Genomic DNA, 227,571 nt, shown 5'->3' with positions numbered 1-227,571 from the left:
CGGGCGAGACCCGCGCCAGCCAGGACGTGATTCGCCAGTACGAGGAAGCCCAGGAAGATATCCCGGACGAACTGCAACCGGAGAACCAGGGAGAGGAAGCCCAGGAAGACCTGGAGAGCGAAGCGGAAGGCAACAGCGACGACCGTTCCTGGTTCAGCTACATGACGTTCGGCCTGTTCGACTGAGCCGTCGGCGCGACACGAGAAGGGAGGCCTGGCCTCCCTTTTTCATGCCTGCGCCCCGCGTAACGGTGCACGATAGGAGCGTTTTCCTGCTGCGCCACCAGCGGCTCCTTGGCTAAACTGCCAGCCTGCCAACGAGAGAGCACACCATGTTCCGTCTGCTGTTCTGGGTCGCCGTGATCGCCGCCGCCGTCTGGCTGTGGCGCCGCTTCAATCGCTCCGCCGCCCCATCGGCAAAGCCAGATGAAGATCAGCCGGCGCCGATGGTGCGCTGCGCCCAGTGCGGCGTGCATGTGCCACGCGACAAGGCGCTACCCCAAGAGCAGCTCTGGTATTGCAGCCAGGCCCACCTGGAGCGGGGGCAGCCCCAGCAGTGAGCGCAGAGCACCTGACTCTCGACGGCATCCCCGGCCGCCGGATACTGCGACTGTACAACCTGTACCGGGTCGCCCTCGGCCTGGCGCTGGTCCTGCTGATTTCCAGCAATCTGGACAGCGAGCTGCTGGAGCTGGCGCATGTGCAGCTGTTCCGCTACGGCAGCTGGACGTACCTGATAGTCAACGTCCTGATAACGGTGCTGATGCAGCGCCCCAAGCACCTGATTCAGGTGTTTGGTCTGGCACTGCTAGACGTACTTCTGCTCTGCGCGCTCTTCTACTCGGCAGGAGGCACTCCCAGCGGCATCGGCAACTTGCTGATCGTCGCGGTGGCGATTGCCAATATCCTGCTACGCGGGCGAGTCGGCCTGCTGATCGCTGCCGTGGCCGCTATCGGCATGCTCGCCCTGACCTTCTATCTGAGCCTGCATCGCCCCGCAGCCGGCAGCCAGTTCGTCCAGGCTGGCGCGCTCGGTGCGCTCTGTTTTGCTGCAGCGATTTTTCTCCAAGGCCTCAGTCAGCGCCTGCAACAGAGCGAAAACCTGGCCGAACAACGGGCGGTCGATGTCGCCAGCCTTGAAGCACTCAACTCGCTGATTCTGCAACGCATGCGCACCGGTATCCTGGTGCTGGACAAGCAGCACAAGGTGTTGCTGGCCAATCAGGGCGCCCTCGGCATGCTTGGCCGCAGCAGGCTGGAAAACAAGGTACTGGACCCGCATTGCCCGGATCTGGTCCAGCGCCTGCAACAGTGGCAGCACAATCCGACCCTTCGCCCACAGAGCCTGCAGGCGATAGCCGATGGACCTCTGCTGCAGCCCAGCTTTATCCCCCTACACAGGGGCGATGAGCTGCACACATTGATCTTCCTCGACGATATCTCGCAGGTTACTCAGCAAGCCCAGCAACTGAAGCTAGCCTCGCTCGGCCGACTGACTGCCGGCATCGCCCATGAGATCCGCAACCCGCTGGGCGCCATCAGCCACGCCGCGCAGCTGCTGCAGGAGTCTGAAGACCTGGAGGAGCCTGACCGGCGCCTGGCCCAGATCATCCAGGATCATTCGCGACGGATGAACATGGTGATCGAGAACGTATTGCAGCTCTCGCGCCGCCGCCAGGCGGAGCCGCAACTGCTCGACCTGAAATACTGGCTACATCGCTTCGCCAGTGAGTTCCGCAACTCCGCGCGCCTGGATCAGACCCTGCATCTGGAAACCAGCAGTGGCAGCCTGCAGACCCGAATGGACCCCCACCAGCTGACCCAGGTGCTGACCAACCTGGTGCAGAACGGCCTGCGCTATAGCGCCCAAAGCCATCAATTGGGCCAGGTGTGGCTTAAGCTCTATCGCGACGCCGAGAGCGATCTGCCTACGCTGGAGGTGCTGGACGACGGGCCTGGCGTGCCAGCCGAGCAGTTGCAGCACATCTTCGAGCCCTTCTATACCACCGATAACAAGGGCACCGGCCTGGGCCTGTATATTTCCCGCGAGCTATGCGAAAGCAACCAGGCACGCCTCGACTACAAACCTCGCGACGGTGGTGGCAGCTGTTTCCGCATCACCTTCGCCCATCCACGCAAGCTGAGCTGAACATGAGCACCCGGCAGAGAGCCCTGATCGTCGACGACGAGCCCGATATCCGCGAACTCCTGGAAATCACCCTGGGCCGTATGAAGCTCGACACGCGCAGCGCACGCAACGTCAAAGAGGCGAAGGAGTGGCTAGCTCGCGAGCCATTCGATCTGTGCCTGACCGATATGCGCCTGCCCGACGGCACCGGACTGGAGCTGGTGCAGCATATCCAGCAGCGCCACGCGCAAGTTCCGGTGGCGATGATCACCGCCTATGGCAGCCTGGATACTGCAATCAACGCGCTCAAGGCCGGCGCCTTCGACTTCCTGACCAAACCCGTCGATCTCGGCCGCCTGCGTGAACTGGTGGCCACCGCGCTGCGCCTGCGTAGCGGTGAACACGAAGAGGGCCCGGTCGACACCCGTCTGCTCGGCGACTCGCCGCCGATGAAGGCCTTGCGTAACCAGATCCAGAAACTCGCGCGCAGTCAGGCTCCTGTCTATATCAGCGGCGAATCCGGCAGCGGCAAGGAGCTGGTGGCCCGCCTGATCCATGAGCAAGGGCCGCGCAGCGAAAAGCCCTTCGTACCAGTCAACTGCGGAGCCATCCCCTCGGAGCTGATGGAGAGTGAGTTCTTCGGTCACAAGAAGGGCAGCTTTACCGGAGCCATCGAGGATAAACAGGGACTCTTCCAGGCCGCCGACGGCGGCACGCTGTTCCTCGACGAAGTCGCTGACCTGCCACTGGCCATGCAGGTCAAGCTGCTGCGCGCAATCCAGGAAAAGGCCGTGCGCGCCGTCGGCGGACAGCAGGAAGTAGTGGTAGATGTACGCATCCTCTGCGCCACTCACAAGGATCTGACGGCAGAGGTCGCTGCCGGACGCTTCCGCCAGGACTTGTTCTACCGACTTAACGTTATCGAGCTGCGCGTGCCCCCACTGCGCGAGCGCCGCGAAGATATTCCGCTGCTGGCTGAAACCATGCTGCACCGGCTATCCGAAGGCAGCGGCCTAGCAGCCGCGACCATCACCGGGGACGCTCTGGACAAGCTCAAGTGCTACCGCTTCCCCGGCAACGTGCGCGAACTGGAAAACATGCTGGAGCGTGCCTACACCCTGTGCGAGAACGATCAAATACAGGCAGCCGACCTGCGCCTGGCCGACGCCGCTCCAGCCGCGGAGAGCGGCGAAGCCTCGCTATCGCAGATAGACAATCTTGAGGACTACTTGGAAGAGATCGAGCGCAAGCTGATCATGCAAGCCCTCGAAGAAACTCGTTGGAACCGCACCGCCGCTGCCCAGCGCCTGGGCCTGACCTTCCGCTCCATGCGCTATCGCCTGAAGAAGCTGGGGATCGACTGATACGACTCGCGACCTGGCGTTGCGCCCCCACATCAGCCTTACCCCAGGCGCCCCGCTGGTGAGTAGGGCGCAGGATCGACGATCGGTGTCTCGCCCAGCATCAGGTTCTTCAGCAGCTCGCAGGACGCCGGCGCCAGCACCAGCCCGTTGCGGTAATGTCCGCAATTGAGCCAGAGCCCGGGGTACTGCGGCACCTCGCCGATAAAGGGCACCCCATCCGGCGAACCCGGCCGCAGCCCCGCCCAGTGTCCAATCACCTCAGCCTCCTGCAGCGCTGGCAACAGCTCCTCGGCAGAAGCCTTGAGACTGGCCAGCGCCTCCCCGGTCGGCGTCTTGTCGAAGCCGACATGCTCCAGGGTACTGCCGACCAGAACATGCCCATCCTTGCGTGGAATGGCATAGCGCCCCTTGGCCAGCACCATGGCCGGCAGGAAATCCTCGGCACACCTGTACAGGATCATCTGTCCCTTGACCGGCTCGACGGGCAACCGCAGCCCCAGCGTCTCCAGTAGCTGCCCACTCCAGGCACCGGCAGACAGCACCACCCGCGCAGCGCGAATCTCACCGGACTCAAGCCGGACTCCAGCAACGCGCTCGCCTTCGTACAGGAAGCCCTGTACTTCGCTGTGCTCGAGCAGGGTCACGTTGCTCATGGCCTGCAGAGCAGCCCGAAGGGCCTTGAGCAGGCGCGGGTTGCGCACATTGGCGACCCCGGGCATGTAGATGGCCGAACTGAATCCACTTCCCAGTGGCGGTACTGCCTCGCGAACCGCCTCCAGAGCGACGCTGCGCAGCCCGTAAGACTCCCGCCGGGCCCAGTCCAGAGCCTGCGACTCATCCTGCAAATCCAGCCAGTAGAGACCGGTGACATGTACCTCCGAATCTACCTCCGTGGCGGCGAGCAACCGGGCGGCAAGCTGCGGATAATAGTGCTGCGACCAACGTGCCAGTGCCCCCACAGCCGAGTCATAGCGCCAGGGATAAAGAGGGGAAACTATCCCGCCCCCCGCCCAGGATGATTCCCTTCCCGCTTCCGCCCGCTCCAGCACGACCACCGGCTCGCCCGCGCCAGCCAGCTCCAAGGCACCGAGCAACCCAATAACTCCGCCACCAACCACCAGGGTGGAGTTCGATTTCACTGCGCCATCCTCCCAATACCAATAAAAAAGGGGAGCCAAGCTCCCCTCGATTTCAATCAGGATCTAGCGTCGCCAGCAGATGGCATTGTCCCCCTCGCCAGAATCCTGTTCACCAAGCTCATTGATACTGAGCGCCTCGCACTCATCACCATCCATGACGCCACCATCAACGGCAGTTGCGTTGATGATAAAAGCAGTTGCGGAGGTGTTGGCATCGTCAACAGCAATATCATACACCGCCGTACCGTCGGCCGGACTCTGGGCAACGATATTCGCTCCCACATAGGTCCCGTTCTGCGAATAGAAGCGCTCCATAAGCTGGGCGTTCTCCAGCATGATCGCCACAGCTTCAGCCCTGCGGGTCTTCTTCACGTACTCGTTGTAGCTGGGGTAAGCAATAGCGGCAAGAATGCCGACAATCGCAACCACGATCATCAATTCGATCAGCGTGAATCCATTGCGTTTCATCTAGTAAGCCCTTACTGCAATTGACGCCACATGATACGCCGTGACTGAGCCACGCCACCGCATTGCCCATTATTCACTTCGCCGCACTCGTCCACGACCTGCACCTCGCCTGTCGACTTGAGGATGTACTTGCCCTGAGTATCCTTCTCATCACCGGCATCGATAATTACCGGCACGCCCGGAAGGCCGTCCTCGATGCCCAGCCCGGATACACGGGTATCGCCATCATCGACTTTGCCATCGCCATTGGTATCGAGCACAGGGTAAGTCAGCATGGACCCCGATATGGCATCCAGCTCGACCAACTTGCCGCTACCCGTACTCTCGCAGGGGTCGACCGCATCCACCTTGGCAGTCACGAAGATGACCCGTCCCAGGGTAGTCTGCGCCGGATAGATGACCCTTTCGCCCTCGAGATCGCCATCCAACACCAGAGGTAGATACCAGCCCCGCTTGGTATCCCAGTCGACCGTGTTCTCCGTGGTCGTGTAATAGGTCTGGGTTACGCCATCGGCCGTGATATCCACATCATCGACGAAGGCCTGGGCCTGCAGGGAACTACTGCTCACAGTACCGGTGGAGCTCGGTTTGTCCCAGATGGCGTAGAAGGTTTGTAGCTCAGTGCTGAGCTTGTCTGCGGCCTCCATCAGCTTGCCGGTGCCGAACAGAACCATGTGCCCGCCCTTATCCTCATGCTCTATCACCAGAGGCTTGGCGGTGATGGGATGATCGGAGCCCGCAGCGAATAGCGGAGTTCCGCCGTTAGCCACGGACGCGGAGCCGCTCGACATGTCTATTTCCCAGAGATTGCCGCGCAGATCACCGGCATAGACTTTCTGCACCTGATACTGGGCATTAACAACCATCTGCGGCGAGGAGAGGCCGTTTGGCGTAGTACCGGTAGCATTGGCATCCACGACAAGCTCCTGGATCAGCTGTCCGGTCGAAAGGTTGACCACATAGAGGGACGCCTTGCCCAGATGACTGCCATAACCGTTGCCAAATATGGCTACCCACTGGTTGCTGGCGTTTCTAACCACCAAGGGCTTGGAATAGGTATATCCAAGGTTATTCCAGACATTGGCCGGGGTTGAAGTTGCCGGGGCAGTAACCTCCCACAGCGCACGGATTGTATTGTCGCCCGCAGAGAACAGCTTGACCGCGAACATGCTCTTGCCACCGCCGCCCATGCCGGCAACGGCCACGGTAGACCAGGTGGAGTTCACCTCTGCGTCCGCCACCGTAATGCCGCCGTCCACCATGAACTTGTGCCCACCGCTGGTGGCATAGTCGGTAGCTGCCACAGTCTTCAACTGAGGGAAGACGCTGGAAGGCATATAGCCATACCGGTGGCCGCCGGTGTCGGCATTGATCACATGGAAGAAGCCATCGTTGCTATTGACCAGCAGGCTGTTAGTCATGCCCGCCTTTGCCGCGATGAAGCTGTCGTAAGAGGTCGAGCCGGTGATATCGCTAGCCAAGCGCTCGGTCGACGAAACCCGCTCCAGCGTAGAGTTGATCACATCGCCCAACAACACTGTACGGGTACGCAGGCCGGTCACTGCAGCTCCCTTGGCCCAGTCGACCAGTTGACTGCCCGTCACCCCAGAGGGCAGACCGGCACTGAGAGTTGCCTGCTGAGTGGCGGACACATTGGCGTAGGCCAGCGAAACGACACTATTGGTCCCGGTGTTATAGGTCTGATAGCTAGCACCGTTATTGGACGGCGTGATGGTGTTATCGGTACTCCAGACTCTCGCCAGCAGGCGCCCCGTAGTCGGGCTCAACGAATAGGCCTCGACCGTACCGCGCCAATCCGCGGGATCGTACAGAGTCTTGTAGTAACGGGTCTCGGTAGTCAGGCTTGTGGAACTGGAGGCACCGGCACCACCGGAACCCGCCTGGGCGCTGATTTCATTCAGCGCCTGAGTGAGAGCCGCAGTCAGTCCAGCACTGTCAGTAGCGGTGTAGTACTTGCCTCGACCATAGAAGGCCGCGTCCTTCAACATCTGGTTGTCTTGGGCAAAACCGACCGTATAGGTTTTCACATTCTGCTGATTGAATGCGGTGGCTTCGAAACTCTTCCCTGCATTATCCAGAACAGCCGTCGGGCGAATATCGATGTCGTAAGCAAATTTGGCGATATCGTCCAGATAGTAAGTCGAACCCTCGCTGCTTAGCGAAAGGGAGGAGTCGCCATCGGAGTATGCGGTAGGGGGACTGGGGTTGAGGCCATCCCAGTTGGGTAGGTTATCGGTTCCGGCAACGGCAGGGTTGTCGCGATCAGGATCGCTTGCGGCATTAAAGAACTTGGAGTCGTAGGTCGGTGCACCATCGGTTACCACGATCCCGAAGTTTTTCTGGCAGCGGTACTGCACCTGATCGGAAATATTGGCTGGCGCTGCGTTGTAGGAACTGGCCAGCCCCCTGTAATAGCGGATCACGTCATAATAGGCTTCCGCCAGCGGTGTATAAGTAGCTCCGTACAAAGCATTGACGTTCGCGTCCAGAGTTGCCTTGGTCGCCCCCAGACCGGACTGAATGATCCCTCCCTGCTGCTGGTACACTTCACCGGTGCTACCAGAAGCAGTATTGCCCGGTCGGAAGGTGGCCAAACCAAAACGGACACCAGAGAAATTGTCGGCAACGATCTGCTTGGCAACACTCTTGGCCACGCCCATCCGATGGGTCGTTGGAATATCTGCAGCAATTACCGTCCCCGCCAACACACCTTGAACAAGATACTCCAGGTAGTTCTTTGGCAAGTCCGCCTCATCCGCTGTAGAGCCCGACGAGTTGGTCTGCACTACTCCAGGAAAGGGAATACAGACGGTCTGTGCAGAGGTACCAGGGTAATAACGATCCTGTCCGCTAACCCTATATCTGTTCTTAGCGCCCAGCCGATAGTAGCCACTGGCACATCCACCCTGGGCCACGTTGCTATGTCCGGAGAGAGTCGCAGTGTCAGCCCAGTGATCCCTGTTGGTCACATTACAGGAGGTCCCGGCCTTGCAATACATTGCAGTGGGATAGTCCGTCCTGGAGTTAAATCCCGAGTGATAAATCACCGTATTCATACTGCCTGAGTTATCCAGCAGCAGCATCACGTTCGGCGTAACGGCGGCCGTACTCAGCAAGGGGGCCTGAAAGGGCGTGAACGCATAGACCGGCGTAGCAGCATAAGCAGCGACAAGCGCACCAGCCAAAAGGGAAAGCAGCTTGGACTTTCTGCCTTTATCGATTGACAACGACATTATTGGACCCTCACAGATATTCAGTTGCTGTGCGCATAAATACTTTCGAGCGCAGTCTTGGCGTTACCCTTTGTGGCGACAGCGGTTACCCGGTAGAGCATGACACTGGAGCCGTTCTGTACATTCACCGCATCGCTGGAGGTACCAAGCTTCTGTAGTCGATAGAAGGCACCACCAGATGCACTCGTCCACACATCGCAGGTCCCCGATCCAGCACTCAGGTCACCTGAGAAGTCCGGAACACGGCAGCCGTCGCCAGTGCAGGTAGAACAAGCTGCCAAGCTCCCCTCATTAGCCGGGGCAGCGATAAAATTCTCACCTTCGCGCAAGGCGCGCTCTGCGAGCTGGAAGGTTTCATTCTTGATCTTGATATTGCCGGCCATCTTTTCCTGCAGACCGGCATTCTGCATCGAGGCCACGCCAATAATGGTCAGCAGCAGAAGAAAGATCAGACTGACGAATAGCGCCATACCATTTTGCTTTTTCATGATTGCGCCCTTACAGGAGTCGGTTACGCAGTGCGGCGACAACCGAATAGTTCTGGTCTGCCGCCTTACCATCCGGATCAGTCAGCGTCAGACTTATGCGTACACTGCGAATCAGTGCTGGATCGGCCGCACTGGTCGCATAGTTACCCGAGGCATATGTGCTTTCAGTATCGGCCGCCATACCAAAGCTGACGTCAAAGCTGGTAACCCCGGTAATCAGCGGCTGAAATCCACTCCCGCCGTTGCTCACGGAAAGCGTCTGCTCATCGGCATCGTACCGATACTCCACCTGGCGAATCGGAAAGGCCATTTCACCCGCAGCAGGAGAAGCCGCACCGACATGAACGACGCCAGCCGAACGGCAATCGGTCGTCAGCGTCCAGTCGGCGGCGTCAGGTGCAGACGAGCCGGTCGTAGCATCGGCAGTAATAATGCTGAGCGTATTGCTGCCCCAAGCGATGGGCTCATCAAACTCGGTCGGCACACCGCTGACCGAGCCCGAGCCCAGTGACAGGCAACCGAACATGCCGGCCATACGCAGCTCCTGAGTGATGCGCGAAAGCACATAGCGAGCATCCTCCTGCAATCGTGCCGAAGCATCCTGTGTTTCATAGGTCTGCTTGGAGCTGATGAATATCTGGGTGATACCCAGCACCACCAGCAGGCCGAGGACCATGGCAACCATGACCTCGACCAGACCGAATCCGGATTGATTAGGCTTCATGATCGGCATCACTCATTGGCAACATCGGTGGTAATCGAAAAAGTCCCTGTCGCATCTGCCTCTCCCGTGGCCTTGCTTTCCGACCAGCTGATATTCACCGTAACCGTGCTGCCAGTTACATCGATGCTGCCGACTCCACCAGGCAGGCTCTGCACATTGGTGGAGAAGTCGGTCAGATCGGTCGCTTGCAGGCTCGATCCCGAAGGCGGAGAGTCGGTACTGTCCAGCTCGTAGTCATCCACGCTATCCGGATCGGCGCTGGCCCGAATGCGATCCAGGATATCGTATGCAATGAAGCTGGCCTGCGACGTGTAGACGGCGCTGTTGGTGTACTTGAGCGCGTTCAACTGTAGCGCCGCGGCCCCCAGCACCCCGATGGCACTGATAAAAACTGCGATCATTACCTCGAGCAGGGTGACCCCTGTTTGCGATTGGCGCATTGGATCTCTCATCACTCACACTCCGTCCCAACCTGGATACGCCCAGTAAGGCAAACCGCAACAATCTTGCTCTGGTCTCCCCGCGTATATGTGAATGCCACAGCCTGAGCGGGGCTGATCAGCCCGCCGAAACTGTTGAACTCGATGGAGTCTGCATCATTCTCTTCCTCCACCCCGGCGCCCGAGGCCATGGGGGGAAGGGTGCGCAAAACCTCGCCATCGGAGCTTTTCTGGATGGTGATACCACTGCCCCAGCCCTCGTCCGGATCGGTGGGCACAACCTCCACCGGCTGACTGCGATTGATCGCCTCAAGCCGGCCATAGCTCAGCGCCTTGGCTAGGTCATTCACCTCGGTACTCGCGCGCGAGCGCTCGAAGGCGCCATCGAATGCCGGTAGCGCCAGGCCAGCCAGAATCGCCACTACCACCAGAGTGATCATCAGCTCGACCATGGTGAAGCCGTTTGCATATCGCCGCATTGCTGCTCTCCCTTTACTGAGTCGGACTATATCCACCCGCTTGTAAGCGAACAGGGCAGACAGGACATACGGTCGGATTTACCCCCCCAATGAATAACAGCGATGTGCCATAGACCGCAGTTTTGCGACCTCGCCTTGCTCGCATCGGCGCACGACCTATAGTCAGACGGCCCCACTAATCCAAGGACGGATTAAGCATGCGGAACACCGGATTCACCCTTATCGAGCTGCTGACGACACTCGCAGTCGCCGCCATATTGACCTTCGTCGCCATCCCGCTGGTCGATGAACTGCTGGCCAAGCAACGAGCGAGCATGGCGCTGCGGAGTTTTACCGATAGCCTGAGATACGCCAGGACACACGCCGTCCTGAACCAGACAGGTGTGACGATGCGCGCACAACAGGGCGACTGGGCCGCAGGCTGGATGATCTTTGAAGACCCCAACCAGAATGCGACGCCTGATAGCCGAGAGAAGACCCTGCTGCAGAGAACCCCGAGCGAAACCCTGGTGATCAGGGGCAACCAGCCCGTGGCCAGCTACATACACTTCAATATGCAGGGTGAGCCACAACTGACCGGGGGAGGATTCCAGGCAGGAACAGTGACCATCTGCTCGCCCGCCACGCCTGACAAGCGCACTCGACTGATAATGGCCAGAAGCGGAAGGCTGCGCGTCAGCAGCGAAGAAGCCTCCTCCTGCCCATGATCACAGGTTGCGGACGCGAAGCTCCTTCGGCATCGAGAAAGTCACATTCTCCGGCCGCCCATCCAGCTCCTCCGCGCCAATGGCGCCCCACTCGCGAAGCCGTTCGACCACCCCAAGCACCAGCACCTCAGGCGCCGAAGCACCAGCGGTAATGCCAATGCACTGCACACCGGCGAACCATTCCTGCTTGAGGTCTTCGGCACCGTCGATCAAGTAGGCCGGGGTGTCCAGGCGCTCGGCAAGCTCGCGTAGGCGGTTGGAGTTGGAACTGTTCGGGCTACCTACTACCAGCACCACATCGCACTCGCTGGCAAGCTGCTTGACTGCATCCTGGCGGTTCTGGGTGGCGTAGCAGATGTCATCCTTGCGCGGGCCCCCAATGCCAGGGAACTTGGCGCGCAGGGCGTCGATGACCTTGCTGGTGTCGTCCATGGATAAGGTGGTCTGAGTAACGAAGGCCAGCGTCTGCGGGTCGCGCACTTCGAGCGCGGCTACATCCTCTTCGTCTTCCACCAGATAGATGGCGCCGCCGTTGCGGTCGTCGTACTGGCCCATGGTGCCTTCGACTTCCGGATGGCCTTCGTGGCCGATGAGAATGCATTCGCGGCCGTCGCGGCTGTAGCGCGCCACTTCCATATGCACCTTGGTCACCAGCGGGCAGGTGGCGTCGAAGACCTTGAGGCCACGGCGCTCGGCCTCCTGGCGTACGGCCTGGGAGACACCATGGGCACTGAAGATAACGATGGTGTTGTCCGGCACCTTGTCCAGCTCTTCGACGAACACGGCGCCGCGGGCGCGCAGGTCCTCGACCACGAACTTGTTGTGCACCACTTCGTGACGCACGTAGATCGGTGCGCCGAACACTTCCAGGGCGCGGTTGACGATCTCGATGGCACGATCGACGCCGGCGCAGAAGCCGCGGGGGTTGGCGAGTTTGATTTGCATGCTGGGTATCTCGGCGCGCGCTGAAAGCGATGGGGAGAGTGTACGCCTCTCCCGGAGAGGGGTCAGGCCTGACGGACTTCGATGATTTCCACGTCGAAGCTCAGGGTCTTGCCGGCCAGAGGATGGTTGAAGTCGACGGTTACCTGCGCTTCGTCGAACGCCTTGACCACGCCCGGCAGCTCGGCATTGGCGGCATCGTTGAAGATCACCAGCAGGCCCTCGGACAGTTCCATGTCGGCGAACTGGCTGCGCGGCATGACCTGCACGTTCTGCGGGTTGGGCTGGCCGAAGGCATTCTCCGGTTCGATCTGCAGGCTGCGCTTGTCACCGGCCTTGAAGCCGTAGAGCGCGACTTCGAAGCCTGGCAGCAGGTTGCCATCACCGACCTTGAAGGTAGCCGGCTGTTTGTCGAAGGTGCTGTCGACCACATCGCCGTTGGCCAGCTTGAGGGCGAAATGCAGGGTGACTTCCTTGTCCGGGCCAATGCGTTGCTCAGTCATGGGCGGGCTCTCCGGACTTCTTGCTCTTGAACATATCCAGCGCCAGCATCACGGCGCCGACGGTGATGCCGCTGTCGGCCAGGTTGAAGGCCGGAAAATGGTGGCGGTCCTGCCAGTGCACCAGGATGAAATCGACCACATGACCGAGAACAATACGGTCGTACAGGTTGCCCAGCGCACCACCCAGCACCATAGCCAGGGCGATGGCCAGCCAGGTCTCGTCGCTCTTGAGGCGCTTCATCCACACCACCAGCACGGCGCTGACGCCGGCGGCGATAGCTGCGAACAGCCAGCGTTGCCAGCCGGACTCAGCGGCCAGGAAGCTGAAAGCCGCGCCACGGTTATACAGATGGGTCCAATCGAAGTAGCCATCGATCACCGTGACCCGCTGCCCGTACTCCAGCACCTGCAGCACGATCTGCTTGCTGCCCTGATCGAGGACGAACACCAGCACGGCTAGCCACAGCCAGGCCAGACGGCCGAAACGCGAGGCATCAGACATGCTTGCGTACCTCGCCAGCGCCTTCGATGTTGCTCACGCAACGCTCGCACAGCTCGGGGTGCGAGGCATTGCTGCCGACATCGGCGCGGAAGTGCCAGCAGCGACCGCACTTGGCGTGGGCCGACTTGACGATCTTCAGCTTCAGGCCAGGCACCTCGGTGGCCACCGCATCGGCTGGCGCATCGGCCAGCGGCGCGACGGCGGCGGCGGAGGTGATCAGGGCAAAGCGCAGCTCGTCGTCGAGCTTGGCCAGGGACTGCTGCAACGCCTCGTCGCCATAGAGGGTGACCTCGGCCTGCAGGTTGCCGCCGATGGCCTTGCTGTTGCGCAGGTTCTCCAGCTCCTTGTTCACCGCGGCGCGCACGGCGGTGAGCTGCTCCCAGTAGGCACGATCCAGCTCGAAGCCTTCCGGCAGGCGGTTGAGACCTGTGTACCAGGTGTTGAGCATGACCGACTCGTTGCGCTCGCCCGGCAGGAACGACCAGATCTCGTCAGCGGTGAAGGCCAGGATCGGCGCGATCCAGCGCACCAGGGCCTCGGCGATATGGTACTGCGCACTCTGGCAGGAGCGGCGCGCCGCGCTATCGGCAGCAGTGGTGTACTGACGGTCCTTGATCACGTCCAGATAGAAGCCGCCCAGCTCCTGCACGCAGAAGTTGTGCACCTTGGAGTAGACGTTCCAGAAACGGTATTCGCCGTAGGCCTCGATGACTTCGGCCTGCAGGCGCGCGGTGGCGTCCACCGCCCAGCGATCCAGATCGAGCAGCTGCTCGGCCGGCAACAGGTGTTTGGCCGGGTCGAAGTCGCCCAGGTTGGCCAGCAGGAAGCGCATGGTATTGCGGATACGCCGGTAGGCATCGGCGCTGCGCTGCAGGATGACCTTGGACACGGCCATCTCGCCCGAGTAGTCGGTGGAGGCGACCCACAGGCGCATGATGTCGGCGCCCAGGCTGTCGTTGACCTCCTGCGGAGCGACGACGTTGCCGAGGGACTTGGACATCTTGCGGCCGTTCTCATCGACCACGAAACCATGGGTCAGCAGGGCCTTGTATGGCGCGTGGCCGTCGATGGCGCTACCGGTCAGCAACGAGGAATGGAACCAGCCGCGGTGCTGGTCGGAGCCTTCCAGGTACAGGTCGGCGCGCGGCCCCTGCTCGTGGCCCATTGGGTGCGAGCCACGCATCACATGCCAGTGGGTGGTGCCGGAATCGAACCAGACATCCAGGGTGTCGCTGATCTTGTCGTACTGCGCAGCCTCGTCGCCGAGCAGTTCGGCGGCGTCGAGCTTGAACCAGGCCTCGATGCCTTGCTGTTCGACGCGCTTGGCCACTTCCTCCATCAGCTCGACGGTGCGCGGGTGCAGCTCACCGCTGGCCTTTTCGAGGAAGAACGGGATCGGCACGCCCCAGTTACGCTGACGCGAGATACACCAGTCCGGGCGCCCGGCGATCATGCTGTGCAGGCGCGCCTGGCCCCAGGCCGGTACGAACTCGGTCTGCTCGATAGCGGACAGTGCACGCTCGCGCAGGGTGGCGCCTTGCGCAGGCGCCTTGTCCATGCCGACGAACCATTGCGCGGTGGCGCGGTAGATCAGCGGCGTCTTGTGCCGCCAGCAGTGCATGTAGCTGTGCTGAATGGCTTCGTGCTTGAGCAGCGCACCGACTTCGCCGAGCTTGGCGACGATGGCCGGGTTGGCCTTCCAGATGAACTGGCCGCCAAAGAACGGCAGGTCGGCCACGTACACGCCGTTGCTCTGCACCGGGCTGAGTATGTCGTCGTTGTGCATGCCGTACTGCTTGCACGAACGGAAGTCGTCCTCGCCATAGGCCGGGGCGGAGTGGACGATACCGGTACCGGCACCCAGCTCGACGTACTCGGCCAGGTAGACCGGGGCGAAACGCTCGTAGAACGGATGACGGAAGCGGATGTTTTCCAGCGCGGCACCGACAGCGGTGGCAACCACTTCGCCCTGCAGGCCGTAGCGCGCCATGCAGCTCTCGACCAGCTCCTCGGCCAGCAACAGCAACTTGTCGCCGACGTCGACCAGGGCGTAGGTGAACTCCGGGTGCACGTTGAGCGCCTGGTTGGCCGGGATGGTCCAGGGCGTGGTGGTCCAGATGACGATGCTGGCCGGCTTGGCCAGCTCGCTCAGGCCGAAGGCGGCGGCCAGCTTGGCGGCGTCCTCGACGGCGAAGGCCACATCGATGGCATCGGACTTCTTGTCCTGGTATTCGACCTCGGCCTCGGCCAGGGCCGAGCCGCAGTCGAAGCACCAGTTGACCGGCTTCAGGCCCTTGAACACGAAGCCTTGCTTGACCATCTCGGCCAGGGCGCGGATCTCGCCTGCCTCGTTGGCGAAGTCCATGGTCTTGTACGGGTTGTTCCACTCACCCAGCACACCGAGGCGGATGAAGTCGGCCTTCTGCCCTTCGATCTGCTCGCCGGCATAGGTGCGGCAGCGCTCGCGAGTCAGGTCGGACGGCTGGTTCTTGCCGAAGGTGGTTTCGACCTTGTGCTCGATCGGCAGGCCGTGGCAGTCCCAGCCCGGCACATAGGGGGCGTCGAAGCCGGCCAGGGTCTTGGAACGGGTGATCATGTCCTTGAGGATCTTGTTGACCGCGTGACCGATGTGGATGCTGCCGTTGGCATAGGGCGGGCCGTCGTGCAGGACGAACTTCGGCCGGGTCTCGCCAAGCTTCCGCAGCTTCTGGTACAGACCAATGCTGTCCCAGCGCGCCAGGGTCTCCGGCTCGCGCTGCGGCAGGCCGGCTTTCATCGGGAAGGCAGTATCCGGAAGGTTCAGCGTGGCTTTGTAGTCGGTCATCTCAGGCTCTTCGATCAATCAAGCGGTTGGCCAAGCCAGTAGGCCCGGGCGGCGGAGACATCCGCGTCTATCGCCGTCTTCAGCGCCTCCAGGGAGGCAAAACGCTGCTCATCACGCAGCTTGTGGTGGAACTCCACCGTCAGACGCTGGCCATAGAGATCGCCAGCGTATTCCAGCAAATGCACTTCCAGATGCGGGCTGCCGTCGCCAGCCACAGTCGGGCGCTGACCGATGTTGGCCACGCCGTGGAAGCGGTGCCCCTCGTGCAATGCGGTCACCAGAAATACCCCGCGCAGCGGCGGCTTGCGCCGCTTCAGCTGCACATTGGCGGTCGGCGTGCCGAGCTGGCGGGCCAGCTTCTGGCCATGCAACACGCGGCCGGCCAGGGCATACGGACGCCCCAGCAGGCGCTCGGCCAGCTCCAGCTCGCCGGCCTGCAGGGCCTCACGCACACGGGTGCTGCTGACGCGCTCGCCGTCCAGCTCGACGGTCAGCGCCGCCTCGACGCTGAAGCCATGCCGCTCACCGGCCTCGACCAGGAAGGCGAAATCGCCAGTGCGGCCGGCGCCGAAGCGGAAATCGTCGCCGACCTCCAGATGCTTCACGTGCAGCCCGTCCACCAGCACCTGACGCACGAACTCGTCGGCCGACAGTTCGCGCAGGCGACGGTTGAAGGCCAGGCACAGCACCCGGTCGACACCCTGGGCCGCCAGCAGCTCGAGCTTCTCGCGCAGACGGGTGAGACGGGCCGGCGCAGTGTCCGGGGCGAAGAATTCCCGCGGCTGCGGCTCGAAGATCACCACGCAGCTCGGCACGCCCAACTCGATGGCGCGCTCACGTAGGCGCGCCAGGATGGCCTGGTGACCACGGTGCACGCCATCGAAATTGCCGATGGTGGCAACGCATCCCTGGGTTAGGGGTAGCAGATTGTGGAGGCCTCGGACCAGCTGCATAGCGCACTTCTTGCTTACAAAGTGGTCGATTATACGCACAGGCGACTGGCGGCGACAGGCAGTGTGTCGGCCGCCTGGCGCGTCAGTGAATGGCGCGGCGGGCGAAGTCGCGCGGGCGGAAGCCGAGCAACAGCAACATGCCGAAATAGGTCACCGTACCTGCCGCCACCAGCGCGCCCAGACGCAGCAGCCGCATAAGCATGCCCCCCTCTCCCCAGGCCGGCATATGGTGCATCACCAGCAACAGCACGGCCGTCATCGCCAGCACCGCCAGCACCAGCTTGGCGAGGAACTTCGGCCAACCCGGCTGCGGCTGATACATGCGCTTGCTGCGCAGCTGCCAGTAGAGCAGCCCCGCGTTGAGGCAGGCGGCCAGACTGATGGCCAGCGCCAGCCCAGCGTGGCGCAGATCCAGACCGAAGACGAACAGCGCATTCATCGCCTGGGTCGCCAGCAGGCTGACGATGGCGATACGCACCGGGGTCTTGATGTTCTGCTGGGCGTAGAAGCCCGGCGCGAGAATCTTCACCAGGATCAGCGCGAGCAGGCCGACCGAGTAGGCGACCAGCGCCTGCTGGGTCATGGCCGAATCATGCGCAGTGAACTTGCCGTACTGGAAAAGAGAAACGATCAGTGGCTCGGCGATGATGGCCAGCGCCAGGGTGCACGGCAGTACTAGCAGGAAGCACAAGCGCAGGCCCCAGTCGAGCAGCTTCGAATACTCCTCGCGATCGGCGCTGGCATAGGTCTTGGCCAGCGCCGGCAGCAGGATGGTGCCCAGCGCCACGCCGAGCACGCCGGACGGCAGCTCCATCAGACGATCCGCGTAGTACATCCAGGAAACAGAGCCCGCCACCAGGAAGGAGGCGAAGATGGTGTTGATGATCAGCGAGATCTGACTCACCGACACGCCGAAGATCGCCGGCCCCATCTGCTTCAGCACCCGCCATACGCCGGTATCGCGCAGGCTCAGGCGCGGCAGCACCAGCATGCCGGTCTTCTTCAGCGCCGGCAGCTGCCAGAGGAACTGCGCCAGGCCACCGACCAGGACCGCCCACCCCAGGGCCATGATCGGCGGATCGAAGTACGGCGCGAGCCAGACGGTGAAGACGATCATGCTGACGTTCAGCAGGGTCGGCACGAAGGCCGGCACAGAGAAGCGGTTCCAGGTGTTGAGCACCGCACCGACCAGCGACGACAGCGAGATCAGCAAAATATAGGGGAAGGTCACCCGCAGCAGGTCGACGGTCAGGGCGAAACGCTCCGGCTCGTCGGCGAAGCCTGGCGCGCTTATCCAGACGATCCAGGGCGCGGCAAGAATGCCGAGCAAGGTCACCAGCGCCAGCACCAGGCTCAGCAGGCCGGCGATATAGGCCAGGAACGTGCGGGTCGCCTCCTCGCCCTGCTGGGTCTTGTACTCCGCCAGGATCGGCACGAAGGCCTGGGAGAACGCGCCTTCGGCAAAGATGCGGCGCAGCAGGTTGGGCAGCTTGAAGGCGACGACGAAGGCGTCCGATGCCACGCCGGCACCGAAGATGCGCGCGATGAGCGTGTCGCGGACGAAACCCAGCACGCGGGAAACCATGGTCAGGGAGCTGACGGCGGCCAGGGACTTGAGCAGATTCATGAAGTCTCGACGATCCGAAAGGCCGGCACAGGCAGCCGGCACATGAAGGCGAGGAGTGTAACCAGCCACCGCTGGTCAGACCAGCCAATCAAGGCACTTCCGCACTTGACAGGCGCGCGACGCATCGGCATGATTCGCGGCCTTATTTGTTGCTATCCCCCTAGTTTTCGAGGAGCTTGACGGTGGCCAATACACCTTCTGCCAAAAAACGCGCCAAACAGGCTGAGAAGCGTCGTAGCCATAACGCCAGCCTGCGCTCCATGGTCCGTACCTACATCAAGAACGTGGTCAAGGCTATCGACGCCAAAGACCTGGAAAAGGCTCAGACCGCCTACACCCTGGCTGTTCCGGTCATCGACCGCATGGCCGACAAGGGCATCATCCACAAGAACAAGGCCGCTCGTCACAAGAGCCGCCTGAACGGTCACATCAAGGCCCTGGCTACCGCCGCCTGATTGATCTGTTCTTGAAAAGACCGGCCTCAGGGCCGGTTTTTTATTGCCCGCGATTCTTTGACAGGGCATGAAAAAGCCGGAGCAAGCTCCGGCTTTTTGGCTTACTGCGCTACCCAGGGCAGGATCGGAATGGCCGTCACCGCATTCTGCGGACTGCCCTCGATCACCCGATCGCTGTACACCAGATAGACCAGCGTATTGCGTTTCTCATCGAAGAAGCGCACCACCTGCATGGTCTTAAATACCAGCGAGGTGCGCTCCTTGAACACCTCCTCGCCATCCTTAAGCTTGCCGGTGAAGTGAATCGGCCCGACCTGGCGACAGGCGATGGACGCCTCGGCCCGATCCTCGGCCAGACCCAGGCCACCCTTGACGCCGCCAGTCTTGGCACGCGACAGGTAGCAGGTCACCCCCTCCACTTTCGGATCGTCGAAGGCCTCGACCACGATCTTGTCGTTCGGACCGACCCACTTGAATACCGTGGAGACCTCACCGACCTCCTCCGCCTGCGCCACCAGCGGCAGCACCAGGCACGCAGCCAGCAATTCCTTCGCAATGCGCATCGCGCTATCTCCTCAGACCAGAATCAGATTATCCCGATGCACCAGCTCCGGCTCGTCGACATAGCCCAGCAGCTTCTCGATGGCATCGGAAGGCTGGCCGACGATCTTCTGTGCCTCGAGAGCACTGTAGTTGGCCAGTCCGCGCGCGATCTCACGCCCATCCGGACCGACACAGACCACCATCTCGCCACGCCGGAAGCTGCCCTGCACTTCGCGCACACCGACCGGCAGCAGACTCTTGTGATCGACCGCCAGCGCCTTCACCGCCCCCGCATCCAGCACCAGCGTGCCGCGAGTCTGCAGATGCCCGGCCAACCACTGCTTGCGCGCCGCCAACATGCCGCGCTCGGGCGCCAGCAGCGTCCCCAGACGCTCACCCGCCTTGAGTCGATCCAGAACGCGCTCGATACGCCCACCGACGATAACCGTATGCGCACCGGAACGCGCCGCCAGACGCGCCGCACGCAGCTTGGTCTGCATGCCGCCACGCCCCAAGGCACCGCCGGTACCGCCCGCCACCGCATCCAGGGAAGGATCGTCGGCACGCGCCTCGAAGATCAGCTGCGCATCGGGATTGTGCCGCGGGTCGGCATCGAACATGCCGTCGCGGTCGGTGAGGATCACCAGCAGGTCGGCCTCCACCAGGTTGGCCACCAGCGCCGCCAGGGTGTCGTTGTCGCCGAAGCGGATCTCGTCGGTGACCACCGTGTCGTTCTCGTTGATCACCGGCACGGTGCCGAGATCGACCAAGGTGCGCAGGGTGCTGCGCGCATTCAGGTAGCGCTTGCGGTCGGACAGATCGTCATGGGTCAGCAGCACCTGAGCCGTGTGCCTGCCATGCTCGGCAAAGCTCGACTCCCAGGCCTGCACCAGCCCCATCTGCCCCACTGCTGCGGCGGCCTGCAGCTCATGAATGGCACTCGGTCGAGCTGACCAGCCCAGCCGACTCATGCCCGCCGCCACGGCGCCGGACGATACCAGCACCAGCTCCACGCCCGCCTCGCGCAGAGCGACCATCTGCTCGACCCACACCGCCATCGCGGAACGATCCAGGCCACGCCCATCGGCGGTCAGCAGCGCACTACCGATCTTCACCACCCAGCGCTGCGCGCCGGTCACCTTGTCCCGCATGATGCCCTCTACCCAAGCCAGTCAGCACAACGCCGCTATAAAGCGGCGCTGCACGATACCCATTGTCAGTCCCGAACGTAAATGATCTCGGGACCGTCTTCGTCATCCTCGAAGTCATCCCAGTCATCGTCGTCGCCAACATCATCGACGCTCTTCAGACCGGCCTTGCGCAGAGCACGCTTGTCGTCCAGCGCCTGCAGACGGGCACGCGCCTCGTCTTCGATGCGGCGATCCAGCTCCGCCAGCTCTGCAGCGAACGCCGGCTCTTCGGCAATACGGATGGCGCGCTCATCCATGTAGCGCATGATCGCCTGACTCAGCGCCTCGGTACCCTCGCTCTCCAGCGCGGAGATGACGAATACCGGACCCTTCCAGTCGAGGCGCTCGACTACCGCACGCATGCGCTCCTCGCGCTCGTCGTCGAGCAACTGATCGCACTTGTTCAGCACCAGCCAGCGCTCGCGCTCGGCCAGCGCCGGGCTGAATTTCTCCAGCTCGCTGATGATGACCTCGGCAGCGTCGGCCGGATCGCTCTGATCCAGCGGCGCCATATCCACCAGGTGCAGCAACAGGCGAGTGCGCGCCAGGTGCTTGAGGAAGCGAATACCCAGGCCAGCACCCTCGGAGGCCCCCTCGATCAGCCCCGGAATGTCGGCGATGACGAAGCTCTTGTAGCGACCGACACTGACCACACCCAGGTTCGGCACCAGGGTGGTGAAGGGATAGTCGGCAACCTTCGGCTTGGCCGCGGAGACCGAGCGAATGAAGGTGCTCTTGCCGGCGTTCGGCAGACCCAACAGGCCGACATCCGCCAGCACTTTCAGCTCAAGCTTGAGGTCGCGCTGCTCACCCGGCTTACCCGGCGTAGTCTGGCGCGGCGCCCGGTTGGTGCTGGACTTGAAGCGGGTGTTGCCCAGGCCATGCCAGCCACCTTGAGCCACCATCAGGCGCTGGCCCGGCTTGGTCAGGTCGCCAATGACCTCCTGGGTCGTCGCATCGATGACGGTGGTGCCGACCGGCACCGGCAGGATCAGGTCCTCACCCTTGGCGCCCGTGCACTCGGTGCTGCCGCCCTTCTCACCGTTCTGCGCATGGAAGCGACGGGTGTAGCGGTAGTCGACCAGGGTATTGAGGTTCTCGTCGGCCTCGAGGAACACCGAGCCGCCGTCACCGCCGTCGCCGCCGTTGGGGCCACCCTTCTCGATGAACTTCTCGCGACGGAAGCTCATCATGCCGTTACCGCCGTCGCCGGCTTTTACAAATATCGAAACTTCGTCGACGAATTTCATTCGGGTTGCCTCCCACCGCAGCGGCGGGCCAGTGAACTCAGGAATACAGGATACACAGAAACAAAAAAGCCCCGTCGCGAGACAGGGCTTTTTCAGCAAACGCGACCTTAGGCGGTCACGATGCTCACGTAACGGCGGTTGAACTCGCCCTTCACGTCGAACTTGATCACGCCATCGACTTTCGCGAACAGGGTGTGATCCTTGCCCATGCCAACGCCGTAGCCAGCGTGGAATTGGGTGCCGCGCTGACGCACGATGATGTTGCCGGCCTTGATGACCTGGCCACCGTACATTTTCACGCCAAGGCGTTTACTTTCTGAGTCGCGGCCGTTACGAGTACTACCGCCAGCTTTTTTGTGTGCCATGAGTCATAGCCTCCTAAAAGGGGATCAGGCCTGGATGCCGGTGATCTTGATTTCGGTGAACCACTGACGGTGGCCCTGACGCTTCATGTGGTGCTTACGGCGGCGGAACTTGATGATGGTCACTTTGTCGTGACGGCCTTGGGAGACCACTTCAGCAACAACCTTGGCACCATCGACCACCGGAGCGCCGATTTTCACGTCGTCACCGTTGCCAACCAGCAGAACGCGGTCGAAAGTCACGGATTCGCCGGTGGCGACTTCCAGCTTCTCGACCTTGAGGAATTCACCTTCGGCGACTTTGTACTGCTTGCCACCGGTAACAATTACTGCGTACATGGATTTTTCTCCGTTAAACCTGCTCACCCGACTCTTTATAGGAAGAGTTATTGGCCGGCATGGCTGCATGGGGCCGGAACTGACGCCCGTGCAATTGCGTAAGGCAGGGAGTGCCCATAGAAGTTTGGGGCCGCGATTGTACGGAAAGCCGAGAACAGAGGCAAGCCCCGCCAGGCCTTGCCTTGACAGCCCATAACCCGACCCATAGCATGCCGCGCAGCCCGGTCGGCCCAGCCCGGCCCGCCATTTTGCCGCCCTCCGCCCTGCGAGGCAGCCGGCCCCGTTCCAGGAGCTCCCCTCACCGATGCAAGCCCAGGCCTTCCACAGCGTGGTCGCGGACGATTTCACCGCCGTCGACGGCATCATCCGCCAGCAGCTGAAGTCCCACGTGCCTCTGGTGGAGAAGATCGGCGACTACATCATCTCGGCCGGCGGCAAGCGTCTGCGCCCGCTGCTGGTCTTGCTCAGCGGCAAGGCCCTGGGCTACCAGGCCGACGATCTGCGCCTGCTGGCCGCGACCATCGAGTTCCTGCACACCGCCACCCTGCTGCACGACGACGTGGTCGACATGTCCGGCATGCGCCGCGGTCGCGCCACCGCCAACGCCCAGTGGGGCAACGCGCCGAGCGTGCTGGTCGGCGACTTCCTCTATTCGCGCTCGTTCGAGATGATGGTCGAGCTCGGCTCCATGCCAGTGATGCGCATCCTCTCGCGCGCCACCCGGGTGATCGCCGAGGGCGAAGTGCTGCAGCTGTCCAAGGTACGCGACGCCAGCACCACGGAAGAGACCTATATGGAGGTCATCCGCGGCAAGACCGCCATGCTGTTCGAGGCCTCCACCCACGCTGCCGCCGCCCTGGCCGGCAGCTCCGAAGCTCAAAGCGAAGCCCTGCGCCACTTCGGCGACCACCTGGGCATCGCCTTCCAGCTGGTGGACGACCTGCTCGACTACCAGGGCGATGCGGCCACCCTCGGCAAGAACGTCGGTGACGACCTGGCCGAAGGCAAGCCGACCCTGCCGCTGATCTACACCATGCGCGAAGGCAGTGCCGAACAGGCCGCCCTGGTGCGCACCGCGATCCAGAAGGGCGGCATCGAGGACCTGGAAAGCATCCGCGCCGCCGTACAGGCCTCCGGCTCGCTGGACTACACCGCCAACCTGGCTCGCGAGCACGCCGACAAGGCCATCGCCTGCCTCGAAGCGCTGCCGGACAACGCCTATCGCGACGCCCTGATCGAGCTGAGCCGCTTCGCCGTCGCCCGCACTCACTGAGCCGGCACAGCGCCCAGAAGAGCCCGTCCCTGTGACGGGCTTTTTATTGCCCGACAAAAGGGTGCGATTGAGGCTTGCTATTTCGATAATAGGAATTATTCTCATATCCATCAAATGGATGACAAGGAGATGAGCCATGACCTATCTGATCGACGCCTGGCTGGATCGCCCGCATCCCTATCTGCGCATTCTCAATCGCGAGACGGGTGAGGTATGCGCCGTGCTGGAAGAGGAAGCCATCGGCGAGCTGCGAGATCAGGGCGATCTCGACCTGGCCAGCCTCAACTCGTGCGAGCCCGGGGCCCTGAAGGAGCTGGTCCGCGGCCTGTTCCTGTTCTGCTATGCCCGAGCACTGCGACCACAGGGCGAGCTGCACTGAGCGACGCTCGACGAGGGCGACCAACGCGGGTCGGCCTCGCCGGCAAGCCCGGCACCAGGGAAGGTGCCGGGAGACACGCGGGGCAATGATGCTCTCGCAGGTGCCCGGGGCAGGTCAGGATGACCAGCCGGGCATCGCCTCTTACAGAATGTCGAGCAGCTCGACGTCGAACACCAGCACGCTGTGCGGCGGGATGCTGCCGGCAGCCTGGCCACCATAGGCCAGCTCGCTCGGTACATGCAGGCGCCATTTGCTGCCGGTGTTCATCAGTTGCAGGGCCTCGACCCAGCCGGCGATCACGCCGCCCACGGGGAATTCGGCCGGCTGGCCGCGCTCGTAGGAGCTGTCGAACACGGTGCCATCGATCAGGGTGCCGTGGTAGTGGGTACGCACATGGTCCTCGCGGGACGGCTTGGCGCCCTCGCCCGCCACCAGCACTTCGTACTGCAGGCCGGACGGCAGCACGGTCACGCCTTCGCGCTTGGCATTCTCGACCAGGTACTCGCGGCCGGCACCGGCAGCGGCCTCGGCCTTGGCGGCGGCCTCGGCCTGCATCACTTCGCGGATCACCCGGAAGCTGGCGTTCAGCGCTTCGGGGGAAACCTGGCTGGGCTGACCGTTGAAGGCGTCGCGCAGGCCGGCCACGATGGCCTCCAGGCTGGCGCCGGGCGGCGGGTTGTCGCGCAGCTGGTCGCCCAGTTGGCGGCCGATGCCATAGCTCACACGGGTTTCGTCGGTAGACAGGTTGAGTTCGGACATCGCCGGGGCTCCAGATGGGGGTCGAAAAAGGCCGGCCAGACTAGCACAGCCATCCACAAACGAAACCGCCCGGGCGTCTCGCAACGACCGGGCGGCGGGTACGGCTCGGCTGACTCAGTGATCGTGCTTGGTCAGCTTGTCCAGATAGCCCATGGCGAAGGCTGAGACCACAAAGGCCATATGGATGATCACGTACCACTTCAGGTATTCGGTTTCGATGTTCTTGGCATCCATGAATACGCGCAGCAGATGGATGGACGAAATAGCCACGATGGACGCGGCCACCTTCATCTTCAGCGAGCCGGAATCCATCTTGCCCAGCCAGTTGAGCTTCTCCTTGCCCTCATCGATATCCAGCTGGGAGACGAAGTTCTCGTAGCCGGAGATCATCACCATCACCAGCAGGCCGCCGACCAGGGCCATGTCGATCAGCGACAGCAGCACCAGAATCAGGTCCGACTCTGCCAATGAGAAGATATTGGGCAGGATATGGAAGATCTCCTGGAAGAACTTCAGCGCCAGCGCCAGCAAGCCCAGCGACAGGCCGAAATAGATTGGCGCCAGCAACCAGCGCGAAGCGTACATCGCGTTTTCGATAAAGCGTTCCATGGAAATCCATCCTCAAAAAAACTGGTCGCGAGTATACCCAGCCAGCCCTCGCGGGCAAGGCGACAAACGTTGCGGATTTTTATCCCCGCTTACTGTGGATAACCTTGTGGGCAGGTGCGGGAAGGATGGCTGCATACCACTCGTCGCGGGAGGTCGTCACGGGTTGGGCAAAAAGCGCTCAGTCGGGCGCTCAACTCTCCGGGCGGAACTGATAGTCGCCCAGATGGCGGCAGCCCTCACCATTGAGCTTGCGCAGCTCGGCGCGCAGATGCAGGCACCAGATCATCGGCTCCGTGCAGGGCTCATAGCCCTGCACCGCCAGGCACTGGGCGATCGAATCGAGCACCGCCTCGGCCACCAGAGGCCCGTGGAATGGGCCTTGCGCCTTGATCGCCGAAGGCTGCGCGGCGGACATACCGGCCGCGCACAACAGCGTCCACAGACCACGTCCGCCGGCCAGCGGACGAATCTCGCATTCGATGCGGGTAGTCAGGCCGAGGCACTGACGGGTGAGACAGAGGCTGCGCGGCATGACGGCGGTCCTCGCAAGGTCTGGCTTTCAGCCTACACCCCGGCGCGCCGATTCGGGAAGGTAAAGTTATCCCCGCGCCTTGTGGATAACTCTGTGGATGGAGCGGGGGAAAACCGGCTGCGACGACGCCCGCTGCGGGCGTCGTCGGAATGCGCAGTGACTGACCAGTTGTCGCGCGACTGGCAGCGTCACTCCTTGGACGTTTTGGCCGCCGGCTTGGCCCGGGTCTTCACTTCCTTGATCTTCGGCTCCTTGTCCTTCTCGTCCTCCTCCAGGCCCATCTCGGCGATGCTGCGCAGACGCTCCACCACCCGCGCGTTGACGCTGCCCTTGGGGAACTGGCCCTTGGCATCCGGCGCGCCAGCCGGCTCGCCCAGCAGCAGGCCGAGCGCCTCGTCGACATGGCGCACGGCATAGACATGGAACTGGCCATTGCGCACCGCCTGCAGCACCCGCTCGTCGAGCATCAGGTTGCTGACATTGGAGTGCGGGATGATCACCCCCTGCTCGCCAGTCAGGCCGCGGGCCTCGCAGAGGCGGAAGAAGCCTTCGATCTTCTCGTTGACCCCACCGACCGCCTGCACCTCGCCGAACTGGTTGATCGAGCCGGTGATGGCGAAGCACTGCCTGAGCGGCGTGCGCGAGAGGGCGGAGATCAGTGTGCAGACCTCGCCCAGCGAGGCACTGTCGCCATCCACATAACCGTAGGACTGCTCCAGAGCGATGCTCGCGGAAATCTCCAGGGGGAATTCCTGGGCATAGCGACTGCCGAGGAAGCCGGTGACGATCATCACCCCCTTGGAGTGGATCGACTGGCCCAGGCTGACCTCGCGCTCGATATCAACGATGCCCGAGCCGCCCGGATAGACGGTAGCGGAGATGCGCGCCGGCACGCCGAAGGCCGAGTCGCCGACCTGCAGCACGGTGAGGCCGTTGCACTTGCCAATGGCCGAGCCGGCCGTATCGATCAGGATGATGCCGGCCAGCATATCGTCGATGATCCGCGCCGAGACCCGCCCGGTGCGGTCGGACTTGGCCTTCAGCGCCCGTTCGATATGGCCGACGTCGGTGGTCGCATCATTGGCCAGCTGGCGCACGAAGTCGGCCTCGCTGACCAGCTGGAACAGGTCGCCGATGCGCGCCGACAGACGCCCCTGATGCTCGGCCAGGCGCGCACTGTAGGTGGCCAGACGCGCCACGGCGGCCGCCGTCAGCGGCGCCATGCCCTCCTCCGAGGTGCGGGTCTTGAGCAGTTGGGCGAACTGTTCGAGGCTATCGTCGGCGACCGGGATCTCCTCGTCGAAGTCCACCAGCACGCGGAACATCTCCTGGAAGTCCGAATCCAGGTCCTGCAGCGTGTAATACAGCTGGCGCGAGCCGATGATGATGACCTTGAGCTGCAGCGGGATCAGCTGCGGGGTCAGGGTCACGGTGGCGATGCGGCCGAGATCGCCGAGCGGCGACTCCATCTTCAGCTGGCGCGAATGCAGGGCGCGCTTGAGCGCGTCCCAGACGAAGGGTTCGCTGAGCAGCTTCTCCGCCTCGACGATCAGATAGCCGCCGTTGGCCCGGTGCAGCGCACCCGGGCGCAGCTGGCGGTAGCTGGTGTAGAGCGCGCCCTGGTCGGTGTTGTACTCGATGCGGCCGAACAGGTTGTCGTAGGTCGGGTGCGACTCGAACACCACCGGCGCGCCGCCGTCGGCGTGATGGCCGACCACCAGGCTGGGACTGTACTGCTCCTCGAGCATCTCGCGGCGCTGGGCGTCCGGCTTGTCGTCCAGCAACTGGTCGACCACCGTCTTCAGCAGGTTGACCTGCACCGCCTGCAGATAGGCGCAGACGCCGGCATTCTCCGCATATTGCTCACACAGCGGCGCCAGCAATGGCTGCAGGGCCAGGGTGATGGTTTCTTCATTGAGCTGGCGCAGCTGGTTGCTGGTCTCGCGCTTCCATTGCGGCAGGCTGGCCAGGCCCTCGTTGAGGCGCTCCTCCAGCTCGGAGATGTCCTCGTGGAAGCGTTCGCGCTCGGCCTCCGGCAGCTGGGCGAAGTCCGCCTCGTCCAGGGCCTTGCCATCCTTCATCGGGGTGAAGGCGATGTTGCTGCTGTCGCGATACAGGGCGACGTCCTTCTCCAGCGCAAGCTTCTCGATCAGGTCCAGGGCCTTGTCGTAGCGCTGGTTGAAGATGCGGTCGATGGCGCTCTTCTTCTGCTGGTAGGTGGGCGTCTCGAACACTGCCGGGAAGGTCGCCAGCAGGTTGTCGATCAGGTGGCCGATATCGGCGATGAAGGCCGCCGCGGTGCCGGCCGGCAATTCCAGCGCGCGGGGTTCGCGCGGCTCATCGAAATGGTTGACGTAAACGCGGTCCACCGGCGTGGCCTGGCGCTTGGCCTCGGCCTTGAGATAGCGCTGCACGAACGAGAAGCGACCGGTGCCCGGCTCGCCCATGACATACACGTTGTAGCCTGGGCGCGGCATCGCCACGCCGAACTGCAACGCCTCCACCGCGCGCTCCTGGCCGAGCACGCCGCGGAAAGGTTCCAGATCGTCGGTGGTGGTGAAGTTGAACTGGTCGGGGGCGCAGGGGCGGGTCAGGGCATCGGGCGCCAGGCGCAGGCTGGCAGCGAAGGATTCGGGCATCGGAAGTCCTTGTCGAAGCGGGCTAGCCGCGAGATGGAGCCATTCTGGCGCCGCCTCGGCGCCGCTGGCAAGGCGCGCGTCAGACGCCGGCGCGGTCGGCGCAGGCCAGGCAGAACTCCGCCGCCGGCAGGGCCTGCAACCGCGCCTGCTCAATCTGCTCGCCACAGCGCTGGCACTGCCCATAACTGCCATCGGCCAGATGCAGGCGGGCCAGCCCGACCAGGCGCAAGCCCGCCTGCGCCTCGGCCAGCAGGGCGTGCAGCACCTCGTCGTTCTGCCGCTCACCCGCCTGCTCGGCGAAGTCCGCGCTGCGCTGCAGGCCGAGATCATGATGAATGGCATTGGCGCGCCGGCTGTACTCGTCGTACAGCCGGTCCAGCGCGGCGTGGGGATCGAAGCTGGTCATGGCAGCCTCCTCGCGGGTGATGTTTTCAGTGTGGCCCGTTCTGCCAACCCTGCATTGACTGGGAGCAAGGCGCACAATGGGCCATCGAACCTGCGGGAAAGCATCATGCAAGATTCCTCTCCCCAGCTGCTGGAAGTCGCCGGCGGCAAGCCGATCAAGCTCTGGACCCGTGGCGTGCCGGTGGAGGACGCCGCGCGCCAGCAGCTGATCAACACGGCGAAACTGCCGTTCATCTTCAAGCATCTGGCGGTGATGCCGGACGTGCACCTGGGCAAGGGCTCGACCATCGGCAGCGTGATTCCCACGCTCGGCGCCATCGTCCCCGCCGCCGTGGGCGTGGACATCGGCTGCGGCATGATCGCCGCGCGCACCTCGCTGAGCGCCGCCGACCTGCCCGACAACCTGTACGGCCTGCGCAGCGCCATCGAAAAGGCGGTGCCCCACGGCAAGACGTTCGGCAAGCACGACCAGGGTGCCTGGAACGATGTGCCGGCCCAGGCGGACCAGGCGTGGAAGGCCCTGGCCGGGCGCTTCAGGCGCATTACCGAGAAGTACCCGCGCCTGGAGAAGACCAATAACCGCCAGCACCTCGGCACCCTGGGCACAGGCAATCACTTCATCGAGGTCTGCCTGGACGAGGCGCAGCGCGTCTGGTTCATGCTGCACAGCGGCTCGCGCGGCGTGGGCAACGCCATCGGCACGCATTTCATCGAGCTGGCCCAGGCCGACATGCGCCAGCACATCGCCAACCTGCCGGACAGGGACCTGGCGTACTTCGAGGAAGGCAGCCGCCACTTCGCCGACTATGTGGAGGCGGTGGAGTGGGCCCAGGACTACGCCAGGCAGAACCGCGCCCTGATGATGCTCGCCGTGATCGCGGCGGCCCGCCAGGTGATCCGCAAGCCCTTCGAGGCGCAACTGGAAGCGGTCGACTGCCACCACAACTACGTGCAGCGCGAGCAGCACTTCGGCCGCGAGGTGCTGGTCACCCGCAAGGGCGCGGTGTCGGCGCAGCGCGGCCAGCTCGGCATCATCCCCGGCTCGATGGGCGCCAAGAGCTTTATCGTGCGCGGTCTGGGCAACGCCGAGGCGTTCTGTTCCTGCAGCCATGGCGCCGGCCGGGTGATGAGCCGCACGGCGGCGAAGAAACGCTTCTCAGCGCAGGACCAGCAGCGCGCCACCGCCCACGTGGAATGTCGCAAGGACAAGGACGTGATCGACGAAATCCCCATGGCCTACAAGGACATCGACGCGGTGATGGCCGCCCAGCGCGACCTGGTGGAGGTGGTGCATACGCTGCGCCAGGTGGTATGCGTCAAGGGCTGAGGGCAATCATGACGCTGATCGTCATGGGCCCCGCCGGCAGCGGCAAGAGCACCATCGGCCAGGCGTTGGCGGCGCGCCTGCAATGGGACTTCATCGACGCGGACGACCTCCACGACGCCTCGGCCAAGGCCAAGATGAGCACAGGCAAGGCGCTCACCGATGCCGACCGGCGCCCCTGGCTGCAGGCGATTCACGAGGCGATAGTGGCCCATCGGCACAGTGGCCGGCCGCTGGTCTGCGCCTGCTCGGCCCTGACGCGCGAGTATCGGCAACTCCTCGCCCAGGGCGACCCAGACGTTCACTTCCTCTATCTCGACGGCCCGGCGGAACTGCTGGCCGCACGGCTGCGCCAGCGACAGGGGCATTTCTTCGCGCCACAGTTGCTGGAGAGCCAGCTGGAGCTGCTGCAACCGCCACAGGCGGGCGAGGCCATGGTTCTCGATAGCCGCCGCCCGCCCGAGGCAATAGTCGAGCAGATAGTCGAACACCTGGGCATGAAAAAGGGGCCCTGAGGCCCCTTTTCCTTGGCTGATGCCGGTCGCTTACTGCGCCAGCTTCTTGTAACGCACGCGGTGCGGCTGCGCGGCGGCGTCGCCCAGGCGTTTCTTGCGATCGGCCTCGTACTCGGTGTAGTTGCCCTCGAAGAACTCGATGTGCGAGTCGTCCTCGTACGCCAGGATGTGGGTGGCCACGCGGTCCAGGAACCAGCGATCGTGAGAGATCACGATGGCGGCGCCGGGGAAGTCGAGCAGCGCCTCTTCCAGGGAACGCAGGGTTTCCACGTCGAGGTCGTTGGACGGTTCGTCGAGCAGCAGCACGTTGGCGCCCTGCTTCAGGGTCAGGGCCAGGTGCAGACGGCCGCGCTCACCACCGGAGAGGTCCTTGACGAACTTCTGCTGGTCACCGCCCTTGAAGTTGAAGCGGCCAACGTAGCCGCGCGACGGGACTTCATAGTTGCCGATCTTGATCATGTCGAAACCGTCGGACACGGCTTCCCACACGGTCTTGCTGCCGTCCAGGTCGTCGCGGCTCTGGTCCACGCAGGCCAGCTGCACGGTATCGCCCAGCTCGATGCTGCCGGAATCCGGGGTTTCCTTGCCCATCAGCATGCGGAACAGGGTCGACTTACCGGCACCGTTACCGCCGATCACGCCGACGATGGCGCCTTTCGGGATGCTGAACGACAGGTTGTCGATCAGGACGCGGTCGCCGTAGCCCTTGGTGACGTTCTTGAAGTCGATGACCTTGTCGCCCAGGCGCGGACCGGCCGGGATGTAGATCTCGTTGGTCTCGGCGCGCTTCTGGAATTCCTGCGACTGCATCTCCTCGAAGCGCTGCAGACGGGCCTTGGACTTGGACTGGCGGGCCTTGGCACCTTTGCGCACCCACTCCAGTTCGTCCTTCATGGCCTTCTCGTGGGCCGATTGCTGCTTGGATTCCTGGGCCAGACGCTCGGACTTGGCTTCCAGCCAGCCGGAGTAGTTGCCTTCGTACGGAATACCGGCGCCGCGGTCGAGCTCGAGGATCCAGCCGGCAACGTTATCGAGGAAGTAGCGGTCGTGGGTGATCGCCACCACGGTGCCCGGGAAGTCGTGGAGGAAGTGCTCCAGCCAGGCCACCGAGTCGGCGTCCAGGTGGTTGGTCGGTTCGTCCAGCAGCAGCATGTCGGGGGCCGACAGCAGCAGGCGGCAAAGCGCCACGCGGCGCTTCTCGCCACCGGACAGGTGTTCGATGCGCGCGTCCCAGGCCGGCAGGCGCAGGGCGTCCGCAGCGACTTCCAGCTGGCGCTCTAGGTTGTGACCGTCACTGGCCTGCAGGATGGCTTCCAGCTTGGCCTGCTCGGCGGCCAGGGCGTCGAAGTCGGCATCCGGCTCGGCATAGGCGGCATACACCTCGTCCAGGCGGGCCTGGGCCTGCTTGATCTGGCCTACGGCCTCCTCGACGATCTCGCGCACGCTCTTGCTCGGGTCGAGCTGCGGCTCCTGCGGCAGGTAGCCGACGTTGATGCCGGGCATGGCGCGGGCTTCGCCGTCGAACTCGGTGTCGACGCCGGCCATGATGCGCAGCAGGGTCGACTTACCGGCGCCGTTGAGGCCGAGTACGCCGATCTTGGCGCCCGGGAAGAACGACAGGGAGATGTTCTTGAGGATTTCCCGCTTCGGCGGCACGACCTTGCCGAGCCGATGCATGGTGTAGACGTATTGAGCCATGGATGACCTTGGTTCTGCGTAACTGAGGGATTGAGAGGTAAATGCGCCAGCGACCGACCGGCCGCTGAGCAATACTCTGGGGCAGGGAGCATCATAGCTCCGCGCGCCCACGCGCGTGCGGCAAAGCTACCGGAATGCTCCCGGAGGGGCAAACCGGACCCGATGGACAGTGATAGCACTTGGCCGCTTTTCCGGGCATGCTACGCGGTTCCGATTGCCAGGCAAGGCCCCGATCCGGCAGCTGTATCAGCAGGGTTATACGCGTGTCACGATCCCGCCCTCCTTCTTCCCGTTCTTCTGGCGATCCGCTCGCCCGGCCCCACCGTGGTTCGCTGAAAGGCGCCCTGGGGCTGCTGGTCGCGCTGATGCTCGGCCTGCTGCTGTGGCAGCTGCAGCAGGAGGCCAGCAACCAGGAGCAGAGCGAGCGACGCCATCACCTGGACCACGCCGAGCAGCAGCGCAACCACCTTGGCCTGACCATGCGTCTCAAGGCCGAGGCCGGCCTGGCCTTCCTCGCCACCGCGGCGGACCGGCCGCTGGCGGCGGACGAGCAGAGCGTACTGCTGCAGCGGCTGCGCGGCGTCTTCCCGGCCCTGCACAGCCTGGTGTGGTTCGATGCCGGCGGAAAACCGCTGGTGGACAGCCAGCCGACCCTCGGCAACCCGGTGCCCTTCGTCAGCGACCAGCCCTATCACTTCGCCCAGGACCGCGGCCTGCTGCTGCTCGACCTGCCACGCCCCGATCACCAGGGCGGCTGGCGCGTGCGCCTGCGGGACCAGGCCCTGCGCAACTGGTTGCCGCCACAGACCGCCGAGACGCCCTGGCTGCTGCTGGACAGCGTCAGCGGCCAGGTGATGTTGCGCCAGCCCGTGAACGAGGGGGCCGCCCAGCCCAGCGCCAGCGAGAGGGAGCAGATCATCGCCGAGCTGCCGGTAGCGGGCAGTGACTGGAAGCTGGTCCCCCTGTTCGACGCCAATACCCTGCGTGCCGAGCTGCTGCCGCGCCAGGCCAGCAAGCTGCTGCTGTTCATCCTCTGTGGCGCCCTGGCCCTGCTCGCCCTGTTCGGCCTGCTGCGCGAGCAGAGCCGCCTGCGCGCCTACCACGCGCTGTCGCGCCGCTCCATGGAAGACGCCATCGGCGCCCTCGGTGCCATCGACGAGCGGGTACTGGTGACCCAGCCCGACGGCCATATCAGCTACCTCAACCCGCGGGCCGAGCGGATGTTCGGCCTGGATCTGGCCACCGCCAGCGAGATGCACGTGCTGCAGCTGCTGCCGGCGCTGGCACCCTGGCTGGAGAGCGCCTTCCACGAGCAGGCCGAGCCCATCGAGGTGCTGCTCGACGGCGAACGGCGCCTGTTCGACGTGACCTGCCACGCCCTCTACACCGACAACCCCGAGCCGGGCCGCGCCTGGGTACTGCGCGACGTGACCGAGGAACGCCAGGCCCTGCATGTGCTGGAGGACACCCGCCGGCGCTACCAGGACATCTTCGAAGGCAGCGGCGTGGCCCTCTGCGTGCTCGACCTGCTCGACCTGCGCCTCTTCCTCGAGGCCCAGGGCCTGCAGCACAGCAGCCAGCTGCAGACCTGGCTGAACCTGGACCCGCAGCACCATGTCGAGCTGCTGCAGCGCATCCGCATCAGCGAAGTGAACAAGGTGGCCCTGCAACTGCTCGGCGTGGACAGCCCCGACCAGGTCTGGGACCACCTGATCGGCTACGCCCCGCTGCGCCAGGGCGGCGCCCGCCATGCGCTGATCACCACCCTGCTCGACGGCGAGCGCGACATGATGGTCGAGAGCCGCATGCACACGCCCCAGGGCCACGAGCGCTACGTGTGGCTCAACCTGCAGCTTCCCGAGAGCCGCGACGAACTGCGCGCGGTAACCCTCAGCGTGCACGACATCACCAGCCGCAAGCGTGTGGAGCTGTCGCTGGTGGAGCGCGAGCGCTTCTGGTCCGACGTGCTGCGCTCGGTGCCAGACACCCTCTACGTGCACGACATGAGCACCATGCGGGTGATGTTCAGCAACAACCGCCTGGGCCCGGACCTGGGCTACAGCAAGGAAGAGATGCGCCGCTTCGGCGACAAGCTGTGGGAGAAGATCCTGCACCCCGACGACGTCGAGCTGTACCAGCGCCTGCGCAACCTGCAGAAGGTGGTCGGCCAGGGCCAGCAGCTGCATTTCCAGCTGCGCTGGCGCCATCGCGACGGCAGCTGGCACTGGTTCGACATCCGCGAGCATGCCCTCAGCCGCGACCGCCACGGCCGGGTCAGCCGCCTGATCGGCGTGGCCAAGGACATCACCGGCGAGATCGCCGCCCAGGCCAGCCTGAGCGACAGCGAGCGGCGCTATCGCCTACTGGCGGAGAGCATCAGCGACGTGATCCTGTCCACCGACAACACGCTGCAGCTCAACTACGTCAGCCCGTCGGCCAAGACCTTCTTCGGCTACAGCCCGGAATGGCTGCTGGACAACGGCCTGCTCGGCACCGTGACCAACCCACGCCAGCTGGCCAGCCTGCTGCAACTGATCGAGCAGGTGCGCGGCGCCCTCAACGAGGCGGACAAGCTGGCCCGCCTGCAGACCAGCCTGGCCGGACGTACCTTCATCTTCGACTGTCTGCGCGCCGACGACCGCAAGATCACCGTGGAGATGCGCCTGTCGCTGATGTGGGACGAACAGGACCGTTTCGAGGGCGTGCTCGGCATCGGCCGCGACATCACCCAGCAGCGCCGCGCCGAGCGCGACCTGCGCATGGCGGCCACGGTATTCGAACACTCCACGGCGGCGATCCTGGTCACCGATCCGGCCGGCTACATCGTGCGCATCAACGAGACCTTCCAGCGCCTCACCGGCTATGCCGGCGCCGAGGTGCTCGACCAGCTGCCGGGCATGCTCACCGCCGACCGCCAGCAGGCTGCCCAGTTCGCCTACATCCTCACCCAGCTCAACCAGCACGGCAGCTGGGAGGGCGAGCTATGGCTCAAGCGCAAGAACGGCGAGCAGTTCCCGGCCTGGGTCGGCATCACTGCGGTGCACGACGAAGACGGCGACCTGGCCAGCTACGTGTGCTTCTTCAACGACATCAGCGAGCGCAAGGCCAGCGAACAGCGCATCCACCGCCTGGCCTACTACGACGCCCTGACCCTGCTGCCCAACCGCACCCTGTTCCAGGACCGCCTGCACACCGCCCTGCAGCATGCCGAACGGCACGACGAGTGGGTGGTGCTGATGTTCCTTGATCTCGACCGCTTCAAGCCGATCAACGACTCCCTGGGCCACGCCGCCGGCGACCGCATGCTCAAGGACGTGGCCGTGCGCTTGGCCGCCTGCGTCGCCGAGGACGACACGGTGGCGCGCATGGGCGGCGACGAGTTCACCCTGCTGCTGCAGGCGCGCAACACCCGTGCCGGTGCGCTGAACCGCGCCATCCATGTGGCCGAGCAGATCCTGGCCAGCCTGGCCCAGCCCTTCGTCCTGCAGGGTCGCGAGTTCTTCGTCACCGCCAGCATCGGCATCGCCCTGGCGCCGCAGGACGGCGACGAGCTGAGCCAGCTGATGAAGAACGCCGACACGGCGATGTACCACGCCAAGGAACGCGGCAAGAACAACTTCCAGTTCTACCAGGCGGAGATGAACGCCACCGCGCTGCAGCGCCTGGAGCTGGAGAGCGACCTGCGCCACGCCCTGGAGCAGAACCAGTTCCTCCTCTATTACCAGCCGCAGCTTTCCAGCGACGGCAAGCGCCTGACCGGCGTCGAGGCCCTGCTGCGCTGGCAGCACCCGCGCCGCGGCCTGGTGGCGCCGAACGAGTTCATTCCGGTACTGGAAGAACTGGGCCTGATCGCCCAGGTCGGCGACTGGGTGCTCGCCCAGGCCTGCCGCCAGCTAAAGGCCTGGCACGAGGCGAAGGTGCGAGTGCCCAAGGTCTCGGTCAACCTCTCCGCCCGCCAGTTCGCCGACGGCCAGCTGGGCATGCGCATCTCGCGCATCCTCGGTGCCAGCGGCCTGCCGCCGGCCTGCCTGGAGCTGGAGCTGACCGAGAGCATCCTGATGAACGACGTCGGCGAGACCATGCAGGTGCTGGCCAGCCTGAAGAAGCTCGGCCTGTGCATCGCGGTGGACGACTTTGGCACCGGCTACTCGTCGCTCAACTACCTCAAGCAGTTCCCCATCGACGTGCTGAAGATCGACCGCAGCTTCGTTGACGGCCTGCCCGAGGGCGAGCAGGACGGCCAGATCGCCCGCGCCATCATCGCCATGGCCCACAGCCTGGGCCTGGCGGTGATCGCCGAGGGCGTGGAGACCCAGGAGCAGCTGGACTTCCTGCGCGACCACGACTGCGACGAGGTGCAGGGCTACCTGTTCGGCAAGCCGATGGCGGCCGCCCAGTTCGAGACCCAGTTCGGCGGCAATGCCCTGTTCATGCTGACCTGAGTGGCGGCAGCGGGCCGCGTGAGGCCCGCTTGTCCGGCACTTGACCGCCATTCATGTGCCAGTGCGCGGCACATCGGGTAGAATGCGCGCCTTCCTTAGAACCTGTTCACGATCGCTGGGCGTCGGCCATGCGTCATTGGACAGACTCTTACTACCGCCCGCTGATTGATCAGGTGACCACCATGTTCAGCCGTGATTTGACCATTGCCCGCTACGATGCAGAACTCTTTGCCGCCATGGAGCAGGAAGCCCAGCGCCAGGAGCATCACATCGAACTGATTGCCTCCGAGAACTACACCAGCCCGGCGGTGATGGAAGCCCAGGGCAGCGTGCTGACCAACAAGTACGCCGAAGGCTATCCGGGCAAGCGCTACTACGGTGGTTGCGAGTACGTCGACGTGGTCGAGCAGCTGGCCATCGACCGCGCCAAGGAGCTGTTCGGCGCCGACTACGCCAACGTCCAGCCGCACGCCGGCTCCCAGGCCAACGCCGCCGTCTACCTGGCCCTGCTGTCGGCCGGTGACACCATCCTCGGCATGAGCCTGGCCCACGGCGGCCACCTGACCCACGGCGCCTCCGTCTCCTCCTCCGGCAAGCTGTACAACGCCGTGCAGTACGGCATCACCGACGCCGGCCTGATCGACTACGACGAAGTCGAGCGCCTGGCCGTCGAGCACAAGCCGAAGATGATCGTTGCCGGCTTCTCCGCCTACTCCCAGGTGCTGGACTTCGCCCGCTTCCGCGCCATCGCCGACAAGGTCGGTGCCTACCTGTTCGTCGACATGGCCCACGTGGCCGGTCTGGTCGCCGCCGGCGTGTACCCGAACCCGGTTCCCTTCGCCGACGTGGTCACCACCACCACCCACAAGACCCTGCGCGGCCCGCGCGGCGGCCTGATCCTCGCGCGCAAGAACGAAGAGATCGAGAAGAAGCTCAACTCCGCCGTCTTCCCGGGCGCCCAGGGTGGCCCGCTGGAGCACGTGATCGCCGCCAAGGCCATCTGCTTCAAGGAAGCCCTGCAGCCCGAGTTCAAGGCTTACCAGCAGCAGGTCGTGAAGAACGCCCAGGCCATGGCCAACGTGTTCATCGAGCGCGGTTTCGACGTGGTCTCCGGCGGCACCCAGAACCACCTGTTCCTGCTCTCGCTGATCAAGCAGGACATCACCGGTAAGGACGCCGACGCCGCCCTGGGTCGCGCCTTCATCACCGTGAACAAGAACAGCGTGCCGAACGACCCGCGTTCGCCCTTCGTCACCTCCGGCCTGCGCATCGGCACCCCGGCCGTCACCACTCGCGGCTTCAAGGAAGCCGAGTGCAAGGAACTGGCCGGCTGGATCTGCGACATCCTGCAGAACATGGGCGACGAGTCCGTGGTCGACGCGGTACGCGAGAAGGTCAAGGCCGTCTGCGCCAAGCTGCCGGTTTACGGATAACCGGCGCCAAAGTCGTGACAAGAAGCCCGGCAATCGCCGGGCTTTTTTGTGCCCGTGCCGTTTTCCTGACATAGCGATTAGGAAGAATAAATAAGCATATCTATCAAAGAGTTGGATCGGTAAATCGGCAAAACATGACTTTCCGGCCAATTCTCTGACGGAAGGTCGTCGCCACCCCGCCGGAAAGGCCTTAAACCATCTCCCTTTCAATCCGAACCGCTATTACCAAGCGGGGGATTAGCCGGGGGGACTGAACCATGGTTTTCGACGCGAAGGCTTACGGGGCACTGGGCGATGGAGTCGCCGATGACACTGCGGCCATTCAGGCGGCCATCGATGCCGCCTTCACCGCGGGAGGCGGTGTGGTCTACCTGCCGGAGGGGGTCTACCGGATCAGCGGCGATGGCACGGGGGCCGGCAACTGCCTGACCATGCACAGCCAGGTCGACATGATTGGTGCCGGCATGGGCAGCACCGTGCTCAAACTGGTGGACGGCTCCGCCCTGCCCCTCCTGGGCATGATCGGCTCGCCCACCGGGGAAGTGCTGCAGGGCGTCGGCATCAGCGACCTGAGCCTCGACGGCAATCGCGGCAACAGCAGCGGCGAAGTCAACGGCTGGCACCTCGCCGCCAGCACAGCCGGCATCAGCGGCAATCTGAGCATCGAGCGGGTTGAGGTTCGCGACGTATCGGGGAGCGGCTTTCGTGTCGATGGCCAGACCTCGCACCTGCTGATCAAGGAGAGCGTGGCCCATGGCAATGGCCAGGACGGCTTCGTCAGCCGGGACTCAAATAGTGGTTACTATGCCGACAACCAGGCCTACGGCAACGACGGCAACGGCTTTGCCCTCGACACGCACCATTCGGCCCTGACCTTCACCAACAACGATGCCTTCGCCAACGGTGCCAATGGCCTGCTCGTCACCGGCGACGCCGACACGCAGCCGGACTCGCCCCTGCTGATTCTCGGCGGCGAGCTGCAGGACAACGGGCAGGCCGGCATCGCGCTGCAGCAAGCCAGCGAGGTGCGTGTGGAAGGCGCGCTGATCGGCGGCAACGGCGGCCCGGGCATCTTGCTCTCCGGCGCCAGCCACAACCAGATCATCGCCAACCAGCTGCAGGGCAACGCCCAGTCGGGCCCGGGGCCGGAGATCCTGGTCGAGGCCGATGCCAGCGGCGGTATTACGGTCGTATCCAGCCACAACCTCATCGAGCAGAACCTGATCAGCGGCGGCCCCGGCTCCACTTACGGTGTGCTGGAGGTCGCCGATGGCAGCCACGCCACCGGCGTCTACGCCAACCAGATCGAGGCGATGCTCAGCGGCCAGGCCCTGCTGCATGCAGCGGACAGCCGGCTGTCCAGCGACCCCAGCCACGAACTGCTGGTTCAGGTCGTCGGCAGCGAGGACAGGGACAGGCTGGCCGGCGGCGAGGCCGACGAACGCCTGCTCGGCCTGGACGGCAACGACTCTCTGGCCGGCGGCGCAGGCAACGATGTACTGGTCGGCGGCGCCGGACGCGACACGCTCACCGGCGGCAGCGGCGCAGATATCTTCCGTTACGCGGCGTCGGCGGACAGCTATCGCACCGGCAGCGGCGCGTTCAGCGACCATATCGTTGACTTCGATGCCGCCCTGGACCGCATCGACCTCTCCGAACTGGGCTTCAGCGCGCTCGGCAACGGCCTTGATGGCACCCTGCGCCTGAGCTACAGCAGCGCCAGCGACCGTACCTACCTGAGCTCGCTGGCAAGCGACGCCGAGGGCCGCTACTTCGAGCTGGCCATCCAGGGCAACCATCTGAGCACCTTGAGTTCCGCCAATATCCTGTTCAATGGCAACGTAGCCCCCAACGCGGCGCCGGTTCTCCACGAGGCCTTGCCGAACCAGACCATAACGGAAAATCAGGTATTCACCTTCGGCTTCTCGGCTAGCAACTTTTCCGACCCCGACGGCGACACGCTGAGCTACAAGGCCACCCTCGGCAATAGCACGGCCCTGCCCTCCTGGCTGAGATTCGATGCCGCCACGCTGTCGTTCAACGGCCTACCCGGACTTGGCAATGCCGGCATCTATGAGATCAAGGTCAGCGCCGGCGACGGGCGCGGCGGCAGCCTCGCCAACAGCTTCCTGCTGGTGGTAGACGAAGCGCCCGCCGGCACACCAACCCTGCACGGCAGCGCAGGCAATGACCTGCTGCTTGGCACCTCCGCCAATGAGACCCTGCTGGGCCTGGGTGGCGCCGACACTCTCATGGGCGGAGCGGGCCACGACATGCTGGTCGGCGGGCTGGGCCGCGACACCCTCACCGGCGGCGACGGCGTGGACACCTTCCGCTTCGACACGCTGCACGACAGCTATCGCAACGGCAGCCCGAGCTGTGACCTGATCACCGACTTCGACCCCACGACCGACCGCATCGACCTCAGCGCCCTCGGCTTCAGCGGCCTGGGCAACGGGCTCAACGGCACCCTGGCGCTCAGCTACAGCGCCGCCAGCGACCGCACCTACCTGCGTTCACTGGAAACCGACGCCAACGGCGACCGCTTCGAGCTGGCCCTGCAGGGCAACCATCTCGACACGCTCAACGGCAGCAACCTGTTCCTCGTCACCCCGCCACCGCCACCGCCCGGCACCATCACCCCGCCCCCGCCGACACCGGTCGGCACGCCCGGCGACGACGTGCTGAACGGTACCGATGCCAGCGAGCTGCTGCTCGGCCATGCCGGTGCGGACAAGATCAATGGCGGAGGTGGCAACGACATCATCGATGGGGGCGCCGGCAAGGATGTACTCACCGGCGACGATGGCGCCGACGTCTTCCGCTTCACCGAGCTGCTCGACAGCTTTCGCAACTACGGCCCAGCCAACATCAGCGCGGCCGACACCATTACCGATTTCACGGTGGGCGTGGACAAGATCGACCTGTCGGCCCTGGGCATCACCGGTCTGGACGACGGCTACAACCACAGCGTCTACCTGACGCTCAACGAAACCGGCACCAAGACCTCGATCAAGTCCCGCGAGCCGGATGCCGACGGCAACACCTTCGAGCTGGCGCTCAACGGCAATCACATCGGCACGCTGAGCGAAGCCGATTTCATCTTTGCCGATCCCACCCCGCAGACCACCCTGTTCATCCCCACCCTGGGTCAGTCCAACTCCCGCGCGCTGCGCATGCAGGGCGAGGATGACGACTCCGGCATCACCGAGATGATCAAGCAGCTGAAGCTCTATACCGACTTCGATCGGGTGGAGAGCCTGTTCTCCGACGCGGCGGGAGAGCCGATCGACATCGCGGTCGGCGGCAGTACGGTCACCGGTAGCTCGACGGCCAGCGAGGCGGAACGGGCCAAGTCCTGGTGGTACAGCGACACCGACCAGCCCGGACAGGCGCTGCTGAATGCCGTAGCCAATCTCGGCAGCCAGCTGGCAGCGCTCCAAGCCCAGGGCCCGGTCACCTTCGCCATGGTCTGGGGACAGGGCGAAGACGACGCCATGACCTACGCCGCCGCCTCGGATAAGACCGCGGCAATCGAGCTGTACAAGGCCAACACGCTGAAGGTGTTCGACTACCTCAAGGCCCAGCTGGGAACCCCGGACGCGGTCTTCTACGTGATGCTCACCGGCGACTACCAGCAGCAGGGCGCCGACCTGCGCGGCTTCACCAGCGAGGAAATCGCCGAGGTAGTGGACGGCACCCAGGCCATCCGCCAGGCGCAGATGGAAATGGCCGCCGGCCGCAGCGACATCAAGATCGCCGTCGACTACACCGACCTGCCGATGCGCTACGAAGTGGACCCGCTGACCTATTATTACGATGTCTGGCACATGCATGACGATGCCAGCGAAATCATCGGGCAGCGCCTGGCCGACTTCATCGCCAATGACCTGGGCTACACCAGCAACCCCGGCGACAACAACGACCCCGACGCGATCTCCATGTACCCGGCCAACAAGGTCGTCGGCGGCCATGGCATCGACCAGCTCACGGGCACTCCCCTTGCCGACACCCTCGAGGGTGACGAGGGCGCCAACTATATGGCGGGCTATGAAGGCAGCGATGTGTACGTGGTCAACAATCCCGGCGACATCCTGTTCGAGAACGGCACGGGTGCCGAAGATCACGACACCGTCGTGTCGTCCATCAATTGGGTGCTGGGCGACAACCTGGAAAACCTGCTGCTGACCGGCCAGGCGCGCAACGGCACCGGCAACAGCCTCGCCAACATCATCGGCGGCAATGACGGGGACAACGTGCTCGACGGCGGCACGGGCGTGGACGTGCTGCTCGGCGGCAAGGGTTCGGACACCTACTTCGTCGACGACGCCGCCGATCGGGCGATGGAAGGCAGCAACGCCGGTTTCGACCGGGTGTTCAGCACCGCCTCCACCTACACCCTGTCATACAACCTCGAGGAGCTCTATCTCGTCGCACCCGGCAACTCCAATGGCACCGGCAATGCCCAGGACAACACCATCTACGCCAGCAGCGGCAATAACGTGATCAACGGTGGCGACGGCGTCGACACGCTGTCCTACGCCTTTGCCGAAGCCGGCGTGACGGTCAGGCTGACCACCTCCGCGGCGCAGAACACCGGCGGCTCGGGTTTCGACTCGCTGCGCCATCTGGAGAACCTGATCGGCAGCAACCATGCCGACAACCTGACCGGCGACGCCAACGACAACATCCTGCGCGGCGGTGCCGGCAACGACGTGCTCAACGGAGGGGGCGGCGACGACGTGCTCGACGGCGGCAGCGGGGCCGATCAGCTGAATGGCGGTGCCGGCGCGGATCGCTATGTCTTTACCTCGCTGAGCGATCTCGGCCTGGGCGACCTGGCCGACCTGATCAGCGGCTTCAATGGCGGTGAGGGCGACTGCATCGACTTCTCGGCGCTGGACGCCAACCCGCTGACCGCCGCCCGCGAGGCCTTCGAGTTCATCGGCAACCAGGACTTCAGCGCCACCAATGCCACCGGCCAGCTGCGTTTCGCCGACGGCGCCCTGTACGGCAGCATCAACGCCGACAGCGCGGCGGAGTTCACCATCCGCCTGCTCGGGGTCACGGAGTTCTCGCAGAACGACCTGCTCGGCTGAGCTGGCGCGACGACCGGATCGGCGCCGAGCTCAGGCCTGCAGCTCGGCGAAGCCGGCGCGGATCTGCTCCTCCGGCAGGTTGTCGCCGATAAATACCAGCACGCTCTCGCGTGGCTGATCCGCGGCCCAGGGCTCGTCCCAGTCGAAGCCGTACAGGCCGAGCACGCCCTGGAACACCAGGCGGCGCTCGTCGCCGGCCACGCTGAGCACGCCCTTGTAGCGCAGCAGCGCGTTACCGTGCTGCTCCAGCAGGCCCTCCATAAAGGCGCTGAGCCTGTCGAGATCCAGCGCCCGCTCGCTCTTCAGCACCAAGGTGGCGATGCGATCCGGCGTGGTCCCTGCGGGCGTCAGCGGGCGCGGATTGAGCGGACGCAGCGTCAGCGCCGGGCCGATATCGGCGTTGAGGTTGAAGCCACGGATATCCAGCAGCTCGGCCAGGTCGATGCGCCCATGCTCGACCACGCGGACCGGCGCACGCCGATTGATGCGCTGCAGGCGCTGGCTCAGGGCCTCGACCTGTTCGGCGCTGGCCAGGTCGGTCTTGCTCAGCAGGATGCGGTCGGCGAAACCGACCTGGGCCTGGGCGATGGTCTCCTGCAGATGGCGCTCGGCGTTCACCGCATCGACCAGGGTGACGATGCCGTCGAGCACGTAGCGCTGGGCCAGCTCCTCGTCGGCGAAGAAGGTCTGCGCCACCGGCGCGGGGTCGGCCAGGCCGGTGCACTCGATCACCAGGCGGTCGAAGGCCAGCTCGCCGGCGTCCAGCTTATCCAGCAGCAGGTACAGGGCCTTCTCCAGCTCGACATGGATCGAGCAGCAGACGCAGCCGTTGGCCAGGGTCAACAGCTCCACCGGCTTGTCGCCGAGCAGTTGGCCATCGATCGGCGTGTCGCTGAATTCGTTCTCGATCACCGCCAGCTTGAGGCCGTGCTCGGCCTGCAGCATATGGCGCAGCAGGGTGGTCTTGCCGGCACCGAGGAAGCCGGTGAGCACGGTGACGGGAATGGGTTCGGGATACATCGCGATCTCCAGAAAGACACGCGCCACGACTAGGCGTGGCGCGTGGGTAACAACCTGCCTCGATAAGCGCGGTAGCTTACCGGGTTCAGCAGCAGCGAATGGGCCGTCCTTTCCCTCCGCCGTAACGAGCTTCCTGGCGCTCACGGAAGAACGCCTCGTAGCTCATCACCGGCTTGTCCGGATGCTTCTTGGCCATGTGCTCCACATAGTTGTCGTAGTCGGGCATGCCCACCAGCATGCGGGCGGCCTGCCCGAGGTATTTACCCATGCGACTCAGGTCATTGAACATATCAGGCGTCCGGAATCGGCTGGAACGGGGTTTCCTTGTCCGTGCGTTCCGGCTTGATCCAGGCGGCGCGGCCGACCTTGATCGCGTAGAACAGCACGCTGAGCACCACGAACAGGAACAGCACGGTCAGCACCGAGTTGGTGTAGGCGTTGAAGATCACGTGCTGCATCTGGCCGATGTCCTTGGCCGGAGCCAGGACCTGACCGGCGTCCAGAGCATCGCTGTACTTCTTGGCCAGGGCCAGGAAGCCGACGGCCGGGTTCGGGTCGAGCAGCTTGATCAGGCCGGCGGTGGTGGTGCAGATCAGCAGCCAGCAGGCCGGCACCAGGGTGACCCAGACGTAGCGCTGACGCTTCATCTTGATCAGCACCACGCTGCCGAGCATCAGGGCGATACCGGCGAGCATCTGGTTGGAGATGCCGAACAGCGGCCACAGGGTGTTGATGCCGCCCAGCGGATCGACCACGCCCTGGTACAGCAGCCAGCCCCACATCGCCACGCAGCCGGCGGTGGCGATCACGTTGGCGCCCCAGGATTCGGTCTTCTTCAGGGCCGGCACGAAGTTGCCGAGCAGGTCCTGCAGCATAAAGCGACCCGCCCGCGTCCCCGCATCCACCGCGGTCAGGATGAACAGCGCTTCGAACAGAATGGCGAAGTGGTACCAGAACGCCATGGTGTTCTCGCCCGGCAGCACGCTGTGGAGGATCTGCGCGATACCCACGGCGAGAGTCGGCGCACCGCCGGCACGGGCCAGGATGGTGTGCTCGCCGATGTCCTTGGCCACGGCTTCCAGCGCGTCAGGCGTGATGGCGAAGCCCCAGCTGCTGACGGTGGCGGCCACGGCGGCGGCGTCGGAGCCGACCACGGCGGCCGGGCTGTTCATGGCGAAGTACACGCCCGGCTCGATCACCGAGGCGGCGACCATGGCCATGATGGCGACGAACGACTCCATCAGCATGCCGCCATAGCCGATGTAGCGCGCGTGCGACTCGTTGGCCAGCAGCTTCGGCGTGGTGCCCGAGCTGATCAGCGCGTGGAAGCCCGAGACGGCGCCACAAGCGATGGTGATAAACAGGAACGGGAACAGGGTGCCCTTCCACACCGGGCCGGTGCCGTCGGTGAACTGGGTCAGCGCCGGCATTTTCAGCTCGGGCATGACCACCAGGATGCCGATGGCCAGGGCGATGATGGTGCCGATCTTGAGGAAGGTCGACAGGTAGTCACGCGGGGCGAGGATCAGCCACACCGGCAGCACCGCTGCGACGAAGCCATAGCCGATCAGCATCCACGTGATCTGCACGCCGGTGAAGGTGAAGGCTGGGCCCCAGGTCGGGTCGGCCGCCACCTGGCCGCCGGCCCAGATCGAGGCCAGCAGCAGGACCACGCCGATCACCGAAATCTCGCCGATGCGCCCTGGGCGGATGTAGCGCATGTACACGCCCATGAACACCGCGATGGGGATGGTCGCCATCACCGTGAACATGCCCCATGGGCTTTCGGCCAGGGCCTTGACCACGATCAGCGAGAGCACCGCGAGGATGATGATCATGATCAGGAAGGCGCCGAACAGGGCGATGGTGCCCGGAATCTGGCCCATCTCCTCGCGCACCAGCTCGCCCAGCGAGCGGCCGTTACGGCGGGTAGAGATGAACAGGACCATGAAGTCCTGCACCGCACCGGCCAGCACCACGCCGGCGATCAGCCACAGCGTGCCTGGCAGGTAGCCCATCTGCGCGGCGAGCACCGGGCCGACCAGCGGGCCGGCGCCAGCGATGGCAGCGAAATGGTGGCCGAAGAGGATGTGCTTGTTGGTCGGCACATAGTCCAGACCATCGTTATTGAGCAGCGCCGGGGTGGCGCGAGTCGGGTCCAGCTGCATCACCTTGGTGGCGATGAACAGGCTGTAGTAGCGGTAGGCAACGAGATAGAGGGAGACGGCCGCCACCACTATCCACAAGGCGTTGATGGCTTCGCCGCGGCGCAGCGCCACGACTCCCAAGGCACAGGCGCCCACCACTGCCAGCACTGCCCAGGGCAGGTGGCGCAGGAGGCTATTGTTATTGTTCATGATTACTCCTAACCAATGGACAGACAGGCTGCCGCTGAAGCTTAGACGCTGGATGGCACCTGCATTATTCGACCTTGGTCTAGTACGCATCTCCGCACCGCCAACGGGGGTAAACTAGCGCCCTTTTCGGCGACCGCCAGGATGCTACGCCGCATGCTTCATCACCTTCACCGCCCCGTTATCGTCCTGCTCCTGGCCAGCCTTCTCGGCTGCGCCGAGGAGCGTGCCGCGCCGCTGGATCAGCAGCTGTATATCTGGCAACGCCAATGGCGCCCCGCCCACGCCGAGGCCCTGGCGCAGAGCCACGCCGACTTCTCCAGCCTGCGCGTTCTGTCCCTGCAGGCCCACCCGCAGGCCGGCTGGAGCCGCGCTCGCGTCGACCTACAGCTGCTCCGGCGCGACGACCGTCCGCTGATCGCCGTGGTGCGCCTGGACGGCCAGCTGGCGCAGCTTGATTCCGCCGAGATCGGCCGGCAGATCGCCAGTCTATTGCACGACTGGCGCAGCGCCGGCCTGCGCATGCAGGGCCTGGAGCTCGACCACGACTGCGCCACCGCGCGCCTGCCGGCCTACGCCGCCCTGCTGCGCGAGCTGCGCCAGCAACTGCCGCCCGAACTCGGACTGAGCATCACCGCCCTGCCCGCCTGGCTGGACAGCCCGGCACTGGACGAGGTGCTGGCCGCCGTCGACAGCTCGGTACTGCAGGTGCATGCGGTGCGCGATCCGCAGGACGGCCTATTCGACCCCGAGCAGGCACAGGACTGGGCCGAGCGCTACGGCGAGCGCAGCGAAAAACCCTTCCACCTGGCCCTGCCCGCCTATGGCGTGGGCCTCACCGCAGATGGCCAGGTAGAGAGCGAGACGCCGCTGCGCCAGGGTGGCCCGCGCCGCGAGTTGCGCGCTGATCCGCAGGAGGTCAGCGAGCTGCTGGCCGATCTGCGTCACGAACCGCCGGCACATCTGGCCGGCATCATCTGGTTCCGCCTGCCGCTGGCCGGCGACCGCCGCGCCTGGCCGCTGCCCACCCTGCTCGCGGTGGTGCGCGGCCAGCCCCTGGTGCCGGCCCTGGCCCTGCAGCGCCAGCAGCACGACGGCTTCAGCCAGTTGCAACTGTTCAACAACGGCACCCTGGCCAGCCCGCTGCCCAATCGCATCGAGCTGCCCGCCCGGGCCTGCGCGGCGGCCGACGCCGTGGGCGATTACCGCCTGGAGCGCAGCGCCGAGCGCCTGGCCTTCGTGCGCCAGCGCGACGGCCGGCTGGATGCCGGCGAGCACCGGGCCCTGGGTTGGGCACGCTGCGCACAGATCGATCAAGGAGGCATGCATGTGCAGTTCTAGAACCCTGCTGGCCCTGGCCATAAGCGCGCTGCTGCCGCTCGGCACCGCCCAGGCCTGCGGCCCGGAATTCCCCTACCGCCTGCTCTCCGACCGGGCCGGCGCCCTGGGCGAACTGCCGGAAGGCAACTTCGCCGTCGAAATCGGCCGTCTCGGGCAGGGCGTCCCGGGCCTGGGCCAAGCCGGCAAAGCCACCCTGGAGCCCTACTGGGACGAGGACAACCAGCGCTACATCGACAGCCGCGAGGTGATCGAACAGAAACAGCTCGGCGCCGAGCAGTTCGCCCTGGTCAGCCGCCTGCGCGACCTGAGCGACGCCCGCCAGGCCGAGGCCGAAGGCGCCGAGCTGGCGCCCGAGCTGCGCCTGTATACCGCCGGCGCCGTGGCCTTCGCCCACTACGATATGGCCCTGGCCGCCGACTACTTCCAGCGCGTGCTGGCCCTGCCCGCCGCCGAACGCCCGCTGCGCAGCACCTGGGCCGCCTACTCCCTCGGTCGCGCCCTCGCCGTGCTGGCGGTCAGCGCTCCGGACGCCGTGCTGGACGAAGCTGCCGCCCTGCAGCGCCGGCGCGAGTTGCGCCAGCAAGCCGCCCAGGCCTTCCAACAGACCCGTGCGCTGAGCATCGCCGGCCTCGACGACGCTTTGGAGCTGGGTGTCGCCAGCCTCGGCGAGGAGGCCCGCCTGGCCCTGAGCGAAGGCGACTGGGGCACGGCCATTCGCCTCTACGCCAGCCAGTCCCACCAGGGCTCCAACACCGGCTACACCTCCTTGCGCCAATTGAGCTGGAAGCTCAAGCGGATGAGCGACCAGGAGCTGCAGCCGCTGCTGGCCAGCCTGGAGGTCCAGCAGTTGCTGGTGGCCCAGCTATTCAGCCGGGTGGGCGAATACGAGAGCCCGAACCTGGACAGCCGACGTCTGCTGCGACTGCTGCAGGAGCAAAGCCTGCAGCCGCAGCTCGCCGACCGCCTGGCCGCCCTCAGCTACCAGCAGGGCGACTACGCCAGTGCCCGGCGCTTCGTCGAGCAGGCCGGCGACGGCGGCCTGGCCTGGTGGCTGCGCGCCAAGCTGGCCCTGCAGAGCGGCGACAAGCAGGCCGCCGTACAGGCTTACGCCCGGGCGGCCAAGGCCTTCCCCGTCGAGGAGGACTGGGGCTGGCGGCGCACCGAGAGCTGGGACCACGAGGCGCTCAAGCCGCGCTGCCGCATCGAGGGCGAGATGGCCATCCTGGCACTGGAGCGCGGCGACTACCTGGAGGCCTTCGACCAGCTCTACCGCAGCGGCGACATCTACTGGCAGGACGCCGCCGAAGTGGCCGAGCGGGTGCTCGCCACCGACGAGCTGAAGGCCTATGTGGACGCACGGGTGGCGGCCGCCCCGCCGCTGACCGAGGGCGAGCGGCAGTACTACTGGGACCGCCCGCCGGCCACCGCCCTGCGCGAACTGCTCGGCCGCCGCCTGCTGCGTGAGGGGCGCCATGCCGAGGCCACCCACTACTTTGCCAGCGCCGAGCTGCAGCAGGCCGCCCGCGACTACGCCGCGGCACACGCACAGGCCGAGGACGCCTGGACCGCCATAGGCCGTGCCGAGGGCTACTACGCCGCCGCCAAGCTGGCCCGCGAGCAGGGCCTGGAACTGCTCGGCTACGAGCTGTCGCCCGACATGGCCTGGAGCGGCGGCAATTACGGTCCGGAAAAACCGCAGCCAGTGCAGGCCGGCGGCCTGCTGAGCGCCGCCGAGGCGCGACTGCAGAATACCCATGCCGCGCAGCCCAACCAGCGCTTCCACTATCGCTGGGTCGCCGCCGACCTGGCCAATCAGGCCGCCGACCTGTTGCCACCCAGCAGCCAGGCGTTCGCCGCCGTGCTGTGCAAGGCCAGCGGCTGGATCAACTACCGCGACCTCGCCGGCGCCCAGGGTTACTACCAGCGCTATGTAAAGCAGGGCCCCTACGTGGAGTGGGCGGCGAACTTCGGCTTCGACTGCCAGGAGCCGGATTTCGCCGGCGCCCGCCAGCGGCTCTGGGAGGAGCGTGAACGGAACGTGCGCCAGGCCCTGCGGCCGTTCAAGTTCTGGCTGCCGCTGGGCTTGCTGGCACTGCTCGCCTCAGGTATCTACTGGCAGCGCCGGCGACGTGCCTTGGCTATAGTGGATAAAACCGCAGAGGAAACCCGTCATGAGTGATACAACCACCGAGCGTCGGCGCTTCCAGCGCATCGCCTTCGACGCCGCCACCGAGCTCACCCAGGGCGAGCGGCGCTGGACGGTTGCGCTGCACGATGTGTCGCTCAAGGGCCTGCTGGTCAAGCGCCCGCGCGACTGGAACGGTGACCCCGACCAGCCTTTCATCGCCAGCATCAGCCTGGATGCCGACACCCGCCTGCAGATGGAAGTGGTACTGACCCGCACCCGCGACGAGCTGCTCGGCTTCGTCTGCCGGCATATCGACCTGGACTCCATCAGCCACCTGCGCCGCCTGGTCGAACTCAACCTGGGCGACGAAAGCCTGCTGGAGCGCGAACTGGCCGCCCTGGGCGAGGAAGACTGACGCCGGCGTGGCATGAAAAGAGGGCGCCCATGGGCGCCCTTCGTTTATCAGCCTCGGCGCAACGTGCCGAGCTTCTGGCGCCGCGCCTGCACCCGCCGCACACCGATGCTCGCCTCACGGCGCTCCTCGATGCTATCCCTGGGCCTTCCCGGCTCGTAGTTGAGGGTTCTGGCAAACAGATCGAAGAACAGGAACATGGGCAATCTCCGTTATGAACATGGCCCCATGTTCCTCCTCCTGTGTGACGCAAAGATTGATCTGCGCCAAGCGCGCCCTGCCGGCACCAGCGACAGGGCGCCGCAGGGGCATCACTCGAACAGCGCGTCCAGCGCCTGCTCCAGGCGCGTCACCGCGATCACCTGCAGGCCGGCCGGCGCCTCCTTGGGCGCATTGCCCTTGGGCACGATGGCGCGCTTGAAGCCGTGCTTGGCCGCCTCTTTCAGGCGCTCCTGGCCACTGGGCACCGGGCGGATCTCGCCGGACAGGCCGATCTCGCCAAACACCAGCAGGTCGTGCGGCAGCGGCTTGTTGCGCAGGCTGGAGATCACCGCGGCCATCAGGGCCAGGTCGGACGCCGTTTCCAGCACCTTCACCCCGCCGACCACGTTGAGGAACACGTCCTGGTCATAGGTAGGGATGCCGCCGTGGCGGTGCAGCACGGCCAGGAGCATGGCCAGGCGGTTCTGATCCAGGCCCAGGGTCACCCGCTTGGGGTTGGCCATATGGCTGGTATCGACCAGCGCCTGCACCTCTACCAGCATCGGTCGGGTGCCCTCCCAGGTGGCCATCACCACACTGCCGGGCACCGCCTCCTGGGCGCGGGTGAGAAAGATCGCCGAGGGGTTGGTGACTTCCTTGAGGCCCTTGTCGGTCATGCCGAACACGCCCAGCTCGTTGACCGCGCCGAAGCGGTTCTTCACCGCGCGCAGCAGGCGCAGGCGGCCGTCGGACTCGCCCTCGAAATACAGCACCGTGTCGACCATATGCTCCAGCACGCGCGGGCCGGCCAGGGCGCCTTCCTTGGTCACGTGGCCGACCAGGAAGATCGCCGTGCCGCTCTGCTTGGCGTAGCGCACCAAGAGCGCAGCGCTCTCGCGCACCTGGGCCACGCCGCCGGGGGCGGATTGCAGCTGCTCGGTGAAGATGGTCTGGATCGAGTCGATCACCATCACCTTGGGCTGCTCGCGCCGCGCCACGTCGATGATCGACTCGATGCAGGTCTCGGTCATCACCTTGAGCTTGTCCTGCGGCAGCTCCAGCCGGCGCGCGCGCATGGCCACCTGCTGCTGGGACTCCTCACCGGTGACGTACAGGGCCGGCAGGCGCTGGGCGATATTGCACAGGGTCTGCAGCAGGATGGTGGACTTGCCGATGCCGGGGTCGCCGCCGATCAGCACCACGGAGCCATCCACCAGGCCGCCGCCGAGCACCCGGTCCAGCTCGCCGGAGACGGTGGAGAAGCGCGGCACCTCCTCGACGCTGACCTCGGCCAGGGTCTTGATCTGCGCCTGCTGCCCGGCCCAGCCGCCACGCCCGGACGGTGCAGCGGCGCCGCCGCTCTCGATCATGGTCTCGTTCAGGGTATTCCAGGCCCCGCACTCGCCGCACTGCCCGGCCCACTTGGGAAAGGTCGCGCCGCACTCGGTGCAGCCGTACATGCGCTTGGCCTTGGCCATGGAAATCTCCACCCGCTGAAAAACGGCGATAATAACGTCCTTGCCACCACGAATCGCCCACCATGCATGAGGAAATCATCGAACACCCCAGCGCCGCCCAGAGCGCCGAGCTGCAGCAGCGCTTCCAGGAGTTCGTCCAGCAGCGTCTGCAGCTACCAGACGAGTCGGCCGACCGGCCCCTGCTGATAAACCTGCGCGACGATGCCGGCGAGCTGATTGCCGGTATTCTCGCCAATGCCTACTGGGATGGCCTGGAGATCGATACCCTGTGGGTGGCCGAACAGCATCGCGGCCGCGGCTTGGGCGCCGATCTGCTGCAACGTGCCGAGGCCTATGGCCGCAGCCAGGGCGCCCTGGTTGCCTACCTGAAGACGGTGGAGGCCCGAGCCTTCTATGAGAAGCAGGGCTATCAACTGTTCGGCACTCTAGAAGACCGCCCCCGTGGCACCCTGCTCCACCACCTGAAGAAGCGTCTGGACTGACATGCATATCGAACTCGTGCCCGCCACTGCCGACCAGCTGCCGCTGATCGCCAATCTCTACCAGTACTACGCCTACGAGTCGTCGGACTGGGAGGAGGAAGAGGTGGAGGCCGACGGGCGCTTCTATATCCACGAGCCGCACCTGCAACGCTACTGGCAGGAAGCGGACTGGAGCGCCAGCCTGATCCTGGCGGACGGCTTCATCGCCGGCTTCCTGCTGATCGAGCGCAGCGAGCTGGCGGGCATCGACGCCCTGGAACTGGCCGACCTGTTCATCCTCAAGAAGTACCGCCGCCAGGGCATCGGCCGCGCCCTGGCGCAGCAGGTGCTGAGCCGGGGCGGTACCTGGCTGGTGCGCTTCTATGGCCAGGACGAACTGGCCGCGGCCTTCTGGCGCAAGATACTCGCCGAGCTGCCACTGGGTTCACGGCAGGTCTGGCCGGAGGACGACCCCGAGCTGATCAGCTACCTGGTCAATCCGCCGCTGCACTGAGCCAATCTAGCCGCCGCAGGCGTTGCCGCAACCGCAGCACTGCCCGGCGGCGCGCTTGAGCTGGCGCGCCAGATCGTCCTTGAGCGCCACGCGCGCCTGCTTGAGGCGAGCGAGGGAGGCGTCGTCGAGCAGCTCGATGCCCTCCTCGACTCGGCAGATGCGCTTGTCCAGCACCTCGTATTCCTCGGCCTGCTGGGCGAAGCGCTGATCGTCGCGGCGCAGGCGCTGCAGCTCGGCGCGCAGCTCGGAAAAGTCCTGGGTCAACGGATGGTGTTCGACATGCATGGGCTCGGCTCCTGAAACAGATGACCCAGCCTAGCCGGGCAGCCTCGCCCGGCCATTGACCCGGATCAAGCCGCGGCGACCGTCCGCCGCCTGAGCTACGCCGGCAGCGGCCCTGAGCTAGTCTGAACAGACACGTCACCACTGGGAGTGCCCCCTATGCCGCTCGAACACCACCCACTGGCCCGCGAATTCCCCGAATACCGCCAGCAACTGCAGGCCCTGCACGCCACGGATGCGCACTTCGCCCAGCTGGCGCAGCACTACGAGACCCTCGACAAGCGCATCTACGAAGTGGAAGACGGCCGCCAGGCCATGGACGACCTGGCCCTGCATGCCCTGAAGAACGAACGGGTACAACTCAAGGACCAGATCGCCGAGCGCTTGCGCAAGGCCAACGGCGCCTGACACCTTTCGCAAAAGCGAGCCGGCCAGCGCAGCCGGCTTCAGCCACCTCGGCCGACCAGGAGTACGCTCGACCATGACCTCGAATCCAGGTTGCTCCGCTTGCCGCGAAGGCAAGGGGCTGGACTTCCCTATCAGCATGGCCTTTCAACCCATAGTCGATCTGCGCCAGGGCCTGGTCTTCGCCCACGAGGCGCTGGTTCGGGGCAGCGCCGGCGAATCGGCCGGCAGCCTGCTGGCACGAGTCGACGCCGACAACCGCTACGCCTTCGACCAGAGCTGCCGCATCCAGGCCGTGGAGTGGGCCGCCCGCCTGCAACTGCCGGCCAGGCTGTCGATCAACTTCATGCCCAACGCGGTCTACCGCGCGGAGACCTGCATCCGCGCCACGCTGGAGGCGGCGAGACGCTGCCGGTTCCCGCTGGAGCGGATCATCTTCGAGGTCACCGAGCAGGAGCAGGTGCTGGACATTCCGCACCTGACCGAGATCCTGCGCGCCTACCGGGCCCAGGGCTTCATGACCGCCATCGATGACTTCGGCGCCGGCTATGCCGGGCTCAACCTGCTGGCCGATTTCCAGCCCGACCTGATCAAGCTCGACATGGACCTGATCCGCGGCATCGACGGGGACCGGGTGCGCCAGGTCCTGGTCGAAAGCGTGCTCGACATGTGCCGCCGGCTCGGCATCGAGGTGATCGCCGAGGGTATCGAGACCCGGGGCGAGCTCGAGTGCCTGCGGCAGATGGGCGTGGGCCTGTTCCAGGGCTATCTGCTGGCCAAGCCGGGCTTCGAGTCGCTGCCCGAGGTGCACTACCCGGCCTAGGGTACACTTGCCGTCATAACCAGAAACCCAGGGAGTGAAACATGAGTATCCTCAGTGAATTCAAGGCCTTCGCGGTCAAGGGCAATGTGGTCGACATGGCCGTCGGTATCATCATCGGCGCCGCCTTCGGCAAGATCGTCAGCTCCTTCGTCGGCGACGTGGTCATGCCACCGATCGGCCTGCTGATCGGCGGGGTCGACTTCTCCGACCTGGCCATCACCCTCAAGGCCGCCGAGGGTGATATCCCGGCCGTGGTGCTGAGCTACGGCAAGTTCATCCAGACCGTGCTCGACTTCGTCATCGTCGCCTTCGCCATCTTCATGGGGGTCAAGGTGATCAACAAGCTCAAGCGCGAGGAAGCCGCAGCGCCGACCGTGCCGCCGGCACCGACGCCGGAGGAAGTGCTGCTGACGGAGATTCGCGATCTGCTGAAGAACCAGCAGAAGCAGTAGGCACCCGGACAAAGAAAAACGGCGCCCGCGGGCGCCGTTTTCATTTTCACTGCGGCTCGGGAGTGAGCAACAGGCGGCTGACCCGCCGCTCGTGCACCTCGTCAACACGCATGCACCAGCCGGCGTAGCGCACCTCGTCGCCCACCACCGGCAGGCGGTCGAGCAGGCTCATCACCAGGCCGGCGAGGGTCTGGTAGTCCTCGGTAGCCTGGGCCTGCAGGCCGATGCGCGAACGCAGCAGGGCCAGGTTGAGCGCGCCGCTGACGCGGAAGCCGGCGCCGGCCGGTTCGATGTCCGGGCCGTCCACCTCGCTGGCATCCGGCAGTTCGCCGGCGATGGCCTCGAGGATGTCGGTCAGGGTCAGCAGGCCGACGAAGCCGCCGAACTCGTTGACCACGAAGGCCACGTGGGCCTGGGCCTCACGCATCTGCTCCAGGGCGCCGAGCACCGCGCAGCTGTCCGGCAGGTTGAGCGGCCGGCGCAGCAGGCTCTCGATGTCCGGCTGCTGGTCCTGCAGCAGTTCCTTGAGCAGCTCCTTCTTGTGCACGAAGCCCAGCGGCTCGTCCACCTGGCCGCCGCGAATCACCAGCAGGCGCGAGTGCGGCGATTCCAGCAGAGCCTGGCGGATCTGCTCCGGGGCATGGGCCAGGTCGATATGGTCGACCTGCATGCGGTCGGTCATCACCGTCTTGATCGACTGCTCGGCCAGGCCCAGCACGCCACGGATCATCACCCGCTCGCGGCGGTCGAACAGCGCCGCCTCACCGGCGCCGCCCTCCAGCATATCGGCGATCTCCTCGCCCACCTCGTCGGCCTCGACCTTGCCGCCGAGCAGGCGCAACACCGCATGGGCGGTCCGTTCGCGCAGGCCGCGGCCGTCCTGCAGCTGGCGCTTGCGCTTGTGCCGCACCAACTGGTTGGCCGCCTCGATGAGGATGGAGAAGCCGATGGCCGCGTACAGGTAGCCCTTGGGAATATGGAAGCCCAGGCCTTCGGCGGTCAGGCTGAAGCCGATCATCATCAGGAAGCCCAGGCACAGCATGATCACCGTCGGGTGGGCGTTGACGAAGGCGGTCAGCGGCTTGCTGGCGACGATCATCAGGCCGATGGAGACGATCACGGCGATCATCATCACTTCCAGGTGCTCGACCATGCCCACGGCGGTGATCACCGCGTCCAGGGAGAACACCGCATCGAGCACCACGATCTGCGCCACCACCGGCCAGAACAGCGCATAGGTGCGGCTGCCGCCCGGCTGATGGGTACGACCCTCGAGGCGCTCGTGCAGCTCCATGGTGGCCTTGAACAGCAGGAACACACCACCGAACAGCATGATCAGGTCACGCCCCGAGAAGCTCTTGCCGAACACCTCGATCAGCGGCTCGGTCAGGGTCACCAGCCAGGAAATACTGGCCAGCAGGCCCAGGCGCATGATCAGCGCCAGGCTCAGGCCGATCAGTCGCGCACGGTCGCGCAGGTGTGGCGGCAGCTTGTCGGCGAGGATCGCGATGAACACCAGGTTGTCGATGCCGAGGACGATCTCCAGGACGATCAGCGTCAGCAGGCCGAGCCACGCGGTGGGGTCGGCCATCCATTCGAAGATCATGCTTTCCTCCGGGCAGGCGTCGACGCAGCGCAGGCACGGTAGACGTGGCGCAGGGCGTATCGTTCAGGTGAATTCAGCAGCAGACGCGCGCAGGCGTCGAGGGAGGGGTGGCCACTCGGGGGTGGCTGGCAACAGTCGCTGTCCATGGGTTCCGCAGGTGAAAAAAGGGACGGCCATCCTAACGGCACGACCGCCCATTCCTAAGCGGGAAAAAGTTACCAATTCTTAACGGTGCGGCGCGAACCGCTCTACCAGTAGTTCTCCACCGCCACCTGCCCGGGGCGACGGGTCAGCGCCAGGTTGAGGTTGCGCGCCTTGAGCACCGCGCGGGTGTCCTCGATCATCTGCGGATTGCCGCAGAGCATGATGCGCGAATGCTCGGGCGCAAGCTCCAGACCGGCGGCGCGCTCCAGCTCGCCGTTCTCGATCAGCGTGGTGACCCGCGCATCGAGCGCACCGGGCACCCGCTCGCGGGTCACCACCGGCACGTAGGTCAGCTTGTGTCCGGCCCCCTCCAGCCACTCGCGCTGCGGCAGCTCGGCGATCAGTTCCTGATAGGCCAGCTCGCCACGGTCACGGGCGCTGTACACCAGCACGATACGCTCGAAGCGCTGCCAGGCCTCCAAGTCCTGCAGGATCGACAGGAAGGGCGCCAGCCCCGTCCCGGTGCCGATCAGCCACAGGTCGCGGCCATCCGGGAAGCGGTCGAGGGTGAGGTAACCGGTGGCCTGTTTCTCCACCAGCAACTCGTCGCCGGCCTTGAGGCGACTCAGCTCGGAAGTGAACTCGCCGCCGGGCACCACGATGGAGAAGAACTCCAGGTACTCGTCATGCGGCGCCGAGACCACCGAATAGGCGCGCCACACCACCGAGCCGTCGGCCTTGCGCACGCCCAGGCGCACGAACTGCCCGGCGCGAAAGCGAAAACCGGCGTCGCGGGTGCAGGTCAAGCTGAACAGACTGGGCGACCAGACCCGCACGTCGGTGAGGGTCTGGCGGGTGAACTTCTCTTCGCTGGCGGTCATGGCGTTCCCTTCTTCACGTACGCGCAGTCTCGCGCAAAGAGCGCCGGACAAACACCATCAGTTAGCAGGGATTAGCGGCGATTGACGGTCTGCGCGGCGCGCAGCATGTCGGCGCCGATCTCTGCCTCGTACTGTTTCCACAGCGGCTGCATGGCGGTCCGCCAGGCGGCGCGCTCGTCCTTGCTGAGGGCGATGACACGGGCGCGACCGGCGCCGACCAGCTGCTCGCGGCCCTGGCGATTGAGCTGCTCGGCGTCCTTGTTCACCTGGGTGGTGACCTCCTCGACTATCGCCTCCAGCTCGCTGCGGGTGGCGTAGGGAATGCTCTGCCAGAACGACGAACTGCTGATCAGCATGTAGTTGAGCGAGCCGTGGTTGGTCTCGGTGATGAACGGCTGGGCACTGTCGAAGCCCGTGGCGGCCATGTTCGACCAGGCGTTCTCGGTGCCCTGCACGGTGCCGGCCTGCAGCGCCTTGAGCGACTCACCGAAGGGAATGCGCTTGGCCTGGGCGCCGAGGGCGGCGAACTGGGCCTCCAGCACGCTGGACGCCTGGATGCGGAAGGCCAGGCCCTTGGCATCGACCGGCGCGCGCAGCTCGCGGGTGGCGGAGAGCTGCTTCATGCCGTTGTTCCAGAAGGCCAGGCCGTAGATGTTCTGCCCGGCCATGGAGCGCAGCAGCTCGCGGCTCTTCTCGCGGCGCTGGAAGCGCTTGACCGCCTCCAGGTCATCGAACAGGAACGGCAGGTCGAACACCTGCAGCTGCTTGGTGTAGGCCTCGAACTTGGACACCGAGGGCGCCAGCATCTGCACCTCGCCACGCTGCAGGGCGGCCATTTCGTCGGCATCGCCGAACAGCGTGGAGTCGGGGTAGACCTCGACCTTCACCGCACCGCCCAGGCGTTCCGCCACCAGGCGCTGGAACAGCAGGGCGCCGCGGCCCTTGGGCGTGTCGTTGGCGACCACGTGGGAGAACTTGATCAGGATCGGCTGGGCCTCGGCGCGCAGCGGCGCGGAGAACAACAGGGAAAGCGACAGACAGGCAGCGAACAGGTACTTCATGAACTTCCTTGCGGCAATGCAATAGCGGCACCCCGCAAGACTTGCGGGGCGAATGATGGTTTTGGTTTGTGCGGCCACTGGGGCCGGAGGTTCGGACGGTGCCTGCGCTCAGGTCGCGCGGCCATCCGATTTGTTGTTGGACATGCCACCCATTGCGGAACTTCGGCGGCGGCAAGTGACTGCATATTCTCCGGATTGCACCTTGGAGTCACAAGCCGCCTGTTTCTCACTTCGAGACATTTCCCTATGCATCTAGGACAATGCCGCCTGCCCCGCCTATCGATCCCGCCGCCATGCCGACTCTCGCCACGCCCTTCGCCCAGCTCGACCTGATCCGCCAGCCGGAGATGGCCAACGAGCCGCTGCAAGCCTTCGACGCCGCCGACGAGTACCTGCTCGCCCATGTCCACGAACTGGGCCTGGCGGCGGACAGCCGCGTGCTACTGCTCAACGACGGCTTCGGCGCCCTGGCCTGCTCGCTGGCCGCGCACTGCCGGGTGACCAGCAGTGGTGATTCGCACTTGGGCTACCTGGCCCTGCAGAAGAACCTGGCGCGCAATGGCCTGCCCGCCGACAGCGTGCGCTTCGTGCCGGCCAGCGAGACCGTGCAGGGCCCGTTTGACCTGGTGCTGCTGCACGTACCCAAGACCCTAGCCTTGTTGGAAGAGCAGCTGATCCGCCTGCACGGCCAGCTGGCGCCCGGAGCCAAAGTGATCGCCGGCGCCATGATCAAGCACCTGCCGCGCACTGCGGGGGATCTGATGGAGCAGTACATCGGCCCGCTGCAAGCCTCGCTGGCGGTGAAGAAGGCGCGCCTGCTGACGGCCACGGCCGAAGCCAGACCGGCGCCGACCTCGCCCTACCCGACCCGCTACCGGCTCGACAAGCCGGCGTTGGAATTGATCAACCATGCCAATGTGTTCTGCCGCGAGGGCCTGGATATCGGCACCCGCGCCTTCCTGCCGCATCTGCCGAAGCGCCTGGTGGCGCAGCGCGTGGCCGACCTGGGCTGCGGCAACGGCGTGCTGGCCATCGCCTACGCCCTGGCCAACCCCGCGGCCGAACTGACCCTGGTGGACGAGTCCTACATGGCCGTGCAGTCCGCCGCGGAAAACTGGCGTGCGGCGCTCGGCGAGCGTGCGGCGACCTTCCGTGCCGCCGACGGCCTGGCCGACCAGCCGGCCGACTCGCTCAACCTGGTGCTGTGCAACCCGCCCTTTCACCAGCAGCAGGTGGTCGGCGACTTCCTCGCCTGGCGCATGTTCCAGCAGGCCCGCGCGGCGCTGGTCACCGGTGGCGAGCTGTGGATAGTCGGCAACCGCCACCTCAGCTACCACGCCAAGCTCAAGCGCCTGTTCCGCGGCGTTGAGCAGGTCGCGGCGAATCCCAAGTTCGTGGTGCTCAAGGCCACCAAGTAGCCCGGATGCAATCCGGGATAGCACACGGGCTCCATTTCGCCCTATGGGCATATGCACGAACGCCCCCCTCTCCCCCCCGGGAGAGGGCTGGGGTGAGGGGCAGCGGGCAACGCAGGCTCACCCCGCTCGCCGTAGCGCTGCCCTCCTGCGGATACGCGCCGCCGAGTCACTGCGACAAATTGCCCAGTGCGACAATCCGCCGGCTACGACCGCAGCGGCAGAGCGCGGATGATTGACCCAGATCAATCTCCGGAGTGGCCATTCATGTTCGGCCTCGATGCACTGGAACTGGCACGCATCCAGTTCGCCTTCACCGTCTCCTTCCACATCATCTTCCCCGCCATCTCCATCGGCCTGGCCAGTTACCTGGCCGTGCTCGAAGGCCTGTGGCTGAAGACCAACAAGGAGGTCTACTACGACCTCTACCGCTTCTGGCTGCAGATCTTCGCCGTGACCTTCGGCATGGGCGTGGTCTCCGGGGTGGTGATGAGCTACCAGTTCGGCACCAACTGGAGCCAGCTGTCCACGGCGGCCGGCAGCATCATGGGCCCGCTGCTGACCTACGAGGTGCTCACCGCGTTCTTCCTCGAAGCGGGCTTCCTGGGGATCATGCTGTTCGGCCTGAACAAGGTCGGCCGCGGCCTGCACTTCTTCGCCACCCTGATGGTGGCCATCGGCACGCTGATCTCGACCTTCTGGATCCTCTCCTCGAACAGCTGGATGCACACGCCGCAGGGCTTCACCCTGGTCGACGGCGTGTTCACCCCGGATTCCTGGTGGGACATTGTGTTCAACCCGTCCTTCCCCTATCGCCTGGCGCACATGGCGGTGGCTGCCTTCCTCAGTACCGCCTTCGTGGTCGGCGGCACCGCGGCCTGGCACCTGCTCAAGGGCAAGCGCGATCCGGCCACCCGCATGATGTTCTCCATGGCCCTGTGGATGGCGCTGATCGTCGCGCCGATCCAGGCCGTGATCGGCGACTTCCACGGCCTCAACACCCTCAAGTACCAGCCGGCCAAGGTGGCGGCGATGGAGGGTCACTGGGAGACCGAGAAGGGCGTGCCGCTGCTGCTGTTCGGCATCCCCGACATGCAGGAAGAGACCACCAAATACGCCATCGGCGTGCCACGCCTGGCCAGCCTGATCCTCACCCACGAGCTGGACGGCGAGATCAAGGGCCTCAAGGAATGGGCGCCGGAAGACCGGCCGAATGCGCTGATCGTGTTCTGGAGCTTCCGCGTGATGGTCGGTCTGGGCCTGCTGATGATCCTCTGCGGCGTGCTCGGCCTGTGGCTGCGCCGTGGCGACAAGGTCTACGAGACCAAGGGCTTCCAGCGCCTGATGCTGCTGATGGGCCCGAGCGGGATCATCGCCCTGCTGGCCGGCTGGGTGACCACCGAAGTGGGCCGCCAGCCCTGGGTGATCTACGGCCTGCTGCGCACCTCAGATGCCGCCTCCAACCACAGCGCCACGCAGATGGGCGTGTCGCTGGTGCTGTTCGTGGTGGTGTATTTCGCCGTGTTCGGCGTCGGCATCACCTACCTCCTGCGCATGATGCGCAAGGGTCCGGTGCTGGGCCTGATCAGCGCACAGATCGCCGAGCACGGCGGCCCCGGCCATAGCCGTACGCCGGCACGCCCGCTGTCCGCTTCCGCGGAAAGCGTGGATGACGAAGGCGTCGACAACCTGAGCAACGAGGAGAAACGCCCATGAGCATCGACCTGCCGCTGATCTGGGCCGGGGTGATCGCCTTCGGCATCTTCATGTACGTGGTGATGGACGGCTTCGACCTGGGGATCGGCATCCTCTACCCGTTCTTCCGCGACAAGGACGAGCGCGACGCCATGATGAACACCGTGGCGCCGATCTGGGACGGCAACGAGACCTGGCTGGTGCTGGGCGGCGCGGGGCTGTTCGCCGCCTTCCCGCTGGCCTACTCGGTGGTGCTCACGGCGCTGTACCTGCCGCTGGTGATCATGCTGATCGCGCTGATCTTCCGCGGCGTGGCCTTCGAGTTCCGCTTCAAGGCCAAGCGCACCCGTCATGTGTGGGACGCCGCCTTCATCTGGGGCTCCATCGTCGCCACCTTCGCCCAGGGCGTGGTGCTGGGTGCCTTTATCGAGGGCATCAAGGTGGAGAACCGCGCCTTCGCCGGCGGCCCGTTCGACTGGCTGGCGCCCTTCCCGCTGTTCTGCGGCGCCGGCCTGGTGGTCGGCTACGCCATGCTCGGCTGCGCCTGGCTGCTGATGAAGACCGAGGGCAAGCTGCGCCACAAGATGTACAAGCTGATGCTGCCGCTGACCTGCCTGCAGCTGCTGTTCATCGCCGCCGTGAGCATCTGGACGCCGCTGGCCCACGAGAGTATCGCCCAGCGCTGGTTCACCCTGCCCAACCTGTTCTACTTCATGCCGGTGCCGACCCTGGTGGCGGTGACCGTTCTCGGCATCGTCCGCGCCGTGCACCTGAAGATCGACTGGCAGCCGTTCGTGCTCACCCTGGCGCTGATCGCCCTGGCCTACGCCGGCCTGGCCATCAGCCTGTGGCCGAACATCATCCCGCCATCGGTGAGCATCTGGGAGGCCTCGGCGCCCGCCAGCAGCCAGGCCTTCGCCCTGGTCGGCGTGGTCATGATGGTGCCGATCATCCTGATCTACACCGCCTACAGCTACTGGGTGTTCCGCGGCAAGGTGGTCGTCGGCGAGGGGTACCACTAGATGAACCAGAGCAAACCACCCCTGGCCCAGCGCCTGGCCTGGTTCGCCGCCCTCTGGCTGGGCGGCGTGCTGGCCGTGGGCATCCTCGCCTACGCCATCAAGTGGGGCATGGGTCTGGCCTAGTGGGCCAGGCGGGGATCTCTGCTCAGGCGTTCATAGAGGAAGTCGGAGAGCGCGCGGATACGCCCCACCCGGCGCAGGTCGGGGTGGGTGAGAATCCAGATCGGCGTATCCAGCTCAGGCCGCGGCTCCGCCAGCCGCACCAGCTCTGCGCAGCCCTCGGCCAGCGGACAGAGCAGCAGCCCCAGCCCCATGCCCTGGCGCACGCACTGCAGCATGCCGACCAGGCTGTCGCTGCGCGCCACCACCTGCTCGGTGGACACATGCTCGGACAGCCAGCCGGCCTGCCTGAGATGCCCCAGCGACTCATCGAGGCCAACCCACAGGTGCTCGGCCAGGGGCCGCTCACCCGTCCTCGCCAGGTAGTCGCGCGAACCGTAGAGCGCGGTCTGGATGCGTCCGGCGCAGCGTCCCAGCAGGTGCTCGGGCGGCTCGTGGGTGCCGCGCACCGCCATGTCCGCTTCCCGCGGCGCCAGGCGTAGGAACTCATTGCGGCTGACCAGCTGCAGGCTGACGGCGCTGTGCTGGCGCTGGAAATCGGCCAGTAGCGGGGTGAGCAGGCTGGTAAACAGGGTGTCGGTGGACGTCAGGCGGATGTGGCCGCGGATCTGCTGCTCCAGCCCGCGCACCTGGCGCTCGGCGCCACTGATCTGCTCGTCCAAGCCGCCCAGGCGCGCCATCAGCTCGTCCCCGGCCGGAGTCAGCACATAGCCTCCGGACTGGCGCTGCAGCACGGCGACCCCCAATCCCTGTTCGAAGTGCTGCAGCCGGCGCAGCACAGTGCTGTGGTTGACCCCGAGCTGGCGAGCGGCGCCACTGAGCGAGCCATGCCGGGCAACCGCCAGGAAAAATTGCAGATCACTCCAATCCATCTGTGCATTTCCGCATAACAGAAGTGCAGATACTGCAAATTTTCAGGCATCCATGCAAAGCGCAGACTGGCCATCCATCACCAACTCGGGAGTCGCCATGTCCACACTCACCCTCTCCGCTCGCCCCGACCTCGGCCTGCTGCTCCTGCGCGCAACCCTAGCCGGCATGTGGCTCAGCCACGGCCTGCTGCTCAAGCTGCTGACCTATGGCGCCGCCGGGCTGAGCGCCTGGCTGATCGAAACCGGTCTGCCCGGGGCCCTAGCCTGGCCACTGATCCTGGCCGAGAGCCTCGGCGGCCTGCTGATCCTGCTGGGCCTGCAGGGCCGCTGGGTCTCCCTCGCCCTGTTGCCGATCCTGTTCGGGGCCATCTGGGTACACGCGGCCAACGGCTGGGTGTTCAGCAATGCCGGTGGCGGCTGGGAATACCCGCTGTTCCTGGCCGGCGCTTCGCTGGCGCATGTGCTGCTGGGCGACGGCCGCCTGGCCCTCAAGCGGTGAGCGCCATGCTCCCCCTGCAACTGGTCAGCCACCCGCTCTGCCCCTATGTGCAGCGGGCCGCCATCGTCATGGCGGAAAAGGGCATCGCCTTCAGCCGTACCGACATCGACCTTGCCCACAAGCCGGACTGGTTCCTGCGCCTGTCGCCGCTGGGCAAGGTGCCCCTGCTGCGGGTCGACGGGCACACGCTGTTCGAGTCCGGGCCCATCGTCGAGTACCTGGAGGAGATCGCAGAGCCGAAGCTGCACCCGCAACAGCCGCTGCAGCGGGCCCGCCACCGCGCCTGGATGGAGTTCGCCTCGGCCCTGCTGAACGACATTGCCACGCTCTACCGGGCCACCCCGGAGCGCTTCGACGAGGCGCTGCAGCGGGTGCGCCAACGCCTCGCGGAGCTGGAGCGGGCGCTCGGCGACGGGCCCTTCTTTGGCGGCAAGGCCTTCTGCCTGGTCGATGCACTGTTCGCCCCGGTGCTGCGCTACTGGGAGGTCTTCGACCTGCTGGCGGAGTCGCGTCTGCCACCGCAACTGGCCCGTCTGAACGCCTGGCGCCAGGTCCTACGGCGGCGCCCCAGCGTGGTCGCCGCGGTGACGCCCGACTACCCGCAGCGCCTGCGCGACTTCATCGAGGCGCTGCCGGGCAGCCACTTGGGCGCGCGGCTGCGCGCGCTGCACCCGCCGCTCAGTCCAGCAGGCGGCGCAGCTCCTCGCTGAGCGGCATCGGCTGGAACGCGCTGACTCGTGCCCGCCCGCTGTTGCCCAGCGGCACCCACAGGCGCGAGAAGAGCAGCGCGGCGAAGATGCGCGGCAGCTGCCCGACCACCTCGCGCCAATCGCGCAGCTGCCAGCCGGCACGCAGCATCAGCCAGTGCGCACGGGCATGCGCCAGTGACAGACGCTGGCCGAGGATATGCGCCCGCTCCAGCCAAGTCAGGGCGACGTTCGGCTCGCCCCGCCCCAACGCCATCTCGGCCTCATCAAAGGCCTCGCGCAGCGCTAACCCCAGTTCAGTGCGCATGACCGTGGCCATCCTTCAGCTCACCATCGGCCTGGCGCAGCACCTGCACGGCGGCAGTTATCGCCAAAGTAGCCATGATGCTGGCGACGATCAGGTCTGGCCAGGCGCTACCGGTACCGAACACCCCCAGCGCCGCCGCCAGCACAGCGAGGTTGCCTAGAGCATCGTTGCGGGTGCACAACCAGACACTGCGCATATTGCTGTCGCCGTCGCGGTAGGCATACAGCAGCACCGCCACGCCGACATTGGCCAGCAACGCCAGGCCGCCCACCACGCCCATGGTCGGTGCACTCGGCACCGCACCCTGCGACCAGTGCCACAACGCCGCGCCCAGCACGCCGAGGCCGAACAGCAGCATGCTCGCCGCCTTGAACTGCGCCGCGCGGGCCCGCCAGCTCAGGGCCATGCCCAGCACCCAGAGGCTGATGGTGTAGTTGGCGGAGTCACCGAGAAAGTCCAGCGAGTCGGCCAGCAACGATACCGAGCCGGCCTTGAGGCCCGCGCCTATCTCCACGGCGAACATCAGCAGGTTGACCGCCAGGGCGATCCACAGGATGCGCCGGTAGCGCCTGGAGCGCAGCGCGGCTTCAGGCGATTCGTGATTGCAACAGTGAGCACCCATTTGGCATCTCCTCTATCCAGGTGCAGACTAGGCTAAACCCTGTAGTAACTACGGAGTCAACATGGGCAAACCCATCACCATCGGCGTGCTCGCCCGCGACAGCGGCGTCAATCTGGAAACCATCCGTTTCTACGAGCGCAGCGGCCTGCTGCCGGCGCCGCAACGCAGTGCCTCGGGCTACCGCCATTACCAGGATATGGATGTGCGCAGGCTGCGCTTCATCCGCCGCGGCCGCGAACTGGGCTTCAGTCTGGAAGAAATCCGCAGCCTGCTGGACCTCGCCGCCCACCCGGAGAGCCCCTGCGCCAGCGCCGATCAGATGGTCAGCGAACACCTCGACACCATCGCCGCGCGCATACGCGACCTACAGAACATGCAGGCCGAGCTGAACAAGCTGTCCGGCTGCCAGAGCGGGCATGCCGAGCATTGTCGGCTGCTGGAGGCGCTGGACGATCGCGACTGCTGCCTCCCGGCCGAGCAGCATTGACCGAAGGCCCCAGCGGAAGAATGCTGCCGGAGCCCTCTCGACTTCCCGCGCCGGGCCGAGGTCAGGGCCGGGTACGCTCGTAGGCCCCCAGATCGCAGACGGCGGTACCGTCGCCATCACCGTCGTGCGGGCGGCTAACCGCACGCTGATCGGCAGACGTACAGTTTCCAACCCCGACATCAATGGCCGGACTGCCGCGCTTCAGTGCGTGGGTCCAGGTCGTGCCGCTGTAGTCGGCCAGCGGGTAGAGCACCGTGCTCCAGGTCAGCGCATCATCCGTGGGCAGGTCGCTGGCGCAGTTGCCCTGATCGGTACCCAGCAGCAGCCCGTGCGCCAGGTAACTGCCGCTGTTGGCACAGTTGGCCGGCATGCCCTCGAGACGATTGCCGGCAACCAGGCTGTTGCGCAGCACCAGGTGGCCGACGTTGCTCAGGGCCAGGCCTTCGTTGCCGGCGATGGTGACGTTGACCAGCTTGGCCTGGGCCTGGGCATCCTCGGCATAGCCACTGATGCCGTTGGCCAGCACGCCGTTGGTGTCGGTGCCCGTGTTGCCGCTGAGGGTGCTGTTGGCCAGGGTCAATACGCCGCCCTTGCGATTGGCGATGGCCGCGCCACCGCCATTATCAATCGAAAGGCCCGCGGCGTTGCCCACGAAGGTGCTCCGTGCGACGTCCGCGTGGCCCTGGTTGTACAGCGCACCGCCCTGGGCGAGATCGGTGTCATCGTAGTCGGCAGCGATATTGTCGCGGAAGGTGGTATCGCGGACCTGGACGGTCCCCAGGTTGAAAATCGCCCCACCCAGGCCGTAGAAGCCCTGCTTGCCGATGGACAGGTTGCCTTCGAACAGCGCCTGGCTGACGGTCAGGGTGCCGTAGTTGGCAATCGCCCCGCCCTCGCCTTCGATGCCGGCACTGGAGCGGTTGCCGATAAAGCTGACCTGCTGCACCAGCGCCCGGCCACGGTTGCGCAAGGCACCGCCCTGGGTATCGGAAAGACCGTCGCGCAGCGTGAGCCGGCGCAGGCTCAACGAGGCACCCTCGACCACCTCGATCAGTCTGTCGCCGGTGAGCGGCTCGCCGGTACTGCGGATGATGGTTTCAGCCTGGCCGGCGCCGACGATCGTCAGCTCACCGCGGATATCCAGATCACCACGAACACACTCGTTCTCATCGGGATCGGGATCGGTTTCCTGGTTCCAGATCGGATCGCTCAGGGTCAGGGTGTAGGTCCCGCTACGCAGCAGGATGCGCGTGGGCCCGGGCGTTTGATTGGCGCGGTGGATGGCCTCGCGCAGCGAGCAGTCACTGACACAGGCGGGATCGAAGCGGTCATCCGTTCGGCTCACGGTAATGACGTTCTCTGCCATGACCAATGGCGAACACAGACCAAGGAAAAGCGCGGCACCAGCGGATTTTGACGCGAACATACGAGACTGCCTCTGAGACATGAAGCCTTGTTGGAGACAACTGGGTACCGGTAAAGACAGGACAAAATGCAGGCCCCGGGCTTGCCGCGCACGCAGGTTGGATCACCCGCAAGCCACCGCAGACGGCAGGCTGACCAGTGGGAAGCGAGGGGCAGCACTTGATCGAAAGCGGCGGGACGCTGCTGGCACCCACCCGAAAGCCCCTGCGCGCCGCCACCCGGTTCGCCGGGGTGTACGCCAACAGCGGTACTTCAACAGCAAACCGGCAAGGATGCTGCCTGAACCTTAATAGGCCAAACAGAACAGAGACTCGTATGTGAGCAGGATGTTCAACCGGAAATACTGCCGCCGATCCGTTTTTTGCGTCGAATCAATGACGCCAGTTGCGCACCAGCTCCTCGGCCTCCTGCAACGAGTCGAAGCCGGTCAGGGCTACACGACCATCAAGCACCGGCTCCTCGACGATCGGCGCCAGGCGCAGTTCGCCGTCGACCACGAAGGCCAGGGGCTGGCCGAGGTGCTGGCGGGTAACGTCGGCCAGGGTAGCGCGGCCTTTTTCATTCAGGGTCAGCACCACGGCCGGCTCGCCGGCAGGCGTGAAGGCCATCTCTGCCTGCTGCACATCCGCCTCGGTCAGCACCGGCTGCGGCGCCACCCACAGGCGCACGCCGCTGTGGCGATCGGTCATCGCCTGCAGGCCATCGGCGCTGGCGGTACGGGCAGGGTGAATTCCGAGCTGGTGCTCCGCGGAAGGCAGGCGTGCCTCGCTGGCGCAGCCGGCCAGCAGGGTCAGCGCCAGTGCCGCGAGCAGCGCCCTCACGCCGGCACCAGCATTGCTTCGGCCACCGCCTTGCGCTTGGCCTTGCCCACCAGTTGCTCGACCAGGGTCAGGGCGAATTCCAGCGCCGTGGCCGGGCCCTGGCTGGTGATGCAGTTGCCGTCGACCACCACCGGCGCGTCGACGAAAGTGCAGCCGGACAGGCGGTCGCTGAATGCCGGGTAGCAGGTCATCCGTCGTTGCTTGAGCACGCCGTAGCCCTGCAGGGCCAGGGCCGGGGCGGCGCAGATGGCGGCGAACAGCTTGCCGGCCCCAGCCTGCTCGCGGACCTTGTCGGCCAGCGGCTGGTGGTCGGCCAGGTGCTGGGCACCGGGCATGCCGCCGGGCAGCACGATCAGATCGAAGTCCTGGGCCAGCACATCCACCAGCATGGCGTCGGCCGTCACCCGGGTGCCGCGGGCGCAGGTGAACATGCGGCGGTTCTCGATGCTTGCGACTACTACCTCCACTTCGGCGCGGCGCAACACGTCGATCAAGGTGATGGTCTCGAGGTCTTCCACGCCGTCGGCGACGGCGATCAGGGCGCGACTGGTCATCTGCTGGCTCCTCGGACGGAAACCGATGCTGTCCGTCCGGTCATAAATTCACCGCTCGGGGGTGAGCTGGTATAGTGCGCGGCTTTTCCGGACCAGGCCGAATCTGCGCTCGTTCTTCGTCGAGCTGGCAGCCTTTGTGCTTTGCTTTCGCACAGTCCACAACCCTTGCCGCACCAGCCCTACGGGAGCCCACCATGCTGGAAAAGCTGTTCCAACTCAAGGCGCACAACACCACGGTGCGCACCGAAATCCTGGCCGGTGTCACCACCTTCCTGACCATGGCCTACATCCTCTTCGTCAACCCGGCGATCCTCGGAGAGACCGGCATGGACAAAGGTGCGATCTTCGTCGCCACCTGCCTGGCCGCGGCCATCGGCTCGGCGCTGATGGGACTGATCGCCAACTACCCGATCGCCCTGGCGCCCGGCATGGGCCTCAACGCCTTCTTCACCTACACCGTGGTGCTGCACATGGGCCACAGTTGGCAGGTGGCCCTGGGCGCGGTGTTCATCTCCGCCACCCTGTTCTTCCTGCTGTCGATCTTCCGCATCCGCGAATGGATCGTGAACAGTATTCCGCTGCCGCTGCGCTCGGCCATCGCCGCCGGCATCGGCCTGTTCCTGGCGCTGATCGCGCTGAAGGAAGCCGGCCTGGTGGTGGACAATCCGGCCACCCTGGTCGGCCTCGGTGACCTGCACGCCCCCGGCCCGCTGCTGGCGATCCTCGGCTTCTTCCTGATCGTCGCCCTCGAGGCTCGTCGCGTCACCGGCGCGGTTATGATTGGCATTCTGGTCGTCACCGCCATCGCTATCGGCCTGGGCGTAACCCCGTTCGGTGGCATCGTGTCCATGCCGCCGTCGCTGGCACCGACCTTCCTGCAGCTGGATATCATGGGCGCGCTGGACGTGGGCATGATCAGCGTGATCTTCGCCTTCCTGTTCGTCGACCTGTTCGACAACACCGGCACCCTGATCGGCGTGGCCAAGCGCGCCGGCCTGATGAGCAAGGACGGCCACCTGCCGAAGATGGGCCGCGCCCTGATCGCCGACAGCGCCGCCGCCATGGGCGGTTCGCTGCTCGGCACCAGCACCACCACCAGCTATATCGAATCCGCCTCGGGCGTGGCCGCCGGCGGCCGTACCGGCCTCACCGCCATCGTGGTAGCAGTTCTGTTCCTCCTGGCGCTGTTCTTCGCCCCGCTGGCCGGCACCGTGCCCGCCTTCGCCACCGCACCGGCGCTGCTGTTCGTCGCCGTGCTGATGACCTCGGGCCTGGCCGAAATCGACTGGGACGACATCACCGTCGCCGCGCCGGTGGTGATCACCGCCCTGGCCATGCCGCTGACCTTCTCCATCGCCAACGGCATCGCTTTCGGCTTCATCGCCTGGGTGGTGATCAAGGCCCTGGCCGGTCGCTTCAAGGAGATCAACCCGGCGCTGGTGGTACTGGCCGCGATCTTCGTCGCCAAGTTCGCCTTCGGCGTCAACGCATGAGTCAGGTGCGTGACGCGGCGGCCTACGCCGCCCAGCTGGAAGAGAAGGTCGCCCGCCTGCGCGAGCTGCTTGCGCCCTTCGCCGCTCCGGAACCTGCGGTATTCGACTCGCCGGGCGAGCACTACCGCCTGCGTGCCGAGTTCCGCCTGTGGCGCGAGCAGGAAGAGCGGCACTATGCAATGTTCGCCGCCGGCGACAAGCACACGCCGATCCTGATCGACGAGTTCCCCATCGCCAGCCTGCGCATCAACGAGCTGATGCCGCAGCTGAAAGCGGCCTGGCAGGCCAGCCGGGTGCTGTCGTTCAAGCTGTTCCAGGTAGAGTTCCTCACCACCCTGGCCGGTGATGCGCTGATCACCCTGTGCTATCACCGCCCGCTGGACGCCGAATGGCAGGCCGAGGCCGAGCAGTTGGCGACCAAGCTGGGCGTCAGCCTGGTCGGCCGCTCGCGTGGCCAGCGCCTGGTGATCGGCCGCGACTACGTGCAGGAAGAAATGCAGGTGGCCGGGCGCACCTTCCGCTACCGCCAGCCCGAAGGCGCGTTCACCCAGCCAAACGGCCTGGTCTGCCAGAAGATGCTCGATTGGGCCCATGAAGCCCTAGGCCAGCGTGACGACGACCTGCTGGAGCTGTACTGCGGCAACGGCAACTTCACCCTGCCGCTGTCGACCCGCGTCAGAAAGGTGCTGGCCACCGAGATCAGCAAGAGTTCGGTGAACGCCGCGCTGGCCAACCTGGCCGACAACGGCATCGACAACATCGAGCTGGTGCGCCTGAGTGCCGAGGAGCTGACCCAGGCCCTCAACGAAGTGCGGCCGTTCCGCCGCCTGGCCGACATCGACCTGAAGTCCTACGACTTCGGCGCCGTGTTCGTCGACCCGCCGCGCGCCGGCATGGACCCGGACACCTGCGAGCTGACCCGACGCTTCGACAATATCCTGTACATCTCCTGCAACCCGGAGACCCTGGCTGCCAATATCGCCCAACTCAACGATACCCACCGTATCGAGCGCTGCGCGCTGTTCGACCAGTTCCCCTGGACGCACCATATGGAGTCCGGCGTGCTGCTGGTACGCCGCTGAGACGTAGGGCGGATGTAACCCGCGAGGCAGTCTTCGCGGGTTTCATCCGCTCTACAAAAAAGCCCCGGCATGCCGGGGCTTTTTCATTTCAGGTCGACCTTCAGTCGGCCGGCGCGGCCGCCAGCTGGGTCTGCCCATGCCAGCCGCCGCCGAGGGCCTTGTACAGGTTGACCTCGCTGGTCAGCTGGTTGAGGCGGTCGCCGATCAGTTGCTGCTGGGCGCTGAACAGCTGGCGCTGGGCGTCGAGCAGGGTCAGGTAGCTGTCCACCCCGGTGCGGAAGCGGCGCTCGGCGAGGCGGTAGTACTCCTCGCTGGTGCCGACCAGGGCGCGCTGGGCGCTGAGCTGCTGTTCGTAGGTGGTGCGTGCGGCCAGACCGTCGGCGACTTCCTGGAAGGCGGTCTGGATCGCCTTCTCGTAGCTCGCCACCTGGATGTTCTTCTGCACCTCGGCGTAGTCGAGGTTGGCCGCAAGGCGCCCCGCCGTGAAGATCGGCAGGTTGATCTGCGGCTGGAACAGCCAACTGCCGGAACCACCGTCGAACAGGCCGGACAGCTCGCTGCTGGCGCTGCCGGCGTTGGCGGTCAGGCTGATGCTGGGGAAGAACGCCGCACGCGACGCGCCGATGCTGGCGTTGGCGGCCTTGAGCTGATGCTCGGCCTGGAGCAGGTCCGGGCGACGCTGCAGCAGCTCGGACGGCAGCCCGGCCGGCACTTCGGCCAGCAGGTCGGCGTTCAGCACTTCACCTTGGGGCAGGTCGGCCGGCACCCCGGCGCCGAGCAGCAGGGCCAGGGCGTTGCGGTCCTGGGCGACCAGGCGGCTGTACTGCGCCAGGCTGGCCTCGGCGCTCTGCACCGCGGTGCGCGCCTGGCTCAGCGACAGCGCGTCGGCCACGCCGACATTGAAGCTGCGCTCGGTCAGGGCGTAGCTCTTGCGGTAGGTGTCCAGGGTGTCGCGGGTCAGCTGCAGCAGCTGCTGGTCGGCCTGCAGGGTCAGGTAGGCATTGGCCACGCTGGCCACCAGGCTGATCTGCGTACTGCGCTGCGCCTCTTCGCTGGCGAAGTACAGCTCCAGGGCCTGCTCGTCGAGGCTGCGCAGGCGGCCAAAGAAGTCGATTTCCCAGGCGCTGGTGCCGACCGTGGCGCTGTACTGGCTGCTGGTGGTGGCCTCGCCGGAAGATGACAGGTCGCCCGGCAGGCGCTGGCGGGTACCGCTGCCGGCGGCGGAAATGCTGGGGAACAGCTCCGAGCGCTGGATGCGGTGCTGGGCGCGGTAGGCGTCGACATTCAGCGCGGCGATGCGCAGGTCGCGGTTGTTGGCCAGCGCGGCCTCCACCAGTTGCTGCAGCGCCGGATCGCGGAAGAACTCGCGCCAGCCCAGGGCGGCGGCCGCCACATCGGTCTGCGCGGCACCGTTGCCGGTGTAGGCCGCACCTTGGGGCCAGGCACCGTCGACCGGTGCCTCCGGGCGCTGGTAATCGGGAATCAGGCTGCAGCCGCCGAGCAACACGCTGGCGACGGCAAGGGACAACAGGGACTGCCTCACTGGACGGCCTCCTCTGTGATGGCATCTTTGCTGCGCTTGTCCTTGAACAGCGAGCAGACCAGAACGTAGAACAGCGGCACCCAGAAGATCGCCAGCACGGTCGCGGTGAGCATGCCGCCGATCACGCCGGTACCGATGGCGTGCTGGCTGCCGGAACCGGCACCGCTGGAGATCGCCATCGGCACCACGCCGAGGATGAACGCCAGCGAGGTCATGATGATCGGGCGCAGGCGCATGCGGCAGGCCTCCACCGCCGCGTCGAACAGGCTCTTGCCCTGCTCGTGCAGCTCCTTGGCGAACTCGACGATGAGGATGGCGTTCTTCGCCGACAGGCCGATGGTGGTGAGCAGGCCGACCTGGAAGAACACGTCGTTGGAGAGGCCACGCAGGCTGGTGAACAGCAGCGCACCGATGATGCCCAGCGGCACCACCAGCATCACCGAGAACGGGATCGACCAGCTCTCGTACAGCGCCGCCAGGCAGAGGAACACCACCAGCAGCGACAGGGCATACAGCGCCGGGGCCTGGGCGCCGGACAGGCGCTCCTCGTAGGACAGCCCGGTCCAGGAATAGCCGATACCCGCCGGCAGCTGGGCGATGATCTGCTCGACCGCCGCCATGGCCTCGCCCGAGCTGTGCCCCGGCGCCGGCTCACCGAGGATCTCGATGGCCGGTACGCCGTTGTAGCGGGACAGCTTGGGCGCGCCGTAGATCCACTCGCCGGAGGCGAAGGCGCTGAACGGCACCATCGCGCCCTGGTCGTTACGCACGTACCACTTGCCGAGGTCGTCCGGGTTCATCCGCGCCTCGGGCACGCCCTGCAGGTAGACCTTCTTCACCCGGCCACGGTCGATGAAGTCGTTGACGTAGCTGGCACCCCAGGCGATGGACACGGTGTTGTTGATGTCCGCCAGCGACACGCCGTGGGCACGGGCCTTCTCGTCGTCGATCTGCAGCTGGTACTGCGGCTCGTCGTACAGGCCGTTGGCGCGCACGCGGGCCAGCACCGGGTTGTTCTTCGCCAGTTCGAGGAATTTGTCCCGCGCGGCGTTGAGCTGCTCGTGGCCGACGCCGGCACGGTCCTGGAGGAAGAAGTTGAAGCCGGTGGCGTTGCCCAGCTCCAGCACCGCCGGCGGCGCGAAGGCGAACACCATGGCGTCGCGGAAGCTGAAGAAGCGCTGCTGGGCGCGCTGGGCCAGGCTGAACACGCTGTGCTCGGCGCCCGGCCGCTCTTCCCAGGGCTTGAGCATGATGAAGGCCATGCCCGAGCTCTGCCCGCGACCGGCGAAGTTGAAGCCGGTGACGGTGAACACCGACTTCACCGTGTCCTTCTCCGCGTCCAGCAGGTACTCGCGCATCTGGTCGACCACCGCCTGGGTGCGCTCGGCACTGGCGCCGGCCGGGGTCTGCACCTGGGCGAACAGCACGCCCTGGTCTTCCTCGGGCAGGAAGGCGGTGGGGATGCGGGTGAACATCCAGGCCATGATCGCGACGATCACCAGGTACAGCAGGATGTACGGCGCCTTGCGCTTGAGGATGGCGCGCACGCCGCGCTCGTAGCCGTTGACGCTACGGTCGAAGGTGCGGTTGAACCAGCCAAAGAAGCCGCGCTTGGGCGCGTGGTGGCCCTTGGCGATGGGCTTGAGCATGGTGGCGCAGAGCGCCGGGGTGAACACCAGGGCGACCAGCACCGACAGCGCCATGGCCGAGACGATGGTGATCGAGAACTGCTTGTAGATCACCCCGGTGGAGCCACCGAAGAAGGCCATCGGCAGGAACACCGCCGACAGCACCAGGGCGATGCCGACCAGCGCGCCCTGGATCTGGCCCATAGACTTGCGCGTGGCCTCCAGCGGCGACAGGCCTTCCTCGGCCATCACCCGCTCGACGTTCTCCACCACCACGATGGCGTCGTCCACCAGCAGGCCGATGGCCAGGACCATGGCGAACATGGTCAGGGTGTTGATGGTGAAGCCGAACATCGCCAGCACGCCGAAGGTGCCGAGCAGCACCACCGGCACCGCCAGGGTGGGGATGATGGTGGCGCGCAGGTTCTGCAGGAACAGGAACATCACCAGGAACACCAGCACGATGGCTTCGCCCAGGGTGTGCAGCACGCCCTCGATGGAGGCCGAGACCACCGGCGTGGTGTCGTAGGGGAACACCACTTCCATGCCGGCGGGGAAGAACGGCTTGAGCTGGTCGATGGTGGCGCGGATCGCCCTGGCGGTGTCCAGCGCGTTGGCGCCGGTGGCCAGCTTGATCGCCATGCCCGAGGCCGGCTTGCCGTTGAACTGGGCGCTGATGGCGTAGTTCTCGCCGCCCAGCTCGACCCGGGCGACATCGCGCAGGCGCACCTGGGAGCCGTCGCGGTTGACCTTGAGCAGAATGGCGCCGAACTGCTCGGGCGTCTGCAGTCGGGTCTTGCCGATGATGGTGGCGTTCAGCTGGGTACCCGGCGAGGCCGGCAGGCCACCGAGCTGGCCGGAGGAGACCTGGACGTTCTGCGCCTGGATCGCGCTCTTCACGTCCACCGGGGTCAGCTGGTAGTTGTTCAGCCTGGCCGGATGGAGCCAGATGCGCATGGCGTACTGCGAGCCGAACACCTGGAAGTCGCCCACGCCCTTGGTGCGCGAGAGCGGGTCCTGCATGTTGGAGACGATGTAGTTGGACAGGTCGTTCTTGTCCATGGAGCCGTCGGCCGAGACCACGCCGATCACCAGCAGGAAGTTCTTCACTGCCTTGGTCACGCGGATGCCCTGCTGCTGCACCTCCTGCGGCAGCAACGGGGTGGCCAGCTGCAGCTTGTTCTGCACCTGCACCTGGGCGATGTCCGGGTTGGTGCCCTGCTCGAAGGTGGCGGTAATGGTCATGCTGCCGTCGGAGTTGCTCTCCGAGCTGATATAGCGCAGACCGTCGATGCCGTTGAGCTGCTGCTCGATCACCTGCACCACGGTGTCCTGCACCGTCTGCGCCGAGGCGCCAGGGTAGCTGACCTGGATGCCGACGGCGGGCGCGGCGATGCTCGGGTATTGGTTGATCGGCAGTTTGAGGATGGCCAGGCCACCCGCCAGCATGATCACCAGGGCGATCACCCAGGCGAAGATCGGCCGGTCGATGAAGAACTTCGACATGCGCGGCGCTCCTTAGTGACGCTGGGCCAGGTCGGGATCGACCGACTTGGTTTCGGCGACATTGGTCGCGGGCGCGGTCTGTACTTCGGCGCCGGGGCGCACGAACTGCAGGCCTTCGGTGATCAGCTTGTCACCCGGGTTGAGGCCCTTGGTCACCAGCCAGCGGTCGCCCACGGTGCGGTCGGCCTCCAGCTGACGCAGCTCGACCTTGTTCTCGGCGTTCACCACCAGCGCGGTGGCCTGGCCCTTGAGGTCGCGGGTGATGCCCTGCTGCGGCGCGAGGATGGCCTGCTGGCGCACGCCGGAGCTGAGCTGGGCATGCACGAACATGCCCGGCAGCAGGTCGTGCTCGGGGTTGGGGAACACGGCGCGCAGGGTCACCGAGCCGGTGCCTTCGTCCACCGACACCTCGGAGAATTCCAGGGTGCCCTCGTGGGCGTACTCGCTGCCGTCTTCCAGCTTCAGCCTGACCTTGGCGGCATTGGCGCCGGCCTTCGCCAGCTGCCCGCTGGCCATTTCGCGGCGCAGGCGCAGCAGGTCCTTGGTCGGCTGGGTGACGTCGACGTAGATCGGGTCGAGCTGCTGGATGGTGGCCAGCGCGGCGGCCTGGCCGTTGTTGACCAGCGCGCCCTCGGTGACGGCAGAACGGCCGACGCGACCGGAGATCGGCGCCAGCACCTTGGTGTAGCGCAGGTCGATGCGCGCCCGCTCCAGCGCCGCCTCGGCGGAGAGCTGGGCGGCCTTGGCCTCGTCATAGGCCTGCTTGCTCACCGCCTGGTCGCTGACCAGATCCGCGTAGCGCTCGGCCAGCGACTGGGTCGAGGCCAGGGTGGCCTGGGCGCTCTTGTAGCTGGCCTGGTACACGGCCGGATCGATCTGATACAGCTGCTGCCCGACCTTGACCTCGGAGCCTTCCTTGAACAGGCGCTTCTGCAGAATGCCGTCGACCTGCGGGCGCACTTCGGCGATGCGATAGGCGCTGGTGCGCCCCGGCAGCTCGGCGGTCAGGGTGAATGGCTGCGCCTGCAGGGTGACGATTCCCACCTGGGGCGTCTGCGCGGCGGGCGGCGCGGCGCCCTCCTTGCAACCGGCGAGCACCAACGTAGCCAGAGCGACGGCGGAAACCATGGCTGTGTAGGCTGGTTTCTTCTGCATCTGAAGCGACCTCATGTCAGAGACGGCCCGGCCAGAGGAGAACGGGCGTTGGGAAGGGAAACTGTTTAGCTGGCTAAGAAATATACTTACATACTAGAATGTTTGTAAACGCGAAATCTAACCGCTGAAACAACTTTTCCCAACCTTTACACACTGCCCAGCATGGTCCGACGCACCAAAGAAGAAGCCGAAGAAACCCGCCAGAGCATCCTCGACGCCGCCGAGCACCTGTTCCACGAGCGTGGGGTTTCGCGCACCTCGCTGGCCGATATCGCCAGCGCCGCGGGGGTGACGCGTGGCGCCATCTACTGGCACTTCGAGAACAAGGTCGACCTGTTCCAGGCCATGCTCGAACGCCTGCACCTGCCGCTGGAGGAGTTGGCCCAGGCCAGCGAACGCGAGGACGAACCGAACCCGCTGGGCCACACCCGCGAGCTGCTGGTGCGCCTGTTGCGCAACATCGAGCTGGACCCGCAGACCCGGCGCATCCAGGAGATCCTCGCGCACAAGTGCGAGTACACCGACGACCTCGGCGACCTGCGGCAGAAGATGCAGGCCCTGCATGTGGAGTGCGACGAGCGGATCGAGAAATCGTTACGCAATGCGGTCAGCAAGGGCCAACTGCCAGCCGACCTCGACTGCCGCCGCGCCACCCTGTGCCTGCACGGCTATATCCATGGCCTGCAGGCCAACTGGCTACTGGCGCCGGGTGGCGATTCCCTGGCGGCGCAGGCCGATCAGTTCGTCGACGCCCTACTCGACATGCTGCGCTGCAGCCACGCGCTACGCAGGCGTTGAGGCGCGTCGCAGCAGCCAGAAGGCGAGGCCGGCGGAGACGCCCTCGAACAACATGGCGTAGAGGTTGAAGGTCTGCTGCGCGCCGCCGTCCAGCCACAGGCCGCCGAGGCGCGCGACGAACAGGCTGGCGTAGAGCAGCACCAGCAGCATCAGTGCCGGACGCAGCAGGTCGGAACGCAGCAGCGCCAGCCCCAGCCACACCGCCAGCCCCAGCTGCAGGCCGCCGTAGTAGGCACGCACGTCGGTGACCGAGGCCGGCGCCATCAGCAACATGCCGCTGAGATTGGCCATCTCCTGGGGACGGATGAAGTAGGCCAGGCCGAAGCCGGCGAGTAGCAGGGCCTGGACGGCCAACAGGATGCGAGCAGGCAGCATCGGCGATCTCTCCTGGTAGGGACAGCGAGCATAGGCCGCGGCGTCGCAGACGGAAACAGTCCGCCACTGGGACGCCCCGGGCCGTGGCGCTATCCTGCGACGAATCCATCCTGCCGAGGAACCCGCCATGCGCCTCCTGCCTCTCGCCGCCCTGCTGTTCGCCAGCGCCACCCAGGCCGCCGAGCCCGTCACCATGGACGTCCATCGCGACGCCAACTGCGGCTGCTGCAAGGCCTGGATCAGCCATCTGGAAGAGAACGGCATCAAGGTCAACGACCATGTCGAGACCGACATGAGCGCGCTCAAGCAGCGCCTCGGCGTGCCGCCGCGCCTGGCCTCGTGCCACACCGGGGTGATCGACGGCAAGTTCGTCGAGGGCCACGTGCCGGCCCGCGACATCCTCGCCCTGCAGCGCCGCCCCGATCTGCTCGGCGCCGCCGTGCCGGGCATGCCGCACGGCTCGCCAGGCATGGAAACCGGGCGCGTGGACGCCTACCAGGTGATCGGTCTGGAAAAGGGCGGCAAGGAGAGCGTGCTGGCCGACTATCCGGCCAAGTGACCACGGGCTGGCGCGCACCGGTCGAGGCGACGACACTAACAGCCTCGACGGACTGAAGGAGCGCGGCCATGCGCTGGGAACGAGGTAGACGCAGCGACAACGTGGTGGACGCCCGCGGCGGCGGCATGCGCTTCGGCGGCGGCAAGGGCCTGAGCCTGGGCGGCATCGCCATCGTCGTGGTGGTCGGCCTGCTGATGGGCCAGGACCCGCTGACCATCCTCGGCAACGTGGTCAACCAGGGCATGCAGCAGGGTGCCGCGGTGCAGGAACAGCGCGCACCGGCGGCCAACGCCCCGCAGAGCGAATTCGTCCGCGCCGTGCTCGGCGACACCGAGGACACCTGGCGCGCCATCTTTCAGGCCTCCGGCAAGCAGTACCAGGACCCCAAACTAATCCTCTTCAGCGGCGGCGTGCGCTCGGCCTGCGGCTTCGCCGATGCCGCCGTCGGCCCCTTCTACTGCCCCGGCGATCGCCAGGTCTATCTCGACCTGTCGTTCTTCCGCGAGATGGAGACCCGCTTCGCCGCCGCTGGCGACTTCGCCCAGGCCTACGTGATCGCCCACGAGGTCGGCCACCACGTGCAGACCCTGCTCGGCGTCTCGGCCAAGGTCAACGCGGCGCGCCAGCGTGGCGAGCGGGTGGAGGGCGACAACGGCCTGCTGGTGCGTCAGGAGCTGCAGGCCGACTGCCTGGCCGGCGTCTGGGCGCACCACGCCCAGCAGCGCCTGAACTGGTTGGAGCCGGGCGATCTGGAGGAGGCACTGAACGCCGCCAACGCCATCGGCGACGACCGCCTGCAGAAGCAGAGCCGCGGCACCGTGGTACCGGACTCCTTCACCCACGGCACCTCGGCCCAGCGCGTGCGCTGGTTCCGCACCGGCTTCGACAATGGCGAACCGGGGCGCTGCGATACCTTCAAGGCGACCCGCCTCTAGGCCTGGGCTTTTTCCTGGTAGGCCTTGGGCGACACGCCGAACCAGCCCTTGAACGCCTTGTAGAAGGCGCTCGGTTCGGCGAAGCCCAACTCGCGGCTGAGCTGCTCGATGCGGCAGTCCGCCTGGCGCAGGCGACGCAACGCATGCTCGCGGCGCACCTCGGCGAGCAGCTCGGAAAAGCTGCAGCCCTCCTCGCGCAGATGGCGATGCAGGGTCTGCCGGCTGGTGCGCAACCGCCGCGCCACCGCCTGCACCGAGAAGGCACCATCCACCAGTCCCAGTTCGATCAGGTGCAGCACCTGCTGGCGCAGGCTGTGGTGGCTCGGCAGCTGCGCCTGCATGTCGCTGACCCGTTGCAGCAGCAGGCCCTTGAGGTAGTCGTTGCCGCTGTGCAGCGGCAACTGCATGTCCGCCGCCGCCATCTCGATATAGTCCAGCGGCTCGCCGAAACGCACCGGGCAACCGAGGATCTGCCGGTAGCTGGCGGAGCCGGCCAGCGGCATATGGCGGAAGCCCACCAGCAACGGCAGCAGGCGCACGCCACTCATCTGCCGGCCCCAGCACAGGGCGGAGCTCAGGCTGTATTCGCAGGCGGGTGGATGGTTGACCAACGGCGCGGTGAACAGGAAGCAGATGCGCACCCGCTCGCCGAGCAGCTCCACGCGCAGGTTCTCGCATTCGCTCATCACCGGGCTGTGCTGGCTGAACAGCTGCAGCGCCTCGCCGATGGTCGCGCTCATCGCCGCCAGGCTGGCCACCGGCCCGCGGGTGCGCAGGCCTCGCTGCTGGCCGAGAAGCAGGCCGATATCGGGCGGCGCTCCGCGCTGCGCCGCCAGCTGCCACAGGCGCAGCAACCAGGCCACCGGGATGCGCGCCTCCAGGTCCAGGCGCGGCTCCGGCGCCAGGCCCAGCTCGGCGAGGTCGTCCGGCCCCACCAGCTGCAACTGGCGCAGGCTCTGGTAGAGGTCCAGCAGCAGCGACGCGGTGGCGCTCGGGGCGGAGTCCAGCATGGTCGGCAAATCCTTTCACCTGTGGCGGGGTCGCTCGATTGTGCGCCGCCCATGAGACGAATTGCCAGTCCCTTGCGACCGCAGGCTATCAACAGCCCGACGCGGCCTTGCGTAGATTGCGGGGAATAACAACAACACCCCAGGATCCGCCATGAGCCATCCCGCCGTCATCACCCTGCCGCGCCTGCTGTCGCGCGTGCCCTACCTGCTCGCCGGCCTGCCCGGCATCATCCGCGGCCTGCGCCTCGCCAGCCGCGCCCGGGGCAGCGCCGTCGGCGGCCTGGCCGACTGCGTGGAGCGCGCCACCCGCGGCAACCCCGACGGCATCGCCCTGATCCAGGGTGACGAACAGCTGACCTACGCCGAGTTCGACCAGTGGACCAACCGCCTGGCCCATCGCCTGCGCGCCGGCGGTCTGGAACAGGGCGACTGCGTCGTGCTGCTGATGGACAACCGCCTGGAGCTGCTGGCCTGCGTCACCGCCTGCGCCAAGCTCGGCGTGGTGGTGGCGCTGCTCAACAACAGCCAGCGCGGCCAGGTGCTGGCGCACAGCATCAACCTGGTGAAGCCGCGCGTCGCCCTGGTCGGCGAAGAGCTGCTGACAGCCTTCGAGGAGGTGCAGGAGCAGCTGCAGCTGCCGGCCGACGGTCGCTACTACTTCGCCGACCGCCCGACCTGGCGCGAGCCCGGCCAGGCCCCGAGCGGCTGGCAGCACCCGGCCGCCGACCTGGCCGCGCAAGCAGACAGCAAGCCGCTGCTGGCGCGCCCGGTGCAGGCCGAAGACCCTTGCTTCTACATCTACACCTCCGGCACCACCGGCCTGCCCAAGGCCGTGGTGTTCAACCACGGGCGCTTCCTCAAGGGCTACGGCATCTTCGGTTTCGGCGCCGTGCGCCTGGGCCGCTACGACCGTCTGTACTGCAGCCTGCCCTTCTACCACGCCACCGCCATGGTGGTGTGCTGGGGCTCGGTGCTGTCCGCCGGGGCGGCGCTGATCATGGTGCGGCGCTTCAGCGCCAGCCGCTTCCTCGACGAAGTGCGCCGCCACGGCGCCACCGCCTTCGGCTATGTCGGCGAGCTGTGCCGCTACCTGCTGGACCGCCCGGCCAGCCCGGACGACGCCGACAACCCGCTGCGCATCATGGTCGGTAACGGCATGCGCCCGGCCATCTGGGGCACCTTCAAGCAGCGCTTCGGCATCCAGCGAGTGGTCGAGTTCTACGCCTCCAGCGAGGGCAACATCGGCTTCACCAACCTGCTCAATCTGGACAACACGGTGGGCTTCACCCCCTATCCCTACGCCATCGTGCGCTACGACCGCGACAGCGAGGCGCCGCTGCGCGACGAACACGGCCGCCTGCAGCGGGTGAAGCCCGGCGAGCCCGGCCTGCTGATCGGCGAGATCACCGCGAAGACGCCCTTCCATGGCTACACCGACCCGGCCAAGACCGAGAGCTGCATCCTGCGTGACGTGTTCAAGCCCGGCGACGCCTGGTTCAACACCGGCGACCTGATGCTGCATCAGGGCTGGCGCCACGCCCAGTTCGTCGATCGCCTCGGCGACACCTTCCGCTGGAAGGGCGAGAACGTCTCCACCACCGAGGTGGAGACGGTGCTCGATGGCATCGAAGGCGTCGGCGAGGCGGTGGTCTACGGGGTGGAGATCGCCGGCACCAACGGCCGCGCCGGCATGGCCTGCATCCGCCTGGACCGTGCCCCGGCCGACTTCGACTTCCAGGGTCTGCTCGCCGAGCTGCGCCGCGAATTGCCGCACTATGCGGTGCCGCTGTTCCTGCGCCTGAGCGAGAAGATGGAGACCACCGGCACCTTCAAGCACAAGAAGGCGCCACTCAAGGACCAGGGTTTCGACCCGGCGCGCTGCACCGACCCGCTGTACGCCTGGCTACCCGGCACGGAGAGCTATGTGGCGGTCAACGCCGAGCTGCATACGGCGATTCAGGGCGGCGAGTATCGCTACTGAGGCCTCCCTCAGAAGCCGCCTGCGGGCGATTCACCCTCTCCCTCCGGGAGAGGGGCTAGGGGTGAGGGTATGGTGACCTCAAGGTATATCCGCTCCAGCACTGCTGGTAGCTCTAGCAACACGTCACGATTGCTGAAGCGCAGCACGCGAATGCCTTTGCCCTGCAAATACGCAGAACGCTGCCGATCATGCTTCTCCCCTTCATCCGCATAGTGCTGCCCGCCATCCAGATCGATGCCGAGATGCAGCTCTTCACAATAAAAATCCAACACATAAGGTGACAGCGGATGCTGGCGGCGGAACTTGCAGCCGGCCAACTGGCGGCTACGCAGGTGGCGCCAGAGCAGCGTCTCGGCATCGGTGGCTTCGCGCCTGAGCTGACAAGCGAATTCGAGTTGGTCGGGTTCTAGCGGGGACTTGTGGCGGGGCATGGCAGGAGTCCTTTCCTGATAGTCCGTGCAGCCTAGCAGTCCCTCACCCCTGCCCCTCTCCCAGAGGGAGAGGGGTTAGCCTCGCCAGCAGCTCGGAGCAGTCTGCAGCATGCATGTCAGTCAGCTCCGGCCAGGGATTGTCCGGCAGGTTGACCAGCACGCCCCGGGCCCCGGCGGCGCGGGCGCAGTCGAGGTCGAAGCGGTAGTCGCCGACCATCACCAGCTCGGCCGGCGCCACGCCCCAGCGTTCGGCCAGTTGCAGCAGGCCTTCCGGGTCCGGCTTGGGGATCGCCTCGCCGCGACCGATCACATCGGCCGTGTCGAAGCAGTCGCCGAGGCCGATGGCGGCCAGGGTCAGCAGCGCCAGTTCATGGGCGTTGCGGGTGAGGATGCCGAGGCGGCAGCCACGCTGGTGCAGCGCGCGCACTAGGTCCACGGCGCCAACAGCGGCCACCGAGCCAATGGCCAGTTCGCGCTCGTGCTCCAGCAGCCAGGCGTGCTTGGCCGCCGCCTCGTCGGCCGGCAGCGCGGCGAGGTGATGGAGGATGTCCTCGTCCTGGGGAATGCCTAGCGCCCGCTTGATCGCCGGGAAGTCATGCACGGCCACCGTCAGGGTGCCGTCCATATCGAAGACCCAGTGGCGGCAGTCCTGCAGGCGCATTTCCGTTTGTAGGGCGGGTGCAACCCGCGCGCGGACTTCTCCCGCCCCGTCGCTCACTTCCAGTCCTCGCGCAGGCGGGTCAGCCCCTCCTGGCAGGACGAGGCGACCAGCTGGCCGGCGCGATTGAAGATGCTGGCGCGGGCAAAGCCGCGGGCATTGCCGGCCCAGGGGCTGTCCATGGCGTACAGAAGCCAGTCGTCCATGCGCAGGTCGCCGTGGAACCACAGGGCGTGGTCGAGGCTGGCCACCTGCATGAACTTCTGGAACACCGACACGCCGTGGGGCTGCATCGAGGTGGTCAGCAGGTTGAAGTCGCTGGCATAGGCCAGCAACAGCTTGTGCAGCTGCGGCTCGGCCGGAAGCGGACCGGCGGCGCGGAACCACACGTACTTCACCGGATCGCAGGGCTGCGGGGCGAAGGGGTTGATGCGGGTCACCGGGCGGATCTCGATCGGCTTGTCGCTGGTCATCCGCTCGCGCATGCGCTCGGGGATCAGGTGCGCCACCTGGCGCGCCAGGTCGGTCTCCGACGGCAGGCCCTCGGGGCCGGGCACGGCGGGCATCTGCAGCTGGTGGTGGAAACCTTCCTCGTCGGCCTGGAACGAGGCGCTGCAGGTGAAGATCGGCTGGCCCTTCTGGATCGCCGTGACCCGGCGGGTGCTGAAGCTGCCGCCGTCACGCACGCGGTCGACGCTGTAGACCACGGGCAACGCGGCATCGCCGGGACGCAGGAAGTAGCCGTGCAGCGAGTGCACGTGGCGCGCCTCCTCCACCGTCTGGTTGGCCGCCGACACGCACTGGCCGAGCACCTGGCCGCCGAACAGCTGACGGAAGCCCAGGTCCTGGCTGCGCCCACGGAACAGGTTTTCCTCGATCTGCTCCATGCTCAGCAGGGACACCAGATCATCCAGCACTTGGCTCATACATCGCTCCTCGGCGGCACACGTAATTCAGGATAGGCCGGCGCGCTGGAGAGTCTCGCGTCCCACACGGCGCGGCCAATGGTGAAATGGTAAAGGCTTTGCCAGCGGCTGTCGGCCAGTTCCAGCAATTCGTGTACCTGATCGTCGAAGAAGCAGCCGATGCCGGTGCCGGACAGCCCCGCTGCCTCGGCCTCCAGGTACAGCAGTTGGCCGATCTGCCCGCACTCCCAGAACAGCCGCGGATAGCGCCACGGCCCCTCGGCCAGCGCCGCGTCGAAGCGCGCCAACATGGCCAGGGCCACACAGCCATCGCTGGCGATGTCCTGGCCGCAGGAGAGGAAGCAGGCCAGGCCGCGGGCATCCCCCTCCAGCAGGCGGTACAGCGGCAGCTCCTGATGCACCCGTTGCCAGACGAAGTCCGCGCGCAGCCCCTCCGGCTGCGACTGGCCATCGCAACGGGCCAGCCAGTACAGCCCGGGCTGCAGGCCCTGCACGCGGTGGACGAACAGCAGCAGATCGACCCGCGCCGGCTCGCAGCTCAGCGCGAAAGGCACCGGCGAGTGCTGCGGCAGCAGGCGGCGCAGCCAGGCGAACAGCAGCTCGGCCTGGATACCGCTGCGCCCGTCGAAGGCCTGGGCACTGCGCCGTCGGTGCAGGATCGGCCGCAGTGGCAGGCCGGGATTTTCGTTGCCGTTGTGACCACTCGGCGCCAGCCAGCTCAAGCCCGGCAGGGCCGGCGCCCGACAGAGCCCATGCACCCGCGCCAGTTCCGGCCACTCGCGGTACTGGCGCGACAGGCGATTGGGCGTACCGCTCAGCTCTAACGCCGCGAGGCTGCATAGCAATGTTTCGGGCAGGGCGAACTCCTGTGCCTGCGCCGGGCCGATCCACAGCAGGCAGTCGCTATGCTCGGCCTCGTGGAAACCGTCGCGATCCAGCCCCAGCAGGCCATCCAGGCGCGCCTCGGCGACGCCGCGGAGCAAGCTCACCTGCCAACCCTGAATCGCGGCGGCGATGCTCAGGCAGGCCAGCGCATGCCCCAGGTCATGCTGGCAGTAGCGGTAGGCGCGCTCGCCGTACTTCCAGGACTCGCGCCAGGGAATGCTGGCCAGCCCCAGCAGGAAGCCACCGGCCGGCAGCGCGACCTGCAGCTGCTCGCCCAGCGGCGCCGGCAGCTCGGCGCGCACTTCCAGGCCGTGCGCATCCGGCGCGTAGTGCACCAGCAGCCCGGCCGCCTCGACGCTGCCCGGCGGCAGCAGCAGATAGGCCTCGGTCGGGTGCAGATTGCCGGACGAGGGATTGACCCGCAGCGCCCAGCGATTGCCGCCAGACTCCTTCCAGGCGGACAGCGCCAGGCTGTCGTACAGCAGCTGCGAGAGGCTGGTGCGGCTCAGCGGCGCCGGCGCGCCAGTCGGCCCGGCGAACGGCGCGTCGTAACCCGGCGTCTCCTCCAGCGGGCGCTGCCACAGCTCGATCAGACGAGCACCGGCGTAGCGACGGAAAGGTGCCGGCTGGGTCGCCCAGTCGAGCTGACCGGGGCCCGGCGCATAGGCGTTCGGCGCGTGCTTGCTCAGCGCGTGATAGGCGCGCACCCGCTGCTCAGCGTCCATGCCAGCCCTCCCGCTGGATGCGATAGAGCCAATGAGGGCGCAGCGGATGGCCGGCCGGCAAGCAGGGGTGTTCGAAGTCATCGGCCGGATCGCGGCGCATGCCCAGGCGCTCCATCACACTCCAAGAGCGCAGGTTGGCCGGCACGGTAAAGGCCACTACCTCAGGCAACGCCAAATCCTCGAAGGCGAACCGCAGCGCACGCCGCGCCGCCTCCAGCGCATAGCCCTGGCCCCAGTAGGGCCGAGCCAGACGCCAGCCGGTCTCCACCGCCGGCACGAACGGCGCGGCGAAACCGACCCGCGCCAGCCCGGCAAAGCCGATCACTCCGCCAGTGTCACGACGCTCTAGCGCCCAGAAGGTGAAGCCATGCTCAGTCTGGTGTGCCATCAGCTTGTCGAGCAGCTCGGCGCTGCCTGCGCGGTCCAGCACGCCGGGGAAATGCGCCATCACCTCGGGGTCGGCGCATAGCTGCGCCAGGGCGTCGAGATCATCATCGCGCCAGGGCCGCAGCATCAGGCGCTCGCTGGTCAGGGTCGTGGTCATATACTGGGCTCGCCTAGTTTTTCAAATGGCTGCGAGAGTTCCCCATTATGCTGCCGCTGGTCTACCACGACGACTACAGCCCGCCCTTCCCGGCCAACCACCGCTTCCCCATGGAGAAGTTTCGCCTGCTGCGCGACCACCTGGTGGACAGCGGCCTGGTGCGCGACGAAGAGCTGCATCGTCCGCAGATCTGCCCGCCGGAGATTCTCGCCCTGGCCCACTGCCCGGACTATATCGAGCGCTTCGCCAGCGGCGAGCTGACCTATCAGGAGCAACGCCGCCTGGGCCTGCCTTGGAGCGAGCCGCTGGCCCGGCGCACCGTGCGCGCGGTGGGCGGCTCGCTGCTGGCGGCCGATCTGGCCCTCGAACACGGCATGGCCTGCCACCTGGCCGGCGGCACCCACCATGCGCACTTCGCCGAGGCCTCCGGCTTCTGCATCTTCAACGACCTGGCGGTGATGGCCCGCTACCTGCTGGAGAGCGGCCGTGTCGGCCGGGTGCTGATCTACGACTGCGACGTGCACCAGGGCGACGGCACCGCGCGGCTACTGGAAAACGTGCCGGACGCCATCACCGTATCGCTGCACTGCGAGAAGAACTTCCCGGCGCGCAAGGCCAGAAGCGACTGGGATATCGGCCTGCCCATAGGCATGGGCGACACCGAATACCTCAAGGTGGTGCACGACAGCCTGGGCTACCTGCTGGCCCTGTACCAGCCGGATATCGTGCTCTACGACGGCGGCGTGGACGTGCACCAGGACGACCGCCTCGGCTATCTGCAGCTGACCGACGCCGGCATCGCCGCCCGTGACGAGGCGGTGTTCCGCCACTGCCTGGAGCGCGATATCCCGGTGGTCGGGGTGATCGGCGGCGGCTACGACCAGGACCGCGCCCTGCTCGCCCGCCGCCACGGCATCCTGCATCACAGCGCCGCGCGGGTGTGGCGCGCGGCGGGGCTGCGCTGACTACCCGACACGCCCTCACCCCGACCCTCTCCCGGAGGGAGAGGGTGTTACTAGCATGCAGGGGTTGTGCGGGTCCCCTCTCCCCTTGGGTTTACCCCGCCAGCACCTTATCCAGTGCCTGTTCCAGCGTGGCCACTGTGCGCTCGACATTACCCAGCTTGTCCAGGCCGAACAGGCCGAGACGGAAGGTCTGGAAGTCCGCCGGCTCGTCGCACTGCAGCGGCACGCCGGCGGCGATCTGCAGGCCCTGGGCGGCGAACTTGCTGCCGTTCTTGATCTGCGCATCATCGGTGTAGCAGACCACCACGCCAGGCGCCTCGAAGCCTTCCGCCGCCACACTCTTGAAGCCCTTGCCGGCCAGCAGCGCACGCACACGCCGGCCCAGCTCGCGCTGCTGCTCGCAGACCTTGGCGAAGCCCTTGGCCTCGGCCTCCTTCATCGCATCGCGGAAGCGCGCCAGGGCGTCGCTGGGCATGGTCGCGTGGTAGGCGTGACCACCCTGTTCGTAGGCCTGCATGATCTGCAGCCACTTCTTCAGGTCGCAGGCAAAGCTGCTGCTCTGGGTCGCCTCGACGCGGGCCTGGGCGGCCGCGCTGAGCATCACCAGGGCGCAGCAGGGCGAGGCGCTCCAGCCTTTCTGCGGCGCACTGATCAGCACGTCGACACCGCAGGCCTGCATGTCCACCCAGAGGGTGCCGGAGGCGATGCAGTCGAGCACGAACAGACCGCCCACCGCATGCACGGCATCGGCCACGGCGCGCAGGTAGTCGTCGGGCAGGATCATCCCCGAGGAAGTCTCCACATGGGGCGCGAACACCACCTGCGGTTTCTCCTGGGCGATGGTCGCCAGCACCTCGGCCAGCGGCGCCGGCGCATAGGCGGCCTGGCTGCCCTCGCTGACCGGGCGCGCCTTAAGCACGGTGGAAGCGGCAGGGATCTGGCCCATCTCGAAGATCTGCGTCCAGCGATAGCTGAACCAGCCATTGCGGATCACCAGGGTCTTCTGCCCAGTGGCCAGCTGGCGCGCCACCGCCTCCATGCCGAAGGTGCCGCTGCCGGGCACCACGGCCACGGCATGGGCGTTGTAGACGCGCTTCAGGGTGCTCGAAATATCCCGCATCACGCCCTGGAAGGATTGCGACATATGGTTGAGGGAGCGGTCGGTGTAGACCACCGAATATTCGAGCAGACCCTCGGGATCGACACTGGGGTAGAGGCCGGACATGACACTCACTCTCGCTGGGATTGATGCCCAGACCCTGCCCGAAGCCCGCGCAGATGACAAGGCTGGCGACCGATGGCTCGGGTAGAATGCCGCCTCTCGCCGCACATTCCCGACTCAAACCATGACCGACTCTGCCACTCGCTCCGCACCCTGCGTCGCCGTTATCGGCGGCGGCCCCGCCGGCCTGATGGCCGCCGAGGTACTGGCCGCGGGTGGCACGCGGGTCGAGCTGTTCGACGCCATGCCCTCGGTCGGACGCAAGTTCCTCCTGGCCGGGGTCGGCGGCATGAACATCACCCACTCGGAAGCCAAGGCGCCGTTCCTCGCCCGCTACCGCGAGCGTGAACGGGAGATCGCCACGCTGCTGGCGGACTTCGACGCCGAGGCCCTGCGCGAGTGGATTCATGGCCTGGGCATCGACACCTTCGTCGGCACCTCGGGAAGGGTGTTCCCCACCGATATGAAGGCCGCACCGCTGCTGCGCGCCTGGCTAAAGCGCCTGCGCGAGGCCAGCGTGGCGATCCATACCCGTAGCCGCTGGCTGGGCTGGGACGAGAGCGGCGCGCTGCGTATCGCCACAGCGGATGGTGAGCGCCTGGTTGCAGCCGATGCCTGCGTGCTGGCCCTGGGTGGCGGCAGCTGGGCGCGGCTGGGCTCGGACGGTGCCTGGGTGCCGCTGCTGGAGCAACGCGGGGTCGAGGTCTCTCCGCTGCGCCCGGCCAATAGCGGCTTCGAGGTGGCCGGCTGGAGCGAGCACCTGCGCGGCAAGTTCGCCGGCGCGCCGCTGAAGAACGTGACCCTGGCGCTGGACGGCAAGGAGCCGCGGCGCGGCGAATTCGTCCTCACCGAACACGGTATCGAAGGCAGCCTGGTCTATGCGCTGTCCGCCGCCATCCGCCAGCGCATCGAGCAGCATGGCCGCGCACGGGTCCACCTGGATCTGCAGCCGGACCGCAGCATCGACAAGGTCGAGGCGCTGCTGAGCAAACCACGCGGTTCGGCGTCGATGGCCAAGCACCTGCACCGCCAGCTCGGCCTGGATGGCGCCAAGGCCGCACTGCTGCGCGAGCTGACCAGCGCCGAAGACTTCGCCGACATGCGCCGCCTGGCAAAGGCAATAAAGGCGCTGCCGATCGAACTGCTGCGCACTCGCCCACTGGACGAGGCCATCTCCAGCGCCGGCGGGGTGACCTTCGCGGCGCTCGACCAGAACCTAATGCTGCGCGCCCTACCCGGCACCTTCTGCGCCGGCGAGATGCTCGACTGGGAGGCACCCACCGGCGGCTACCTGCTTACCGCATGCTTTGCCAGCGGCCGCGCCGCCGGGTTGGGCGCACTGGAGTGGTTGCGACGGCGGTAGCCCAGATGTCACCCGGGATACGGACGACATTCCCTCTCCCATTTATGGGAGAGGGTTAGGGAGAGGGCGCTTATGGTTATCACCCTCTCCCCCGCCCCCTCTCCCGCAAGCGGGAGAGGGGAGCACAGGCATCTCGCGCGCCTCACCCCACCGCCGGCAGCGGCTCTTCCAGCGGCGTCACCGTCACCCGCACCTCCGGATCGTGGCTGCCGCCGCCGAGGATCACTCCGCGCAGCGGCGACACGTCGGCGAAGTCGCGACCCCAGCCGAGGGTGATGTGCTCCAGAGCCGGCAGCAGGTTGTTGGTCGGGTCGAAGTCCACCCAGCCCTGGCGCGGGCAGTACACCGAGACCCAGGCGTGCGAGGCGTCGGCGCCGATCAGCCGGGGCTGGCCGGGCGGCGGCTGGGTCAGCAGGTAGCCGCTGACATAGCGCGCCGCCAGGCCCCGGGAACGCAGGCAGGCGAGCATCAGGTGGGCGAAGTCCTGGCACACGCCGCGGCGCTCCTCCAGCACCTGCAGCAGCGGGGTCGCCACCTGGGTGGCGGCGGCATCGAAGGTGAATTCCTTGAAGATCTTCTGCATCAGTGCGCGCACCGCCAGCAACAGCGGCCGGCCAGGAGCGAAGCAGTCGGCGCCGAACGCGGCGAAGGCCTGCTTGAGGTGCACGTAGGGCGACTGGAAGCGGTAGCGCGCCGCCTCCAGCAGCTCGGCGGACAATGGCTGGCCGGAGTAGCGCAGCGCGGCGGCCACCTCCTCCCAGGCCGGCGAATCCTCCAGCGCCAGCCCCTCGCGGGCCAGCACCTCGACGCGCAGGCAGGCGATCACCCGCAGCTCGTCGTGGGGCCGTTCGAAGGCCAGGCGGGTCAGCGGATTACCGAACAGGTCGAGGCCGTCCTGGCGCCGGGTCGGTTGTGGAGTAATGGTCAGGTGTCGTTCATGGCACAGCTGCCGGGTGCAATCGCGCGGCCACAGGTGGGCCAGCTGCTGGGCCAGGGAGACCGGCGCCGAGTAGCGGTAGTGGGTGTCGTGCAGAACCTGGTAGTGGGCGCGCTTCATGACGACAGTGTCCCGCGGCTGGCGTCCACGTGCACGAAGAAGCGCAGGGCCAGCTGGTCGGAGACCTCGCCGGAGGCCTCGCCGATCTGCAGCAGCAGGTCGGCCAGGCCGCCGAGCACCGCGCGCACGCCGGAGGTACCGAACAACGGGCTCTCCAGGCTGCTCAGGCGGAAGCTGGCGAGCTTGCTGGCCAGCTCGCCCAGGCGATTGCCGGCGACGAAGCCGAAGCCTTCCTCGAGACGCTCCAGCGAGCGCAGCAGCTGCCGCAGCTGGAACAGCACGGCGTGGGGGTTCTGCTCGTCGAGCAGGAGCAGGTCGAGCACCGGGATCAGCTGGGCGCTGGCCAGGTAGCGGGTGCGATAGGTGATGCTGCTGTTGCCCAGTTCCAGCAGCCACTCCAGCGCCGACTGGTCGTGCACCGCGTGGCTGCGCAGGAAGCCGGCGACGCTCTCGCAGAGGAACTGCAGGCGCTCCACGCAACGGCCGAGCATGAGGAAGCGCCAGCCGTCGTCGCGGGTCATGTCGTCGAGGGCGAAGCCGGCCAGGGCCGCCAGCGACATCAGCAGGCGGTTGAGGAAATCCAGCAGGTCGCCGAAGTCGGCGCCCTCGCGCTCCAGGCCCTGGGCCTCGCGCTGCAGTTCGACCAGCGCCTGCCAGTTGGCCTGGGACAGCTTGCCGCGCACGCTGCCGGCGGCCCACTGCAGGCGCTGCAGGTTGGCGCGCAGGCTGGTCGGCCAGTCGGCGCCGAGCAGGGCCTCGAACAGGCGCTGCTCCAGGCTGCCGCTGCCGGCATCCGGCAGCAGACCGAGGCTCTCGCCCAGGGACAGCGCGGCCTGCAGGGCCTGCGGGTCGTCGTCATCGTCGACGTAGCGGGCCAGCATGATGCGCAGCAGGCGCGCGCTGTCTTCGCAACGCTCGCCGTAGCGGCCGAACCAGAACAGGTTCTCCACCACCCGCGACGGCAGGTAGGGATCGCTGCGTACCAGGTCGGCCACGCCGAGCGGACGCAGCCATTGCCAGGGTTCGCCGCCGGGATGGCGCTCGCCGAGCACCCAGGTGTCCTTGCTCGCGCCGCCGCGCTGCATCGATACCACCTCGGCGTCGGCATCGGCGGCGACGCGGGTCAGACCACCGGGCAGCACGCGGTAGCCGTCGGCGCTGGCCACCGCGTACACGCGCATGCCGATGGCGCGCGGCACCACGCCGCCCTCCTCGGCCAGCCACACCGGCGCCTGCGACAGCTGGGCCCGCGCCTGCGCCACGTAGGCATAGGGGCGCGCCTGGATGCGCTCGGCCAGGGCGGCGCGCTGGGCCTCGTCGAGGTCGCGACCGAACTGGGCGACGAAGCTCTGCGAGGGAAAGCTCGGCCGTACCAGCAGCTCGTCGAGCTTGCCCAGCGCCTCTTCCAGTACCGGATCCTCGCCGCACCACCAGCTGGCGATGGAGGGCAGCAGCAGCTCCTCGCCCAGCCACTTCTCCGCGATGGCCGGCAGGAAACCAGGCAGCCCGGGCGACTCCAGCACGCCGCTGCCGAGGGCGTTGGCCACCAGCACGTTGCCTTGGCGCACCGCCTCCAGCAGGCCGGGCACGCCGAGGGCGGAGTCGGTGCGCAGCTCCAGCGGGTCGCAATAGTCGTCGTCCAGGCGGCGCAGCACGGCATGCACCCGGCGCAGGCCGGCCAGGGTCTTGAGGTAGAGCTTGGCATCGCGCACGGTCAGGTCGCTGCCTTCCACCAGCGGGTAGCCAAGCTGGCGCGCCAGGTACAGGTGCTCGAAATAGCTCTCGTTGAAGCGCCCCGGCGTGAGCAGCACCACCAGCGGCGTCTCGCCGGCTGCCGGGGCCTGGCGTGCCAGGGTGTCCTGCAGGGTGCGGAAGAAGCCGGCCAGGTACTGCACGCGCAGATCGCGGTACAGCTCGGGGAAGGCGCGCGAGAGGATCTGCCGGTTCTCCAGCGCATAGCCGGCACCGGAGGGCGCCTGGGTGCGGTCGGCGGTGACCCACCAGCGGCCGTCCGGCGCTCGCGCCAGGTCCACCGCATACAGGTGCAGGAAGGTGCCGCCCGGCGGCCGGATGCCCTGGCAGGGCCAGAGGAAGTTGTCGTGGCCGAACACCAGCTCGGTCGGCAGCAGGCCTTCGGCGAGCAACTGCTGTGGGCCGTACAGGTCAGCCAAGACGGCGTTGAGCAGGCCGGCGCGCTGGGCCACACCGGCGGCGATCTGCTGCCACTCCTCAGCGGGAATCAGGTTGGGCAGCAGGTCCAGCTCCCAGGGGCGGTCGGCGCCGTCCGGATCGGCGTAGACGTTGTAGGTCACGCCGTTTTCCTGGATCTGCCGCGCCAGCAAGGCCTGGCGCTGCTGCAGCTGGGCCGGGGTGCTGCGCTGCAGCTGGTCGAACAGACGGCGCCAGTGCGGGCGCACCTGGCCCTGGGCGTCGAGCAGCTCGTGGTAGGCCGCGTCGGCGCGCGGGTAGTCGGCAAGCAGATCAGGCATGCAAGTCTCGCAAGGCGCCCTGGCGCCGGGCATCAGCTCCGGCGCAGGTCCAGGGTCATGGGCAGTTCATTATTGTTGATGGCAGCGACCACTGTCAGTTCGCCCGGACTGTGGCCGTGGCGGAAGAAGCGCGCCAGGCGCCGGCTCTCGGCGGCGTAGGCATTGACCGGCAGGGCCTCAAAGTTGCGCCCGCCAGGGTGGGCCACGTGGTATTGGCAGCCACCCAGGGAACGCTGCATCCAGGTATCCACCAGGTCGAACACCAGCGGCGCGTGCACGCCGATGGTCGGTTGCAGGCAACTGGCCGGCTGCCAGGCGCGGTAGCGCACTCCGCCGACGAACTCGCCGACCTTGCCGGTCGGTCGCAGCGGCACCGGCACGCCGTTGCAGGTGAGCAGGTAACGGTCCGGCGCCATGCCGTTCAGTTTCACCTGCACCCGCTCCAGCGAGGAATCCACGTAGCGCACGGTGCCACCGACTGCCCCCTCCTCGCCCAGCACGTGCCAGGGCTCCAGGGCCTGGCGCAGCTCCAGGTCGATGCCCTTCACCGCATAGTCGCCGATGCGCGGGAAGCGGAACTCCAGGTGTGGGGCGAACCATTCGGCGCGCAGCGGATAGCCGGCGGCGTTGAGCTCGAAGATCACGTCGGCGAAGTCCTGCTCGATGAAGTGTGGCAGCAGGAAGCGATCGTGCAGTTCGGTGCCCCAGCGCGCCAGCCGGGCCGGGCGATAGGGCTCGCTCCAGAAGCGCGCGACCAGGGCGCGCAGCAGCACCTGCTGGGCCAGGCTCATGCGCGCGTGCGGCGGCATCTCGAAGGCGCGCAGCTCGAGCAGGCCGAGGCGGCCGCTGCTGGAGTCCGGCGAGTACAGCTTGTCGATACAGAACTCGGCGCGGTGGGTGTTGCCGGTGACATCCACCAGCAGGTTGCGCAGCAGGCGGTCGACCAGCCAGGGCGGGCAATCCTGGCCCGGTTCGGGCATCTGCGCGAAGGCGATCTCCAGCTCGTACAGCGCGTCGTTGCGCGCCTCGTCAACCCGTGGCGCCTGCGAGGTGGGGCCGATAAACAGGCCGCTGAACAGGTAGGACAGCGAGGGGTGGTTGTGCCAGTAGCCGATCAGGCTGCGCAGCAGGTCCGGCCGACGCAGGAAGGGCGAGTCGCCGGGCGTGGCGCCGCCGAGGACGAAGTGATTGCCACCACCGGTGCCGGTGTGGCGGCCGTCGAGCATGAACTTCTCGCTGGAGAGCCGGCACTGGCGTGCGGCCTCGTAGAGAAACTCGGTGCGTTCGACCAGTTCGTCCCAGGTCGCGGCCGGGTGGATGTTCACCTCGATCACGCCCGGGTCCGGGGTGACGCGGAAGTGGGTCAGGCGCGGGTCGGCCGGCGGCTCGTAGCCCTCCAGCAGCACCGGGCAGCGCAGGTCGCGGGCAGTGGCCTCGATGGCGGCGACCAGCTCCAGGTAATCCTCCAACCGGCTCAAGGGAGGCATGAACAGGTACAGGCGGCCATCGCGCGGCTCAGCGCACAGAGCGGTGCGCACCACGCCGGAAGCCGACTCGAAGGGCGCCGGCGCCGCGGCAGTCTCGCCCTCGCCACGCCGCTGCGGGTGCAGCGGCGTGCGCAACTGCTGCTGGATGCTCTGCCGGCTGGGCAGCGGCTGGAACTGCTGGTGCGGGTCCTGCGGCGAGACGTAGGGGTAATCCAGTTCGCCGACCCAGGACTGCGAGTCCAGCGGCAGGCGATAGCCCAGCGGCGAGTCGCCGGGGATCAGCCGGCAGTGTTCGTCGCGCAGGAACCAGGGGCCGGTCAGCCAGGCGTCGTCACCGGCGCTGCGCATCAGCGGCAGCACATGGCCAACCACATCACCCAAGCCGCGGCAGAACACCTTGCGCAGGCGCTCGCGCTCCAGCGGATCACTCAGGCGCGCGTCGTCCGGGCTGACGTTGGCCGGCAGGCGACGTTCGCGCCACAGGTAATAGAGCCAGTCCTCGTAGGCCGGGAATACATGCTCGGCGTCCAGGCCCAGATGCCCGGCTAGCGTGGCGAGGAAGCGCGCCGCCAGGCGTGCATCGGCGCCGTAGTAGCGGCTCTCGTCGGCGTACAGCGCCGGGTCCTGCCAGATCGGCTGGCCGTCCTTGCGCCAGAAGCAGTTGAGCGACCAGCGCGGCAACTGCTCACCCGGGTACCACTTGCCCTGGCCGAAGTGCACCAGGGCCTGCGGCGCATAGTGCTCACGCAGGCGGTGGAACAGCTCGGCGGCCAGGCGGCGCTTGTTCGGCCCCATGGCCGCGGTGTTCCACTCGGCATCGTCCGGGTAGTCGAGGGCGATGAAGGTCGGCTCGCCGCCCATGGTCAGGCGCACGTCGCCATAGTCCAGTTCGGCATCGACCTGGCGGCCGAGGGCGAGGATCTCCTGCCACTGCTCCTCGCTATAGGGCTTGGTGACCCGCGGCGCCTCCCAGATGCGTTCGACGCGCATGTCGTGGTCGAACTCGCACTCGCATTCGTCGAGCACCCCGGAAATCGGCGCCGCCGCCGACGGCTCGGGACTGCAGGCCAGCGGCACGTGGCCCTCGCCGGCAAACAGGCCGGAGGTGGGATCGAGACCGATCCAGCCGGCACCGGGCAGGTACACCTCGCACCAGGCGTGCAGGTCGGTGAAGTCCTGCTCGGCGCCGCTGGGACCGTCGAGGGATTTGACGTCGGCGGTGAGCTGGATCAGGTAGCCGGAGACAAAGCGCGCCGCCAGGCCCAGATGGCGCAGCAGTTGCACCAGCAGCCAGGCCGAGTCGCGGCACGAGCCGGAGGCCAGCTCCAGGGTTTCCTCGGGCGTCTGCACGCCCGGCTCCAGGCGGATCAGGTAGCGGATGTCATCCGCCAGGCGCTGGTTCAGCGCCACCAGGAAGTCGACGCTGGGGGTGGGCGTACGGTCGACGCCGGCCAGGTACTTGGCGAACAGCGGACCGCCGCGATTGGCCACCAGGTAAGACGCCAGCTCGCGCTGCTCGGCGCCGCTGTAGGCGAAGGGAATTCGCTCGGCATGCGGCTCGAGGAAGAAGTCGAAGGGGTTGAACACCGCCATCTCGGCGACCAGGTCGACGGTGACCTTGAGCTGCTCTGTCTTCTCCGGGAACACCAGGCGCGCCAGGTAGTTGCCCTGGGGGTCCTGCTGCCAGTTGACGAAGTGCTCGCCCGGCTCGACCTGTAGCGCATAGGAGAGGATGCGCGTGCGGCTGTGCGGCGCAGGGCGCAGGCGCACGACCTGCGGGCCGAGGTTGATCGGGCGGTCGTAGCGGTAATGCGTGACATGCTGCAGTGCGACATGGATCGACACGGCGTGCCTCCTGCGAGCCAGGGCGATACCTGGGCCGCGCAAGAGTTATGCCAGTGGCTTTTCCGCGGTTTCGGGGGCTGTGCGGGGCAGACCGGCACCACAAGGGGGCAGGCGCGCCGGACGGAAGGAGACGGCGCACAGAAAAGGCGCCAGGCTCCCCTGGGAGAGGGCCGGGGCGGCCCGCGTAGGGTGAGGGGCTTACAGGCCACGCTGAGCCGCCTAGGGCGGCCCTCACCCCAACCCTCTCCCAAAGGGAGAGGGGGCGAAGCGCCGTTAGCGCGGGGCCACCGGGCGCTTGCCCGGCTTCTTGCTGGCAGGCTTGCCGGCGCCGGATTTCTCCGCCTTACGGCGGGCCTCGGCGGCGGCCTTGGCCTGTTCGCGCTTGTCCCAGGCCTTGCTGCCGTCGCTGCCGCGCGGTGGCAGGCCGGTGTGCTGGGTGAGGATGCGGCCGACCGTCTTGCCCTTGTCGCCGCCGTTGCCGGCGACCTTCTTGCTGCCGGCCGGGGTCGAGTTCTTGCGCCGGGCGCTCTGGTACTCGTCGGTCTGCGGCTGGTAGGTCGGGATCAGGTGGTGCTTGCCGTTGCCGATCAGGTCGCTGCGGCCCATGCGTTCCAGCGCCTCGCGCAGCATCGGCCAGCCCTTGGGGTCGTGGTAGCGCAGGAAGGCCTTGTGCAGGCGGCGCTGCTGCTCGCTCTTGACGATGGTCACGCCGTCGCTCTTGTAGGTGACCTTGCGCAGCGGGTTCTTGCCCGAGTGGTACATGGCCGTGGCCGACGCCATCGGCGACGGGTAGAAGGCCTGCACCTGGTCGGCGCGGAAGTCGTTGCGCTTGAGCCACAGGGCGAGGTTCATCATGTCCTCGTCGGTGGTGCCCGGGTGCGCCGCGATAAAGTACGGGATCAGATACTGCTCCTTGCCCGCTTCCTTCGAGTACTTCTCGAACATGCGCTTGAACTTGTCGTAGCTGCCGATGCCCGGCTTCATCATCTGATTCAGCGGGCCTTCCTCGGTATGCTCCGGGGCGATTTTCAGGTAGCCACCGACGTGGTGGGTGACCAGCTCCTTGACGTACTCCGGCGACTCCACGGCGAGGTCATAGCGCAGGCCGGAGGCGATCAGGATCTTCTTCACGCCCGGCAGGGCGCGGGCCTTGCGGTACAGCTCGATCAGCGAGCTGTGGTCGGTATTCAGGTTCGGGCAGATGCCGGGGAACACGCAGGACGGCTTGCGGCAGGCGGATTCGATTTCCGGGCTCTTGCAGGCGATGCGATACATGTTGGCGGTCGGCCCGCCGAGGTCGGAGACCACGCCGGTGAAGCCCGGCACCTTGTCACGCATCTCCTCGATCTCGCGGATGATCGACTCGTGCGAGCGGTTCTGGATGATGCGGCCCTCGTGCTCGGTGATCGAGCAGAAGGTGCAGCCGCCGAAGCAGCCACGCATGATGTTGACCGAGAAGCGGATCATCTCGTAGGCCGGGATCTTCGCCTTGCCATAGGCCGGGTGCGGCACGCGCGCATAGGGCATGCCGAACACGTAGTCCATTTCCTCGGTGGTCATCGGGATGGGTGGCGGGTTGAACCACACATCCACCTCGCCGTGCTTCTGCACCAGGGCGCGGGCGTTGCCGGGGTTGGTCTCCAGGTGCAGCACGCGGTTGGCGTGGGCGTAGAGCACCGGGTCGTTGCGCACCTTCTCGAAGGACGGCAGGCGGATCACCGTCTTGGCACGGGTCATCTTCGGGCTGGGCAGCAGCTCGACGACCTTGGCCTCGTTGGGATCTTCCTGAGGGCCCTTCTCCTGCTCGATGGCGCAGGCGGCGGTGTCCTGGGTGTTGACGTAGGGGTTGATGATCTTGTCGATCTTGCCCGGGCGGTCGATGCGGGTGGAGTCCACCTCGTACCAGCCCTCCGGGGTGTCGCGGCGGATGAAGGCGGTGCCGCGCACGTCAGTGATGTTCTCGACCGCCTCGCCGAAGGCCAGGCGCTGGGCGATCTCGACCACTGCGCGCTCGGCGTTGCCATACAGCAGGATGTCGGCGGTGGCGTCCATCAGGATGGAGCGGCGCACCTTGTCCTGCCAGTAGTCGTAGTGGGCGATGCGGCGCAGCGAGGCCTCGATGCCGCCGAGGATCACCGGGGTCTGGCTGTAGGCCTCCTTGCAGCGCTGGCTGTACACCAGGCTGGCGCGATCCGGGCGGGCGCCGGCCAGGCCGCCGGGGGTGTAGGCGTCATCCGAGCGGATCTTCTTGTCCGCGGTGTAGCGGTTGATCATCGAGTCCATGTTGCCCGCCGCCACGCCGAAGAACAGGTTCGGCTGGCCGAGCTTCATGAAGTCGTCCTTCGAGCGCCAGTTCGGCTGGGCGATGATGCCCACGCGGAAGCCCTGGGACTCGAGCAGGCGGCCGATGATGGCCATGCCGAAGGACGGGTGATCGACGTAGGCATCACCGGTGACGATGATGATGTCGCAGCTGTCCCAGCCGAGCTGATCCATCTCTTCCCGGCTCATCGGCAGGAAGGGTGCGGGACCAAAGCACTCGGCCCAGTACTTGGGATAGTCGAACAGCGGCTTGGCGAGTTGCATGTTTTTTGATCAACCGGGCTTTCACGGGGGCGCGGAATATAGCACAAAAAACATACAGAATCCGACCAGAACGCTCAGTTGCTCACGCGCAGCCATGCTGTCAATTTGTGATCACGGTCACTTCCATGGCTATACTCGGGCCTGGTTGCAAAACGCCAGCCCGACCCCCGGAACAAGGAGTCCCCCGGTGCGACGCTCGATCCCGCATGCGCTGCTATTGATGTTGTGCCTGAGCCTGCTCGGCGGGCGCCTGCACGCCGCCGTACAGCTGCAGGCGAATAGCAGCGGGCAGCAGCTGAACGGGCAGATCATGCTGCTGGAGGATGTCGGCGGCCAACTGGACATCGCCGACATGGCCGACCCCGCCGTGCAGCAGCGCTTCGTGCCGGCCAAGGGCCGCGCCAGCGTCGGGCAGAACCCCAATCCCTGGTGGATCAAGCTGGAGCTGCAGCGCGGCGCCGACGCCCCGGCGCGCTGGTGGCTGGAGATCGGCGCGGTGACCCAGCTCGACCTGCAGCTGTATACGCCCGATGGCAAGGGTGGCTGGAACCAGCGCCAGGTTGGCGAGCGGGTCAGCTTCGCCGAGGGCCGCGACCATGATTACCGGCGCCCGCTGCTGCAGCTGCCGGAGCTGGGCGAGACGCCGCAGACCTTCTACCTGCGCAGCTTCGACCCGGCCGGTAACTCCTTCCCGCTGCGGGTCTGGCAGCTGGACGACCTGAATCACCTGGCCAGCCAGGAAAACCTCGGCCTGGGCCTGATCTATGGGATCATCGCCGCCCTGCTGCTGTACAACCTGTTCATCTTCTTCACCCTGCGCGACACCGCCTACTTCTGGTACGTGCTGACCACCGCCGGCGCCCTGCTGCTGATCGTCAGCATGAGCGGCCACGGCTTCCAATACCTGTGGCCGGACGCGCCGGTGCCGTTCTGGCTGGACCGCATCACCCTGCCCTCGCTGTGGGGCTTCTGCGCCTGCCGCTTCACCCAGACCCTGCTGCAGACACGCATCCATGTGCGCTGGGCCCACCACCTGCTGAGCCTGGCCTGCGCCTGCTACGTGATCGCCATCGCCATGGAGGCCTTCGGCCTGCGCGGCGCCTCGGCCTGGCTGATCGCCCTGCTGTCGCTGACCAGCATTCCCGCGGCGCTCGGCTCGGCGATGATCCGTTGGCGCCAGGGCTACCTCCCCGCCCTGCTCTATCTGTTCGGCTACGGCCTGATCCTCGGCAGCATCAGCCTGGCGCTGATGCGCTCCACCGGCCTGGTGCAGCCGGCTACCTGGAACGCCTATGTGTTCCCGCTGGCGGTAGCGGCTGAATCGATCCTGTTCTCCTTCGCCCTGGCCTACCGCATCCAGACGCTCAAGCAGGAGAAGGCCGAGGCCCTGCTGCAGGCCGACCGCGAGAAAACCGCACGCCTGGCGCAGATGCAGGCCAGCGCCGACGAACTGCAGGAAGCGGTGCGCCTGCGCACCGTGGAGCTGGCCCAGGCCAACCAGCAGCTGTGCGAGCGCGAGCAGCGCCTGCAGCATGCCGCCTTCCACGACCCGCTGACCGAGCTGCCGAACCGCCGCTACCTGATCGAGCGCGCCGAAGTGGCGCTGGCCGATGCTCAGCGGCGCGGCGAATCGGTGGCGCTGATGCTGGTCGACCTGGATCACTTCAAGCCGATCAACGACCGCTATGGCCACGACGCCGGCGACCTGATGCTACGCACCATCGGCCATCGCCTGCGCGAACACGTGCGGGCCAACGACATGGTGGCGCGCCTGGGTGGCGACGAGTTCGCCGTGCTAGTGTGCGGCCCGGATGCCCAACAGCACGCCCAGGAGATCGCGACGCGCCTGCTCGCCGAGCTGTCGCGGCCGGTACTCTACGGCGCCAACCGCCTGGTGGTGACCATCAGCATCGGCGCCGCGCTCTATCCGCAGCACGCGCTGCAGTTCACCGGCCTGTACAAGTCGGCCGACGAGGCCATGTACCGGGCCAAGCAGCGCGGCCGCTCGGGCTTCGTGCTGCAGGGCTGCGACGGCGAGCTGAGCCCGCAGACCTGCCTGATGCTGGACGTGCTCAAGGTGCCCAGCGGGCTGAGCTGAGTTCGATCAGGCCTTGTAGCGCCGCGGCACGCGCGCGGTGACCTTGGTCAGCAGCTCGTAGCCGATGGTGCCGGCGGCCTGGGCCACCTCGTCCACCGCCAGACCGGCGCCCCACAGCTCCACCGCTTCGCCTACCACCGCCTCGGGCAGGTCGGTCAGGTCGACCATGAGCATATCCATCGACACCCGCCCGGCCAGCGGCACGCGGTGCCCGCGGATCAGCACCGGGGTGCCGCTCGGTGCATGACGCGGGTAGCCATCGGCATAGCCGCAACTCACCGTGCCGATACGCGACGCACGCCCGGCGACCCAGCCGGCGCCATAGCCGACGCTCTCACCCACGGCCACCTCGCGCACGGCGATCAGCTGGGCGTTCAGGCTCATGACCGGCTGCAGGCCCAGCTCAGTGGCGGACAGGTCGGCGAACGGCGTGGCGCCGTAGAGCATGATGCCGGGGCGGATCCAGTCCATGTGCGATGCCGGGATCATCAGCAGCGCGGCCGAATTGGCCAGGCTGCGCTGGTCGAAATCCAGATCGAGCAGGTCGAGGAAGCATTCGAGCTGCACCTCGGTCAGCGAGTGGCCGCGCTCGTCGGCACAGGCGAAGTGGCTGAGCAGGTTCAGCTCGGCCACCTGCGCTGCCGCGCGCAGGCGTGGGAACTGCTGGCGCACGACATCGGCGCAGAGGCCCAGGCGATGCATGCCGGAATCGAGCTTGAGCCAGATGTTCAGGGGCCGCGACAGGCTGGCGGCGAGCAGCGCCTCGATTTGCTCGACGCCCTGCAGCACCAGGTCCAGCCCTAGATGGGCGGCCATCGGCAGCTCGTCGACGCCGAAGCAGCCCTCCAGCAGCAGGATGCGCGCGGTGCCGTGCATGGCGCGGACCTCGGCGGCCTCCTCCAGGCTGGCCACGGCGAAACCGTCGGCCTCGTCATGCAGGGCGCTGACCACCTCGCGCACGCCATGCCCGTAGGCATTCGCCTTGACCACCGCAAACGCCTGGCGACCCGGCGCGCAGCGCTTGGCCAGGGCGTAGTTGTGGCGAATGGCGGCCAGATCGATGGTGGCGACGAGGGGGCGCATGAACGACTTCCGGAAATAAAACGGGCGCCCATCTTAACCGCTGGGCGCCCGTTTTCATTGAGCAGGATCAGCTCCGAGGAGGGTCAATCTTCCTCGAAGTTGTACAGCCCCGGCGCCAGGTTGTCGAAGCGCGTGTACTTGCCGATGAACGCCAGGCGGCAGGTACCGATGGGGCCGTTACGCTGCTTGCCGATGATGATCTCGGCCACGCCCTTGTACTCGGTCTCCGGGTGATACACCTCGTCGCGGTAGACGAACATGATGATGTCGGCGTCCTGCTCGATCGCTCCCGATTCACGCAGGTCGGAGTTGACCGGGCGCTTGTTGGGGCGCTGCTCCAGGGAGCGGTTGAGCTGCGACAGGGCGATCACCGGGCAGTTGAATTCCTTGGCCAGGGCCTTGAGCGAGCGCGAGATCTCGGAGATCTCGTTGGTACGGTTGTCGCCGCTTGATCCCGGGATGCGCATCAGTTGCAGGTAGTCGACCATAATCATGGCGATCTCGCCGTGCTCGCGGGCCAGGCGGCGTGCGCGGGCGCGCATCTCGGTCGGTGAAATCCCCGCCGTATCGTCGATAAACAGCTTGCGCTCATTGAGCAGGTTGACCGCCGAGGTCAGGCGCGGCCAATCGTCGTCGTCCAGCTTGCCGGAACGCACCTTGGTCTGGTCGATGCGGCCGAGGGACGAGAGCATACGCATCACGATCGAGTCGCTGGGCATCTCCAGGGAGAACACCAGCACCACCTTGTCGGTACGCAGCACGGCATTCTCCACCAGGTTCATGGCGAAGGTGGTCTTACCCATGGACGGACGACCGGCGACGATCACCAAGTCGGCAGGCTGCAGGCCGCTGGTCATGCCGTCCAGGTCGGTGAAGCCGGTGGAGATGCCGGTCAGGCCTTCGTTGGTGTTGAACAGCTCGTCGATGCGGTCGATGGTCTTGACCAGGATCTCGTTGATCCCCACCGGGCCGCCGGCCTTGGGCCGCGCCTCGGCGATCTGGAAGATCTGCCGCTCGGCCTCGTCCAGCACCTCCACGGCGCTCTTGCCCTGGGGCGCGTAGGCCATATCGGCGATGTCGTTGCTGATGCCGATCAGCTGGCGCAGGGTGGCGCGCTCGCGGATGATCTGCGCATAGGCCTTGATGTTGGCCACCGATGGCGTGTTCTTGGCCAGCTCGCCCAGGTAGGCCAGGCCGCCGACCTGGCTCAGGTGGCCTTCCTTGTCCAGCTGCTCGGACAGGGTCACCACGTCGAACGGCGAGTTGCGCTCGGCCAGGGTGACCACGGCGCGGAAGATCAGGCGGTGGTCATGCCGGTAGAAGTCGCCATCCGACACCGCGTCGGAGACCCGCTCCCAGGCATTGTTGTCGAGCATCAGGCCGCCCAGCACGGCCTGTTCGGCCTCGATGGAGTGCGGCGGCACCTTGAGGGCCGCGGTTTCCAGGTCGTACTGCTGGGGGACGCTGATGTCGTTCATGGCACCTGTGATTCCATACGCTCAGAGGCCTTGGCGAAACCGTGCGGCTTGGCCAAGGGCTCTAGAAAAAACAACGGGCACGCACCGCAAAGCGATGAGTGCCCGATTGTCTGCAGGCCCGCACCTTCGTGCAAGCCCGCTGGGTCGCTTGCCTTAGGCAGCTACCACGATCACCTTGACGGTGGCTTCCACGTCGGTGTGCAGGTGCACAGCTACGTCGAACTCGCCGACCTGGCGGATGGTGCCGTTCGGCAGACGAACTTCGGCCTTGGACACTGCAACGCCAGAGGCGGTCAGGGCTTCGGCGATGTCGTGGGTACCGATGGAACCGAACAGCTTGCCTTCGTCACCGGCCACGGCAGTGATGGTGACTTCCAGCTCGGCCAACTGAGCAGCGCGAGCTTCGGCGGAAGCCTTCTTCTCGGCAGCGGCTTTTTCCAGCTCGGCGCGACGAGCTTCGAACGCAGCAACGTTCTCGGCGGTAGCGGCGGTAGCCTTGCCCTGCGGCAGCAGGTAGTTACGGCCGTAACCGGCCTTGACGTTGACCTTGTCGCCCAGGTTGCCCAGGTTGGCGATTTTTTCCAGCAGGATAACTTCCATTTGGGTCTTACCTCTTAACTTTTAACCTTCACCGTTCGCGGGGCCGGCGCCGTTGTTGCGCGTTTGGCGACCGCGAAAATCCATCAGACTGTCGACGATGGCCAAGGCCACCAGTAACGGATAAACCAGCTGCATAAACAGCAGCAGCGATACATACAGCCCCACCAGCCAGAACCTGGCCAGGCGCCCTGCGGCAGCCAGGCCATGCAGCAGGGCCACCCCGGCAAACGCCAGTGGCACGCTGCACATCGGCGTCAGCATGGCCAGCTCCAGACCCAGATTGGGCGCCAGGAGCATGACCGCCAACAGGCCGAAGGCCAGTGGTGGCGGCAGGCGCAGGGCACGAAACTCGAGCCCGAAGCCGCCGGGGTTGTACAAGATCGACTGCCAGTACCGCCCGAGCATCAGGCAGAGCAGGCTGACGATCTGCAGTAACGCAGCCATCAGACCGGTGAGCACCGGGGTGATCAGCGCCTCCAGGCGGGTCCGCTCTTCTACCGACATCTGCTGGTAGACCCCATCGAGCATCTGCGGCATGAGCTTGTACAGCTCACCCGCCATTGCCGCGATGGGTTCGCGGAACACCGCCCCCAGAATCACGCCATACACCAGACCGAGGGCGATGCTTGCCAGCACCACTCGAGCCCAGGCGTGACCGGCGCGTAACAACAGCGCCAGCCCCAGCGAACCGAGCAGCACCAGCAGGGTGCGCGGCTCACCGAAATGCCACCAGCCCAGGGCCGGCAGCAATGCCCAGGCGAGGATGCCAATGGCATCTCTCGGCCCCCGCCGCAGCAGCACCAGGCAGCTGGCGGCGGCACTCAACCAGAACAACAGCGGCACTGCCGCCGATCCGACCACCACCAGGGTGGCCTGCATGCGGCCGCGCATGATGAACTCAGCCAAGGCGCGCATGCGGTTTATCCCTTACAACTTTGTCGACGATCTGCTCTCAACGGCCGTGGCTGTCGGTGTAGGGCAGCAGGGCCAGGTAGCGGGCGCGCTTGATAGCGACGGCCAGCTGACGCTGGTACTTGGCCTTGGTACCGGTGATACGGCTAGGAACGATCTTGCCGGTTTCGGAAACGTAGGCTTTCAGGGTGTTGAGATCTTTGAAGTCGATCTCTTTCACGCCTTCAGCGGTGAAACGGCAGAATTTACGACGACGGAAGAAACGTGCCATGAATGTGGCTCCTCAATAGATCCGTGGATTACTCGTCAGCGTTGTCGCCGTTGTCACCGTCTTCGCCTTCGGCGGATTCGGTTTCAACGCGCTCACGGCGCTCGCGGCGCTCGCTGCGGTTTTCTTCGGCCTTGAGCATCTCGGACTGGCCGGTGACGGCTTCGTCGCGACGGATGATCAGGTTACGGATCACAGCGTCGTTGTAGCGGAAGTTGTCTTCCAGCTCGGCCAGGGCCTTGCCGCTGCACTCAACGTTCAGCATCACGTAGTGAGCCTTGTGAACGTTGTTGATGGCGTAGGCCAGTTGACGACGGCCCCAATCTTCCAGACGGTGGATTTTGCCGCCGTCTTCTTCGATCAGCTTGGTGTAACGCTCGACCATGCCGCCGACTTGCTCGCTCTGGTCCGGGTGAACCAGGAAGATGATTTCGTAATGACGCATGAATGCTCCTTACGGGTTGTAGCCTGCCAACAGAAGGTGGTCAGGCAAGGAGTGAATGACTCGTTTGAACTTGCCGAAGCGAAGGCGCATGCACGCCTGCCGTCACGGCAAGGGGCGACATTCTAGAGAAGCCCCCTGCCGCACGCAAGGCGAATTGGCGATTATTTGAACAGCTCAGACCTTGGGTTTGGCGGCCTGGCGCTGGCGTACCGCCTCGAACAGGCAGACGCCGGTGGCGACCGAGACATTCAGGCTGCTGACACTACCACCCATGGGCAGCTTCACCAGGTAGTCGCAGTGTTCGCGGGTCAGGCGGCGCATGCCCTTGCCCTCGGCACCCATGACCAGCACGGTAGGCCCGGTCATATCCAGCTGATACAGCTCCTGATCCACCTCGCCGGCGGTACCGACGATCCACAGGCCCTTCTTCTGCAGCTTTTCCAGGGTACGCGCCAGGTTGGTCACCGCCACCAGCGGGATCACCTCGGCGGCACCGCAGGCCACCTTGCGCACGGTGGCATTGAGGGTGGCCGACTTGTCCTTGGGCACGATCACCGCCTGGGCGCCGGCGGCGTCGGCGGTGCGCAGGCAGGCGCCGAGGTTGTGCGGATCGGTCACGCCGTCCAGCACCAGCAGCAGGGCCGGACCTTCACTGCGCTCGAGCAGCTCGTCGAGCATGTTCTCGCCCCACACCTGGCTGGGGCTGACCTCGGCGACCACGCCCTGGTGCACGCCTTCGGCCCACTCGTCCAGCTCCTGGCGATCCTTGTTGCCGACCGCCACGCGATGCTGGCCGGCCAGCTCCAGCAGGCTGCGCATCCGCGGGTCCTGGCGGCTCTCGGCCAGCCACAGCTGCTTGACCCGCTTGGGGTGGTGGCGCAGCAACGCCTCGACGGCATGCACGCCGTAGACTTTTTCCAGCTGGCTCATCGCTTCGCCTTACGCCGACTCGCACCCGGCTTGCCGCCCGCCGGAGCATCCGCCTTGGGCGCACCCTTGCGATGACCGCCGGCCTTGCCAGCCGGCTTGCCCGCAGGCGCCTTGCCACCGCTCTTCTTGGCGCCGTCGAGCAGCGCCTTCTTCACGTCGCGGCTCTTCTGCACGTCGGTATTGCCGAAGCCGGCGGACTTGGGCGCAGGCTTCTTGCGCCCGTCGCTACCGGCACGGCCGCGACCGGACGGCGCCTTGTCGGCCTTGCCTTCGCTCAGCTCGAACTCGATCTTGCGCTCGTCCAGATCGACGCGCATGACCTTTACTTCCACGCTATCGCCGAGGCGGAAGCTGCGGCCGCTGCGCTCACCGGACAGGCGGTGGTGGACCGGATCGAAGTGGTAGTAGTCGCCCGGCAGCGCGGTGACATGCACCAGGCCTTCGACGTAGATGTCTTTCAGCTCGACGAAGATGCCGAAGCCGGTCGCCGCGGTGATTACGCCCTCGAAGGTCTCGCCGACGCGATCCTGCATGAACTCGCACTTGAGCCAGTTGACCACGTCGCGCGTCGCCTCGTCGGCGCGGCGTTCGGTCATCGAGCACTGCTCGCCGAGTTTCTCCAGCGCCGCCTCGTCGTACGGGTAGATGCGGGCCTTGGGCATGCTCGCCGCACCGGCGCGCTGCACATGCTTGGTCTCGCGCTTGGAGCGGATCACGCTGCGAATCGCACGGTGCACCAGCAGGTCCGGGTAACGGCGGATCGGCGAGGTGAAGTGGGTGTAGGCCTCGTAGTTCAGGCCGAAGTGGCCATTGTTGTCGGCGCTGTACACCGCCTGGCTCAGGGAGCGCAGCATCACGGTTTGGATCAGGTGGAAGTCCGGGCGCCCTTGGATGCTGGCCAGCAGCTTCTGGTAGTCCTTCGGCACCGGCCCCTGCTTGCCCTTGTGCAGAGCCAGACCCAGCTCACCGAGGAAGGCCTTGAGCTTCTCCACGCGCTCGGCCGGCGGGCCGTCGTGCACGCGGTACAGCGAGGGAATTTCGTGATCGAGCATGAAGCGCGCGGTGGCCACGTTGGCCGCCAGCATGCATTCCTCGATCAGCTTGTGTGCGTCGTTGCGCTGGGTCGGGCGGATCTCGGCGATCTTGCGTCCGCTACCGAAGACGATGCGCGTTTCCTGGGTCTCGAAGTCGATGGCGCCGCGCTCGTGGCGAGCGGCCAGCAGCACCTTGTACAGGGAGTAGAGCTCCTTGAGGTGCGGCAGGACTTCCTTGTATTCGTCGCGCAGGGCCTTGCCTTCGCTGCTCTTTGGCTGCTCCAGCATGTAGCTGACCTTGTTGTAGGTCAGGCGCGCATGGGAGTGGATCACCGCCTCGTAGAACTGGTAGTCGACCAGTTCGCCGGACTTGGACATGCTCATCTCGCAGACCATGGCCAGGCGATCGACATGCGGGTTCAGCGAGCACAGGCCGTTGGACAGCTCTTCCGGCAGCATCGGCACCACGCGCTCGGGGAAATACACCGAGTTGCCGCGCTTCTGCGCCTCTTCATCCAGGGCCGCACCAACCTTGACGTAGTGCGACACGTCGGCGATGGCCACATAGAGCTTCCAGCCGCCGGAGAACAGCTTCCAGCGACCGCTGTTCTTCTCGCAGTAGACCGCGTCGTCGAAGTCACGGGCGTCCTCGCCGTCGATGGTGACGAACGGCAGGTGGCGCAGGTCGACGCGATTCTCCTTGTCCTTCTCCTCCACCTGAGGCTTGAGCTTGCGCGCCTCTTTAGTGACGGCATCCGGCCAGACATGCGGAATGTCGTAGCTGCGCAGCGCCACGTCGATCTCCATGCCCGGCGCCATGTAGTTGCCGATCACTTCGACGATGTCGCCCTGGGGCTGGAAGCGCGACGTGGGCCAGTGGGTGATCTTGATCTCGACGAACTGGCCGATCTTGGCGCCGCCGGTGCGGCCCGGGGTGACCAGCACTTCCTGCTGGATCTTCGGATTGTCGGCCTCGACGAAGCCGATGCCGGCCTCTTCGAAATAGCGACCGACGATGCTCTCGTGGGCACGGGCGATCACCTCGACGATGGCGCCTTCGCGGCGGCCACGCCGATCGAGGCCGGAAACCCGCGCCAGTGCGCGGTCGCCATCGAACACCAGGCGCATCTGCGCCGGGCTGAGGAACAGGTCGTCGCTGCCGTCGTCCGGGACCAGGAAGCCGAAGCCGTCGCGGTGACCGCTGATGCGGCCGCAGATCAGATCGAGCTTGTCCACCGGTGCATAGGTGCCGCGACGGGTATAGATGAGTTGACCGTCGCGCTCCATGGCGCGCAGACGACGACGCAGGGCTTCTTCCTGCTCTTCGGTGGTCAGACCCAGCTCGGCCAGCAGCTCTTCACGGGCGGCGGGCGAACCGCGCTCGGCTAGGTGCTGCAGAATCAGCTCGCGGCTGGGGATGGGGTTTTCGTATTTTTCCGCCTCGCGGGCGGCCTCAGGATCGAGGGATTGCCAATCGGCCATTAAGTGAAATCACCTTTACGCATATATAGATGTGTGTGCCATATGCCTATTGAAGCGCGAAACGGCATCGGGGGTCAGCACAATAATTTTTTCGCTGTCAGGGGTTTACAAGCAAAAACCTGCTCCGTATAGTTCGCGCCCACAACGTTGCTGAGACGTTGTAACACGGAAGCGATTGAGTAATCATAGTTTCCCGTGCCCAGGTGGCGGAATTGGTAGACGCACTAGGTTCAGGTCCTAGCGGTGGCAACACCGTGGAAGTTCGAGTCTTCTCCTGGGCACCACTCTTCAGAAACCGAGCCGATGGCTCGGTTTCGCTTTTAACGGAGCAGCTTCCGTGCCGCGAAAACGGTGAATGCTGCAAAAAGTCGGCGAGCAATCGTCGCAATGTGCCCAGGTGGCGGAATTGGTAGACGCACTAGGTTCAGGTCCTAGCGGTGGCAACACCGTGGAAGTTCGAGTCTTCTCCTGGGCACCACTCTTCAAAACAGAACCGAGCCAATGGCTCGGTTTTGTCTTTTCTGGCTCCTGCAAATCTCCGCAGCAGAAGCGGCCCGGACCAGGCCACCCCCAGGTTCAGCCCGTTACACCTTGAACTGCGCGAAGCTCGCCCGCAGCTGAGCCACCAGGCCGTCCACCACGCGCCCACTGGCCGCCGTCTCGCTGACCGCCTGGGCCGCGCGCTGGGCCTCGCTGTGGATCACCTCGACCCGACCACGCACCGCCGACGCGCCATCGGCCTGATGGGCGGCGGATCGGGTAGCGGTATCGATGGCGCCGTGCACTTCATCCACCGAGGCCTGCACCGACTGCTGCAAGCGTGCGCTGTCGCGCAGCGCCTTGAGACCTTCGGCCGCCTGGCCGCCGGCCTGACCGATCACCGCCACTGCCTCGCGGGCGCCCTGCTGCAGGGCGGTGATATGCGCCTGGATATCACCGGTGGACTGCTGGGTCTTGCTGGCCAGGGCGCGCACTTCGTCGGCCACCACAGCAAAGCCACGACCGCTCTCCCCCGCCCGCGCCGCCTCGATGGCCGCGTTCAGGGCCAGCAGATTGGTCTGCTCGGCAATGGACTGGATCACCGTCAGCACCACCTCGATCTGCTCGCTCTGCTTGGCCAGCTTCTCGATCACCGCCGAGCCATTGTCCACCCGCGCCACCAGCGCCTCGATCAAGGCACCGACCTTGGCCGCGATGGCCGCATTCTCATGGGCCGCCTGACGGATGGCCGCCACGCGCTGCTGGGCGTCGTGCATGGCCTGGCTCTCGGCCTGGGCCGCCGCTGCCATCTCCTCCAGAGCCTGCAGGCTGCCGGCCACCTCGTCGCGCTGGCGCCCGGCCGCTGCTTCCGCCGCCGCACTGCGCTGGGCCAGGCTGCGGATCTCCTCGCCAGTGCGCTGCGCCACCTCGCCGGCTTCGCGCACGATGGGCTGCAGCTTGGCGATGAAACGATTGACCGCATCGGCCATCTCGCCGACCTCGTCATTGCTGTCCAGCTGCACCCGGCGGGTCAGGTCGCCTTCACCGGCAGCCAGATCCTTGAGCGCCGCGATCAGCAGCTGCAGGCGACTGAGCACACGCCAGCCAAGCACCAGCGCGACCACCGCCAGAGTCAGCAGGCCGACCACCAGCAGACCGCTGGCGATGCGCCAACGCAGGCTCTCGGCGGCCTGTTGCACGGTCTCGCTGCCATTGCGGGCCATGTCGGCGGTGGCCTGCTCGGCCAGCTGCAGGCGCTGCTGCAGGGCCTGGGTACTCTCCTGGGCGGCGCCGGACAGGCTCTTGTCGACCAGCTCGCCGGCGCTGCCGACCAGGGTGGCGAAGCGCGCGTCCAGGGCAGTCAGCTCCTGCTCCACGCCATCCAGCGACATGCCCAGCTGGACCTTGCCGATGGAGGCGCCCATCGGATTGATGTCCACCTCGACCAGGTGCACCTTGGGGTCGCGGGACGCCGCGTCGACCAGCTTGGCCAGGGCGCCGTCGCCCTGCCCGGCCGCCACCAGCTCACGCACCCGCGGGCTGCTGCGGTTGAAGTTGCGGGTCAGGCGCTGACCCTGGGCGTCGTAGAACACCGCGAAGAGCACCGCGGGGTCGCGCTGGACGATGCGGGTCAGGGCGGTCAGTGCCGGGGCGTCATTGTCCCAGATGGCCTTGGGCGCCACGCCGGCGAGCATCTGGGCGATGGAGTTGCCGGACTGCTTGAGGTTCTCCTCCAGGACCTTGCGCAGCTGCGCCTGTTCGTCCTTGAGCTGGCTGGAGAGACCGCCGGAGAGGCGTTCGCGGGTATTGGTGGAGAGCGCGGCAAGGCCGGCGCGCATCTCTTCCTCGGCGCTGCCCAGCTCGCCGGCCAGGCGCTGGCTCTCGCCACCCAGGCGTTGGGTCAGGTCATTGACCAGCTCGTCCACGGTGGCGCGGGTCAGCCAGACGGCCAGCCCTACCTGGGCCAGCATGGCCAGACCGAGAGCGATGAATACGGGGCGCAGCAGGCGGCTGCGCAACAGCGAGAACAGAACGGACACAACGAAACTCCTTCCGGTCAGGCGACCTATGCCTGTGCATCGGCCGCGTTCAGCAAAGCTGTAGCCAAAGCAAGGTATAGGCCAAATGCCAGCATAAAAAAAACCCCGCTCGGCGCGGGGTTTCGATCTTGCGACTGACTCAGTACTCCGGATCGCCCTTGAGCTGGGCTTCCGCGGCCTTGGCCAGATCCGGCGGCAGGAAGTCCTGGTCCGGGTTGTAGTCCGGCTTGAGGAAGCCCGACAGGGCATCCAGGTCGGTCGGCGCCAGGGTGCCGGCGGCCTGCTTCAGGCGCAGGTTGTTGAGGATGTAGTCGTAGCGCGCGTTGTTGTAGTTGCGCACCGAAGCGTACAGCTGGCGCTGGGCATCGAGCACGTCGACGATGTTGCGGGTACCGACCTGATAGCCGATCTCGGTGGCTTCCAGGGCACTCTGGTTGGAGATGATCGACTGCTTGCGCGCCTGCACGGTTTCCACGTCGGTGTTCACCGCGCGGTGCAGGTTACGGGTGTTCTCCACCACCTGGCGACGCAGGCTCTCGCGCTCCTGCTCGGTCTGGCTCAGGCGATGATAGGCCTCACGCACCTGGGAGCTGGTCAGGCCGCCGCTGTAGATCGGGATGTTCAGCTGCAGGCCGATGCTGGTCTGCTCGGCATCGCCGTCATAGGGCGAGGCCAGGTCGTTGTTGGTGAAGCCGAGGGAGTCGTTGTCGCCCTTCTGGTACTGGGCCACGGCGTCCAGGGTCGGCGCATGGCCGGCCTTGTTCTGGCGCAGGGTCTCTTCGGCGGCATCCACCGCATAGTTGCTGGCCTGCAGGTTGAGGTTCTGCTGGGCGGCGGTATCGACCCAGGCCTTGGCGTCGTTCGGCGTCGGCTCCAGCACCGGCAGGGTGTGCAGGATGCCCTCGATGGAGGCGTACTCGCGGTTGGTCAGGGTGACCAGTGCCTGGAACGCATCATCCACCGAGCGCTCGGCGAGAATGCGGTTGGCGCGTGCGGTGTCGTAACCGGCCTGGGCTTCCAGCACGTCGGTCTTGTCCGACAGGCCCACGTCGAAGCGCTCGTTGGCCTGGTCCAGCTGACGCTTGAACGCCGCTTCCTCGGCCTTGGTCGAAGCCAGGGTGTCCTGGGCGCGCAGCACGGCGAAGTAGGTCTCGGCGCTCTGCAGGATCAGGTTCTGCTCGGTGGCGGAGAGCTGCAGGGCGTATTGCTGGTCGGTGGCCTTGGCGGCCTGGAACTGGAACCAGCGATCGGCACGGAACAGCGGCTGACTGAGGCTGGCGCGGTAGGACAGGCCGCTGCGCGAGCTGTCGACATTGCCGGAGCGGGTGTCGACGTCGGTATCGGTGTTCATCGCATCGGCGCCGGCGGACAGGTTCGGCAGCAGGCCGGCGCGGGCCTGCGGCACCACTTCGCTGATCGCCGCGTAGTTGGCGCGGGCGGCGGCCAGGTCGGCGTTGTTCTTCACCGCCTCGTTGTAGACGGTGACCAGATCGGTCTTGGTCGCCAGGGGAGCGTCTTCGGCCCAGGCCATTCCAGAGGTGGCAGCTGCTACCGCGAGCGCCAGAGAGAGTCTGCGTAGCATGATCAGTCCTAGATGCGGGGGAATCGGGCAAGGCTAAGGCTGCCGCAGGCGGCGGTCAAGGCGAGCGCAGCGCAACGGCGGGCCGGTTTGCGACAAGCTTTGTTTCTTCGTCGCAACAATGCCAACGCTATACAGCCCAGGTTGCGGATTCCCGACGAAATACCGCGGGCACAATCACCATGGGCTGTTGTCCGGCGGCGAGCTTGATTAGACTGCCGGCAGTTCTTGTCGGGGTGCCCAGAGTCGTGGGCTGAGATCGGAAAGTTCCGGATCCCGTTGAACCTGATCAGGTTAAGGCCTGCGTAGGGAACAAGATGTCCTCGCCGTTCGGCGAGTCTTCTCGCACCAGCCATGGTGCGCCTTCCGTCATCAGGTTCGCTCCGACATCCAGCAAGGAGCCGAGCCGATGAGCAGCAAACCACAAGTACACCTGAGCGAGAGCGCCCGCGTCGACCAACAGTCAGTGCAGCCCTTCCCGCGCTCGCAGAAGGTCTATGCGCAGGGCTCGCGCCCGGATATCCGCGTGCCGATGCGCGAGATCAGCCTGGATGTCACACCCACCGCCTTCGGTGGCGAGATCAACGCCCCGGTCACCGTCTACGACACCTCCGGCCCCTATACCGACCCGAGCGTGACCATCGACGTGCGCCAGGGCCTGGCCGACGTGCGCAGCGCCTGGATCGAGGACCGCGGCGACACCGAGAAACTGCCGGGCCTGTCCTCCGAGTTCGGCCAGCGCCGCCTGAACGATGCCGAGCTGACCGCCATGCGCTTCGCCCATGTGCGCAACCCGCGCCGGGCCAAGGCGGGCAAGAACGTCAGCCAGATGCATTACGCCCGCCAGGGCATCATCACCCCGGAGATGGAATACGTCGCCATCCGCGAGAACATGAAGCTGGCCGAGGCCCGCGAAGCCGGCCTGCTCAAGGAGCAGCACGCCGGGCACAGCTTCGGTGCGTCCATCCCGAAAGAGATCACCCCTGAATTCGTGCGCAGCGAGATCGCCCGCGGCCGCGCCATCATCCCAGCCAACATCAACCACGTGGAGCTGGAGCCGATGATTATCGGCCGCAACTTCCTGGTGAAGATCAACGGCAATATCGGCAACTCGGCCCTGGGCTCCTCCATCGAGGAAGAAGTGGCCAAGCTGACCTGGGGCATCCGCTGGGGCTCGGACACGGTGATGGACCTGTCCACCGGCAAGCATATCCACGAGACCCGCGAGTGGATCATCCGCAACTCGCCGGTGCCGATTGGCACCGTGCCGATCTACCAGGCCCTGGAGAAGGTCAACGGCATCGCCGAAGACCTGACCTGGGAGCTGTTCCGCGACACCCTGATCGAGCAGGCCGAACAGGGCGTGGACTACTTCACCATCCACGCCGGCGTGCTGCTGCGCTATGTGCCGCTGACCGCCAAGCGGGTCACCGGCATCGTCTCGCGTGGCGGCTCGATCATGGCCAAGTGGTGCCTGGCGCACCATAAAGAGAATTTCCTCTACACCCACTTCGAGGAAATCTGCGAAATCATGAAGGCCTACGACGTCAGCTTCTCGCTGGGCGACGGCCTGCGTCCGGGCTCCATCGCCGACGCCAACGACGCCGCGCAGTTCGGCGAGCTGGAGACCCTCGGCGAGCTGACCAAGATCGCCTGGAAGCACGACGTGCAGTGCATGATCGAAGGCCCCGGCCACGTGCCGATGCAGCTGATCAAGGAGAACATGGACAAGCAGCTGGAGTGCTGCGACGAGGCGCCCTTCTACACCCTCGGCCCGCTGACCACCGATATCGCGCCGGGCTACGACCACATTACGTCGGGTATTGGCGCGGCGATGATCGGCTGGTTCGGCTGCGCCATGCTCTGCTACGTCACGCCCAAGGAGCATCTGGGCCTGCCGAACAAGGATGACGTGAAGACCGGCATCATCACCTACAAGATCGCCGCGCACGCAGCGGACCTCGCCAAGGGCCACCCGGGCGCACAGATCCGCGACAACGCCCTGTCCAAGGCGCGCTTCGAGTTCCGCTGGGAAGACCAGTTCAACCTCGGCCTGGACCCGGACACCGCGCGCGCCTTCCACGACGAGACGCTGCCCAAGGAGTCGGCCAAGGTCGCGCACTTCTGCTCCATGTGCGGGCCGAAGTTCTGCTCGATGAAAATCACCCAGGAAGTGCGCGACTACGCCAAGGAAAACGGCCTGACCGACGAGCAGAAGGCCATCGAGGCCGGCTTCGCCGAGCAGGCCGAACGCTTCAAGGACGAAGGCGCGGTGATCTACAAGCAGGTCTGAGTCCTGCCCTCGCCAGGCCCCGCGCAGTTCGCGGGGCCTGTTCATTCCCCTGCAGAGAACAATAACGAAGTGAACACGCCCAACTATTCCCCCAACCTCGCCGTGCCGCTGACCGAGCGCGCCTTCGGTGCCCGCGACCTGCTCGTGCTGTGGTTCTCCCTCGGCATGGGCCTGATGGTGCTGCAGGCCGGCGCCCTGCTCGCCCCCGGCCTGGGTCTGGCCGGATCGCTGCTGGCGCTGGTGCTTGGCGTCGGCCTCGGCGCCCTGCTGCTCGGCGCGGTCGGGGTGATCGGCAGCGACACCGGCATGGCCTCGATGGCCGCCCTGCGCCTGAGCCTCGGCCGTCACGGCGCGACCCTGCCGGCGCTGCTCAACCTGCTGCAGCTGATCGGCTGGGGCGCGTTCGAGATCATCGTCATGCGCGATGCCGCCAGCCTGCTGGCCGGCAAGTTCCTCGGCGCGGACAGCGCCTGGACCAACGCCACCCTGTGGACCCTGTTCTTCGGCGCCCTGGCCACCCTGCTAGCGGTCGCCGGGCCGCTGGCCTTCGTCCGCCGCGTGCTGCGCCAGTGGGGCATCTGGCTGCTGCTCGGCGCCTGCGCCTGGCTGACCTGGAACCTGTTCGCCAAGGCCGACCTGGCCGCGCTGTGGGCACGCCCGGGCGACGGCTCGATGAGTTTCGCCCTGGGCTTCGACCTGGCCATCGCCATGCCGCTGTCCTGGCTGCCGCTGATCGCCGACTACTCGCGCTTTGGCAAGCGCGCCGGTGGCGTGTTCGCCGGTGCGGCGCTGGGCTTCTTCATCGGCTGCCTGTGGCTGATGAGCCTGGGCGTGGCCTACACCCTGGCGTTCGCCGCACCGGAAGAGGCCAACAGCCTGCTGCTGGCCCTGGCCGGCGCCGGCATGGGTATCCCGCTGCTGCTGATCCTGCTCGACGAGTCGGAGAAGGCCTTCGCCGACATCCACTCGGCCGCCGTGTCCAGCGGCACCCTGCTGCCGTTCAGGGTCGAGCACCTGGCCCTGGCCATCGGCGTGCTGTGCACCCTGATCGCCTGGTTCGCCCCGCTGGCGCAGTACGAGCACTTCCTGCTGCTGATCGGCTCGGTGTTCGCGCCGCTGTTCGGCGTGGTGCTGATGGACCACTTCGTCCTGCGTCGCCGCCAACTACCGAGCAGCGTGCCGCTGCTGCGCTGGGACAGCCTGCTGGCCTGGGTCTGTGGCGTGGCCACCTTCCATGTACTGGTGAACTTCGACCCCGCCGTCGGCGCCACCCTGCCGGCGCTGGGCCTGGCCGCCGCCCTGCAGCTGCTAATGGGCAAGCTGGCCGGGCGTGGCTGATCAGCCGCGACCGGGGAAGTAGAAGGGTTTGACAATGCCGTTGAGGCGCGAATAGGGAATGCGCAGTTCGGGATGGCCGCTGGCGTATGGCGCGATGCGGCCGATCTCGTACTTGAGCATCACTGAGCCGCGCAGCAGGGCGACGTTGGCGGTGCGGGCGAAGGGCCACTCGGCCTGGTACTCCAGGTCATCGCCCAGGCCGTTGGCCTTGAGCCAGGCCTGGTGGGCCAGTTCGGCCTGCTGCCAGAAGGCGGTCTCGCCGTCCGGCAGCAGCAGGTCGTCCAGGCTCAGCAGGCGCCCTTTCTCGCGGTCGTAGTTGAGGTAGGCACGCCCGGGGATGCCGTGGGCGCCGCCGGTGAAGCGGTAGCTGGACAGTTCGATCACCACCAGACGGTCATGCTGTTCCAGCACCTTGGCCTGCAGGTAGCTCATCCAGCCCGGCTTGGCCGTGGCCAGGAACTCGCGCTCGTAGGTTTGCAGCGAGGCTGGCGGCGGATCGCCCGGCAGCTCGATGGTCAGCTTGAGCAGCTCCTGCTCGATGCGCGCATTCAGCTCGGGCAGCTCGTCGAAGCGCTGCACGTCGATATTGATCAGCGGGCATTCCTTGCCTGCACAGCCCGGCGCGCGATGCTCCCAGGCGTCACGTGTGACGGGCAGCGCCGACGACTTGGGCTTGGCAGCGAGCAGTATTGCCTGGCACCCGCTCAGCAACAGCGAGAGAGACAGCAGGCCGGCAATGGCGATGGGACGCATGGGTTTTCCTCGGGACGGCGACGGGCGTTTCGACTGTGCACCACGCCGGGCGTTCCCGGCGCGCGCGGCCATTGTCGCCGGCCGCGCGCCGTCATCCAAGTGCTAGGAATCACAGGCTGAAGTCGCGGCGCACCTGCAGGTAGAGACGATCCCGGTTGTCGAACTGGCCGTACTGGGTGGTCTGCCCGCCGCTGAAGGCGATGTAGCCCGTCTCCAGGTACCACTGGTTCCACGGCCGGTAGCCGAGGTTGGCCTTGACCATGTGGCTGCTCTGCACCTCGCGGTTGTACAGCCAGAGGATGCCGGCGTTGAGGCGCTGCTTGGACCAGTCCTTGAGCACCGCCGCCGAAGCCTCCCAGCCGGTCTCGCGCTGCAGGCTGTCCGGCGCGCCATGGCGATGGCTGACCGTGGCCTGCAGGTTGACCGTCCATTCGTTGCGCGTCAGGTCGAGGCCGAGCAGCGCCGCCGACTTGGGCACGTTCTCCGCACCTTCCGGGGTCTGCAGCGGTTCGTTGAACAGGTGCACCAGGTCGCCACGCACCACCCAGTCGCCGGTCGGGCGGGCAAACGAGGCGCCGACCAGGCTGCGCCGGCGCTGCTGCTCGACAAGCTGGCTGTCCTCCACCACATACAGCGGATCGGGGCTGAGGCCGTCGAACAAGTACAAGTCCAGGTCGGTGCCGTCGACCAGCATCTTGCCGCGCCAGCCGATATCCGGGCGTTCGTGCTCGTCGTCCTCGGGCAGCCCCTCCGGCCGTCCGGCGATGGCGAAGTCGGCGCCGGCCGGGGCGTAGCGGGTGTCCTGGGCCTTGGGTGCGACGACGAATTGCTGCTCCAGGCTGTCGCCATAGATCTCCACCACCGCCATCGGCCGGGTCTGCCGGCCGAGTGAGTAGTCGTCGATGTACGGCAGCAGGAACTCGCGCAGGTCCAGCGGGTTGAGCACGTCGACCAGGCGGAAATAGTCTCCGCGGCCCCAGGCGATCTGCTGCTGGCCGAGGCGCCACTGCCAGTTGTCGCCGGCCCAGGTCAGGTACAGCTCGCGCAGGTCCTGGTCGGACTCCATGCGGTCCTCCAGCTTGCCGCCGGCATCGTCGTACTGGCTGCGGTAGCGGCCGAGCAGCACGCTGTCGAGAGTCCAGTTGCCCTCGCTGATGCGGCTCTCCAGCAGTGCTTCGACGCGATGGCCGGAGCTGCTGGCACCGGTGGTGTCATGGTGATAACCATCCTCCACATGGCCGCGACTGCTGAGAGTCGCCGCGGCCAGCGGCAGGCTGGTCAGGCCCAGAAGGCCGATGAGCACTGCACGCATCAGCGAATCCCGTTGCGCAGGGCGCGCTCGCTGAAGTTCTGGTCGCCCAGGTCCAGGTTGTAGTCGGCGGCGGTGCGCAGCAGGCGGGTCTGGCCGCCCTCGACCAGGTTGCTCATCAGCGACTCGTTGACCGTCCAGAAGCCTTCCACCTCGGCTACATCCACCACCTCGAAGGTCTTGATCTGACGACCACCGCGAAAGAACTCGTCGCGCAGGATCAGCTTGCGCTCGCGGTCGACGTAGACCAGGCGCTGGCTGTAGCCGGTGCGCGGGTTCTCCAGGCCATCGGCGGTGCGCGCCTCGATCACGTAGACAGGACGGCCCTTGTACTCCTCCTCGCGCAGCAGCTTGTACTGGTAGTCGTCGACGCGCATGCGCTCGATATCGGCGAAGGAGAAGTCGGTGCCGAGGAACGGGCCCTCCTTGGAGTTGGTGGCGATGCGCCGGGTCTTGCGCAGGGCCGGCAGATACAGCCACTGGTCGTCCTCGCGGGCGGCGGCCTCGGCGTAGCTGTGCATCAGGATGCCGGTGCCGGCGGTATCGCTGGGCGCAGTGAAGTACAGGGTGGCCTTGCGCTCTTCGCCGTACTCCTTCTCCAGCATCAGCAGCTTGCGCTCGCGGACGAAGCCATCGGCCATGGTCTGCACCAGGGTCACTTCCGAGCGGCGGTCCTGGCCCTCGTCACGGTCGCGCACGGTGCGCATGATGGCGGCGGGGTCGAGGGCCTCGGCCAGGGCCGGCAGGCTCAGCAGCAGGCCGAGGGCAATCAGGGAAATACGCATGGGAAAACTCCTTAACGACAGTCGACTGTCAGGTAGCTGTTCGGGGTGGATGACCACTGGGCCTTGGCCTGCAGCTGGTAACCCGGCAGGGAGGGAGTGGCGGCGCGCTCGCGGCCCAGGGCGACCAGCTTGAGGCGCTGGAAGTCGGGCCGCGCCAGGTCCTGCAGATCGCGACTGCGCAGGCTCTCGGCGATCAGGTAGAGCTGGGCCACCTCGTCGTCGCTGGCCGGTAGGCTGGCGTCGCCGTTGAGCACCCGCTTGAGATAGATCAGGATGTCGGCGGCCGAATAGGCCTGTTCGCTGCGCTGGCGCAACGTGCCCACTTGCTGCTGCAGGGCCTGCAGGGTGGCGGTGCGCGGCGGCATCTTGGCCTCGGCCTGCAGCGTCCACTCGGCGAGCTGGAAGCCCTGCAGCGCGCCCTGGGCGCCGCCGGCCACCCGGCAGTTGGTCGAGAAGTCGGCGGCCAGGCGCTTGGCATAGCTCAGCAGCAGTTCGGCCTTCTCGGCCTCGGCATAGGGATGGGCCAGGCGCAGCCAGAAGTGCGTGCCGTCGTGCTGCGCCGTGACCAGGCGCGGGCCGAGCAGCGGGTGCTGCTCGACCAGGCCTGCCAGGGTCTTGAGGCCCGCGGGCGTCAGCTCGCGGGTCTCGATCAGCCGACGGAAGCGCACGTCATCACCCTGGGCGGCGATGGCGTTGGTGCTGGCCAGGCTGTCCAGGGACTGGATCGGCGTCCGTCCCTGGCCATCCTTCACTTGCCACAGGTTCTGCGTGGCGCCGACCAGGCGCTGCAGGTGCTCGGCCTGGTACAGCTCGCCGCCTGGGTAGAGCGTCAGCGCCAGCCAGTCCTGGGCGCCGGCCGGCAGGGCCACGCACAGCAGCCAGAGCAGATGCTTACGCATTGGCCGGCTCCGACTGCAGCTGCGCCGAGGCCTGCGGCTCCTGGCGGGTACGCACGAACACTGGCAGCACCAGCAGGGCGAACAGCGCGGCGAACAGCATGGTCAGCGAGATGAAGAAGCCCAGGTTGACCAGCGACTGGTAGCCCGACAGGCACAGCACCAGGAAGCCCAGACCCAGCGCCAGGGTGTTGATCAGGATCGGCTTGCCGGTATGCCGCAGGGCGTACTGGGTGGCCTCCTGCGGCGTACCGTGGCTGTGGCGCATGGCGGCGATCACGTGGATCGCGTAGTCGATGCCGATGCCGAAGGAGATCGCCGCGATGATCGAGGTGCCGATGTCCAGATCGGTGCCGCTCAGCGCCATCAGCCCGCTGATGCCCACCAGGGTGAACAGCAGCGGCAGCAGGGCGACGAAGCCCAGGCGAATCGAGTGGAACATGGCCATGACCATCAGCACGATCAGCGCCGGCGAGGACAGGATGCTGTTGATCTGCCCCCACACCACCGCGTCGGTGGTGGCCACCAGCACTTCGCCGTAGCCGGACACGCGCACGGTCATGCCGGCAGGCAGCACCTCGCGGGCGTAGTCCAGGGCGTCGCGCATCAGCGCGCCGACTTCCGAGGAGCGGTCGGTGTGCAGGATGGCCAGCACCCGGCCGTTCTGGAAGCGGCGGTCAACCACGTCGAACAGGTCGCGGCCGTTGGCGTTCTCGTACAGCAGGTAGTACTGCGCCAGCAGGCTGCCGCTGATGTCGCTCGGCAGGCGGTAGTGCTCGGCGGCGAACTCATCCTGGGTCACCTGGTGCAGGCGCTTGACGAAGTCGGCCGGCGAATAGGTGAAGCCAACCAGCTGCTGCTGGCGCAGGTGCTCCTGCAGCTTGGCCACGGCCTCGATCACGGCCGGGTCCTTGAAGGCGTCGACCTTGCTGCTCTCGATCATGATGCTGATCGGCGTGGTGCCGCCGAACTTGGCGTTGATCGCCGCGTCGTCCTGGCGGATGCGGCTGTCTTCCTCGAAGTAGCCGATCACCTGGTTGTCCACGGTGAGGTTCTCCACCACGTACCAGCTGCACAGCACGATGGCCACCAGCATGCCCAAGGCCAGCTTCTTGCCGTAGCGGGCGAAGTGGCCGAGGGCGGCGATCATGCGGTCCAGACGGTCGCTGACCAGCAGGCCGTGGCGCGGCGGTTCGGCCTTCCACAGGATGACGATGGCCGGCAGGAAGACGATGGTGATCAGCCAGGCGAAGAAGATGCCGAAGCCGGTGAAAATGCCGAACTCGCGGATGAAGGTGACATCGGTCCAGATCAGCGAGAAGAAGCCGACCAGGGTGGTCATGCAGGTCACGAACATCGGCCAGAACAGCTGCTGCATCACCTTGAAGGCGGTGTCGATGCGCGCCTGGCGATCAGGATTTGCCGGCAGGTTGCGGTAGTAGTCGGCGAGGAAGTGGATGGCGTCGCACACCGCGATGGAGATGATGAACACCGGCATGATCGAGGTGATGATGTTCTGCTTCACCCCGCAGGCGGCCATCAGGCCCAGGGTCCAGATCAGGCTGAAGATGGCGATCAGCAGCGGCGCGACCACGCCCTGCAGGCGGCCGAAGCTGATGAACAGGATCGCCAGGATCACCAGCAGCACCGCCGGCAGCAGGGTCTGGTTGTCCTTCTCCATGTTCGACGCGGTCTGCGCGGCGATCATCGGCGGGCCACTGAGGTAGATGCGGTCGTCGCCCTGCACCTGGTCGGTGATGTCGACGATGGCCTGGTACACCTGCAGCATGGCCGGCGAATCATCCTGGGCGATGTTGAACTCGACCTGGATGGTGGTGGCGCTGCCGTCACGCGAGACCAGGCTGTCGAGGAACAGCGGGTTGCCCATGGCCTCGGCGCGCAGCGCGTCGAGCGCGGCCTTGTCCTGCGGCACGCGCGGCATCAGCGCATGCACGTCGAGCGCCTCGTCGACGGTCAGCAGGTTCTCCACGGTCACCAGGCTGCGCACCTTGCGGATCGGCACCAGGCGGGTGTGCAGGCTGTCCAGCCAGGCTTCTTGGGTATGGCTGAGCTCGCCGGCCTCGGCCAGGCGCTGCTTGAGCGCAAGCAGGCGCGGCTGGTCGGCCGGGGTCAGGCCACCTTCGAGGATGGCGTCGACATCCGCCTCCAGGCGGGCATCGCCGCGCAGGGCGCGCAGCTTGTCGCTGTCGCCCGGCTGCACCATCTCGATGGCCTGGAAGGCGCGAGTCAGCTCGGCCACCAGGGCCAGGCTCTTGGTGTTGAAGATATTGCCCTGGGGATTCTCCAGGGCGACGAAGGCCTGCTCGCCGGTGTTGGAGAACAGGCGCTTGTTGTCGGCATCGGCCACCCGGCTGGGATGGCTCTTGTCGATCATGTAGGGGGTGCTGTTGATCTCCAGCCGACCCACCGCGACCACCGCCGCGGCGCTGATCAGCAGCAGGATGGCCAGCATCAGCCAGGGCCGATGCAGCATCCAGGAGAGCAACTCGACGGCGCGAGTCTTCATGCCGCGGCTCCTTCGCCGGTGTAGGCGTCCAGGCGCAGGTCGTCCTTGGCCTTGCTGCGGTTCTGCGCCTCGGCCACCAGGTTGGCCCAGATCACGGTCTTGTGGATCTCGCTGGTGCCGCCGGCGAAGAACAGGCCGATGGAGTCACGCAGCAGGCGCTCGAAGTGGAAGTCGCGGCGGTAGCCGTAGTTGCCGTGGATGCGCATGGCGTTGAGGCAGGCCTCGTGCATCGCCTCGCTGGCCAGCATCTTGATGATCGAGGCCAGAGTCGAGCAGTCGCGGCCGTGCTCCAGCTCGGTCAGGCCGCGGCCGACCACGCTGCGCAGCAGCTCCAGCTGGGTGTAGGCCTGGACGATGTGGCCCTGCACGTACTGGTTGTCGCTGATCGGCCGGCCGAACGCCTCGCGCTTGAGGCTGTACTGCATGCACTCGTCGATCACCGGCTGCATGCAGCCGACGATGGAGACGCCGGTGAAGATGCGCTCGACCAGGAAGCCGAAGTACAGCACGCGCAGGCCCTGGCCCTCGGTGCCGACCAGGCTGTCGGCGTCCAGCGCCACCTCGTCGAAGCTCAGGCTGCCGATCGGCGTGCCGCGGTTGCCCATCAGCTCGAACGGCGCGGACTGCACCAGGCCGGGCTTGGCGGTCTCGGTGATGAAGCAGGAGATGGCATTGGCGCCGGCCTCGTCCAGACGGGCGAAGGTCATGCAGATATCCGCCACCGGGGCGTTGGTGATGTTCCACTTCATGCCGTTGAGGCGGTAGCCGCTGCCGTCGCGACGCGCGGCCAGCTTCAGCGAGCGCACATCGGAGCCGCAGCCCTGCTCGGTGATGGCGAAGCAGCCGATCTTCTCGCCGCTGATCAGCGGCGGCAGCCAGCGCTGCAGCTGCTCCTCGCTGCCGTAGCTGATCAGCGCGGCCTGCACCAGGGCCACCTGGGCGACGAAGGAGACCAGCACGCCCATGTCCTGGCAGCCTTCGGAGAAGCCTTCCAGCGCGGCGGAGAATTCCCAGATGCCGAGGCCCTGGCCACCGTACTGCTTGGGCATGTGCACGCCGAACAGGCCGCTGCTGCCCAGGGCGCGCCACAGCTCGCGATCGAAGCCCAGCTCCTGGTCACGCTGGGCCGAGGTGGGGCGTACCAGCTGGCGGCCGACGGCCAGGTAGTGGGCGCGGATGTCTTGCTGCTGTTGGTTCCAGATACCGTTCATGTTCATGCTCCTATGTGCAGGTTGTTCTGCTGCTTGGCTTCGCGCAGCTGGGAAAGGAATTCGTCGCCTTCGAGTTCGATCAGGCCTTCGATCTGGGCCACCCGCTCGCGGTCGATGGCATCCAGGCGCAGCCAGAACGGATGCACCTCGCGGCCCTGGTAGCGGTTGGCATAGAGGTGCTCGGCCGGGATGCTGGCGGCGCGCGCCGGCATGACCTGCGGGCGGAAGCCGAAGAAGCCGAGGTTGCGCAGGGTGACCTGGCGCTCGCCGTCGCCGACCATCGCCGCCACGCCGCTGTCGGTCTTGCACAGCAGCCGGCCGTAGGCGCTGAGCAGCAGCATGCCGGCCTTGGCCTCCAGCACCGGGTCGCCGATCTGCGCCTTGGTCACCCGACCGATCTCGCGCACCTGCTCCACCGGCAGGTCCTGCAGCTCGGCGATCTGCGCGTAGAGGTCGCGACCGAAGGCGGTCTCCACGCCGAAGGCCGGGCGCTGCTCGTCGTCGAAGCGCTTGCCGCGGGCGATCGGTGCCTTAAGGGTGGAATAGGCCAGCAGCTGCTGGTCGCTGTCGCGCACCAGGACGATATGCACGTCCTCCTGGGCCAGGTTTTCCAGCGGCTCGGCGTGCAGCTGGCGCAGCGCCGCCACCTGCGGGTTGATGAAGCCGACCTTGGCGTAGTGGACGAAGGCGAAGCGCAGCAGCTGGCGGGTCAGGTTGTTGTCCAGCTGGTAGTTGGGAATCGCGTAGGTGGCGATGCCGGCGCGGCGATCGATGCAGAACTGCTGGTAGCTGCGCAGGCCGTTCAGCTGGGGCGCCTGGTAGTGCTTGACCGAGCGCTCGAGGAAGAACGCGTCGGGGCGCTCCGCCGGCAGCTGGCGCCACTGCGCCAGCGCCTGGCGACCCTGCTCCAGCTGCTGTTGGTGCTCACGTTCGGCCTGGGCATCGCGACGGCGGATCAGCTCCCAGACGTCGACATAGATGGCGTCGCGCACCGGGCGGCCGTTGAGCAGATCGATGATCAGCGCGGTGGCCAGGGTGCCGAACAGGTGGGCGGCGATGCCCAGCTGCGAGGTGTAGTCCTTGCCGGCCAGATGGCGGTCCAGTTCGGCGTACATCTCCAGCGGCACGCACTCCACCGGGATCAGGTAGGAGCAGGCCTGCATCGGGTCGAGGGTGGCCACCTGCTCGGCGCTGAGCTGGTCGTCCAGCACCGCCAGGTCCGGGTTGCGGTAGTCGAACACCGGGATGTACTGGGCGGCGGCCATGTCGTAGCCGCACACCACCGGCTTGTACTGGCGCTGGCAGACACGGTGCAGCAGGTACTTCATTTCCAGCCCGGAGCGCCCGGTGACGTCGATGGCATCCACCACCACGTCGGCCTGGGCGACCATGGCCTCGACGTTGTCCGGGGTCACGCCGTGGCCGTGCAGCTCCAGCTTGATATAGGGGTTGATCTGCCGCACGCGCTCGGCGAACACCTCGACCTTGGTCCGGCCGATGTCGCTGGCCACCATGTTCTGGCGGTTGGCGTTGTTCAGCTCGTAGCTGCCGTTGTCGGCCAGGATCAGGTGCTCGGCGCCGCTGCGCACCAGCAGCTCGATCACGCTGCCGCCGGTGGAGCCGCAGCCGGCCACGAGGATAACCGCCTCGCGCAGACCACACTGGTCGTCGGTACTGATGAACCCGGCGTTGCGCAGGGTGAGTTCGCGATAGAACTGGTCGTGATCCAGGGGGGGCTGTGGGTGGCTCATCGTGGCGTCCTGCTGAGTTGGGAGAGGCGGGCATCCTATTCAGCGCTTTAATGGCACAACAAGGACCAAAACCCCCTCGCTGTCATTAACGACAAACACGATTAACTATTTGTTTTTATTGATATTTTTATATGTGATCACAGATATTCGAGGCGCAGAAACGACGACCGCCCCGGAATGGGGCGGTCTGTCATGGAACGGTCGTCGAAAAAAGCGGTCGCGAGGCTCTAGCTCACGAGTTTGTGCAGGTTCTCCGGCACCTTGGTCAGCTCCCAGAGGAAGCTGTCGAGCTTGAAGGTGGAAGTGCGGATCTTTTCCTCGATGTCCTGCAGCTCGCGGCAGACTTCCTGGTAGCGTTGTTCGCGGCGCACGGCGGCCAGGGCCTCGCTGATCCGCTCCGGCTGCGCGCCGATGTATTCGCGCACGCGCTTGCCGTCCTTCTGCGGCCGTACCAGATAGAGGTAGCGCTGCTGGTGCCAGTAGGGCGTGGCGGCGATGCGCGGCGAGTCCTGCAGGGCCTCGAACTCGGCCAGCAGATTCATGCGCAGGGACTTGAGGCTGTCCAACTGCTCGGAGATGCGCCACACCTTCTGCCCCAGGCTCTCCTGGTCACCGAGCTTGTCGGCGTGGATCTCGCGGTGGGAAATATCGGTGATGGTCAGCAGGCTGCCACGGTCGCTGCCGTCGACGCTGGGAATCGGCGCGGCGCTCATCTGCACCCAGCGCACCTGGCCGTCGCGGGCCTGGATGCGCATCGGATAGCGCTCGGCCGACGGGCCCTGGCGCCGCTGCATCAGCACCACTTCCACCAGGTCGGCGGAAATCACCTGGGCCAGCGGCCTGCCGAGCGCCTCGGCCGGCGAGTAGCCGAGGAACTGCTGCATGAAGGGATTCATGTAAGTGATGCGGCCGAACGGGTCGAGCACCACCAGGCCCTCCTGGGCCTGCTCCACCAGATTCTGGTAGCAGCGGGTGTCGCCGGTGCTGTAACAGCTGGCCACCTGCAGCTGCGGCTGCTCGCCAAATTCGGCATCGGTGTAGGCCACCGGGATATCCGTGTCCGGGTCGTATTGCCGGAGCAGATCGATCAGCTCTGCAGCGCGCATTCCCCACCTCCCTGTTGAACTCGATACAGACCGCCCCGAGTATACTCATCGGTAGCCAATGAAAAAGACTGCTATTTACGATAAATGCCGAGCCGCACGGCATATCGACGTCACACAATCTTGATTGAATGACCCGGCGGCGACAGTGCCGAGCCGCAGCGGCAACCCTTGCCAAAGCGCCATTGCCGCGCGCACATTCACCGTTAGCCCGCCAATGGCGGCTGGATTTTCTGCAGGGAAGGACCCTGCCACGAGGGGGAATTGCATGTCACATGCCGATGTCGAGGTGCTCCAGCGCGAGACCTGCTTCAAGGGCTTCTATCGCCTGGACCGCCTGCATCTGCGCCACCGCCAGTTCGCCGGCGGCATGGGCCCGCAGCTGAGCCGCGAACTGTTCGTGCGCCATGATGCCGTCTGCGTGCTGCCCTATGACCCGCAGCACGATGCCGTGGTGCTGATCGAGCAGTTCCGCGTCGGCGCCATGGACAAGAGTGCCAACCCCTGGCTGCTGGAGCTGGTCGCCGGACTGATCGACAAGGACGAGCAGCCCGAGGAAGTGGCCCACCGCGAGGCCGAGGAAGAGGCCGACCTGCAGCTGACCGCACTGTGGCCCATCACCCAGTACTACCCCTCCCCCGGCGGCTCCGACGAGCGCGTGCACCTGTATGTCGGTCGCTGCAGCAGCGAGGGCGTGGGCGGCGTGCATGGCCTGGCCGAGGAAGGCGAGGACATCCGCGTGCATGTCTGGCCGCTGGAAGATGCGCTGCAGGCGGTGAAGGACGGACGCATCGACAATGCCGCCAGCATCATCGCCCTGCAGTGGCTGGCGCTGAACCGCGCGGAAGTGCGGGGGCTGTGGTCATGAACCTGCTGCGCGAGCGTTACCGGGTCGACCTGGTCGAGCTGCAGGCCGCTTGCGAAGCCAACTACGCGCGCCTGCTGCGCCTGCTGCCGGACATGCGCGAGGCCCAGGGCGAGCGCCGCGTGGCCCTGAGCCAGGGCGACCTGCTGCTCGGCGTGCTGCTGATCCGTGTCACCGAGAACTGCCCCTACACCACCACCCTGGAAGTGCGCCAGGAACACAGCCTGCCCTGGCTGCCGGTGCCGCGCCTGGAGGTGCGGGCCTACCACGACGCACGCATGGCCGAGGTGATCGGCGCGGAAAACGCCCGGCGCTTCCGTGGCATCTACCCCTACCCCAACGCCGCCATGCACCAGCCGGACGAGAAGACCCAGCTCAACCTGTTCCTCGGCGAATGGCTGAGCCACTGCATCGCCTGCGGTCACGAACTGGTCACAGTGCTGTGATCACAACCGCGCAAATGTGACGAGTTCACGTTTGCCGGGTTTACCGAATCGCGTTTCACCCACCATAATCCTGGGAACCCGCTCAGGAGTTGGCCCTTGTCGCGCCCGTCGTCTCTTGCCTCCGATCGCCCGGTACTGCTGGTGCAGTTGTCGGACAGTCATCTTTTTGCCGAGGAAGACGGCAAGCTGCTGGGCATGAACACCCGCGACAGTCTGGAAAAGGTGGTCGAGCGGGTGCAGGCGGAACAGACCGACATCGACCTGATCCTGGCCACCGGCGATCTCTCCCAGGACGGCAGCGTGGCCTCCTACCAGAGCTTCCGCCAGCTCACCGCCGGCCTCGACGGCAACGCCCGCTGGTTCCCCGGCAACCATGACGAGCTGCCGGCCATGCGCGAAGTGTGCAACGGCAGCGATCTGCTGGAGCCGGTGATCGACCTGGGCAAGTGGCGCATCACCCTGCTCGATTCCTCGATTCCCGGCGCGGTGCCCGGCTACCTGGCCGACGACCAGCTCGAGCTGCTCGAACAGGCGCTGAGCGCAGCCCCCGAACGTCATCACCTGGTGTGCTTCCACCATCACCCGGTGTCCATCGGCTGCAGCTGGATGGAGCCCATCGGCGTACGCAACCCAGACGCCCTGTTCGCCGTGCTGGAACGCCACTCGCAGGTCAAGGCCGTGCTCTGGGGTCATGTGCACCAGGAGTTCGACCAGCAGCGCGGCGGCATCCGCCTGCTCGCCTCGCCCTCCACCTGCGTGCAGTTCGCCCCCGGCAGCGAGGAATTCCAGGTCGACACCACGGCCCCCGGCTACCGCTGGCTGCGCCTGCACGCCGACGGACGGCTGGAGACCGGCGTGTCGCGGGTCACCGGCATCGACTTCGAAGTGGACTACAGCATCAAGGGCTACTAAGTCCGCAAGGCCGCTTGTCAATGCTTGCGGCTAGCGCCGCCTAGCTTGTAGCCTCCCGCTCCATGAATCCCAGCATCCTCTATATCCACGGCCTGAACAGTTCGCCGGCCTCGACCAAGGCCAGCCAGCTGCTCAAGGTGGCCGAACACTGCGGCATCGCCCAGCATCTGCGCGTGCCGGCCCTGCACCACCACCCGCGCCAGGCCATGCAGCAGCTGCAGGCGGCCATCGCCGAACTGGGCAGGCCGCTACTGGTCGGCAGTTCGCTGGGCGGCTACTACTCCACCTTCCTCGCCGAGCAGCATGGCCTCCCCGCCCTGCTGATCAACCCGGCGGTGCGCCCGCACCGGCTGTTCGGCGGCAAGGAAGTCGAGCAGACCAACTACTACACCAACGAGACCTGGCTGCTGACCCACGACCATGTCGCCGCCCTGCAGGAGCTGGAAGTGGCCGAGCCGCGCGACGCCGCGCGTTACCACGTGTGGCTGCAGACGGCCGACGAGACCCTGGACTACCGCCAGGCCGAGGCCTTCTACGCCGGCTGCAGCCTGGACATTCAGCAAGGTGGCGACCACAGCTACCAGGGCTTCGCCCGGCGCATCCCGGAAATCCTAGCGCTGGCCGGCTTCGCTCCCGCCCTCTGGGCCGATTTCGACTTTTCCACCCTTTAATAGACAAGAGACACCATGGCCCAGCAGAACGCCTACAACGCCGATGCCATCGAAGTACTGTCCGGCCTGGACCCGGTGCGCAAGCGCCCGGGCATGTACACCGACACCGCGCGGCCCAACCACCTGGCCCAGGAAGTCATCGACAACAGCGTCGACGAGGCGCTGGCCGGCCATGCCAAATCGATCCAGGTGATCCTCCACGAGGACAACTCGCTGGAAGTGGTCGACGACGGCCGCGGCATGCCGGTCGACATCCACCCGGAGGAAGGCATCCCCGGCGTCGAGCTGATCCTCACCAAGCTGCACGCCGGCGGCAAGTTCTCCAACAAGAACTACCAGTTCTCCGGCGGCCTGCACGGCGTGGGCATCTCGGTGGTCAACGCCCTGTCCAACCAGGTCGAGGTCAAGGTCAAGCGCGATGGCAGCGAATACCGCATGACCTTCGCCGACGGCTTCAAGGCCACCGACCTGGAAGTGATCGGCACGGTCGGCAAACGCAACACCGGCACCAGCGTGCGCTTCTGGCCCGATCCGAAATACTTCGACTCGCCCAAGTTCTCCATCAGCCGTCTCAAGCATGTGCTCAAGGCCAAGGCCGTGCTGTGCCCGGGCCTGGAAGTCACCTTCACCGACAAGAACAACGGCGAGACCACCCGCTGGTACTTCGAGGACGGCCTGCGCTCCTACCTCGTCGACGCCGTCAGCGAATTCGTGCGCCTGCCCGACGAGCCGTTCTGCGGCAGCCTGGCCGGCAACAAGGAGGCGGTGGACTGGGCCCTGCTGTGGCTGCCCGAAGGCGGCGAGTCGCTGCAGGAGAGCTACGTCAACCTGATTCCCACCGCCCAGGGCGGCACCCACGTCAATGGCCTGCGCCAGGGCCTGCTGGACGCCATGCGCGAGTTCTGCGAGTTCCGCAACCTGCTGCCGCGTGGGGTGAAACTTGCTCCGGAAGATGTCTGGGAACGCATCGCCTTCGTCCTCTCGATGAAGATGCAAGACGCCCAGTTTTCCGGCCAGACCAAGGAGCGCCTGTCCTCCCGCGAGGCCTCGGCCTTCGTTTCGGGAGTCGTGAAGGACGCCTTTAGCCTGTGGCTCAACGCCCACCCGGAAACCGGCCTGCTGCTGGCCGAGCAGGCCATCGGCAACGCCGGTCGCCGCCTCAAGGCCGGCAAGAAGGTCGAACGCAAGAAGATCACCCAGGGCCCGGCGCTACCCGGCAAGCTCGCCGACTGCGCGGGCCAGGACCCGATGCGCTCCGAGCTGTTCCTGGTGGAAGGTGACTCCGCCGGCGGCTCCGCCAAGCAGGCCCGCGACAAGGAGTTCCAGGCCATCATGCCGCTACGCGGCAAGATCCTGAACACCTGGGAAGTGGACGGCGGCGAAGTGCTGGCCAGCCAGGAAGTGCACGACATCGCCGTGGCTATCGGCATCGATCCGGGCTCGGCCGACCTGTCGCAGCTGCGCTACGGCAAGATCTGCATCCTCGCCGACGCCGACTCCGACGGCCTGCATATCGCCACCCTGCTCTGCGCCCTGTTCGTGCGCCACTTCCGTCCGCTGGTGGAGGCCGGTCACGTCTACGTGGCCATGCCGCCGCTGTACCGCATCGACCTGGGCAAGGAGATCTTCTACGCCCTCGACGACGCCGAGCGCGACGGCATCCTCGACCGCCTGGTGGCCGAGAAGCGCCGCGGCAAGCCGCAGGTCACCCGCTTCAAGGGCCTCGGCGAGATGAACCCGCCGCAGCTGCGCGAGACCACCATGGACCCCAACACCCGCCGCCTGGTGCAGCTGGGCCTGGACGACTTCGAGGCGACCCGCGAAGTGATGGACATGCTGCTGGCCAAGAAGCGCGCCGGCGACCGCAAGAGCTGGCTGGAGAGCAAAGGTAACCTCGCAGAGGTCATCGCGTGAGGTTGAGCCTCGCCCTCGCCGGCCTGCTGTTCGCCTGCACGGCGGCCGCGGCCGACAAGCCCGTGCAACCGGCCGAGCTGGAGCTGCTGGCCGAACATGCGCTGGACGGCATGGCCGGCGGCAACCTGTCCGGCCTGACCCGCTGCGGCGCGGAATGGCTGGCGGTGTCCGATCGCGAGGACGACCGCCTGTATCGCCTGCAGCCGGGCGATGCCGCCTGGCAGGCCGAGGCCGAGACCTTCACCGCGCCGCCGGTGCCGACCAGCACCCTGCCCTGGGGCCTGCGCATGCGCACCTGGGCGGCCCACCTGGTGCGCCAGGGCGAACTGGATTTCGAGAGCATCAGCTGCGACGACAAGGGCAACCGCTACCTGCTCAGCGAGGCGCATGTCGCCCTGCTGCAGGTCGGTCCCAGCGGCATCGCCGAATGGCTGCCACTGCCCGAAGGCCTGATCCGCCAGGCCCGTGCCAGTGGCATGCTGCTGCGCCACAACGCCCTGCTCGAAGGCCTGGTCATTGACCCGGCTGGCGAGCGCCTGTGGCTGGCCGCCGAGCGCGAGCGCCGCGGCCTGCTGGTGCTGCACAAGGACAAGGGCCGCTGGCGCTGTACCAGCGGCTGCATCCTGATGTCCGAGGCCGGCCAGCGGCGCTCGCCGCTCACTCCGCAGAGCGACGCGCGTCACCCGCGCAGCTTCGGCGACCTGGCCTTCCTGGATGGCCAGCTGTTCAGCCTGGAACGCCTGGAGCAGCGCATCTGCCGCCGCGACCCGGCCACCGGCGCCGAGCAGAAATGCTGGTCGTTCGCTGCTGCCGCCCTGGCCGACGGTCGCGTCTACCCCGAACCCTATGGCAACGCCGAGGCCCTGTGGCTGGACCAGGACGGCGCCTGGCTGGGCCTGGACAACAACGACCTGGCCCGCGCCGACGGCGAGCGCCGCCCGTTGCTCTGGCACTTCAAGGCGCCGACCGGCGGCTGGAGCGCACCGTGAGCGACAGACCCGCCGGCCAGCGCGCCGCCCGCGTGATGCTGATCCTGGCCTGGGTCGCGGCCCTGGCCCTGGCCACGCACTGGTTCGGCAACTGGGAAGAGCAGCGCGACAATCCCAATCGCCAGCCGCAATCGGTGCATGGCGACGGCTACATCGAGGTGCGCCTGGCCAGCAGCCGCGGCGGCCACTACGTGCTGGACGGGCAGATCGACGGCCGCACCGTGACCTTCCTGCTCGACACCGGCGCCACGGCCGTGGCCGTGCCGCAGAAACTGGCCGGCGAACTGGGCCTGCAGCCCGGCGCGCCGGTGCAGATCCGCACCGCCAATGGCACTGTCACCGGCGCACGCACCCGCCTCGACCTGCTGCAGCTCGGCGACATCCAGCTGCGCGACGTAGCGGCGCTGATCACCCCCGGCATGGACGGCGACGAGGTGCTGCTCGGCATGAGCGCCCTCAAGCAACTCGAATTCACTCAGAAGGGCGGCACCCTGGTGCTGCGCCAATCGACTTCACTGAAATGACCATGAGGCACGCATGAGCGACACCCTCGATTTGAGCCTGGAAGGCGTGGAACGACGTTCCCTCGCCGATTTCACCGAGCAGGCTTATCTCAACTACTCCATGTACGTGATCATGGACCGCGCCCTGCCGCATATCGGCGACGGCCTCAAGCCGGTGCAACGGCGCATCGTCTACGCCATGAGCGAGCTGGGCCTGGACGCCGACGCCAAGCACAAGAAATCGGCGCGTACCGTCGGCGACGTGCTCGGCAAGTTCCACCCGCACGGCGACAGCGCCTGCTACGAGGCCATGGTGCTGATGGCCCAGCCGTTCAGCTACCGCTACACCCTGGTCGACGGCCAGGGCAACTGGGGTGCGCCGGACGATCCCAAGTCCTTCGCCGCCATGCGCTACACCGAGGCGCGCCTGTCGCGCTATTCGGAAGTGCTGCTCAGCGAGCTGGGCCAGGGCACGGTGGACTGGGTGCCGAACTTCGACGGCACCCTGGACGAACCGGCCACCCTGCCGGCGCGTCTGCCCAACCTGCTGCTCAATGGCACCACCGGTATCGCCGTGGGCATGGCCACCGACGTGCCGCCGCACAACCTGCGCGAAGTGGCCAGCGCCTGCGTGCGCCTGCTCGATGAACCGAACGCCACGGTCGAGCAGCTGTGCGAGCACATCCTCGGTCCGGACTTCCCCACCGAGGCGGAAGTCATCACGCCCAAGGCCGACCTGCTGAAGATCTACGAGACCGGCCGTGGCTCGGTGCGCATGCGCGCCGTGTACCGCGTCGAGGACGGCGATATCGTGGTCACCGCCTTGCCGCACCAGGTCTCCGGGGCCAAGGTGCTGGAACAGATCGCCGCGCAGATGCAGGCCAAGAAGCTGCCGATGGTCGCCGACCTGCGCGACGAGTCGGACCACGAGAACCCCTGCCGCATCGTCATCATCCCGCGATCCAACCGCGTGGATGCCGACGAGCTGATGACCCACCTGTTCGCCACCACCGATCTGGAGTCCAGCTACCGGGTCAACACCAACGTCATCGGCCTCGATGGCAAGCCGCAGGTGAAAGACCTGCGTACCCTGCTCACCGAGTGGCTGGTGTACCGCGTCGGCACCGTGCGCCGCCGCCTGCAATTCCGCCTGGACAAGGTCGAGAAGCGCCTGCACCTGTTGGAAGGCTTGCTCACCGCATTCCTCAACCTGGATGAAGTGATCCACATCATCCGTACCGAGGACCAGCCCAAGCCGGTGCTGATGGAGCGCTTCGCCCTCACCGACATCCAGGCCGACTACATCCTCGACACCCGTCTACGTCAGCTGGCCCGCCTGGAAGAGATGAAGATCCGTGGCGAGCAGGACGAGCTGGCCAAGGAGCGCGCCAAGCTGCTGGCCCTGCTTGGCAGCGAAGCCAAGCTGAAGAAGCTGGTGCGCCAGGAAATCCTCGACGACGCCGAGAAGTACGGCGATGACCGCCGCTCGCCGATCGTCGCCCGTGCCGAGGCCCGCGCCCTGTCGGAAACCGAGCTGATGCCGACCGAGCCGGTCACCGTGGTGCTCTCGGAAAAAGGTTGGGTGCGTTGCGCCAAGGGCCACGATATCGACGCGACCGGGCTTTCCTATAAAGCCGGCGACGGCTTCAAGGCCGCCGCGCCGGGCCGCTCGAACCAGTACGCGGTGTTTATCGACTCCACCGGGCGCAGCTACTCGCTGGCCGCCCATAGCCTGCCATCCGCGCGAGGTCAGGGCGAGCCGCTCACCGGCCGCCTGCAGCCGCCGCCGGGCGCGACCTTCGACTGCGTGCTGCTGCCGGAAGACAGCGCCCTGTACGTGATCGCCTCCGACGCCGGCTACGGCTTCGTGGTCAAGGGCGAAGACCTGCAGGCCAAGAACAAGGCCGGCAAGGCCCTGCTCAGCCTGCCCAACGGCGCGCTGGTGGTGCCGCCCAAGCCGGTGGCCAGCGTCGAGGATGACTGGCTGGCGGCGGTGACCACCGAAGGTCGCCTGCTGCTGTTCAAGGTCGCCGACCTGCCGCAACTGGGCAAAGGCAAGGGCAACAAGATCATCGGCATTCCCGGCGAGCGCGTGGCCAGCCGCGAGGAATATCTCACCGACCTGGCCGTGCTGCCCGCCGGCGCCACCCTGGTGCTGCAGGCCGGCAAGCGCACCCTGTCGCTCAAGCCGGACGATCTGGAGCACTACAAGGGCGAACGCGGACGCCGCGGCAACAAGCTGCCACGCGGCTTCCAGCGGGTCGATTCGCTGCTGGTGGAAACCCCGGCCTGAGCCGCCGCTGCGCTCAAGCGCAGCGCGGAAGGCATGCCGTAGAGCGCCGCGGGCTGGAGTCCGCGGCCGCTTTGACGGATCATACGCGGCCTTGACGTACGATCACGGCCGCCCGCGCGGCCCTCAGGTGAACCGATGAAACTGCTGCGCCTCTCTTCCGTACTGCTGCTGACCGGCCTCCTCGGCCTGGCCGGCTGCACGGCGCACAAGCCGATACCGCTATACCAGCTGGACAACGGCAACGCCGCCATCCCCACCCAACCCCAGGGCCTGGCCGTGCTGCTCGGTCCCGTCTCGGTAGCCGACTACCTGCAACGCGAGACCCTGCTGCAACGCCAGACCGACGGCAGTCTGCTGGCTGCCGACGATGCGCGCTGGGCCGGCAGCCTGGCCGCCGACATCGACCAGTTGCTGCTGCGTCAGCTGGCCTGGCGCCTGGACAGCCAGCGCACCGTGCTGGCCCCGACCACCGCCGCCGACTTCAAGCCGGACGTGCAGGTGCTGCTGAACATCATCCGCCTGGACTCCGGCCCGTCCCATCCGGCCGTGCTGGAAGCCCAGTGGCGCCTGCTCGACAAGGGCGGCCAGCTGCGCGACAGCCAGTTGCTGCGTCTGGAAGAGGCCCACAGCGGCACCACCGCCGACCAGGTCCAGGCCCAGAGCCGCCTGCTGCGCCAGCTGGCCCAGCGCCTGGCGGAAGCCATCGAGCCGCTGCGCAACCAGCCGATCGCCGAGGCACCCAAGCCGGCAGTCACCCCGAAACCAGTCAAGCCCAAGGCCGAGCAGCAACCGCGCATCCCGCTGGTGGCACCGACCCGCAGCAACGGCGAAGTCCTGCGTTTCTGACCCCCGAGAGAATCCGCCCCATGGCCCGCAAGAAAGCCGCCGTCGATTTCGAAAAATCCCTCGCCGACCTGCAAACCCTGGTCGAGCGCCTGGAGAGCGGCGAGCTGTCTCTGGAAGACTCGCTGACCGCCTTCGAGCAGGGCATCGGCCTGACCCGCGACTGCCAGGCCGCCCTGGCCCAGGCCGAGCAGAAGGTCCAGCAACTGCTGGAGCGTGACGGCGAACTGGAGGAAGTGCCCTTCGACGCGGACGAACAGGCATGATCGCCGCGTACCAGCAGCGCTGCCAGGCGCGGGTCGACGCCGCGCTGGAAGAATTGTTCGATGCCCCGCGCAGCGAGCTGGCCCGCCTGTACCAGGCCATGCGCTACAGCGTGGTCAACGGTGGCAAGCGCGTGCGCCCGCTGCTGGTGTACGCCGCCTGCGAGGCGCTGGAAGGTGACCTCGACCGCGCCGATGGCGCCGCCTGCGCGGTGGAGCTGATCCACGCCTATTCCCTGGTGCACGACGACCTGCCGGCCATGGACGACGACGACCTGCGCCGCGGCCAGCCGACCACCCATATCGCCTACGACGAGGCCTGCGCCATTCTCGCCGGCGACGGCCTGCAGAGCCTGGCCTTCGAGGCCCTGGCCGATGCCCGGCGCAACCCGCTGGATCCGGATCTGCGCCTGTCCATGGTGCTCGGCCTGGCCCGCGCCGCCGGCCCCGCCGGCATGGTCGGCGGCCAGGCCATCGACCTGGAGTCTGTGGGTCGCCAGCTCGACCAGCAGGCCCTGGAAACCATGCACCGGCACAAGACCGGCGCGCTGATCGAGGCCAGCGTGCAGCTCGGCGCCCTGGCCAGCGGCAAGGCCGACCTGGCCAGCCTGCGTTCGCTGCAGCAGTACGCCCGGGCCGTAGGCCTGGCGTTCCAGGTGCAGGACGACATCCTCGACGTGGAAAGCGACACCGCCACCCTGGGCAAGACCCAGGGCAAGGACGAGGCCAACCACAAGCCGACCTACCCGGCCCTGCTCGGCCTGGAGCAGGCCAAGGCCTATGCTCTGGAACTGCGCGACCAGGCCCTGCACGCCCTGCGCTCGTTCGGCGACAGCGCCGAGCCGCTGCGCGAGCTGGCCCGCTATATAGTCGAACGGCGCAGCTGACTTTGTAGGGCGGGCGAAAGCCGCGCGACCCAAGCCGCGGGTTTCACCCGCCTACAGATTCACGCCCCTCAGGCGACCGCGCCGAGCGGCGCCACCGGCTCTTCGCGCCGCACAGCCGCCAGCAGCCCCGCACGCACCAGCAGCCACGGCATCAGCCAGGCCACGAACAGGCCCATCGCCAGGCCGCGCAGGCCCTGCCAGGCCAGCGGTTCCCAGGGCCAGGCGTCGCCCAGCAGCTTCAGGCCCTTCTGCAGCAGGATGAAGGCCAGCGCACCGAGCACGGCCGCCGCCAAGCGCCGCCAGATGGCGACCTCGGCGGAAAACACCAGGTTTCGGTAACCGAACAGCACGCCGACCAGCATGCCCGCCAGCAGCGGCACGTAGCTCGGCGCCTCACCCGGCCAGCTCAGCCAGGCGGCCAGGAACACCAGCAGGATCAGGCCCAGATGCCAGCCGGCATGGCTTTCGCGCCAGCCGCTCCAGCGCCGCGCGAACTCGAACACGACGAGGGTGGCGATGCCCAGCAGCGATCCGCCGAGCACGTCTTCCACGTCATGGGCGCCCAGGTACAGGCGGCTGAAGATGATTCCCGCCGCCACCACCGCGGCCACCAGCCAGGCCCAGGTCCGGCGCAGCTCCCAGGCCAGCCAGAACCAGATCACCACGGCGATCTGCGCATGGCCGCTGGGCAGGCCGAAACTCTCGCCGACCTCGTGGTCCATGCGCAGGGCGATGTCCGGCCGCGGGTCCTGCCAGAAGTCCTTGAGCCAGGCGTTGAGCAGCGCGGTGAGCGCCACCAGCACCAGCAGGCGCAGGAACACCCCGCGATTCCAGGCCCAGTAGCCCAGCGGCAGGAAGAACAGGATGAATTTCTCGTAGCCGAGCAGGGTGAAGAAACGCATCAGCGGGGTCAGCCCGTCACTGCGCAGCGGCAGCACCCACTCCAGGCTGTGGAGCAACTCGTTCATGGCGGTCCTTGCGGAATTAAGCGAAGCGGCAGAGATACCGGCCGGCGGCGCAGCCGGCAAGGGCCGATTCGGACAAAAGGCCCAGCGGATCATCAGCCACCCTGAGTGGCGGGTATTCGTCGCGGCACAGTTGGCTGCGGCCGGTGGCGGCGACTGCCTAAGATGAGCCCATCACCAGACCCAGACAGAGCCGCCGGCCATGCCCTTCTCCTCCCTGCTGATCGCCAACCGTGGCGAGATCGCCATCCGTATCGCCCAGGCCTGCGCCGACCTGAACATCCGCTCGGTGGCCGTGTTCGCCGAGGACGACGGCGCCAGCCTGCACACGCGCAAGGCCGACCTGGCCGTGGCGCTGCAGGGCCGCGGCGTGCCGGCCTACCTGGACATGGAGCAGCTGATCGCCATCGCCCGCGAGCAGGGCTGCGCGGCCATCCACCCCGGCTACGGCTTCCTCGCCGAGAACGCCGAGTTCGCCCGCCGTTGCCAGGCCGCCGGGCTGACCTTTATCGGGCCGGCGCCGGAGGTGCTGAAGCTGTTCGGCGACAAGGCCGCCGCCCGCCAGCTGGCCGAACGCTGCGGTGCACCGCTGGTGGCCGGGATCAACCGCGCGGTGAGCCTGGACGAGGCACGTGCCTTCCTGGCCGAACATAGCGCCGCCATGCTCAAGGCCCTGGCTGGCGGCGGTGGGCGCGGCATGCGCGCGATCCATGACGCGGCGGAGCTGGATGAGGCTTACGCACGCTGCCAGTCCGAGGCGCAGGGCGCCTTCGGCAACGGCGCGCTGTATATCGAGCAACTGGTGCAGAGTGCCCGGCATATCGAGGTGCAGGTGCTGGGCGACGGCGCGCAGGTCAGCCACCTGTGGGAGCGCGACTGCAGCCTGCAGCGCCGCCACCAGAAGCTGGTGGAGATCGCCCCCAGTCCGGACCTGGACGCAGGCCTGCGCGAGGCGATCATCGCCTGCGCCCTGCGCCTGGCGGCCGAGGTGAAGTACCGCGGCATCGGCACCTTCGAATTCCTGGTCGAGGGCGAGCGCTTCTTCTTCATGGAGGCCAACCCGCGGGTGCAGGTGGAGCACACGGTCACCGAGCAGATCACCGGCGTCGACCTGCTGCACACCCAGCTGCGCCTGGCGGCCGGTGCCAGCCTCGCCGAACTCGGCCTGCTGCAACCACCGGCGCCGCAGGGCTGCGCCGTGCAACTGCGGATCAACCTGGAAATCCTGCACGCCGACGGCAGCGCCCGCCCGGCCGCCGGCACGCTGAGCGCCTACCAGCCACCGTCCGGCCCCGGCCTGCGTGTGGATGGTTACGGCTACGCCGGCTACCCGGTGAGCCCGGCCTACGACTCGCTGCTGGCCAAGCTGATCGCCAGCGCGCCCGACTACCCGAGCGCCCTGCGCCGCGCCTATCGCGCCCTCTGCGAATTCCGCCTGGAGGGCGTGGCGAGCAACCTGCACCTGCTGCAGAACCTGCTGCAGCGTGAGGAGGTGCTGAGCAACCGGGTCAGCACACGCTTCGTCGAAGAGCAACTGGGCGAACTGCTCGGCGCCCATGGCGCGGCCCACCCGCACCGCTATTTCGCCCAGGTCGGCGCCAGCGCCACCGCTGCCAAAGCCATCGAGGCACCGGCGGGCACCCTGGCGCTGAGTACGCCGAGCACCGGCGTGCTGGTCAGCCTGGACGTAGCCGAGGGCGATAGCGTCGCCGCCGGCCAACAGGTCGCCGTGCTGGAGGCGATGAAGATGGAGTTCGTCGTCCGCGCCGAACGTGGCGGCATCGTCCGCGCCCTGGCCGCCGCCCCCGGCGACGCACTGGGCGAAGGGCAGGCATTGCTGTTCATCGAGCCCGCCGAGGTCGATGGCGGGCACGAGCAGGACGAACAGGCGGTCGATCTCGAACATATCCGCGCCGACCTGGCCGAGGTACTGGAGCGCCACGCACGCCTGACCGACGCGCGCCGCCCCGAGGCGGTGGCCAAGCGGCGCAAGACCGGCCAGCGCACCACCCGCGAGAACCTGCACGACCTGCTCGACGAGGGCAGCTTCAACGAATACGGCGCCATGGCCCTGGCCGCCCAGCGCCGCCGGCGCTCCCACGAAGAATTGCTGGAGCTGAGCCCGGCCGATGGCCTGGTGGCCGGCATCGGCACGGTCAACGCCGGCGCCTTCGGCAGCGAGGCGGCGCGCTGCATGGCCATCGCCTACGACTACACGGTGTTCGCCGGCACCCAGGGCGTGATGAACCACAAGAAGACCGACCGCATGCTCGGCCTCGCCGAACAGTGGCGCCTGCCGCTGGTGCTGTTCGCCGAGGGCGGCGGCGGGCGGCCCGGCGACACCGATTTTGTCGGCGTGGCCGGGCTCGACTGCCACACCTTCGTCGCCATGGCCCGGCTGTCCGGCCTGGTCCCCACGGTAGGCATCGTCTCCGGCCGCTGCTTCGCCGGCAACGCCGCCCTGCTCGGCTGCTGCGACGTGATCATTGCCGCGAAGGACGCCACCGTCGGCATGGCAGGCCCGGCGATGATCGAAGGCGGCGGCCTGGGCAGCTTCAAGCCCGAGCAAGTCGGCCCCACCAGCGTGCAAGGCCCGAACGGGGTGATCGACGTGCTGGTGGAGAACGAAGCCGAGGCCGTGCGCGCGGCCAAGCAGTACCTGTCGTACTTCCAAGGCCCGCTGGCCGACTGGCAGTGCACCGACCCGCGCGAGCTGCGCCATGTCATCCCGGAGAATCGCCTGCGCGTCTACGACATCCGCCGAGTGATCGAGCTGCTGGCCGACAGCGGCAGCGTTCTAGAACTGCGCCGCCAGTTCGCCCCGGGACTGATCACCGCCTTCATCCGCATCGAGGGCAAGCCGTTCGGCCTGCTCGCCAACAACCCCGCGCACCTGGGCGGCGCCATCGATGCAGTGGCGGGAGATAAAGCCGCGCGCTTTATGCAGCTGTGCGATGCCTTCGATATCCCGATGGTGTCGCTGTGCGACACCCCCGGTTTTATGGTCGGCCCGGAGGCGGAGAAGCAGGCCACAGTGCGCCACGTGTCGCGCATGTTCGTGGCCGCCGCCAGCCTGTCCGTGCCGTTCTTCACCCTGGTGCTGCGCAAGGGCTATGGCCTCGGCGCCCAGGCCATGGCCGCCGGCAGCTTCCACTCGCCGCTGTTCACCGCCGCCTGGCCCAGTGGTGAGTTCGGCGCCATGGGCCTGGAGGGCGCGGTGCGCCTGGGCTTCGCCAAGGAGCTGGCGGCGCAGCCGGACGAGGCTAGCCGTCAGGCCCTGTTCGACAAGCTGGTGGGCAAGGCCTACGCCAACGGCAAGGCGCTGAACATGGCCAGCTACCTGGAGATCGATGCCGTCATCGACCCGGCCGAGAGCCGCGCCTGGCTGCTGCGCGGGCTCAACGCCGCGCCGAAAGCGCCGGCCCGCACGGGCAAGAAACGCCCCTTCGTCGATACCTGGTAAGGACGCCCCATGCATATCGAGCATCGGCTGCTGGCGGTCAACGGCATCGACCTCAGCCTCTACAGTGCCGGCCCGATCGATGGCCGCCCGGTGTGGCTGCTGCACGGCTTCCCGGAGTGCTGGTACGCCTGGCATCCGCAGATCGAGGCGATGGCCGCCGCCGGCTACCGGGTGTTCGCTCCGGAGATGCGTGGCTATGGGCAGAGCAGCGCGCCGAGCGATCCCGCCGCCTATGACCTGCTGACCCAGTGCGGCGATATCCAGGGCGCCATGGATGCCCTCGGCCAGACCCGCGTCGCCGTGGTCGGCCATGACTGGGGCGCACCGGTGGCCTGGCATCTGGCCCTGCTGGAGCCCGCGCGGGTGCAGGCGCTCGGCGCGCTGTCCGTGCCCTTCGGTGGACGGCCGAAACGCCCGGCCATCGAGATGATGCGCGAGGCCTATGCCGGGCGCTTCCACTACATCCTCTACTTCCAGCAGCCGGGTGTGGCCGAGGCCGAACTGGACGTCGACATCGGCCGCAGCCTGCGCCTGCTGCTCGGCGGCCTGGAAGGCGCGCTGCTGCAGGACAAGCCGGCCGACGCCCGCCTGTTCGACGGCCTGGGCGATCTGCCGCTGCCGGCCTGGTGCTCGCCCGAGCTGTTCGCCGTGTACGAGAAGACCTTCGCCGGCCGCGGCTTCCACGGCGCGCTGAACTGGTACCGCAACTTCGAGCGCAACTGGCAGCGCAGCGAGCCGCTGGCCGAACTGCAGGTGCAGCAACCGACCCTGTTCCTGCTCGGCGACCGCGACCCGGTCGGCCGTTTCGAGGCGCCGACGCTGGGGCGCATGACGGCCAAGGTGCCGCGCCTGGAACAGCACCTGCTGGAGGGTTGCGGCCACTGGCTGCAGAGCGAGGACGGCGAGCGGGTCAACGCCCTGCTGCTGGACTTCTTGGCGCGGCATTACGCCGCGGACTGATCCACTCACAGGTCGTTTGGGCTGTTTCCGGCGCTTCAGGTAAACTGCCGCATCTTTTGTATGCCTATAACGATCCGCCTGATGCCGACCACCTTCCACGAAATCCCCCGCGAGCGTCCTGCCACGCCCCTGCTCGACAGCGCCGACACCCCGGACGGCCTGCGCCGCCTGGCGGAAAGCGAGCTGGAAAGCCTGGCCGACGAGCTGCGCCAATACCTGCTGTACAGCGTTGGCCAGACCGGCGGGCATTTCGGTGCCGGCCTCGGCGTGATCGAGCTGACCATCGCTCTGCACTACATCTTCGACACCCCGGACGACCGCCTGGTGTGGGACGTGGGCCACCAGGCCTACCCGCACAAGATCCTCACCGGCCGCCGCGAGCGCATGGGCAGCCTGCGCCAGAAGGACGGCCTGGCCGCCTTCCCGCGCCGCAGCGAGAGCGAGTACGACACCTTCGGCGTCGGCCACTCCAGCACCAGCATCAGCGCCGCCTTAGGGATGGCCATAGCCGCGCGCCTGCAGGGCAGCAAGCGCAAGTCGGTGGCCGTGATCGGCGACGGCGCACTGACCGCCGGCATGGCCTTCGAGGCGCTGAATCATGCCTCCGATGTGAAGGCCAATATGCTGGTCGTGCTCAACGACAACGACATGTCGATTTCCAAGAACGTCGGCGGCCTGTCCAACTATTTGGCCAAGATCATCTCCAGCCGCACCTATTCGAGCATGCGCGAAGGCAGCAAGAAGATCCTCTCGCGCCTGCCCGGCGCCTGGGAGATAGCGCGCAAGGTCGAGGAGCACGCCAAGGGCATGCTGGTGCCCGGCACCCTGTTCGAGGAGCTGGGCTGGAACTACGTCGGCCCCATCGATGGCCACGACCTGCCGACCCTGATCGCCACCCTGCGCAATATGCGCGACCTGGAGGGCCCGCAGTTCCTCCATGTGGTGACCAAGAAGGGCAAGGGTTTCGCCCCGGCCGAGGTCGACCCGATCGGCTACCACGCCATCACCAAGCTGGAGCCGATCAAGGCGCCAGTCGAGCCGAAGCAAGCCTCCGGCCCGAAATACTCCGCCGTGTTCGGCCAGTGGCTGTGCGATATGGCCGAGCAGGACGAGCGCCTGGTCGGCATCACCCCGGCGATGAAGGAAGGCTCCGACCTGGTGGCCTTCAGCGAGCGCTTCCCGGAGCGCTACTTCGACGTGGCCATCGCCGAACAGCACGCAGTGACCCTGGCCGCCGGCATGGCCTGCGACGGAGCCAAGCCGGTGGTGGCGATCTACTCCACCTTCCTGCAACGCGCCTACGACCAGCTGATCCACGACGTGGCCGTGCAGCACCTCGACGTGCTGTTCGCCATCGACCGCGCCGGCCTGGTCGGCGAAGACGGTCCGACCCACGCCGGCAGCTTCGATATCTCCTACCTGCGCTGCATCCCCGGCATGCTGGTGGCCACGCCCAGCGACGAGAACGAGCTGCGCCTGCTGCTGACCACCGGCTACCACTTCCAGGGCCCGGCGGCCGTACGTTATCCGCGTGGCAGCGGTCCCAACACGCCGATCGACCCGCGCCTGGAGCCGGTGGAGATCGGCAAGGCCGTGGTCCGTCGCCAGGGCAAGCGCACCGCCCTGCTGGCCTTCGGCGTGCAGCTGGCCGAGGCGCTGCGCGTCGGCGAGGCGCTGGACGCCACCGTGGTCGATATGCGCTTCGTCAAACCCCTCGACGAAACCCTCCTATGTGAACTGGCCGCCAGCCACGAGCTGCTGGTGACCATCGAGGAAAACGCCGTGATGGGTGGTGCCGGCAGCGCGGTCAGCGAGTTCCTCGCCGCCGAGAACCTGGTCAAGCCACTGCTGCACCTGGGCCTACCCGACTACTACGTCGAGCACGCCAAGCCGGCCCAGATGCTCGCCGAGTGCGGGCTGGATACCGCCGGCATCGAGACGGCGGTGCGGGCGCGACTGGCGCAGCTGGCTGGATGAGCCATGCTCATCCAGCCCTGAATCCAACTTGTTTGTAATTCATCCGGCTGCGCACTAAGGTGCGCGGCGTTTTTGCATTCCGCCAGGTGCGCTGCGTCCACAGGAACAGCGTTAAACGGGAAGCCGGTGCGCTCCGCGAGGAGCCATCCCGGCGCTGCCCCCGCAACGGTAATCGACCGCAGCCCACCGGCTGCACGCCCGCTCATCAGCCACTGGGTCTCCCGGGAAGGCGAGCCGGCGCGTCGAGAGCCCGGAGACCGGCCTGGACGGATTCGACTGGTGTTGCGGAGGGCAGCACCGTCAGGCGCCCGCCCGCGCCTGTCCTGCCCTCCTCGAAGTCTTGCGATCTTTGAGGAATCTCCATGAAGCTGTCCCGTTCCCTGCCTCTCTCGGCCCTGGCCATGGCCCTGCTGCCCGGCACCAACCTGCTGGCCGCCGGCCAGGAGGCTGCGCTGAAGCTGTCCGAAACCCTGATCAGCGCCAACCGCGATGTGCAGCAGCGCAGCGCCAGCAGCACCGCCAGCACCGTGTTCACCCGCGCCGACATCGAGCGCCTGCAGCCCTCGTCGGTGACCGACCTACTCAAGCGCGTACCTGGCGTTCAGGCGACCGACAACGGCATCGGCAGCCTGACCAGCCTGTACATTCGCGGCACCAAGTCGGCCCAGAGCCTGGTGCTGGTGGACGGCATGCGCATCGGTTCGGCCAGCTCCGGCGACAGCAACCTGCAGCACATCAACATCGACCAGATCGAGCGCATCGAAGTGCTGCGCGGCCCACGCTCCGCGGTGTATGGCGCCGACGCCATCGGCGGCGTGGTGCAGATCTTCACTCGCCGCAGCGCTGGCGAAGGCCTCAAGCCCTTCGTGCGCGTGGGCTATGGCAGCCACGGTGCCTGGCAGCGCAGCGCCGGCATCTCCGGCGGCGACCAGCAGACCCGTTTCAGCCTGGCCGGCAGCCTCAACGAGACCAACGGCTTCGATCGCAGCGGCCCGTCCTACGAGTCCGACCAGGATCACGACGCCTACCGCAACAAGGCCTTCAGCCTGAGCCTCAGCCACAGCTTCAGCGACAGCATCGAGGCCGGCATCAACGTGCTCGACCAGCGCGGCCGCACCGAATTCGACAACCCCTTCGGCCGCTTCGACATGACCACCTTCGAGTCGGTCGGCCAGGCCCCGTACAGCGACTTCACCGTCAGCAGCGTCTCCAGCTACCTCGATGCGCAGATCAACGACACCTGGAACAGCCGCCTGGAAGTCGGCCACAGCGAGAACCGCGAAGAGAGCCTGGACAAGCTCAGCGACGAGCGTGGCGTGTTCAACACCTACCGCGACTCGGTGAACTGGCTCAACACCCTGGCCCTGAGCGACAGCCACAGCCTGCTGCTGGGTGGCGAGTGGTACGAGGATCAGCTCAACAGCAACACCGCCTTCGAGGAGCAGCAGCGCTGGAACCAGGCTGCCTTTGTCCAGCATCGCTATGAGAGCGAGCACTTCTCCACCGAGCTGGGCATGCGCCACGACAAGAACGAGCAGTTCGGCAGCGAGAACACCTGGAGCGGCGCCCTAACCCTGCCGCTGAACGCCGCCAATGACCTGATCCTGTCCTACAGCGAAGGCTTCCGCGCGCCGACCTTCAACGACCTGTACTACCCAGACTACAGCAACCCGGACCTCAAGCCCGAGCACTCGAAGAGCTACGAGCTGCAATGGCGCAGCGAGCTGACCGAGAGCACCCGCCTGGAGGCCTCGCTTTACCGCACCGACATCGAGGATGCCATCGCCAGCGATCAGGACTTCATTCCGCAGAACATCGCCACCGCACGCATCCACGGCTTCGAGGCGACGCTGCAGCAGGAGCTGTTCGGCTGGCAGGGCCAACTGGGCGTCGCCTTCGTCGACCCGCGCGACCGCGATACCGGCCACACCCTCAACCGCCGCGCCCGCCGCACCCTGAGCCTGGACCTGGACCGCGCCTTCGGCGACTTCGCCGTGGGCGCCACCTGGCAGGCCGCGAGCAGCAGCTACGACGATCCGAACAACCAGTACGAGCTGGCCGGCTACGGCCTGCTGGGCCTGCGCGGCAGCTGGCAGGCAACCGGCGAGCTGAAGCTGGAAGCGAAGATCGACAACCTGCTGGACAAGGACTACCAGCGCGCCCTGTACGAGCACGAAGGCGAGCGCTATGGCTACCGCCAGGAAGGCCGCACGGCGATGCTCGGCTTCGTCTGGAGCCCCGAGCTGTAAACGTCCGGCGCAATGCACAAGGCCCCTTTCGGGGCCTCTTGTGTTTCTGCGCTAGAGCGCGGTTCAACGAGCCTGGACCAGCACTGCGCAGAGTTTCCCGATAGCCGCCAGCATCTGGAAGCTGGGACGTTCCAGACCCTTGTCCGGCACCGCCCACAGCTGCTGGCGCTGCACCGCCGGCAACTGCGGCCAGGCTCGCCAGTGCTGCAGTTCGGCGTCGCTGCCGGCGAGTATCACCTCGGGCGCCCGCCCCAGCACCGCCTCGACATTCACCTGCGGTGCCGGCAGCTGCAGATCGGCGAACACGTTGCGTGCGCCGCACACATCCAGGGCGTCACCGATGATCTGCCGCCCGCCGATGGTATACAGCGGCTCATGCCAGACCTGGTAGAACACCGGCAACGGCGGCTCGCGCCGGTAGCGCTGGCGCAGGCTCGCCAGGCCATCGCGGAAGCGCTGGCGCAGCTGGCGGCCACGCTCGGCAAGGCCGACCCGCTCGCCGACCTCGGCGAACTGCTCGGCCAACTGTTCGAGGTCGTGGGGTTCGCCGACATAGAGCGGGATGCCAAAGGACTGCAGCTGTTCACGCTGGGCCGCGGGAACGCTGTCCGGCCATAGCAGCAACAGATCGGGGCGCAGGGCCAACAGGGTTTCCAGTTCCACCTGGCCGTAGCGCCCCACCGAGGGGAGGTGCTTCAGCTCAACCGGCCGCTCGCCACCGTCAAGCACGCCAACCAGGCGCTCTTCGGCGCCCAGCTCCAGCATGATTTCCGACATCGAGGGTGCCAGGCTGACCACCCGCTCCGCCGCACACAGCGGCAGGCTCAGGACAAGCAGGCAGGCGGCGAAGAGGCGCTTAGCCAAGCTGGCGCGGGATGCGATACAGGCAGAGCAGCACCACGCTGCTCAGAGCGAGGAGGATCAGGGCGACGGCATTCAGCCCGCTGAACAGGGCGATCGCGGCGACCCAGCCCGGCAGGCAGGCGCCGAGAAAGGCCTTGCGCCGCTGGCGAGCCAGCTCCAGCCAGGCCTCGCGCTCGTGCTCGCCATCCAGCGCGGCCTCGGTGGCGATCAGCGCGCGCTTGTAGGCGGAGAACAGCGGCAGGCTGACGAACATGGACGCCATGCCGGCGATGAACAGCGGCATCTCCAGCACCGTGCCCAGCGCCTGGCTGCTGCCGAACAGCAGATTGAGGAAGAACAGCGGTGCCAGGGCGAAGCCGAGCCAGCGCCACCATTCGAGGGCGAGCCGGCGACGCACCTCGGCGCGCGTCACTCGGTCTCTTCCTGGTGTTGCAGCCCCAGCATGTGACCGAGCTTGCCGGCCTTGGTCGCCAGGTACTTGCTGTTGTGCGGGTTGCGCCCGATCTCCAGCGGGCGACGCTCGGCCACGCGCACGCCGAAGCCTTCCAGCGCCTTGACCTTGCGCGGATTGTTGGTCATCAGGTTGATCTCGCGAACGCCCAGGTGATCGAGCATCGGCTGGCAGATCGAGTAGTCGCGCTGGTCGGCGGCGAAGCCCAGGCGCTCGTTGGCCTCCACCGTGTCGGCCCCGCCATCCTGCAGTTCGTAGGCGCGGATCTTGTTCAGCAGGCCAATGCCACGACCCTCCTGGCGCAGGTACAGCAGCACACCGCGGCCCTCGCTGGCGATGGCGCGCAGGGCAGCTTCCAGCTGGGCGCCGCAGTCGCAGCGCTGGCTGAACAGCGCATCGCCGGTCAGGCACTCGGAATGCAGGCGACCCAGCACGGGCTGGCCATCGGCGATATCGCCCAGGGTCAGGGCCACGTGCTCCTTGCCGCTCTCCTCATCGAGGAAACCGTGCATGGTAAACACCGCGAAGGGCGTGGGCAGCTTGGAGGCGGCGACGAAGACGACGGACACCGGGTGCTCCTGTTGAACGTTCGGCAGAAAAGGCCGGCATTGTACCAGCAGCGTCGCACTGCGGCGCAGCGTGAATTGTCGGGGATAAGGATCGAAAGGGCCGATGAATCGGCCAAGCACACCTAGAGCTTGGACTCCAGCTGCAGCACGCCGTTCTCCTCACGCCAGCGCACCCGGCTGAGGAAGCTCATGCCCAACAGCACTTCGGTGGGCGAATCGCCCTCCAGCACCGCGCCTTCCACACCGAGCACCTCCAGACCGCCGATCTTGACGCTGTCGAGCTTGATCCGCCAGGCGCGGATATTGCCGCCGGCGGTGCTGGCGACCATGGGCTTGCCCTGCACCCGGTAGTCGATGCCCAGGCGGCGGGCCTGGCCTTCGTTCATCGCCACCGAGGTGGCGCCGGTATCGACCAGGAACTGCACCGGGTGACCATCGATGGAGCCGGCGATCCAGTAATGGTTGCCGACCCCGCGGCTGATGCTGAGCTGGGCCTTCTGCGGCCCGGAGCCAGCGCCAGCCTGGTTGTACTCGCGGCTGATGCCGTAGCTGCGCTGCACGCCATCGACTTCCAGCACCGCGCCCTTGCTGTCGGCGCTGACCACCTTGACCCCACCTGGGCCGGTCTGGCCATTGCGCACCAGCTTGCGCTGACCATCCACCAGCAGCACCGCGGCGCCGGGGAACAGGCCGACCACCTGAACCTGGGTCTCGGCATGCAGCAAGGGAGTCAGGGCCAGCAACAGGCTGGCGGCGAACAGCTCAAGGCGACGCATCGGGGATCTCCATGTCCTCGTCGAACGGATAAGGCTGCTGCCAGCGCCTGAAGACCGCTCGCAGCTTGCCGTCACGCACCAGCTCGGCCATGCGCCGATCGAAGAGTTCGGCCAGGGCGCGACCGCGGGCAGTATCGGCAAAGCCGGCATACAGCGGCAAGCGGGTCAGCGCGGTAGTGCGAAAGCGCGCAGAGTCCGGCCCCTCGCGCAGCACGTCCTCGACCTCGGTGGAGGCATCGAGGAAGAAGTCGGCATGCCCCAGTTCGAGCATGCGCAGAATACCGACGCGGCGCTGGATCTCTTCGTAGCGCTTAACACCGGGCAGATAGCGCTGATATTCGTAGCCACGAATCCACGACAGACGGTACTGACCGATGTTCTGCAGGGTCGGTACCGGCTGCTCGCGCAGGGACAGGGCGACTATCTGGTCGGCGTCGTAGGGCCAGCGCGGGTAGATGATCTTCTCGCTGACTTCGTCGCGGTAGGAGCCCAGCCAGGCATCCGCCTCGCCGCGCTGGACCAGGCCAATGGAGCGGGTGTAGGGCACGACGCGGAAGTGCATCTTCACCCCGGCCGGCTCGAACACCTGGCGCATGATGTCCCAGGCCAGGCCGCTGCCATCCTTGTTGGTATGGCCGACCCAGTGCTCGCTGACCAGCTGGACCTCGGCCGGCAGCGCCTGGCCGGCCTGGGCGATAGGCCACCCCAGACACCACAACAACGCCAGCCAGCAGACGCGCATGTACAGCCTCCGAATCAGGCCAGGCCCCAGACCAGCAACTGCATCGCCAGCCAGGCGAACACCCCGGCCAGCACGTCGTCCAGCATGATGCCGATGCCACCGTGCACATGGCGGTCGATCCAGCGGATCGGCCAGGGCTTGAGGATGTCGAACACACGGAACACTACAAAGCCTAGCAGCAACCACTGCCACCCCTCGGGCACCAGCCAGAGGGTGATCCACATGCCGACCATCTCGTCCCAGACGATGCCTTCGTGGTCGTGCACGCCCATGTCCTCGGCCACCCGGCCGCACAGCCAGAAACCGAACAGCATGGTCACGCCGAGCATCAGCCAGTAGCCCCAGTCCGGCAACATCTGCCACAGCGGGATGAAGGGGATCGCCACCAGCGAGCCCCAGGTCCCCGGCGCCTTGGGCATGAGGCCGGAGCCGAAACCGAAGGCGAGGAAATGCCAGGGATTGCGCCACACCCGCGGCGCCACTTTCACCAGTTCAGTCACCGCTACTCCCGAAATGCTGATAACCCGCCCGTGGCGGTTCAATGTGACGGCCCTGGCCGTCGATTAGCTGCACGCCCTGCCCTGCCTTCGCCTGGCCAATCACCACGGCCTCCGGCCATTGGGCCTGCAGAGCAGGCAGGAGTTCAGGCGGCAGGGTAAAGGCCAGGCGGTAGTCATCGCCACCGCTCAGTGCACAGTCCAGCGCCCCGCTGCCGGCCAGGGCGCGCAGGGCCGGCACCAGCGGCAGGCGGTCCTGCTCGATGTGCAGCGCCAGGCCGGATGCCGCGGCGATATGGCCGCAGTCGGCGAGCAGACCGTCGGAGATGTCCAGAGCCGCGCTGGCCTTACCACGCAACCACTGGCCGAGAGCCAGCTGCGGCTGCGGCGCCCAGTAGCGCGCCAGCAGGTAGTCGGCCGCCTCGCCCTGCGCCGCCTGCTGGCCGAGCACCAGCGGCAGCGCGCCAGCGCCATCGCCCAGGCTGCCGCCGACGCAAAGCAGATCACCGGGGCGCGCACCGCGGCGGGTCAGCGCCAGGCCAGTCGGCACCTGGCCGAACACGGTCAGCGTCAGGCACAGCGGGCCGCGTGTGGTATCGCCACCGACCAGGGCCAGACCACAGGCCTCGGCCATCTGTGACAGGCCACGGGCGAAAGCTTCCAGCCAGGCCGGCTCGGCCTGCGGCAGGGTCATGGCGAGAGTGAAACCGAGCGGCGTGGCGCCCATGGCCGCCAGATCACTGGCCGCCACGGCCAACGCACGCTGACCGAGCAGGTACGGGTCGCAGGGATCGGGGAAATGTACGCCGGCCACCAGGGTGTCGGTGGACACGGCCAGTTGCTGGCCGGGAGCCGGCTGCAGCAGGGCGCAGTCGTCGCCGATGCCCAGCGCCACTCCTTCGGCCGCCTGCGCACAGGGCGCGGCGGCGAAGTAGCGGCGGATCAGCTCGAACTCGCCCACAGCAGGCTGCCGATCAGCGCTTGTTGGCTTTGACTTCGGCCGCGCGCAGCACCGGCGCCAGCTTGTCCAGCACGCCGTTGACGAACTTGTGCCCGTCAGTGGCGCCGAACACCTTGGCCAGCTCGATGCCTTCGTTGATCACCACCTTGTAGGGCACGTCGACGCGGCTGGTCAGCTCCCAGGCGGACAGGCGCAGAATGGCCAGTTCTACCGGATCCAGCTCTTCCAGCGGGATATCCAGGAAGGTGGCGAAGGACTGGTCCAGCTCGGTCTTCTGCCGCGCCACACCCACGAGGATCTCGTGGAAGTAGGCGCCGTCGACGCCGCTGAAGTCGTTATCGACGCGGAACTGCGCTTCGATCTCGTTCAGCGACTGACCGGCCATATGCCACTGATACAGCGCCTGCATGGCCAGGCTGCGGGCCACGCGGCGCTGGGCGATCTTGCCCTTGGCCTTGGGCTGCGGAGCGTCCTGGCTGTCGTCGTGGTTCAGGCTCACTTGGCCTCCAGCTGCGCCAGCAGACTTACCATTTCCAGGGCGGACAGGGCAGCTTCGGCGCCCTTGTTGCCGGCCTTGGTGCCGGAGCGCTCGATGGCCTGCTCGATGGAGTCGACGGTCAGCACGCCGAAGGACACCGGTACGCCGTATTCCATGGAGACCTGGGCCAGGCCCTTGGTGCACTCGCCGGCGACGTATTCGAAGTGCGGGGTACCACCACGGATCACCGCGCCAAGGGCGATGATGGCGGCGAACTCGCCGCGCTGGGCGACTTTCTGGGTGACCAGCGGAATCTCGAAGGCACCCGGCGCGCGGATGATGGTGATGTCGCTTTCCTTCACGCCGTGGCGGACCAGGGCGTCGACGGCGCCGCTGACCAGGCTCTCGACGACGAAGCTGTTGAAGCGGCCAACCACCAGGGCGAATTTGCCTTGCGGGGCGATGAAGGTACCTTCGATGGTCTTCAGGGTCATGGGCGAGTCTCAGTCTGTATAAAGAGCCGGGGCGCCGATGGGCGTCCCGTGGGTATCAATGTAGAACGAAAAGCCGGGCCGGGCGCGGGCTGCGCTCGGCCGGGGTCGTCATTCAGCGGGCAGGTATTCTACAACTTCCAGGTCAAAGCCGGATATGGCGTTGAACTTCATCGGCGAGCTCATCAGGCGCATCTTGCGCACGCCCAGATCACGCAGGATCTGCGAACCGGCGCCGACGGTGCTGTAGGTCGCCGGGCTCGGCGCCGGTTGCTTGCCCAGGTGGGCCAGCAGTTCCGGACCGGTGAGCGGATTACCCAGCAGCAGCACCACGCCACTGCCGGCCTTGGCCACTTCGGCCATGGCCGCGCGCAGGCTCCAGCGGCCGGGCTGCTTGACCAGGAACAGGTCGCGCAGCGGCTCCATGTTGTGCACACGCACCAGGGTCGGCTCCTCGGCACACACCTTGCCCAGGGTCAGGGCCATGTGCGCGGTGTTCTCCACGCCGTCGCGGTAGGTGACCAGGGTGAACTGACCCAGCTCGGTGTCCAGTGGCTGCTCGCTGACGCGTTCGACGGTGCGCTCGTGGATCAGGCGGTAGTGGATCAGGTCAGCGATGGTGCCGATCTTGAGGTTGTGCTCGGCGGCGAATTTCTCCAGCTCCGGACGGCGGGCCATGGTGCCGTCGTCGTTCATGATCTCGCAGATCACGCCACTGGGCTCGAAACCGGCCATGCGCGCCAGGTCGCAGGCCGCCTCGGTGTGGCCGGCGCGGGCCAGCACGCCGCCGGGCTGGGCCATCAGAGGGAAGATATGGCCGGGGCTGACGATATCGTCGGCCACCGCGTTGCGCGCCACGGCGGCCTGCACGGTGCGTGCGCGGTCGGCGGCGGAGATGCCGGTGGTCACGCCCTCGGCCGCCTCGATGGAGACGGTGAACTTGGTGCCGAAGCCGGAGCCGTTGCGCGGCGCCATCAGCGGCAGCTTGAGCAGCTCGCAGCGCTCGCGGCTCATCGGCATGCAGATCAGGCCGCGGGCGAAGCGGGCCATGAAGTTGATATGTTCGGCCTGCACGCAGTCCGACGCGATGATGATGTCGCCTTCGTTCTCGCGGTCCTCGTCATCCATGAGGATGACCATCTTGCCGGCGCGAATGTCTTCGATCAGTTCTTCAGCGGTATTCAGAGCCATCTGGCCGTTCCTCAATTCTTCAGGTAGCCGTGTTCGGCCAGGAAACCTTCGGTTATGCCACTGGCGGTGGGCTCGGCGGCCTTGTCACCGAGCAGCAGGCGCTCCAGGTAACGGGCCAGCAGATCCACTTCCAGGTTGACCCGGCGACCGGACTGGTAGTCGGCCATGATGGTCTCGACCAGGGTGTGCGGCACGATGGTCAGCTCGAACTCGGCGCCATTCACCGCATTGACCGTCAGGCTGGTGCCGTCGACGGTGATCGAGCCCTTCAGGGCGATGTACTTGGCCAGCTCGCGCGGCGCGCGCACGGTGAACTGGATGGCGCGGGCATTGTCCTCGCGCTTGACGATCTCGCCGACGCCGTCGACATGGCCGCTGACCAGATGGCCGCCCAGGCGCGTGGTCGGGGTCAGGGCCTTCTCCAGGTTGACCCGGCTGCCGATCTTCAGGTCGATGAAGGCGCTGCAGGCCAGGGTCTCGCGGCTGACGTCGGCCCAGAAGCCGTCGCCCGGTAGCTCGACCACGGTCAGGCACACGCCGTTGACCGCGATGCTGTCGCCCAGCTTGACGTCGCCCAGGTCGAGCTTGCCGGTCTGCACGTACACGCGTACGTCGCCGCCCTTGGGGCTGAGGGCACGGATGGTGCCGATGGATTCGATTATGCCGGTGAACATGCGTCCTCCCGGAGGGTGTTGCAATGCAGCATGGATGAACTCCTGTTTTGGTCAAAAACAGGGCAATGCCGATCGATAGGGATTTTCGCGGGCGCAGCGGACGGCGCCCTGGAAGGGAATCCCGCTCTCTCTTTATCCGGACTATACCGTCGGCCCCGGAATCGCACCGGGTCTGCTGTCCCTTTCGCTGGAAAGGCGCTCGCGGGCTAGACAGTGACTGTCATTACCGCCGGTGGGGAATCGCACCCCGCCCTGAGAACGTGCAGCCCACAAAGTGGCTGCGGCTGGCTTTTTACCATATTTGCCACGCCACTGCATGACGACGCTTCGATCAAAGCCATCGAATGGTTCAGCGCGGCCGGGGCACGGCGATGATCCGCCAGTCGCTGCCGATGGCGCGCATCTCGCGAATCTCCAGCTCCTGCGCCTCGGCCATGCGCGCCAGCGGCCAGTCCAGCAGCGGACGGGCGCTGGAGCCGAGGAACTTGGGCGCGACGAACAGTTGGTACTCGTCGACCAGCCCGGCGCGGGCAAAGGCCCCGGCCAGCTTCGGCCCGGCCTCGACCAGCACCTCGTTGGCGCCACGCCCGGCCAGCTCCATCAGCAGACGGCGCAGGTCGACATGGCCATTGCTGCCCGGCACCGCCAGCAGTTCGTGGCCGTCCTCGAGGAAACGATCGCGGGCGGACGCGGCTGCGCAGGTGGCAACCAGCGCCGGGCCAGCCTGGAAGAACGGCGCGGCGAGCGGCACGCGCAAGCGGCCGTCGACCAGCACACGTAGCGGCGGGCGGTCGATGGCCAGGGCGGTCAGCTCGGCATTCAGGCCCAGTTCCTCGGCCCGAACGGTCAGGCGCGCCTGGTCGGTGAGCACGGTATCGGCGCCGGTGATTATCGCGCTGGCCCGCGCGCGCAGGCGTTGCACCGCGGCGCGCGCCTCGGGGCCCGTGATCCACTGACTCTCACCATTGGCCATGGCGGTGCGACCGTCCAGGCTCATGGCCAGCTTGACTCGCACGAACGGCAGGCCCTGCTCCATGCGCTTGATGAAACCGGCGTTGAGGGCTCGCGCCTCGGCCTCCAGCACGCCGCTGTGCACGGCGATGCCGGCGTGCATCAGGCGCAGCAGGCCCTTGCCGGACACGTCCGGATTGGGGTCCTGCATGGCCGCCACCACCCGCGCCACGCCGGCGGCCACCAGGGCATCGGCGCAGGGCGGCGTGCGACCATGATGGCTGCAGGGCTCCAGGGTCACGTAGGCGGTGGCGCCACGAGCCAGCTCGCCGGCCTGGCGCAGCGCGTGCACCTCGGCGTGCGGTTCGCCGGCCTTGGCGTGCCAGCCCTCGCCGACCACCTTGCCGTCGCGCACGATGACGCAGCCGACCCGCGGATTGGGATGGGTGGAGTACAGCCCCTTGCGCGCCAGCTCCAGCGCGCGGGCCATGTGTTGCTGATCGGCCGCGCTCATTCCTTGGACGGCTCGCGGGCCAGGCGCTCGATTTCCTCGCGGAATTCGTTGAGGTCCTGGAAGCGGCGGTACACCGAGGCGAAACGGATATAGGCGACTTCGTCGAGCTTCTGCAGTTCGGTCATCACCAGCTCGCCGAGCACCCGCGACTTGATCTCGCGCTCGCCGGTGGCGCGCAGCTTGTGCTTGATGTGGGCGATGGCCTCTTCCAGGCGCTCGACGCTGACCGGGCGCTTCTCCAGCGCGCGCTGCATGCCGGCACGCAGCTTCTCCTCGTCGAATGGCTGGCGGCTGCCGTCGGACTTGATCAGGCGCGGCATCACCAGCTCGGCGGTCTCGAAGGTGGTGAAGCGTTCGCCGCAGGCCAGGCACTCACGGCGCCGGCGCACCTGTTCGCCCTCGGCGACCAGGCGGGAATCGATGACCTTGGTGTCGTTGGCGGAACAGAACGGACAATGCATGGAAGATGAGGCCCTACGAAACGGTGGCTCATGGTAGCGCATGCCCCCGACAAGACAAGCCGCCGCCGTTGCGGTATACAGGCGCCCGATTTTTGCGCTATTCCAGCTAGATACGCCGCCGCATCGGATGCCGCCATGTTGCAACGCCCCGCCCTCGCCTGCCTGATCCTGCTGCTGGCCGCCTGCGCCAGCGAGCCGCCCAAGCCCATCGCCCCGGTCGTGCCGCCCCGCCCGGCACCCGTGGTCAAACCCGTAGCACCGGTCGAACAGGCCCTGCCCGCCCATATGCGCGAGCTGCGCGGCAGCCTGCAGACGCCGCCGCCCGGCAGCGAAGTGGAGATGGCCCTGCTGGTGGTGGACGAGCGTGACCGCCCGCAACAGCTGCTGGGCAGCCTCAAGCTGGCTGGCGATGGCCAGGCGCTGGCCTTCCGCCTGCCGTTCAACCCCGAGTACTTCCCGGTTGGCGCGCGGGTCGAGCTGCGCGCGCGCATCAGCCAATCCGGCCGCCTGATCCTGCGCCTGCCACCACAACGGGTGACCCAGGCGGTGACCCGCGACTTCGGCGCGCTGTCGCTGGTCAGCGCGCCATGAAGGCGCCCGAGGCGCTGCAGGCCGCCCTGCAACAGCTGCTCGGCGATGCCCGCCTGAGCGCCGAGACCCTGCCCGGCACCGATATCCGCCTGTGGCTGATCGACCCGAGCAACATGGACCGCAGCTTCAGCCCGGAAGAGACCCGGCGCATCCTCGAGGAACCGCCCTACTGGAGCTTCTGCTGGGCCAGCGGCCTGGCCCTGGCGCGCTGGCTGGCGGAGCAGCCGGAATGGGTGCGCGGCAAGCGCGTGCTGGACTTCGGCGCCGGCTCCGGCGTGGCGGCCATCGCCGCGGCCAAGGCCGGCGCGGCGGAAGTGGTGGCCTGCGACCTCGACCCGCTGGCCATCGAATCTTGCCGGGCCAACGCCGAGCTGAACGGCGTGGAGCTGAGCTACTCGCTGGACTTCTTCGCCGAACAGGACCGCTTCGACCTGATCATCGTCGCCGACGTGCTCTACGACCGCGCCAACCTGCCGCTGCTCGACGCCTTCCTCACTCGCGGCCAGGAGACCCTGGTGGCCGACTCGCGGGTCAAGGACTTCCAGCATCCGCTGTACCAACGCCTGGGCCTGCTCGACGCCTGCACCTGGCCGGACCTGGCCGAGCCGGAGGAATTTCGCAGCGTCAGCCTGTATCACGCCAAACGCCCTACTTAACCGTAGCCTCGATGTAATCCAGGCTTGTATCCGCCGGGCGCCGCCCGCATTTATAGTCGCATCACTGTTCCTCGGCTCGCACCGCGGGCCGCCAAGCGAGAATTGCCATGAGCGATACCCCCTACATCTTCGACGTGTCCGGCGCCGCCAGCTTCGAACAGCTGGTGATCGAGAACTCCTTCCACAAGCCGGTGCTGGTGGACTTCTGGGCCGAATGGTGCGCGCCGTGCAAGGCGCTGATGCCGATGCTGGCGAAGATCGCCGAGGAATATCGTGGCGAGCTGCTGCTGGCCAAGGTCGATTGCGACGCGGAGCAGGAAATCGTCTCGCGCTTCGGCATCCGCAGCCTGCCGACCGTGGTGCTGTTCAAGAACGGCCAGCCGGTAGACGGCTTCGCCGGTGCCCAGCCGGAATCGGCCATCCGCGAAATGCTCAAGCCCCATGTGGCCGAGCCGGCACCGCTGGCCGCCGACCCGCTGGAGACCGCCCAGGCGCTGTTCGCCGAGGAGCGCTTCGGCGAGGCCGAAACCCTGCTCAAGCAGGTGCTGACCGAGAACAACGAGAACGCCGCGGCGCTGATCCTCTACGCCCGCTGCCTGGCCGAACGCGGCGAACTGGGCGAGGCGGAAACCGAGCTCGGCGCGGTCAAGGGCGACGAACACAAGCAGGCCCTGGCCGGCGCCAAGGCGCAGCTGACCTTCCTGCGCCAGGCCGCCAGCCTGCCGGACGCCGCCGACCTGAAGAGCCGCCTGGCGCAGCATCCGGACGATGACGAGGCGAGCTACCATCTGGCCGTGCAGCAGCTGGCGCGCCAGCAGTACGAGGCGGCGCTGGAGGGCCTGCTCAAGCTGTTCGTGCGCAATCGCAGCTTCCAGGAAGGCCTGCCGCACAAGACCCTGCTGCAGGTGTTCGACCTGCTCGGCGGCGACCACCCGCTGGTCACCGCCTACCGCCGCAAGCTGTACCAGGCGATCTACTGATGGCGCCCTTCCGCCTGCTGCTGCGGGTGCGCTATGGCGAATGCGACGCCCAGCAGGTGGTGTTCAACGCCCGCTACGGCGACTACGTGGACGTGGCGGCCACCGAGTTCTACCGCGCCGTGTTCGGCAGCTACCAGAACCTGCTGGAGCAGAACCTGGACAGCCAGGTGGTGCGCATGACCATCGACTGGAGCGCGCCGGCGCGCTTCGACGATGTGCTGCAGCTGGAGGTGCGCACCCTGCGCCTGGGCAACAGCTCGTTCGCCCTGGAAGTGGACATCCGCCGTCAGGCCGACCAAGCCGCCATCGCCCGCGCCGAAGTCACCTATGTGATGGTCGATGCCCAGGCGTTCACCAAGGCGGCGATTCCCGACGCCATCCGCGCCCAGCTGGAACGCGGCGCGCCGGGCGTGACGGTCAACCAGGCCGGCTAGGCTGGGCACGAACCTCCGTAGGGCGGGTGTAACCCGCGCATCACCCCACCCAGCGATACAGCGGCGCCTCGGCGCCGCTTTCCACCTGCACCTGCGGGCAATGGCGCAGGCGCACCAGCAGGCGCTTGCCGGCCGCATCGCCACCGGCCAGGGCCGACAGCTCGCTCAACAGTTGCGGACCTTCCAGGCTGCCGGCGCGCTGCAGCAGCTCCTGGGCCAGCGGCCACAGGGCATCCGCAGGATTGCTGGCCGGCGTGGCTCGCGGCGTAGCGGGCGCGGCTTCCACCGGCAGATGAGCCGCCAGTTGCGCCCAGTCCTCGGCATCCATCTCCACCGTCAGGTCCACCGGCCAGTCGCCGACCCGCCCCTTGATTCGCAGCATCGTTCCCACTCCCGGATATCAGGCCGCCATGCTGCCATGTGCATGACGGGACTGGCCAATCGCGACACATTAGTGTTACAACATAACCTAACATTAAGTCGCCGGAGTTCGATTCATGCGCCGCATCCTGCTCGCCCTGCCCTTCGCCCTGCTGCCCCTGACCATTGCCCAGGCCGCCAGCCACGAACACGCGCATGACCATGCTCATGAGGAACACGGCAGCCTCGGCGCCCACGAGCATGGCGTGGCCAGCCTCAACGTGGCGCTGGACGGCCAGACCCTGGAAATCCAGCTGGAGAGCCCGGCGATGAACCTGGTCGGCTTCGAGCACAAGGCCAAAAGCGCTGCCGACCAGGCCAAGGTCGCTGCCGCGCGCAAGCACCTGGAGCAGCCCCAGGCGCTGTTCGCCCTGCCGATCGAGGCCAAGTGCGCCGTGCAGGAAAGCCAGCTGGACAGCCCGCTGTTCGAAGCTGCCGAGCACGCGGAACACGAGCACGGCGACGAACACGGCCACAGCGATATCGATGCCAGCTACCGCTTCGCCTGCGCCAACGCCGCGGCACTGCAGACCCTGGAACTGGGCAGCTTCTTCGGCACCTTCCCCGGCACCGAGAAGCTGCAAGTGCAATTGATCGGCCCCAGCGGCCAGCAAGGCGCCGAGCTGACCCCGAGCAACTCGCGCCTGAGCTTCTGACATATCACGGTGCACCTGCCGGGTGCGCCGCCCATCCTCTTGCCTTTAAGCTGTCGCCCTCTCCGACGCGCGAACCGCCCATGCCCGACGCACTGATCGAACTCCAAGACCTCGGCTTCGCCTGGCCCGGCCAGGCCGAGCTGCTGGATATCCCCGCCTTCACCCTGCAACGTGGCGAGAGCCTGTTCCTCAAGGGCCCTAGCGGCAGCGGCAAGACCACCCTGCTCGGCCTGCTCGGCGGCGTGCAGAAGCCCGGTCGTGGCAGCCTCAGGCTGCTCGGCCAAGAGCTGGCAAAGCTGTCCTCCGGCGCCCGCGACCGCTTCCGCGTCGACCACACCGGCTACATCTTCCAGCAGTTCAACCTGCTGCCGTTTCTCTCCGTGCGCGAAAACGTGGAGCTGCCCTGCCGCTTCTCCAGGAGCCGCGCCCAGCGCGCCAGCGAGCGTCACGGCAGTGTCGATGACGCCGCCGCGCAACTGCTCGAACACCTGGGCCTGAAGGCCGAGCTGCTGGAGCGCCGCGCCGACTCGCTGTCCATCGGTCAGCAGCAGCGGGTGGCCGCCGCCCGCGCGCTGATCGGCCAGCCGGAGCTGGTGATCGCCGACGAGCCGACCTCAGCCCTGGACCACGACGCCCGCGAGGCCTTCCTCCAGCTGTTGTTCGCCGAATGCCGCGCCGCCGATGCCAGCCTGCTGTTCGTCAGCCACGACCAGAGCCTGGCGCCCCTGTTCGACCGTAGCGTGTCGCTGGCCGAACTGAATCGCGCCAGCAAGCCGGTGGAGGTATAGGGTCTGTTCCCGGTTTTTTGTGGGCCGCGCCGGAGCCAGTTTTTGCGCGGAGCAAGGCATGAGGAGAGAAGTTTGGTTATTCCAAATGAACGACGAATAACGCAGCGCCGCGCAAAAACTGACCCGGCCCTTCGGGTTGCGCGGCAAATGGCGCCATGCGTTGTTGTGGGACTTGCCAAGGGGGCGACCATTGCCTGCGTCCCGCGCCTAGCCTGGCGCCATTTGGCGCAGCAACGCGGCCCACAAAAAACCGGGAACAGACCCTAACATGCACCTGCTCCGCATCGCCCTGGCCAGCCTGGCCAACCGCCGCTTCACCGCGCTGCTCACGGTGTTCGCCATTGCCCTCTCGGTGTGCCTGCTGCTGGCCGTCGAGCGCGTGCGTACCGAGGCGCGTGCCAGCTTCGCCAGCACCATCAGCGGCACCGACCTGATAGTCGGTGCCCGCTCGGGCAGCGTGAACCTGCTGCTGTATTCGGTATTCCGCATCGGCAACGCCACCAACAATATCCGCTGGGACAGCTTCGAAGCCCTGGCTAACAGCCCCCAGGTGAAGTGGGCGATTCCGCTGTCGCTGGGCGACTCGCACCGCGGCTACCGGGTGCTGGGCACCGATCCCGGCTACTTCGAGCACTACCGCTATGGCCGCGCCCAGCCGCTGCAACTGGCCGAGGGCAAGCCGTTCGCCGACCTGTTCGAGGTGGTGCTCGGCGCCGAGGTGGCCGAGGCATTGAAGTACAAGCTGGGCGACCAAATCGTCCTGTCCCACGGCGTGGCCACCGTCAGCCTGACCCAGCACGACGACAAGCCCTTCACCGTGGTCGGCATCCTCGCCCGCACCGGCACGCCGGTGGACCGCACCCTGCACATCTCGCTGCAGGGCATGGAGGCGCTGCATGTCGACTGGCAGAACGGCATGCCGGCGCGCGGCAACGCCAAGGTCTCGGCCGAGCAGGCCCGCGACATGCACCTGCAGCCCAAGGCGATCACCGCCGTGCTGCTCGGCCTGAAGAGCAAGGTCGCGACCTTTGCCGTGCAGCGCCAGGTCAACGAATTCCGCGGTGAGCCGCTGCTGGCGATCCTCCCCGGCGTGGCCCTGCAGGAGCTGTGGAGCCTGATGGGCACGGCGGAGAAGGCGTTGTTCGTGGTCTCGCTGTTCGTCGTGCTGACCGGCCTGATCGGCATGCTCACCGCCATCCTCACCAGCCTCAACGAACGACGCCGCGAGATGGCCATCCTGCGCTCGGTGGGCGCGCGGCCCTGGCATATCGCCGGGCTGCTGGTGCTGGAGGCGCTGGTGCTGGCCGCGGCCGGCGCGGCCCTGGGCCTGGCGCTGCTGTACGGCGGCATCGCCATCAGCCAGGGCTGGGTGCAGGCGCAATATGGCCTGTATCTGCCGCTGGCGCTGCCCAGCGCCTATGAGTGGAGCCTGCTCGGCGCTATTCTGGGCGCCGCCCTGCTGATGGGCGCCGTGCCGGCCTGGCGCGCCTATCGGCAGTCGCTGGCCGACGGCCTGTCCATTCGTCTATGAGGTTGCCCATGCGCCATCTGCTGTTCGCTCTGCTGCTCGCCATTGCCACTCCACTGTGGGCAGCCCCCGCTCTGGCAGACAGTGCGCGCGAGCTGACCTGGAGCGAGCTGATTCCGGAAGGTGCACCGCCGCAGGCGCCACAGCAGGCGCCGATGCACGACCTGTCGCAGCTGGCCGATGCCCTGGCCGCCGAGAGCGGTCCGGCGGCCCAGCAATCCACGCCGGACGCCCCGGTGGTCAAAGACCTGGATAATCAGCAGATCAAACTGCCCGGCTACATAGTGCCGCTGGACGTGACCGAGGAAGGCCGGGTGACCGAGTTCCTCTTCGTGCCTTACTTCGGCGCCTGCATCCATGTGCCGCCACCGCCGTCCAACCAGATCGTGCATGTCACCAGCGAGCTGGGCGTGCAGATGGAAGCCCTGTACCAGCCGTTCTGGATCGAGGGTCCGCTCAAGGTCGAGGCCACCGACAGCGAGATGGGCAGCGCCGGCTACAAGATGACGGCGGAAAAAATCTACGCCTACGAGATGTAGTGCGACAGGCCGCCGCACCCCAAGGTGCGCGGCCATTGAGCCAGATCAACAAGCGCCCCCGGGGGCTCCGTAGCATGACAGTCAGCCAATACGAACTGCTGACTCCCCGGAGCCCATCATGAATAAAACACTGTTCGCCACTTCCCTGCTGGCCCTCGCCCTGGCCGCTCCGCTGGCCCAGGCCCATCAGGCCGGCGACATCATCCTGCGTGCCGGTGCCATCACCGTCGACCCGCACGAGAGCAGCAGCGACATCTGGGTCGGCGCCCTCGGCACCGACGTGGCCGGCACCAAGGCCACCCTGGACAGCGACACCCAGCTCGGCCTGAACTTCGCCTACATGGTCACCGACCACGTCGGTGTCGAGCTGCTGGCAGCCACGCCGTTCAGCCATGACGTCGGCGTCAAGGGCATGCCCGGCGCCTTCTCCGGCCTCAACGGCAAGCTCGGCGAGCTCAAGCACCTGCCGCCGACCCTGAGCGTGGTGTACTACCCGCTGGACGCCGCCTCGGCCCTCCAGCCCTATGTCGGCGCCGGCATCAACTACACCTGGTTCTTCGACACCAAGCTGAGCAGCGAGGCCGAGGACAAGGGCTTCAGCGGTCTCGACCTGGACGACTCCTGGGGCCTGGCCGCCCAGGTGGGCATGGACTACATGCTGACCGACAACGTGATGGTCAACGCCCAGGTGCGCTACATCGATATCGACACCCAGGGCAGCACCAGCTTCGGCGGCCGCGAGGTCGAGGTGGATGTGGACGTCGATCCCTTCGTCTACATGATCGGCCTGGGCTACAAGTTCTGAGTCGAGCCCGCTGCAGAAAAAAAGCCCCGCATTCGCGGGGCTTTTCCATTACAGGTCACGCGCCACGCCGGCGTAGCCCGGATGCAATCCGGGAGGCGGAGCGGCGAGCTTTCCCGGATTACATCCGGGCTACGGCTCTGCGCTCGCGATAAGCATGGGGAAAATCTGCACCCTATCGACAAACAAAAAGCCCCGCGAATGCGGGGCTTTTTCGCAGGGCGGGTGCAACCCGCGTTTGTCGCTCTCGCGGGGTTCATCCGCCCTACTTGCCGAGCAGCTGCGCCAGCCCCTGCGTCAGCGGCGTGGCCGGCGCCAACTGGTAGCGCTGACGCAGCAGGCTGTTGTCCGCCTTGGAGTGACGGATATCGCCGGGGCGCGCCTCGCCATAAGTGACTTCGGGCAGGCCGCCGAGCACCTGGCGCACTGCGTCCAGCAGCTGGTTGAGGCTGACCGACTGGCTGTGGCCGACGTTCACCGCGCCGGGCTCCACTGTGGTCTTGCTCAGGCCCTGCACCAGCAGCGGCACCAGGTCGGCGACGTAGAAGAAGTCGCGGGTCTGCTCGCCGTCGCCGAACACCGTGATCGGCCGACCGGCCTGGGCGCGCTCGGTGAAGATGCTGATCACCCCCGAGTAGGGCGACGAGGGATCCTGGCGCGGGCCGAAGATATTGAAGAAGCGGAAGATCGCCGGCTCCAGGCCGTGCTGGCGGCGGTAGAAGTCCAGGTAGTACTCGCTGGCCAGCTTGTCCGCGGCGTAGGGCGTCAGCGGCGCCATGGGCGTGTCCTCGCCGACCGCCACGCCCTCGCCGTTGTTGCCGTACACCGCCGCGCTGGAGGCGAACACCACCCGGCGCACGCCAGCCTCGCGCATGGCCTCACAGATATTCAGGGTGGCGACGAAGTTGCTCTGGTGGGTGCTCACCGGGTCATCCACCGAGGCCTGCACCGAGGCCACCGCGGCTAGGTGCGCCACCGCGCTGCAGCCGATCATGGCGCGGCGCACCAGCGCGGCGTCGGCGGCGTCACCTTCGATCAGCTCCAGGCGCGGATTGTCCAGCGCCAGGTTGCTGCGTTTGCCGGTGGACAGGTTGTCCAGCACGCGCACCCGGTGGCCGGCGGCCAGCAGGGCGTCACAGAGGTGGGAACCGATGAAACCGGCGCCGCCGGTGACCAGGATCAGGGAGTCGGACATGGGATTCTCGAAAGCGCTTCAGACGTGGCGATAGTAGCGGTCGAGCAGCGCCGGCAGCCCGGCGCGCCAGGCCCGCGGCTTGATGCCGAAGGTATGCAGGATCTTCTTGCAGGCCAGCACCGCGTGCTGCGGCTCGTCGGCGGCGTCGCTGCGGGCGGCGTGGGCCTGGGGACCGACTTCCTGCACCTTGAGCGGGTGCAGGCCGCGCACCTCGCCGATCACCGCCTGGCCGAGGGCCAGCGGCGTGGTCGCCTCGTGGCCACCGTAGTGGTAGATGCCCCATAGCGGGCTCTGGCAGTCCAGCTGCTTGAGCACGGCAAGGATGACCCGCGCGGCGTCGTCCACCAGGGTCGGGTTACCGCGGCGGTCGTCGGCCATGAACAGCTCCTGTTCCAGCTCGGCGCGACGCAGGAAGCGGCCGAGCAGGCCGTCGGCGCTGTCGTCCAGCAGCCAGCCGAAGCGCAGCAGCACATGCCGCGGGCAGGTGGCACGCACGCACTGTTCGATGCGCAGCAGGGCCTGGCCACGCAGGCCCAGGGGCACCGGTTCGTCCTTCTCGCTGTAGGCGGTGGCCCGCGAGCCGTCGAACACTCTATAGCTGGAGGGCTGCAGCAGCAGGATATTGTGGTGCTGGCACAGTTCGGCCAGACGCTCCATGGCCCGCTCCTGGGGCGCGAAGCGGCGCTCGTCGAAGCCCTCGGCCTGGAACCAGTCGAAGTAGTAGGCCAGGTTGATCAGCGCATCGGGGCGGGTCTCGTCGAGCAACTGGGTGAGGCTGGCCCGGTCCCAGCCGCCTTCCGGCGGACGCGGGGCGAGGAAGCCGATGTCCTCCTCGGCACCCTGGCGCACCAGCGCCTGACCCAGGGCATTACCCCCTCCCAGCAACAACAGCCGCATTCGCATAGTTCAGAACAAGACCCGAAAGACCGACGAAGGCCCCGGCCGCCGTGGCGGCGGGGCGAAAGTGGTCATTCTGCGGGTTTCGCGGCGGCTCGTCACTACCGAGGCCGGCGCGCCGGCCCCGGTGGCTGGCTACTGCACGGTGAAACTGCGGCTGGCGCCGGAGAAGGCGCTGATCCTGCCGGTCACCGGCGCCTTGCTGTCGCCGTAGTGGACCAGGCGGTACTCGCCTGGCGGCGTGCCGGCCGGGATGGTCCAGCGCAGGGTGGCCTGGGAGGTACCCCAGAAGCCGTCCTTGCGCAGCCAGTGGTACTGGGTGCTCCAGTCGTTGTCGCGGGCCACCACCTGCCAGGCGCCGTTCACCTTGCGCTGCACCTCGAGGAAGGTGCTCTCGGTGCGCAGGTTGTTGCGCGGGTGGCCGGTCCAGAACACCGCCTGGGCCGTGTCGCCGATGCGGTACTGGGCGTTGGCGTCCGTCACCAGCTGACCGAAGCGCTTGCCCACCGGCGGATTGTCGTAGACCACCCCGGTGACGAAGTTGCTCTGATCGTTGCGCAGGTCGCGCGGCACCAGGGTGCTGATCACCGCCTGCTGGTCGCGCAGGGCCACGGCCAGGTCGTGGAACACCTGCTGGTAGGCGGCCAGGGTCCAGCGCCCGAAGTGGGTGGAGCCGCCCTCGTAGTGCTGCTTGTCGTACTCCTCGGCGGTGGTGACGTAGCCGGAGTAGGCGTTGGACAGCCCGGCCACCACCAGCAGCTGGTCATTGCCGAGCACGCCGCGCACCGTCTCGCGCAGGCGCCGGCCGGACATCACGGTGAACTCGCCGGGCACCGCCAGCAGGGCGAACTGGCCGATGCGCAGGATCGACGCCGGCAGCACCTCGGGGCTCCAGGGATAGGGCTTGAACGCGCTCTGCTGGAGGATGATGGGCTTGGGCGCCTGGCAGGCGATGTCCGCTGCGGTCGGCGGAGTGATGGCCTGGGTGATCAGGTTGAGCAGCGGGTTGGTCTCCACCGTGCCCTCGTCGACATCCTCCAGGCCGCGACCGTCCTCGGTGCCGGCGGCGAAGGCATAGCCCAGCGCGGCGTTGCAGGTCTGCCGCTCCTGGCCGCCGCCGAACTGCGGGCGTACGCGGATCTTGGAGAAGTCGTTGTACTGCTGGCGGAAATCGACGGCGCCGGTCAGCTGCAGGCTGGCGCCCTGGTACAGCGCCAGGGCCTTGTCGAACTGGCGGTCGCCGATGATCTCGGTGTTGCGGAACTGGTCCTGGGTCGGGCCGGTGCCGTCCAGGTTGAGATTGGGCGTGGTGTCGGCATGGTTGCTCTGGGCGAAGGAGGCAATGAAATCCGGGTTGCCCTGGGCCCTGGCCAGCTCCTCGAAGCGCCATTCGGCGCGGCCCTTGTTGTCGCTGGTGAGCAGGGTGTTGCTCTTGTTCATCGACACCGGGTGCACAGCGAACCAGCTGATCATGCCGGCGTCGCGGTTGCCCTGGCGCAGGCGCAGCACCAGCATCTCCGGGTCGATCGAGCTGCCGTAGCGCGCCCGCTCCTCGGCCGGGTTGTTGTCATAGGCGGCCTGCGAGCGGTTGATGCTGGCGTTGCTCAGCTCGCCGCGATTGACCAGCACGTGGCCGGGCTGCAGATTGGCGTGGGCCTCGGCGATGGCCGCGACTATGCCGTTGACCTGGGCTTCGAAGTTCTCCTTGATGAAGCCGAAGATGGTCACGTTGTACAGCGCGTAATGCGACTGGCCGCCGGCGGCGCCATGGGTGTGGGTGGCGCTGAGCACCACATTCTGCTCGGTGTAGCGCTCGCCGAAGCGCTGGCGCAGGCGCTCGATCACCGCCTGGTTGACCGACTGGAACAGCGCGCCGGCATCGACGTTGACGAACACCACGGACGGCCCGCCGTTGGGCTGGGCGACGATGTAGGCGCGGGCGTACTGGCGGTTGTGGATGCCGCTGCTTTTCTGCGCGGGGTCGGCATAGCCCATCATGCCGACCTCGGCGGCGGCGCCGGTGACGTCGTACTTGCCGACGCCGATCAGGTAGTTGTCGCTGTAGGCCTGGACGGCCAGGGACAGGACGCTGCCCAGGAACGCGAGCAGCAGTGTGGCGATTCTCCTTGTTTTCATGTTTCAGCACCTCGAGCCGTAGGCTCTTGCATGAACTGCAATCGGTGGCTTGAACTCAGCCGGTGGGTTTCTCGGTCGTCCGGTTTTGCGGCGGCAAAGCTCCGCCCTGCGGCGAGGCCGCAAGCCCGAACCCCCAAGGTGGAAAGCTGTTCGAATGCCCTCCCCGCCGCGGGAGAGGGTCAGGGCGAGGGCCTGACGATCACCCCTCGCCCATGCCGGGTTACTGCGTGCCCTTGCGGCGCAGACTGGCCGGGGTGAAGTAGTTTTCCGGCGGTGGCGTGAGGAGGAACTGGCGCGGCGCCTTCTCGTTGTTGCGCAGGCCGATCACCGTGTAGCTGCGGGCGATCAGGTCGTGGTAGACCAGGTTCACCGGGGTGATGTTGGGCACCTCGTAGGCGTTCTTGCTGAACGCCAGGTTGACGTGCCACAGCTCGCCGCGGGCGTCGTAGTTCTCCACCATCAGGGCGTACCAGCTGTCCTCGTCGAGGTAGAAGCGGCGCTTGGCATGCACGTGGCGCTGGCCCTGGCGCAGGGTCGCCTCGACCACCCATACGCGGTGCATTTCCCAGCGGGTCAGGTCGCTGCTCAGGTGGCCCGGCTTGACCAGCTCATCCACCTTGCGCCCCGGTTTTTCCATGGCGTAGTTGTGGTAGGGCACCAGCAGGCTGCGCTTGCCGATCAGCTTCCAGTCGTAGCGATCGGTGGCGCCGTTGTACATGTCGGTGTCGTCGGCGTAGATGCCGTCGATCGGCGTGTCGTAGGCCAGGGTCGGCGCGCGGCGCACGCGGCGCTGGCCGGGGTTGTAGATCCACGCCGAACGCGGCTCGGCGACCTGGTCGATGGTCTCGTGCACCAGCAGCGCACGGCCCACGTCGCGGGATGGCGGCAGCAGCTCGCTGGCGAAGAAGTACATGATGTTGTCGAGGCTGCCGGCGTCCTTCTTCGGGTTGTAGTAGTTGGACAGCAGCTGGATGCGCTCGCGCAGGATCGAGTAGCTGCCGCTGGTGGTGACCTGGGCGGTCACCGACACCTCGTCCTGGTAGCGACCCTGCCAGCGGGCGATGTGGTTCCAGATCGCCTCGCGACCGTCCGCCGGAATCGGGAAGGGAATGCCGGCATAGGCGCCCTGCAGACCGTTGCCGCCTTCGGCCAGGGTCGCCTGCTCGGCGTTGCGCCGGGTGTTGGCGATGATCTCGCTGGGCGCGACGAAGCTGCGATGACTGGGATAGACCGGCAGCTTGAAGGTCTGCGGGTAGGCCTTGAGCAGTGCCTTGACCCCGTCACTCAGGTTGGCTTCCTCGGCGGCCATGTTCTGCGCGTCGATCACCCGCAGCGGCTGCTCATCGGCATAGGGATCGACGTGGAAGCTGCCCGGTCCGCCGTAGCCGGCCGGCGCCTGCACGGCAGTGCCCCACTCGGGAATGCCCTTGGCCGCATCGCCCTGGCGCTCGCCGCCGAAGGGGGTCAGCACGCCATCGAGTTGCGCTGCCTGCTCGGCACTCACCTTGGCCTGGGCGGCCAGGGGCAGCAGCAGACCGAGGGAGAGCAGGACGGAGGTAAATGCTGTTCTGGTCATGGAATTTCCGCCGTCAGAAGGAATAGGAGACGTTGAGGGCGACGTGGTCGCGATCGATCAGCGCGTTGTCCTTGCGCGCGCCCCAGAACGAGGTGTAAGCCAGCTTGCCGGCCAGTTTCTGGCCGTACTTGGCGCCCAGCTCGAGGGTGGCGGACTTGCGCCCCTGGACGAAGTTCTCGTTGAGCGACGGCGAGGTGCCGGACACGTCCTGGCGGAAGGTCAGCCCCGGCATCAGGTCGAAGTTGGGCTGCACGTCCTGCAGCAGGCCGGAGAAGTTCACCGTGTAGCCCCAGGCGAAGGAGTCCAGGTAGTCGTAGTTGACCGTGTCCAGCAGACTGCCCGGCACATGGTTGAACGCCACCTCGGCGAGCATGATCAGATCGTCCATGCCGGCGGTGGGGCCGAAGGTGTGAATGGTCGAGACCGAGCCGGTATACAGCTCGTGGCGCTTGTACAGGTCGATGCTGCGGCGCGGGTCGTTGGCCGAGCCGTCGCCGAATTCGCCCAGGTCGATGCTGCCGCCGCTGGCCCCGCCGCCACCCAAGGCGCCCTCGGCCATGGTCTCCAGCTCGTAGATCATCGAGGGCTCCAGCGGCGCGTTGGGCCGGTAGGTCAGCTCGCCGGCGACGCTGGTGTCGCCGACGGTGCCGGACACGCTGAGGCCGAACAGGCGGATGTCCTCGGGATAGATGAAGTCGTAGTAGGTGCTGTCGAGTAGGGCCAGGCCGTCCACCAGCGGCACCGAGGCCGGGTCGAGCAGCTGGGCCATGCTGCACAGGTCGCTGAAGTTGCCGCCGCTGCCGGCGCTGCAGGCCATGGACTGGCCCTTCTGGATGCGCAGGAAGGGCACCTTGCTGTGGTAGTTGAGGTAGTAGAGGCTGAACTCGGTGTTGTTCCACTCCTCCACCATATAGCGCATGGCGACGCCGAACTGACCGTCGTCGCGGGCGTCATGCTCCTTGCCGTAGCGGGCGCCGGCGACGATGCCGTTCTCGCCGTTGAGCCCCGGAACCAGGTCGGCCAGCGGCCCCAGCTCGTTGCGCAGGTCGACCAGCACGCCATTGCTGCCCTTGCCGAAGTAGTCCTGGTTGTTGAGGAAGGCGCCGGTGGGGATAAGGTCGTGGCCTTTCCACTCCAGGCCGTAGAAGGCCTCGACGTTCAGCGCATCGGTCAGGCCCAGCTGGCCGGAGATCATATTGGTCGGCAGCAACGCGTCCTTGAGGCTGGCGTTGGGCAACACCACGCGGCCGATGTCCACCGGGTTGATCACGTTGATGCCGTCGGCGTAGTAGATGCCCTCGCCCCAGTTGATCACCTGGCGACCGAACCGCAGGCTGTACGGCATCTCGCCGACGTAGCGGTTGGTGTAGAGGTAGGCGTCGAGCAGCCGCGCGCGGTGACCGGCGCGGTTCTCCAGGTCCGAGGGATAGCGCTCGTCGCTGTCGGTGTTGTGGGTCTCGAAACCGTCGCCGCTGGGATCGTGATCCATGATCTGGGTGTCGTACCAGGCGGTACCACGCACGAACATCCCATCCTGCTCGGTGCGCACGTGTAGCTCGGAGGTCAGCTTGAATTCGTTGGAGACGAACCCGGTGTCGTAGTACTCGCTGCCGTCGTTGTTGTTGGTGAAGACGTTCTGCCCGCCGCGCTCGATGTGCTCGGGCGAACTGGTGCGGTACACCGAGGTGAACTCGGCGACGCTCTCCAGCGACGTGGTGACATTCGGCCCGGTATCGATCTCGAACGCCTGGGCCTGCATCCCCCAGATGCCTATCCCGACTGCCAGCGCTATCTTGCTCTTGTTATGCGACATGCTGCTGTCCCCTAGCGGTGATGTGGCGAAACTAGCCGACTTGGAAAAACCTCCATGGGGCCGAGGCGGACAAAAAGAGACGCCGAAAGGGCCCTTGAAACATTTCTACACAGGTGCCGCGCGGCACTCTGCGCAGCGCTTGCTACGCCTGCCGGGCAAAGGCCTCGAGGCTGCTGGTGTAGATGAATTGCAGGGTGCGCTTGAGCTGCTGCAACCGTTGCTGGCGCTGCTCGGCCGGCAGGGTCAGGGCCAGCTTGGTCACCGCGCTGCCGCCCTCGCACAGCACCAGCGCCAGGCCCTCGGCCTGCTCCGGATCGACATTCGGATGAGCGCTGAGAATGGCCGTGGCAACCATGCCCGCGGTGGCTAGGGTGTCGGCCTGGTTCAGCTCGCGCAGCTCCGGCGCCGCGGCCACGCAACCCCAGACCTCGACGAAGCCCGGGTGGCTGATCTGGATCTCCACCATCAGGTCGATCAGCCGCTCGATCAGCAGGCCGGCATCGGCGCTGTTAGCCGGGTCGACGATCAGCTTGAGGTCTTCCTCCAAGCGCTCGCTGACGCTGCTGGTGTAGCGCTGCCAGACCTCCTGGACGATGGCCAGCTTGGTCGGGAAATACAGGTACAGCGAGGCGATCGGCAGGCCGGCCTCGCGGGCGATCTCGCGCATCGACACCGCCTCGTAGCCACGCGCGGCGATCAGCTCCAGGGCGACCTTGAGGATCGACTCGAAGCGCGCCTGGCTACGCTCCTGCTTGGGAGCACGCGGCGCTTTGGGTTTCACCTCGGGGGTGCTTGACAAGGTTTTGTTGGCCACAGCATTCTCGAAAAACATGAGCAATGCTTATGTTTTAGCGCGACTCTCGCAGAATGGGAAGAGGACGATGCAAACGAGGCAAGAACCGTGAGCCAAGACGAGCGCCTGGTACTGGCCGTGGACCTCGGCAGCTCCGGCTGCAAGACCGCCCTGGTCGGCCTGGATGGCCGCGTGCGCGCCTTCGCCTTCCGCGCGGTGAGCAACCACCTGCTGCCCGGCGCCGGTGTCGAGCAGTGTCCGGAAGACTGGTGGCGCGCCTTCGAGGAGAGCGCCGCCGAGGTGCTGCAGCGCCCCGAGATCAATCGCTCGAATATCGTCGCCATCGCCTGCTCCTGCCAGGGCGAAAGCACCCTGCCGGTGGACCGCGACGGCAAGCCGCTGGCCCGCGCCATGCTGTACATGGACATGCGCGGCCAGGCCGTGGTGCGGCGCCAGGTCGGCGGCCCCCTACCACGGGTGGCCGGCTACGACCCGCTGAAGCTGTGGCGCTGGCTGCGCCTCACCGGCGGCGCGCCGGCGCTGTCCGGCAAGGACCCGTTCGGCCACATCGCCTTCATCCGCGAGGCGATGCCCGAGCTGTACGCGCGCACCGCCAAGTTCCTCAACGTCCTCGACTTCATGAACCTGCGCCTGACCGGGCGCATCGCCGCCACCGTGGATTCGGCGCTGACCACCTGGGTCACCGACAACCGCGACCCGGCCAACATCTGCTACGACGACGGCCTGCTGCGCCTGGCCGGGCTGAGCCGCGAGCAACTGCCGGAGCTGGTGCGCTGCAGCGACATCCTCGGCACCCTGCGCCCGGTGGTGGCAGAGAAGCTCGGCCTGCCGGCCAACCTGCCGGTAGTGGCCGGCGCGGTGGACAACACCGCATCGGCACTGGGCTCCGGCGCCGTGGCGGACAACGCCCTGCACCTGTACGTCGGCACCTCGTCGTGGATCGGCGCCCACGTAGCCCGGAAGAAGACCGACGTGTTCAGGCAGATCGCCGCCGTGCCCTGCGCCCTGCCCGACCGCTACCTGATGATGGCCATGCAGTCCGCCGCTGGCGCCAACCTCAGCTTCCTGCGCGACCGCATCCTCTACGCCAAGGACGCCCTGCTGCAGAACGAGGCTGGCCCCGACGTCTACCGCATCCTCGACGAGATCGCCGCCGGCGTGCCGGCCGGTGCCCGCGGCCTGCTCTACCTGCCCTGGCTGATGGGCGAGCGCACGCCGGTCGACGACAGCCACCTGCGCGCCGGCCTGCTCAACCTGAGCCTGGAACACGCCCGCGAAGACATGGTGCGCGCCTTCCTCGAGGGCGTGGCGCTCAACACCCGCTGGATGATGGAGTCGGTGCGCAGCTTCCTCGGCACCCGGCCGGACAGCATCACCCTGGTCGGCGGCGGCGGCCAGTCCGATGTGTGGAGCCAGGTCTTCGCCGACGTGCTGGACATGACCGTGCTGCAGCCCGAGCAGCCGATCCAGGCCAATGCCCGCGGCGCCGCGTTCCTCGCCGGAGTCGGCATCGGCGCACTGAAGTTTTCCGATCTCGGCGAGCGGGTCGCCATCCGCCGCCGCTTCGAGCCGCAGGCCGCGCACCGCCAGCGCTACAGCGACAGCTACGCCACCTTCCGCGCCGCGCACAAGGCGCTGGCGGCTTTCTACGCCAGGCTCCATGGAGGCCAGCGATGAACGAGCGCGAAGCCCGCGAGGCGGTAGTGCGCACCGCCGTGGCCCTGGCCGACCAGGGCTTTCTCGCCGGCGTGGGCGGCAACCTGGCGCTGCGCATCGACGCCGAGCGCTTCGCCGTCACGCCCTCGGCTAGCGACTACTACGCGATGAGCGCGGACGATATCTGCGTACTGCGCCTGGACAGCCTCGAGCAGATCTCCGGCACCGGCAAACCTTCGGTGGAAAGCGGCCTGCATGCCCGCGCGCTACAGGCGCGGCCGGACTGCATGGCCAGCGTGCACACCCACCAGCCGGTGGCCAGCGCCTTCACCCTGCTCGACCGGCCGTTGCCGATGCAGGGTGAAGAGGCGCGCCGACTGATCGGCGCCGAGGTACCGATGTGCGCCTACGCGCCCTCCGGCACCAGCTGGCTGGCCGCCAATGTCGGCAAGCGCATCCGCGCCGACCTCAACGCCTACCTGATGCGCAACCACGGCGCCGTCTGCCTCGGCGCGACCCTGGAAGACGCCTGCGCCGTGGTGCGCCTGCTGGAGCAGGAAGCCAGCGCCTGGTTCCGCCGCGCCATGGCCGCGCAACCCGACAACCGCCTGCACCGACAGACGCTCGAATTCCTAGAAGAGGACCTGCGATGAACGCCTCCACCGACCTGCCCAGCACCTCCGGCATCAGCCACTGGCCGGATACCGATGCCATCGACGCGCGCCTGAAAACGCTGATCAAGCAGCCGATCCGGCCGATCCGCCGCGAGCACATGGACAAGGTGCTCGACTACTTCGCCCAGCAATGCCAGGGCTCCAGGCGTCTGGCGGAGAAGGCCGGCGCGGTGATCCCCGGCGGCGTGCAGCACAACCTGGCGTTCAACTACCCCTTCCCCCTGGCCATGAGCAAAGCCGAAGGCGCGCATCTGCAGGACGTCGACGGCAACCGCTATATCGACTTCCTCCAGGCTGGCGGCCCGACCCTGCTCGGCAGCAACGATCCGGTGGTGCAGGAGAAAGTCATCGAGACCCTGCGCGAGTGCGGCCCGGTCACCGGCCTGCTGCACGAGTACGAGGTCAAGCTGGCCGAGCTGGTGTGCCGCATGGTGCCGTCGGTGGAGATGTTCCGCATGCTCTCCTCCGGCACCGAATCGGTGATGGGCGCGATCCGCCTGGCCCGCGCCTACACCGGCAAGAAATGGGTGATCAAGATCGGCGGCGCCTACCACGGCTGGAGCGACCAGCTGGTGTACGGCATGCGCATCCCCGGCACCGGCCGACGCGAGGCCATCGGCATTCCGCGCGGCGCCACCTCGCACACCCAGGAGAGCTTCCCCAACGACCTGGCCGCCATCCGCCGGCGCCTGCAGATCAACCGCCTGCGCGGCGGCACCGCGGCGATCATCGTCGAGCCGCTGGGCCCGGAGAGCGGCACCCGCCCGGCCCATCGCGAATTCAACGCCAACCTGCGCAAGCTGTGCGACGAGTTCGGTGCGCTGCTGATCTTCGACGAAGTGGTCAGTGGCTTCCGCGTCGGCCTGTCCGGCGCCCAAGGCTATTTCAGCGTGCGCCCGGACCTGACCATCTTCGGCAAGTGCCTGACCGGCGGCTACCCCATGGCCGGCGGCATCGGCGGGCGCCGCGAGGTGATGATGCTGCTGGCCGGCGGCATCGGCGGCAAGCAGACCAAGCGCGCCTTCGTCGGCGGTACCCTGACCGCCAACCCGCTGTCCTGCGTGGCCGGCTACCACAGCCTGCTGGAGATCGAACGGCGCAACGCCCCGGCCATCGCCGGCCGCGCCGGTGACCGCCTGACCGCCGGTCTCGGCCAGATCATCGAGCGCCTGGGCCTGCCCTATGTGGTCTACAACCAGGGCTCGGTGGTGCACCTGCAGACTTCCGGCGTGCTGCTGCTCAACGTGCGCAACCCGATCCAGCTGCTGCGCGAGGTCAACCCGCGCAAGCACATGATGGAAGAGATGGGCGCCGCCTACATGGCCCACGGCCTGGTGACCCTGGCCGGCAGCCGCATGTACACCAGCGCCGCCGACAGCGACGAGATCATCGACGAGGCGCTGAACCGCTTCGAAGACGTGTTCAAACTGGTATGAGCCTGCACGACGAGCTGCTCCAGGCCAGCCAGCGCCTGGCCGCCAAGGGCCTGTTCAACGACGCCGGCGACAGCCTGTCGCTGCTGCTGCCCGGCAGCGGGCGCATCCTGCTGCAGGTCTATGGCGAGGCGCCGCGCGAGGTCGAACTGGGCCATGGCGACGCCGGCGTGGCCGGCATGCATGCATGGCTCTACCGCCTGCGCGGTGACATCGGTGCGGCGGCGCTGCTCAGCCCACGCTGGAGCCTGCAACTGCAGCAGCTCGGCGAGGCCATGCCCTCGGTGTTCGACGAACAGGCGCGGCATATTGGCCGCTCCTGGGCACCAGCGAGCAGCGAGCAGCTGCCCAAACAGCTGGCCAGCGGCGGCAACGCCGGGCCGCTTGACGGACGCCTGCTGGCCCTGGGCGTGACGCGCAACCGTATGCTGTTCAACGCCGAGCTGTTCGAGAAATGCGCCATGGCCTATGTGCTGGCCCGGCTGGGCGGGGAGCGGGTCAAGCGGGTGCCCTGGTGGGTGCGCCTGATCGCCGGCCGGCGCCTGCGCCAGGACCAGGCCCGCGCCGCCAGCAGCCATGCGGCCGGCCAGCAGGCCGCCGAACTGGGCGCCTACTAGCCCGGCGCACTGGCGCCGTGCTAACTATGCAAACCGGCGCGCAGGAGCGCGCCCATAACAAGAACAAGGCGCCCGCCGCGCTCAACGACTTCCCTGCTGGGAGCGTGCCTATGAAACCCATCGCCGATCCGCGTTACTCGGAGGCCTCGGCCCCGCCGCAGATCTCCCGCTTTCTGCTGCAGCACGTGGCCGCCGTCGGCCGCGACCCCGCCATGCTCTGCCGTGGCCTGGGCTTCGAGCCCGACGATCTTAAGAAGCCCGACTATCGCCTGTCCTACCGGCAGAGCTACCTGCTGGTGCGCCGCGCCCTGCACAGCCTGGACGACAGCGGCCTGGGCCTGGCCGTCGGCAGCCGGCAGACCGCCGTGTCCTGGGGTTTGGTGGGCATGGCCATGCTGGCCAGCCCGACCCTCGGCGAGGCCCTCGATCTCGCCATCCGCTACCAGCGTCACACCGGCGCCCTGCTCGACTGCGAGATGGAACTGCGCGGCGAACGCTGCCTGGTGTTCGCCACCACGCGCTTCTTCGATCCGGAGGTGGCGGTGTTCTACCTCGAGGAGGCCTTCGCCAGCGCCCAGGCCATCGTCCGTCATCTGTCCGGCCAGGACCTGGTGATCGACCGCATCGAGCTGGAATACCCGCGCCCGCCCCACTGGCAGCGCTACGCGGACATCTTCCGCTGCCCGGTGAAGTTCGGCGCCGGACACAACCTGATCCAGTTCGACGCGCGCTGGCTGGAACTGCCGCTACCGACCCGCGACGACTACGTGGCCGCAGAGATCGCCGAGCTGCTGGACAGCGCGCGCTGGGAGCAGCACGGCAGTTCCGACCTGATCGAGACCATCCAGCGCGAGGTGCGCAAGAGCCTGTGCCGCCCGCCACAACTGGCCGAGCTGGCGCAGCAGCTCAACCTCGGCGAGCGTACCCTGCGCCGGCGTATCGACGAGGCCGGGCTGTCCTACCACGGCATCGTCGACTCCGTACGCCGGGCCAAGGCCCTGGCCCTGCTCAGCCACCGCGACAGCCGGCTGATCGACGTGGCCAGCGAGACCGGCTTCAGCGACGTGCGCAACTTCCGCCGCGCCTTCAAGCGCTGGACCGGGGTGACGCCGCGCACGGCGAAGCAGCGTATCGCGCAGGAGTCCTAGATTCCCTCGTCCCTGGTCTGATCCAGGTATTTGCGGGTGACGGCATTCCACCCCCTTTCCCTCCGGGAGAGGGTTGGGGTGAGGGGCTTATAGGCGGCTCGGCGTGATTAACGAGTCCCTCACCCCCGGCCCCTCTCCCAAAGGGAGAGGGGAGAGCTACTCCTGATACACCGGCCAACGCTCGACGACCTTGCCGCCGCGCACGGCGAGCAGATCACCGAACTGCAGCAACACCGACTCGCTCTGGGCCGGGCGCAGGAACACCTGGTCGTCCACCGCCAGCCCCACCGCCGGCGAGCCGTTGACCAGTTCCTGGTTCGAGCTGCGCCCGTACAGGCCACTGAGCTGCAGCCCGGCCGGCGAAGCCAGGTCGGCCTGCCAGTTGCCGCCGTAGATGAAGAAGGTCTCGCGCTGGTTGACGTCCCACCAGGAGAACAGCCGCGACTTCTCATCCAGCGCCGGGATGCGCAGCGCACCCGTGCGTTTGAGCACCGGCGTAGCGATGTACACCGCCGGCTGGTGCTCGGCCAGCGACGGCAGATCGTAATGGCTGGGCTTGAGCAGGCCGGTGCCGATGGCCACCTCGCTGCTCAACCGCTCCTGTTCGTGAGCCCGGTAGCTGGGGCTGCCGGCGGTGTTCAGAGTCAGGCCCTCGCGCCACAGCGCCGGGAAGCGCTGGCGGGTGAAGTCGACGTGGCCCTGGTACAGCGCCATCACCTTGGCCAGCAGTTCGTCCTGGCTGCCCAGCACTGAAGGCAGGTTCATGCCGACGAAGGGGTCGTATCCCATGAAACCGGCGAACTCCAGCTGCTGCGGGTTATCCGCAATCAGCTGCAGCAACCGCCCCAGCGTCTGCGTATCGCTGACGCCGCCACGATGCAGGCCCACGTCCAGCTCGATGTTGATCCGTAGCCGCGTGCCCAGGCCCTGGGCCAGCGCCAGGTACTGCTGCAGGCGCTCGGGAGTATCGATCAGCCACTGCAGCTGCTTCGTCGGATCGAAGGGGCCGCTGTGCTGCTGGTAGAACAGCTGCGCCGAGCGCGCCGGCAACGGCTTGCCGAGCAGGATGTCGGCCTCGGGGAACAGCCGTGCATCGTGATTGAGAAAGGGCTGGTGGAAGGACATCAACCTCCGGGTGCCAATGCGCTCGCCGATATAGCGCAGCAGACCGGGCGCCGGCAGCGACTTCTCCACCAGGCGCAGTTGCTTGCCGCTGCGGGCGAGGAACTGACGCACCACCTCGATGTTGTGGTCGAGGCGGTCGAGGTCGATCAGCAGACTCGGGCGCATCGGCCCGTTGGCCTTGAGCTCCTGGTTCAGCGCCTGGAAGTAGGCATCGTGCGGTTGGCCCCGGTCACCCGGGCGCAGCCAGGCAGCGGCCAGCAGTCCGCCGGCGCCCAGGCCGGCCAGCACAAGAGTGCGTCGCTTCATCGTTGCTCCTTAACCAATGCCCAGACCGAACACACCGGCCAGATGCGCATTGACGAAGCGCCCTTGCGGGTCCAGCGCCTGGCGCAGCTCGGTGAATTCCTTCCAGCGCGGATACAGCGCCGTCAATTGACGCGCGCCCAGGCTGTGCAGCTTGCCCCAGTGCGGCCGCCCCTGGTACTTCCAGAAGATCGGCTCGATGGCGGCGAAGAACTCGCGATGGTCCATCGAGTGGTGCTGGTGGATCGACAACGCGCAGCTGTCGCGGCCCTCGAACATGCTCAGGGGAATGTCGTCGGCCTTCACGTAGCGGTACTCGACCGGCATCCAGGTGCGCAGGTTGCCGTCGTCGATGCGCTTGAGGATCTCGCGCAGGCAGGCCGGGCCGTGCTCGGCCGGCACCGAGTACTCCATCTCGTTGAAGCGCACGTTGCGCACGTTGGCGAAGATCTCGTAGGAGGCGTCCACGCGGTCGTCGAAGCTGGCCAGGTGGCGCATGTTGTTGAGCAGGCTGCGGCGCAGGCCGGGCGAGTCGCTCAGGTGCTTGTCCAGCCCCTCGATGATGTCGATGAAGCCGTTGCCGCCCTCCTCGTCCGGCGGCACCGGCGGCGTGCTCGGGTCCTCGGTCTCGTTCAGCGCCACCGACAGCGCGTAGTCGGAGTGGGTCACCACCAGCATTTCCCAGTGCTGGTTGTCGCGCTTGAGGTTGTCGATGTCCTCCAGCAGCTCCTCGGTCTTGCCCAGCCACTGGCGCTCGCGCAGGCGGAAGGCAGCGCGGTTCTGCATGCGTACCTTGGTCACCACGCCCAGCGCGCCGAGGGAGACACGCGCCGCATTGAACAGCTCGGGGTTCCGCTCGCGGCTGCAGTCGAGCACCTCGCCGGCGGCGCTGACCAGCTGCAGGCCGCAGACATTCGAGGAGTAGGAACCGAAGCCGATGCCGGTGCCGTGGGTCGAGGTGGCGATGGCTCCGGCCAGGGTCTGGTAGTCGGTGTCGGCCATATTGATCAGCGCCTGGCCGACCTCCTTGAGCGGCGCGCCCATGGTCGACATCGGCGTGCCGCTGCCGAACTCCGCCTGCAGCGTCTGCGCGTCATGCGTCAGCAGCCCGGTGAAATTGCTCAGCGACAGCAGGGTATCGTCGGTGGGCACCAGCGCACTGAAGGAATGCCCCGAGCCGACCGGGCGGATCTTGCCCGAGGCCTTGCGGATGACCTGCACCAGCTCGTCCAGATCCTTCGGCGCCAGGCGCTCCAGCGGCAGGCAGCTCTGCACGCCCGACCAGTTGCGCCAGGGGATGGGACGTGGCGTTTCCGCGGCCCACAGCGAGCGGCCCGGCAAGGCCAGACAGGCGCCCAGCAGGCCGGCGCGTTGCAACAGCTGACGGCGGGAGACCATCTCAGTGGCCCTCCGCAGGCTGCGGCGCGGCGGCCATGAACTCGATCAGCGCGCGGAAGTCGGCTTCCGAACACTGCATGCACAGGCCCAATGGAGGCATGCCCTGGAAGCCGTTGATGCTGTGGTCCAGCAGGGTGTCCATGCCCTTCTCCAGGCGCGGCTCCCAGGCCAGGGTATCGCCGGTCAGCGGCGCGCCGGCGGCCGGGTTGGCATGGCATTGCTTGCAGCTGGCGCCATACAGCTGCGCCAGCGCTGCATCCTGTGGCACGCCTTGCCCGGCGGCTTGCGCCGGCGGTGCATCCTCACCGCCACAACCGGCCAGCAGCGCGCCCAGCCCCAGCACCATGGCCCAACCTCGCCAACCCCTGTTTCGCCCTGCCTGCATAGTCCCTCCGAGCCTCGGCTCATCTCGATAGCGCCACACTAAAGCAGCGACGCATGGCGTATGAGGTCTCAAACGGCCAGCCAGGAACAGGTAAACGGCCAACACCCGAGGCGCGTACAGCGCCGCGACGACAGCATTCGACTGGCCGTTGCTGCCCTCTTTCACGGCCATCGCTCCCCTGCCGGAGCGGCATCGGCTTGGCTAAGGTGAACGCAGCCACCACCCGCGCGGAGAACACCGTGAGCACAGCGAACGACATCCAGGATTGCGGCGATGCCGTGTGCATCATCGGCGCCGGCCCCGGCGGGCTGTGCATGGCCCGTGCGCTGAAGCGCCAGGGCCTGGCCTACGAGCAGTTCGAACGCCACAGCGATGTCGGCGGCGTGTGGGACATAAGCAATCCGGGCACGCCGATGTACCAGTCCGCGCACTTCATCTCCTCGCGCGACCTCTCCGGCTTCCTCGACTTCCCCATGCCCAGGCACTTCCCCGACTACCCGAGCCACCGGCAGATCCTCGAGTACGTCCGCGCCTTCGCCCAGGCCTTCGACCTGTATGCCGGCATCCGCCTGGGCACCGCGGTGAGCAGGGTGGAGAAGCGTGACGACGGGCGCTGGCTGGTCACCCTGGGCAACGGCGAACGACGCAGCTATCGCGCCGTGGTCTGCGCCACCGGCTGCAACTGGGACCCGAACATGCCGACCATCAAGGGCCAGTTCAACGGCGAGATCCGCCACTCGATGACCTTCAAGAAGGCCGCCGAATTCAGCGGCAAGCGCGTGCTAATCATCGGTGCCGGCAACTCCGGCGCGGACATCGCCTGCGATGCGGCGACACATGCAGAAAAAGCCTTTATCAGCCTGCGCCGCGGCTACCACTTCATCCCCAAACACCTGTTCGGCCTGCCCGCCGACGAGGTCAGCGAGAAAGGCCCGCACCTGCCGATCTGGCTGGTGCGCCCGGTGTTCAGCCTGATCCTGCGCCTGATCAACGGCGATCTGACCCGCTTCGGCCTGCCCAGGCCGGACCACAAGCTGTTCGAGAGCCACCCGCTGCTGAACACCCAGCTGCTGCATTACCTGCAGCACGGTGACATCCAGGCCAAGCCCGATCTCGACCACTTCGACGGCGATTACGCGGTATTCAAGGACGGCAGCCGCGAGCGCATCGACCTGGCGCTCTACGCCACCGGCTACAAGTGGAGCTGCAAGTACGCCGCCGATTACTTCGAATGGAAGGGCGGGCGCCCGCAGCTATACCTGTCGATCTTCAGCCGCCAGCACCACAACCTGTTCGGCATCGGCTACCTGGAAACCAACTCCAGCGCCTACAAGCTGTTCGACAACGAGGCCCACGCCATCGCCTGCTACTTGCGCGACCAGCTGCAGCGCCCCGAGCAGGCGCGGCAGTTCGAGCGGCTGATTGCCACGGATGATCCGGACCTGTCCGGCGGCATCGACTTCATAAAGTCCCAGCGCCACGAGGTGTACCTGGAGGTACACGCGCTGAAGACCCACCTGCGCAAGCTGCGCCGGCAGATGGGCTGGGGCGAACTGGACGAGGGGTACTACGCAGGCCTGCGCCAGCACGCCGGCTTCCCCTCCGCCGCGCTGCCGGCCATCTGGGCGGATACCGCCATGGATCAAGTAGTGAGCATCACCGGTGCCGCCGCTGGTATCGGCCAGGCCATGCGGTTTTCCAACCGGTAACCACGCAGCATCCGGCCGCTCCGCAAGCGCGGCGAAAAATGGCCTGCAGCTTTATCTGCAATCTCTCGACGCAGAGGCCTGGCAAGGCAGTGGCGGCTCGCCAAGCGCAGCAATGATCCGCGAGGTCCCGCCCTGGAAGGTTGAACGATCCCCAAGCCGCTCACTCGTACCTTCAAGAGAGCCACGAGAGCGAGAGGCAGCATGCACACATCCAAAGGCGGCAGACAGACAACCCACCATAGCCCCGAGAGCCTACCCAGGACCGGCATCAAGAACGTCGGCCAGGGCGGCGGCAACGTGCTTGGCAACCGCACCCGGCAGCGCGCGGAAAGCAGCGACCAGCGCGGCCAGCGGCATTGAGGAGGAAAGACCATGACAGCCCATAAAGATGGCAAACACAACTTCGCCGACGATCCGCAGAAAGTATCCGAGGCGGGCGGCAAAGGTGGCGGTCAGACGACCGGCATCGATATGAAACGAGACCGTGCCGAACGCGCGCGTACCGGTGGCCAGCACAGCCATGGCGGTGGGCGCACCGGCCGCTGAAGCGCCGTCTGATCGTTAGGCTCGGAACGAGCCTAAGCCCCTCTGCAGCGCACGAGCAGTTTCCTTCAACACTCGGCTCGACTCGGCTCGGCGGCAGATCGGTTGACGTTTTGGCGGTTGGTTCAATGGCATCGCGCATACGCCAAGGCGGCCGCCCCTCGGCGGCCGCCCTGCCGCAGCTAGACAGCAATCGCCTCGCGGCGCTGCTTTTTCATCAGCTCCAGCTTGCGCTTGTGCACCAGCATGCGCGAAGCGGTGACGTGAATCGGCCCGCCAGTGAAAGTAGGCAGATTGCGCAGGCCCCAGCGGTCACCGTCGTCCTTGTCGATGGCCTGGCCGTTGGCCAGTTTAAGGCTCAGGGTCACGTCGAAGATCAGCTCACGTACGCTGGCCGGATTGAAGATCGCGGCGCTGTCGATGGCCTTGCTCAGCGGCACTTCATTCGGCTTGCGCAGAGTCAGCAACAGCATGCCGTCCGGGCGCGGCTTGATGGAAACGTTGTGCTCGGGAAAGGCGTCGAAGAATTCCTTGATCGCGATTTGCATCTCTCTACTCCCTATTGTCGTGTTCCGGGGTAACCAGCTAGTGCAGCGCCTGTGCCAACTTGAACTCCACAAAAATACACATGCAAATCAATAAGTTAAAAAACAGAGGTAGCACCTTGCCCGATGCAGAATGCACGGCCCGCTGTTAGCGACGTGCAAAATGCACGACGCCGCAAACAGAAGCCCACCCCGCGGCGAGCGGTTGCTTCAGGAGTCGAGAATCGACTTGGCCTTAGTCGAACCGGTTGTCGACGCCGGCGCTGAGCTTGAGATTGGCTCTGACGCGGTAGGCGCCGTTGAGTTAGAACACGCCGGAGCAGGGCAACTGGTGCGCAGCGGCTCCCACCGGGGCAAAGGCGTAGAGCCTGTCGCGGAAGTTGTGGCTGTGCGGATGCAGGTGGGGCATCCTTCTACACTGCATAGCCACACCGGCTCACTCGGGATCGGATCGAAAAACGCCATGGCCGATGAACCACCACTGATTCCCAGCGGCCTGACCGAGCGCAGCTATGAGTTGCTGGTTCAGGCAGTGGTCGACTACGCGATCTACATGCTCGATCCGCAAGGCCGGATAATGACCTGGAATGTCGGCGCCGAGCGGATCAAGGGCTACAAGGCCAGCGAAGTGATCGGCCAGCATCTGGAACTGTTCTTTCCGGAGGAAGATCGCCTCCAGGGCAAGGCACAACGGCTGATCGCCACCGCCCTGCGCGAGGGCCGCGCCCACGACGAAGGCTGGCGGGTGCGCAAGGACGGCTCTCGCCTCTGGGCGCTGACCGTGCTCGATGCCATCCACGACGAGGCCGGCTGCCTGATCGGTCTGGCCAAGATCACCCGCGACATGACCGAACGTCACGAGGCGCAACTGCACCTGGACGAGGTGCGCGCGCAGCTGTTCCAGGCGCAGAAGATGGAGGCGCTCGGCCAGCTCACCGGCGGCATGGCGCATGACTTCAACAACCTGCTCACGGTGATCATCGGCTCCAGCGATCTGGCCCGGCGCAGCAACAATCTGGAACGCATCCAGCTGCTGCTGGAGAACATCCACGAGGCCGGTGTTCGTGGGCGCGAGCTGACCCAGAACCTGCTGACTTTCGCTCGTCGCCGAACGCCGCAGGACTGGGCGCTCGACCTGGCCAGCACCCTGCAGGCCTCCTCGGCCCTGTTCGCCCAGGCCCTGCCGAAGGGCCTCAGCCTGGAGCTGGAAATAGCCCCCGCCCTGCACCAGGCGCGGGTGGACGCCAACCAGTTGGAAATGGCCCTGCTCAACCTGGTGTTCAACGCCCGCGACGCCATGGAGCAACAGGGCGGGCGCATCCTGTTGCGCGCCGAGAATCAGCGGCTGGCGGGCGAGTGGGAAGACCTGCACGGCGACTTCGTACTGATCTCGGTCAGCGACGACGGCCCCGGCATTGCACCCGAGTTGCAGGAGCGCATCTTCGAGCCATTCTTCACTACCAAGCAATTCGGCAAAGGCACCGGCCTCGGTCTCAGTCAGGTGTACGGATTCGCCCGCAACGCCGGCGGCGCGGTCCGGGTGGAAAGCGCGCCGGGCAAAGGCACCCGCATGACCATCTGCCTGCCGGCCGCGCTCTAATCCGGCCTGTTCGGCACCCGGCCTTGGCGGTAAAGTACAGGGCATTCGCGGCGCATCCTGGCGCCGCTCCTCGCAGAGAGATGGACGGATCTTGGAACAGCTAAAACGCCTTCAAACCGGCATCGACGGTCTCGACGTCTTGTTGAAAGGAGGCCTGGTGTCCGGCGCGTCCTACATCGTTCAAGGTCGTCCGGGCTCCGGCAAAACCATCCTGGCCAATCAGATCGCCTTCAACCATGTGCGCGAAGGCGGCCGCGTGCTGGTGGCCACGCTGCTGGCCGAATCCCATGATCGACTGTTCCAGTTCCTCTCCACCCTGAGCTTCTTCGAGCCGCAGCGCATCGGCAGCGAGATCCAGTTCGTCAGCGCCTTCGACACCATGCAGAACGAAGGCCTCGATGAAGTGGTGCGTCTGCTGCGCCGCGAGATCAACCGGCAGAAGGCCACCCTGCTGATCGTCGACGGCGTGCTCAATGCCCGCTCGCGCGCCGAATCGCAACTGGACACCAAGAAGTTCATCTCCGAGCTGCAGGGCCACGCGGCCTTCGCCGGCTGCACCGTTCTGCTGATCACCAGCGCTCGCCTGGACGACGGCAGCCCGGAACACACCATGGTCGACGGCGTGATCGAAGTCGGCGACGAGCTGCACGGCAGTCGCTCGGTGCGCCGCATCCAGCTGCGCAAGACGCGTGGCAGTGGCGCCCTCTCCGGCCTGCACGAGTGCGAGATCACCAACGACGGCATGGTCATCTACCCGCGCCTGGAGAGCCTCTACGCGCGCTCATCGCATCCGGACAGCGCCGACATGCGTCGCGTGTCCAGCGGCATCGGCGGCTTCGATCCGCTGATCGGCGGCGGCCTGCCGGAATCCTCGGTGACCCTGTTGATAGGGCCGTCCGGCGTCGGCAAGACCTGCGCCGGCCTGAGCTTCCTGGCCCAGAGCACGCCGCAGGAGCCAGGCCTGCATTTCGGCTTCTACGAGACACCGCAGCGCCTGCGCCTGAAGGCCCAGGCGCTGGGCCATGACCTGCAGGCCCTGGAAGACAGTGGCGCCCTGCATATCCTCTGGCAGCCGACCACGTCCGGCCTGCTCGACGGCCTGGGCCTGAAGCTGCTAGACACGGTCGAGCGCCTGGGTATCAAGCGCGTGCTGCTCGACAGCCTGGGCGGCATGGCTCGCGTGGCGACCAACCAGGCGCGCCTGGTCGAGTTCTTTAGCGCCCTGATGAACGAACTGCGCGGCCGTGGCGTGACCGTGATGGCCACCTGGGAGATGCGCGACCTCTTCGGTTCCGAGATCAACGCGCCGGCGTCGGAGCTGTCCAGCCTGGTCGACAACCTGATGCTGATGCGCTTCGTGGAAATCAATTCCGAACTTAAACGGGTGCTCTCTACCCTGAAGATGAGAGACAGCACCTACGACCCGACCCTGCTGGAGGCGGTGATCAGCGAGCGCGGCCTGCGTCTCGAGAAGACTTTCAGGAATGCGACTGCGGTGCTGTCCGGCACTGCGATACCGAACGCGACTATATGAGCAGAGCATGACGACCATCCTGATAGTCGATGACGAATATCTGATTGCGGATATTCTCGGCTACGCGCTGGAGGATGAAGGCTACATGGTGGTCAAGGCCGCCAATGGCCGGCGCGGTCTGGAAGTACTCGATCGCGAACGCCCTTCACTGGTCATCACCGATTTCATGATGCCGATGATGGACGGGGTCGAATTCGCCCGGGCCATCCGCAGCCGCCCGGGTACGGCCCATCTGCCGATACTGCTGATGAGCGGCGCTCACGGCAGCATCGGCCGGGCCACGCCCGACCTGTTCGCCGATGTGTTCGACAAGCCTTTCGAATTGGATCACGTGATCGCCAAGGTCCGTGAGCTGGTCGGCCCGGCAGGCTGAACAGCGGCGCCGCTTGCAGGACCGCCGACAGCTTCAGCGCAATCCAGGCGTGTACTCGGCGCCATCTTCGACATCATCAGTATCTGAGCGGCGCGCCATCCCAGGCGGGACGGCGCTCACCGCGGCGGCTAGACGTATCCCAGCAACAGCAATATCAGCAGGATCACCACCACCAGGCCGAGGCCGCCGGACGGGCCGTAGCCCCAGGAGCGGCTGTGTGGCCAGGCCGGAATGGCACCGATCAACAGCAGGATCAGGACGATCAGCAGTATGGTTCCCAAGGTCATGACGATTTCCTCGCAGTCGTGGTCATGCGCGCGCCAAGGGGCGACGCCCATCTAGCCAGGCCATCCCCGGCCCTACAGAAATATCGACCCGGCAGCCGCAACGGCGGTTCGGACTATTTTCTCCCCCTGAAATGCAAGAGCCCGCCATAAGGCGGGCTCTTGCTGACGCAACTCGATCAGAACGGGATGTCGTCGTCGAAGCTGTCATAGTCCGGAGCCGGCTGCTGGGCCGCTGGTTGCGGCGCCGGGCGCGGTGCGGCCTGTTGCGGGGCCGGGCGCGACTGCTGCTGACGTGGGGCGTATTCACCGCCGCCTTCGCTGTTATTGCCACGGCCGCCGAGCAGTTGCAGGGTGCCGTTCATGTCGACCACGATCTCGGTGGTGTAGCGCTTGACGCCGTCCTTCTCCCATTCGCGGGTCTGCAGGCGACCTTCGACGTAGCACTGACCGCCCTTGCGCAGGTATTCACCGGCGATCTCGGCGAGCTTGCCGAAGAACACCACGCGGTGCCATTCGGTGCGGTCCTGCTGCTGGCCGGTCTGCTTGTCCTTCCAGCTGTCGGTGGTCGCGAGGGTGATGTTGGTCACCGCGTTGCCATTGGGCAGATAGCGAGTTTCCGGGTCGCCGCCGACGTTGCCGATCAGAATGACTTTGTTAACCCCACGGGCCATTTCGTTCTCCTAAGCTGAATGCGTCTCCGCGGCCTCTTCGAGCACTCGCTCGAGCAACACGCGGTCCAATTGTTGGGTGTCCACTTTGATGTACAACGCGGCCTCCTCGGCCACCACAATGGCGTCGCTGACGCCGGGTATCGCGAGGAGTCGCCCCACCAGCGCGCTATCGGCCACGGCATGGGCCGTGAGCGGCCGGCGCAGGCTGGTCACATAAGGCGGCTCGCGCATAGTAGCAGCTGCCGCCAGCCAGAGGAGCCCCAGAACAGCGCAGCCGACGAAAACCAGGCCAAGCCCGCCATGCTGATAGAGCCAACCACCGAGGATGCCGCCCACGGCGGCGCCGAGGAACTGGCTGGTGGAGTACACGCCCATGGCCGTGCCCTTGCCGCCGGCCGGCGCCACCTTGCTCACCAGCGAGGGCAGCGAGGCCTCCAGCAGGTTGAAGGCGGTGAAGAACAGGATGAAGCCGAACACCAGCGCCTTGAGCCCGTGACCGAAGGCCCAGAAGTACAGTTCGCAGAGCACCAGCACCAGCACCGCACCGCTCAGCACGCGCTTCATCTGGCGCTTCTTCTCGCCATAGATGATGAACGGCACCATGCCGAAGAAGCCGATCAGCAGCGCACTGAGGTAGACCCACCAGTGCTCTTCCTTGGCCAGCCCGCCCTGCTCCACCAGCGCCAGCGGCAACACCACGAAGCTGGCCATGAGGATCGCGTGCAGCACGCCGATGCCCAGGTTCAGGCGCAGCAGCTCGCCATTGCGCAAGGTCGGCAGCAACGCCTGGCGCGCCACCCCGGACTCGCGGTGCTGCAGCGCGCTGGAGGCACGCGGCACGAATACAGCGATGATCAGCATGCCAACCAGGGCCATGCCGGCGGTGGCCCAGAACAGCCCGGACAGGCCGAAGGCGCGGGTCAGCAGCGGGCCGACCACCATGGCCACGGCAAACGACAGGCCGATGCTCATGCCGATCATGGCCATGGCCTTGGTCCGGTGCTGTTCGCGGGTCAGGTCGGAGAGCAGCGCCATCACCGCCGCCGAGATGGCGCCGGCGCCCTGCAGCACGCGCCCGGCGATCACGCCCCAGATGGAGTCAGCGTTGGCCGCCAGCGCGGCGCCGGCGGCGAAGATCAGCAGGCCGAGATAGATCACCGGCAAACGGCCGATGCGGTCGGAAATCACGCCGAAGGGAATCTGCAGCACCGCCTGGGTCAGGCCGTAGGCGCCGATGGCCAGGCCGATCAGCGCCGGGGTGGCGCCGGCCAGGTCGGTGCCGTAGGTGGCCAGCACCGGCAGGACCATGAACATGCCCAGCATGCGGAAGGCGAACACCAGGGCCAGACCACCGGCGGCGCGCGTTTCCCTGGCGCTCATGCGTTCGCTGTGCGGATCGTGCATGGAAAAACCCTGAACAAAGAGGCCGGCGATTCTATCAGTCATGACAGGGCCTGTAGACGTTTTGTCGGCACACCGTGCAGGTGCAAAACGTCGCAGCGGGCCCTGCCATTTCACCATCGCTGTACTTTGCCGCGTGCCAGCCAGCGGCCGTATACTTTGCCGTTTCCGCCCGCCACCTGCGAGGCCGTTCGTGGACAAGATTCTGATCCGGGGTGCGCGCACCCATAACCTGAAAAACATCGACCTGACCCTGCCGCGCGACAAGCTGATCGTGATCACAGGCCTGTCCGGCTCCGGCAAGTCGTCGCTGGCCTTCGACACCCTCTACGCCGAGGGCCAGCGCCGCTACGTGGAATCCCTGTCGGCGTACGCCCGGCAGTTCCTGTCGATGATGGAGAAGCCGGACGTCGACACCATCGAAGGCCTCTCCCCAGCCATCTCCATCGAGCAGAAGTCGACCTCGCACAACCCGCGCTCGACCGTCGGCACCATCACCGAGATCTACGACTACCTGCGCCTGCTCTACGCCCGCGTCGGCATCCCGCGTTGCCCGGACCACGACGTGCCGCTGGAGGCGCAGACCGTCAGCCAGATGGTCGACCAGGTGCTGGCCCTGCCCGAGGGCCGCAAGCTGATGCTGCTGGCCCCGGTGATCCGCGAGCGCAAGGGCGAGCACCTGGCGGTGTTCGACGAGCTGCGCGCCCAGGGCTTTGTGCGTGCCCGGGTCAATGGCCGCATCTACGAGATGGATGAGCTGCCCAAGCTGGACAAGCAGAAGAAGCATTCCATCGACGTGGTGGTGGACCGTTTCAAGGTGCGCGAGGACCTGCAACAGCGCCTGGCCGAATCCTTCGAGACCGCCATCAACCTGGCCGACGGCATCGCCCTGGTCGCGCCCATGGACGATGAAGTCGGCGACGAGATCATCTTCTCCGCACGCTTCGCCTGCCCGCACTGCGGCCACTCGATCAGCGAGCTGGAACCCAAGCTGTTCTCCTTCAACAACCCGGCCGGCGCCTGCCCGACCTGCGACGGCCTGGGCGTGAAGCAGTTCTTCGACGGCAAGCGCCTGGTCAACGGCGAGCTGACTCTGGCCGAGGGCGCCATCCGCGGCTGGGACCGGCGCAACGTCTACTACTTCCAGATGCTAGGCTCGCTGGCCGCGCACTACGGCTTCAGCCTGGACGAACCGTTCGACGACCTGGCCGCCGAACACCAGAAGTTCATCCTGTTCGGCAGCGGCACGCAGAACGTCGACTTCAAGTACCTCAACGACCGTGGCGACATCGTCAAACGCTCGCACCCGTTCGAAGGCATCATCCCCAACCTGGAGCGGCGCTACCGCGAGACCGAGTCGGCTACCGTGCGCGAGGAGCTGGCCAAGTTCCTCAGCACCCAGCCCTGCCCGGACTGCCGCGGCACCCGCCTACGCCGCGAGTCGCGCCACGTGTGGGTGGGCGACCGCACCCTGCCGGCCGTTACCGGCCTGCCGGTCGGCGAGGCCTGCGACTACTTCGGCGGCATGCACCTGACCGGCCGCCGCGGCGAGATCGCCGAGAAGATCCTCAAGGAGATCCGCGAGCGCCTGCAGTTCCTGGTCAACGTCGGCCTCGACTACCTGACCCTGGACCGCAGCGCCGACACCCTGTCCGGTGGCGAGGCCCAGCGCATCCGTCTGGCCAGCCAGATCGGCGCCGGCCTGGTGGGTGTGATGTACATCCTCGACGAGCCCTCCATCGGCCTGCACCAGCGCGATAACGAGCGCCTGCTGGGCACCCTCACCCACCTGCGCAACCTGGGCAACACCGTGATCGTGGTCGAGCACGACGAGGATGCCATTCGCCTGGCCGACTACGTGGTCGACATCGGCCCCGGCGCCGGCGTGCACGGCGGCCGCGTGGTCGCCGAGGGTACCCCAGACGAGGTGATGAACCACCCCGACTCGCTGACCGGCAAATACCTATCCGGCCGCGAGAAGATCCGCTACCCGGCGCAGCGCACCGCCCGCGACAAGAAGAAGTCGCTGAAGCTCAAGGGCGCCCGCGGCAACAACTTGCGCAATGTCGACCTGGAGATTCCGGTCGGCCTGCTCACCTGCGTCACCGGCGTGTCCGGCTCGGGCAAGTCGACGCTGATCAACAACACCCTGTTCCCGCTCACCGCCACCGCGCTGAACGGCGCGACCACCCTGGAAGCCGCCGCCCACGACTCGTTCGACGGCCTGCAGCACCTGGACAAGGTGGTCGACATCGACCAGAGCCCGATCGGCCGCACGCCGCGCTCGAATCCGGCGACCTACACCGGCCTGTTCACCCCGATCCGCGAACTGTTCGCCGGTGTGCCGGAGGCCCGCTCGCGCGGCTATGGTCCGGGCCGTTTCAGCTTCAACGTCAAGGGCGGGCGCTGCGAGGCCTGCCAGGGCGACGGCGTGATCAAGGTGGAGATGCACTTCCTGCCGGACATCTACGTGCCGTGCGACGTGTGCAAGGGCAAGCGCTACAACCGCGAAACCCTGGAAGTGAAGTACAAGGGCAAGAGCATCACCGAGGTGCTCGACATGACCATCGAGGAGGCCCGCGAGTTCTTCGATGCCGTGCCGGCCCTGGCGCGCAAGCTGCAGACCCTGGTCGACGTGGGCCTGTCCTACATCAAGCTGGGCCAGAGCGCGACCACCCTGTCCGGTGGCGAGGCCCAGCGGGTCAAGCTGAGCCGCGAGCTGTCCAAGCGCGATACCGGCAAGACCCTGTACATCCTCGACGAGCCCACCACCGGCCTGCACTTCGCCGATATCCAGCAACTGCTCGACGTGCTGCACCGCCTGCGCGACCACGGCAACACCGTGGTGGTGATCGAGCACAATCTGGACGTGATCAAGACCGCCGACTGGATCGTCGACCTCGGCCCCGAGGGCGGCTCCAAGGGCGGGATGATCATCGCCACCGGCACCCCGGAAGACGTGGCGGCGAACAAGGCCTCGCACACCGGGCACTTCCTCAAACCCTTGCTGGAAAGAGATCGCGCCTGAAATGAAAAAGCCCCGCTACTGCGGGGCTTTTTCTTGTTGCAGACGACTCAGGCCGCCAGGTCGAAGCGATCCAGGTTCATCACCTTGGTCCAGGCGGCGACGAAGTCCTTGATGAACTTCGCCTTGCCGTCGGTGCTGGCATAGACCTCGGCGTAGGCTCGCAGGATCGAGTTGGAGCCGAAGATCAGGTCGCTGCGGGTGCCGCTGTACTTCACGGCGCCGGTCTTGCGGTCCTTGCCCTCGAACACTTCGGCGTCGGCATCCACGGCTTTCCACACGGTGTTCATGTCCAGCAGGTTGACGAAGAAGTCGTTGCTGAGCACGCCGACCTTGTCGGTGAGCACGCCTTGTTTGCTGCCATCGTGGTTGGCGCCGAGCACACGCAGGCCGCCAATCAGCGCGGTCAGCTCCGGTGCGGTGAGGGTCAGCAGCTGCGCCCGATCGACCAGCAAAGCCTCGGTGGTGGCGCCGACCTTGCCCTTGCGGTAGTTGCGGAAGCCATCCGCCGTCGGTTCGAGCACGGCGAAAGAGTCGACATCAGTCTGGTCCTGGGACGCGTCGACCCGGCCAGCAGCAAACGGCACCTCCACACTGACGCCCGCGGCCTTAGCAGCCAGTTCGATGCCGACATTACCGGCCAGCACTATAACGTCAGCCAGCGATGCCTTGCCGGAGGCCTTCTGGATCTCAACCAGCTTGGGCAGCGCCTTGATCGCCCGTCGGTTGACCTCCCAGTCCTTCTGCGGAGCCAGGGCCAGGCGTGCGCCATTAGCGCCGCCGCGCTTGTCGCCACCGCGGAAGGTGGAGGCCGAGGCCCAGGCCACCGAGACCAGGTCGCCAACCGGCAAACCCGACGCCGCGATCTTGGCCTTGATATCGGCAATATCCGCCGCCGAGGGGTTGTGCGTGGCAGCCGGCAGCGGATCCTGCCAGATCAGGTCTTCCTTCGGTACTTCCGGGCCGAGGTAGCGGGCCTTGGGCCCCATATCGCGATGGGTCAGCTTGAACCAGGCACGAGCGAAGGCCTCGGCGAAGGCCTGGGGATCTTCGAGGAAGCGCTTGGAGATCTTGCCGAACTCGGGATCGAAGCGCAGGGTCAGGTCGGTGGTCAGCATGGTCGGCTTGTTGAACTTGCCCGGCACATGGGCGTCCGGAATGATCTCCGGTGCGTCCTTGGCCTCCCACTGCTTGGCGCCGGCGGGCGACTTGGTGAGCACCCACTCGTACTTGAACAGGTTCTCGAAGAAGTTGTTGCTCCACAGGGTCGGGGTCTTGGTCCAGGTCACCTCCAGACCGCTGGAGACGGTGTCCTTGCCATTGCCGCTGCCGAAGCTGCTGGTCCAGCCCAGGCCCTGGTCCTCGATGGTGCCGCCCTCGGGCTCCGGCCCCTTGTGCGACTCGGGCGCGGCGCCATGGGCCTTGCCGAAGGTGTGGCCGCCGGCGATCAGGGCGACGGTCTCTTCGTCATCCATGGCCATGCGACTGAAAGTGGCGCGGATGTCCTTGGCGGCGGCCATGTAGTCGCCACTAGCGTTCGGGCCTTCCGGGTTCACGTAGATCAGCCCCATGTGGGTGGCGCCCAGGCTGTTGATCAGCACGCGGTCGCCTTCGAAGCGCTGGTCATCGCCCAGCCACTTGGTCTCGGCGCCCCAGGACACATCCATGTCCGGTTCCCAGACATCCTCGCGGCCGCCGGCGAAGCCGAATGTGCGGAAGCCCATGGATTCCAGCGCCACATTGCCGGCCAGGATGAACAGGTCGGCCCAGGAAATCTGCTGGCCGTACTTCTGCTTGATCGGCCACAGCAGACGCCGCGACTTGTCGATGTTGACGTTGTCCGGCCAGGAATTGAGGGGGGCGAAGCGCTGCTGGCCACGCCCGCCACCGCCGCGACCGTCGGTGGTGCGATAGGTACCGGCGGCGTGCCAGGCCATGCGGATCATCTGCGGGCCATAGTGGCCGAAGTCCGCCGGCCACCAATCCTGGCTGTCGGTCATGAGCTTGACGAGATCGGCCTTGAGCGCCTTGTAGTCGAGCTTCTTGAATTCTTCGGCGTAGTTGAACTGCTCGCCGAGCGGGTCGGATTTTTCCGAGTGCTGGTTGAGCAGATCGACGCGTAGCTGGTTCGGCCACCAATCCTTGTTGGTAGTCCCGCCTGCGGCATGATGAAACGGGCATTTACCTTGGGTAGACATGGTTCTCTCCTTCTCCTCATCAGGTCGGTCCCTGCGATTGCGGCCGACGATGGAAGGAGACTAGACCCGCTTCGCCTGGCGGACCAATTTATGAAAGACAAGGAGTCGATAGCTTTTATCTCTTAAAACGAGACGGCTGATCGCCAAGTCTTCGGGGCGAGAAACGAGCCCAAAAACCTTCATCCAGAAAGCAAAAAACCGGGCCAGGGCCCGGTTCTTTGTGCAGCAGAAGCAGCTTATTCGGCAGCTTCTACGGCTTCGCCAGCGACCTGACGGTCAACCAGCTCGACGTACGCCATAGGAGCGTTGTCGCCAGCACGGAAGCCGCACTTCAGGATGCGCAGGTAGCCGCCCTGACGGGTGGCGTAGCGCTTGCCCAGGTCGTTGAACAGCTTGCCGACGATGGCTTTCGAACGGGTACGGTCGAAAGCCAGGCGACGGTTGGCAACGCTGTCTACCTTGGCCAGGGTGATCAGCGGCTCGGCAACGCGGCGCAGTTCCTTGGCTTTCGGCAGGGTGGTTTTGATCAGTTCGTGTTCGAACAGCGACACCGCCATGTTCTGGAACATAGCCTTGCGGTGTGCGCTGGTGCGGCTCAGGTGACGGCCACTTTTACGATGACGCATGATTAATTCCTTACCAAACTTTCGGTTCGGTGATTACGGACGATCAGGCAGTAGCCTTATCGTCCTTCTTCAGACTTGCCGGCGGCCAGTTGTCGAGGCGCATACCGAGGGACAGACCGCGGGAGGCCAGAACGTCCTTGATCTCGGTCAGGGACTTCTTGCCCAGGTTCGGAGTCTTGAGCAGCTCTACTTCGGTGCGCTGAATCAGGTCACCGATGTAGTAGATGTTCTCCGCCTTCAGGCAGTTGGCCGAACGTACGGTCAGCTCGAGGTCGTCGACTGGACGCAGGAGGATCGGATCGATCTCGTCTTCCTGCTCGACCACTACCGGCTCACTGTCGCCCTTCAGATCAACGAAGGCCGCCAGCTGGTGCTGGAGGATGGTCGCGGCACGGCGGATGGCCTCTTCAGGATCCAGGGTGCCGTTGGTTTCCAGGTCAATGACCAGCTTGTCCAGGTTGGTACGCTGCTCGACGCGGGCGTTTTCCACCACGTAGGCAACACGACGGACCGGGCTGAACGAGGAGTCCAGCTGCAGACGGCCGATGCTACGGCTTTCGTCTTCATCGCTCTGGCGGGCATCAGCCGGCTCGTAGCCACGGCCACGACGCACGGTGAGTTTCATGTTCAGAGCGCCGTTGTCCGCCAGGTTGGCGATTACGTGATCGCCGTTGACGATCTCGACGTCGTGATCCAGCTGGATATCGGCAGCAGTGACCACACCCGAGCCTTTTTTGGCCAGAGTCAGGGTGACTTCGTCACGGCCGTGCAGCTTGATGGCCAGGCCTTTCAGGTTGAGCAGGATCTCAATCACATCTTCCTGCACACCTTCGATGGCGGAGTACTCGTGGAGTACGCCGTCAATCTCGGCCTCGACCACTGCACAGCCAGGCATGGAGGACAACAGGATGCGACGCAGCGCGTTGCCCAGGGTATGGCCAAAACCACGCTCGAGGGGCTCGAGGGTGATCTTGGCGCGGGTCGAACTGACCGCCTGAACGTCGATATGACGGGGGGTCAGGAACTCATTTACCGAAATCTGCATGGATGCACCTATTTTCTAGCCCTTACTTGGAGTAGAGCTCGACAATCAGGCTTTCGTTGATGTCGGAGGACAGATCGCCGCGAACCGGAACGCTTTTGAACACGCCGGATTTCTTCTCAGCATCTACTTCGACCCACTCAACGCGACCACGCTGGGCGCACAGGTCAAGAGCCTGGGCAACGCGCAGCTGGTTCTTGGCCTTTTCGCGAACGGCCACGACGTCACCAGCTTTGATCTGGTAGGACGGGACGTTCACGGTCGAACCGTTCACGGTGATGGCTTTGTGCGATACCAGCTGACGAGATTCGGCGCGGGTAGCACCAAAGCCCATGCGGTAAACCACGTTGTCCAGACGGCATTCCAGCAGCTGCAGCAGGTTCTCGCCGGTAGCGCCCTTGCGACGGGCAGCTTCCTTGTAGTAACTGCTGAACTGACGCTCCAGCACGCCGTAGATACGACGGACTTTTTGCTTCTCACGCAGCTGGGTACCGTAGTCGGACTGACGACCACGGCGAGCGCCGTGCTGGCCAGGAGCCGCTTCGATGTTGCACTTGGATTCGAGCGCGCGCGCACCACTCTTCAGGAAGAGATCGGTGCCTTCACGGCGAGACAGTTTGCACTTGGGACCAATGTAACGAGCCATTCTTCACTGTCTCCTATTACACGCGACGCTTCTTCGGCGGACGGCACCCGTTGTGCGGGATTGGCGTCACGTCGGTGATGCTGGCGATTTTGTAGCCGCAGGCGTTCAGAGCACGCACAGCGGATTCGCGACCAGGACCCGGGCCCTTGACGTTCACGTCGAGGTTCTTCAGGCCGTATTCCAGAGCTGCCTGACCAGCGCGCTCGGCAGCCACCTGGGCAGCGAACGGGGTGGACTTACGGGAGCCGCGGAAACCGGAACCACCGGAGGTAGCCCAGGACAGAGCGTTACCTTGACGGTCGGTGATGGTCACGATGGTGTTGTTGAAAGACGCGTGGATATGGGCGATCCCATCAACCACTGTCTTTTTGACTTTCTTACGAGTACGAGCAGCTGGCTTAGCCATGACTTATATCCTGTCGATTCGCGGGCGCAATTACTTGCGGATCGGCTTACGCGGGCCCTTACGGGTGCGCGCGTTGGTCTTGGTGCGCTGACCGCGGACCGGCAGGCCACGGCGGTGACGCAGACCGCGGTAGCAGCCCAGGTCCATCAGACGCTTGATCTTCATGTTGATTTCGCGGCGCAGGTCACCCTCAGTGGTGAGCTTGGCAACTTCGCCACGCAGCTGCTCGATCTGCTCGTCAGAGAGATCTTTGATCTTTGCCGCCGGATTAACACCGGTGGTTGCACAGATTTTCTGCGCAGTGGTGCGACCAACACCGTAGATGTAGGTCAGCGAGATAACAGTGTGCTTGTTATCCGGAATGTTGACGCCTGCAATACGGGCCATTCAGTGGAACTCCAATTGACAGCTACCCACGCCCTGGAAGCCAAGAAATAGGGCGCGCGATATTAGCGCTGTAATAACAAAGAATCAACCCGGCAGCGCACTAGCTGCCGGGCTCATTACGCGTGAATCACACTCAGCCTTGGCGCTGTTTGTGACGCGGCTCCGCGCTGCAGATCACGCGCACGACACCGTCGCGGCGGATGATCTTGCAGTTGCGGCACAGCTTCTTGACCGATGCACGAACTTTCATCAGTAACTCCTAGAACCTTACGGAAACCATGTCAGCGGAGCATGCCGCCGCCATAGCCCTTCAGGTTGGCTTTCTTCATCAGGGATTCGTACTGGTGCGAAACGAGGTGCGATTGTACTTGGGACATAAAATCCATCACAACCACGACCACGATCAGCAACGAGGTCCCGCCAAGGTAGAACGGAACGTTGGCTGCCACCTGCAGGAACTGCGGGAGCAGACATACGGCCGTCATGTACAGAGCACCGAACATGGTCAAGCGGGTCAACACGCCATCGATATAGCGCGCGGACTGCTCACCCGGACGGATGCCCGGAATAAAGGCACCGGACTTCTTCAGGTTTTCCGCTACGTCTTTCGGGTTGAACATCAGCGCCGTATAGAAGAAGCAGAAGAAGATGATCCCTGCACTAAACAGCAGAATGTTCAACGGCTGACCGGGAGCAATCGCCTGAGACAGATCCTGCAGCCAGCTCATGCCAGAAGACTGGCCGAACCAGGTACCCAGCGAGGCCGGGAACAGCAGGATGCTGCTGGCGAAGATAGCCGGAATGACGCCGGCCATGTTCACCTTCAGCGGCAGGTGGCTGGTCTGCGCAGCGAAGACCTTGCGGCCCTGCTGACGCTTGGCGTAGTGCACCGCAATGCGACGCTGACCACGCTCGATGAACACCACGAAACCGATGATCGCTACCGCCAGCAGGCCGATGGCAATCAGGGCGAAGATGTTGATATCGCCCTGGCGAGCAGACTCGAAAGACTGCCCGATTGCCGACGGCAGACCGGCCACGATGCCTGCAAAGATCAGCATCGAAATACCGTTGCCGACACCCCGCTCGGTGATTTGCTCGCCCAGCCACATCATGAACATGGCGCCGGCCACGAAGGTCGTCACCGCCACGAAGTGGAAGCCGAAATCAACCGAGAAGGCCACGCCCTGACTGGCCAGACCGACGGACATGCCGACGGCTTGAACCACTGCCAGGACGAGAGTGCCGTAGCGGGTGTACTGGCTGATCTTGCGACGGCCAGCTTCCCCTTCCTTCTTCAACTGCTCCAGCTGCGGGCTGACGGCGGTCATCAGCTGCATGATGATCGAGGCCGAGATGTACGGCATGATCCCCAGTGCAAAGATGCTCATCCGCTCCAGCGCGCCGCCGGAAAACATGTTGAACAGGCTAAGAATGGTCCCCTCGTTCTGTCGGAACAGGTCGGCCAGCCGATCAGGGTTTATTCCGGGAACCGGAATGTGCGCACCGATCCGATAGACGATGATCGCCAGGAACAGAAAACGCAGCCGAGCCCACAGCTCGGACAACCCGCCATTGCTGAGCGCGGAGAGAGCACCTTGCTTAGCCATTTAGTCCTCGAACTTGCCGCCAGCTGCTTCGATAGCCGCACGCGCACCTTTGGTGACGGCGATACCTTTCAGGGTGACCGCACGAGTAACCTCGCCGGACAGCATGACTTTTACGCGCTGTACGTGCTGGTTAATCAGATTGGCATCCTTCAGCGACTGCAGGGAGACGACATCGCCTTCCACTTTGGCCAGCTCGGAGGTACGCACTTCTGCGCGATCCATGGCCTTCAGGGAAACGAAGCCGAACTTCGGCAGACGGCGGTGCAGGGGCTGTTGGCCACCCTCGAAGCCGGGGGCGATGGAGCCGCCGGTACGGGAGGTCTGACCTTTGTGGCCGCGGCCACCGGTCTTGCCCAGGCCGCTACCGATGCCACGGCCCGGACGGTGCTTCTCGCGACGGGCACCCGGCGCGGAACGCAGATCGTTCAGTTGCATGGATTAACCCTCTACACGCAGCAGGTAGTAAGCCTTGTTGATCATGCCGCGGTTCTCAGGAGTGTCCTGAACTTCCACGGAGTGACCAATGCGACGCAGGCCGAGGCCCTTGACGCAAGCTTTGTGGTTGGCCAGACGGCCGTTGGTGCTCTTGATCAGAGTAACTTTGACGGTAGCCATGATCAGAGAATCTCCTCGACGCTCTTGCCACGCTTGGCAGCCACGGAAGCCGGGGACTGCATGGCCTTCAGACCCTTGAAGGTGGCGTACACCACGTTCACCGGGTTGGTAGAGCCGTAGCACTTGGCCAGGACGTTCTGCACGCCAGCCACTTCCAGCACGGCACGCATGGCGCCGCCGGCGATGATGCCGGTACCTTCGGAAGCCGGCTGCATGAACACGTGGGACGCGCCATGCACGGACTTCATCGGGTATTGCAGAGTGGTGCCGTTCAGGTCGACCTGAATCATGTTGCGACGTGCAGCTTCCATCGCCTTCTGGATGGCGGCCGGCACTTCGCGGGACTTGCCGCGACCGAAACCGACGCGACCATTGCCATCACCCACCACGGTCAACGCGGTGAAGGTGAAGATACGGCCACCTTTTACGGTCTTGGCAACGCGGTTAACCTGGACCAGCTTCTCGGTGTAGCCATCGCTCTGGGCATCGTCACGGTTGCCGCGATCGCGCTTTTGCTCGTTATTTGCCATAACTTAGAACTCCAGCCCGCCTTCACGAGCAGCATCAGCCAGCGCTTTCACGCGGCCGTGGTACTTGAAGCCAGAACGATCGAACGCTACCTGGGTAACGCCAGCGGCTTTCGCGCGCTCGGCAACCAGTTGGCCGACTTTCTTGGCCGCGTCGACGTTGCCGGTGGCGCCGTCACGCAGTTCTTTGTCCAGGGTCGAGGCGCTGGCCAGAACCTTGGCGCCGTCGGCCGAAATGACCTGGGCGTAGATGTGCTGGGAAGAGCGGTACACGCTGAGGCGTACGGTTTCCAGCTCGCGCATTTTCAGGCGTGCCTTGCGAGCGCGACGCAGACGAGTTTCTTTCTTTTCGCTCATTTGCTATGCCCTACTTCTTCTTAGCTTCTTTGCGACGTACGACTTCGTCGGAATAACGCACACCTTTGCCTTTGTACGGCTCAGGACGACGGAAGTCGCGGATCTCCGCAGCTACCTGACCAACCAGTTGCTTGTCGATGCCCTTGATCAGGATATCGGTCTGGCTCGGGGTCTCGGCAGTAACGCCCTGCGGCAGTTCGTAGTCGATCGGATGGGAGAAGCCCAGAGCGAGGTTCAGCACCTGGCCTTTGGCCTGGGCTTTGTAACCCACACCTACCAGCTGCAGCTTGCGCTCGAAGCCTTGGCTCACGCCAATGACCATGTTGTTGACCAGTGCACGAGTGGTACCAGCCATGGCACGGTTCTGCTGATCGCCATTGCGGGCAGCGAAACGCAGCTCACCGGCGTCCTGGATGACTTCCACGGACGAGTGCACGTTCAGTTCGAGGGAGCCCTTGGCGCCCTTGATCGAAAGCTGTTGGCCTGCGAGTTTGACCTCAACACCAGCCGGCAGCTTAACGGGGTTCTTAGCAACGCGAGACATGCTTATCCCCCCTTAGAACACGGTGCAAAGCACTTCACCGCCGACACCGGCAGCGCGTGCAGCGCGATCAGTCATCACACCTTTGTTGGTGGAGACGATGGAAACGCCCAGACCGCCGCGAACTTTCGGCAGCTGATCAGCCGGCTTGTACTGGCGCAGGCCAGGACGGCTGATACGTTTCACTTCCTCGATGACCGGACGGCCTTCGAAGTACTTCAGCTCGATGGACAGCTGCGGCTTGGCGTCGCTGCTGACCTGGTATCCCGCGATGTAACCTTCATTCTTCAGAACGTTGGCTACTGCCACCTTCAGCTTGGAAGACGGCATGCTTACTACCGACTTTTCAGCCATCTGGGCATTACGGATACGAGTTAGCATGTCCGCTAACGGGTCCTGCATACTCATGGGCTAGATGCTCCTGATACAAAAAGAACAGCCTTTCGGCTGGAACCATCCACGAGCTCGGCAAATGCCAGGCTCAGGAGAGCCGGACATTCTAGAGATCGATCAAAAATGAATCAAGCCCCAAAAGGGGCTTGATCGATAAAACAAAGCCGGCGCTAGGCCGGCTTCGCTTTTGTTACCAGCTGGCTTTCACCAGACCCGGTACATCACCGCGCATCGCAGCTTCGCGCAGCTTGTTACGGCCGAGGCCGAACTTGCGGTACACGCCGTGCGGACGGCCAGTGATGCGGCAACGGTTACGCAGGCGGCTGGCGCTGGCGTCACGCGGTTGCTTTTGCAGGGCGACCTGGGCTTCCCAACGCTGCTCCGGAGTGGAGTTCGGGTTGGCGATGACAGCTTTCAGCTCGGCACGCTTCTTGGCGTACTTGGCTACCGTTTGCTGACGCTTCAGCTCACGGTTTTTCATGCTCATTTTGGCCATGATCCAAACTCCAATCAGTTGCGGAACGGGAACTTGAAAGCACGCAGCAGAGCGCGGCCTTCATCGTCCGTACGGGCAGTGGTGGTCAGGGTGATGTCCAGACCACGCAGCGCATCGATCTTGTCGTAATCGATTTCCGGGAAGATGATCTGCTCTTTGACGCCCATGCTGTAGTTGCCACGACCATCGAAGGACTTGGCATTCAGGCCGCGGAAGTCACGCACGCGCGGCAGGGAGATCGCGAGCAGGCGATCCAGGAATTCGTACATACGATCGCGACGCAGAGTCACCTTGACACCGATCGGCCAACCTTCACGAACCTTGAAGCCGGCAATGGACTTGCGGGCGAAGGTCACTACGGGCTTTTGACCGGTGATCTTTTCCAGGTCGGCAACGGCGTTTTCGATGATCTTCTTGTCACCGATCGCTTCGCCAAGACCCATGTTCAGGGTGATTTTGGTAACGCGCGGAACTTCCATCACGTTGGCCAGCTTCAGTTCTTCCTTCAGCTTGGGCGCGATTTCCTTCCGGTAAATCTCTTTCAGTCGTGCCATGGTGTTTTACCTATGATTCTCAAGCGCCAACCGGCTTTTGGGTGGACTTGAAGACACGAATTTTCTTACCGTCTTCGACTTTGAAACCAACGCGGTCAGCCTTGCTGGTTTCGCTGTTGAAGATGGCGACGTTGGAAACGTGCAGGGGCGCCTCTTTCTCGACGATACCGCCCTGAACACCAGCCATCGGGTTCGGTTTGGTATGACGCTTGACGAGGTTGATGCCGCCGACGATCAGACGATCGTCAGCCAGCACTTTCAGCACCTTGCCACGCTTGCCCTTGTCTTTGCCGGCGATGACGATGATCTCGTCGTCACGACGAATCTTTTGCATGACGGCTTCTCCTTACAGCACTTCGGGGGCGAGCGAGACGATCTTCATGAACTTCTCGGAACGCAGTTCACGAGTCACCGGCCCGAAGATACGGGTGCCGATCGGCTCTTGCTTGTTGTTCAGCAGAACAGCAGCGTTGCCGTCGAAGCGGATGATCGAGCCATCGGCACGGCGTACGCCGTGACGGGTACGGACCACAACAGCGGTCATTACCTGGCCTTTCTTCACCTTGCCGCGCGGAATCGCTTCCTTCACGGTGACCTTGATGATGTCGCCGATACCGGCGTAACGACGGTGCGAACCACCAAGGACCTTGATGCACATAACGCGACGAGCACCGCTGTTGTCAGCGACGTCGAGCATGGATTGAGTCTGAATCATATCTTTCTCCGACCCTTAGTCCTTAGACTTCCACGGCACGTTCGAGGACTTCCACCAGGGCCCAGCACTTGGTCTTGGCCAGCGGACGGGTCTCGCGAATGGAGACCTTGTCGCCGATCTTGCACTGGTTGGTTTCGTCGTGAGCGTGCAGCTTGGTCGAACGCTTAACGTACTTACCGTAGATCGGGTGCTTAACGCGACGCTCGATCAGAACGGTGATGGTCTTGTCCATTTTGTCGCTGACGACGCGGCCAGTCAGCGTGCGGACGGTTTTCTCAGCTTCAGCCATGATTACTTACCTGCCTGCTGGTTGAGCACAGTCTTCACGCGAGCGATGTCGCGCTTCACTTGCGAGAGCAGGTGAGACTGCCCCAACTGACCAGTTGCCTTCTGCATACGCAGATTGAACTGGTCGCGCAGCAGACCGAGCAGTTGCTCGTTCAGCTGCTGAACCGATTTTTCACGAAGTTCATTCGCTTTCATCACATCACCGTCCGCTTAACAAAGGAGGTGGCGAGCGGCAGCTTTGCAGCAGCCAGGGCGAATGCCTCACGCGCCAGCTCTTCTGGAACACCTTCAATCTCGTACAGCACCTTGCCCGGCTGGATCTGGGCTACCCAGTACTCGACGCCGCCCTTACCTTTACCCATACGAACTTCGAGGGGCTTTTTGGTAACTGGCTTGTCCGGGAACACACGGATCCAGATCTTACCGCCACGCTTAACGTGACGAGTCAGAGCACGACGGGCCGATTCGATCTGACGAGCAGTCAGGCGACCACGGGAAACAGCTTTCAGGGCGAATTCGCCGAAGCTGACCTTGCTACCGCGATGGGCCAGACCACGGTTGTGGCCGGTCATCTGCTTGCGGAATTTTGTACGCTTGGGTTGCAACATGTTGCGTACTCCTTACTTAGCAGCTTTCTTACGAGGCGCCGGGGCGACAGGCTTCAGCTCTTCTTGGCGGCCACCGATGACCTCACCCTTGAAGATCCAAACCTTCACACCGATCACACCGTAGGTGGTGTGCGCTTCGTAGGTGGCGTAATCGATATCGGCACGCAGGGTGTGCAGAGGCACACGACCTTCGCGATACCACTCGGTACGGGCGATTTCCGCGCCGCCGAGACGACCACTTACCTGGATCTTGATGCCCTTGGCACCAATACGCATGGCGTTCTGTACGGCGCGCTTCATGGCGCGACGGAACATAACGCGGCGCTCCAGCTGCTGAGCAACGCTCTGAGCAACCAGCATACCGTCGAGCTCCGGCTTGCGGATCTCTTCGATGTTGATGTGCACCGGCACACCCATTTGCTTGGTCAGGTCCTGACGCAGCTTCTCAACATCTTCACCTTTCTTGCCGATCACGATGCCGGGACGAGCGGTGTGGATGGTGATGCGTGCGGTTTGAGCCGGACGAGCGATGTCGATACGGCTTACGGACGCGCTTTTTAGTTTGTCTTGGAGGTACTCACGAACCTTCAGGTCGGCAAACAGATAATCAGCGTATTGACGCTTGTCTGCGTACCAGACGGAGGTGTGCTCCTTGACGATTCCCAGGCGGATGCCAACGGGATGTACTTTCTGACCCATCTGATCGACTCCGTTACTTGTCCGCAACCTTGACAGTGATATGGCAAGACCGCTTGACGATGCGATCAGCACGGCCTTTGGCACGCGGCATGATGCGCTTCAGCGAACGCCCCTCGTTGACGAAAACGGTGCTGACCTTCAGGTCATCAACGTCTGCGCCTTCGTTGTGCTCGGCGTTGGCTACGGCCGACTCCAGCACTTTCTTGATGATCTCGGCGGCTTTCTTCGAGCTGAAAGCCAGCAGGTTGAGCGCTTCGCCCACCTTCTTCCCGCGGATCTGGTCGGCGACCAAGCGGGCTTTCTGGGCGGAGATTCGAGCGCCCGACAGCTTAGCGGCTACTTCCATCGTTCCTTACCCCTTAACGCTTGGCTTTCTTGTCCGCAGCGTGCCCACGATAGGTGCGGGTACCAGCGAACTCGCCGAGTTTGTGGCCGACCATGTCTTCGTTCACGAGGACCGGGACATGTTGACGACCGTTATGCACAGCAATGGTCAGACCGACCATTTGCGGCAGAATGATGGAGCGACGCGACCAGGTTTTAACCGGCTTGCGATCGTTCTTTTCCACCGCCACTTCGATCTTCTTCAGTAGGTGAAGATCGATAAAAGGACCTTTTTTCAGAGAACGCGGCACTGTCGTATCCCTCTAATTACTTACGGCGGCGAACGATCATGTTGTCGGTACGCTTGTTCGCACGGGTCTTCGCACCCTTGGTCGGGAAGCCCCACGGCGAAACAGGGTGACGACCACCAGAGGTACGACCCTCACCACCACCATGCGGGTGGTCGACCGGGTTCATGGCAACACCACGAACGGTCGGGCGAACGCCGCGCCAGCGAGTGGCACCGGCTTTACCCAGGGAACGCAGGCTGTGCTCGGAGTTGGATACTTCACCCAGGGTCGCACGGCACTCGGAGAGAACCTTGCGCATCTCGCCGGAGCGCAGACGCAGGGTGACGTAGGCACCTTCACGAGCTACCAGCTGGGCGGAAGCACCAGCGGAGCGAACCAGCTGTGCGCCTTTACCCGGCTTCAGTTCGATCGCATGAATGGTCGAACCAACAGGAATGTTGCGCAGCGGCAGGCTGTTACCGGCCTTGATCGGAGCAGCGGCACCGGATACCAGTTGATCGCCAGCACTCACACCTTTCGGGGCGATGATGTAGCGACGCTCACCGTCGGCGTATTTCAGCAGAGCGATGTGGGCGGTACGGTTCGGATCGTATTCCACGCGCTCAACGACGGCAGGGATGCCATCCTTGTTGCGACGGAAGTCGACCAGACGGTAGTGCTGCTTGTGGCCACCGCCGATGTGGCGAGTGGTGATACGACCGTTGTTGTTACGGCCGCCAGTTTTCGACTTCTTCTCGAGCAGCGGAGCATAAGGAGCGCCTTTGTGCAGCTCCTGATTGACCACTTTGACCACGAAACGGCGGCCAGCGGAAGTCGGTTTGCATTTAACGATTGCCATGATGCGCCCCTACCTTACTCAGCACTGCTGGAGAAATCGAGATCTTGGCCAGCTTGGAGGGAGACATAAGCCTTCTTCCAGTCGTTGCGCTTGCCCAGACCGCGAGCGGTACGCTTGGTCTTGCCCTGTACGTTGACAGTGCGGACCTCGTCCACTTTCACGCTGAACAGGCTTTCGACGGCCTTCTTGATTTCCAGCTTGGTTGCATCAACGGCAACCTTGAAAACAAATTGGCTCTTACCATCTGCCAGCACGGAGGCTTTCTCGGAGATGTGCGGGCCAACCAGCACTTTGAATACGCGTTCCTGGTTCATGCCAGCAGCTCCTCGAATTTCTTCACGGCCGACACGGTTACCAGCACTTTGTCGAAGGCGATCAGGCTGACCGGATCGGTGCCTTGAACGTCACGAACATCAACGTGCGGCAGGTTGCGCGCAGCCAGGTACAGATTCTGGTCAACGGCTTCGGTAACGATCAGCACATCGCGCAGACCCATACCGTCCAACTTGCCCAGCAGAGCCTTGGTCTTCGGAGCGTCGACGGCGAAGTCTTCGACAACGACCAGACGATCCAGACGAACCAGCTCGGAGAGGATGGAGCGCAGAGCAGCGCGGTACATCTTCTTGTTCAGCTTCTGGCTGTGATCCTGCGGCTTGGCCGCGAAGGTCACACCACCGCCACGCCAGATCGGACCAACGCTGGAACCGGAACGAGCACGACCGGTGCCCTTCTGACGCCACGGCTTTTTGCCACCACCGGTGACTTCAGCGCGAGTTTTCTGAGCACGGGAGCCCTGACGACCGCCAGCCATGTAGGCGACGACAGCCTGGTGCACCAGAGTCTCGTTGAACTCACCGCCGAACGTGCGCTCGCTGACTTCGATAGCCTGAGCGCCATTTACATTCAGTTGCATCTCAGCTTCCCCTATTAACCGCGAGCTTTGACAGCCGGACGCACCAGCACGTCGCCACCGGTAGCGCCCGGAACGGCACCCTTGACCAGCAGCAGATTACGCTCGGCGTCGACACGGACCACTTCCAGGGACTGCACGGTCACGCGCTCGGCGCCAAGATGACCGGACATTTTCTTGCCCTTGAATACACGACCAGGAGTCTGGCACTGGCCGATGGAGCCCGGAGCGCGGTGGGAAACGGAGTTACCGTGGGTATTGTCCTGACCGCGGAAGTTCCAGCGCTTGATGGTACCGGCGTAGCCTTTACCCTTGGACTCACCGGTAACGTCTACCAGTTGGCCAGCTTGGAACAGTTCGGCAGTGATCTGATCGCCAGCCTGGTATTCGCCGTCCTGCAGACGGAATTCCCAGACACCACGACCAGCAGCGACATTAGCCTTGGCGAAATGACCAGCCTGAGCCTTGGTCACGCGGGAAGCACGACGCTCGCCCACGGTTACCTGCACAGCACGGTAGCCATCGCTTTCTTCGGATTTGAACTGGGTGACGCGATTCGGCTCGATCTCAATGACCGTAACCGGAATGGAGACACCTTCTTCGGTGAAAATACGGGTCATACCCGCTTTTCTACCGACTACACCAATAGTCATGTTGTAAACCTCATGAGTGTACGGGGCTTTCACCCGCTATGGCCGCCCATTTCAGAGCGTTACACGACTAAAACCGCCAGGTTTTAGCCGAGGCTGATCTGCACTTCCACGCCTGCCGCAAGGTCGAGCTTCATCAGCGCGTCGACGGTTTTATCCGTCGGCTGGACGATGTCCAGAACACGCTTGTGGGTACGAATTTCGTACTGATCACGCGCGTCTTTGTTGACGTGCGGGGAGATCAGAACGGTGTACCGCTCTTTGCGAGTAGGCAGAGGAATAGGACCACGCACCTGAGCACCAGTACGTTTCGCGGTTTCCACGATTTCCTGGGTGGATTGATCGATCAGGCGATGGTCAAAAGCCTTCAACCGAATACGGATTTGTTGGTTTTGCATTTTGACCTCAGACTCTATCTCTGCTTTCCCCAACGGACGGACTACGCCCGTTAAAAGGAGGCGTGATTGTACGGATGAGCCCTGAGGGTGTCAACTTTTGACCAACCAAAAGAAAAGGGCCCCGAAGGGCCCTTTTCTCCAGCAGTCGTCGATTACTCGATGACTTTGGCAACCACGCCGGCACCAACGGTACGGCCGCCTTCGCGAATTGCGAAACGCAGGCCGTCGTCCATGGCGATCGGCTTGATCAGGGTGACAACCATTTTGATGTTGTCGCCCGGCATTACCATCTCAACGCCTTCCGGCAGTTCGCACGAACCGGTTACGTCAGTGGTACGGAAGTAGAACTGCGGACGGTAGCCCTTGAAGAACGGGGTGTGACGACCACCTTCTTCTTTGGACAGCACATACACTTCAGCTTCGAACTTGGTGTGCGGCTTGATGGTGCCCGGCTTGGCCAGAACCTGACCACGCTCTACGTCGTCACGCTTGGTGCCGCGCAGCAGAACACCGCAGTTCTCGCCAGCACGACCTTCGTCGAGCAGCTTGCGGAACATTTCAACGCCGGTGCAGGTGGTCTTGGTGGTTTCACGCAGACCAACGATCTCGATTTCTTCCTGAATCTTGACGATGCCACGCTCGACACGACCGGTTACCACGGTACCGCGGCCGGAGATGGAGAACACGTCTTCGATCGGCATCAGGAACGGCATGTCGATGGCACGAACCGGCTCAGGGATGTAGGCATCCAGAGTCTCGACCAGCTTCTTAACAGCGCTGGTACCCATTTCGTTGTCGTCTTGGCCGTTCAGAGCCATCAGAGCGGAACCGATGATGATCGGAGTGTCGTCGCCCGGGAAGTCGTAGGTGGACAGCAGGTCACGAACTTCCATCTCGACCAGTTCCAGCAGCTCGGCGTCGTCAACCATGTCGGCCTTGTTCAGGAACACGACGATGTAAGGAACGCCTACCTGACGGGACAGCAGGATGTGCTCGCGGGTCTGCGGCATCGGGCCGTCAGCAGCGGAGCAAACCAGGATCGCGCCGTCCATCTGGGCAGCACCGGTGATCATGTTCTTCACGTAGTCGGCGTGGCCCGGGCAGTCAACGTGCGCGTAGTGGCGAACGGCCGAGTCGTACTCAACGTGAGCGGTGTTGATGGTGATACCGCGAGCCTTCTCTTCCGGAGCGGAGTCGATCTTGTCGAAGTCGACCTTGGCCGAACCGAATACTTCGGAGCAGACGCGGGTCAGAGCAGCGGTCAGAGTGGTTTTACCGTGGTCAACGTGACCGATGGTGCCAACGTTGACGTGTGGTTTGTTACGTTCAAATTTTTCTTTAGCCACGACAGTGAACCTCTTGCCTAAAGGGCTGAATCAGCCTTGTTTTTTAACCAGTGCTTCGACGATGTTCGACGGAGCTTCGGAGTATTTGGAGAATTCCATGGAGTAGCTTGCGCGACCCTGGGACATGGAACGCACGTCGGTCGCGTAACCGAACATCTCGCCCAGCGGAACCTCAGCACGGATCACCTTGCCGGAAACCGTGTCTTCCATACCCTGGATCAGACCACGACGACGGTTCAGGTCACCCATCACGTCACCCATGTAGTCCTCAGGGGTTACCACTTCGACCTTCATGATCGGCTCAAGCACAACACCGCCGCCCTTCTGAGCGAGCTGCTTGGTCGCCATGGAGGCGGCCACCTTGAACGCCATCTCGTTGGAGTCGACGTCATGGTAGGAACCATCGAACACGGTCGCCTTCAGGCCGATCAGCGGATAGCCGGCAACAACGCCGTTCTTCATCTGCTCTTCGATGCCCTTCTGGATGGCCGGGATGTATTCCTTCGGAACCACACCGCCCACGACTTCGTTGACGAATACCAGACCTTCCTGACCTTCGTCAGCCGGTGCGAAGCGAATCCAGCAGTGACCGAACTGACCGCGACCACCGGACTGGCGAACGAACTTGCCTTCGATCTCGCAGCTCTTGGTGATCTTCTCGCGGTAGGAAACCTGCGGCTTACCGATGTTGGCCTCGACGTTGAATTCGCGGCGCATACGGTCGACCAGGATGTCCAGGTGCAGCTCACCCATACCGGAGATGATGGTCTGGCCGGTTTCTTCGTCGGTCTTGACGCGGAACGACGGGTCTTCCTGGGCCAGCTTGCCCAGAGCGATACCCATCTTCTCCTGGTCAGCCTTGGTCTTCGGCTCAACAGCCACCGAGATTACCGGCTCCGGGAAGTCCATGCGCTCGAGGATGATCGGCTTCTCCGGATCGCACAGGGTCTCACCAGTGGTGACGTCCTTCATGCCGATCAGAGCAGCGATGTCGCCAGCGCGCACTTCTTTGATCTCGTCACGCTGGTTGGCGTGCATCTGCACCATACGACCAACGCGCTCTTTCTTGCCCTTGACCGAGTTGATCACCGAGTCACCGGAGTTCAGCACGCCCGAGTAGACGCGAACGAAGGTCAGAGTACCTACGAACGGGTCGGTAGCGATCTTGAACGCCAGAGCGGAGAACGGCTCGGCATCGTCAGCATGACGCTCGTCGTACTGCGCGTCAGTGATCTCTTCCTTCGGAGTGTCGACCAGGTCAGGGTGGATACCCTTGATCGCCGGGATCTCGGTCGGAGCAGGCAGGAAGTCGATCACGGCGTCGAGAACCAGGGGCACGCCCTTGTTCTTGAACGAGGAACCGCAAACGGCCGGAACGATTTCGCAGGCGATGGTACGCTGACGCAGGCCGGCCTTGATCTCCTCGATCGACAGCTCGCCCTCTTCCAGGTACTTGTTCATCAGCTCTTCGCTGGCTTCGGCAGCAGCCTCAACCATGTTCGAGCGCCACTCGTTGGCCAGGTCGACCAGCTCGGCAGGAATCTCTTCCTCGCGGTAGCTGGTGCCCTTGTCGTCTTCGTTCCAGTAGATCGCCTTCATTTTCATCAGGTCGATCTGGCCCTGGAAGTCATCTTCCGCGCCGATGGCCAGCTGAACCGGGACCGGGGTGTGGCCCAGGCGCTGTTTGATCTGACCGACCACGCGCAGGAAGTTGGCGCCGGCACGGTCCATCTTGTTCACGTAGACGATACGCGGAACACCGTACTTGTTGGCCTGACGCCATACGGTTTCGGACTGCGGCTCAACGCCGGAGGTGCCGCAGAACACCACGACAGCGCCGTCCAGTACGCGCAGCGAGCGCTCAACTTCAATGGTGAAGTCTACGTGGCCGGGGGTGTCGATGACGTTTACGCGGTACTTGTCGTACTGGCCGCGCGAACCCTCCCAGAAGGTGGTGATGGCAGCGGAGGTAATGGTGATACCACGCTCCTGCTCCTGCACCATCCAGTCGGTGGTAGCAGCGCCGTCATGCACCTCACCCATCTTGTGGCTGAGACCTGTGTAGAACAGGATCCGCTCGGTAGTGGTGGTCTTGCCCGCGTCAACGTGGGCGCAGATACCAATGTTCCGGTAGCGGTTAATTGCTGTGTTACGAGCCATAAAGCCCTCGCAAAAGAATGGAAGCCGTAATTAGAAGCGGTAGTGCGAGAACGCTTTGTTGGCCTCGGCCATACGGTGCACGTCTTCACGCTTCTTGACAGCAGCGCCTTTGCCCTCGAAGGCATCCAGCAGCTCGCCAGCCAGGCGCAGGGCCATGGACTTCTCACCACGCTTGCGCGCGCTTTCTACCAGCCAACGCATGGCCAGAGCATTACGACGGGACGGACGAACTTCGACCGGAACCTGGTAGGTAGCACCGCCTACACGGCGGGACTTTACTTCGACCAGCGGAGCGATGGCGTCGAGAGCTTTCTCGAAGATCTCCAGGGGATCGCTGTTCTTGCGGGTTTTGACGGTTTCCAGAGCACCGTAAACGATGCGCTCGGCCACGGCCTTTTTACCGCTTTCCATCACGTGGTTCATGAACTTGGCGAGAATCAGGCTTCCGTATTTCGGATCGTCCAGAATCTCACGCTTAGCTGCTACACGACGTCTTGGCATGATAAGCCCTCAAACGGTCTTCAGGTTAGCCCGGGACCAATAACCATTGGGTTACGCCCGACCTTACTCTTATCGACTCAATAAATAGAAAAATGGCAGACCGAATTACTTCGGACGCTTGGTACCGTACTTCGAGCGACCCTGCTTACGGTCTTTGACACCGGTGGTGTCCAGCGAACCGCGAACAGTGTGGTAGCGCACACCCGGAAGGTCTTTTACACGACCGCCACGGATCAGCACGACGCTGTGCTCTTGCAGGTTGTGACCTTCACCACCGATGTAGGAGGTGACTTCAAAACCGTTGGTCAGACGAACACGGCACACTTTACGCAGTGCGGAGTTCGGTTTCTTCGGCGTGGTGGTGTACACGCGAGTGCACACGCCACGGCGCTGCGGGCAGTTCTGCAGCGCAGGCACGTCGCTCTTCTCGACGATACGCTTGCGCGGCTGGCGTACCAGCTGGTTGATAGTTGCCATCTATAAGCTCCACTGTTGTCTTTCGACGCTATTGCCCTAAAGCAAAATGGCAGAGCTAGTCGCCCTGCCAAATTTAGGGGTGCATGAGTCTAAAGAGACTCCCGCCCCCAGTCAAGACAAGGCCCCGGGCGATTGCTCGCCCGGGGCCCTATCCGATCAGTTACCGCTGGAGTTCAGCGCCTCGGTGAGAGCCGCTTCGACCTCGCTCGCGCTCACGCGCTGAGGCTTGTCGGCATCACGACGACGCTTACGCTCGCTGTGGTAGGCCAGGCCGGTACCGGCCGGGATCAGACGACCCACAACAACGTTCTCCTTCAGGCCGCGCAGGTAGTCGCGCTTGCCGGTCACGGCCGCTTCGGTCAGTACGCGGGTGGTTTCCTGGAAGGAAGCCGCGGAGATGAACGACTCGGTGGACAGCGAGGCCTTGGTGATACCCAGCAGAACGCGCTCGTACTTGGCGATGAACTTGTCTTCGCCCGCCAGCACTTCGTTCTCGCCCAGGACGTGGGTCAGTTCCATCTGGTCGCCCTTGATGAAGCTGGAGTCGCCGGATTCGCTGATCTCAACCTTACGCAGCATCTGACGCAGAATGGTCTCGATGTGCTTGTCGTTGATCTTCACGCCCTGCAGACGGTAAACGTCCTGGATTTCGTTGACGATGTACTTGGCCAGCGCGCTGACGCCCAGCAGACGCAGGATGTCGTGCGGATCGCTCGGACCGTCGGAGATGACTTCGCCGCGGTTCACTTGTTCGCCTTCGAAGACGTTCAGGTGACGCCACTTCGGAATCAGCTCCTCGTACGGATCGCTGCCATCGGTCGGGGTGATGACCAGACGGCGCTTGCCCTTTGTCTCCTTGCCGAACGAGATGGTGCCGCTGATCTCCGCCAGGATCGAAGCCTCTTTCGGACGACGGGCTTCGAACAGGTCGGCAACGCGCGGCAGACCACCGGTGATGTCGCGGGTCTTCGAGGTTTCCTGCGGGATACGGGCGATGACGTCACCGACACCGATCTGCGCACCGTCCGCCACGCCGACCAGGGCGTTGGCCGGCAGGAAGTACTGGGCCGGTACGTCGGTACCCGGCAGCAGCAGTTCCTTGCCGTTGGCGTCGACCATCTTGATCGCCGGACGAATGTCCTTGCCAGCAGCCGGACGATCCTTCGGATCGAGGACTTCGATGTTGGTCAGACCGGTCAGTTCGTCGGTCTGGCGCTTGATGGTGATGCCCTCCTCCATGCCGACGAAGGTCACGGTACCCTTCATTTCGGTCACGATCGGGTGGGTGTGCGGGTCCCACTTGGCGACGATGGCGCCAGCGTCGACCTTGTCGCCTTCCTTCACGGAAATCACGGCACCGTACGGCAGCTTGTAGCGCTCGCGCTCGCGACCGAATTCGTCGGCCACGGCCAGCTCGCCGGAACGGGACACGGCCACCAGGTTGCCGTCGGCACGCTCGACGTGCTTCAGGTTGTGCAGGCGGATCGCACCACCGTTCTTCACCTGGACGTTGTCGGCAGCCGAGGTACGGCTGGCGGCACCACCGATGTGGAACGTACGCATGGTCAGCTGGGTACCCGGCTCACCGATGGACTGGGCGGCGATGACGCCCACCGCTTCACCGATGTTGACCTGGTGACCACGGGCCAGATCGCGGCCGTAGCACTTGGCGCAGATGCCATAGCGGGTTTCGCAGGTGATCGGCGAACGCACGATCACTTCGTCGATGCTGTTGCGCTCGATGAACTCGACCCACTGCTCGTCGACCAGGGTACCGGCCGGAACGATGATTTCATCGCTGCCCGGCTTCGGCACGTCCTTGGCGATCACACGGCCGAGCACGCGCTCACCGAGCGGCTCGACCACGTCGCCGCCTTCGATGTGCGGAGTCATCAGCAGACCGTGTTCGGTGCCGCAGTCGACTTCGGTCACCACCAGGTCCTGGGCCACGTCGACCAGGCGACGGGTCAGGTAACCGGAGTTCGCGGTCTTCAGTGCGGTATCCGCCAGACCCTTACGAGCACCGTGGGTGGAGATGAAGTACTGCAGTACGTTCAGGCCTTCACGGAAGTTCGCGGTGATCGGCGTCTCGATGATGGAGCCGTCCGGCTTGGCCATCAGGCCACGCATACCGGCCAGCTGACGGATCTGGGCGGCGCTACCACGAGCACCGGAGTCCGCCATCATGTACATGGAGTTGAAGGACTCCTGGTCGACTTCCTTGCCCTCGCGGTCGACGACCTTCTCTTTCGAGAGGTTGGCCATCATCGCCTTGGATACTTCGTCGTTGGCCTTGGACCAGAGGTCGATCACCTTGTTGTACTTCTCGCCCTGGGTCACCAGGCCGGAGGCGTACTGCGATTCGATCTCCTTCACTTCCTCGGTGGCGGCGTCGATGATGCGCGCCTTCTCGTCCGGGATGACGAAGTCGTTCACGCCGATCGACACACCGGAGATGGTCGAGTAGGCGAAACCGGTGTACATCAGCTGGTCGGCGAAGATCACGGTGTCCTTCAGACCAACGGTGCGGTAGCACTGGTTGATCAGACGGGAGATCGCCTTCTTCTTCATCGACTGGTTGACCACGTCATAGGACAGGCCGGCCGGCACGATCTGGAACAGCAGCGCGCGGCCGACGGTGGTGTCGACGATGCGGGTGTTCTTGACCAGGCTGCCGTCCTTCTGCTTGACGGTCTCGTTGATGCGCACCTTGACCTTGGCGTGCAGGGAGGCCTCGCCGGCGCGGAACACGCGGTCGACTTCCTGCAGGTCGGCGAATACGCGACCTTCGCCCTTGGCGTTCACGGCTTCACGGGTCATGTAGTACAGACCCAGAACCACGTCCTGGGACGGCACGATGATCGGCTCGCCGTTGGCGGGCGACAGCACGTTGTTGGTGGACATCATCAGCGCGCGCGCTTCCAGCTGGGCCTCGAGGGTCAGCGGAACGTGCACGGCCATCTGGTCACCGTCGAAGTCGGCGTTGTACGCGGCGCAGACCAGCGGGTGCAGCTGGATGGCTTTACCTTCGATCAGAACCGGTTCGAACGCCTGGATGCCCAGACGGTGCAGGGTCGGTGCGCGGTTGAGCAGCACGGGATGTTCGCGGATGACTTCGGCGAGAACGTCCCAGACCTCTGGCAGTTCGCGCTCGACCATCTTCTTGGCCGCCTTGATGGTGGTGGCCATGCCGCGGGCTTCGAGCTTGCCGAAGATGAACGGCTTGAACAGCTCGAGGGCCATCTTCTTCGGCAGACCGCACTGGTGCAGACGCAGGGTCGGGCCCACGGTGATCACGGAACGACCGGAGTAGTCCACGCGCTTACCGAGCAGGTTCTGACGGAAGCGACCTTGCTTACCTTTGATCATGTCGGCCAGGGACTTCAGCGGACGCTTGTTCGAGCCGGTGATGGCGCGACCGCGACGGCCGTTATCCAGCAGGGCGTCGACCGCTTCCTGCAGCATGCGCTTTTCGTTGCGCACGATGATGTCCGGCGCGGCCAGGTCGAGCAGGCGCTTCAGACGGTTGTTACGGTTGATCACGCGACGGTACAGATCGTTGAGATCGGAAGTCGCGAAGCGGCCGCCATCCAGCGGAACCAGCGGACGCAGGTCCGGCGGCAGTACCGGCAGAACGGTCAGGACCATCCACTCCGGGTGGTTGCCGGAGTCCTTGAAGGCTTCCATCAGCTTCAGGCGCTTGGACAGCTTCTTGATCTTGGTCTCGGAGTTGGTCTGCGGAATCTCTTCGCGCAGGCGGCCGATCTCATGATCCAGGTCGATGGCGTTGAGCAGCTCGCGAACGGCCTCGGCGCCCATGCGCGCGTCGAAGTCGTCACCGAACTCTTCGAGGGCTTCGAAGTACTGCTCATCGTTCAGCAGTTGGCCCTTTTCCAGGGTGGTCATGCCCGGGTCGATCACCACGTAGCTCTCGAAATAGAGCACGCGTTCGATGTCACGCAGGGTCATGTCCAGCAGCAGGCCGATACGGGACGGCAGGGACTTCAGGAACCAGATGTGGGCGACCGGCGAGGCCAGTTCGATGTGCGCCATGCGCTCACGACGGACCTTGGCCAGGGCCACTTCCACGCCGCACTTCTCGCAGATCACGCCGCGGTGCTTGAGGCGCTTGTACTTACCGCACAGGCACTCGTAGTCCTTGACCGGGCCAAAGATCTTGGCGCAGAACAGGCCGTCACGCTCGGGCTTGAAGGTACGGTAGTTGATGGTTTCCGGTTTTTTCACTTCACCGAAAGACCAGGAACGGATCATCTCAGGCGAAGCCAGACCGATACGGATCGCATCGAACTCTTCAACCTGACCCTGGTTTTTCAACAGATTCAGCAAGTCTTTCAAGGCCTTTCCTCCTCACGGACCTGCTGCGGCCGACGGTGCGGCCGCAGCAAGGCGTGTTATTCGGTTTCCAGTTCGATGTCGATACCGAGCGAGCGGATCTCTTTGATCAACACGTTGAAGGACTCGGGCATGCCGGCCTCCATGCGGTGATCGCCGTCCACGATGTTCTTGTACATCTTGGTCCGGCCGTTCACGTCGTCCGACTTCACGGTCAGCATTTCCTGCAGGGTGTAGGCGGCGCCGTAGGCTTCCAGTGCCCAGACCTCCATCTCACCGAAGCGCTGACCACCGAACTGCGCCTTACCACCCAGCGGCTGCTGGGTTACCAGGCTGTAGGAACCGGTGGAACGAGCGTGCATCTTGTCGTCGACCAGGTGGTTCAGCTTGAGCATGTACATGTAGCCGACGGTGGTCGGACGCTCGAACTGGTTACCGGTACGACCGTCGAACAGACGCATCTGACCGCTTTCCGGCAGATCGGCCAGCTTCAGCATGGCCTTGATCTCGGTTTCCTTGGCACCGTCGAACACGGCGGTAGCCATCGGAACGCCGCCTTTCAGGTTCTTCGCCAGCTCGAGGATCTCGGTGTCCGAGAACTCGTTCAGGCTTTCCTGGCGACCGCCGATCTCGTTGTAGATCTCGTTGAGGAACTTGCGCAGCTCGGCGATCTTGCGCTGCTCTTCGAGCATGCGGTTGATCTTCTCGCCCAGGCCCTTGGCCGCCAGGCCCAGGTGGGTTTCGAGGATCTGACCGACGTTCATACGCGACGGTACGCCCAGCGGGTTGAGGACGATGTCGACCGGGGTGCCATTGGCATCGTGCGGCATGTCTTCGACCGGCATGATCACGGAGACCACACCCTTGTTACCGTGACGACCGGCCATCTTGTCGCCCGGCTGGATGCGGCGCTTGATGGCGAGGTAGACCTTGACGATCTTCAGTACGCCCGGCGCCAGGTCGTCGCCCTGCTGCAGCTTGCGCTTCTTGTCTTCGAACTTGTCGTCGAGCATCTGGCGACGATCGCTGATGTAGGCCTGGGCCTTCTCCAGCTGCTCGTTCAGAGCGTCGTCGGCCATGCGCAGCTTGAACCACTGGCCACGTTCCAGACCGTCGAGGTACTCGTCGGTGATCGCGGTGCCTTTCTTCAGGCCAGCGCCGCCTTCGGCCTTGGCGCCGACCAGAGCGGAACGCAGGCGCTCGAAGGTGGCGCCTTCGACGATGCGGAACTCTTCGTTGAGGTCCTTGCGGATCTCGTCGAGCTGCTGCTTCTCGATGGCCAGGGCGCGGCTGTCGCGCTCCACGCCATCACGGGTGAAGACCTGGACGTCGATGACGGTGCCCTTGGTGCCGGTCGGCACGCGCAGGGAGGTGTCCTTAACGTCGCTGGCCTTCTCACCGAAGATCGCACGCAGCAGTTTCTCTTCCGGAGTCAGCTGGGTCTCGCCTTTCGGGGTGACCTTGCCGACCAGGATGTCGCCGGCCATGACTTCGGCGCCGACGTAGACGATACCGGCTTCGTCCAGCTTGTTCAGCGCGGCCTCACCCACGTTCGGGATGTCCGCGGTGATTTCCTCTGGGCCGAGCTTGGTGTCACGGGCCACGCAGGTCAGTTCCTGGATGTGGATCGTGGTGAAGCGGTCTTCCTGGACCACGCGCTCGGACAGGCAGATGGAGTCTTCGAAGTTGAAGCCGTTCCACGGCATGAACGCGACGCGCATGTTCTGACCCAGCGCCAGTTCACCCATGTCGGTGGACGGGCCGTCGGCCATGATGTCGCCACGCGCCACCACGTCACCCTTGCTGACCAGCGGGCGCTGGTTGATGCAGGTGTTCTGGTTGGAGCGGGTGTACTTGGTCAGGTTGTAGATGTCGACACCGGCTTCACCGGTTTCCACTTCGTCATCGGCAACACGCACCACGATACGGCTGGCGTCGACGGAGTCGATCACACCACCGCGACGGGCCACGACGCAGACGCCGGAGTCACGGGCGACGTTGCGCTCCATGCCGGTACCTACCAGCGGCTTGTCGGCGCGCAGGGTCGGTACAGCCTGACGCTGCATGTTCGAACCCATTAGTGCACGGTTGGCGTCGTCGTGCTCTAGGAACGGAATCAGCGAGGCAGCAACGGAAACCACCTGCTTCGGCGAGACGTCCATCAGGGTCACGTCTTCCGGCGCCTTGACGGTGAACTCGTTGAGGTGACGCACGGCCACCAGTTCGTCGACCAGCTGGCCTTTGGCGTTCATGGTCGCCGAAGCCTGGGCGATCACGTGATCGGCCTCTTCGATGGCGGACAGGAACACGATCTCGTCGGTGACCTTGGTGTCCTTCACCACGCGGTACGGGCTTTCCAGGAAGCCGTACTGGTTGGTGCGGGCATAAGCGGCCAGGGAGTTGATCAGACCGATGTTCGGACCTTCAGGGGTCTCGATCGGGCACACGCGGCCGTAGTGGGTCGGGTGTACGTCGCGGACTTCGAAGCCGGCGCGCTCACGGGTCAGACCGCCCGGGCCGAGTGCGGAGACGCGGCGCTTGTGGGTGATCTCGGAAAGCGGGTTGTTCTGGTCCATGAACTGGGAAAGCTGGCTGGAACCGAAGAACTCCTTCACCGCCGCCGCAACCGGCTTGGCGTTGATCAGGTCCTGCGGCATCAGGCCTTCGCTTTCGGCCATCGACAGACGCTCTTTGACCGCGCGCTCGACGCGGACCAGGCCCACGCGGAACTGGTTCTCGGCCATTTCGCCGACGCAACGCACGCGACGGTTACCCAGGTGGTCGATGTCGTCGACGATGCCCTTGCCGTTACGGATGTCGACCAGGGTCTTCAGAACGTCGACGATGTCTTCTTTGGACAGAACGCCGGAGCCTTCGATCTCGGTGCGACCGATACGACGGTTGAACTTCATGCGGCCGACGGCGGACAGGTCGTAACGCTCGGCGCTGAAGAACAGGTTGTTGAACAGGGTCTCGGCAGCATCCTTGGTTGGCGGCTCGCCAGGACGCATCATGCGGTAGATCTCGACCAGGGCTTCCAGCTGGTTGCCGGTGGAGTCGATCTTCAGCGTGTCGGAGATGAACGGACCGCAGTCAATGTCGTTGGTGTACAGGGTCTCGATGCGGACCACCTGGGCCTTGACGATCTTGGCCAGCAGGTCGGTGGTCATCTCGGTGTTGCACTCGGCAACGATCTCGCCAGTGGCCGGATGCACGATGGCCTTGGCGGTAGTGCGACCCAGCAGGTAGTCGAGCGGAACTTCCAGCTCTTTGATGCCGGCCTTGTCGATCTGGTTGATGTGGCGCGCGGTGATACGGCGGCCCTGCTCAACGATGACCTTGCCCTTCTCGTCCTTGATGTCGAACGCGGCGATCTCGCCACGCAGACGCTGCGGCACCAGTTCCAGGCTCAGAGTCTCGCCCTTCACATGGAAGACGTTGGTGTCATAGAAGGTGTCCAGCACTTCCTCGGTGCTGTAGCCCAGGGCACGCAGCAGGACGGAAGCCGGCAGCTTGCGGCGACGGTCGATACGGACGAACACGGCGTCCTTCGGGTCGAACTCGAAGTCCAGCCAGGAACCGCGGTAGGGGATGATGCGCGCGGAGTACAGCAGCTTGCCGGAGCTGTGGGTCTTGCCACGGTCGTGGTCGAAGAACACACCCGGGGAGCGGTGCAACTGGGAGACGATCACACGCTCGGTACCGTTGATGATGAAGGTACCGTTCTCGGTCATGAGCGGAATTTCGCCCATGTACACTTCTTGCTCTTTGATGTCCTTGATCGCTTTGTTCGACGATTCTTTGTCGAAGATGATCAGACGGACTTTGACCCGCAGCGGCACGGCGAAGGTCACGCCACGCAGCACGCACTCTTTGACGTCGAACGCGGGCTCGCCCAGGCGGTAGCCAACGTACTCGAGAGCGGCATTGCCGGAGTAGCTGATGATCGGGAATACGGACTTGAAGGCCGCATGCAGGCCAACGTCGCGGAACTGCTCCTTGCTCACTCCTTGCTGCAGGAATTCGCGATACGAATCCAGCTGGATGGCCAGGAGATACGGCACATCCATCACATCCGGCAACTTGCTAAAGTCCTTGCGGATACGTTTTTTCTCAGTGTATGAGTAAGCCATCAGCGTTCCCCAGCTTGGTCACCTGCTTGTTTGGCCGCTGCCGACGGCAACGACCAGAAAATCGTGCAAACCCTTGGTTTGCGCCGCCCTCGGGCGGGGTTTTCACGCCATGGACAGAGCTCATTCGAACTCCGCCCATAACGGAAAAAGGCCGGTGGCATTAGCCACCAGCCATCAGCCTTTCGCTTAACGCTCGGGCTGTAGACGCAAGGTCGTCGCTTACTTGAGCTCGACTTTGGCGCCAGCTTCTTCCAGCTTCTTCTTGGCGTCTTCAGCAGCTTCCTTGGTCAGGCCTTCGGCGATGACTTGCGGAGCGGTGTCGACTTTCTCTTTGGCTTCTTTCAGACCCAGACCGGTCAGCTCGCGAACAGCCTTGATCACGTTGACTTTCTTGTCGCCGGCTTCGGCCAGAACAACGTTGAACTCGGTTTGCTCTTCAGCAGCGGCAGCAGCCGGGCCAGCAGCAGCAACGGTGGCAGCAGCAGCGGTAACGCCGAACTTCTCTTCCATTGCCTTGATCAGCTCAACAACTTCCAGAACGGTTTTCTGGCCGATGGCTTCGATGATTTGCTCGTTAGTCAGAGACATGACTTAAATCCTGTATTGGGGTGACAGCCTACGCAGCCATCAAATTAAACATGTGATTTGAAAGGTACTTCCGCGCCTTAGGCGGCGGCAGCTTCTTTCTGGTCGCGAACGGCCGCCAGAGTACGAGCCAGCTTGCTGGTAGCGCCTTGAATCACGCTCATCAGCTGCGAAATGGCTTCGTCGTAGGTCGGCAGAGTTGCCAGTACGTCGATCTGGTTTGCTGCGAGGAACTTGCCCTCGAACGCAGCTGCCTTGATCTCGAACTTGTCGTTACCTTTAGCGAACTCTTTGAACAGACGGGCAGCAGCGCCCGGGTGCTCGTTGGAGAAAGCGATCAAGGTCGGGCCGGCGAAGACGTCGTTGAGGATACTGTACTCAGTATCAGCAACTGCACGCTTGAGCAGGGTGTTACGTACGACTTTCACGTACACACCAGCTTCACGAGCCTCTTTACGGAGTCCGGTCATAGCGCCAACAGTCACACCGCGGGCATCAGCCACAACAGCGGACAGGGCGACTTTGGCAGCCTCGTTGACTTCAGCGACGATGGCCTTCTTGTCTTCGAGTTTAATTGCCACGGGTAAAACTCCTGCTTGTTACCGTTTCACCTGATCGAAACCAGGTGTCGTTTTGGTGTCTGATTCGGTAAGGAACCGGGAGCACCATCTGCGTAGGCTTGTGGAGATCGCTCTCCGGGTTTAAGGCTTGCGCCGCCTACGGTCTTGGATAGCCCCCGCCAGGCAGGGACCCCAATCTTTCAGGCCGACGGACTCGTCCGTCGGCCAAATCACTTACGCTTCCAGCGAAGCCTGATCGATGACCAGACCCGGACCCATGGTGGTGCTCAGGGTCACGCGCTTGACGTACACGCCTTTGGAGGTGGACGGCTTCAGACGCTTCAGGTCGGACAGCAGGGCTTCCACGTTCTGCTTCAGCGCGGCGGCTTCGAAGCCGACCTTGCCAACGGAGGTGTGGATGATGCCGTTCTTGTCGGTACGGAAACGTACCTGACCGGCCTTGGCGTTCTTCACGGCGGTAGCCACGTCCGGAGTCACAGTGCCGACTTTCGGGTTCGGCATCAGACCACGCGGACCGAGGACCTGGCCCAGCTGACCGACAACGCGCATGGCGTCCGGGGAGGCGATGACCACGTCGTAGTTCAGGTCGCCGGCTTTCATTTCGGCAGCCAGTTCGTCCATGCCGACCTTGTCAGCGCCGGCAGCCAGAGCGGCTTCAGCGCCCGGGCCCTGGGTGAACACGGCAACGCGGACGGTCTTGCCAGTGCCGTTCGGCAGCACGGTGGCGCCACGCACGACCTGGTCGGATTTACGCGGGTCTACGCCCAGGTTCACGGAGACGTCGAAGGACTCGGTGAACTTGACGGTGGACAGCTCGGCCAGCAGCTTGGCGGCCTCTTCGAAGTTGTAAGCCTTGCCGGCTTCGATCTTCTCGGCGATAGCCTTCTGACGCTTGGTTACCTTAGCCATTACACACCCTCCACGTTCAGGCCCATGCTACGAGCGGAGCCGGCGATGGTACGCACGGCCGCATCCAGGTCAGCGGCGGTCAGATCGGCCTGCTTGGTCTTGGCGATCTCTTCCAGCTGAGCACGGGTAACGGTGCCAACTTTAACGGTGTTCGGACGAGCGGAACCGCTGGTCAGGCCGGCGGCCTTCTTCAGCAGAACCGAAGCCGGGGTGCTTTTGGTTTCAAAGGTGAAGCTGCGGTCGCTGTAAACGGTGATGATCACAGGAGTCGGCAGACCAGGTTCCATGCCCTGAGTCTTAGCGTTGAACGCCTTGCAGAATTCCATGATGTTCACGCCGTGCTGACCCAGAGCGGGGCCGACGGGTGGCGACGGGTTGGCCTGGCCGGCCTTTACTTGCAGCTTGATGTAAGCCTGAATCTTCTTAGCCATGAGCTACTCCAATATCGGGTCAAACGCCTCACTGAGGCTCCCCGGTTAGTACGCATTTATCCCAGTGACGACAAAACCCCACAGCCAGCGGCTGCGGGGTTCGGGATGCATTGTCCAGTTATGCCTTCTCGACCTGACTGAACTCCAGCTCCACCGGCGTGGAGCGACCGAAAATAAGCACGGCCACTTGGATCCGGCTCTTCTCGTAGTTAACTTCTTCGACGACACCATTGAAGTCGGCAAACGGACCATCGATAACGCGAACGGTCTCGCCCGGCTCGAACAGCGTCTTCGGCTTCGGCTTGTCGCCGCTATCGGCAACACGACGCAGGATGGCGTCGGCTTC

Annotated in this window: 214 protein-coding genes, 2 tRNA genes, 2 pseudogenes and 3 riboswitches (2 of these 221 only partly in view); of the genes and pseudogenes, 77 read left to right on the top strand and 141 right to left on the bottom strand. The window is 65.7% G+C overall.

Features of this window, described 5'->3' with window-relative positions; all coding sequences use genetic code 11:
- From OH686_RS16015 to OH686_RS16000, 4 genes are all read left to right on the top strand, one after another.
- On the top strand, positions 1-185 hold the final stretch of the coding sequence (locus OH686_RS16015; protein WP_289533884.1) for an outer membrane protein assembly factor BamD. It extends 841 nt beyond the left edge of the window; 185 of the gene's 1,026 nt are visible here — the last part of the coding sequence; its start codon lies off the left edge, out of view; it ends in the stop codon at positions 183-185.
- Between the two features lie 146 nt (positions 186-331).
- Positions 332-559 (top strand): PP0621 family protein, encoded by a 228-nt coding sequence (locus tag OH686_RS16010; protein WP_289533883.1) that lies wholly within the window; start codon positions 332-334, stop codon positions 557-559.
- Positions 556-2,148, top strand: coding sequence for a sensor histidine kinase (locus OH686_RS16005; protein WP_289533881.1), 1,593 nt, complete (start codon positions 556-558; stop codon positions 2,146-2,148). The genes OH686_RS16010 and OH686_RS16005 overlap by 4 nt, the downstream gene beginning before the upstream one ends.
- Before the next feature lie 2 nt (positions 2,149-2,150).
- Positions 2,151-3,491: a sigma-54-dependent transcriptional regulator gene (locus OH686_RS16000; RefSeq protein WP_289533879.1), complete on the top strand. Its 1,341-nt coding sequence runs from the start codon at positions 2,151-2,153 to the stop codon at positions 3,489-3,491.
- A 38-nt stretch (positions 3,492-3,529) separates the two neighbouring features.
- On the opposite strand, the gene thiO is transcribed toward OH686_RS16000, so the two are convergent.
- The 7 genes from thiO to OH686_RS15965 all read right to left on the bottom strand — a co-directional run bounded on the left by thiO (position 3,530) and on the right by OH686_RS15965 (position 10,483).
- The gene (gene thiO / locus OH686_RS15995) at positions 3,530-4,630 is read right to left on the bottom strand and encodes a glycine oxidase ThiO (protein ID WP_289533877.1); all 1,101 of its coding nucleotides are present in this window, start codon (positions 4,628-4,630) and stop codon (positions 3,530-3,532) included.
- 63 nt (positions 4,631-4,693) lie between these two features.
- The gene (locus OH686_RS15990; RefSeq protein ID WP_289533874.1) at positions 4,694-5,098 is read right to left on the bottom strand and encodes a type IV pilin protein; all 405 of its coding nucleotides are present in this window, start codon (positions 5,096-5,098) and stop codon (positions 4,694-4,696) included.
- Between the two features lie 11 nt (positions 5,099-5,109).
- Positions 5,110-8,352 (bottom strand): pilus assembly protein, encoded by a 3,243-nt coding sequence (locus OH686_RS15985; protein ID WP_289533872.1) that lies wholly within the window; start codon positions 8,350-8,352, stop codon positions 5,110-5,112.
- A gap of 20 nt (positions 8,353-8,372) precedes the next feature.
- Positions 8,373-8,840 carry a pilus assembly PilX family protein gene (locus OH686_RS15980; protein ID WP_289533870.1) on the bottom strand — a complete coding sequence of 156 codons (468 nt, stop codon included), beginning with the start codon at positions 8,838-8,840 and terminating at the stop codon, positions 8,373-8,375.
- A gap of 10 nt (positions 8,841-8,850) precedes the next feature.
- On the bottom strand, positions 8,851-9,564 hold the full coding sequence (locus OH686_RS15975; protein WP_289533868.1) for a PilW family protein: 714 nt from the start codon (positions 9,562-9,564) through the stop codon (positions 8,851-8,853).
- Between the two features lie 8 nt (positions 9,565-9,572).
- A complete protein-coding gene (gene pilV, locus OH686_RS15970; RefSeq protein WP_289533867.1) occupies positions 9,573-10,004 on the bottom strand; it encodes a type IV pilus modification protein PilV in 432 nt (143 codons plus the stop codon).
- An 11-nt stretch (positions 10,005-10,015) separates the two neighbouring features.
- Positions 10,016-10,483, bottom strand: a complete 468-nt coding sequence (locus OH686_RS15965; RefSeq protein WP_289533865.1) for a GspH/FimT family pseudopilin — start codon at positions 10,481-10,483, stop codon at positions 10,016-10,018.
- 197 nt (positions 10,484-10,680) lie between these two features.
- Between OH686_RS15965 and OH686_RS15960 the strand changes: the two genes are divergently transcribed.
- The gene (locus OH686_RS15960) at positions 10,681-11,190 is read left to right on the top strand and encodes a GspH/FimT family pseudopilin (RefSeq protein ID WP_289533863.1); all 510 of its coding nucleotides are present in this window, start codon (positions 10,681-10,683) and stop codon (positions 11,188-11,190) included.
- Here OH686_RS15960 and ispH read toward each other — a convergent pair whose 3' ends face one another.
- The 6 genes from ispH to murJ form a co-directional block, all read right to left on the bottom strand.
- Positions 11,191-12,135 (bottom strand): 4-hydroxy-3-methylbut-2-enyl diphosphate reductase, encoded by a 945-nt coding sequence (gene ispH, locus OH686_RS15955; RefSeq protein ID WP_289533861.1) that lies wholly within the window; start codon positions 12,133-12,135, stop codon positions 11,191-11,193.
- Positions 12,136-12,197: 62 nt separating this feature from the next.
- Positions 12,198-12,635 carry an FKBP-type peptidyl-prolyl cis-trans isomerase gene (gene fkpB / locus OH686_RS15950; protein ID WP_289533859.1) on the bottom strand — a complete coding sequence of 146 codons (438 nt, stop codon included), beginning with the start codon at positions 12,633-12,635 and terminating at the stop codon, positions 12,198-12,200.
- The gene (gene lspA, locus OH686_RS15945; RefSeq protein WP_289533857.1) at positions 12,628-13,137 is read right to left on the bottom strand and encodes a signal peptidase II; all 510 of its coding nucleotides are present in this window, start codon (positions 13,135-13,137) and stop codon (positions 12,628-12,630) included. Before lspA ends, fkpB begins: the two co-directional genes overlap by 8 nt.
- Entirely contained in the window at positions 13,130-15,961 is a 2,832-nt protein-coding gene (ileS, locus tag OH686_RS15940) for an isoleucine--tRNA ligase (protein ID WP_289533855.1), read from the bottom strand. The genes lspA and ileS overlap by 8 nt, the downstream gene beginning before the upstream one ends.
- Positions 15,962-15,975: 14 nt before the next feature.
- Entirely contained in the window at positions 15,976-16,914 is a 939-nt protein-coding gene (gene ribF, locus OH686_RS15935) for a bifunctional riboflavin kinase/FAD synthetase (RefSeq protein ID WP_289533854.1), read from the bottom strand.
- An 82-nt stretch (positions 16,915-16,996) separates the two neighbouring features.
- Positions 16,997-18,541 (bottom strand): murein biosynthesis integral membrane protein MurJ, encoded by a 1,545-nt coding sequence (gene murJ, locus OH686_RS15930; protein WP_289533852.1) that lies wholly within the window; start codon positions 18,539-18,541, stop codon positions 16,997-16,999.
- 182 nt (positions 18,542-18,723) lie between these two features.
- Here murJ and rpsT point away from each other — a divergent pair, with 182 nt between their 5' ends.
- Complete coding sequence (gene rpsT, locus OH686_RS15925; RefSeq protein WP_068829169.1) at positions 18,724-18,996, top strand: 30S ribosomal protein S20; 273 nt, start codon at positions 18,724-18,726, stop codon at positions 18,994-18,996.
- Positions 18,997-19,097: 101 nt separating this feature from the next.
- Here rpsT and OH686_RS15920 read toward each other — a convergent pair whose 3' ends face one another.
- The 5 genes from OH686_RS15920 to rplU form a co-directional block, all read right to left on the bottom strand.
- Positions 19,098-19,559 carry a CreA family protein gene (locus tag OH686_RS15920; protein ID WP_289533848.1) on the bottom strand — a complete coding sequence of 154 codons (462 nt, stop codon included), beginning with the start codon at positions 19,557-19,559 and terminating at the stop codon, positions 19,098-19,100.
- A gap of 12 nt (positions 19,560-19,571) precedes the next feature.
- Complete coding sequence (gene proB, locus OH686_RS15915; protein ID WP_289533846.1) at positions 19,572-20,690, bottom strand: glutamate 5-kinase; 1,119 nt, start codon at positions 20,688-20,690, stop codon at positions 19,572-19,574.
- A gap of 65 nt (positions 20,691-20,755) precedes the next feature.
- Positions 20,756-21,979 (bottom strand): Obg family GTPase CgtA, encoded by a 1,224-nt coding sequence (cgtA, locus tag OH686_RS15910; RefSeq protein ID WP_289533845.1) that lies wholly within the window; start codon positions 21,977-21,979, stop codon positions 20,756-20,758.
- Positions 21,980-22,086: 107 nt separating this feature from the next.
- Positions 22,087-22,344 (bottom strand): 50S ribosomal protein L27, encoded by a 258-nt coding sequence (gene rpmA / locus OH686_RS15905; RefSeq protein ID WP_043308927.1) that lies wholly within the window; start codon positions 22,342-22,344, stop codon positions 22,087-22,089.
- A gap of 24 nt (positions 22,345-22,368) precedes the next feature.
- Positions 22,369-22,680, bottom strand: coding sequence for a 50S ribosomal protein L21 (gene rplU, locus OH686_RS15900; RefSeq protein ID WP_043308929.1), 312 nt, complete (start codon positions 22,678-22,680; stop codon positions 22,369-22,371).
- A 304-nt stretch (positions 22,681-22,984) separates the two neighbouring features.
- Between rplU and OH686_RS15895 the strand changes: the two genes are divergently transcribed.
- Together OH686_RS15895 and OH686_RS15890 are read left to right on the top strand one after the other, a co-directional pair.
- Complete coding sequence (locus tag OH686_RS15895) at positions 22,985-23,953, top strand: polyprenyl synthetase family protein (RefSeq protein ID WP_289533842.1); 969 nt, start codon at positions 22,985-22,987, stop codon at positions 23,951-23,953.
- 136 nt (positions 23,954-24,089) lie between these two features.
- The gene (locus OH686_RS15890) at positions 24,090-24,332 is read left to right on the top strand and encodes a PA4570 family protein (protein WP_137970880.1); all 243 of its coding nucleotides are present in this window, start codon (positions 24,090-24,092) and stop codon (positions 24,330-24,332) included.
- Between the two features lie 141 nt (positions 24,333-24,473).
- Here the strand turns inward: OH686_RS15890 and bamJ are convergent, their stop codons facing one another.
- From bamJ to OH686_RS15865, 5 genes are all read right to left on the bottom strand, one after another.
- Positions 24,474-25,091 carry a BamJ family beta-barrel-assembly machinery protein gene (gene bamJ, locus OH686_RS15885; RefSeq protein ID WP_192399584.1) on the bottom strand — a complete coding sequence of 206 codons (618 nt, stop codon included), beginning with the start codon at positions 25,089-25,091 and terminating at the stop codon, positions 24,474-24,476.
- A 114-nt stretch (positions 25,092-25,205) separates the two neighbouring features.
- Positions 25,206-25,700: a TIGR00645 family protein gene (locus tag OH686_RS15880; RefSeq protein WP_289533840.1), complete on the bottom strand. Its 495-nt coding sequence runs from the start codon at positions 25,698-25,700 to the stop codon at positions 25,206-25,208.
- Between the two features lie 190 nt (positions 25,701-25,890).
- Complete coding sequence (locus OH686_RS15875) at positions 25,891-26,232, bottom strand: PA4575 family protein (protein WP_289533838.1); 342 nt, start codon at positions 26,230-26,232, stop codon at positions 25,891-25,893.
- Positions 26,233-26,420: 188 nt separating this feature from the next.
- Positions 26,421-28,871, bottom strand: coding sequence for a Lon protease family protein (locus OH686_RS15870; protein WP_289533836.1), 2,451 nt, complete (start codon positions 28,869-28,871; stop codon positions 26,421-26,423).
- A gap of 79 nt (positions 28,872-28,950) precedes the next feature.
- Positions 28,951-29,277 (bottom strand): TraR/DksA family transcriptional regulator, encoded by a 327-nt coding sequence (locus OH686_RS15865; protein ID WP_289533834.1) that lies wholly within the window; start codon positions 29,275-29,277, stop codon positions 28,951-28,953.
- Between the two features lie 105 nt (positions 29,278-29,382).
- Here OH686_RS15865 and OH686_RS15860 point away from each other — a divergent pair, with 105 nt between their 5' ends.
- Positions 29,383-30,603, top strand: coding sequence for an RtcB family protein (locus OH686_RS15860; protein ID WP_289533833.1), 1,221 nt, complete (start codon positions 29,383-29,385; stop codon positions 30,601-30,603).
- Between the two features lie 8 nt (positions 30,604-30,611).
- Positions 30,612-31,115 carry a gluconokinase gene (locus OH686_RS15855; protein ID WP_289533831.1) on the top strand — a complete coding sequence of 168 codons (504 nt, stop codon included), beginning with the start codon at positions 30,612-30,614 and terminating at the stop codon, positions 31,113-31,115.
- A gap of 30 nt (positions 31,116-31,145) precedes the next feature.
- Here the strand turns inward: OH686_RS15855 and ettA are convergent, their stop codons facing one another.
- Positions 31,146-32,813 carry an energy-dependent translational throttle protein EttA gene (gene ettA, locus OH686_RS15850; protein ID WP_289533829.1) on the bottom strand — a complete coding sequence of 556 codons (1,668 nt, stop codon included), beginning with the start codon at positions 32,811-32,813 and terminating at the stop codon, positions 31,146-31,148.
- A 263-nt stretch (positions 32,814-33,076) separates the two neighbouring features.
- On the opposite strand from ettA, the gene OH686_RS15845 reads away from it, so the two are divergent.
- The 3 genes from OH686_RS15845 (at position 33,077) to OH686_RS15835 (ending at position 43,787) form a co-directional block, all read left to right on the top strand.
- Positions 33,077-37,255: a sensor domain-containing protein gene (locus OH686_RS15845; protein ID WP_502942745.1), complete on the top strand. Its 4,179-nt coding sequence runs from the start codon at positions 33,077-33,079 to the stop codon at positions 37,253-37,255.
- A 182-nt stretch (positions 37,256-37,437) separates the two neighbouring features.
- The gene (glyA, locus tag OH686_RS15840) at positions 37,438-38,688 is read left to right on the top strand and encodes a serine hydroxymethyltransferase (RefSeq protein ID WP_289539000.1); all 1,251 of its coding nucleotides are present in this window, start codon (positions 37,438-37,440) and stop codon (positions 38,686-38,688) included.
- Positions 38,689-38,945: 257 nt separating this feature from the next.
- Positions 38,946-43,787 carry a M10 family metallopeptidase C-terminal domain-containing protein gene (locus OH686_RS15835; protein WP_289533827.1) on the top strand — a complete coding sequence of 1,614 codons (4,842 nt, stop codon included), beginning with the start codon at positions 38,946-38,948 and terminating at the stop codon, positions 43,785-43,787.
- A gap of 30 nt (positions 43,788-43,817) precedes the next feature.
- Here OH686_RS15835 and yjiA read toward each other — a convergent pair whose 3' ends face one another.
- The 3 genes from yjiA to OH686_RS15820 all read right to left on the bottom strand — a co-directional run bounded on the left by yjiA (position 43,818) and on the right by OH686_RS15820 (position 47,164).
- Positions 43,818-44,807, bottom strand: coding sequence for a GTPase (gene yjiA / locus OH686_RS15830; protein ID WP_289533825.1), 990 nt, complete (start codon positions 44,805-44,807; stop codon positions 43,818-43,820).
- Positions 44,808-44,892: 85 nt separating this feature from the next.
- A complete protein-coding gene (locus OH686_RS15825) occupies positions 44,893-45,096 on the bottom strand; it encodes a YbdD/YjiX family protein (RefSeq protein ID WP_043308942.1) in 204 nt (67 codons plus the stop codon).
- A gap of 1 nt (position 45,097) precedes the next feature.
- The gene (locus tag OH686_RS15820; RefSeq protein ID WP_043308944.1) at positions 45,098-47,164 is read right to left on the bottom strand and encodes a carbon starvation CstA family protein; all 2,067 of its coding nucleotides are present in this window, start codon (positions 47,162-47,164) and stop codon (positions 45,098-45,100) included.
- A 153-nt stretch (positions 47,165-47,317) separates the two neighbouring features.
- On the opposite strand from OH686_RS15820, the gene OH686_RS15815 reads away from it, so the two are divergent.
- The 3 genes from OH686_RS15815 to OH686_RS15805 are packed head-to-tail and all read left to right on the top strand — an operon-like array spanning position 47,318 to position 51,045.
- A complete protein-coding gene (locus tag OH686_RS15815; RefSeq protein ID WP_289533821.1) occupies positions 47,318-48,502 on the top strand; it encodes a DUF3142 domain-containing protein in 1,185 nt (394 codons plus the stop codon).
- A complete protein-coding gene (locus OH686_RS15810) occupies positions 48,489-50,681 on the top strand; it encodes a hypothetical protein (RefSeq protein WP_289533819.1) in 2,193 nt (730 codons plus the stop codon). The genes OH686_RS15815 and OH686_RS15810 overlap by 14 nt, the downstream gene beginning before the upstream one ends.
- On the top strand, positions 50,674-51,045 hold the full coding sequence (locus tag OH686_RS15805) for a PilZ domain-containing protein (RefSeq protein WP_289533818.1): 372 nt from the start codon (positions 50,674-50,676) through the stop codon (positions 51,043-51,045). Before OH686_RS15810 ends, OH686_RS15805 begins: the two co-directional genes overlap by 8 nt.
- A 47-nt stretch (positions 51,046-51,092) precedes the next feature.
- Here the strand turns inward: OH686_RS15805 and OH686_RS15800 are convergent, their stop codons facing one another.
- On the bottom strand, positions 51,093-51,242 hold the full coding sequence (locus OH686_RS15800; RefSeq protein WP_289533817.1) for a hypothetical protein: 150 nt from the start codon (positions 51,240-51,242) through the stop codon (positions 51,093-51,095).
- 111 nt (positions 51,243-51,353) lie between these two features.
- Positions 51,354-52,721: a DNA repair protein RadA gene (gene radA / locus OH686_RS15795; protein ID WP_289533815.1), complete on the bottom strand. Its 1,368-nt coding sequence runs from the start codon at positions 52,719-52,721 to the stop codon at positions 51,354-51,356.
- A 62-nt stretch (positions 52,722-52,783) separates the two neighbouring features.
- Between radA and OH686_RS15790 the strand changes: the two genes are divergently transcribed.
- A complete protein-coding gene (locus OH686_RS15790; RefSeq protein WP_289533813.1) occupies positions 52,784-53,203 on the top strand; it encodes a GNAT family N-acetyltransferase in 420 nt (139 codons plus the stop codon).
- Position 53,204: 1 nt separating this feature from the next.
- A complete protein-coding gene (locus tag OH686_RS15785) occupies positions 53,205-53,696 on the top strand; it encodes a GNAT family N-acetyltransferase (RefSeq protein WP_289533811.1) in 492 nt (163 codons plus the stop codon).
- A 6-nt stretch (positions 53,697-53,702) separates the two neighbouring features.
- Here OH686_RS15785 and OH686_RS15780 read toward each other — a convergent pair whose 3' ends face one another.
- Complete coding sequence (locus OH686_RS15780; protein WP_289533810.1) at positions 53,703-53,981, bottom strand: HP1242/YdcH family protein; 279 nt, start codon at positions 53,979-53,981, stop codon at positions 53,703-53,705.
- A gap of 156 nt (positions 53,982-54,137) precedes the next feature.
- Between OH686_RS15780 and OH686_RS15775 the strand changes: the two genes are divergently transcribed.
- The 3 genes from OH686_RS15775 to mscL all read left to right on the top strand — a co-directional run bounded on the left by OH686_RS15775 (position 54,138) and on the right by mscL (position 55,658).
- On the top strand, positions 54,138-54,386 hold the full coding sequence (locus tag OH686_RS15775) for an HP1242/YdcH family protein (RefSeq protein WP_289533808.1): 249 nt from the start codon (positions 54,138-54,140) through the stop codon (positions 54,384-54,386).
- A 73-nt stretch (positions 54,387-54,459) separates the two neighbouring features.
- Positions 54,460-55,206 carry an EAL domain-containing protein gene (locus tag OH686_RS15770; RefSeq protein WP_289533806.1) on the top strand — a complete coding sequence of 249 codons (747 nt, stop codon included), beginning with the start codon at positions 54,460-54,462 and terminating at the stop codon, positions 55,204-55,206.
- Between the two features lie 41 nt (positions 55,207-55,247).
- Entirely contained in the window at positions 55,248-55,658 is a 411-nt protein-coding gene (gene mscL, locus OH686_RS15765; protein WP_137970860.1) for a large-conductance mechanosensitive channel protein MscL, read from the top strand.
- 46 nt (positions 55,659-55,704) lie between these two features.
- Here the strand turns inward: mscL and OH686_RS15760 are convergent, their stop codons facing one another.
- The 3 genes from OH686_RS15760 to OH686_RS15750 all read right to left on the bottom strand — a co-directional run bounded on the left by OH686_RS15760 (position 55,705) and on the right by OH686_RS15750 (position 59,350).
- Positions 55,705-57,264 (bottom strand): TerC family protein, encoded by a 1,560-nt coding sequence (locus tag OH686_RS15760; protein WP_289533802.1) that lies wholly within the window; start codon positions 57,262-57,264, stop codon positions 55,705-55,707.
- Between the two features lie 248 nt (positions 57,265-57,512).
- Positions 57,513-58,289 (bottom strand): ferredoxin--NADP reductase, encoded by a 777-nt coding sequence (locus OH686_RS15755; RefSeq protein WP_289533800.1) that lies wholly within the window; start codon positions 58,287-58,289, stop codon positions 57,513-57,515.
- A gap of 71 nt (positions 58,290-58,360) precedes the next feature.
- Positions 58,361-59,350 carry a DctP family TRAP transporter solute-binding subunit gene (locus OH686_RS15750; protein WP_289533797.1) on the bottom strand — a complete coding sequence of 330 codons (990 nt, stop codon included), beginning with the start codon at positions 59,348-59,350 and terminating at the stop codon, positions 58,361-58,363.
- A 293-nt stretch (positions 59,351-59,643) separates the two neighbouring features.
- On the opposite strand from OH686_RS15750, the gene OH686_RS15745 reads away from it, so the two are divergent.
- The 4 genes from OH686_RS15745 (at position 59,644) to OH686_RS15730 (ending at position 63,605) form a co-directional block, all read left to right on the top strand.
- Positions 59,644-60,768 (top strand): methyltransferase, encoded by a 1,125-nt coding sequence (locus tag OH686_RS15745; protein ID WP_289533795.1) that lies wholly within the window; start codon positions 59,644-59,646, stop codon positions 60,766-60,768.
- A 264-nt stretch (positions 60,769-61,032) separates the two neighbouring features.
- Positions 61,033-62,481, top strand: coding sequence for a cytochrome ubiquinol oxidase subunit I (locus OH686_RS15740; protein WP_289533793.1), 1,449 nt, complete (start codon positions 61,033-61,035; stop codon positions 62,479-62,481).
- Positions 62,478-63,482: a cytochrome d ubiquinol oxidase subunit II gene (gene cydB / locus OH686_RS15735; protein WP_137970854.1), complete on the top strand. Its 1,005-nt coding sequence runs from the start codon at positions 62,478-62,480 to the stop codon at positions 63,480-63,482. Before OH686_RS15740 ends, cydB begins: the two co-directional genes overlap by 4 nt.
- A complete protein-coding gene (locus OH686_RS15730; protein ID WP_192399617.1) occupies positions 63,483-63,605 on the top strand; it encodes a DUF2474 domain-containing protein in 123 nt (40 codons plus the stop codon). It begins immediately after the preceding gene.
- Here the strand turns inward: OH686_RS15730 and OH686_RS15725 are convergent.
- Positions 63,602-64,474 carry a LysR family transcriptional regulator gene (locus OH686_RS15725; RefSeq protein ID WP_289533790.1) on the bottom strand — a complete coding sequence of 291 codons (873 nt, stop codon included), beginning with the start codon at positions 64,472-64,474 and terminating at the stop codon, positions 63,602-63,604. The genes OH686_RS15730 and OH686_RS15725 overlap by 4 nt on opposite strands.
- Before the next feature lie 97 nt (positions 64,475-64,571).
- Here OH686_RS15725 and OH686_RS15720 point away from each other — a divergent pair, with 97 nt between their 5' ends.
- Both OH686_RS15720 and OH686_RS15715 read left to right on the top strand, forming a co-directional pair.
- Positions 64,572-64,973, top strand: a complete 402-nt coding sequence (locus OH686_RS15720; protein WP_289533788.1) for a DoxX family membrane protein — start codon at positions 64,572-64,574, stop codon at positions 64,971-64,973.
- 5 nt (positions 64,974-64,978) lie between these two features.
- The gene (locus tag OH686_RS15715) at positions 64,979-65,683 is read left to right on the top strand and encodes a glutathione S-transferase family protein (RefSeq protein ID WP_289533787.1); all 705 of its coding nucleotides are present in this window, start codon (positions 64,979-64,981) and stop codon (positions 65,681-65,683) included.
- Here OH686_RS15715 and OH686_RS15710 read toward each other — a convergent pair.
- Positions 65,652-65,987, bottom strand: a complete 336-nt coding sequence (locus OH686_RS15710; RefSeq protein WP_289533785.1) for a DUF3703 domain-containing protein — start codon at positions 65,985-65,987, stop codon at positions 65,652-65,654. The genes OH686_RS15715 and OH686_RS15710 overlap by 32 nt on opposite strands.
- Positions 65,977-66,609, bottom strand: coding sequence for a cation efflux transmembrane domain-containing protein (locus OH686_RS15705; RefSeq protein WP_289533784.1), 633 nt, complete (start codon positions 66,607-66,609; stop codon positions 65,977-65,979). The genes OH686_RS15710 and OH686_RS15705 overlap by 11 nt, the downstream gene beginning before the upstream one ends.
- A 61-nt stretch (positions 66,610-66,670) precedes the next feature.
- On the opposite strand from OH686_RS15705, the gene OH686_RS15700 reads away from it, so the two are divergent.
- Positions 66,671-67,096 carry a MerR family DNA-binding protein gene (locus OH686_RS15700; RefSeq protein ID WP_289533783.1) on the top strand — a complete coding sequence of 142 codons (426 nt, stop codon included), beginning with the start codon at positions 66,671-66,673 and terminating at the stop codon, positions 67,094-67,096.
- A gap of 61 nt (positions 67,097-67,157) precedes the next feature.
- Here OH686_RS15700 and OH686_RS15695 read toward each other — a convergent pair whose 3' ends face one another.
- The 3 genes from OH686_RS15695 to OH686_RS15685 form a co-directional block, all read right to left on the bottom strand.
- On the bottom strand, positions 67,158-68,441 hold the full coding sequence (locus tag OH686_RS15695; RefSeq protein WP_289533782.1) for a choice-of-anchor Q domain-containing protein: 1,284 nt from the start codon (positions 68,439-68,441) through the stop codon (positions 67,158-67,160).
- Between the two features lie 451 nt (positions 68,442-68,892).
- Positions 68,893-69,342, bottom strand: a complete 450-nt coding sequence (locus tag OH686_RS15690; protein ID WP_289533781.1) for a SecDF P1 head subdomain-containing protein — start codon at positions 69,340-69,342, stop codon at positions 68,893-68,895.
- On the bottom strand, positions 69,339-69,896 hold the full coding sequence (locus tag OH686_RS15685; RefSeq protein ID WP_289533779.1) for a DJ-1 family glyoxalase III: 558 nt from the start codon (positions 69,894-69,896) through the stop codon (positions 69,339-69,341). The genes OH686_RS15690 and OH686_RS15685 overlap by 4 nt, the downstream gene beginning before the upstream one ends.
- A 194-nt stretch (positions 69,897-70,090) precedes the next feature.
- Here OH686_RS15685 and OH686_RS15680 point away from each other — a divergent pair, with 194 nt between their 5' ends.
- Positions 70,091-71,389 (top strand): NCS2 family permease, encoded by a 1,299-nt coding sequence (locus tag OH686_RS15680; RefSeq protein WP_289533777.1) that lies wholly within the window; start codon positions 70,091-70,093, stop codon positions 71,387-71,389.
- A complete protein-coding gene (gene trmA, locus OH686_RS15675; RefSeq protein WP_289533775.1) occupies positions 71,386-72,471 on the top strand; it encodes a tRNA (uridine(54)-C5)-methyltransferase TrmA in 1,086 nt (361 codons plus the stop codon). The genes OH686_RS15680 and trmA overlap by 4 nt, the downstream gene beginning before the upstream one ends.
- 100 nt (positions 72,472-72,571) lie before the next feature.
- On the opposite strand, the gene adeC is transcribed toward trmA, so the two are convergent.
- From adeC to OH686_RS15660, 3 genes are read right to left on the bottom strand one after another with little or no spacing between them, the layout of a single operon-like run.
- Positions 72,572-74,014 carry an AdeC/AdeK/OprM family multidrug efflux complex outer membrane factor gene (gene adeC, locus OH686_RS15670; protein ID WP_289533773.1) on the bottom strand — a complete coding sequence of 481 codons (1,443 nt, stop codon included), beginning with the start codon at positions 74,012-74,014 and terminating at the stop codon, positions 72,572-72,574.
- On the bottom strand, positions 74,011-77,148 hold the full coding sequence (locus OH686_RS15665) for an efflux RND transporter permease subunit (protein ID WP_289533771.1): 3,138 nt from the start codon (positions 77,146-77,148) through the stop codon (positions 74,011-74,013). Before OH686_RS15665 ends, adeC begins: the two co-directional genes overlap by 4 nt.
- A gap of 12 nt (positions 77,149-77,160) precedes the next feature.
- On the bottom strand, positions 77,161-78,303 hold the full coding sequence (locus OH686_RS15660; protein WP_289533770.1) for an efflux RND transporter periplasmic adaptor subunit: 1,143 nt from the start codon (positions 78,301-78,303) through the stop codon (positions 77,161-77,163).
- 162 nt (positions 78,304-78,465) lie between these two features.
- Here OH686_RS15660 and OH686_RS15655 point away from each other — a divergent pair, with 162 nt between their 5' ends.
- Complete coding sequence (locus tag OH686_RS15655) at positions 78,466-79,101, top strand: TetR family transcriptional regulator (RefSeq protein ID WP_289533768.1); 636 nt, start codon at positions 78,466-78,468, stop codon at positions 79,099-79,101.
- On the opposite strand, the gene OH686_RS15650 is transcribed toward OH686_RS15655, so the two are convergent.
- Entirely contained in the window at positions 79,087-79,476 is a 390-nt protein-coding gene (locus OH686_RS15650) for a DUF4345 domain-containing protein (protein ID WP_289533767.1), read from the bottom strand. The two genes, OH686_RS15655 and OH686_RS15650, sit on opposite strands and share 15 nt — an antisense overlap.
- A 127-nt stretch (positions 79,477-79,603) precedes the next feature.
- Between OH686_RS15650 and OH686_RS15645 the strand changes: the two genes are divergently transcribed.
- A complete protein-coding gene (locus OH686_RS15645) occupies positions 79,604-80,035 on the top strand; it encodes a DUF411 domain-containing protein (protein WP_289533765.1) in 432 nt (143 codons plus the stop codon).
- A gap of 68 nt (positions 80,036-80,103) precedes the next feature.
- Positions 80,104-80,970: a KPN_02809 family neutral zinc metallopeptidase gene (gene ypfJ / locus OH686_RS15640; RefSeq protein WP_289533763.1), complete on the top strand. Its 867-nt coding sequence runs from the start codon at positions 80,104-80,106 to the stop codon at positions 80,968-80,970.
- Here ypfJ and OH686_RS15635 read toward each other — a convergent pair.
- Entirely contained in the window at positions 80,967-81,980 is a 1,014-nt protein-coding gene (locus OH686_RS15635) for an AraC family transcriptional regulator (RefSeq protein ID WP_289533761.1), read from the bottom strand. The genes ypfJ and OH686_RS15635 overlap by 4 nt on opposite strands.
- Before the next feature lie 151 nt (positions 81,981-82,131).
- Here OH686_RS15635 and OH686_RS15630 point away from each other — a divergent pair, with 151 nt between their 5' ends.
- Positions 82,132-83,961 (top strand): long-chain-acyl-CoA synthetase, encoded by a 1,830-nt coding sequence (locus tag OH686_RS15630; protein WP_289533759.1) that lies wholly within the window; start codon positions 82,132-82,134, stop codon positions 83,959-83,961.
- Positions 83,962-83,969: 8 nt separating this feature from the next.
- Here OH686_RS15630 and OH686_RS15625 read toward each other — a convergent pair whose 3' ends face one another.
- Genes OH686_RS15625 through OH686_RS15605 form a run of 5 tightly spaced genes read right to left on the bottom strand, consistent with a single transcriptional unit; the run spans position 83,970 to position 88,130 of the window.
- The gene (locus tag OH686_RS15625) at positions 83,970-84,392 is read right to left on the bottom strand and encodes an endonuclease domain-containing protein (RefSeq protein WP_289533758.1); all 423 of its coding nucleotides are present in this window, start codon (positions 84,390-84,392) and stop codon (positions 83,970-83,972) included.
- A gap of 43 nt (positions 84,393-84,435) precedes the next feature.
- The gene (locus tag OH686_RS15620; RefSeq protein ID WP_289533756.1) at positions 84,436-85,053 is read right to left on the bottom strand and encodes an HAD family hydrolase; all 618 of its coding nucleotides are present in this window, start codon (positions 85,051-85,053) and stop codon (positions 84,436-84,438) included.
- 53 nt (positions 85,054-85,106) lie between these two features.
- Entirely contained in the window at positions 85,107-85,976 is an 870-nt protein-coding gene (gene tesB, locus OH686_RS15615) for an acyl-CoA thioesterase II (RefSeq protein WP_289533754.1), read from the bottom strand.
- Positions 85,973-87,586, bottom strand: a complete 1,614-nt coding sequence (locus OH686_RS15610) for a SagB/ThcOx family dehydrogenase (RefSeq protein ID WP_289533753.1) — start codon at positions 87,584-87,586, stop codon at positions 85,973-85,975. Before OH686_RS15610 ends, tesB begins: the two co-directional genes overlap by 4 nt.
- Complete coding sequence (locus tag OH686_RS15605; RefSeq protein ID WP_289533752.1) at positions 87,576-88,130, bottom strand: GNAT family N-acetyltransferase; 555 nt, start codon at positions 88,128-88,130, stop codon at positions 87,576-87,578. Before OH686_RS15605 ends, OH686_RS15610 begins: the two co-directional genes overlap by 11 nt.
- A 44-nt stretch (positions 88,131-88,174) precedes the next feature.
- Between OH686_RS15605 and OH686_RS15600 the strand changes: the two genes are divergently transcribed.
- Positions 88,175-89,095, top strand: a complete 921-nt coding sequence (locus OH686_RS15600; protein ID WP_289538998.1) for a histone deacetylase family protein — start codon at positions 88,175-88,177, stop codon at positions 89,093-89,095.
- 91 nt (positions 89,096-89,186) lie between these two features.
- Here OH686_RS15600 and OH686_RS15595 read toward each other — a convergent pair whose 3' ends face one another.
- The gene (locus OH686_RS15595) at positions 89,187-90,320 is read right to left on the bottom strand and encodes an aminotransferase class V-fold PLP-dependent enzyme (RefSeq protein ID WP_289533750.1); all 1,134 of its coding nucleotides are present in this window, start codon (positions 90,318-90,320) and stop codon (positions 89,187-89,189) included.
- Between the two features lie 121 nt (positions 90,321-90,441).
- Between OH686_RS15595 and OH686_RS15590 the strand changes: the two genes are divergently transcribed.
- Positions 90,442-91,680, top strand: a complete 1,239-nt coding sequence (locus OH686_RS15590) for a TIGR03862 family flavoprotein (RefSeq protein ID WP_289533748.1) — start codon at positions 90,442-90,444, stop codon at positions 91,678-91,680.
- Between the two features lie 142 nt (positions 91,681-91,822).
- Here OH686_RS15590 and OH686_RS15585 read toward each other — a convergent pair whose 3' ends face one another.
- The 4 genes from OH686_RS15585 to OH686_RS15570 all read right to left on the bottom strand — a co-directional run bounded on the left by OH686_RS15585 (position 91,823) and on the right by OH686_RS15570 (position 101,144).
- Complete coding sequence (locus tag OH686_RS15585) at positions 91,823-92,737, bottom strand: transglutaminase family protein (RefSeq protein ID WP_289533747.1); 915 nt, start codon at positions 92,735-92,737, stop codon at positions 91,823-91,825.
- The gene (locus OH686_RS15580; protein ID WP_289533746.1) at positions 92,734-95,226 is read right to left on the bottom strand and encodes a circularly permuted type 2 ATP-grasp protein; all 2,493 of its coding nucleotides are present in this window, start codon (positions 95,224-95,226) and stop codon (positions 92,734-92,736) included. The genes OH686_RS15585 and OH686_RS15580 overlap by 4 nt, the downstream gene beginning before the upstream one ends.
- A gap of 32 nt (positions 95,227-95,258) precedes the next feature.
- Positions 95,259-98,558: a transglutaminase family protein gene (locus OH686_RS15575; protein ID WP_289533745.1), complete on the bottom strand. Its 3,300-nt coding sequence runs from the start codon at positions 98,556-98,558 to the stop codon at positions 95,259-95,261.
- A gap of 273 nt (positions 98,559-98,831) precedes the next feature.
- Positions 98,832-101,144, bottom strand: a complete 2,313-nt coding sequence (locus OH686_RS15570) for a YgiQ family radical SAM protein (protein ID WP_289533742.1) — start codon at positions 101,142-101,144, stop codon at positions 98,832-98,834.
- 220 nt (positions 101,145-101,364) lie between these two features.
- Between OH686_RS15570 and OH686_RS15565 the strand changes: the two genes are divergently transcribed.
- Positions 101,365-103,242 carry a diguanylate cyclase gene (locus tag OH686_RS15565; RefSeq protein ID WP_289538996.1) on the top strand — a complete coding sequence of 626 codons (1,878 nt, stop codon included), beginning with the start codon at positions 101,365-101,367 and terminating at the stop codon, positions 103,240-103,242.
- 6 nt (positions 103,243-103,248) lie between these two features.
- Here the strand turns inward: OH686_RS15565 and alr are convergent, their stop codons facing one another.
- From alr to rnr, 8 genes are all read right to left on the bottom strand, one after another.
- Positions 103,249-104,325, bottom strand: a complete 1,077-nt coding sequence (gene alr / locus OH686_RS15560) for an alanine racemase (RefSeq protein WP_289533741.1) — start codon at positions 104,323-104,325, stop codon at positions 103,249-103,251.
- An 83-nt stretch (positions 104,326-104,408) separates the two neighbouring features.
- Positions 104,409-105,803, bottom strand: a complete 1,395-nt coding sequence (gene dnaB / locus OH686_RS15555) for a replicative DNA helicase (protein WP_289533740.1) — start codon at positions 105,801-105,803, stop codon at positions 104,409-104,411.
- A 153-nt stretch (positions 105,804-105,956) separates the two neighbouring features.
- Positions 105,957-106,403: a 50S ribosomal protein L9 gene (rplI, locus tag OH686_RS15550; protein ID WP_289533739.1), complete on the bottom strand. Its 447-nt coding sequence runs from the start codon at positions 106,401-106,403 to the stop codon at positions 105,957-105,959.
- A 21-nt stretch (positions 106,404-106,424) separates the two neighbouring features.
- Entirely contained in the window at positions 106,425-107,318 is an 894-nt protein-coding gene (locus tag OH686_RS15545) for a YybS family protein (RefSeq protein WP_137970824.1), read from the bottom strand.
- Positions 107,319-107,355: 37 nt separating this feature from the next.
- A complete protein-coding gene (gene rpsR, locus OH686_RS15540) occupies positions 107,356-107,586 on the bottom strand; it encodes a 30S ribosomal protein S18 (RefSeq protein WP_043310391.1) in 231 nt (76 codons plus the stop codon).
- Between the two features lie 28 nt (positions 107,587-107,614).
- Complete coding sequence (gene rpsF, locus OH686_RS15535; protein WP_279869213.1) at positions 107,615-108,028, bottom strand: 30S ribosomal protein S6; 414 nt, start codon at positions 108,026-108,028, stop codon at positions 107,615-107,617.
- A 174-nt stretch (positions 108,029-108,202) separates the two neighbouring features.
- Complete coding sequence (rlmB, locus tag OH686_RS15530; RefSeq protein WP_137970822.1) at positions 108,203-108,958, bottom strand: 23S rRNA (guanosine(2251)-2'-O)-methyltransferase RlmB; 756 nt, start codon at positions 108,956-108,958, stop codon at positions 108,203-108,205.
- Positions 108,955-111,474: a ribonuclease R gene (gene rnr, locus OH686_RS15525; RefSeq protein ID WP_289533737.1), complete on the bottom strand. Its 2,520-nt coding sequence runs from the start codon at positions 111,472-111,474 to the stop codon at positions 108,955-108,957. The genes rlmB and rnr overlap by 4 nt, the downstream gene beginning before the upstream one ends.
- Before the next feature lie 197 nt (positions 111,475-111,671).
- Here rnr and OH686_RS15520 point away from each other — a divergent pair.
- Positions 111,672-111,758, top strand: a tRNA-Leu gene (locus tag OH686_RS15520).
- Positions 111,759-111,865: 107 nt separating this feature from the next.
- Positions 111,866-111,952 (top strand) — tRNA-Leu (locus OH686_RS15515).
- A gap of 106 nt (positions 111,953-112,058) precedes the next feature.
- Here OH686_RS15515 and OH686_RS23400 read toward each other — a convergent pair.
- The 3 genes and pseudogenes from OH686_RS23400 to OH686_RS15505 form a co-directional block, all read right to left on the bottom strand.
- A pseudogene (locus OH686_RS23400) lies at positions 112,059-112,568 on the bottom strand (methyl-accepting chemotaxis protein); the annotation flags it as partial.
- A 348-nt stretch (positions 112,569-112,916) separates the two neighbouring features.
- Positions 112,917-113,177: pseudogene (locus tag OH686_RS23395) on the bottom strand (HAMP domain-containing protein); the annotation flags it as partial.
- A 955-nt stretch (positions 113,178-114,132) separates the two neighbouring features.
- Entirely contained in the window at positions 114,133-115,575 is a 1,443-nt protein-coding gene (locus OH686_RS15505; RefSeq protein ID WP_289533734.1) for a TolC family outer membrane protein, read from the bottom strand.
- Between the two features lie 219 nt (positions 115,576-115,794).
- Positions 115,795-115,901, top strand: a riboswitch (TPP riboswitch).
- Between the two features lie 80 nt (positions 115,902-115,981).
- On the opposite strand from OH686_RS15505, the gene thiC reads away from it, so the two are divergent.
- A complete protein-coding gene (gene thiC / locus OH686_RS15500; RefSeq protein ID WP_289533733.1) occupies positions 115,982-117,865 on the top strand; it encodes a phosphomethylpyrimidine synthase ThiC in 1,884 nt (627 codons plus the stop codon).
- Between the two features lie 69 nt (positions 117,866-117,934).
- Positions 117,935-119,203 carry a putative hydroxymethylpyrimidine transporter CytX gene (gene cytX / locus OH686_RS15495; RefSeq protein WP_289533731.1) on the top strand — a complete coding sequence of 423 codons (1,269 nt, stop codon included), beginning with the start codon at positions 117,935-117,937 and terminating at the stop codon, positions 119,201-119,203.
- Here cytX and OH686_RS15490 read toward each other — a convergent pair whose 3' ends face one another.
- The 8 genes from OH686_RS15490 to OH686_RS15455 form a co-directional block, all read right to left on the bottom strand.
- Positions 119,204-119,956, bottom strand: a complete 753-nt coding sequence (locus tag OH686_RS15490) for an RsiV family protein (RefSeq protein WP_289533729.1) — start codon at positions 119,954-119,956, stop codon at positions 119,204-119,206. It lies immediately after the preceding gene.
- A 109-nt stretch (positions 119,957-120,065) separates the two neighbouring features.
- Complete coding sequence (locus tag OH686_RS15485; protein ID WP_289533728.1) at positions 120,066-121,268, bottom strand: DUF1302 family protein; 1,203 nt, start codon at positions 121,266-121,268, stop codon at positions 120,066-120,068.
- Positions 121,268-122,050, bottom strand: coding sequence for an outer membrane lipoprotein-sorting protein (locus tag OH686_RS15480; protein WP_192399655.1), 783 nt, complete (start codon positions 122,048-122,050; stop codon positions 121,268-121,270). The genes OH686_RS15485 and OH686_RS15480 overlap by 1 nt, the downstream gene beginning before the upstream one ends.
- Before the next feature lie 11 nt (positions 122,051-122,061).
- A complete protein-coding gene (locus OH686_RS15475) occupies positions 122,062-122,949 on the bottom strand; it encodes a hypothetical protein (protein ID WP_289533727.1) in 888 nt (295 codons plus the stop codon).
- Positions 122,942-125,473: an efflux RND transporter permease subunit gene (locus OH686_RS15470; protein WP_289533726.1), complete on the bottom strand. Its 2,532-nt coding sequence runs from the start codon at positions 125,471-125,473 to the stop codon at positions 122,942-122,944. Before OH686_RS15470 ends, OH686_RS15475 begins: the two co-directional genes overlap by 8 nt.
- On the bottom strand, positions 125,470-126,684 hold the full coding sequence (locus OH686_RS15465) for an acyl-CoA dehydrogenase family protein (protein ID WP_171016240.1): 1,215 nt from the start codon (positions 126,682-126,684) through the stop codon (positions 125,470-125,472). Before OH686_RS15465 ends, OH686_RS15470 begins: the two co-directional genes overlap by 4 nt.
- Positions 126,685-126,686: 2 nt before the next feature.
- A complete protein-coding gene (locus tag OH686_RS15460; RefSeq protein ID WP_289533724.1) occupies positions 126,687-128,435 on the bottom strand; it encodes a HesA/MoeB/ThiF family protein in 1,749 nt (582 codons plus the stop codon).
- A gap of 227 nt (positions 128,436-128,662) precedes the next feature.
- Positions 128,663-129,541: a PAS domain S-box protein gene (locus tag OH686_RS15455; protein WP_289533722.1), complete on the bottom strand. Its 879-nt coding sequence runs from the start codon at positions 129,539-129,541 to the stop codon at positions 128,663-128,665.
- Positions 129,542-129,806: 265 nt separating this feature from the next.
- On the opposite strand from OH686_RS15455, the gene OH686_RS15450 reads away from it, so the two are divergent.
- The 11 genes from OH686_RS15450 (at position 129,807) to ispA (ending at position 140,124) form a co-directional block, all read left to right on the top strand.
- The gene (locus tag OH686_RS15450) at positions 129,807-130,406 is read left to right on the top strand and encodes an NUDIX domain-containing protein (protein WP_289533721.1); all 600 of its coding nucleotides are present in this window, start codon (positions 129,807-129,809) and stop codon (positions 130,404-130,406) included.
- Positions 130,397-130,849, top strand: a complete 453-nt coding sequence (locus OH686_RS15445; protein ID WP_137970808.1) for a DUF1249 domain-containing protein — start codon at positions 130,397-130,399, stop codon at positions 130,847-130,849. Before OH686_RS15450 ends, OH686_RS15445 begins: the two co-directional genes overlap by 10 nt.
- Before the next feature lie 96 nt (positions 130,850-130,945).
- On the top strand, positions 130,946-131,761 hold the full coding sequence (gene cpdA, locus OH686_RS15440) for a 3',5'-cyclic-AMP phosphodiesterase (RefSeq protein WP_289533719.1): 816 nt from the start codon (positions 130,946-130,948) through the stop codon (positions 131,759-131,761).
- Positions 131,762-131,823: 62 nt separating this feature from the next.
- Positions 131,824-132,432 (top strand): YqiA/YcfP family alpha/beta fold hydrolase, encoded by a 609-nt coding sequence (locus OH686_RS15435; protein ID WP_289533718.1) that lies wholly within the window; start codon positions 131,824-131,826, stop codon positions 132,430-132,432.
- Positions 132,433-132,447: 15 nt separating this feature from the next.
- A complete protein-coding gene (parE, locus tag OH686_RS15430; RefSeq protein WP_289533717.1) occupies positions 132,448-134,346 on the top strand; it encodes a DNA topoisomerase IV subunit B in 1,899 nt (632 codons plus the stop codon).
- Entirely contained in the window at positions 134,343-135,335 is a 993-nt protein-coding gene (locus OH686_RS15425; protein ID WP_502942744.1) for an esterase-like activity of phytase family protein, read from the top strand. Before parE ends, OH686_RS15425 begins: the two co-directional genes overlap by 4 nt.
- Before the next feature lie 35 nt (positions 135,336-135,370).
- On the top strand, positions 135,371-135,859 hold the full coding sequence (locus OH686_RS15420; RefSeq protein WP_502942817.1) for a retropepsin-like aspartic protease family protein: 489 nt from the start codon (positions 135,371-135,373) through the stop codon (positions 135,857-135,859).
- Between the two features lie 13 nt (positions 135,860-135,872).
- Positions 135,873-138,131 carry a DNA topoisomerase IV subunit A gene (parC, locus tag OH686_RS15415; protein ID WP_289533715.1) on the top strand — a complete coding sequence of 753 codons (2,259 nt, stop codon included), beginning with the start codon at positions 135,873-135,875 and terminating at the stop codon, positions 138,129-138,131.
- A 135-nt stretch (positions 138,132-138,266) separates the two neighbouring features.
- Positions 138,267-138,977, top strand: coding sequence for a PqiC family protein (locus tag OH686_RS15410; protein ID WP_289533714.1), 711 nt, complete (start codon positions 138,267-138,269; stop codon positions 138,975-138,977).
- Between the two features lie 20 nt (positions 138,978-138,997).
- The gene (locus OH686_RS15405; protein WP_137970801.1) at positions 138,998-139,240 is read left to right on the top strand and encodes an exodeoxyribonuclease VII small subunit; all 243 of its coding nucleotides are present in this window, start codon (positions 138,998-139,000) and stop codon (positions 139,238-139,240) included.
- Positions 139,237-140,124 carry a (2E,6E)-farnesyl diphosphate synthase gene (gene ispA, locus OH686_RS15400; RefSeq protein ID WP_289533712.1) on the top strand — a complete coding sequence of 296 codons (888 nt, stop codon included), beginning with the start codon at positions 139,237-139,239 and terminating at the stop codon, positions 140,122-140,124. Before OH686_RS15405 ends, ispA begins: the two co-directional genes overlap by 4 nt.
- Before the next feature lie 68 nt (positions 140,125-140,192).
- Here ispA and OH686_RS15395 read toward each other — a convergent pair whose 3' ends face one another.
- Entirely contained in the window at positions 140,193-141,092 is a 900-nt protein-coding gene (locus OH686_RS15395; RefSeq protein ID WP_289533710.1) for a phosphatase PAP2 family protein, read from the bottom strand.
- 199 nt (positions 141,093-141,291) lie between these two features.
- On the opposite strand from OH686_RS15395, the gene OH686_RS15390 reads away from it, so the two are divergent.
- The 4 genes from OH686_RS15390 to OH686_RS15375 all read left to right on the top strand — a co-directional run bounded on the left by OH686_RS15390 (position 141,292) and on the right by OH686_RS15375 (position 149,738).
- Positions 141,292-144,552 (top strand): acetyl-CoA carboxylase family protein, encoded by a 3,261-nt coding sequence (locus OH686_RS15390; RefSeq protein ID WP_289533709.1) that lies wholly within the window; start codon positions 141,292-141,294, stop codon positions 144,550-144,552.
- A gap of 9 nt (positions 144,553-144,561) precedes the next feature.
- Positions 144,562-145,512, top strand: a complete 951-nt coding sequence (locus OH686_RS15385; RefSeq protein ID WP_289533707.1) for an alpha/beta fold hydrolase — start codon at positions 144,562-144,564, stop codon at positions 145,510-145,512.
- Between the two features lie 81 nt (positions 145,513-145,593).
- Positions 145,594-147,489 carry a 1-deoxy-D-xylulose-5-phosphate synthase gene (gene dxs, locus OH686_RS15380; protein WP_289533705.1) on the top strand — a complete coding sequence of 632 codons (1,896 nt, stop codon included), beginning with the start codon at positions 145,594-145,596 and terminating at the stop codon, positions 147,487-147,489.
- Positions 147,490-147,556: 67 nt separating this feature from the next.
- Positions 147,557-147,769: riboswitch (cobalamin riboswitch) on the top strand.
- Between the two features lie 82 nt (positions 147,770-147,851).
- Positions 147,852-149,738 carry a TonB-dependent receptor domain-containing protein gene (locus OH686_RS15375; RefSeq protein WP_289533704.1) on the top strand — a complete coding sequence of 629 codons (1,887 nt, stop codon included), beginning with the start codon at positions 147,852-147,854 and terminating at the stop codon, positions 149,736-149,738.
- Between the two features lie 63 nt (positions 149,739-149,801).
- Here OH686_RS15375 and OH686_RS15370 read toward each other — a convergent pair whose 3' ends face one another.
- From OH686_RS15370 to nrdR, 13 genes are all read right to left on the bottom strand, one after another.
- Positions 149,802-150,602, bottom strand: coding sequence for a cobalamin-binding protein (locus OH686_RS15370; protein ID WP_289533703.1), 801 nt, complete (start codon positions 150,600-150,602; stop codon positions 149,802-149,804).
- The gene (locus OH686_RS15365; RefSeq protein WP_289533702.1) at positions 150,595-151,014 is read right to left on the bottom strand and encodes an MFS transporter; all 420 of its coding nucleotides are present in this window, start codon (positions 151,012-151,014) and stop codon (positions 150,595-150,597) included. Before OH686_RS15365 ends, OH686_RS15370 begins: the two co-directional genes overlap by 8 nt.
- Complete coding sequence (ribA, locus tag OH686_RS15360; RefSeq protein ID WP_137970792.1) at positions 151,011-151,622, bottom strand: GTP cyclohydrolase II; 612 nt, start codon at positions 151,620-151,622, stop codon at positions 151,011-151,013. Before ribA ends, OH686_RS15365 begins: the two co-directional genes overlap by 4 nt.
- 122 nt (positions 151,623-151,744) lie before the next feature.
- Complete coding sequence (locus OH686_RS15355) at positions 151,745-152,398, bottom strand: retropepsin-like aspartic protease family protein (RefSeq protein WP_289533701.1); 654 nt, start codon at positions 152,396-152,398, stop codon at positions 151,745-151,747.
- Positions 152,385-153,140 (bottom strand): substrate-binding periplasmic protein, encoded by a 756-nt coding sequence (locus tag OH686_RS15350; RefSeq protein WP_289533700.1) that lies wholly within the window; start codon positions 153,138-153,140, stop codon positions 152,385-152,387. Before OH686_RS15350 ends, OH686_RS15355 begins: the two co-directional genes overlap by 14 nt.
- A 14-nt stretch (positions 153,141-153,154) precedes the next feature.
- Positions 153,155-153,640, bottom strand: coding sequence for a phosphatidylglycerophosphatase A family protein (locus tag OH686_RS15345; RefSeq protein ID WP_256662093.1), 486 nt, complete (start codon positions 153,638-153,640; stop codon positions 153,155-153,157).
- Positions 153,633-154,598, bottom strand: coding sequence for a thiamine-phosphate kinase (gene thiL / locus OH686_RS15340; protein ID WP_289533699.1), 966 nt, complete (start codon positions 154,596-154,598; stop codon positions 153,633-153,635). The genes OH686_RS15345 and thiL overlap by 8 nt, the downstream gene beginning before the upstream one ends.
- A gap of 13 nt (positions 154,599-154,611) precedes the next feature.
- On the bottom strand, positions 154,612-155,091 hold the full coding sequence (gene nusB / locus OH686_RS15335) for a transcription antitermination factor NusB (protein WP_502942816.1): 480 nt from the start codon (positions 155,089-155,091) through the stop codon (positions 154,612-154,614).
- A 2-nt stretch (positions 155,092-155,093) separates the two neighbouring features.
- Positions 155,094-155,570 (bottom strand): 6,7-dimethyl-8-ribityllumazine synthase, encoded by a 477-nt coding sequence (ribH, locus tag OH686_RS15330; RefSeq protein ID WP_279867760.1) that lies wholly within the window; start codon positions 155,568-155,570, stop codon positions 155,094-155,096.
- Between the two features lie 108 nt (positions 155,571-155,678).
- Complete coding sequence (gene ribBA, locus OH686_RS15325) at positions 155,679-156,758, bottom strand: bifunctional 3,4-dihydroxy-2-butanone-4-phosphate synthase/GTP cyclohydrolase II (RefSeq protein ID WP_289533696.1); 1,080 nt, start codon at positions 156,756-156,758, stop codon at positions 155,679-155,681.
- 11 nt (positions 156,759-156,769) lie between these two features.
- Positions 156,770-157,432, bottom strand: a complete 663-nt coding sequence (locus OH686_RS15320; RefSeq protein ID WP_279867758.1) for a riboflavin synthase — start codon at positions 157,430-157,432, stop codon at positions 156,770-156,772.
- A gap of 119 nt (positions 157,433-157,551) precedes the next feature.
- Positions 157,552-157,696, bottom strand: a riboswitch (FMN riboswitch).
- A gap of 85 nt (positions 157,697-157,781) precedes the next feature.
- Positions 157,782-158,897: a bifunctional diaminohydroxyphosphoribosylaminopyrimidine deaminase/5-amino-6-(5-phosphoribosylamino)uracil reductase RibD gene (gene ribD / locus OH686_RS15315; RefSeq protein WP_289533694.1), complete on the bottom strand. Its 1,116-nt coding sequence runs from the start codon at positions 158,895-158,897 to the stop codon at positions 157,782-157,784.
- Complete coding sequence (gene nrdR / locus OH686_RS15310; RefSeq protein ID WP_137970782.1) at positions 158,894-159,358, bottom strand: transcriptional regulator NrdR; 465 nt, start codon at positions 159,356-159,358, stop codon at positions 158,894-158,896. The genes ribD and nrdR overlap by 4 nt, the downstream gene beginning before the upstream one ends.
- A 135-nt stretch (positions 159,359-159,493) precedes the next feature.
- Between nrdR and OH686_RS15305 the strand changes: the two genes are divergently transcribed.
- The 4 genes from OH686_RS15305 to OH686_RS15290 all read left to right on the top strand — a co-directional run bounded on the left by OH686_RS15305 (position 159,494) and on the right by OH686_RS15290 (position 162,019).
- Positions 159,494-159,949 carry a YbaY family lipoprotein gene (locus OH686_RS15305; RefSeq protein ID WP_289533692.1) on the top strand — a complete coding sequence of 152 codons (456 nt, stop codon included), beginning with the start codon at positions 159,494-159,496 and terminating at the stop codon, positions 159,947-159,949.
- A complete protein-coding gene (locus OH686_RS15300; RefSeq protein ID WP_289533690.1) occupies positions 159,946-160,605 on the top strand; it encodes a class I SAM-dependent methyltransferase in 660 nt (219 codons plus the stop codon). The genes OH686_RS15305 and OH686_RS15300 overlap by 4 nt, the downstream gene beginning before the upstream one ends.
- 107 nt (positions 160,606-160,712) lie before the next feature.
- Positions 160,713-161,585 (top strand): thioredoxin, encoded by an 873-nt coding sequence (gene trxA, locus OH686_RS15295; protein WP_289533688.1) that lies wholly within the window; start codon positions 160,713-160,715, stop codon positions 161,583-161,585.
- Positions 161,585-162,019, top strand: a complete 435-nt coding sequence (locus tag OH686_RS15290; protein WP_289533686.1) for an acyl-CoA thioesterase — start codon at positions 161,585-161,587, stop codon at positions 162,017-162,019. Before trxA ends, OH686_RS15290 begins: the two co-directional genes overlap by 1 nt.
- 40 nt (positions 162,020-162,059) lie before the next feature.
- Here OH686_RS15290 and OH686_RS15285 read toward each other — a convergent pair whose 3' ends face one another.
- Entirely contained in the window at positions 162,060-162,401 is a 342-nt protein-coding gene (locus tag OH686_RS15285) for a hypothetical protein (protein ID WP_289533685.1), read from the bottom strand.
- Between the two features lie 115 nt (positions 162,402-162,516).
- Here OH686_RS15285 and OH686_RS15280 point away from each other — a divergent pair, with 115 nt between their 5' ends.
- The 5 genes from OH686_RS15280 to OH686_RS15260 all read left to right on the top strand — a co-directional run bounded on the left by OH686_RS15280 (position 162,517) and on the right by OH686_RS15260 (position 166,755).
- The gene (locus OH686_RS15280) at positions 162,517-163,095 is read left to right on the top strand and encodes a DUF2796 domain-containing protein (protein ID WP_289533684.1); all 579 of its coding nucleotides are present in this window, start codon (positions 162,517-162,519) and stop codon (positions 163,093-163,095) included.
- 80 nt (positions 163,096-163,175) lie between these two features.
- The gene (locus OH686_RS15275) at positions 163,176-163,883 is read left to right on the top strand and encodes an ABC transporter ATP-binding protein (RefSeq protein ID WP_289533682.1); all 708 of its coding nucleotides are present in this window, start codon (positions 163,176-163,178) and stop codon (positions 163,881-163,883) included.
- A gap of 268 nt (positions 163,884-164,151) precedes the next feature.
- A complete protein-coding gene (locus OH686_RS15270; protein ID WP_289533680.1) occupies positions 164,152-165,414 on the top strand; it encodes an ABC transporter permease in 1,263 nt (420 codons plus the stop codon).
- 8 nt (positions 165,415-165,422) lie between these two features.
- Positions 165,423-165,950 (top strand): DUF3299 domain-containing protein, encoded by a 528-nt coding sequence (locus tag OH686_RS15265; protein ID WP_289533679.1) that lies wholly within the window; start codon positions 165,423-165,425, stop codon positions 165,948-165,950.
- A gap of 118 nt (positions 165,951-166,068) precedes the next feature.
- On the top strand, positions 166,069-166,755 hold the full coding sequence (locus OH686_RS15260) for an OmpW/AlkL family protein (protein WP_289533677.1): 687 nt from the start codon (positions 166,069-166,071) through the stop codon (positions 166,753-166,755).
- A 262-nt stretch (positions 166,756-167,017) separates the two neighbouring features.
- On the opposite strand, the gene OH686_RS15255 is transcribed toward OH686_RS15260, so the two are convergent.
- From OH686_RS15255 to OH686_RS15230, 6 genes are all read right to left on the bottom strand, one after another.
- Positions 167,018-167,947, bottom strand: coding sequence for an NAD-dependent epimerase/dehydratase family protein (locus tag OH686_RS15255; protein ID WP_289533675.1), 930 nt, complete (start codon positions 167,945-167,947; stop codon positions 167,018-167,020).
- Between the two features lie 18 nt (positions 167,948-167,965).
- Positions 167,966-168,850 (bottom strand): sugar nucleotide-binding protein, encoded by an 885-nt coding sequence (locus OH686_RS15250; protein ID WP_289533674.1) that lies wholly within the window; start codon positions 168,848-168,850, stop codon positions 167,966-167,968.
- 129 nt (positions 168,851-168,979) lie between these two features.
- The gene (locus OH686_RS15245) at positions 168,980-170,980 is read right to left on the bottom strand and encodes a neutral/alkaline ceramidase (protein ID WP_289533673.1); all 2,001 of its coding nucleotides are present in this window, start codon (positions 170,978-170,980) and stop codon (positions 168,980-168,982) included.
- A gap of 220 nt (positions 170,981-171,200) precedes the next feature.
- Complete coding sequence (locus tag OH686_RS15240) at positions 171,201-172,556, bottom strand: DUF1329 domain-containing protein (RefSeq protein WP_289533672.1); 1,356 nt, start codon at positions 172,554-172,556, stop codon at positions 171,201-171,203.
- A 13-nt stretch (positions 172,557-172,569) separates the two neighbouring features.
- Complete coding sequence (locus tag OH686_RS15235; RefSeq protein ID WP_289533670.1) at positions 172,570-174,369, bottom strand: DUF1302 domain-containing protein; 1,800 nt, start codon at positions 174,367-174,369, stop codon at positions 172,570-172,572.
- Between the two features lie 142 nt (positions 174,370-174,511).
- Positions 174,512-175,150: a TetR/AcrR family transcriptional regulator gene (locus OH686_RS15230; RefSeq protein WP_289533668.1), complete on the bottom strand. Its 639-nt coding sequence runs from the start codon at positions 175,148-175,150 to the stop codon at positions 174,512-174,514.
- 120 nt (positions 175,151-175,270) lie between these two features.
- Between OH686_RS15230 and OH686_RS15225 the strand changes: the two genes are divergently transcribed.
- The 5 genes from OH686_RS15225 to OH686_RS15205 all read left to right on the top strand — a co-directional run bounded on the left by OH686_RS15225 (position 175,271) and on the right by OH686_RS15205 (position 180,711).
- Complete coding sequence (locus OH686_RS15225; RefSeq protein ID WP_289533666.1) at positions 175,271-176,860, top strand: xylulokinase; 1,590 nt, start codon at positions 175,271-175,273, stop codon at positions 176,858-176,860.
- Positions 176,857-177,492: a class II aldolase/adducin family protein gene (locus OH686_RS15220; RefSeq protein WP_289533664.1), complete on the top strand. Its 636-nt coding sequence runs from the start codon at positions 176,857-176,859 to the stop codon at positions 177,490-177,492. The genes OH686_RS15225 and OH686_RS15220 overlap by 4 nt, the downstream gene beginning before the upstream one ends.
- Positions 177,489-178,949, top strand: a complete 1,461-nt coding sequence (locus OH686_RS15215) for an aspartate aminotransferase family protein (protein WP_289533661.1) — start codon at positions 177,489-177,491, stop codon at positions 178,947-178,949. The genes OH686_RS15220 and OH686_RS15215 overlap by 4 nt, the downstream gene beginning before the upstream one ends.
- Positions 178,946-179,563, top strand: coding sequence for a hypothetical protein (locus OH686_RS15210; protein ID WP_289533660.1), 618 nt, complete (start codon positions 178,946-178,948; stop codon positions 179,561-179,563). The genes OH686_RS15215 and OH686_RS15210 overlap by 4 nt, the downstream gene beginning before the upstream one ends.
- A gap of 110 nt (positions 179,564-179,673) precedes the next feature.
- Positions 179,674-180,711, top strand: a complete 1,038-nt coding sequence (locus tag OH686_RS15205; RefSeq protein ID WP_289533659.1) for an AraC family transcriptional regulator — start codon at positions 179,674-179,676, stop codon at positions 180,709-180,711.
- Between the two features lie 156 nt (positions 180,712-180,867).
- On the opposite strand, the gene OH686_RS15200 is transcribed toward OH686_RS15205, so the two are convergent.
- The 3 genes from OH686_RS15200 to OH686_RS15190 all read right to left on the bottom strand — a co-directional run bounded on the left by OH686_RS15200 (position 180,868) and on the right by OH686_RS15190 (position 183,922).
- On the bottom strand, positions 180,868-182,079 hold the full coding sequence (locus tag OH686_RS15200; RefSeq protein WP_289538990.1) for a DSD1 family PLP-dependent enzyme: 1,212 nt from the start codon (positions 182,077-182,079) through the stop codon (positions 180,868-180,870).
- Positions 182,080-182,151: 72 nt separating this feature from the next.
- Complete coding sequence (locus OH686_RS15195) at positions 182,152-183,537, bottom strand: D-arabinono-1,4-lactone oxidase (protein ID WP_289533657.1); 1,386 nt, start codon at positions 183,535-183,537, stop codon at positions 182,152-182,154.
- A 1-nt stretch (position 183,538) separates the two neighbouring features.
- Entirely contained in the window at positions 183,539-183,922 is a 384-nt protein-coding gene (locus tag OH686_RS15190) for a c-type cytochrome (RefSeq protein ID WP_502942743.1), read from the bottom strand.
- A 239-nt stretch (positions 183,923-184,161) separates the two neighbouring features.
- Between OH686_RS15190 and OH686_RS15185 the strand changes: the two genes are divergently transcribed.
- The 3 genes from OH686_RS15185 to OH686_RS15175 all read left to right on the top strand — a co-directional run bounded on the left by OH686_RS15185 (position 184,162) and on the right by OH686_RS15175 (position 186,177).
- Positions 184,162-185,631: a flavin-containing monooxygenase gene (locus tag OH686_RS15185; protein ID WP_289533655.1), complete on the top strand. Its 1,470-nt coding sequence runs from the start codon at positions 184,162-184,164 to the stop codon at positions 185,629-185,631.
- A 201-nt stretch (positions 185,632-185,832) separates the two neighbouring features.
- Positions 185,833-185,991 carry a hypothetical protein gene (locus OH686_RS15180; protein WP_289533653.1) on the top strand — a complete coding sequence of 53 codons (159 nt, stop codon included), beginning with the start codon at positions 185,833-185,835 and terminating at the stop codon, positions 185,989-185,991.
- Positions 185,992-186,003: 12 nt separating this feature from the next.
- Positions 186,004-186,177 carry a KGG domain-containing protein gene (locus OH686_RS15175; protein ID WP_289533651.1) on the top strand — a complete coding sequence of 58 codons (174 nt, stop codon included), beginning with the start codon at positions 186,004-186,006 and terminating at the stop codon, positions 186,175-186,177.
- Between the two features lie 179 nt (positions 186,178-186,356).
- Here the strand turns inward: OH686_RS15175 and OH686_RS15170 are convergent, their stop codons facing one another.
- Complete coding sequence (locus OH686_RS15170; protein ID WP_171016393.1) at positions 186,357-186,722, bottom strand: DUF3509 domain-containing protein; 366 nt, start codon at positions 186,720-186,722, stop codon at positions 186,357-186,359.
- Positions 186,723-187,182: 460 nt separating this feature from the next.
- On the opposite strand from OH686_RS15170, the gene OH686_RS15165 reads away from it, so the two are divergent.
- The 3 genes from OH686_RS15165 to OH686_RS15155 all read left to right on the top strand — a co-directional run bounded on the left by OH686_RS15165 (position 187,183) and on the right by OH686_RS15155 (position 190,226).
- A complete protein-coding gene (locus OH686_RS15165; RefSeq protein ID WP_289533649.1) occupies positions 187,183-188,319 on the top strand; it encodes a two-component system sensor histidine kinase NtrB in 1,137 nt (378 codons plus the stop codon).
- 91 nt (positions 188,320-188,410) lie between these two features.
- On the top strand, positions 188,411-189,853 hold the full coding sequence (locus OH686_RS15160) for an ATPase domain-containing protein (RefSeq protein WP_289533648.1): 1,443 nt from the start codon (positions 188,411-188,413) through the stop codon (positions 189,851-189,853).
- Between the two features lie 7 nt (positions 189,854-189,860).
- The gene (locus tag OH686_RS15155) at positions 189,861-190,226 is read left to right on the top strand and encodes a response regulator (RefSeq protein ID WP_289533646.1); all 366 of its coding nucleotides are present in this window, start codon (positions 189,861-189,863) and stop codon (positions 190,224-190,226) included.
- 128 nt (positions 190,227-190,354) lie between these two features.
- Here the strand turns inward: OH686_RS15155 and OH686_RS15150 are convergent, their stop codons facing one another.
- The 3 genes from OH686_RS15150 to OH686_RS15140 all read right to left on the bottom strand — a co-directional run bounded on the left by OH686_RS15150 (position 190,355) and on the right by OH686_RS15140 (position 192,588).
- Positions 190,355-190,513, bottom strand: a complete 159-nt coding sequence (locus tag OH686_RS15150; RefSeq protein WP_137975157.1) for a DUF3309 family protein — start codon at positions 190,511-190,513, stop codon at positions 190,355-190,357.
- Positions 190,514-190,689: 176 nt separating this feature from the next.
- Positions 190,690-191,184, bottom strand: a complete 495-nt coding sequence (locus tag OH686_RS15145) for a single-stranded DNA-binding protein (protein WP_137975156.1) — start codon at positions 191,182-191,184, stop codon at positions 190,690-190,692.
- Positions 191,185-191,193: 9 nt separating this feature from the next.
- Positions 191,194-192,588, bottom strand: a complete 1,395-nt coding sequence (locus OH686_RS15140) for an MFS transporter (RefSeq protein WP_289533643.1) — start codon at positions 192,586-192,588, stop codon at positions 191,194-191,196.
- 190 nt (positions 192,589-192,778) lie between these two features.
- Between OH686_RS15140 and uvrA the strand changes: the two genes are divergently transcribed.
- Complete coding sequence (gene uvrA / locus OH686_RS15135; protein WP_289533641.1) at positions 192,779-195,613, top strand: excinuclease ABC subunit UvrA; 2,835 nt, start codon at positions 192,779-192,781, stop codon at positions 195,611-195,613.
- A gap of 47 nt (positions 195,614-195,660) precedes the next feature.
- Here the strand turns inward: uvrA and katG are convergent, their stop codons facing one another.
- The 40 genes from katG to nusG form a co-directional block, all read right to left on the bottom strand.
- Positions 195,661-197,808, bottom strand: coding sequence for a catalase/peroxidase HPI (gene katG / locus OH686_RS15130; RefSeq protein ID WP_289533639.1), 2,148 nt, complete (start codon positions 197,806-197,808; stop codon positions 195,661-195,663).
- A 236-nt stretch (positions 197,809-198,044) separates the two neighbouring features.
- Positions 198,045-198,434 carry a 50S ribosomal protein L17 gene (rplQ, locus tag OH686_RS15125; protein ID WP_021702687.1) on the bottom strand — a complete coding sequence of 130 codons (390 nt, stop codon included), beginning with the start codon at positions 198,432-198,434 and terminating at the stop codon, positions 198,045-198,047.
- 43 nt (positions 198,435-198,477) lie between these two features.
- Complete coding sequence (locus OH686_RS15120; protein ID WP_043310325.1) at positions 198,478-199,479, bottom strand: DNA-directed RNA polymerase subunit alpha; 1,002 nt, start codon at positions 199,477-199,479, stop codon at positions 198,478-198,480.
- 22 nt (positions 199,480-199,501) lie between these two features.
- Positions 199,502-200,122, bottom strand: coding sequence for a 30S ribosomal protein S4 (gene rpsD, locus OH686_RS15115; RefSeq protein WP_137975152.1), 621 nt, complete (start codon positions 200,120-200,122; stop codon positions 199,502-199,504).
- A 16-nt stretch (positions 200,123-200,138) separates the two neighbouring features.
- Positions 200,139-200,528: a 30S ribosomal protein S11 gene (rpsK, locus tag OH686_RS15110; RefSeq protein WP_021702690.1), complete on the bottom strand. Its 390-nt coding sequence runs from the start codon at positions 200,526-200,528 to the stop codon at positions 200,139-200,141.
- A 30-nt stretch (positions 200,529-200,558) separates the two neighbouring features.
- On the bottom strand, positions 200,559-200,915 hold the full coding sequence (gene rpsM / locus OH686_RS15105; RefSeq protein WP_021702691.1) for a 30S ribosomal protein S13: 357 nt from the start codon (positions 200,913-200,915) through the stop codon (positions 200,559-200,561).
- A gap of 133 nt (positions 200,916-201,048) precedes the next feature.
- On the bottom strand, positions 201,049-201,165 hold the full coding sequence (gene rpmJ / locus OH686_RS15100) for a 50S ribosomal protein L36 (RefSeq protein ID WP_003281814.1): 117 nt from the start codon (positions 201,163-201,165) through the stop codon (positions 201,049-201,051).
- A 31-nt stretch (positions 201,166-201,196) separates the two neighbouring features.
- A complete protein-coding gene (gene secY / locus OH686_RS15095; RefSeq protein ID WP_137975151.1) occupies positions 201,197-202,525 on the bottom strand; it encodes a preprotein translocase subunit SecY in 1,329 nt (442 codons plus the stop codon).
- Positions 202,526-202,960 (bottom strand): 50S ribosomal protein L15, encoded by a 435-nt coding sequence (gene rplO, locus OH686_RS15090; RefSeq protein ID WP_137975150.1) that lies wholly within the window; start codon positions 202,958-202,960, stop codon positions 202,526-202,528.
- A 3-nt stretch (positions 202,961-202,963) separates the two neighbouring features.
- Complete coding sequence (gene rpmD / locus OH686_RS15085; protein WP_021702694.1) at positions 202,964-203,140, bottom strand: 50S ribosomal protein L30; 177 nt, start codon at positions 203,138-203,140, stop codon at positions 202,964-202,966.
- 2 nt (positions 203,141-203,142) lie between these two features.
- A complete protein-coding gene (gene rpsE, locus OH686_RS15080; RefSeq protein ID WP_137975149.1) occupies positions 203,143-203,670 on the bottom strand; it encodes a 30S ribosomal protein S5 in 528 nt (175 codons plus the stop codon).
- A gap of 3 nt (positions 203,671-203,673) precedes the next feature.
- Positions 203,674-204,024 carry a 50S ribosomal protein L18 gene (gene rplR / locus OH686_RS15075; protein WP_021702696.1) on the bottom strand — a complete coding sequence of 117 codons (351 nt, stop codon included), beginning with the start codon at positions 204,022-204,024 and terminating at the stop codon, positions 203,674-203,676.
- A 10-nt stretch (positions 204,025-204,034) separates the two neighbouring features.
- Positions 204,035-204,568 carry a 50S ribosomal protein L6 gene (gene rplF, locus OH686_RS15070; protein WP_137975148.1) on the bottom strand — a complete coding sequence of 178 codons (534 nt, stop codon included), beginning with the start codon at positions 204,566-204,568 and terminating at the stop codon, positions 204,035-204,037.
- A 12-nt stretch (positions 204,569-204,580) separates the two neighbouring features.
- Positions 204,581-204,973, bottom strand: coding sequence for a 30S ribosomal protein S8 (gene rpsH, locus OH686_RS15065; protein ID WP_137975147.1), 393 nt, complete (start codon positions 204,971-204,973; stop codon positions 204,581-204,583).
- A 175-nt stretch (positions 204,974-205,148) separates the two neighbouring features.
- Positions 205,149-205,454, bottom strand: coding sequence for a 30S ribosomal protein S14 (gene rpsN / locus OH686_RS15060; protein WP_160082924.1), 306 nt, complete (start codon positions 205,452-205,454; stop codon positions 205,149-205,151).
- Positions 205,455-205,468: 14 nt separating this feature from the next.
- Entirely contained in the window at positions 205,469-206,008 is a 540-nt protein-coding gene (gene rplE, locus OH686_RS15055; RefSeq protein WP_137975145.1) for a 50S ribosomal protein L5, read from the bottom strand.
- 19 nt (positions 206,009-206,027) lie between these two features.
- Positions 206,028-206,342, bottom strand: coding sequence for a 50S ribosomal protein L24 (gene rplX / locus OH686_RS15050; protein WP_137975144.1), 315 nt, complete (start codon positions 206,340-206,342; stop codon positions 206,028-206,030).
- A 12-nt stretch (positions 206,343-206,354) separates the two neighbouring features.
- A complete protein-coding gene (gene rplN / locus OH686_RS15045; RefSeq protein WP_003243907.1) occupies positions 206,355-206,723 on the bottom strand; it encodes a 50S ribosomal protein L14 in 369 nt (122 codons plus the stop codon).
- Between the two features lie 22 nt (positions 206,724-206,745).
- Positions 206,746-207,012, bottom strand: a complete 267-nt coding sequence (rpsQ, locus tag OH686_RS15040) for a 30S ribosomal protein S17 (RefSeq protein ID WP_137975143.1) — start codon at positions 207,010-207,012, stop codon at positions 206,746-206,748.
- Positions 207,013-207,014: 2 nt separating this feature from the next.
- The gene (gene rpmC, locus OH686_RS15035; protein ID WP_016490538.1) at positions 207,015-207,206 is read right to left on the bottom strand and encodes a 50S ribosomal protein L29; all 192 of its coding nucleotides are present in this window, start codon (positions 207,204-207,206) and stop codon (positions 207,015-207,017) included.
- Positions 207,206-207,619 carry a 50S ribosomal protein L16 gene (gene rplP / locus OH686_RS15030; RefSeq protein ID WP_043310310.1) on the bottom strand — a complete coding sequence of 138 codons (414 nt, stop codon included), beginning with the start codon at positions 207,617-207,619 and terminating at the stop codon, positions 207,206-207,208. Before rplP ends, rpmC begins: the two co-directional genes overlap by 1 nt.
- A gap of 12 nt (positions 207,620-207,631) precedes the next feature.
- Positions 207,632-208,318, bottom strand: coding sequence for a 30S ribosomal protein S3 (rpsC, locus tag OH686_RS15025; RefSeq protein WP_220811370.1), 687 nt, complete (start codon positions 208,316-208,318; stop codon positions 207,632-207,634).
- Positions 208,319-208,331: 13 nt separating this feature from the next.
- Entirely contained in the window at positions 208,332-208,664 is a 333-nt protein-coding gene (gene rplV, locus OH686_RS15020; RefSeq protein ID WP_003210077.1) for a 50S ribosomal protein L22, read from the bottom strand.
- A gap of 13 nt (positions 208,665-208,677) precedes the next feature.
- Positions 208,678-208,953 (bottom strand): 30S ribosomal protein S19, encoded by a 276-nt coding sequence (gene rpsS, locus OH686_RS15015; protein WP_003448728.1) that lies wholly within the window; start codon positions 208,951-208,953, stop codon positions 208,678-208,680.
- 16 nt (positions 208,954-208,969) lie between these two features.
- A complete protein-coding gene (gene rplB / locus OH686_RS15010) occupies positions 208,970-209,791 on the bottom strand; it encodes a 50S ribosomal protein L2 (RefSeq protein WP_137975141.1) in 822 nt (273 codons plus the stop codon).
- 14 nt (positions 209,792-209,805) lie between these two features.
- A complete protein-coding gene (gene rplW, locus OH686_RS15005) occupies positions 209,806-210,105 on the bottom strand; it encodes a 50S ribosomal protein L23 (protein WP_289533619.1) in 300 nt (99 codons plus the stop codon).
- Positions 210,102-210,704, bottom strand: coding sequence for a 50S ribosomal protein L4 (gene rplD, locus OH686_RS15000; RefSeq protein WP_192400833.1), 603 nt, complete (start codon positions 210,702-210,704; stop codon positions 210,102-210,104). Before rplD ends, rplW begins: the two co-directional genes overlap by 4 nt.
- A 14-nt stretch (positions 210,705-210,718) precedes the next feature.
- Positions 210,719-211,354 (bottom strand): 50S ribosomal protein L3, encoded by a 636-nt coding sequence (rplC, locus tag OH686_RS14995; protein WP_279867676.1) that lies wholly within the window; start codon positions 211,352-211,354, stop codon positions 210,719-210,721.
- An 83-nt stretch (positions 211,355-211,437) separates the two neighbouring features.
- Positions 211,438-211,749 carry a 30S ribosomal protein S10 gene (rpsJ, locus tag OH686_RS14990; RefSeq protein ID WP_003243886.1) on the bottom strand — a complete coding sequence of 104 codons (312 nt, stop codon included), beginning with the start codon at positions 211,747-211,749 and terminating at the stop codon, positions 211,438-211,440.
- A gap of 152 nt (positions 211,750-211,901) precedes the next feature.
- A complete protein-coding gene (tuf, locus tag OH686_RS14985; RefSeq protein WP_279867659.1) occupies positions 211,902-213,095 on the bottom strand; it encodes an elongation factor Tu in 1,194 nt (397 codons plus the stop codon).
- 30 nt (positions 213,096-213,125) lie between these two features.
- On the bottom strand, positions 213,126-215,255 hold the full coding sequence (gene fusA / locus OH686_RS14980; RefSeq protein WP_289533611.1) for an elongation factor G: 2,130 nt from the start codon (positions 215,253-215,255) through the stop codon (positions 213,126-213,128).
- Positions 215,256-215,285: 30 nt separating this feature from the next.
- Positions 215,286-215,756: a 30S ribosomal protein S7 gene (gene rpsG, locus OH686_RS14975; RefSeq protein WP_021702712.1), complete on the bottom strand. Its 471-nt coding sequence runs from the start codon at positions 215,754-215,756 to the stop codon at positions 215,286-215,288.
- A gap of 105 nt (positions 215,757-215,861) precedes the next feature.
- Positions 215,862-216,233 carry a 30S ribosomal protein S12 gene (gene rpsL / locus OH686_RS14970; RefSeq protein WP_021217014.1) on the bottom strand — a complete coding sequence of 124 codons (372 nt, stop codon included), beginning with the start codon at positions 216,231-216,233 and terminating at the stop codon, positions 215,862-215,864.
- A 156-nt stretch (positions 216,234-216,389) separates the two neighbouring features.
- Positions 216,390-220,589, bottom strand: a complete 4,200-nt coding sequence (gene rpoC, locus OH686_RS14965) for a DNA-directed RNA polymerase subunit beta' (protein ID WP_289533608.1) — start codon at positions 220,587-220,589, stop codon at positions 216,390-216,392.
- Positions 220,590-220,645: 56 nt separating this feature from the next.
- Complete coding sequence (rpoB, locus tag OH686_RS14960) at positions 220,646-224,719, bottom strand: DNA-directed RNA polymerase subunit beta (RefSeq protein ID WP_289533607.1); 4,074 nt, start codon at positions 224,717-224,719, stop codon at positions 220,646-220,648.
- Positions 224,720-224,938: 219 nt separating this feature from the next.
- On the bottom strand, positions 224,939-225,307 hold the full coding sequence (rplL, locus tag OH686_RS14955; protein ID WP_043310286.1) for a 50S ribosomal protein L7/L12: 369 nt from the start codon (positions 225,305-225,307) through the stop codon (positions 224,939-224,941).
- A 77-nt stretch (positions 225,308-225,384) separates the two neighbouring features.
- Complete coding sequence (rplJ, locus tag OH686_RS14950; RefSeq protein ID WP_137975135.1) at positions 225,385-225,885, bottom strand: 50S ribosomal protein L10; 501 nt, start codon at positions 225,883-225,885, stop codon at positions 225,385-225,387.
- A gap of 213 nt (positions 225,886-226,098) precedes the next feature.
- Positions 226,099-226,794, bottom strand: coding sequence for a 50S ribosomal protein L1 (rplA, locus tag OH686_RS14945; RefSeq protein ID WP_137975134.1), 696 nt, complete (start codon positions 226,792-226,794; stop codon positions 226,099-226,101).
- Entirely contained in the window at positions 226,794-227,225 is a 432-nt protein-coding gene (rplK, locus tag OH686_RS14940) for a 50S ribosomal protein L11 (RefSeq protein ID WP_004373444.1), read from the bottom strand. Before rplK ends, rplA begins: the two co-directional genes overlap by 1 nt.
- A gap of 118 nt (positions 227,226-227,343) precedes the next feature.
- Positions 227,344-227,571, bottom strand: partial view of a transcription termination/antitermination protein NusG gene (gene nusG, locus OH686_RS14935; RefSeq protein ID WP_289533604.1) — the final stretch only. Its footprint extends 306 nt past the window's final position; only the last 228 of its 534 coding nucleotides appear in the window; its start codon lies off the right edge, out of view — the gene reads right to left on this strand; its stop codon occupies positions 227,344-227,346.

It is taken from the genome of Pseudomonas sp. SO81, assembly GCF_030374125.1.
Classification (GTDB): domain Bacteria; phylum Pseudomonadota; class Gammaproteobacteria; order Pseudomonadales; family Pseudomonadaceae; genus Aquipseudomonas.
This window is presented reverse-complemented; position numbering and strand designations above follow the sequence as displayed.

Bases quoted from the DNA above. Each gene is read 5' to 3' on its own strand.
- rplP (WP_043310310.1), bottom strand. From the start codon at position 207,619: ATGTTGCAACCCAAGCGTACAAAATTCCGCAAGCAGATGACCGGCCAC.
- rpsH (WP_137975147.1), bottom strand. From the start codon at position 204,973: ATGAGTATGCAGGACCCGTTAGCGGACATGCTAACTCGTATCCGTAAT.
- murJ (WP_289533852.1), bottom strand. From the start codon at position 18,541: ATGAATCTGCTCAAGTCCCTGGCCGCCGTCAGCTCCCTGACCATGGTT.
- OH686_RS15405 (WP_137970801.1), top strand. From the start codon at position 138,998: ATGGCCCGCAAGAAAGCCGCCGTCGATTTCGAAAAATCCCTCGCCGAC.
- OH686_RS15720 (WP_289533788.1), top strand. From the start codon at position 64,572: ATGTCCACACTCACCCTCTCCGCTCGCCCCGACCTCGGCCTGCTGCTC.
- dnaB (WP_289533740.1), bottom strand. From the start codon at position 105,803: ATGAACGACATCAGCGTCCCCCAGCAGTACGACCTGGAAACCGCGGCC.
- OH686_RS15145 (WP_137975156.1), bottom strand. From the start codon at position 191,184: ATGGCCCGTGGGGTTAACAAAGTCATTCTGATCGGCAACGTCGGCGGC.
- OH686_RS15255 (WP_289533675.1), bottom strand. From the start codon at position 167,947: ATGTCCGACTCCCTGATCCTGGTCACCGGCGGCGCCGGTTTCATCGGT.
- OH686_RS15170 (WP_171016393.1), bottom strand. From the start codon at position 186,722: ATGCAAATCGCGATCAAGGAATTCTTCGACGCCTTTCCCGAGCACAAC.
- OH686_RS15470 (WP_289533726.1), bottom strand. From the start codon at position 125,473: ATGAAGACTCGCGCCGTCGAGTTGCTCTCCTGGATGCTGCATCGGCCC.
- OH686_RS15630 (WP_289533759.1), top strand. From the start codon at position 82,132: ATGAGCCATCCCGCCGTCATCACCCTGCCGCGCCTGCTGTCGCGCGTG.
- OH686_RS15625 (WP_289533758.1), bottom strand. From the start codon at position 84,392: ATGCCCCGCCACAAGTCCCCGCTAGAACCCGACCAACTCGAATTCGCT.
- fusA (WP_289533611.1), bottom strand. From the start codon at position 215,255: ATGGCTCGTAACACAGCAATTAACCGCTACCGGAACATTGGTATCTGC.
- OH686_RS15285 (WP_289533685.1), bottom strand. From the start codon at position 162,401: ATGCTGCGAATCAAGGGGCGGGTCGGCGACTGGCCGGTGGACCTGACG.
- OH686_RS15350 (WP_289533700.1), bottom strand. From the start codon at position 153,140: ATGCGCGTCTGCTGGCTGGCGTTGTTGTGGTGTCTGGGGTGGCCTATC.
- rpsG (WP_021702712.1), bottom strand. From the start codon at position 215,756: ATGCCAAGACGTCGTGTAGCAGCTAAGCGTGAGATTCTGGACGATCCG.
- tesB (WP_289533754.1), bottom strand. From the start codon at position 85,976: ATGAGCCAAGTGCTGGATGATCTGGTGTCCCTGCTGAGCATGGAGCAG.
- OH686_RS15475 (WP_289533727.1), bottom strand. From the start codon at position 122,949: ATGCGTAAGCATCTGCTCTGGCTGCTGTGCGTGGCCCTGCCGGCCGGC.
- trxA (WP_289533688.1), top strand. From the start codon at position 160,713: ATGAGCGATACCCCCTACATCTTCGACGTGTCCGGCGCCGCCAGCTTC.
- ileS (WP_289533855.1), bottom strand. From the start codon at position 15,961: ATGACCGACTACAAAGCCACGCTGAACCTTCCGGATACTGCCTTCCCG.
- OH686_RS15685 (WP_289533779.1), bottom strand. From the start codon at position 69,896: ATGACCAGTCGCGCCCTGATCGCCGTCGCCGACGGCGTGGAAGACCTC.
- OH686_RS15240 (WP_289533672.1), bottom strand. From the start codon at position 172,556: ATGACCAGAACAGCATTTACCTCCGTCCTGCTCTCCCTCGGTCTGCTG.
- rplB (WP_137975141.1), bottom strand. From the start codon at position 209,791: ATGGCAATCGTTAAATGCAAACCGACTTCCGCTGGCCGCCGTTTCGTG.
- yjiA (WP_289533825.1), bottom strand. From the start codon at position 44,807: ATGTATCCCGAACCCATTCCCGTCACCGTGCTCACCGGCTTCCTCGGT.
- OH686_RS15730 (WP_192399617.1), top strand. From the start codon at position 63,483: ATGAACCAGAGCAAACCACCCCTGGCCCAGCGCCTGGCCTGGTTCGCC.
- OH686_RS15875 (WP_289533838.1), bottom strand. From the start codon at position 26,232: ATGCCGCGCAGCCTCTGTCTCACCCGTCAGTGCCTCGGCCTGACTACC.
- OH686_RS15810 (WP_289533819.1), top strand. From the start codon at position 48,489: ATGTGCAGTTCTAGAACCCTGCTGGCCCTGGCCATAAGCGCGCTGCTG.
- OH686_RS15420 (WP_502942817.1), top strand. From the start codon at position 135,371: ATGCTGATCCTGGCCTGGGTCGCGGCCCTGGCCCTGGCCACGCACTGG.
- katG (WP_289533639.1), bottom strand. From the start codon at position 197,808: ATGTCTACCCAAGGTAAATGCCCGTTTCATCATGCCGCAGGCGGGACT.
- OH686_RS15165 (WP_289533649.1), top strand. From the start codon at position 187,183: ATGGCCGATGAACCACCACTGATTCCCAGCGGCCTGACCGAGCGCAGC.
- OH686_RS16000 (WP_289533879.1), top strand. From the start codon at position 2,151: ATGAGCACCCGGCAGAGAGCCCTGATCGTCGACGACGAGCCCGATATC.
- OH686_RS15825 (WP_043308942.1), bottom strand. From the start codon at position 45,096: ATGTTCAATGACCTGAGTCGCATGGGTAAATACCTCGGGCAGGCCGCC.
- rpsQ (WP_137975143.1), bottom strand. From the start codon at position 207,012: ATGGCTGAAGCTGAGAAAACCGTCCGCACGCTGACTGGCCGCGTCGTC.
- OH686_RS15710 (WP_289533785.1), bottom strand. From the start codon at position 65,987: ATGCGCACTGAACTGGGGTTAGCGCTGCGCGAGGCCTTTGATGAGGCC.
- rpsR (WP_043310391.1), bottom strand. From the start codon at position 107,586: ATGGCACGTTTCTTCCGTCGTCGTAAATTCTGCCGTTTCACCGCTGAA.
- ribD (WP_289533694.1), bottom strand. From the start codon at position 158,897: ATGAGCGCGGCCGATCAGCAACACATGGCCCGCGCGCTGGAGCTGGCG.
- OH686_RS15990 (WP_289533874.1), bottom strand. From the start codon at position 5,098: ATGAAACGCAATGGATTCACGCTGATCGAATTGATGATCGTGGTTGCG.
- OH686_RS15465 (WP_171016240.1), bottom strand. From the start codon at position 126,684: ATGAACGGTATCTGGAACCAACAGCAGCAAGACATCCGCGCCCACTAC.
- OH686_RS15215 (WP_289533661.1), top strand. From the start codon at position 177,489: ATGAACGCCTCCACCGACCTGCCCAGCACCTCCGGCATCAGCCACTGG.
- OH686_RS15175 (WP_289533651.1), top strand. From the start codon at position 186,004: ATGACAGCCCATAAAGATGGCAAACACAACTTCGCCGACGATCCGCAG.
- OH686_RS15460 (WP_289533724.1), bottom strand. From the start codon at position 128,435: ATGAGCCACCCACAGCCCCCCCTGGATCACGACCAGTTCTATCGCGAA.
- rplN (WP_003243907.1), bottom strand. From the start codon at position 206,723: ATGATTCAGACTCAATCCATGCTCGACGTCGCTGACAACAGCGGTGCT.
- cydB (WP_137970854.1), top strand. From the start codon at position 62,478: ATGAGCATCGACCTGCCGCTGATCTGGGCCGGGGTGATCGCCTTCGGC.
- OH686_RS15960 (WP_289533863.1), top strand. From the start codon at position 10,681: ATGCGGAACACCGGATTCACCCTTATCGAGCTGCTGACGACACTCGCA.
- bamJ (WP_192399584.1), bottom strand. From the start codon at position 25,091: ATGTCCGAACTCAACCTGTCTACCGACGAAACCCGTGTGAGCTATGGC.
- OH686_RS15355 (WP_289533701.1), bottom strand. From the start codon at position 152,398: ATGCGTCGCCTTGAGCTGTTCGCCGCCAGCCTGTTGCTGGCCCTGACT.
- rplX (WP_137975144.1), bottom strand. From the start codon at position 206,342: ATGCAAAAGATTCGTCGTGACGACGAGATCATCGTCATCGCCGGCAAA.
- OH686_RS15590 (WP_289533748.1), top strand. From the start codon at position 90,442: ATGACCGACTCTGCCACTCGCTCCGCACCCTGCGTCGCCGTTATCGGC.
- OH686_RS15205 (WP_289533659.1), top strand. From the start codon at position 179,674: ATGAAACCCATCGCCGATCCGCGTTACTCGGAGGCCTCGGCCCCGCCG.
- OH686_RS15750 (WP_289533797.1), bottom strand. From the start codon at position 59,350: ATGAAGTACCTGTTCGCTGCCTGTCTGTCGCTTTCCCTGTTGTTCTCC.
- OH686_RS15485 (WP_289533728.1), bottom strand. From the start codon at position 121,268: ATGCGTGCAGTGCTCATCGGCCTTCTGGGCCTGACCAGCCTGCCGCTG.
- OH686_RS15605 (WP_289533752.1), bottom strand. From the start codon at position 88,130: ATGACCACGACCCTGACCAGCGAGCGCCTGATGCTGCGGCCCTGGCGC.
- OH686_RS15820 (WP_043308944.1), bottom strand. From the start codon at position 47,164: ATGAACAATAACAATAGCCTCCTGCGCCACCTGCCCTGGGCAGTGCTG.
- rpsK (WP_021702690.1), bottom strand. From the start codon at position 200,528: ATGGCTAAGCCAGCTGCTCGTACTCGTAAGAAAGTCAAAAAGACAGTG.
- OH686_RS15715 (WP_289533787.1), top strand. From the start codon at position 64,979: ATGCTCCCCCTGCAACTGGTCAGCCACCCGCTCTGCCCCTATGTGCAG.
- OH686_RS15980 (WP_289533870.1), bottom strand. From the start codon at position 8,840: ATGAAAAAGCAAAATGGTATGGCGCTATTCGTCAGTCTGATCTTTCTT.
- OH686_RS15800 (WP_289533817.1), bottom strand. From the start codon at position 51,242: ATGTTCCTGTTCTTCGATCTGTTTGCCAGAACCCTCAACTACGAGCCG.
- rplK (WP_004373444.1), bottom strand. From the start codon at position 227,225: ATGGCTAAGAAGATTCAGGCTTACATCAAGCTGCAAGTAAAGGCCGGC.
- rpsJ (WP_003243886.1), bottom strand. From the start codon at position 211,749: ATGCAAAACCAACAAATCCGTATTCGGTTGAAGGCTTTTGACCATCGC.
- OH686_RS15705 (WP_289533784.1), bottom strand. From the start codon at position 66,609: ATGGGTGCTCACTGTTGCAATCACGAATCGCCTGAAGCCGCGCTGCGC.
- OH686_RS15410 (WP_289533714.1), top strand. From the start codon at position 138,267: ATGAAACTGCTGCGCCTCTCTTCCGTACTGCTGCTGACCGGCCTCCTC.
- OH686_RS15570 (WP_289533742.1), bottom strand. From the start codon at position 101,144: ATGCAACTCGCCAAGCCGCTGTTCGACTATCCCAAGTACTGGGCCGAG.
- lspA (WP_289533857.1), bottom strand. From the start codon at position 13,137: ATGTCTGATGCCTCGCGTTTCGGCCGTCTGGCCTGGCTGTGGCTAGCC.
- rpsF (WP_279869213.1), bottom strand. From the start codon at position 108,028: ATGCGTCATTACGAAATCATCTTCCTGGTTCACCCGGACCAGAGCGAG.
- OH686_RS15320 (WP_279867758.1), bottom strand. From the start codon at position 157,432: ATGTTCACCGGCATAATCGAATCCATCGGCACCATCCGTGCCCTCAGC.
- secY (WP_137975151.1), bottom strand. From the start codon at position 202,525: ATGGCTAAGCAAGGTGCTCTCTCCGCGCTCAGCAATGGCGGGTTGTCC.
- OH686_RS16010 (WP_289533883.1), top strand. From the start codon at position 332: ATGTTCCGTCTGCTGTTCTGGGTCGCCGTGATCGCCGCCGCCGTCTGG.
- OH686_RS15755 (WP_289533800.1), bottom strand. From the start codon at position 58,289: ATGACCGCCAGCGAAGAGAAGTTCACCCGCCAGACCCTCACCGACGTG.
- rplQ (WP_021702687.1), bottom strand. From the start codon at position 198,434: ATGCGTCATCGTAAAAGTGGCCGTCACCTGAGCCGCACCAGCGCACAC.
- mscL (WP_137970860.1), top strand. From the start codon at position 55,248: ATGAGTATCCTCAGTGAATTCAAGGCCTTCGCGGTCAAGGGCAATGTG.
- rplU (WP_043308929.1), bottom strand. From the start codon at position 22,680: ATGTACGCAGTAATTGTTACCGGTGGCAAGCAGTACAAAGTCGCCGAA.
- OH686_RS15725 (WP_289533790.1), bottom strand. From the start codon at position 64,474: ATGGATTGGAGTGATCTGCAATTTTTCCTGGCGGTTGCCCGGCATGGC.
- rplL (WP_043310286.1), bottom strand. From the start codon at position 225,307: ATGTCTCTGACTAACGAGCAAATCATCGAAGCCATCGGCCAGAAAACC.
- OH686_RS15305 (WP_289533692.1), top strand. From the start codon at position 159,494: ATGTTGCAACGCCCCGCCCTCGCCTGCCTGATCCTGCTGCTGGCCGCC.
- rplD (WP_192400833.1), bottom strand. From the start codon at position 210,704: ATGCAACTGAATGTAAATGGCGCTCAGGCTATCGAAGTCAGCGAGCGC.
- OH686_RS15655 (WP_289533768.1), top strand. From the start codon at position 78,466: ATGGTCCGACGCACCAAAGAAGAAGCCGAAGAAACCCGCCAGAGCATC.
- rpsM (WP_021702691.1), bottom strand. From the start codon at position 200,915: ATGGCCCGTATTGCAGGCGTCAACATTCCGGATAACAAGCACACTGTT.
- OH686_RS15870 (WP_289533836.1), bottom strand. From the start codon at position 28,871: ATGCCCGAATCCTTCGCTGCCAGCCTGCGCCTGGCGCCCGATGCCCTG.
- OH686_RS15835 (WP_289533827.1), top strand. From the start codon at position 38,946: ATGGTTTTCGACGCGAAGGCTTACGGGGCACTGGGCGATGGAGTCGCC.
- OH686_RS15760 (WP_289533802.1), bottom strand. From the start codon at position 57,264: ATGATCTTCGAATGGATGGCCGACCCCACCGCGTGGCTCGGCCTGCTG.
- rpoB (WP_289533607.1), bottom strand. From the start codon at position 224,719: ATGGCTTACTCATACACTGAGAAAAAACGTATCCGCAAGGACTTTAGC.
- OH686_RS15265 (WP_289533679.1), top strand. From the start codon at position 165,423: ATGCGCCATCTGCTGTTCGCTCTGCTGCTCGCCATTGCCACTCCACTG.
- nrdR (WP_137970782.1), bottom strand. From the start codon at position 159,358: ATGCATTGTCCGTTCTGTTCCGCCAACGACACCAAGGTCATCGATTCC.
- OH686_RS15680 (WP_289533777.1), top strand. From the start codon at position 70,091: ATGCTGGAAAAGCTGTTCCAACTCAAGGCGCACAACACCACGGTGCGC.
- OH686_RS15395 (WP_289533710.1), bottom strand. From the start codon at position 141,092: ATGAACGAGTTGCTCCACAGCCTGGAGTGGGTGCTGCCGCTGCGCAGT.
- OH686_RS15890 (WP_137970880.1), top strand. From the start codon at position 24,090: ATGACCTATCTGATCGACGCCTGGCTGGATCGCCCGCATCCCTATCTG.
- parE (WP_289533717.1), top strand. From the start codon at position 132,448: ATGGCCCAGCAGAACGCCTACAACGCCGATGCCATCGAAGTACTGTCC.
- OH686_RS15140 (WP_289533643.1), bottom strand. From the start codon at position 192,588: ATGCACGATCCGCACAGCGAACGCATGAGCGCCAGGGAAACGCGCGCC.
- OH686_RS15865 (WP_289533834.1), bottom strand. From the start codon at position 29,277: ATGACCAGCTTCGATCCCCACGCCGCGCTGGACCGGCTGTACGACGAG.
- rlmB (WP_137970822.1), bottom strand. From the start codon at position 108,958: ATGAGCCAGCTGGAAAAAGTCTACGGCGTGCATGCCGTCGAGGCGTTG.
- rpsL (WP_021217014.1), bottom strand. From the start codon at position 216,233: ATGGCAACTATCAACCAGCTGGTACGCCAGCCGCGCAAGCGTATCGTC.
- OH686_RS15180 (WP_289533653.1), top strand. From the start codon at position 185,833: ATGCACACATCCAAAGGCGGCAGACAGACAACCCACCATAGCCCCGAG.
- ettA (WP_289533829.1), bottom strand. From the start codon at position 32,813: ATGGCTCAATACGTCTACACCATGCATCGGCTCGGCAAGGTCGTGCCG.
- OH686_RS15505 (WP_289533734.1), bottom strand. From the start codon at position 115,575: ATGCTACGCAGACTCTCTCTGGCGCTCGCGGTAGCAGCTGCCACCTCT.
- OH686_RS15920 (WP_289533848.1), bottom strand. From the start codon at position 19,559: ATGCGCATTGCGAAGGAATTGCTGGCTGCGTGCCTGGTGCTGCCGCTG.
- rpsN (WP_160082924.1), bottom strand. From the start codon at position 205,454: ATGGCCAAAATGAGCATGAAAAACCGTGAGCTGAAGCGTCAGCAAACG.
- OH686_RS15790 (WP_289533813.1), top strand. From the start codon at position 52,784: ATGCATGAGGAAATCATCGAACACCCCAGCGCCGCCCAGAGCGCCGAG.
- OH686_RS15805 (WP_289533818.1), top strand. From the start codon at position 50,674: ATGAGTGATACAACCACCGAGCGTCGGCGCTTCCAGCGCATCGCCTTC.
- OH686_RS15610 (WP_289533753.1), bottom strand. From the start codon at position 87,586: ATGGACGCTGAGCAGCGGGTGCGCGCCTATCACGCGCTGAGCAAGCAC.
- ribF (WP_289533854.1), bottom strand. From the start codon at position 16,914: ATGCAGCTGGTCCGAGGCCTCCACAATCTGCTACCCCTAACCCAGGGA.
- ypfJ (WP_289533763.1), top strand. From the start codon at position 80,104: ATGCGCTGGGAACGAGGTAGACGCAGCGACAACGTGGTGGACGCCCGC.
- ribH (WP_279867760.1), bottom strand. From the start codon at position 155,570: ATGACCCTGAAGACCATCGAAGGTACCTTCATCGCCCCGCAAGGCAAA.
- OH686_RS15435 (WP_289533718.1), top strand. From the start codon at position 131,824: ATGAATCCCAGCATCCTCTATATCCACGGCCTGAACAGTTCGCCGGCC.
- OH686_RS15220 (WP_289533664.1), top strand. From the start codon at position 176,857: ATGAACGAGCGCGAAGCCCGCGAGGCGGTAGTGCGCACCGCCGTGGCC.
- rplV (WP_003210077.1), bottom strand. From the start codon at position 208,664: ATGGAAGTAGCCGCTAAGCTGTCGGGCGCTCGAATCTCCGCCCAGAAA.
- OH686_RS15250 (WP_289533674.1), bottom strand. From the start codon at position 168,850: ATGCGAATGCGGCTGTTGTTGCTGGGAGGGGGTAATGCCCTGGGTCAG.
- OH686_RS15275 (WP_289533682.1), top strand. From the start codon at position 163,176: ATGCCCGACGCACTGATCGAACTCCAAGACCTCGGCTTCGCCTGGCCC.
- OH686_RS15635 (WP_289533761.1), bottom strand. From the start codon at position 81,980: ATGCTGGACTCCGCCCCGAGCGCCACCGCGTCGCTGCTGCTGGACCTC.
- rplF (WP_137975148.1), bottom strand. From the start codon at position 204,568: ATGTCTCGCGTTGCTAAGAACCCCGTTAAGCTGCCGGCTGGTGTTGAG.
- OH686_RS15740 (WP_289533793.1), top strand. From the start codon at position 61,033: ATGTTCGGCCTCGATGCACTGGAACTGGCACGCATCCAGTTCGCCTTC.
- rpmD (WP_021702694.1), bottom strand. From the start codon at position 203,140: ATGGCTACCGTCAAAGTTACTCTGATCAAGAGCACCAACGGCCGTCTG.
- rpmA (WP_043308927.1), bottom strand. From the start codon at position 22,344: ATGGCACACAAAAAAGCTGGCGGTAGTACTCGTAACGGCCGCGACTCA.
- OH686_RS15290 (WP_289533686.1), top strand. From the start codon at position 161,585: ATGGCGCCCTTCCGCCTGCTGCTGCGGGTGCGCTATGGCGAATGCGAC.
- OH686_RS15235 (WP_289533670.1), bottom strand. From the start codon at position 174,369: ATGTCGCATAACAAGAGCAAGATAGCGCTGGCAGTCGGGATAGGCATC.
- rpsC (WP_220811370.1), bottom strand. From the start codon at position 208,318: ATGGGTCAGAAAGTACATCCCGTTGGCATCCGCCTGGGAATCGTCAAG.
- OH686_RS15375 (WP_289533704.1), top strand. From the start codon at position 147,852: ATGAAGCTGTCCCGTTCCCTGCCTCTCTCGGCCCTGGCCATGGCCCTG.
- OH686_RS15455 (WP_289533722.1), bottom strand. From the start codon at position 129,541: ATGCGCGCTGCAGAGCTGATCGATCTGCTCCGGCAATACGACCCGGAC.
- OH686_RS15645 (WP_289533765.1), top strand. From the start codon at position 79,604: ATGCGCCTCCTGCCTCTCGCCGCCCTGCTGTTCGCCAGCGCCACCCAG.
- OH686_RS15385 (WP_289533707.1), top strand. From the start codon at position 144,562: ATGCATATCGAGCATCGGCTGCTGGCGGTCAACGGCATCGACCTCAGC.
- OH686_RS15660 (WP_289533770.1), bottom strand. From the start codon at position 78,303: ATGCAGAAGAAACCAGCCTACACAGCCATGGTTTCCGCCGTCGCTCTG.
- OH686_RS15150 (WP_137975157.1), bottom strand. From the start codon at position 190,513: ATGACCTTGGGAACCATACTGCTGATCGTCCTGATCCTGCTGTTGATC.
- OH686_RS15860 (WP_289533833.1), top strand. From the start codon at position 29,383: ATGCAAGATTCCTCTCCCCAGCTGCTGGAAGTCGCCGGCGGCAAGCCG.
- OH686_RS15585 (WP_289533747.1), bottom strand. From the start codon at position 92,737: ATGAAGCGCGCCCACTACCAGGTTCTGCACGACACCCACTACCGCTAC.
- OH686_RS15700 (WP_289533783.1), top strand. From the start codon at position 66,671: ATGGGCAAACCCATCACCATCGGCGTGCTCGCCCGCGACAGCGGCGTC.
- rpsD (WP_137975152.1), bottom strand. From the start codon at position 200,122: ATGGCTCGTTACATTGGTCCCAAGTGCAAACTGTCTCGCCGTGAAGGC.
- OH686_RS15490 (WP_289533729.1), bottom strand. From the start codon at position 119,956: ATGCGTCCCATCGCCATTGCCGGCCTGCTGTCTCTCTCGCTGTTGCTG.
- OH686_RS15880 (WP_289533840.1), bottom strand. From the start codon at position 25,700: ATGGAACGCTTTATCGAAAACGCGATGTACGCTTCGCGCTGGTTGCTG.
- rpsE (WP_137975149.1), bottom strand. From the start codon at position 203,670: ATGGCAAATAACGAGCAAAAGCGCGATCGCGGCAACCGTGACGATGCC.
- rplC (WP_279867676.1), bottom strand. From the start codon at position 211,354: ATGACTATTGGTGTAGTCGGTAGAAAAGCGGGTATGACCCGTATTTTC.
- rplA (WP_137975134.1), bottom strand. From the start codon at position 226,794: ATGGCTAAGGTAACCAAGCGTCAGAAGGCTATCGCCGAGAAGATCGAA.
- parC (WP_289533715.1), top strand. From the start codon at position 135,873: ATGAGCGACACCCTCGATTTGAGCCTGGAAGGCGTGGAACGACGTTCC.
- pilV (WP_289533867.1), bottom strand. From the start codon at position 10,004: ATGCGCCAATCGCAAACAGGGGTCACCCTGCTCGAGGTAATGATCGCA.
- OH686_RS15580 (WP_289533746.1), bottom strand. From the start codon at position 95,226: ATGCCTGATCTGCTTGCCGACTACCCGCGCGCCGACGCGGCCTACCAC.
- ispH (WP_289533861.1), bottom strand. From the start codon at position 12,135: ATGCAAATCAAACTCGCCAACCCCCGCGGCTTCTGCGCCGGCGTCGAT.
- rnr (WP_289533737.1), bottom strand. From the start codon at position 111,474: ATGGCCGATTGGCAATCCCTCGATCCTGAGGCCGCCCGCGAGGCGGAA.
- OH686_RS15280 (WP_289533684.1), top strand. From the start codon at position 162,517: ATGCGCCGCATCCTGCTCGCCCTGCCCTTCGCCCTGCTGCCCCTGACC.
- OH686_RS15595 (WP_289533750.1), bottom strand. From the start codon at position 90,320: ATGTCCGGCCTCTACCCCAGTGTCGATCCCGAGGGTCTGCTCGAATAT.
- ispA (WP_289533712.1), top strand. From the start codon at position 139,237: ATGATCGCCGCGTACCAGCAGCGCTGCCAGGCGCGGGTCGACGCCGCG.
- dxs (WP_289533705.1), top strand. From the start codon at position 145,594: ATGCCGACCACCTTCCACGAAATCCCCCGCGAGCGTCCTGCCACGCCC.
- OH686_RS15985 (WP_289533872.1), bottom strand. From the start codon at position 8,352: ATGTCGTTGTCAATCGATAAAGGCAGAAAGTCCAAGCTGCTTTCCCTT.
- alr (WP_289533741.1), bottom strand. From the start codon at position 104,325: ATGCGCCCCCTCGTCGCCACCATCGATCTGGCCGCCATTCGCCACAAC.
- OH686_RS15190 (WP_502942743.1), bottom strand. From the start codon at position 183,922: ATGCAGGCAGGGCGAAACAGGGGTTGGCGAGGTTGGGCCATGGTGCTG.
- OH686_RS15260 (WP_289533677.1), top strand. From the start codon at position 166,069: ATGAATAAAACACTGTTCGCCACTTCCCTGCTGGCCCTCGCCCTGGCC.
- OH686_RS15155 (WP_289533646.1), top strand. From the start codon at position 189,861: ATGACGACCATCCTGATAGTCGATGACGAATATCTGATTGCGGATATT.
- fkpB (WP_289533859.1), bottom strand. From the start codon at position 12,635: ATGACTGAGCAACGCATTGGCCCGGACAAGGAAGTCACCCTGCATTTC.
- OH686_RS15770 (WP_289533806.1), top strand. From the start codon at position 54,460: ATGACCTCGAATCCAGGTTGCTCCGCTTGCCGCGAAGGCAAGGGGCTG.
- trmA (WP_289533775.1), top strand. From the start codon at position 71,386: ATGAGTCAGGTGCGTGACGCGGCGGCCTACGCCGCCCAGCTGGAAGAG.
- rpmC (WP_016490538.1), bottom strand. From the start codon at position 207,206: ATGAAAGCGAATGAACTTCGTGAAAAATCGGTTCAGCAGCTGAACGAG.
- OH686_RS15480 (WP_192399655.1), bottom strand. From the start codon at position 122,050: ATGCGTATTTCCCTGATTGCCCTCGGCCTGCTGCTGAGCCTGCCGGCC.
- OH686_RS15650 (WP_289533767.1), bottom strand. From the start codon at position 79,476: ATGCTGCCTGCTCGCATCCTGTTGGCCGTCCAGGCCCTGCTACTCGCC.
- OH686_RS15210 (WP_289533660.1), top strand. From the start codon at position 178,946: ATGAGCCTGCACGACGAGCTGCTCCAGGCCAGCCAGCGCCTGGCCGCC.
- OH686_RS15965 (WP_289533865.1), bottom strand. From the start codon at position 10,483: ATGCGGCGATATGCAAACGGCTTCACCATGGTCGAGCTGATGATCACT.
- rplI (WP_289533739.1), bottom strand. From the start codon at position 106,403: ATGGAAGTTATCCTGCTGGAAAAAATCGCCAACCTGGGCAACCTGGGC.
- OH686_RS15975 (WP_289533868.1), bottom strand. From the start codon at position 9,564: ATGAAGCCTAATCAATCCGGATTCGGTCTGGTCGAGGTCATGGTTGCC.
- OH686_RS15245 (WP_289533673.1), bottom strand. From the start codon at position 170,980: ATGAAAACAAGGAGAATCGCCACACTGCTGCTCGCGTTCCTGGGCAGC.
- radA (WP_289533815.1), bottom strand. From the start codon at position 52,721: ATGGCCAAGGCCAAGCGCATGTACGGCTGCACCGAGTGCGGCGCGACC.
- OH686_RS15300 (WP_289533690.1), top strand. From the start codon at position 159,946: ATGAAGGCGCCCGAGGCGCTGCAGGCCGCCCTGCAACAGCTGCTCGGC.
- OH686_RS15195 (WP_289533657.1), bottom strand. From the start codon at position 183,537: ATGGTCTCCCGCCGTCAGCTGTTGCAACGCGCCGGCCTGCTGGGCGCC.
- OH686_RS15450 (WP_289533721.1), top strand. From the start codon at position 129,807: ATGTCACATGCCGATGTCGAGGTGCTCCAGCGCGAGACCTGCTTCAAG.
- rpmJ (WP_003281814.1), bottom strand. From the start codon at position 201,165: ATGAAAGTTCGTGCATCGGTCAAGAAGCTGTGCCGCAACTGCAAGATC.
- proB (WP_289533846.1), bottom strand. From the start codon at position 20,690: ATGCGGGACAAGGTGACCGGCGCGCAGCGCTGGGTGGTGAAGATCGGT.
- OH686_RS15775 (WP_289533808.1), top strand. From the start codon at position 54,138: ATGCCGCTCGAACACCACCCACTGGCCCGCGAATTCCCCGAATACCGC.
- cgtA (WP_289533845.1), bottom strand. From the start codon at position 21,979: ATGAAATTCGTCGACGAAGTTTCGATATTTGTAAAAGCCGGCGACGGC.
- OH686_RS15780 (WP_289533810.1), bottom strand. From the start codon at position 53,981: ATGCATGTCGAACACCATCCGTTGACCCAGGACTTTTCCGAGCTGCGC.
- rplR (WP_021702696.1), bottom strand. From the start codon at position 204,024: ATGAGCGAAAAGAAAGAAACTCGTCTGCGTCGCGCTCGCAAGGCACGC.
- OH686_RS15745 (WP_289533795.1), top strand. From the start codon at position 59,644: ATGCCGACTCTCGCCACGCCCTTCGCCCAGCTCGACCTGATCCGCCAG.
- thiC (WP_289533733.1), top strand. From the start codon at position 115,982: ATGAGCAGCAAACCACAAGTACACCTGAGCGAGAGCGCCCGCGTCGAC.
- OH686_RS15270 (WP_289533680.1), top strand. From the start codon at position 164,152: ATGCACCTGCTCCGCATCGCCCTGGCCAGCCTGGCCAACCGCCGCTTC.
- OH686_RS15545 (WP_137970824.1), bottom strand. From the start codon at position 107,318: ATGCGCGCCTTGGCTGAGTTCATCATGCGCGGCCGCATGCAGGCCACC.
- OH686_RS15895 (WP_289533842.1), top strand. From the start codon at position 22,985: ATGCAAGCCCAGGCCTTCCACAGCGTGGTCGCGGACGATTTCACCGCC.
- rplW (WP_289533619.1), bottom strand. From the start codon at position 210,105: ATGAACCAGGAACGCGTATTCAAAGTGCTGGTTGGCCCGCACATCTCC.
- OH686_RS15665 (WP_289533771.1), bottom strand. From the start codon at position 77,148: ATGTCGAAGTTCTTCATCGACCGGCCGATCTTCGCCTGGGTGATCGCC.
- ribBA (WP_289533696.1), bottom strand. From the start codon at position 156,758: ATGGCTCTGAATACCGCTGAAGAACTGATCGAAGACATTCGCGCCGGC.
- OH686_RS15785 (WP_289533811.1), top strand. From the start codon at position 53,205: ATGCATATCGAACTCGTGCCCGCCACTGCCGACCAGCTGCCGCTGATC.
- OH686_RS15620 (WP_289533756.1), bottom strand. From the start codon at position 85,053: ATGCGCCTGCAGGACTGCCGCCACTGGGTCTTCGATATGGACGGCACC.
- glyA (WP_289539000.1), top strand. From the start codon at position 37,438: ATGTTCAGCCGTGATTTGACCATTGCCCGCTACGATGCAGAACTCTTT.
- rplO (WP_137975150.1), bottom strand. From the start codon at position 202,960: ATGCAACTGAACGATCTGCGTTCCGCGCCGGGTGCCCGTCGCGAGAAG.
- OH686_RS15565 (WP_289538996.1), top strand. From the start codon at position 101,365: ATGTTGTGCCTGAGCCTGCTCGGCGGGCGCCTGCACGCCGCCGTACAG.
- OH686_RS15390 (WP_289533709.1), top strand. From the start codon at position 141,292: ATGCCCTTCTCCTCCCTGCTGATCGCCAACCGTGGCGAGATCGCCATC.
- OH686_RS15120 (WP_043310325.1), bottom strand. From the start codon at position 199,479: ATGCAGATTTCGGTAAATGAGTTCCTGACCCCCCGTCATATCGACGTT.
- rplE (WP_137975145.1), bottom strand. From the start codon at position 206,008: ATGGCACGACTGAAAGAGATTTACCGGAAGGAAATCGCGCCCAAGCTG.
- OH686_RS15815 (WP_289533821.1), top strand. From the start codon at position 47,318: ATGCTTCATCACCTTCACCGCCCCGTTATCGTCCTGCTCCTGGCCAGC.
- OH686_RS15855 (WP_289533831.1), top strand. From the start codon at position 30,612: ATGACGCTGATCGTCATGGGCCCCGCCGGCAGCGGCAAGAGCACCATC.